Origin of the sequence: Streptomyces lusitanus, from assembly GCF_042647945.1 — a bacterium.
GTDB classification, from domain to species: Bacteria; Actinomycetota; Actinomycetes; order Streptomycetales; family Streptomycetaceae; genus Streptomyces; species Streptomyces pseudogriseolus.
Genome location: NZ_JBHRWL010000033.1, coordinates 245,268 through 473,239, shown reverse-complemented (window position 1 = coordinate 473,239; position 227,972 = coordinate 245,268). Strand labels below are relative to the sequence as shown.

The following is a 227,972-nucleotide window of genomic DNA, read 5'->3' as shown; positions in this document are numbered from 1 at the left end:
GGCCCGGGATGGGCAGGGTGCGGGCGACGGACCCGGGGGCGAGGACCAGCTCGTCGTACTCGATCGGAATGCCGTCCGTCCCCTCCTCCTCGGTGGCCGGGGTGCGGACGGTGGCCGTGCGGGCGGCGTGGTCGACGGCGGTGGCCTCCCCGATGACGACGCGGCACCGGTCGAGGACACGACGCAGCGGTACGACGACATGACGAGGGGAAATGGCGCCGGCGGCCGCTTCGGGCAGGAACGGCTGGTACGTCATGTACGGGTCGGGCGTGACGACCGTGATCTCGGCCTCGCCCCGTACGAGCTCCCGTTTCAGCCTCCGTTGCAGGCGCAGGGCCGTGTACATCCCGACGTAGCCGCCGCCGACAACGAGAATGCGCGCACGTTCCTTCACCATCCCATGACGCACCCGTCGCTTGCGTTTGTCCACAGCCCCGACCAATTGTGTGACCGTAGGAAGGCGGAGCCCGTGGTTGGCCGAATTGCCGACCCAACCCCGATCGCCCCAGGTCACACCCCGTGATCGCCCCCCATCCAACGGAACATTCGGGACGTATACGACTCGTGGTCCGATCGAGGGGCGCTCCGTGCGGAACGTGCCCCTTCTGAATTGACCCGGGCTCAACTATGTTCATGTGTCGACGGGGTGCAGGGGGATGTGCTCATCGGGTCCGCGACGGGCGGGACCGACAGGCCGGTCCCGTTTCCACGCCCCGGACGTCAATGGCGGGGAGAGTCTCCGGGGGGAGACGTCATTACCGGGGGATACACATGCATGTTCAGGACTCTCGATGGTCGTCCGCTGTCGCCTCTGGCGCGACGATGAGCGCCGCCTCCGGCGGGCGCCCGGACGGCACACGCACCACACCGCTGCGCGTCGACGCCCAGCGCAACCTGGAGCACGTGCTGCGTGCCGCGCGTGAGGTCTTCGGCGAGCTGGGGTACGGCGCGCCGATGGAGGACGTGGCGCGCCGGGCACGGGTCGGCGTCGGCACGGTGTACCGGCGGTTCCCGAGCAAGGACGTCCTCGTACGGCGGATCGCCGAGGAGGAGACGTCACGGCTGACCGAGCAGGCGCGTGCCGCTCTGGGGCAGGAGGACGAGCCGTGGTCGGCGCTGTCGCGCTTCCTGCGCACGTCGGTCGCTTCCGGCGCGGGGCGGCTGCTGCCGCCGCAGGTGCTGCGGGTGGGCGTCGCGGAGGAGCGGGCGCTGCCGGAGCACGCGCGGCTGCCGCAGCAGCGGACGCAGCCGGCGGGTGAGCTGCGGCTCGTGTCCGAGGAGCGGGTGGAGGACGACGGCGGGGCGGCGGAGCTGCTGGATGTCGTGGGGCAGTTGGTGGAGCGGGCTCGGGCGGCGGGGGAGTTGCGGGCGGATGTGTCCGTGTCGGACGTGCTGCTTGTCATAGCGACGGCGGCTCCTTCCCTGCCGGATGCTGCCCAGCAGGCGGCGGCTTCGGCTCGCCTTCTGGACATCCTCCTGGAGGGCCTCCGCAGCCGGCCCTCCTGACCCCGCACCCCATATTCCACCGGCGAGGCCGGCGTCCCCGTACAGCACGGGGGTGCCGGTCTTTCCCGTGCGGGGGGGGGTACGGGTGTTGCACACCCCGGTGCACGTACGCGTCCGCGCGGGAATTGCACTCCTGGTGCCCTGCAACCCGCCCGGCGTCGGTGCGGGCCGGGGGTGTCGGCGCTCCCCATCGCCCCAGCGGTACGACCGACCGCGGTTGGCGGGACAGCAGGCACCGGCGTTGGTGCTGGGCGGGGGGACTCGGCGCAACTCGGCGCCAACGAGGTGCCGCCGCGCCCACCCGTGCCGCCCCAGCGGCACGACTGCCCGCGGCTAACGGATGTCGCCCGCGGCGGGGAGGGGGCGGGGTGGGGGTGGGCGCCCGCAGCGGCTGGCGCGTCCGCGCCCTCCCCCTGCAAACAAGGTCAATCGCGCCAGACCGAGGACGTCCACCCCCGCCGCGGCCCCGCACCACCCACCGGCCGTAGGCGCTACGCCCGCCCCCACCGGACCGCAACCCTGCGCCGCAGGCGTCCGACCGCAACCCCCATTCGCCCGCAGGCGTCCAACCTCAGCGCGACCCCGCCGCCCCCGCCGCCCCCGCTGCCCCCGCCCCCAGCGCCCCCCGCTGCGGCGCGATCCCCGCCGGTACCGCCCGCTGCCGCGCAGGCGTCCCCGTCCAGCACGTCCCCCGCCGCGCCAGCAGCCTCCGCAGCCACACCTCCAGCGCCACCAGATCCGCCAGCCCGTCCAGCGGCAGCGGCTCCCCCTCCGCCGCCCCCCGCAGCGCCTTCCGCACGACCCGCGCCTCCACCAGCCCCGCCTCCGCCAGCAGCGGCGTGTCGAACAGCGCGATCAGCGACCCCGCCGCCACCCGCAGCCCCGTCCGCGCCGCGGCCGCGGCCGCCGAGGCCGGCGCGCCCTGCGCGCCCCACCCCGCCGGCAGCTCCCGCACCCCCGCGCCCTCCAGCACGGACCGCAGGATCGCCGCCCGCGCCCCCGGCCGTACCCGCAGCGCCTCCGGCAGGGCCCGGCACGCCCGCACCACCTGGTTGTCGAGGAACGGCGCGTGCAGCCGCTGGGAGCGGATCTCCGCCGCCTGTTCCAGCACCCGCACGTCCGCCGCGTACCGCGCCAGCGCCGCCCGCGCCCGGAAGTCCCCCGGCCGCTGTCCCGGCCCGACCTCCGAGCGCCAGGTCGACGCCTGGAGGCGAACCGATACTTCAGCCAGCGCCTCTCCGGTCAGCCACCGCGCCGCGGGCCCCGGCCGCCCCCATGTCAGCGCGGCCAGCGAGGCGTCGGCGGCCCCGCCAGGGCCGTCGTCGTCCAGCTTGCGGTGCAGCAGCCGCTGGGCGAGGGACTCCAGCCCCGTCCGGTACGGCGTCCGCGCCAGCCTCCGGGCCGCCGCGTAGACCCGCGCGGGCACCATCACGGACCCGTCGGCCTTCGCCAGGGCGGCGACCGGCCGCACGAGATGCCGCCGCTTGCGGTCCATCAACAGGTCGGCCAGCCGCGCCGGATGGGCGTCCAGCACCTGCCTCGCGCCGTACCCGGTGAAGTGGTCCGCGCTGCCCGCCGCCAGCCGTGCCCGGTGCCGCGCCGCCGCGACCAGCGACGGGCCCGGCTCGTCCGTCAGCGGCACGTCCAGGTCGACGTACGGGAGGGTCGGCTCCTCACCGGCGACCACCACGTGGTGCAGCCGGGGATTGGCGGCGAGCGCTCCCGCCCGCTCCAGTTCGCCCTCGTCGCGCCCCCCTGCCCCGCCGGCGGCGAGGTCGTTGAAGGTGACGGCGAGCAGCCGCTCCCCCGCGCCGGTGCCGTGTCCCAGCACGGTGCCGGGTCTTCCGGGCAGCCCGGCGGCCAGCAACGCCAGAGCCCCCGACGCCGGCCCGCCGGAGAGATCGGCCCCGATGCCCGCCACGGGCGTCCCCCGCGCGGCACGCCGTTCCGCGGGGCCCATGCCCGGCACCGGGCCGGGGTCCATGTCCGCGCCGGGGACGTGGCGGGGCGCGGCCAGCCGGGTCCGCACGGCCTCCACGAGCGCGTCGCGCACGGCGTCCACCGCATGGTCGGGGTCGGCGGGCGGGGCGGCGACGGCCAGTGAGGCGACGGGTTCGTACCCGGCGATCTCCCGGGCCCCGGCGCGCAGGATCAGCGCGTGCCCCGGCGGAACGCGCTTCACGCCCTCGTACGGGGTGGAGTCCTGGAGCGCGGCGGGCACGTCGGGCGCCGCGAGCAGCGCGGCGAGGTGTCCGAAGTCGAGGTTGGCCTCGACGAGGTCGGCGAGCGGCAGGGCGGCGGTGGCGTAGGCGACGCCCCGTTCGAAGGTGGTGTGGAAGACGGGGCGGGCGCCGGCGAGGTCCCCGCACACCGTGATGCGGCGTCCGACCTGGACGACGGCGGTGTAGCTGCCGGGCCAGGCGGTCAGGTGGCGCAGGGCGCCGCCGCGGGCGGCGAACAGGGCGACGCGCAGCTGTTCGTCGGAGGCGCCGCAGGTGCCGAGGACGGCGATGCGGGTCTGTTCGTCGGCGGAGACGACCCGCACCTCGTCGGGGCGCCAGTCGCCGACGGCCCACAGCGGGTCGGGGTCGTTCCACAGCGGGTGGGCGCCCACGGGTTGCAGGGTCTCACCGTCGACACCGGTCGAGCCTACGGAGCCGGCAGAGCCGACGGGGCCGACGGGGCCGTATCCTCCGGCCGCCGCGGCGGTGCTGCTCCATCCCACCAACCACCGCATCGCCGCCTCCACAAGCTGTGGACAACCAGTGCACCGTACGAACCGGTTCCCCATGCTGCCATGAAGGAGGCGCGCGGTAACGCCGCCGGAGCGGTGTGTGCTCCGTCGAATGCGCCCCGGCGGATACACCCACCCTCCGCGGGCGTTGACCTCGCACGCCCCCGAACACCCGCACGAGCCGTGGAGATCGACGTCCGGGCTGCCGCCGCCCACCAGGCCAGTTCGACGCGAATGCGCCCCCGTAGCGCGCCCCTAAAACCCCTTACGCGCCCTCAACTACCTGGATAGAAGCCCGGATACACCGAAACGAGTGGCGTCGATTTTCGGCCAAATCGGAGCGGCGAGATCACACTCGAACACGCTCCGTACAGGCTTTGCGCATCGCCGTGGTGCGTACGGTCCGGGAGGCGGAGCGCGCCTCCCGGACCGTTCCGCCGCCCGCGGGGATGAAGGCGGCGGTGTTCCCCCAGCCCGCTGGATCCAGTACAGCGGGCCGACCCACGCACGGACCATGGAATCGCTCCCGCGATGGCCGGAGAAGAGCGCACGGACGGGCGCACGGCCACACACCGGGAGCACGCCGCAACTGCGCGTATCGGACCCGCACTTCAGTACGGACCACAATCCCGCCATCCGGAAGAATGCCCCTTAACGCTTGGGATGCGGCGAACTACGCTGGGTTTACGAATGCCGCGTGGTTATGCCAGAGCGGCAGCCGTCTGTGTCGAGGGGTGGCGCATGTCCAGGGAGCAACGCGGGCCGAACGAAAAACTCGGCGCCGTTCTCGCCCTCGCGGGAATCAGCAACGCCGGCCTCGCGCGGCGCGTCAACGACCTCGGCGCCCAGCGCGGCCTGACGCTGCGCTACGACAAGACGTCGGTGGCGCGCTGGGTGTCGAAGGGCATGGTGCCGCAGGGCGCCGCCCCGCACCTGATCGCCGCGGCCATCGGGCAGAAGCTGGGCCGCCCCGTGCCGCTGCACGAGATCGGGCTGGCGGACGCCGATCCCGCGCCCGAGGTGGGTCTCGCCTTCCCGCGCGACGTCGGCCAGGCGGTGAAGTCCGCGACGGAGCTGTACCGGCTGGACCTGGCCGGCCGCCGGGCCGGCTCCGGCGGCATCTGGCAGTCGCTCGCCGGGTCGTTCGCGGTGAGCGCGTACGCCACGCCCGCCTCACGGTGGCTGATAACCCCGGCCGACAGCTCGGTCGCGCGCGAGGTGAGCCCGTCCGACGGCTCCGGCGCACCGCTCAAAGTCGGCCACAGCGATGTACGCAAACTGCGGGAGGCCGCGGAGGACGCCCGGCGCTGGGACTCCAAGTACGGCGGCGGCGACTGGCGTTCGTCGATGGTCCCCGAGTGCCTGCGGGTCGAGGCGGCCCCGCTGCTGCTCGGCTCCTACTCCGACGACGTGGGCCGCTCCCTCTTCGGCGCGGCGGCCGAACTCACCCGTCTCGCGGGCTGGATGGCGTTCGACACCGGCCAGCAGGAGGCGGCACAGCGCTACTACATCCAGGCCCTGCGCCTGGCCCGCGCGGCGGCCGACGTGCCCCTCGGCGGCTACGTCCTGGCGTCGATGTCGCTGCAGGCGACGTACCGCGGCTTCGGAGACGAGGGCGTGGACCTCGCCCAGGCGGCGCTGGAGCGCAACCGCGGCCTGGCCACCGCCCGCACCCTGAGCTTCTTCCGCCTCGTCGAGGCACGCGCGCACGCGCGCGCCGGGGACGCGCAGGCGGCCGGCGCCGCGCTGAAGTCGGCGGAGAGCTGGCTGGAGCGGTCCCGGCCCGGCGACAGCGACCCGACCTGGCTCGGCTTCTACTCCTACGACCGGTTCGCCGCCGACGCGGCCGAGTGCTACCGCGATCTGAAGGCGCCCCGCCAGGTGCGCCGCTTCACCGAGCAGGCCCTGTCGAAGCCCACCGAGGAGTTCGTGCGCTCGCACGGCCTGCGCCTGGTGGTCTCCGCGGTCGCCGAACTGGAGTCCGGGAACCTGGACGCGGCCTGCGAGCAGGGCGTGCGGGCCGTGGAGGTGGCGGGCCGCATCTCCTCCGCGCGCACCACGGAGTACGTCAAGGACCTGCTGCACCGGCTGGAGCCGTACGGCGACGAGCCGCGCGTGGTCGAGCTGCGCGAGCGCGCCCGCCCGCTGCTGATGACCACGGCCTGACCCGTCCCGCCCCGCCCTTGGTTTGAAGCCGTTGTCAGTGGCGCAGTGCACTATCGACGCGGGAGGTGGCGCAGGTGGCGGCGGGGTCGTTCGACTGTGACGTGGTGGTGATCGGCGGCGGGATCGTCGGTCTGTCGACGGCGTACGCCCTGGGGCGGGCGGCTCCGGGCACGCGGGTGACCGTGCTGGAGAAGGAGGCGGGCCCGGCCCGGCACCAGACGGGCCGCAACAGCGGCGTGATCCACAGCGGCATCTACTACCGCCCCGGCTCGCTCAAGGCGCGGTACGCGGTGTCGGGCGCGGCCGAGATGGTCAAGTTCTGCGCCGAGTACGACATCCCGCACGCGGTGACGGGCAAGCTGATCGTCGCCACGGAGCGCGAGGAGCTGCCCCGGCTGCACGCCCTGGTGCAGCGCGGCCGGGAGAACGGCCTCACGGTGCGCGAGCTGTGCGGCGCGCAGATCGCGGAGTACGAGCCGGAGGTCGAGGGCCTCGCCGCGATCCACGTGGGCACCACCGGCATCTGCGACTACAAGGCGGTGGCCCGCAGGCTCGCGGAGGCGTCCGGCGCCGACCTGCGCCACGGCGCGGAGGTGGTCCGCGTCGACCGCCGCCCCGGCCGGGGCGTGGCCGTGCTGACGGCGGCCGGCGACATCGTGCGCGCCCGCATGCTGGTGAACTGCGCGGGGCTGCACTGCGACCGGATCGCGCTGCTCACGGGCGACGAGCCCGGCGCCCGTATCGTGCCGTTCCGCGGGGAGTACTACGAGCTGGCCCGCCCCGAGCTGGTGCGGGGCCTGGTCTACCCGGTGCCGGACCCGGCGTTCCCGTTCCTCGGCGTCCACCTCACCCGGGGCACGGACCAGGGCGTGCACGTGGGGCCGAACGCGGTCCCGGCGCTGGCCCGCGAGGGGTACGACTGGCGGACGGTGCGCCCGCGCGAGCTGGGGGCGACCCTGGCCTGGCCGGGCTCCTGGCAGCTGGCCCGCCGCCACTGGCGGTACGGCGCCGGAGAGCTGCACCGCTCGCTGTCCAGGCCCGCCTTCGCGCGGGCCGTGCGCCGGCTGCTGCCCGCCGTGCGGGACGAGGACCTGGTGCCGACGGCGGCCGGGGTGCGGGCGCAGGCGGTGCTGCGCGACGGCACGCTGGTCGACGACTTCCTGATCCGGGAGGCGCCCCACGCGGTGCACGTGCTGAACGCCCCCTCGCCCGCCGCGACCGCGTCGCTGCCGATCGGCCGGGAGATCGCCCGCCGTGCGCTGGCCGGCCTCGCCGAGAGCGAGCGGTGAGAGCGGGGCGCCGGCGGGTCGTCGTGGCGGGGCTCGGGCCGCCGGTCCGCGCGGCCGGGCCGCCGTGCGCGCCGTCCCCGTAAAATCGAGGGCACTGTGTCTGAATCCGTGATGAGCACCCCCGAAGCACCGCACGCCGAGCGGCCCGCCGGCGAGCCGGTCCCCCGCGCCCGCGCGAAGGGGGAGCCGCGGTTCCCCGACGGCCCGAAGGCCGACCCCGCCGGGTCGCACTTCGAGCGCCGGATCCGCTCCTTCCAGCCCCGCCGCAGCCGCGTCACCGCGGGTCAGGCGGACGCCTTGCAGCGGCTGTGGCCGGTGTGGGGGCTCGACGTCGACGGCAGCCGCCGGCTCGACCTGGCGGAGCTGTTCGGGAACGGCCGGCCGGTCGTCCTGGAGATCGGCTTCGGCATGGGCGAGGCGACGGCGCAGATGGCCGCCGCCGACCCGGCCACGAACGTCCTCGCCGTGGACGTCCACACCCCCGGGCAGGGACATCTGCTGCACCTCGCCGAGGAGCGCGGCCTGGCCAACGTACGGGTGGCGAACGGGGACGCGATCATCCTGCTGCGCGAGATGCTCGCCCCGGACGCGCTGAGCGGGCTGCGTGTCTTCTTCCCCGACCCGTGGCCGAAGAAGCGGCACCACAAGCGGCGGCTGATCCAGCCCGAGTTCCTGACCCTGGCCGCGTCCCGCCTCGCGCCGGGCGCCGTCCTGCACTGCGCCACCGACTGGGAGCCGTACGCGGAGCAGATGCTCGAGGTGCTCACCGCGCACCCGGACTTCGAGAACACCCAGGGGGACGGCGGTTTCGCGCCGCGTCCCGGGTTCCGGCCGCTGACCCGTTTCGAGCGGCAGGGGCTGGACAAGGGTCATGTGGTGAACGACCTGCTCTTCCGCCGCGTACCGCACGACGACCGCGCCGGGCACCGGGCCGGGGACCCCGCCTGACCTCCCCGGTCTCCCTGAGCCGGCACGCAGCCCTGCCCCTTTCTCGTTAGGGTCGAATCCGTGGCCAGCAGCCCTCCGTACCCGCCGCACCCCGGCCCAGCTCCCGGCAGCACGCTGCGGCATCCGCACTGGTGGCAGCGCCCGGCGGTGCGCTACGGAGCGGTGGTCACGCTGCTGGCGCTGTCCGGTCTGGTGATCCTCGCGCTGGTGCGGGAGCAGACGGGCACGCAGGGCTTCCTGGTCGGTCTGGGGCTGGCCGTGCTGCCCGTGCCGCTGCTGCTGGCGGCCTTCCGCTGGCTGGGCCGGGTGGAGCCGGGCCCCTGGCGGAACCTGCTGTTCGCCTTCGCCTGGGGCGCGTGCGCGGCGGCGCTGATCGCGATCGTGGCGAACAGCTTCGCCACCCGGTGGATAGCGACGACCACCGCCGACCCGGCCGGCGCCGACACCCTCGGCGCGACCGTCATCGCGCCGGTCGTGGAGGAGACCGCGAAGGCGGCGGCGGTGCTGCTGCTGTTCCTGTTCCGCAGACGGGACTTCGGCGGAATTCTCGACGGCGTGGTGGCGGCCGGGTTCACCGCGACCGGGTTCGCGTTCACGGAGAACGTCCTCTACCTCGGCAACGCCTTCGGCACCGACCAGGTCACCGGCGGCAGCGGCGTCGCCTCGGTCACCGCGGCGACCTTCTTCGTCCGCATCGTCATGTCGCCCTTCGCGCACCCCCTGTTCACCGTGCTCACCGGCATCGGCTTCGGCGCGGCCGCGCTGTCCGCCGACCGGCAGCGGGTTCGGCGCGTGCTGTTCCCGCTGGCCGGGCTGCTGCTCGCGATGGGCATGCACGCCCTGTGGAACGGCTCCGCGACGCTGGGCCAGTTCGGCTTCATCGCCGTGTACGGGGCGTTCATGGTGCCGACGTTCGGGCTGCTGACCTGGCTGGTGGTGTGGACGCGGCAGCGGGAGCTGCGCACCGTGCGCAAGGAGCTGCCCGCGTACGCGGTGGCCGGCTGGCTGCGTCCGGCGGAGCCGTTCGCGCTGGGTTCGATGCGGGCCCGGCGGCTCGCCCGGAAGTTCGCCCGCGAGCACGGAGGCAGGCCGGCGGCGCGGGCGGTCGCCCAGTACGAGGCGTACGCGACGTCGCTGGCGTTCCTGCGACACCGGGGCCGCGCGGGGAAGGCGGGGGCGGACTTCGTGACCCGGGAGCGGGAGCTGCTGCTGGAGCTGTGGCACCGGCGCGCGGCGGCCCGCCCGGCGCTGGAGCACGCGGCCCGGCTCACGGCGCCCCCGGTGCCGTACGGCGCGGGATGGGCGTACGGGCCGGTGTCCGCACCGTGGCCGGCGCCGGGGCAGCCGCCGTATCCGGCGTACGGGGAGAACCCCTACCGCCGCTGAGAAGGCCCCGGACATGCGGAACCGGCAGCCCTGACGTCGGGGGGTCGTCGTCGGGACTGCCGGCGTTCACGGCGACGGCGGCCGGGACGCGGCCGCCGGGGTGGTTCAGATGCTGAGGCCCTTGCCGGCCAGCCAGGCGGCCGGGTCGATGCCGCCGGAGCCTGCGGTGTGGACCTCGAGGTGGAGGTGGGCGCCGGTCACGTTGCCGGTGGCCCCGACGCGGCCGATCACGTCGCCGGTGTTGACCTTCTGGCCGACGCTGACGTTGATCGACGACTGGTGGGCGTACCAGATCTCGGTGCCGTCGTCGAGGGTGAGCACGGTCTTGTAGCCGTAGCTGCCGTCCCAGCCGGCGGAGGTGATCGTGCCGGTGTGGACGGCCTTGATCAGGGTGCCGGTGGGGGCGGCGAAGTCGAGTCCGGTGTGGTAGCCGGAGGACCAGTAGGCGCCGGCCTGACCGAAGGTCGAGGTGATGGTGTACGAGGAGGTCGGCAGGGCGTACTGCTTGGCCAGCTCGGCGAGGCGCTCGGCCTCGGCCTTCTTCGCGGCCTCCTCCTCCGCCTTCTTCTTCGCGGCCTCGGCCTTCTCCTTGGCCTCCTGCTCCGCCTTGGCGGCGGCCTCGGCGGCCTCCTTCTCGGCGGCGGCGAGGGCGGCGGCCTGCGCCTTGCTCTGCGCCTGGCCCTGCTGCTGCTCGACCTGCGCCATGATGCGGGCGCGCAGCGCCTCACCGGCGTCGGCGGCGCCCTCGTCGGTGTCGGCGGTGGTCATGCCGATGTCGCTGAGGGGGGTGCTGGAGCCCTTCGGTGTTTCCTCGTCGGAGATGAGGGAACCCACGTTGGGCAGGTCGGGCATGGAGATGGAGACGGGCGGCTTGCCGGTCTGGGCGCTGGCCATGCCGCCGGCGCCGACGGCGGCTATGACGCCGACGCCCAGGACGGTGGAGCTGCGGGCGAGTCCGCCTCCGCGCTGCTTGGCGACGCGGTGCCGGCCGCGCACGGGGCGCACGGACTCCGCGGTGGGGTTCCACTCCTCGAAGGGCCCCTCGTCGGCGCCGGGGGCGCCGTAGGCGAAGGTGTCGCTCGGCTTGAACGGGGCCTCGGGGGCAGGCGGGTTGGACGCCACGTGGGCGCGCTCCTTTCCTTCCTTCTCGCCTACCGGGTTAGCTGACGGGTTCGGAGCAGGAAGGTCTCCTACGCGCGTCCACGACCGTGTTTCCACGGCGATGTCCGCCCGATTCACCCCATTGAGGTGGTTCCCCGGTTCCCTCGCGGGATTCGGCGCGTGCGCACGGAGCCGACTTCTGTGACGGCTGGGACGACCGCGCTGCGTTATCGAACGTTAATAGACGCGGGGGCCGGATTCCAAGCCGTTCCTCTTGATCGTTAACGATTTCCGCACGGACGTAAGCGCCATGAGCGGGTGAAAACGGGCGAGTTGACCGCGCCTCGGACGGCCGGTCAGATTTGACGGTACGTCAGTTGTTATGCGATCCGAGGCCGTTCGCTCACTGTGCGTGAAGGGTAAGGGGGTGCGAGTGGCGGCACGGAAAAACACCGAGGGCCGGAATCCTCTCGGATTCCGGCCCTCGGCCTTCAGTAGCGGGGACAGGATTTGAACCTGCGACCTCTGGGTTATGAGCCCAGCGAGCTACCGAGCTGCTCCACCCCGCGTCGGTAAACACCAGTGTACGGCATCCGCGGAGTCCCCCGCACATCCCTTTCCTCCGGGGGCGTTCAGCCGCCCAGCAGGTGCGCGTTCGGCGCCTTCGCGCGCTGCTCGTACTCCGGCAGGACCAGCACCGTGGCGCCCCCCTCCGCCAGCACCGCGCTGCCGTCGGCGTCCGTCACGAAGGTGTCCGGCTCCCGCCAGGCCGTGACCACCCGGCGCACCCCCGCGTCCAGGATGAGCCGCGCGCAGGGCGCCGGCCGGGACGCGCGGCGGGCGCACGGCTCCAGGCTGGAGTACACGGTGGCGCCGGCCAGCCGCGGGTCGGTGGGGTCGGCCTTGGCGAGCGCGGCCTCCTCCGCGTGCACCACGGGGTCGCCGCCCTCCCGGGAGTGGCCCCGCGCCAGCTCGGTGCCGTCGGCGGCGACCACGACGGCGCCGACGCTGAACGCGGTCTCGGAGGGCGGGCACTGCGCGGCCAGCTCGCAGGCGAGGGCGAGCCAGTGCCGGTCGGCCGCGGACGCCGGCGCGCCGGCGCCGGGCGCGGTGGGCTCGTAGCGCATGAGGACGACGTCGCCGACGGGCCGGGTCTCGACCAGGCGAAGCCGTCCGCCCTGGTAGGAGCCGGGCCCGAACAGGCGGGGGGCGTCCGGGTCGCCGACGAACAGCGGGGCGAGGACCAGCTGGACCTCGTCGGCGAGGCCCTGGGTCATCAGCTGGGTGTGGATCCGGCCGCCGCCCTCCACCATCAGCCGCCGCACCCCGCGCACGTCGTGCAGGTGCTCCAGCAGCCGCCGCCAGTCCAGGGCGTCGCCGAGCGGGACGACGTCGGCGGCGATGCCGAGCGCGCGGGCCCGTTCGGCGCCCTTGCCGGTGGTGTAGAGGACCTTGTCGCCGCCGGTGTGCCAGAAGCGGGCCGCGGGATCCAGGTCGCCGGAGCCGCTCACCGTGACCTTCAGCGGGTACTCCGGGCGTCCGTCGGCGACCCGGGCGGCGCGGCGCTCGGGCGAGTTGACCAGCAGCCGGGGGTTGTCGGCGCGGATCGTGCCGGCGCCGACCAGGATGGCGTCCACGGACGCCCGCACCTCGTCGACCCGGTCGAAGTCGGCCGGGCTCGACAGCAGCAGCCGCTCCGGGCCGGTGTCGTCCAGGTAGCCGTCGAGGGAGACGGCGGCGGACAGCAGGACGTACGGGTGCGGCATCGGCGGGCTCTCCCGGGTGCGGGCGGCGGCGGGACCGCTGCGCGGTCCGGCTCCAGTCTGGCAACCCGTGCGGCGGGAGCCGTCCGTGCCCCGGCCGCCGGGCGGGGGGGGTCGGGCTCGATGCCTCGGCCGCCGGGGGTGCGGGGTCCGGGTTCGACGCCCCGTGTCGCCGGGCGTCCGGGCGTGCGGTCAGGGCTCGATCAGGCCGACCCGGATGGCGTAGCGGGTGAGCTCCAGCCGGTCCTTCAGGCCCGGTTCCGCCTCCTCGCCGTCGGTGTGCCGAGGACACCGACGGCCCGCGGCCGGGGGCGCGGCGCGGGCCGTCACCGTCCAGCCTCCGCCCCGGAGGGGGGCGGCGCCATCGGTGACAGTCCCCATTTTCCCGGCGCGGACGGCCCCGTGCCCGCGGTCTCCTGCGTACCGGTCCCCCCTGAGGTTGGGGGGCGCGACGGATGGCTCCGGCCGTGCGCCCCGGGCGACCCTGGAGGCACCGTACCGGGCGGGTGACGACCTCTGCGCACGGGCAAACTCCTGGACATGCGGCCCGAGTTCGCGGCACGCCGACGGTCCGCGCACGTCCCGGTGCCCGGAGCGACGGCCGCCGGCGGTGTGACCGGGCGGCCACCCCCTGGAAAGGAGGAGCCGTGCCCCAGTCCGACGACGATCGCCTGGTCGACCTCGCGGCCCGACTCGAGCACGAGGACCCCCGCTTCGCCCGCTCCCTCACCACCGGCCGCCCGACCCGCCCCCGCGAGTACCGGCGCACCGGCGCCTGGTGGGTACTGATCGCCGGGCTGGCCATGCTGACCGCGGGCATCGTCGCCCCCGACGGCCTGCTGATCGCGGCGGGCCTGGTGACCAGCGGCATAGGGGTACAGCTCCTGGACCCGTACGGCCGCCCGGACGAGGGTGACTCCGGCGGGGCGTCGGGCGGGTGACGCCGGCTGCTTCCCGCGCACACGCGAACGGCGCTCGTACCGGTCTGGCCGGTGCGAGCGCCGTTCCGCGCGTCGGGGGCTTGCCCTCCCGCGAGAGGTAGGCCCTGTGGGACTCGAACCCACAACCAATGGATTAAAAGTCCACTGCTCTGCCAATTGAGCTAAGGGCCCCTGGCGATGTTGCCTCCCCGAGCATAGCCGGACGCGGGCGGGGTGCCGATCGGGTATCGGGGAGGCGCGTTGCGGCTGGAGGGGGCACACATGCGCGAGGGCCCGCGCGACGGGTGTCGCGCGGGCCCTCGGCGGTCAGTGCGGTGAGGCGGTGTCAGCCGTTGCGCTTCCAGCGCGGCTTGTCCTCGCGGCGACCGAAGGAGCCGCCGCCGCGGTGGTCGTCACGACGGCCGTACGGGCGGTCGTGGCTGCCGGAGCGGAAGCCCGGGCGGTCGCCCTGACGGTCGCGGTTGAAGGGGCGGTCGCTGCCCCGGTGGCCGGGACGGTCGTCACGGCGGAAGCCGCCACGGTCGCCACGGTCGCGGTCACGGTTGAAGCCACCGCGGTCACCACGGTCGCCCCGGTCGTCACGGCGCTCGAAGGAACGGCCGCCACGGTCGTCACGGCGGTCGTCGCGACGGAAGCCGCCACGGTCACGGTCGCGGTTGAAGCCACCACGGTCGCCCCGGTCGTCACGACGCTCGAAGGAACGCCCACCGCGGTCGTCACGGTCGTCACGGCGGAAGCCGCCGCGCTCGCCGCCGTCACGGCGCTCGAAGGAACGGCCGCCACGGTCGTCACGGCGGTCGTCACGGCGGAAGCCGCCACGGTCACGGTCGCGGTTGAAGCCACCGCGGTCGCCACGGTCGTCACGACGCTCGAAGGAACGGCCGCCACGGTCGTCACGGCGGTCGTCGCGACGGAAGCCGCCACGGTCGCCGCGGTCGTCCCGCCGCTCACGCCGCTCGTACGGCGCCGAGGCCGCCGGGCGCTCGACGCGCTCGGTCCGCTCGACGTCCCGCGCGGTCGGCTGCTCCGGCAGCGCCACCTCGGCCTCGGCGACCACGGCGGCCGCCTCGGCGATCACGGCCTGCGGGTCGTCGCCCCGCTCGCGCGCGGCGCGGGCCAGCAGCCGGTCGGCCTCCTCGCGCAGCTCGGTGGCGCGGCGCTGGGCGCGCTCCAGCTCCTTGGTGAGCTGGGCGACCTCGCGCTCGGCCTGCTGCGCGGCGTTGCCGGCGGACTCGGCCTGCACCTCGGTCATGGACCGGGCGCCGGTGATCTCGGCGACCTCCGGGTCGAAGGCCGCGCCGCCCTGGATGATGTGGCGCGTGGCGTCGACGCCCGCGTCCTCCATCAGGCGGAAGATCTGGCGCCGCTGGTGCGGCAGCGACAGGGAGACGACCGTGCCGGTGCGGCCGGCGCGCGCGGTGCGGCCGGCGCGGTGCAGGTAGTCCTTGTGGTCGCCGGCCGGGTCGACGTTCAGCACCAGGTCGATGCCGTCGACGTGGATGCCGCGGGCGGCGACGTCGGTGGCGACCAGGACGTTGACGTAGCCGTCCTTGAAGTCGGCGAGGGTGCGGGTCCGCGCGCCCTGGGTCATGCCGCCGTGCAGCGCCTCGGCCTTCACACCGGAGTCGCGCAGCTGCTCGGCGACGCGGTCGGCGCCGAGCTGGGTGCGCACGAAGATGATGGTGCGGCCCTTGCGGGAGGCGATGGCCGCGGTGACCGGCGCCTTGTCCTTGGGCTTCACGACGAGGATGTGGTGCGACATGGTCGTCACCGCGCCCTGCGCCGCGTCCACCTCGTGCGACACCGGGGAGGCGAGGTAGCGGTCGACGAGGGTCTTGATCTCGTTCTCCATGGTGGCGGAGAAGAGCATGCGCTGGCCGCCGGCGGGGACCTGGTCCAGCAGCTCCGTCACCTCGGGCATGAAGCCGAGGTCGGACATCTGGTCGGCCTCGTCGAGGACCGCGATCTCCACGTTCTCGAGGGAGCAGGCGCCGCGGTTGATGATGTCGCGCAGCCGGCCGGGGGTGGCGACGAGGACGTCGACACCGCGCTCGAGGGCGTAGATCTGGTTGCCCATCGAGGTGCCGCCGCAGACGACCTTCATCTTCAGGCCGAGGACGTCGCCGTAGGGCTGGAGGGCGTCGGCCACCTGCATGGCCAGCTCGCGGGTCGGCGTCAGGATGACGGCGCGCGGCTTGTGCTTCTCGGTGCGGCCGCCGGCGAGCTGCGCCAGGGTCGGCAGACCGAAGGAGAGGGTCTTGCCGGAGCCGGTGCGGCCGCGGCCGAGGATGTCCTTGCCGGCCAGGGCGTCCGGGATGGTCGCCGCCTGGATCGGGAAGGGGGTGGTCACGCCGTTCTGCGCGAGCTTGCGCACGACGCCCTCGGGCAGGCCGAGGGAGGCGAAGGTGATCTCGGGGGCCGCCGTCTCGGTGACGGCGGTGGTGTCGGTGTCCTCGGTGTTCTCGGGCACGACGACGTGATCAGTACTGGCGATGGGCATACGAATGCGAAACCTTCCGGAGTCTCTTCGGCACGCGCCCGTCAACTCCGTGATTCGCAGTTCGCAATTACGACCGCCTCAATGCGGTCCACCACGGCAAGGGAGAGAGTACGCGCCACACGGCGCGCTCTGTTGTGGCGCCGGGCAAATAGGATCAAACGATCTCTCACCATACGCACCCCAGACCCTCGGATGCAAATCAGCAGGTGAGACGGGTGCGACGGGGCCGCGGTGACGGTCAAGCCGGCGCCCCCGCCGCCGGCGCCGGCTCCCGCTCACCGAGCTGCGTGTCGGGCGGCTGGTGCGCGGACGAGGACGGCTCGGCCTGGGTCGGCTCGGGCGAGGGGCCCGGGTCCTGCGGCGGGTCGGAGGGCCCCGGATCGGGCGTCCGGCTGGGCTCGGGCTGGTCGGGGCGGTCGTCGGGGGTCGGGCGCGCGGGCTCGCCGGGACCGTCGTCGTCCGGCGCGGGGCGGCTGGCCTCGTCGGACGGCCGGTCGCCGGACGGGGAGGGGCGCTTGCCCTTCCGCTTCTTCTTCTCGTCCTTGCCGCCCTTGTCGCGGTCGTGCTCCTCGCCGTGCCCGCCGTCGGCCCCGGCCGCTCCGTGGCCGGCCTTGCCGCCCACCCCGTCGGTGCCGCCGTCCGGGGCCTCGCCGCCCGCGCGGCCCGCGGAGTGGGACGGCCCGGCCTTCCCGCCGGCGTCGTCGTCACCGACGCTCACGCATCCGGCGGCAGCGGCGACGGCCACGACGGCGGCGGCCAGGCGGACGGGTACGTACAAGCGGCGCACGGGGCCACCTCCGGGTGGAGTACAGGGTCGACAACCCCAACTCCCGTCACCCGCAAGAGGACACGCGAACGGCCTATCCGTAGCCGAGGGCGTGCAGCCGGGCGTCGTCGATCCCGAAGTGGTGCGCGATCTCGTGCACCACCGTGATCTCGGTCTCCGCGACCACGTCCTCCCGGGACTCGCACATCCGCAGCGTCGGCCCCCGGTAGATCGTGATCCGGTCGGGCAGCACCCCGGCGTACCACTCCCCCCGCTCGGTCAGCGGCGTCCCCTCGTACAGCCCGAGCAGCTCCGGGTCGTCCGCCGGCGGCTCGTCCTCCACGAACACCGCGACGTTGTCCATGAGCCGCATCAGCTCCGGGGGGATCCGGTCCAGCGCCTCGGCGACCAGCTCCTCGAACTCCTCGCGCGTCATCTCCAGCACGAAGCCATTGTCGGGGACGATCGGTCGGTACGAGATGCGGGCGGCGCTCGCATATCCGGCCGCCCGCACGGGCATAGGGGATCAATGGCCCGCGTCCCGACTGCCGTCATGAACCTGATCCACCGCTTCCCACGGCTCCCGCAGGCCCCGACCCGCCGCCACCGCTCCGGCGGCCGGCCCCCGGCCGCACCGGCCCTCTCCCTCACCCCCGGCGCCCGTCCGCGCCCTTGGGTGCGCGCCCTCGGGCTGGTCGCGGTGGTCCTGCTCGGCGCGTGGCTGGGTCTGCTCGTCGTCGGCAACGTCCGGGTGCCGGTCGGCCCGATGAACACGACCATGACCCTGCGCCCGTCCTTCACCGGCGGCACGAAGATCAACATCTCGCCCCTGGGCGCGCTCCAGCTCGACAGCCACATCGCCCCGGTGCGCCTCGACGTCAACGTCGACCAGCTCGACCCCGAGCGCTCCCGTGCCCTGGTCGACCACCCGGAGCGTCTCTCGGGGCTCCAGGACGAGGTCGCCGAGGACATCGCGCGCGGCACCGCGGACCTCGCCGTGCGCTCCTGCGTCGCCGTCGTCACCGGCGCCGCCACGCTCGGGCTCCTCGTCTACCGCCGCCCGCGCCGCGCACTGGCCGCCGGAGGGCTCGCCCTCGGCCTGCTGGCCGCGTCCGGCGGCACGGCGTACGCGACCTTCAACCCGGACTCGGTGCTCGAGCCGAAGTTCTCCGGCCTGCTGTCCTCCGCGCCCTCGCTGGTCGGCGACGCGCGCAGCATCGTGACCGAGTTCGACGTCTACCAGAAGGAGTTGGCCCGGCTGGTCACCAACGTGACCAAGCTCTACGACGCCACGTCCACGCTGCCGGTCTACCAGCCGGACCCGACCACCATCCGCGTCCTGCACGTCTCCGACATCCATCTCAACCCCGCGAGCTGGAAGATCATCGCCTCGCTGGTGGAGCAGTACCAGGTGGACGTGATCGTCGACTCCGGCGACACGATGGACCACGGCACGGCCGCCGAGAACGGCTTCCTGGACCCGATCGAGGACCTGGGCGCCCCGTACGTATGGGTGCGCGGCAACCACGACTCGCTCGTCACCCAGCGCTACCTCGACCGGATGAGGAACGTGCACGTCCTCGACGACGGCCGGGCGAGGACCGTCGCGGGCCTGCGCTTCGCCGGCATCGGCGACCCGCAGTTCACCCCCGACCGCACGCAGAGGACCGGGGCCGAGCAGTCCCAGGAGCTGGCGGGCGCCCGGCTCGCCTCCGCGATGCGGGACCAGAAGCGGGCCGGCACCCCCGTGGACGTGGCGGTCGTCCACGAGCCCTCGGCGGCCCGCGAGGTCGACGGCACCGTGCCGCTGGTCCTCTCCGGCCACCTCCACCACGAGGACACCGAGGTCATGCGGTACGGCACGCGGCTGCGCATCGAGGGGTCCACCGGCGGCAGCGGGCTGCGCGCGATCGAGGGCACGTACCCCGACCCGATCGAGACGTCGATCCTCTACTTCGACCGGGACACCAAGCGCCTCCAGGCGTGGGACTCCATCGAGCTGGGCGGTCTCGGGCTCACCACGGCGGAGGTCAGCCGGCACCTGCCCGAGGAGAACCAGCCGGGCGCGGACAGCTCCCCGTCCCCCTCCGGAAGCGGCTCCGCGTCCCCCTCCGGGGGCCCGTCGGAAACCACCCCCGCACCCGCCCCCGCCACGCCGTCACGACCCCGCCCCTAAACCGTTTTGGCGAACCATCCCGCCATCCCATATGCTTCTCACGTCCCCGACGCGCTGAGAAGCGCCCAGGCGGGCCGATAGCCCTCATCGTCTAGCGGCCTAGGACGCCGCCCTTTCAAGGCGGTAGCACGGGTTCGAATCCCGTTGGGGGCACGCACCACCCTGTGCGACACTGTCGTACGACACATGCTTGGTCCTGTGGAGCAGTTTGGAGTGCTCGCCACCCTGTCAAGGTGGAGGCCGCGGGTTCAAATCCCGTCAGGACCGCTGGTGTTTCACGTGAAACATCGCGGCTGGGTAGCTCAGTTGGTACGAGCGTCCGCCTGAAAAGCGGAAGGTCGCCGGTTCGACCCCGGCCCCAGCCACCGCAGACAAGGCCCCGATCTCCGATCGGGGCCTTGTCGTGTGCCCCGGCAAAATGGCTCGCCGCGTTTTTACGCGGTCTGAGATCCTGGAGTCCGTATGTCTACGCACTCTGCCCCCGCCCTCGGCTCCCTCGCCTCCCGCCTCTCCGAACTGTCGCTGCGCGATGCGCACCGGCTGGGGCGGCGGCTCGAGGGCGCCCGCAAGATCCGTAAGCCGGAGGCCCGTGCCGCCGTTCTCGGTGAGATCGAGGCGGAGGCCGCCGCGGCCGCGGAGCGTATGGCGGCGCGCCGGGCCAGGGTGCCGGAGGTGCGGTACCCCGAGCAGCTGCCCGTCAGCCAGAAGAAGGACGCCATCGCCGAGGCCATCCGCGATCACCAGGTGGTGATCGTGGCCGGTGAGACGGGCTCCGGCAAGACCACGCAGATCCCGAAGATCTGCATGGAACTGGGCCGGGGCGTCCGCGGCATGATCGGGCACACCCAGCCCCGGCGGATCGCGGCCCGCACGGTGGCCGAGCGTGTCGCCGAGGAGCTGGACACCCCGCTCGGCGAGGCCGTCGGCTGGAAGGTCCGCTTCACCGACCAGGTGGACCCGGAGGCCACGTTCATCAAGCTGATGACGGACGGCATCCTCCTCGCGGAGATCCAGACCGACCGCGAGCTGCGCGCCTACGACACGATCATCATCGACGAGGCGCACGAGCGGTCCCTCAACATCGACTTCCTGCTCGGCTATCTCGCGCAGCTGCTGCCGAAGCGCCCCGATCTCAAGGTCGTCATCACCTCGGCGACGATCGACCCCGAGCGCTTCTCCCGCCACTTCGGCGACGCCCCGATCATCGAGGTCAGCGGGCGGACGTATCCGGTGGAGGTGCGCTACCGGCCGCTGCTGGAGGAGGATTCCGACGACGCCGACCGGGACCAGATCACCGCGATCACCGATGCCGTCGAGGAGCTGATGGCGGAGGGACCCGGCGACATCCTGGTGTTCCTCTCCGGTGAGCGGGAGATCCGGGACACGGCGGACGCGCTGAACAAGAAGCGGTACCGCTCGACCGAGGTGCTGCCGCTGTACGCCCGGCTGTCGCACGCCGAGCAGCACCGGGTGTTCCAGCAGCACAGCGGCCGCCGGATCGTGCTGGCCACGAACGTGGCCGAGACGTCCCTGACCGTGCCGGGCATCAAGTACGTCATCGACCCCGGCTTCGCCCGTATCTCGCGCTACAGCCACCGCACCAAGGTGCAGCGGCTGCCGATCGAGCCGATCTCGCAGGCCAGCGCCAACCAGCGCAAGGGCCGCTGCGGCCGTACCTCGGACGGCATCTGCATCCGGCTCTACAGCGAGGACGACTTCCTCTCCCGTCCCGAGTTCACCGACGCGGAGATCCTGCGCACCAACCTCGCCTCGGTCATCCTCCAGATGACGGCGGCCGGCCTCGGCGAGATCGAGAAGTTCCCCTTCATCGACCCGCCGGACCACCGCAACATCCGCGACGGCGTCCAGCTGCTCCAGGAGCTCGGCGCGCTCGACGCGGCGCAGAAGGACCCGCGCAAGCGCCTCACCCAGACCGGGCGGAAGCTGGCCCAGCTGCCGGTGGACCCGCGTCTGGCGCGCATGGTGCTGGAGGCGGACAAGAACGGCTGCGTCCGCGAGGTCATGGTCGTCGCGGCCGCCCTGTCCATCCAGGACCCGCGGGAGCGGCCCGCCGACAAGCAGACGCAGGCCGACCAGCAGCACGCCCGGTTCCGCGACGAGACCAGCGACTTCCTCGCCTTCCTCAACCTGTGGCGGTACATCCGCGAGCAGCAGAAGGAGCGCGGCTCGTCGTCGTTCCGCCGGATGTGCAAGCAGGAGTACCTGAACTTCCTGCGCATCCGCGAGTGGCAGGACATCTACGCCCAGCTGCGGACCGTCGCCAAGCAGATGGGCATCCACCTCAACGACCAGGACGCCCCCGCCGACCGCATCCACGTCTCCCTGCTGGCCGGTCTGCTCTCGCACATCGGCATGAAGGACGTGAAGGAGTCCAAGGACTCCGGGCAGGGCGGTGGCCGGCGCGAGGGCGGGCGCAACGAGTACCTCGGGGCGCGCAACGCCAAGTTCGCCATCTTCCCGGGCTCCGCGCTGTTCAAGAAGCCGCCGCGGTTCGTGATGTCGGCGGAGCTGGTCGAGACGTCCCGGCTGTGGGCGCGGGTCAACGCGAAGATCGAGCCGGAGTGGGTGGAGCCCCTCGCCGAGCACCTGCTCAAGCGCACCTACAGCGAGCCGCACTGGGAGAAGGACCAGGCGGCCGTGATGGCGTACGAGAAGGTCACGCTGTACGGCGTGCCGATCGTGGCGCAGCGGAAGGTGAACTACGGGCGGATCGACCCGGAGCTGTCCCGGGAGCTGTTCATCCGCAACGCCCTGGTCGAGGGCGACTGGCGCACGCACCACAAGTTCTTCGCGGACAACCGCAAGCTGCTGACCGAGGTCGAGGAGCTGGAGCACCGGGCGCGGCGCCGGGACATCCTGGTCGACGACGAGACCCTCTTCGACTTCTACGACCGGCGGATCCCCGACCATGTGGTGTCGGGGGCGCACTTCGACTCGTGGTGGAAGCACAAGCGGCGCGAGCAGCCGGACTTCCTCGACTTCGAGCGGGAGATGCTGATCCGTGAGTCGGCGGACGCGGTCACCAAGGCCGACTACCCCGACAGCTGGCGCCAGGGGCCGCTCAAGTTCCGTGTGACGTACCAGTTCGAGCCCGGGGCCGACGCGGACGGCGTGACCGTCCACATCCCGCTCCAGGTGCTGAACCAGGTCACGGACGAGGGCTTCGACTGGCAGATCCCGGGTCTGCGCGAAGAGGTCGTCACGGAGCTGATCCGCTCCCTGCCCAAGCCGATCCGCCGGAACTACGTGCCGGCGCCGAACTACGCGAAGGCGTTCCTGGAGCGCGCGGTGCCGCTCCAGGAGCCGCTGACCGTCACCATGGCCCGCGAGCTGAAGCGGATGGTCGGCGTGCCGTTCGAGGCGGACGACTTCGACTGGTCCCGCGTCCCCGACCACTTGAAGGTGACGTTCCGGATCGTGGACGAGCGGCGCCGCACGCTCGCCGAGGACAAGGACCTGGAGGCGCTCAAGCTGAAGCTGCGGCCCAAGGCGCGCAAGGCGCTGTCGCAGGCGGCCGCCGCCACGGCGCAGCGTCAGGGCGGGGAGTCGCTGGAGCGCAAGGGGCTGACGGACTGGACGATCGGTTCGCTCACCCGGGTGTTCGAGACGCGCCGGGCCGGCCAGCCGGTGAAGGCGTACCCCGCGCTGGTGGACGACGGCGACTCGGTGTCGGTGCGGCTGTTCGACTCGGAGGCCGAGCAGGCGGAGGCGATGTGGAAGGGCACCCGGCGGCTGATCCTGCTGGGCATCCCGGTCAACCCCGCGAAGTTCGCGTCCGAAAAGCTGACCAATCCTCAGAAGCTCGCCCTGTCCGCCAATCCGCACGGCTCGGTGCAGGCGCTGTTCGACGACTGCGCCATGGCGGCGGCGGACAAGCTGATCGCGGACTTCGGCGGCCCGGTGTGGGACGAGGAGTCGTACCGGAAGCTGTTCGACAAGGTGCGTGCGGAGATCGTCGACACGACGGTGCGCGCGGTCGGGCAGGTGCAGCAGGTGCTGGCCGCCTGGCAGGCCTGTGAGCGGCGTCTGAAGGGCGTCCGCAGCCCCGCGCTGCTGCCGAACCTCCAGGACGTCCGCACGCAGCTGGACGGCCTGGTGAAGCCGGGCTTCGTGACCGAGGCGGGGCTGCGCCGGCTGCCCGACCTGATGCGGTACCTGGTGGCCGCGGACCGCCGGCTCCAGCAGATGCCGGCGAACGCGCAGCGGGACACCACGCGCATGGCGAAGGTCCACGAGATGCGGGACGAGTACGCCTGGCTCCTGGAGCAGATGCCGCAGGGGCGTCCGGTGCCGCAGCAGGTGCGGGACATCCGCTGGATGATCGAGGAGCTGCGGGTCAGCTACTTCGCCCACGCGCTGGGCACGGCGTACCCCGTGTCGGACAAGCGGATCGTGAAGGCGATCGACGCGGCGGCGCCGTGACGGCACCCGCACGCAGGGTGAGTTCGACCAGGGGGCTCCTGCTCCTGTACAGTCCTTCTCGCAGCGCAACGCAGGAACGCGCCGCGAATCAAGGTCCTGTGGAGCAGTTTGGAGTGCTCGCCACCCTGTCAAGGTGGAGGCCGCGGGTTCAAATCCCGTCAGGACCGCAGTTGAGGAAGCCCCGCCCCGAGCAATCGGCGCGGGGCTTCTCCGCGCGACGCCCCCACCACCGAACCACCCGCCACCCTGCCAAGGTGGAGGCCGCGCCCGCGGCGCAGCCGCGATCCGACACAGCAAATCCCGTCAGGACCGCAGTTGAGGAAGCCCCGCCCCGCGGGGCTTCTCCGCGCGACGCCCCCACCACCAGACCACCCGCGAACAACCGGCGCGGGGCTTTTTCGCGCGGGGCTTCTCCGCGCGACGCCCCCACCACCGAAGGCCTGCCTCCCGCAACGGATGGCGGGCCTTCCGTATGTGCGGATCCGTGCCGGCGCCCGGGCTTGCCCGGGGGCGCCCGGAAGGCTTCGCGGCAGGCCGTGGGCCCTGCACGCCGCCGGCGCCCTTCTCGCGGACCGCTGCGCCGTCTTGACGGCCTCGCGGTCCCTCGGTACTCCAGGAACAGGGCACGTGTCCGCGGGGGACCCGGAGGTGGCGCATGACGGCATCGGCCAGGCACGAGACACGGGCGCTGCTCCGGGCGCATCTCGCGGCCGCGTCGTCGTACCGGCATCTCACCCGTCACTGCCCGGTCTGCCACCGTCTCCAGCGCCTGGCGCTGGACTCCGCGCCGCTCGACGGCGACGTGCCTGTTGAGCCCGTCGAACCCATCGAGCCCGCCGAACCCGCCGAGCCGTCCGGACCCGCCGAAGGTCCGCAGGAACAAGCCGCCGCCAACGCGCGTTCCATCTAGCGCATATGCCGTCGGCTCAACAACCCGACTGGTATGTGACGGGTGTCACGGCATGAGTTTTCACAAGGGTGGAACTTACGCCCCACCTACAACAGGTCAATTTAATATGTGCAATTGCACTGCCCCGTACGCTCCGCCCCGGCCCCTCCGGGCCGATCCCACAGGCGTCCTCAGACTCCGACAAGCCCGCGCACAGAAGGCCGTTGAGGCGGGCCGGACCCGCGCACGGACCCACCACCGGCGCACAAAAAAGATCGCGCCGGACTCGGCGGAGTCCGGCGCGATCGACGACGCACCCGTTGTTCAGTTGGCCGTGAAGCTCTGATTCGGTTGGGCGAGGGGGCTGTTGGGGCAGTCCCCGCGTCGCTTGGAGCTAGGTGCCGGGCGTCAGGGCCGGTGGGGGACCAGCCGGTTCTGCCCGGTTCGTGCTGTTCAGGCCTCGCTGCGCTGCTGCGGAATGCCCGCGAGCAGTGCGCGGACCTCGGCCTCGCGGTAGCGGCGGTGCCCGCCGAGCGTGCGGATCGACGTGAGCTTGCCGGCCTTCGCCCAGCGCGTGACCGTCTTCGGGTCGACGCGGAACATGGTGGCAACCTCAGCGGGGGTCAGCAGCGGCTCGGCATCAGGGGTGCGAGCGGTCATGAGCGGCCTCCTCGGGAGAACCGAACCTTCTCGGTTCTTTCCTCTAAATTCTGCACCTTGACCCGCGTTGCCCGAAATGGCGGACGCGAGTCGAGTCGGTTATAGGACGAACGGCTTGTCCTCGGCACTACAACTACACCATCTGTCCAGCCACGTCGGCCAAACCGATGGAATTGCCCTCCCAGGTGTTCATCAGCCGCGGAAGCCGATGGACCATGCCATAGCGGACAGTCACGCCCCTGTGACGATCAGTCACAGCAACATGCAGGAGTCACCGGACCCCCCAAAGCGTGCAATGCTGAGATTCCGCCCATAGTGGAGCACAGCAGGACGGAGGAGTCCTCCCCGGACTCCTTGTCCTATTTTGGCATGAGGAGGGGCAAGCGACGCAAGGGCCTTGTACGTGCGGTCCGTCACGCTTGACACGCTTGGGACTTACGCCCGGAACAGCCGCTACGTCCGATGTCGCATCCGGATCGACGCGACTTCAACCACCTCAGGGCGAAGACAAAACCCCAAGAAGAGCGTTTGGTCAAACGTCAGTTCGCCGAGCGCAGGTCACGGACCGCGCGCCAGCGCTCGACAAGGCGCCCGTACGCCTCCGCCGCGCCCCCTTCGTCGCCCCGCCGCAACGCCGCGATCCCCTCGCCGACGTCGGCGGCCGAGTGGTCGTCCTCCAGGGCCCCGGCCGGCAGGGCGTGCACCAGTCCCCCGTAGTCCAGCTCGACCAGCGAGCGCGGATGGAACTCCTCCAGCCAGCGGCCGACGTCCACCAGGCCGTCGATCAGCAGGCTCTCGTCCACGGCGTCGCGCAGCGCGCGCAGGCCCCGCGCCACCCGGCGCCGCGCCTGGACCATGGGCGTGCGGTAGCGCAGGACCGGGACCTCCCCGGCGGCCCCCTTCCCGTACTCGCGCTCCTCGTCGTCGAAGAGCACGAACCAGTTGATCGGCACCTGCCAGGTGGAGGTGCGGATCCACGGCCGCGCGTCGGGGTGCTCGGCCAGCCACCGCTCGTAGTCCTGGGTCGCCTCGAGCCGCACGACCGGGGGCAGCAACGCGTCCAGCACCGGCAGCGGGTACTCCTCGGCGAGTTCGCCCAGGGCCTGCCAGCCGCGCAGCCGGGTGCGCCACGGGCAGACGCGGACCTCGCCGTCCGACTCCAGCACGAAGGCGTCCTCGCTCTCGTGCACCGGGACCGGCGCCGGCGGGACGGCCGCCAGGTCGGCCAGCGACCGGCGCAGCTCCTCCTGGTAGGAGGGGAGGTCGTCACGCCGGGCGTAGCGCTCCCAGTGGCCGCGCTCGGGCTGCCGGAAGGCGGCCAGCGGTTCGTACACGCGCAGGTAGGAGGCGTAGGGGACGATCACCGAGGACACCTTGGTCACGCTCTGCTCCCTCCCCCGCGGGCCGCTGCGAAAACCTGTCCGGCACGCCTCCGGACGGGTGGGAAACCCTGGCAAATCGTCCCACGCGGTACTCCGGACGGAGGTGATCCGGGACACAGTGCCGCCGTCGGGCGCGGAAGGATCTACTCTCGTGCCACAGCCCCCGCCACCCGTACGGGAGCCCGTCCCAACCGCCGCTACTTACTCAGGAGTCACCACAGTGACCGACGTATCTGACGGCGTCCTGCACACCCTGTTCCGTTCGGACCAGGGGGGCCACGAGCAAGTCGTGCTCTGCCAGGACCGTGCCAGCGGCCTCAAGGCCGTCATCGCCATCCACTCCACCGCACTGGGCCCCGCCCTGGGCGGCACGCGGTTCTACCCGTACGCCTCCGAGGAGGAGGCCGTCGCCGACGCGCTGAACCTGGCGCGCGGGATGTCGTACAAGAACGCCATGGCCGGTCTCGACCACGGCGGCGGCAAGGCCGTGATCATCGGGGACCCGGAGCGGATCAAGACCGAGGAGCTGCTGCTGGCCTACGGCCGGTTCGTCGCCTCCCTCGGCGGCCGTTACGTCACCGCCTGCGACGTCGGCACGTATGTCGCCGACATGGACGTCGTGGCCCGGGAGTGCCGCTGGACCACCGGCCGCTCCCCCGAGAACGGCGGCGCGGGCGACTCGTCGGTGCTCACCTCCTACGGCGTCTACCAGGGCATGCGGGCCGCCGCCCAGCACCTGTGGGGCGACCCGTCGCTGCGGGACCGCAAGGTCGGCGTCGCGGGCGTGGGCAAGGTCGGGCACCACCTGGTGGAGCACCTGCGGGCCGAGGGCGCCGAGGTCGTGATCACCGATGTGCGTGAGGACGCCGTCCGCCGGATCCTCGACCGGCACCCCGAGGGCGTGTCGGCGGTGGCCGACACGAAGACGCTGATCCGCACCGAGGGCCTGGACATCTACGCCCCGTGCGCGCTCGGCGGCGCCCTGAACGACGACACCGTGCCGGTGCTGACCGCCAAGGTGGTCTGCGGCGCGGCCAACAACCAGCTCGCCCACCCGGGCGTGGAGAAGGACCTCGCCGACCGCGGGATCCTCTACGCGCCGGACTACGTGGTGAACGCCGGCGGCGTGATCCAGGTCGCGGACGAGCTGCACGGCTTCGACTTCGACCGGTGCAAGGCGAAGGCGTCGAAGATCTTCGACACCACGCTCGCCATATTCGCACGTGCGAAGGAGGACGGTATTCCGCCGGCCGCCGCGGCCGACCGGATCGCCGAGCAGCGGATGGCGGAGGCGCGTCCGCTGCGGTGAGGTCCGTGCGGGGCACCCCCGATCGGGGTGTTTCGCACACATGAGCGGTACCCGCCGGAAGGCACTTGGAGAGAACTCTCACTTCTCCCGGCGGGTCGACCGTCGATAAGTGGTTAAAATCGCGGTTGACCAGCGAGGACAGGGCGCCTCGGCGGTCCCGGGCGCGGGCACGTCATGCGGGCGACGTACCGTATGGGCGCGGGCTCAGGTACCGTGGAAGCCCTACGGACCGGTCTCTCCACGGAGAGCCCGTTCTGGACCATGAACGCGTGTCAAGACTCTGGGGCCGTCGAGCCCCGTCGTTGAGGGGGTCGAGCCATGGGGCGCGGCCGGGCCAAGGCCAAGCAGACGAAGGTCGCCCGCCAGCTGAAGTACAACAGCGGTGGGACTGACCTCTCACGCCTGGCCGAGGAGCTGGGCGCATCGACGTCGAATCAGTCACCGAACGGTGACCGTTTCGAGGACGATGAGCAAGACGACGACCTGTACGCAAAGTACGCCGACCTCTACGAGGACGACGAGGAGGACGAGGACGGCCCGTCCTCGCAACAGCGTCGCGGCGCTTGACCTTGCGTGGTGCATGAGCCCGGTCGGTGACCTCGGTCACCCACCGGGTTCAGTGCTGCCCGGACCGGCCCCGACGGCCGGTGTGCTGCCCGCCGGTTCACCGTGCGGGCAGCTTCGCCGTGCTCAGCTCGCGTAGTCACCGACAAGAGCGGCACCCGTGGTGTGGTCTCCGCGCTCGGTGATCTCGCCGGTCACCCAGGCGTCCACGCCTCGGTCGGCCAGCGTGGTGAGCGCCACGTCGACGGACTCCTGCGGCACGATCGCGATCATGCCGACGCCCATGTTCAGCGTCTTCTCCAGCTCCAGCCGCTCGACCGCGCCGGTCTTGCCGACCAGCTCGAACACCGGTGCCGGCGTCCAGGTGGAGCGGTCCACCGTGGCGTGCAGCCCGTCCGGGATCACCCGGGCCAGGTTGGCCGCCAGTCCGCCGCCGGTGACGTGGCTGAACGCGTGCACCTCGGTGGTGTGGATCAGCGCCAGGCAGTCCAGCGAGTAGATCTTGGTGGGCTCCAGCAGCTCCTCGCCGAGGGTGCGGCCCAGCTCGTCGATCCGGGCGTCCAGCGCCAGACCCGCCCGCTCCAGCAGCACGTGCCGGACGAGTGAGTAGCCGTTGGAGTGAAGTCCGGAGGACGCCATCGCGATCACCGCGTCACCCGAACGGATGCGGTCCGCGCCGAGCAGCCGGTCGGCCTCCACCACGCCCGTACCGGCGCCGGCGACGTCGAAGTCGTCCGGACCCAGCAGACCCGGGTGTTCGGCCGTCTCGCCGCCGACCAGGGCGCATCCGGCCAGCACACAGCCCTCCGCGATGCCCTTCACGATGGCGGCGACACGCTCGGGGTGGACCTTGCCGACGCAGATGTAGTCGGTCATGAACAGCGGCTCGGCGCCGCACACCACGATGTCGTCCATGACCATCGCGACCAGGTCGTGCCCGATGGAGTCGTAGACGCCCATCTGGCGCGCGATGTCGACCTTGGTGCCGACGCCGTCCGTGGCGGAGGCGAGCAGCGGGCGCTCGTACTTCTTCAGGGCGGAGGCGTCGAAGAGGCCGGCGAATCCGCCGAGGCCGCCGAGGACCTCGGGGCGCTGCGTCTTCTTCACCCACTCCTTCATCAGCTCGACCGCGCGGTCGCCCGCTTCGATGTCGACGCCCGCCGCTGCGTAGCTGGCACCAGTGTTCTGGGACATGGCTGTGAGAGCTTTCGTGTCGTCCGTCAGGGCTTACGGGCGGCGGATCGCGTCGACCGCGGCCGGGGCGGCGGTGCCGGCGGCCAGCTCGGTCTCCAACAGCTGCTTACCGAGGAGCTCCGGGTCGGGCAGCTCCATCGGGTACTCGCCGTCGAAGCAGGCGCGGCACAGGTTGGGCTTGGCGATGGTGGTCGCCTCGATCATGCCGTCGAGCGAGATGTACGCCAGGGAGTCGGCGCCGAGCGAGGTGCCGATCTCCTCGATGGTCATGCCGTTGGCGATCAGCTCGGCGCGGGTGGCGAAGTCGATGCCGAAGAAGCAGGGCCACTTCACGGGCGGCGAGGAGATCCGGATGTGGACCTCGGCGGCGCCCGCCTCACGGAGCATGCGGACCAGGGCCCGCTGGGTGTTGCCGCGCACGATCGAGTCGTCGACGACGACCAGGCGCTTGCCCTTGATGACTTCCTTGAGCGGGTTCAGCTTCAGGCGGATGCCGAGCTGCCGGATGGTCTGCGAGGGCTGGATGAACGTACGGCCGACGTACGCGTTCTTGACCAGGCCGGCGCCGAAGGGGATGCCGGAGGCCTCCGCGTAGCCGATGGCGGCGGGGGTGCCGGACTCCGGCGTCGGTATCACCAGGTCGGCCTCGACCGGGGCCTCCTGGGCGAGCCGGCGGCCCATCTCGACGCGCGAGAGGTACACGTTCCGGCCGGCGATGTCGGTGTCGGGGCGGGCCAGGTACACGTACTCGAAGACGCATCCCTTGGGCTTCGCTTCCGCGAATCGGGACGTTCGCAGTCCGTTCTCGTCGATGGCGACGAACTCGCCCGGCTCGATCTCGCGGACATAGCTCGCGCCGCAGATGTCGAGGGCGGCGGACTCGGAGGCGACCACCCAGCCGCGCTCCAGCCGGCCGAGAACCAGCGGGCGGATGCCCTGCGGGTCACGGGCCGCGTAGAGGGTGTTCTCGTCCATGAAGACGAGGCTGAAGGCGCCCTTGACCTTGGGCAGGACGACGTGCGCGGCCTGCTCCACGGTCACCGGCTCGCCGTCGGCGGCGCGCTGGCCGGCCAGCAGGGCGGTGATCAGGTCGGTGTCGTTGGTCGCGGCCACCTTGGGCGCGCGGCCGTTCTCCTTGGGGAGCTCGGCGACCATCTCGGCGAGCTGCGCCGTGTTGACCAGGTTGCCGTTGTGGCCGAGCGCGATGGATCCGTGCGCGGTCGCGCGGAACGTCGGCTGGGCGTTCTCCCACACGGAGGCGCCGGTGGTCGAGTAGCGGGCGTGACCGACCGCGATGTGACCCTGGAGGGAGCCGAGGGAGGTCTCGTCGAAGACCTGGGACACCAGGCCCATGTCCTTGAAGACGAGGATCTGGGAGCCGTTGCTGACCGCGATTCCCGCGGATTCCTGGCCCCGATGCTGGAGGGCGTAGAGCCCGAAGTACGTGAGCTTGGCGACCTCTTCGCCCGGAGCCCAGACACCGAAGACGCCGCAAGCGTCCTGGGGGCCTTTCTCGCCGGGGAGCAGGTCGTGGTTGAGTCGTCCGTCACCACGTGGCACGCCTCCGAGTGTAGGCGAGATCGCCCACTGGTCCGAATGCGGGATGTGGCCCCGCGGGCGGGTCAGCGGGCCGCGACGGCCCGCACCTCGGTGCCGTTTGCGCTGGTCAGCGTGAGGGTGTCGGCGTCGACCGCGTACCGGGCGGTGCCGTTGAAGAGCTTCGTCAGGGCCTTCTCGGCGTCCATGAGTGAGTCTTCGCACATCATTCGGGTCAGGGAGGGGACGCCGAGGGTGATATGGCCGTCGCGCACGGTGGCCTCGGCGTTGACCTGGTTGCAGCCCAGGTTCCCGGAGACCGCGCCGCGCTCCTTGTCGAAGGTGAGGTGGGCGCGGCCGGCGCCGTCGGGGGTGGTGACGTTCCAGCGGGTGCCGTGCAGCGGGCTGTCCTCGGACTCGGTGAGCCGCACGGTGTCGCCGGACGCGGCGGTCAGCGTGAGGCGGCCGTCGGTGACGTCGGCCCGCAGCTCGCCGGCGGCCAGGGCGCGGGCGACGGCCTTCTCGCCCGCCATGACCTGCTCGTCGCAGGCCCGCAAGGTGGTCTCCGGGTCGGTGAGGCGGACGCGGTCGCCGTCGGTGCGGACGCGGGCCTCGAAGAGGTTGCAGCCGTAGCTGCCGGTGGCCCGGCCGTCCTCGCCGAGGGTGAGGTGGGCGCCGCCCGGGGCGCGGTGGGTGGCGCCGTCGACGGTGACGCTGTCGACGGTCCAGCGGACGCCGGTGACCGGCCGCTCCGCCTCGGCGGAGGCGCTGCCGGCGCCCGCCTTCTCGCTGCCGCAGGCCGCGGCGAGCGGGACGACGAGCACGGCGACGGCCGTCAGGGTCCTGCGCGCGGTGTGCTTCTGTCGGTCCATGCCGCTTCGACGGAGGGCCGGAGCCGGCGGTTCCCCCGGTTGCACCGGTGCCGGTGCCCTCTCCTCGGCCGAGTCAGCCGAGCAGCGGCAGGTACGGCCCGAGGTCGGCGCGCTCGCCGCTCGCGCTGACCTCGGCGGAGGCCACGGCGTCCGCCCAGGTCAGCCGCCCGCCGGCCAGCCGGATCCAGGTGAGCGGGTCGGTTTCCACCACGTTCGGCGGGGTGCCGCGCGTGTGCCGGGGCCCCTCGACGCACTGCACCACCGCGAACGGCGGCACACGCACCTCCGTGGAGCCGCCGGGCGCCTTCGCGGCGAGCGCGTCGGCCAGCAGCCGCACACAGGTGGCGAGCGCCTGCCGGTCGTACGGCACGTCCAGTCCGGGGAGGGCGGCGTTCAGGTCGTCGGTGTGGGCGACGAGCTCCACGGCGCGGGTGACGACGTAGTCGGTGAGGGGCAGGGCGCCCGCGCTGGTCGGGAGCAGTCTGCCGCTCGGGTGGGCGTCGAGGCGGGCGGTGAAGCGCTGCTCGGCGTCCGCCAGGTAGGCGTCGAGGTCGGGGTGGCCGGCCGCGAGCCGGTGCGCGGTGCCGGCGATGGCGGACGCGTCGGCGGCGATCGCGGAGGGCCAGTCGGTCAGCCGGGCGTCCTGCCTGGCGGGCTCCGGCTCGTCCAGCAGCCGGTCGACGGCCAGCAGCGCGACACCGATGTGCGCGACCAGCTCCCGCACGGTCCAGTCGCCGAGCCGGGTCGGCGCGGCGAGCTGCTCCGGGGTGAGGGCGGAGACCGCGGCGCGCACGTTTCCGAACTGCGCCAGGACGGCGGCGCGGGTCTTGGCGGGGTCGTAGGAGCGGGGGCGTTTCCTGGCCGGGGGCATGGCGGAAGCCTATGCGCGGGCGCCGGCCTGCCGTGCCGGTATGTCGAACACCTCGTTGTTGCGGGGGACGCCGGTGCCGCGCCAGGTGAAGGGGATGCCGCGCGCGGTGTCCGCGTCGGGGCCGTCCATGAGCTGGAAGTGCAGGTGGGGCTCGGTGGAGTTGCCCGAGTTGCCGACCTGGGCGAGCACCTGGCCCGCGTGCACCCGGTCGCCTTCGCGGACGGTCAGGGAGCCGCGCCGCAGGTGGGCGTAGACGGCGTGGACGCCGTCGCCGAGGTCGAGGACGAGGTGGTTGCCGAGGATCCTTCCGGCGCCGAGCAGGTCGCGGACGTTCGCCTCGAGGATCATCAGGTAGGCCAGCGCGGGCAGGGAGTTACGGCTGAGGTGGTCGCGGGCCCGGTCGGTGGCCCGGACGACGGTGGCGTCGGCCACCGCGTGCAGCGGGGCGCCGAAGGCCGGGAAGTCGGCATTGCGGCGGGCCAGGGGCCACAGCGCGCGGAACGCGGGACGGGAGCCGGGCCCGGGTTCGGCGACGACGTCGATGGCGAAGGTCTGGCCGTAGGCGTGGGTGTGGTGGCTCGGCGTGTGGTTCGCCGGGCTGTTCAGCGCGGTCCAGCGGCCGGTGACCGGGGGCTCGACCTCGACGGGCTCCCGGGCGGCACGGGGACTGTCCGGGGCCCCGCCCCAGCGGTGGGCGACGACCAGCACGACGTAGGCCAGCAGCAACGGCAGGAAGTCCCACCAGACCGGATGGCCGAGGTCCAGCGCCGCATGGGCGATCACCAGGGCGAAGAAGGCGATCAGGAGCCCACGGTAGGCGGTCGAGGCGATTTTGCGTGCGGACATGCTTCCCCCAGTGCTCGTCGGTGCTTTTCTGGGCCTTCAAGGCTCGTCGGGCGGGCTTTTCGGGGCCTTCAAGGCTCATCGGGCGGGCTCTTCGGGCTTGGCAGCGCGGGCTCTTCGGGCTCTTCAGGATTGGCAGCGCGGGCTCTTCAAGCTCGACGGTGCGGGCTCCTCCAGCTCGTCGGCGCGTCAGGGCCGCGCCGCCGCCAGCGCCACCAGCAGCGGCACGACCCGGCCGGCCGGGACCTCGTGGCGGCCCCGGCCGGTGCTGTGCAGCCAGCCGGCGGCGGTCAGCTGGCGCAGGTGGTGGTAGATCTGCCCGGTCGTGCCGATGTCCTCCAGCTCGGCCAGTTCGGCGGCGGTGCGGCGGCCGCCGGTTATCTCGCGGAGCAGCCGCAGCCGGACCGGGTGGCCGAGGGCCGCGAAGGACTCGGCGGCGTCCGGCCACTCGTAGGTGAGCAGGTCCGAGGCGAGCGCGCCGTGCTGCCAGTCGTAGCGCTCGCCGGTCGGCAGGCGCACCGTCCCGGTGAACAGCACGCCTCCGTCGGCGGCCTTCAGCTCGGCGAGCTGCTCCTTGAGCCCTTCCAGGGCCCAGAAGTCGCCCTCCCCCATGGGGGGAGCCGATCGACCCGCCGCCTCGAGCGCCGCCAGGCGACGCTCCAGCTCCGTCATGCGTTCTTCCAGTTCCACAATTCCGAGATTACGTAACTACGTAATCCCGCGCAAGGGGGTCCGTGCACACCTGTGGACAACCGGGCGGCGGGACAACCGCGTCGGCCACCCGGACACACGCCGAAGCCCCCGCCGGAAGGGCGGGGGCTTCGGGTGTAAAGGGTTGCCAGCGGCCGCGAGGCCTGCGGCTCAGGCCAGCAGCGCCGGGATCGTCCCCTCGTGCGCCTCACGCAGGTCGGCCAGCGTCAGGGAGAACTCGCCCTGGACCTCGACCGTGTCGCCGTCGACGACGCCGATGCGGGTGACCGGAAGGCCGCGCGCACCGCACATGTCGTTGAAGCGGACCTCCTCCGAGCGCGGCACCGCGACGATCGCGCGGCCGGCCGACTCGGAGAACAGGAAGGTGAACGCGTCCAGCCCGTCGGGCACCACGAGACGCGCGCCCTTGCCGCCGAGCAGCGCCGACTCGACCACGGCCTGGATCAGACCGCCGTCCGACAGGTCGTGCGCGGAGTCGATCATGCCGTCGCGGGAGGCGGAGATCAGGATCTCGCCGAGCAGCCGCTCACGCTCCAGGTCGACCTTCGGGGGCAGGCCGCCGAGGTGGTCGTGGATCACCTGGGACCAGGCCGAGCCGCCGAACTCCTCGCGGGTGTCGCCGAGGAGGTACAGCAGCTGGCCCTCCTCCTGGAAGGCGACCGGAGTGCGGCGGGCCACGTCGTCGATGACGCCGAGGACGGCGACCACCGGGGTCGGGTGGATGGCGGCCTCGCCCGTCTGGTTGTAGAGCGAGACGTTGCCGCCGGTCACCGGCGTGCCGAGCTGCCGGCAGCCGTCCGCCAGACCACGCACGGCCTCCGCGAACTGCCACATCACCGCCGGGTCCTCCGGGGAGCCGAAGTTCAGGCAGTCGGAGACGGCGAGGGGCTTGGCGCCGGTCGTCGCCACGTTGCGGTACGCCTCCGCCAGCGCCAGCTGCGCGCCCGTGTACGGGTCGAGCTTGGCGTACCGGCCGTTGCCGTCGGTGGCGATCGCGACGCCGAGGCCGGACGCCTCGTCGATGCGGATCATGCCGGAGTCCTCGGGCTGGGCGAGGACGGTGTTGCCCTGCACGAAGTGGTCGTACTGCTGGGTGATCCACTGCTTGGACGCCTGGTTGGGCGAGCCGACCAGCTTCAGGACCTGGTCCCTCAGCTCCTCGGACGTCTGCGGGCGCGGCAGCTTGTTCGCGTCGTCCGCCTGGAGCTCGTCCTGCCAGGACGGGCGGGCGTACGGGCGCTCGTAGGTCGGGCCCTCGTGGGCAACCGTGCGCGGGTCGACGTCGACGATCTTCTCGCCGTGCCAGAAGATCTCCAGACGGTCGCCGTCGGTCACCTCGCCGATGACGGTGGCGATGACGTCCCACTTGTCGCAGATCTCGAGGAAGCGGTCGGCCTTCTCCGGCTCGACGACCGCGCACATGCGCTCCTGCGACTCGCTCATGAGGATCTCCTCGGGCGAGAGCGTGGAGTCGCGCAGCGGGACGTCGTCGAGGGTGACGCGCATGCCGCCGGAACCGTTCGACGCCAGTTCGCTGGTCGCGCAGGACAGGCCCGCCGCTCCCAGGTCCTGGATGCCGACGACGAGCTTCTCCTGGAACGCCTCCAGGGTGCACTCGATGAGCAGCTTCTCCTGGAAGGGGTCGCCGACCTGCACCGCGGGGCGCTTCGAGGGCTTGGCGTCGTCGAAGGTCTCGGAGGCGAGGATCGACGCGCCGCCGATGCCGTCGCCGCCGGTGCGGGCCCCGTACAGGATGACCTTGTTGCCGGCGCCGGACGCCTTGGCGAGGTGGATGTCCTCGTGCCGCATGACGCCGATGGCGCCGGCGTTGACCAGCGGGTTGCCCTGGTAGCAGGCGTCGAAGACGACCTCGCCGCCGATGTTGGGCAGGCCCAGGCAGTTGCCGTAGCCGCCGATGCCGGCGACGACGCCCGGCAGGACGCGCTTGGTGTCGGGGTGGTCCGCGGCGCCGAAGCGCAGCGGGTCCACGACGGCGACCGGGCGGGCGCCCATCGCGATGATGTCGCGGACGATGCCGCCGACACCCGTGGCCGCGCCCTGGTAGGGCTCGACGTAGGACGGGTGGTTGTGCGACTCGACCTTGAAGGTGACCGCGTAGCCCTGGCCGACGTCGACGACGCCGGCGTTCTCGCCGATGCCGACGAGGAGGGCGTCGGACTCGGGGGCCTTCTCGCCGAACTGGCGCAGGTGAACCTTGCTGCTCTTGTACGAGCAGTGCTCGGACCACATAACGGAGTACATCGCCAGCTCCGCCCCGGTGGGACGGCGGCCGAGGATCTCGACGACCCTTTCGTACTCGTCCTTCTTCAGGCCCAGCTCGGCCCAGGGCAGCTCGACGTCGGGGGTCGCGGTCGCGTGCTCGACCGTGTCCAGAGGCGTCCGGCTCATGCGTTGACCAGCTTCTTGAGGATCGAGGTGAAGAACGGCAGGCCGTCGGTACGGCCCGTACCGATCAGCGACTCGACGGCGTGCTCGGGGTGCGGCATCAGGCCGACGACGTTGCCCGCCGCGTTGGTGATGCCGGCGATGTCGTTGAGCGAGCCGTTGGGGTTGAAGTCCATGTAGCGGAAGGCGACGCGGCCCTCGGCCTCCAGCTCGTCCAGCGTCCGCCGGTCGGCGACGTAGCGGCCGTCCATGTTCTTCAGCGGGATGTGGATCTCCTGGCCGGCCGTGTAGTCGGTGGTCCAGGCGGTGTCCGCGTTCTCCACCCGCAGCTTCTGGTCGCGGCAGATGAAGTGCAGGTGGTCGTTGCCCAGCATGCCGCCGGGGAGCAGGTGCGCCTCGGTGAGGATCTGGAAGCCGTTGCAGATGCCCAGGACGGGGAGGCCCGCCTTGGCCTGGTCGATGACGGTGTCCATCACCGGCGAGAAGCGCGCGATGGCGCCTGCGCGCAGATAGTCGCCGTAGGAGAAACCGCCGCAGAGCACCACGGCGTCGACCTGCTTGAGGTCCTTGTCCTTGTGCCAGAGGGCGACCGGTTCGGCACCGGCGACGCGGATCGCGCGCTGGGTGTCCCGGTCGTCGAGGCTTCCCGGGAAAGTGACGACGCCAATACGAGCGGTCACTTGGCCGCCTCCGCGACTTCCTCGACCCGGACGGTGAAGTCCTCGATCACGGTGTTGGCGAGGAAGGATTCCGCAAGATCATGGATACGGGCGAGCGCGGCCTCGTCGACCGGCCCGTCAACTTCCAGTTCGAATCGCTTTCCCTGACGGACGTCCGAGATCCCCTCGAAACCCAGTCGCGGCAGTGCGCGCTGCACCGCCTGGCCCTGGGGGTCGAGGATCTCCGGCTTGAGCATGACGTCGACTACGACGCGTGCCACTGGCACTCCCGGTGTGTGGTGCTGAGCAGGTCCCTTCAGACTACCCGCACAAAATTTCTACGCGAGTAGAGTTGTAGGAAACTACGTGAGCGCCGTCACGATTCGGCATCGCGAGGAGACCTGCGGGAAAAAATCCGGGAAAGATCGGCGTTCTCCCGCACATCGCTATTGCGCCCGGACACGCGGGGAGATTTAGTCGGGCTTCCCATTGCATTGCCGGGCACTGTACAAATGAATTGTCATTAGCAGATACTTTGCCCGATTACAGGCGGACAGCCGACATCTCGGCGACGTACCGGCACGTCATCACGGACGGCCGGACGGTAGAGGTGTCGCACGAAGGGACCGATATTCGTGGCGCAGAAGGTCGTGGTCACTCTCTTCGACGACATCGACGGTTCGGAAGCGGCGGAAACGATCGCCTTCGGGATCGACGGCACGTCGTACGAGATCGACCTGAACGAAACCAATGCCAGGAAACTGCGCGAGGCGCTCGAGCCCTACGTGGACGCCGGCCGCAAGCGCGCCCGCTCCGGCAAGGCCTACCGGCAGACCGAGGTCGCCCCGGACCCGGCGGCCGTGCGCGCCTGGGCGCAGGCGAACCGGATGGACGTCCCGGCCCGCGGCCGTATCCCCAAGAAGGTCTACGAGGCGTTCGCCGCGGCCCGCTGAACCGCACCCGGCTCGACACCCGGCCCGGCGGCATCCGGCTCTGCGCCCGGCACCCGGCACCTGGCCGAGCGCGTCCGGAACCGCACCCGCGTGCGGGGCCGGCCCCGGCCGGGTGACCCCGCCGACGGCCGGTCACCGGGCCCTTCCGGCAACCGACTTGCGCAGCCCCCCTGCTGATCAGCTAAAGTCTGGAGCACGCCGAGGGGCGAGGCCGAAAGGCCCGGTCCGAGGACATGCGGGTGTAGTTCAGTAGTAGAACATCCCCCTTCCAGGGGGAAGGCGCAGTGTGCAATTCCTGTCACCCGCTCTGCATCGACTTACCGACCACGCTTGTGGATCAGGTAAGCTGGTGCCCGCGCCGATCGGTGAGAGCCGGTCGGAGGCAATGCGGACGTAGCTCAGTTGGTAGAGCGCAACCTTGCCAAGGTTGAGGTCGCGAGTTCGAGCCTCGTCGTCCGCTCGGGAACAAGACCCCGGTCCCTCGGACCGGGGTCTTTTCGTGTGCCCACCGCGTGTTCCCGCCCCGTGTTCCCCCCGCGTGTACCCGGCTCAGGCCGCCTTCTCCGCGCGGCCGTCTGACATTTGTCATGCTCAGTGATGACACGGCGCACTGCCCGGCCCTCCCGCCGGACGCGATGCTCGAGGCATGGAAACGAACGGACTTGAGCACGTGATCGAGGTCACAGGGCTGCGGCGCGTCTACGGGGGCGGGTTCGAAGCGGTGCGCGGGATCGACTTCTCCGTGCGGCGCGGGGAGATCTTCGCCCTGCTGGGCACCAACGGCGCCGGCAAGACCTCCACCGTCGAAGTGCTCGAAGGACTGGCCTCGCCGGCCGGCGGACGCGTACGGGTGCTGGGCCACGACCCCTGCACGGAGCGCGCCGCCGTACGGCACCGCACCGGCGTGATGCTCCAGGAAGGGGGCTTCCCCTCCGAGCTGACCGTCGCCGAGACCGCCCGCATGTGGGCGGGCTGCGTGTCCGGCGCCCGCCCCGAGCGGGAGGTGCTGACGCTGGTGGGCCTCGAATCCCGGAGCGACGTCCGGGTCAAGCAGCTGTCCGGCGGCCAGCGCCGCCGCCTGGACCTGGCGCTCGCGCTGCTCGGCGACCCCGAGGTGCTGTTCCTCGACGAACCGACCACCGGGCTCGACGCCGAAGGCCGCCACGCCACCTGGGAGTTGGTGAGCGCCCTACGCGACGCCGGCACCACCGTGCTGCTCACCACGCACTACCTGGAGGAGGCCGAGAACCTCGCCGACCGGCTCGCGATCATGCACGAGGGGCGGATCGCCGTCACCGGCACCCCGGCCGAGGTCACCGCGACCGAGCCGTCCCGGATCACCTTCGACCTGCCCGACGGCTACCACCTGGGCGATCTCCCGCCGCTCGGCCCGATGGGCGTGAGCGACCACACCGTGGACGGCCGCACCGTCCGGCTGCGCACCCGCGACCTTCAGCACTCGGCCACCGAGCTGCTGGTGTGGGCGCGCGGCGCCGGCGTGGAGCTGCGCCGGCTCGACGTGCGCTCGGCCTCCCTGGAGGAGGCGTTCCTCACCATCGCCAAGGACGCCTCGGCCACCGCGCCGAACGTCGCGACCACGCAGGAGTACGCGGCATGAGCACCCCCACGACCACCCCCACGACCACCCCGGCCGGCACCACGACCACCCCCGCCGGCCGGATGACCTCCCTGGCCCGCGCCGAACTCACGCTGCTGGGACGCAGCAAGGGCGCCCTGGTCGCCGGCCTGTTCGTGCCGCTGGTCCTGCCGCTCAGCGTGCGCTCCGCGGCCGAGGAGATGGACCTCGCGGAAGCCGGGCTCACCCCGGGCACGCTCGTGCTGCCCGCCGCCGTCGGCTTCTCGCTGCTGTTCGCCGTGTACTCCACACTCGTCGGCGTCTACGTCGTCCGGCGCGAGGAGCTGGTGCTGAAGCGGCTGCGCACGGGCGAGCTGCGGGACGCGGAGATCCTCGCCGGGTCCGCGCTGCCGGCCGTCCTCACGGGGCTGCTCCAGTGCCTGCTGCTGATCGCCGGTTGCGCCGTGCTGCTCGACCTGTCCGCGCCCTCCGCGCCCCACCTGGCCGTACTCGGTCTGCTCCTTGGCCTCGTGCTGAGCGCGGCGCTCGCCGCCGTCACCGCGAGCTTCACGCGTACCGGCGAGAGCGCCCAGGTCACGCCCATGCCGCTGCTGATCGTGTCGATGCTGGGCTCCGGCATGTTCGTCCCGCTGGAGCTGTTCCCGGACCGGCTGGCGTCCGTCTGCGAGCTGCTGCCGCTGACCCCGGTCGTCAGTCTGGTGCGCGGCGGCTGGACCGGCGACCTCTCGGCCGGGGAGTCCCTCGGGGCCGTGACGATCGCCCTGGCCTGGACCGTCCTCGCGGTGTTTGCTGTACGGCGGCGGTTCCGCTGGGAGCCGCGGCGCTGAGGCCCTGAACAGGGGCGGGACGGACGCCCCCGCCGCGCGAAAGGCGCGGCGGCGGACATCGGCAGGGACAGGAGCGACGGATGGGCAGCCCGGGCGGCTGGTGGGGGCGCAAGAGCACGCCCGCCAAGGTCGAGACGTACACGCGGTGGTCGTTCCACTTCATCGCCCTGTCCGAACCCACGGTGATCGGCGTCACCGCCTTCGGGCATGTGGACGCGCGGGTCGCGCTGCTGGTGATGACACCGGTCGCGGCGCATGTCGCGCTGGCCATGGTGACCGCCTCCCGCGCCCTGGACTGGACGGTCGGGCGGCGTCCCCAGCCGCTGCGGCTGCTGTGGGCGCTCGGCGCCGCGACCGCCCTGCTCGCGGTCGCCGCCCTCGTCCCCGGCCGGTACGGCCCCGTCGGGGAGGACACCGGCACCGTCCTGGGCTCGGTCTTCGGCGCCGTGCTCTGCTACGGCGTGGGCATGATGGCCCTCGGGCTGAGGGAGCGGCGGCGCGTCGTCTGGCTCGTCGTCGGGTTCGGGGCGGGCGCGGGTCTGGTGGCCTGGGCGACCGGCATGCCCGCCCTCGCCGCGCTGACGATGGCCGCGTTCGTGACGGCCGCCGGCGGCTTCTTCGCCGCCACCTCCTTCTTCTCCATCTGGCTGCTCAACGCCGTCTACGCCCTCGACGAGGCGCGTGAGACCCGGGCCCGCCTGGCGGTCGCCGAGGAGCGGCTGCGGTTCGGACGGGACCTGCACGACGTGATGGGCAGGAACCTCGCCGTGATCGCCCTGAAGAGCGAGCTGGCCGTCCAGCTCGCCCGACGCGAACGGCCCGAGGCGGTCGAGCAGATGATCGAGGTGCAGCGCATCGCCCAGGAGTCGCAGCGGGAGGTGCGCGAGGTGGTGCGCGGCTACCGCCGGGCCGACCTGGAGGCCGAACTGCACGGCGCCCGCGGCGTGCTGCGCGCCGCCGGCATCGACTGCGAGGTCGGCGGCGAGACCGACGGACTGCCCGCCGAGGTGCAGTCCGCGCTCGGCTGGGTGGTGCGCGAGGCGACCACCAACGTGCTGCGGCACGGGGACGCGAAGAAGTGCACCGTCACGGTGCTCAGGCCCAAGGGGCGTGTGGTGCTGACAGTGCGCAACGACGGGGCCACCGCCCCGCACGGGTCGGCCCGGACGGGCGGAACGGGGCTGGCCGGGCTGCGGGAGCGGCTGTCCGCCGTGGGCGGCACGCTGGACGCCGGGGAAGCCCGGGACGGCGAGTTCCGGCTCGTCGCGGAGGTCCCGCTGACCGCGCGTCCCGCGCTGGAGGTCGCGTCGTGACGGGTGTGGTGCGGCTGCTGCTCGCCGACGACGAGCATCTGATCCGCGGGGCGCTGGCCGCCCTGCTGTCCCTGGAGGACGACCTCCTCGTGGTCGCCGAGGCCGCGTCCGGCCCGGAGGCCCTGGCCATGGCGCGGGCGCACACCCCCGACGTCGCCGTCCTCGACCTCCAGATGCCCGGCGCGGACGGTGTGAAGGTCGCCACAACCCTGCGGGCGGAGCTGCCCGGCTGCCAGGTGCTGATCGTGACCGGGCACGGGCGACCGGGGCATCTCAAGCGGGCGCTCGCAGCGGGGGTGCGCGGGTTCGTCCCCAAGACCGTCAGCGCCCAGCGGCTCGCGGAGATCATCCGGACCGTGCACGCGGGAAACCGCTACGTCGACCCCGAGTTGGCCGCCGACGCGATCGCCGCCGGCGACTCGCCGCTCACCGCGCGCGAGGCGGAGGTGCTGGAGCTGGCGGCGGACGGGGCGCCCGTAGCGGAGATCGCGGAGCGGGCCCGGCTGTCCCAGGGGACGGTGCGGAACTACCTCTCCTCCGCCGTCTCCAAGCTCGGCGCGGAGAACCGCCACACCGCGGTGCGTCTCGCCCGCGAGCGCGGTTGGGTATAGTGGTGCTCGCGCCACGGCGCAGCAGGCGAACGTAGCTCAGTTGGTAGAGCGCAACCTTGCCAAGGTTGAGGTCGCGAGTTCGAACCTCGTCGTTCGCTCAGAGGACGAAGGCCCCGGTCGATGACCGGGGCCTTCGTCGTGTGCGTGCGTGCCGCCTGTGCCGCCGTACGTGTGTCGCCGTACGGTCCGGGGCCGGGGGGTGCGTCCCCGGCCCCGGACCGCGCGTCAGCTCCAGGTGATGCCCGTCAGCCGCTCGTACGCCTCCACGTACTTCGCCCGCGTCGCGTCCACGATGTGCTGCGGCAGCGGCGGCGGGGGCTGCTCGCTCCTGCGGTCCCAGCCGGACTCGTCCGAGGTGAGCCAGTCGCGGACGAACTGCTTGTCGTACGACGGCTGCGCGCGCCCCGGCTCCCACTGCTCGGCCGGCCAGAAGCGGGACGAGTCCGGGGTGAGCACCTCGTCCGCGATGACCAGCTCGTCCCCGTCGAAACCGAACTCGAACTTGGTGTCCGCGAGGACGATGCCCCGGTCCCGGGCGATGTCACGGGCGCGGGAGTAGGCGGCGAGGGTCGCCTGGCGCAGCTGGGCCGCGGTCTCCGCGCCGACCTGGCGGGCGACCTCCTCGTAGGAGACGTTCTCGTCGTGCTCGCCGACGGCGGCCTTGGTGGCCGGGGTGAAGATCGGGGCGGGCAGCTCGGAGCCGTCGACCAGGCCCTCGGGCAGCGCCAGTCCGCAGACCGTCCGGCTCTGCTCGTACTCGGCGAGGCCCGACCCGGTGAGGTAGCCGCGGGCCACGCACTCCACCGGGACCATGTTCAGCGACTTGCACACCAGGGTGCGGCCGGCCCAGTCGGCGGGGGCGCCGTCCGGGAGGCCGGTGCTCAGCACATGGTTGGGGAGCAGGTCGGCGAGCTGGTCGAACCACCACAGGGAGAGCTGGGTGAGCACCCGGCCCTTGTCCGGGATCTCGGTGGGCAGCACCCAGTCGTAGGCGGAGATGCGGTCGCTGGCGACCATCACGAGGTCGCCCGCCTCGTTCCGGTACAGCTCGCGCACCTTGCCGGTGTGCAGATGCACCAGGCCCGGAACCTGGATCGGCTCGGGCTTGTCGACGAATCCGGACACGGTTCCTCCGCGTGGTTGAACAGAAGGGACGCCCGCGGCGCTCCCGGCTCCCGCTCGATCATCCGGAGGGCGGTGGCGGGAGGGGGCCGGACGGTACCTCGATTCTCCCGTATGTGCGGACGGGACGGCGGTCGGGGTGGTGCGGGCGGGTCCGACGGGCCCAGGCACGCGCGGCGGCGTCAGGCGCGTTTGCGGATGCGGTCGAACAGGTTGGCGGTGGCCCGCTGGATGCGGGGGTCGGTGTGCCCCGGCCGGTCCAGCGCCGGGGACCAGGCGAGCGTGCCCGAGGCGAACACCCAGGCCCCGGACGGCGCGCGGTACAGGGACGTCTCCTGGTGGCGCCGGGCGCCCTGCCGGTCGCCGTACGGGGAGTGCGCGAGCAGGATCCGCTCGTCGTGGGCGGGCAGCGGGGTGCGCGGGTAGTAGCGGTCGGCCCCGCCCGCGACCAGCCCGTCCAGGGCGTCGCCCTCGTGCGCGCCGGTCGCCTCCCACAGCCAGTGGCCGGCGTTGCGGACGATCAGCGGGCGCGGTCTCGGCACCGGCCCGGCGTACTGGATGCCGAGCAGCTGCTGCTCCGCGCGGTCGTTCTCCCGCCACAGCGCGGGTCCGGTGCGGCCCCGGCGTCTGCCGCAGGTCAGCAGGCGGTCGGGGCCTGTGGGGGCGGGGGCCGGCTCGATCCGCCGGTGCAGGGTGCGGGCGGAGAGGAACACCAGCGAGGTGCCGCGCTCGCGGGCCTCCTCGACCGCCGTGCGCATCTCGGCCGTCCAGTACTCGTCCAGGCCGGGGAAGACCAGACCCCGGTGGCGGGCCGGGTCGACCCGGCCGGCGTGCAGGTCGCCGGCGGTGGCGTAGGCGAGGTCGTAGCCGTAGCGCTCCGCCCAGCGGATCACGTCGTAGGCGTGCCCGGCCTGCGGCGGGAGCCCGTCGCCCGCGTAGGGGCGGTCGAAGGTGACGGTCGTGACCGGGTCGGCCGCCTCGTGCTCGTCGTGGGCGGGCGCCAGGCTCGCGCCGGTCCGGTCGTCCGCCGCCGGGTACGGGTTGTACGCCTGCCAGGTGAGGTCCGGCAGCACCAGCAGCAGGTCGGCCGCGCGGTCGTCACGCACGGTGAACGGGACGTGCGCGTGCCGGCGCCCGTCCTCCGTGGCCAGCACGGCGACGTACGCGCCGGCGCTCCAGTACGTCGGGACGGTGAGCCGCCAGGACAGCCACCAGTGGTGGCAGGAGACGGTACGTCCGGCGGTGAGCGGCGGGAGCTGCGCCGTGCCCTCCAGACGGGGGCTGGTGACGATCTCGGTGGCGCCCCGGCCGTCGTAGTGGCCGATGCGGTGGACGGTGACGCGGAACGGCCTGGGCGGGTCGACGGTGACGTGGAAGTCGATCGAGTCGCCGGGGGCGACGGCGGAGGCGGAGGCGAAGCCCTCGATGCGGCCTGCGTCGCCGGGGGCCGCCGGGGCATCGGAGGCGGCGGGGACCGAGGGGGTCGGCCACGGGAGGGTGACAGGGGCGAAGGGGGCGAAGGCGGCGAAGGGGTCGTTGTCGTCGGGTGCCGGTGATTCCGTCGCTTCGTCGCGGACTCGCTCCGGTCGCATGACCGTTCCCCCTCCCTTGAGCGTGAACGGCCCCAGCACATCACATTCCGCACGGGTGTCGTCACCGTTCGTCGCGGGTGCGTTGAAGTGGAGCGATGCGCTCCGGGCTCGTGGGGGGCCACGCGTGGGGAGGCCGCGCGTGGGACGGCAGGGTGGGCGGCAGGGTGGGCGCGATTCAGGCGAGGCGTACCGGCTTCTCGGGCCGTATGCCCTGCCGGGTGAGCCAGTTGCGCAGGTCCGAGGGGTCGCCGTCCTCGATGAGGGTCAGCACCTGGGGCGAGAGGTCCGTGGCGCGTGCGCCGCCGACGAGGAGGGTGGGTCCGTCGAGCCAGTCGAGGCCCGGGACGGCGCCCACGGTGTCCATGGCCGCGCAGCAGACCATTGCCGTGATGTGGTCGGCGAGCAGCTCCCGTCCGGTGCGGGGCGGCTGGAGCGGGAAGAGGGGCAGCGCGCGGTCGTCGCGGAGGGGGTCGGGGTCGGGTGCCGCGGAGCCTTGCGGACCGGCGGGGACGGCAGCCGCGGCGGCCTCCTCGCGGGCCAGCTCCGCCGTGAGGCGCGCGGCGAGGGCGGCGCTGTGGGCGGTGCCGCCGGCCGGGTCGTCGCCAGCCGTGTCGTCGCCCGGCAGGTCGTCACGGGTCAGGTCGTCACGGCTCAGGTCGTCACGGCTCAGGTCGCGGCCGGGCGGGACGTCGTCCGCCAGGTCGTCCTCGTCCGGGGTACCGGCCACGACGGCCGGCACGGCCGGTACGGGCGCCGGGGGCAGGTCCGGTGACGCGGTGAGGTGGGCCAGGACGCGGGCGAGGGTGGGGCCGTCGGGGGCCCGGGACTCCTCGTCCGCGGGCGGGACGCGCAGGGCGTCGAGTATCCGGTGCAGGCGGGCGGCGTCGGTGCGCCACTTGCGGTCGACGACCTCCTCCGGATAGTCGCCCCAGTGGACCGGTGACCAGTCGGGGCCGGTCTCCGCCGGGCCGCCGTGGAAGAGGCGGGCGGCGAGCAGCGAGGTGGCCTCGTCGACCGCGCCGGGCTCCTCCAGCAGGTCGCAGGCGGGACGCTCCCCGAGCCGGGAGGCGAACCCCTCGGCCAGCCGGTCGCGCCGGGACAGCTCGGTGAGGGCGGCGACCACGCCCGCGTTGAGCCGGGCCGGCCAGCGGCCCATCCGCCAGGCGGGCAGCGCCACCCGGGTCAGCAGCCGGTCCCAGCCCGCGTAGGCGAGCCCGACCTGCTCCTGGGCGACGATCCGCAGCCCGTAGTCCACGGTTTTGGCGCGCTCGGCCGCGGCGGCGGCGACCCCGCGCTCCATCTCGGCCGCGTGCACCCGGCTGCCGTGCAGCAGCAGGCGGGCCACCCAGCCGACCCCGGCGAGCACCGCGCGGAACACCGGCCCGCGGTCGGGCGCCGACGTAACGGCGACCGCCGCGTCCAGGCCCCGTACGAAGCGCCGGGCGGCGGCTATGTCCGGGTGCGCCGACGGTCCCGTGCCGGCGACGACCGGGGCGAGCAGGGCGCGCAGCTCGGCCACCCGCATCCACCACAGGAACGGCGAACCGATGACCAGCACCGGCGCGGCGGGCACGCGGCGCGCGGGCCGGCCCGCCTGCGCCGTGTCGTCGCGCTCCTCGGGCGGCGGGGGCGCGTGCGCCGGGTGGGTGCGGTCCTCCAGCCAGCTGTCGCAGTCCGGGGTGAGCGCTATGGCGGACGGCGCGGGGACGCCGAGGCGGTCGGCGAGGTCCCGCACCATCCGGTACAGGTCGGGGGCCGCCTCCTCGGCGATCGGCACGGTGGGGCTGACGGCGGGCCGGGCGCGGGCGACGACCAGGGCGACCCCGGCGGCGAGCAGCAGCACCAGCACGGCGACGGGCGTGAGGATCCGGCGGGCGAGGTCCCAGCCGGGGCCGGGCAGATGCCCGGTGGACCCGCCGGCCAGCAGGATCACCGCGGCGGCTGCGGGCAGCAGCGCGACGGCCAGCGCCCGGCTGCGGACGCGCAGCACGGCCAGCGCCCGGTCCCGCGCGCTCGGAGCGCCGGTGTCCCGTCCCGCACCGCTCACGCTCATGGCCCGCCCTCACCCCCTCCCGGCGCCTGACGCAGTCCTGGCTTGCCCATGCCCCCACTGTGGCACCCGCCACTGACATCGCAATGCCGATGGGCCAAGTGCCGGAACGCTTGCGCGGCACCCTAGTTGGGGCCCCGGCCCACGTCAGCCGGATGGCACATCGCTCACTCGATGGAATGGCTTTGGGGAAAGGTGGTCGACGGACGGCAAGGGTCAGGCCCCGAATCCGCGGGTGGATCCGGGGCCTGTGCATCCGGCCCTGTGGTTTCGGGGCCTGTGAGTGACAGCCGTGCCGTGTGCGCCGCTCAGGCGTCCTGCGCGTCCTGCGCCGCCTTCTGCGCGATGTCCGTGCGGTGCTGGGAGCCGTCGAGGCCGATGCGGGCCACGGCGCGGTAGGCGCGGTCGCGGGCCTCGGTGAGGTTGTTGCCGGTCGCCGTCACGGACAGCACGCGCCCGCCCGCGCTGACCACCGTGTCGCCCTCGAGCCGGGTCCCGGCGTGCAGGACGTACGCGTGCGGGGCGTCCTGGGCGGCGACCTCGTCGAGGCCGGTGATCGGGTCGCCGGTGCGCGGGGTGCCGGGGTAGTTGTGCGAGGCGACGACCACGGTGACCGCGGCCTCGTCGCTCCACCGCGTGGGCTCCAGGTGGGCGAGGTTGCCGGTGGCGGCGGCCATCAGCAGGCCGCCCAGCGGGGTCTTCAGCCGGGCCAGGACGACCTGGGTCTCGGGGTCGCCGAAGCGGGCGTTGAACTCGATCACGCGCACACCGCGCGAGGTGATCGCCAGACCTGCGTAGAGCAGACCGGAGAACGGGGTGCCGCGGCGGCGCATCTCGTCCACGGTCGGCTGGAGCACGGTCTCCATGACCTCGTCGACCAGCTTGGGGTCGGCCCAGGGCAGCGGGGAGTACGCGCCCATGCCGCCGGTGTTGGGGCCCTCGTCGCCGTCCAGCGCGCGCTTGAAGTCCTGGGCGGGCTGGAGGGGCACGACCGTCTCGCCGTCGGTGACCGCGAAGAGCGACACCTCGGGGCCGTCGAGGTACTCCTCGACGACGACGCGCTCACACGCGGCGGCGTGGGCGCGGGCCGCCTCGAGGTCGTCGGTCACGACGACGCCCTTGCCGGCCGCGAGCCCGTCGTCCTTGACGACGTACGGGGCGCCGAAGGCCTTGAGGGCCGCGTCGGCCTCGTCCGGGGTGGTGCACACGTAGGAGCGGGCGGTGGGCACGCCGGCCTCCGCCATGACGTCCTTCGCGAAGGCCTTGGAGCCCTCGAGCCGCGCGGCCTCCTTGGAGGGGCCGAAGACGGGGATGCCCGCCTCGCGCACGGCGTCGGCGACCCCGGCGACCAGGGGCGCCTCGGGGCCGACCACCACGAGGTCCGCGCCCAGCCGCACGGCCAGCGCGGTCACGGCGGCGCCGTCGAGGGCGTCGACCTGGTGCAGCTCGGCGACCTCGGCGATGCCGGCGTTGCCGGGCGCGCAGTGCAGCGCGGTGACATCGGGGTCGAGGGACAGGGAGTGGCACAGGGCGTGTTCGCGGGCGCCGCTGCCGATGACGAGGACCTTCACGGGGGTCAGCCTAACGGCAGACGGCGGGGGTCCTTTGTGCGGGCTTCCGAACGGGTGGGGAGGGGACGCTTGTACGTTCCTCCGAACCGGCTGGCCGGAGGGCCGCCGGAACGGGAGCCGGAACCGGACTGGAGTCGGAACCTGCCGCGGGTACGGCGGCGCCCTGCCCGTCCGCTACTCGTTCGTGAACTCCTCGACGACCGTCGCGCCCAGCTCGCGGACGAGCAGCTCCTGCCCGGAGAGGGCGGACTCGTCCAGGTCGGGGTCGTCGTCCTCCGGGATGTCGTCCTCGGGCGAGACCGGAGGGGGCGGCTCCGGGGCGGCCGGACGGGAGGGTGCGGCCGGGGCGGCTGCCGAGGAAGCGGCGGGGGACGGTGGCGTGGGGGCCGACACCGGAGGGGCGGAGGGCCGACGGGTGTCGCCGGAACCACCGCCGCCCGGTGCGCCTGGCGCCCCGTAGCCACCGCCACCGCCGATGCCGCGGCCTCCGGACGGGCCGCCCGCCGGACCGGACGCGGCCGGACCACCGCCACCGCCGGACGGGTCGACGACCGCCTCGATCTTCCACTGCACGTTGAACTGCTCGGTCAGCGCCTGACGCAGCACGTCCTCGCTGCCGCTGCTGAGGAAGTTGTCGCGGGCGCCCGCGTTGACGAAGCCGAGCTGGAGGGTCGTGCCGTCGAAGCCCGTCACCTGGGCGTTCTGACTGAGCAGGATCCAGGTGAAGCGGCGGCGGTTCTTGACCGTCTCCAGGATGTTGGGCCAGAGCATGCGGGGGTCGAGGCCGCCGCCTCCGCCGCTGGGAGGCGCGGCGGGCGCCGGGGCCGCGGCGGGCGCGGAGGGGGCCGCGGGGGCCGACGGAGCGGTGGGCTGTGGCGACTGTGACTGCGCCCTGCTCGCGCCGCCGCCCGCGGGGGTGGCCGTGGGCCATCCGCCGGGGCGCCGGGCCGCACCCGTGCCGCCGGCGCCCGCGCCCGTACCGCCGCCGGCCGGGGTGGCGGTGGGCCAGGCGCCGGGGGCGGGGGTGGACGGGGTCGACGACGGTGCGGGTGCCGGTGCGGCGGCCGGCGGAGGCGCCTGAGGGGCGGCAGGGGGCGGCGTCGGAGCAGCGGCCGGAGCCTGTGTCCGGGCCGGGGAAGGTGTGGGCGCGGGAGCCGGCTGCCCCTGCGCCCGTACGGCGGCGCGGGCCGCGGCGGGACCGCCGCCGGTTTCCACGACTCCCGGAGCTGCCCCGCCGTGGGCCTCCGGACCGGGGACGTACCCCATCGCGGGCAGGCCGGCGGCCGCACCGCCCGCGGAGAACTGCACCCCGCGCTCGATGCGGTCCAGCCGGGCCATGAGGGAGCGCTCGTCGCCGTACGCGGCGGGGAGCAGGACGCGCGCGCAGATCAGCTCCAGCTGGAGGCGGGGCGAGGTGGTGCCGCGCATCTCGGTGAGGCCCTCGTTGACGATGTCGGCGGCGCGGCCGAGCTCGGCGGGCCCGAACGTGCCCGCCTGCGCCTGCATGCGCTCGAGGACGTCGGCGGGGGCGTCGATGAGGCCCTTGTCGGCGGCGTCGGGGACGGCGGCGAGGATGACCAGGTCGCGCAGCCGCTCCAGCAGGTCGGCGACGAACCGGCGCGGGTCGTTGCCGCCCTCGATCACCCGGTCGACGACCTCGAAGGCGGCGGCCCCGTCCCCGGTGGCGAAGGCCTCGACGACGGAGTCGAGCAGCGAGCCGTCCGTGTAGCCGAGCAGGGAGGTGGCCATGGCATACGTCACACCTTCCTCCCCGGCGCCGGCGAGCAGCTGGTCCATGACGGACATCGAGTCACGCACGGACCCGGCGCCGGCCCGCACCACCAGCGGCAGCACGCCCTCCTCGACGGCGATGCCCTCCTTCTGGCACACCTCGCCCAGGTACTCGCGGAGCGTGCCGGGCGGGACGAGCCGGAACGGGTAGTGGTGCGTGCGCGACCGGATCGTGCCGATGACCTTCTCCGGCTCGGTGGTCGCGAAGATGAACTTCAGATGCTCCGGCGGCTCCTCGACGACCTTGAGCAGCGCGTTGAAACCGGCCGACGTGACCATGTGGGCCTCGTCGATGATGTAGATCTTGTACCGGCTGGAGGCGGGCCCGAAGAACGCCTTCTCGCGCAGGTCACGGGCGTCGTCCACGCCGCCGTGGGACGCGGCGTCGATCTCGATGACGTCGATCGAACCGGGCCCGTTGCGCGCGAGGTCACGGCAGGACTGGCACTCGCCGCACGGCGTCGGGGTCGGACCCTGCTCGCAGTTCAGGCATCGCGCGAGGATCCGCGCACTGGTCGTCTTGCCGCAGCCGCGGGGCCCGCTGAACAGGTACGCGTGATTGACCCGGTTGTTCCGCAGCGCCTGCTGCAACGGGTCGGTGACATGCTCCTGCCCGATGACCTCGGCGAAGGACTCGGGTCGGTAGCGGCGGTACAGCGCGAGAGACGACACGTCTACGAGGTTATAGGCGCGCACCGACAACCGGACCGGCCGCCGGAGAACGCGAGCGCCCCCCACGCACCCGCCAGAGCCGACCTACCCTTGCTGCCTTCCGGCCCTGGGGGAGTTCAGTCAGATAGCGCCGCGTGAGGGGCTACGCAGAGGCTACCTCATCGTGGGGTGCGGGAACGAGTTCGCGAGCACTCCTCTCGGTCATGTAATGTTTCCGGCGGAGGATTCGCCTAGAGGCCTAGGGCGCACGCTTGGAAAGCGTGTTGGGGGCAACCCCTCACGAGTTCGAATCTCGTATCCTCCGCCAGTGCCTCACCGGGCACGATGTCGAAGGGCCCCACCGTTCGCGGTGGGGCCCTTCGACGTTGTCCGTCCCGGTTCGATTCCGGGTCCGTGTCCATGGCCACAGCGAGGGGGACGCGTGAAGGCGCATACTGAGCCATGACCAAGCCTGCGGCACCGCGTCGTCATCTGCCCACCAGTCCCTTCAAGGTCCCGGTCGCACCGGCTCCCAAACACTTCGCCACGGGGGACCAGGTCACCCATGACGTGTACGGCCTCGGCCGGGTCGTCGGCATCGAGGACGGAGTCGCGGCGCTCGTGGACTTCGGCTCCGAGCCCATGCGGATCCTGAGCCCGTACGCCAAGATGACCAAGCTCTGAGACCACTGCACCGCTGTACCGCTGTACCGCTGTACCGCTGTACCGCTGTACCACTGTGCCCGGTCACGGCACGCCAGGCCCCTTCGGGGACCTGTCACGAAAGGCAGACCTCTCATCGACCAGACATCGCTGTTCTCGGCCCCGGAAGGGCAGGCACATCGCTCCACCGCGGTGTCGCCGCCTCCGACGACACAGCCCTTCCAGGCCCCCGACTTCGGTGAGGACGAGACTTCCTGGACCGAGGATGCGCAGGAGCCTGCCCCCAACGCGCACACGGCAAGGCACAAGGCCGCCTAGCGGAGGCCGACGGTGAGGGACGGCGAGGCAGCCCCCGCCGTCCCTCCGTTCACAGCCCCCGCTCCCTCATGACCTTCTGCTCCGCCTGTTCCACCAGGAACCGGGCCGCCGGGTCGCCGCCGGCCCGGCGGACCGCGCCGCGTACCAGGGCGAGGTAGAAGAGGGTCGGTGCGCACGGGGTCCAGCGGGCTTCCGGTTCGTCCGCGATGAAGCCGAAGACCGACTCCGGGTCCGCGTCGACGAACGCGAAGCGGTCGTGTTCCCACTTGTCGGTGACGCCGCGCGTCCACCGCAGGCGCAGCGCCGCCTCGTCGAGGTCGGGGGCCACCGCGCGGAAGAACACCGCCCACTGGTGGTTCACGACGTCGAGTCCGAGGCCGAGCAGTTCCAGCTCGGTCCCGTCCCCGTCGTGCACGGCGAGTTCCTCGAGGAGGGCGCGGCGGGCGACCGCGTGCAGGCTGACCGGGCTGCCGTCCGCGGGCAGGTCGTGCTGCTGGGCGAGTCCCTCGTTGGCCGAGGAGTTCCAGCGCCCGCTGTTCGGCCCCGCGACCTGTGCGCTGCGCCGGGAGAACAGCATCTTGCCGTCCCTCCCGGTCTCCAAAGCCACATTGACGCCGAGGCTGCAGTTCATCCAGGACGGCGCGTCGACCGGGTCGTTGCCCTCGAGGTACTGCTCGCGCAGGGTGAGGCCGTTCTTCTGGCGGCGGTCCAGGTTGAGCGAGGTGGTGAGGAAGTCGAAGTAGTCGGCGTCCCGGAGGGCGAGGGAGAGCACGGGGTACTCGGCGATGTGCGTCCGGGTCACCACCACCCGTTCGACCGCGAAGCGCGCGTTGTTCCACCGGTGCGGCAGCCCGGCGGCCTCCTTGCGCTCCTCCTCCTCTTCGATCGCGCGCCGCCATCCCGCGATCTCCTCCGGGAAGCGCACCCTTTCCGGCGTGTACTTGATGTGGACGTTGTCCTCGTCGATCGCCTGGACACCGTCGCCCTCGAAGAGATGACAGTCCGTCGCCCGGCCAACCACGGTGAATCTGTCACGCATCGCCAACTCCACTGGTAAACAGGCTGTGGTGGACACTCACGGGGGGTGCTGTCGAAGCTCATGGTACGGAGCAGCACGGAAGGCCGACCGGCTTTACAGAAGACCGAGGACCGCTTTTCCCGCCTGGTGGGCACGGTCGCCGTTCCGGAGTACGCGCATCCGGACCCGGCGGAGCGGGAGAGGCTGAACCGGCCGCACCTGGGCGAGGTGCGTGACCGGTTCACACGGACGGTGCGGGAACGGCTCGGGTTCCGGGCCACGCTGCGGGCCGACCGGCGAGGGGCCACGCGGCAGCGGCTGTGGGCCGGGCTGGAGGAGTTCCTGGCCGACGGCGCGGAGCGGAAGATCCTCTACTGGACGGCGCACGGCGTCCAGCGCCGTGACGAGGGCTACTTCCTCGCCTGTGCCGACTCCTGGGAGTCGGGGGAGTTCGACCCGGACAAGGCCGTCGCGCTGCTCGACCTGGTGGGCCTGCTGCTGCGTCCGGAGTTCGAGGCGGACACCCTGCTGATCGTCGACGCCTGTTCCTCGCAGAGCTACAACGCCCTGACCGAGGCCGTGCGCCATGCCGTGGAGCTCCAGCGCGACCCCGCGGTGATCCGCGCCTGGGAGACCCGGCGGAAGGGCTTCGCCGTCATCGGCACCTCGGGGGCGGACGCCCAGGTGCCGGCCGGCCGGTGGGTGGCGTGGCTGGAGGAGGCGCTGGGCAGGCCGGACTTCACGGCGGACGACGCGTCCCGCCCGTTCGAGCCGCAGGCGCTGTATCTGCCGCTGCCGTACCTGTGCCAGGCGGTGGACGCGCGCGCCGCGGACGACGGTCTGGACGAACCGGCGCAGCGCCCGGACTGCTGGGAGATCCGCGCCCTGCCCAACAGCTTCCTCGACAACCCGTACCACGAGCGGTCCGACCGGCGCCCGTACACGCCGGCGGTGCTGACCCGGCGCAAGCCGTGGATGGAGGCCGAGCAGTTCGGCCTCGAGGACAACAGCCATCTGCACCGGCACTTCGCGGGCCGCCGGGACGCCCTGAGCCGGATCGTGCGCTGGATGGACACCCATCCGCAGGGGATGCTCGCGGTGACGGGTCTGGCCGGCACGGGGAAGACCGCGCTGCTCGGCCGTCTCGCGCTCACCTCGCTGCCCGGCTGGCGGGCGGCCCTCGGTCCCGGTCTCGACCCGGCGACACTCCCCCGGACCGGCACCGTGCACGCGGCGCTGAGCTGCCAGGGGCAGTCCGCCCACTCACTCGCCGCTCAGCTACGGGAGGTCCTGTCGGCGATCGACGGGGCGCCGGCGCTGCCGGAGGAGCCGGTGACCTCGGAGCGGTTCACCGAGGCCTTCGAGCAGTTGGTCGGGCGGGCCGGTTCGGTGAACCTCCTCTTCGACGGACTCGACGAGGCCCTCCCCGACCAGGCGCACGCGATCGCCCGGCACGTCCTCGGCCCGCTCTCGCACACGCTCGGCGTCCGGGTGATCGTCGCCACCCGGGCCCAGCCGCGCCGGCGGACCACCGCGCCCGCGGAGGAGGAGTCGCTGCTGGACGCCCTGGAGCTCAGCGTCGAGCCCCTGGTCCTGGGGGACGACGCGGAGGCGCGGGCGGGCATCGCCGGCATGGTGCGGTCCGTCCTGGACACGGACGGCTCCCCCTACCGGGGCGAGGCGCGGCAGGAGGACCGGGAGTGGACCGCGGACGTCGTCGCGCAGCGCAGTCACGGCTCGTTCCTGGTGGCCCGCCTGGTCGCCGCCGGTCTCACCCGCCGCGCCACGGTCGTCACCGAGACGGAGCTGCTGGCCTGGCTGCGCGACGGCGGCACCGACCTGCGGGCCCGCCTCGCGGAGGAGACCGCCCATCTCGCCGAACAGCCCGGTGCGCGCCGGGCCCACGAGGTGCTGCGGGCGCTCGCGGTGGCCCAGGGCCCCGTGCCGGCCCAGGACACGGCCTGGCTCACCCTGGCCGACGCACTGCGCGACCCCGGCACGCCGCAGCTCACCGCGCGGGACGTGCGGCAGGTGTGCCGGAGCGCGGGCGGCGGCATCGTCGCCGTCCAGAAGGACGGCGGCCAAACCCGGTACCAGCTGGCCCACCCGAGCTTCGGCGACTTCTTCCTCTCCGACGCCGGGCTGACCACGCGCGAGGCGCACCGCCGGGTGCTCGACGCGCTGCGCGCCGGCGTGGACGGCGACTGGAGCCGGGCCGACGACTACACGCTCGACTACCTGGGCGCCCACGCCGCCCAGGTGGGGCCCGAGGCGCTGCGCGAGCTGTTCGAGGACGTCGGCTTCCTGCTGCGCACCGACCCCGACGTCATGCTGCCGCTCGCGGCGGGCCTGGCCCGGGACTGCGACGGCGCCGCGCTGTACGGCAGGGTCGCGGGCACGTTCCCCCGGGCGTCCGGCCGCGTGTCCGAGGAGGTGCTGCTGCGGCGCAAGGCGCTGCTCAGCGCGACCGCCTTCGTCAGCCACCGCGACGGGACGTACCGGACGCTGCGCCGCACGGGCGGTTTCCTGCCCTGGGAGGAGTACTGGACCGACGTGCCGCCCGACCCCCCGGAGTGGCGGCGCACGGCGCCCCCCGGCGGCGCCCGGGCCCTGAGCTGGCGCGCCGGCGCCGGACCGGCGGGGTCGTCCCGGGCGGACACCCTGACCGCGGGCGGGCTGGGGGAGATCCAGGTGCTGCACCCGGAGTCGGGGGTACGGCTGCTGACGCGCCGGCTGCCCCGGAGCGGCGCCGGACGCGGACGCCCGCTGAGCGAGGTGCGCGAGGTGGGCGCCGGCGCCCGCTGGGCCACGGTCGCCCGTGACGACCAGTCCGTGTACTTCTGGCACGCGGAGGCCCGCACGCCCGTCCAGGAGTACCGGTGGGGCGGCAGCGTGCGCGCGCTGTCGGCGGCCGAGGCGGGTGGCGAGTGCGTGGCCCTGGCCGCCGACGGCGACCGGCTGTGGGTGTGGTCCTGGCACGGCGGCGGCCAGGTGGACACCCGGCTGGCGCAGGTCCGCACCGCGGACGTCCGCCAGCTGGCGCTCCTCGTCCTGGGCCCGCGCGTGTTCGTCCTGACCGCGGGCGCCGAGCGGGTGGAGCTGCTGGAACTGGTCGTCTCCCGGTACCGGGACGCCCTCCTGCGCCCCTGCGCCGCCGAGGCCAGGGTGACGTTGGCCGCGCCGGCCATGGCGGCCGCGGCCTTCCCCGTCTCGGACCAGGAGGGCTACCTCGCCGTCTCCGACGGCACCGCCGTGCACGTCTGGCGGTGCGAGGCCGCGCCCGGCCGCGAGCCGGTCCTGCACACGCTGGACGCCCACCCGTCCAACACCCGCGGTCTGGTCTTCGGACGCAACGGCGACGAGGTGCTGCTCGCCGGGTACGAGGAGGTCGCCGTGCGGATCTGGTCCGTCGAGCGGGAGGACCGCCGGGCCACCCTCGCGCTCGACGCACCCCGGGAGGGCGCGATGGCGTTCGAGCCGCGCGGTCAGGGGCTGCTCGCGATCGCCGACGGCCCGTTCATCCGCGTGGTGGACGTGGCGCCCGCACTGGACACCGGCTACGGCATCCGGCGCCGGCCGAGCAACGAACGCCCGGTCCTCTCCCTCACCGGCGCCGCGGACGGCCCGCCCCTGCTGTGCCGGGCGTGGCACGACCGGATCCGGGTCTCCCGCCCCGGGCAGGACGATCCGGCGTCCCTTCCGGCCACGGAACTCGCGCACGACGGGCGGATCGTCACGGCCGTGGACGCGGTGCGGACGGCGGACGGCTGGGCGGTGGCCGCGGCGGCCGGCCGGTCCGTACGGCTGTGGCGGCTCGACGACGGCCTGACGATCATCGGGCACCAGGACATCCCCCTCGGCGGGGACGCGGGCACGCCCGCGCGCTCGCTGAGCCTCGTCGGCACCCCGGACGGCGCGACGCTGCGGCTCGGCGTCGCGGACGGCCGGCGGCTGGTGCGCCACGCGGTCCCATCCGATCTCTCCTCCGCCGGCGCCGCGCTCCGCGTGATCCGGACGGACCGTGGGTTCTGCGGGATCGACGCGAGATTCCTGCGCGACGGTTCGTACTGGACGGCCGGTGATCTGAGCGACCAGCTGCGGGTGTGGACGGAGGGCGACCAGGGCGTCGAACAGCGCGTCCTGCTGACCGCCGCCCCGTCCTGCCTCGCGCTCGGGGAGCTGTACGACGACGAGGACGACCTCTCCATGCCCCTGCTGGCCTGGGCGGACCACGGGAGCGTGTACGTCAAGGACTGCTCGGGCGACGGGAATCACCCCCCGGAACGGCTGCCGGGCGTCTTCCCCGACGTCACGTCCCTGGTGTTCGCCGGACCGGCGGAACAGCCGGTGCTGCTGGTGTGCACGCCGGAGTCGGTGTCCCGGGCCTGGGACCTCTGGTCGCAGCGGTGGCTGGACGGCACGGGGGTCACCGACAGGGGTTACGCCGTGCACGCCGTCGCCACCGCGACGGACGCGGAGGGGCTGGTGATGGCCCTGCAAGGCGAGGACCGGTGCGATCTGATCCGGCTGCCGCACACGTTCTTCGGCACAGGGGGAGAGTGAATGGAACACGATCTGGTGGTCTTCGTCCCGGGGTTCCTCGGCACCCGGCTGTACCGGGACGGCCAGGACGTCTGGGGGCGGTGCAGTGAACGGCTGATCGACTCGGCCGCCACGGCGCTCACCGAGGCGTCCCTCCCGCCGGGACTGGGGGACGCGCCGCCCGACGCCCCGCACCGCCTGGACGCCGGAGAGCTGCTCCAGGTCCCGGACTCCGTCCCCGGGCTGCTGTCCTGCCTGGGGTATCCGGACCTCCGGGCCGCTCTCGGGGATCCGCCCGAGGCTCAGTTCGTGCCGTTCGGGTACGACTGGCGGCTCTCCCACCGGCTCGTGGCGCGGCAGCTGAAGGAGCGGGTGGCCCGCGAGCTCGACCGCTGGCGGGCGGAGGCGGACGCCCGCCACCCGGACCGGCCGGACGATCCGCGGGTCATCCTGGTCTGCCACGGGACGGGCGGTCTGGCCGGGCGTCACTACCTCGAGTGCGAGGGCGGCCGGGACACGGCACGGGCCCTGATCACCCTCGGCACCCCGCAGCAGGGGCTGGTCCAGGCCGCCCGGGTGCTCGCCGGTCAGGCGGTCTCCGGCGACGCGGGCCCCGACGGGGACATGGCCGCCCGGCTCAACGAGGCGCTGCGCGCATGGGCGCTGAACCTGCCGGCGGTCGCCGAGCTGCTGCCGAACTTCCGCGCCGTGCGGGTCGAGGGAGGAGCACGCGAGCGGATGATCACCCAGCGCCCGGTGCCCGGACTCCCGTCGGAGGCCGTCCAGCGGATGCGGGCGTTCCAGGAGGAGTTCCGGATGGCCTGCGACCGGAACGGGCGGTCCGGCACCCTCCCGTACGAGGTGCACTGCCTCGGCAGCGTCGACTTCCCCACCTCCGAGGCGCTCGTGCTCCCGGCCGGCCCCGGCGGGGAACGCCTCGCCGACGACCTGCTGGGCCCCGGCGACGGCACGGTGCCGCGCCGGTCGGCGCTCGCGGACTGGACCGGTACGGACCCGATGCTGTGGACCGGTGTCCGGAACGCCGACCTGGCGAGCGCCTCCGCCCTCCGCGACACGATGCTCGCGGTCCGTCGAGGGCTCGCGCCCGACGGGTCGCTGGCCGGACCGGAGGGCATCGTCCTGCACTTCCCGCGCGATCCGGTCGCAGCGGGCCGTCCGTTCGTGATCGAACTGCTGGGGCACGACCTGCCGCAGCGTGATCTGCGGACCTTCATGTGGCGTTCGGGCCGCGTCCGTGAGAGGCAGCCGGTCGTCTTCCGGCAGTACGAGCCCGACCGCTACCGGGCGGAACTGGAGGCGACCCCCGGCCGCTGGGTGGTCGAGGCGCAGGTCGACCGGCCGAAGGGGCGCGACCGGAAGGACGTCACGGTCGTCGCGGTATGAGATCGGAGCGGGCATGACCGGAACCACCGGTACCGCGGCCTGGCCGCGCTGCGGGCATCTCGACGGCGGCGAGCCCTGCCCGGGGCGCAGGGTGGACCCGTACCCGGCCTGTCTGGCGCATCTGGACGACGCCGACCGCGCCGCTCACCTCGCCACGCTGAGCCCGGGAGCCGATCTCGACCACCGGGGCACGCCCTTCACCCAGGACCTGTTCGACGCACTCCTCGCACCTCTCAGGGACCCGGGGACAGGGCGGGCCCGGGTGGGGAGGGCGGACTTCGACGCGGTGCGGTTCAGCGGGGAGGCGGAGATACGGGACGTCGACGTCGACGGGTACTGCTCGTTCGCGTCGGCGGTGTTCGACGCGGTGCTGCACTTCCGTGGTGTGAGCACGGGAGGCGATCTCAGGCTGGGCAGGGCACGTGTCGCGGGAGACGTGTGGCTCGACGACACCAAGGTGGGCGGTGACGCCTGGTTCGTGGAGGCGCGGTTCGACGGAACGCTGCGGTTCTGCGTGGACGAGGTCGGGCGCAGCGCGGTGTTCACGGGCCTGACCTGCGCGGAGGCCTGGTTCGAAGGCGTCGACTTCCAGCGGGGTGCCGACTTCACGGACATACGCGTCACCGGGACGGCCGGCTTCGAAGGGGCGCGCTTCCTGGAGGGTGCCGCCTGCTTCGACCGAGCGGACATCGGAGGGGACCTGCCCTTCGACGGCGCTCACTTCGACGCGAATGCCACGTTCGAGGGCGCCACCATCGGCGGTGACCTGTCCTTCCTGGACGCCACCGCGGAAGCCGACGTCTGCTTCCGGCGGACGGTCTTCCGGCGCACGGCCGTCATCGGCCCGCTCGTCTGCCCGGGGACGGTGGACTTCTCGGACGCCGTGTTCGAGACCGCGGTGACGCTGGAGGCGGCGGCCAGGGAGGTGCGCTGTGTGCGGACCCGGTGGGCGTCCACGGCGGCGCTGCGGCTGCGGTGCGCCGACGTCGACCTGACCGACGCGACCCTGGCGTTCCCGGTGAGCGTCGTCGGCAGGCCACGCCCGTTCGTCTCCCCGGCGGGGGACGAGATCGCGGAACCGGACCTCGCCCCGAAACAGGTGGGCGTCGTCTCGGTCAAGGGCGTGGACGCGGCGTATCTGATGCTGGCCGACGTCGACCTGACCAGGTGTCTCTTCGTCGAGGCGGTGCACCTGGACCAGCTGCGGCTCGAAGGCCGCTGCCGCCTGGCGGAGCCTCCGGGCGGGCCGCGCTGGATCCGCCGCCGGACCCTCGCCGAGGAACACCACTGGCGGGCGACCCGGTACCGCGGCTGGACCCCGGCCCCGGACGGCAGCCGGCACGACCCCGCCGTGCTGGCGCCGGTCTACCGGCAGCTGCGCAAGGCCCTCGAGGACGGCCGCAACGAACCGGGGGCGGCCGATTTCTACTACGGCGAGATGGAGATGCGCCGCCACAGCGACTCCGCCTCGCGCGGCGAACGCACGCTGCTGTGGCTGTACTGGGCGCTCTCCGGCTACGGCCTGCGCGCCACACGGGCGCTCGCCTGGCTCCTGCTGGCGATGACCGCCACGGTGTTCGCGATGATGCTGTGGGGGCTGCCGAAGGGTGATCCCGACCCGGTCAGCGAGGGCACCGCCGACGGCCGGCGGATCACCCTGACGACCAAGAAGCCGACGCCCGTCAATCCGGACGGGCCGTACTCACGGCGCCTGTCGGGGGAGCGGTTCGAGAAGTCCCTGCGAGTGGTGGCCAACTCGGTGATCTTCCGCGCCTCGGGACAGGACCTCACCACCACCGGGACGTACGTCGAGATGACCGCCCGGCTCGTCGAGCCGGGCCTGCTCGCCCTCGCCGTGCTCGCCGTGCGCAGCCGCGTGAAGCGCTGACCCGCTGACACGTCGGCCTGCGCGTCAGCGCGTGATCCGCACCCGCCGTTCCACCGTCACCTGGTCGATGTCCGACACCCGGACCGTCACTTTCATCGTCCAGGCGCCCTCCAGGGGGAGGGTGAGGTCGTTGGTGGCCCAGTAGCCGCCCCGGTCGGTGAGGCCGGCGTCGATGGGGCCCACGTCCTTGGCCGGGAGGGTGAAGGTGACGCGGACTTCCGGGACGAAAATCAGGGCGCCCTGCGGGCCGAAGACCACCGCCTGGAGGCCGTTCTCGCCGACCCGTCCCGGGTCCATCGTCAGCTGGACCGTGCCGCTGCCGCCGGGCGTCCCCGTGTCGTAGGGGACCGTGAGCGCCTGCGCGCCGGGCAGGCCCGCCACCTGCGGTTCGGGCGCCTTCGCGGCCTCGGCCTCCGCCCGCGAGGGCAGCGTGCCGGTGAGCACCGTGGTGACCAGCAGGACGACCACCGCGACCACCACCTCCGCGAGGACGGAGCGGCGCAGGGCGCGGCGGTGGAGGGCTTCCGGTGCGGCGGTGGTCATGTCCGTGGTCCTCGGTCCGGGGGGCGGGCCCGCCGCGCCCACCAGCGCCGGTACGCGTTCCCCGGCTTCCTGCGGGACGGCGAGCAGGGCCGTCCAGCGGCGGGACAGGGCCGCCGCGAGCAGCAGGAACACCGTCGCCGCCAGCTTCACGGTGAGCGTGCGGCCGTACGCCGTCTCCGTGAGGGCGGACCAGGAGCCGAGGCCGCGCCAGGACTGGTAGACGCCGGTGACGACGAGGACCGTCACCGACGTGAACGCCAGGCGGGAGAAGCGGGCCACCGTCGCGTGGGGCGGCGGGGTCGTCGCGCGGTGCAGGGTGAGCAGGAGGGCCGTCAGGCCACCGAGCCAGCACGCCATGGCCAGCAGGTGCAGCACCGACGACGTCATGGCGACCGGGACCTGGATGCCGGCCGAGGCGTGTTCCGCGGACGCCCACGTCAGGGCCAGGGCGACGGAGAAGGCCGCGCCCGCCGCCACGCGGATGCGCAGGGGCCGGCCGCGCAGCACCGGCACCAGGAGCGCGGCCGTCAGCAGGAGGGCCATGCGGGACAGCAGGGCCAGGCCCGGGCGGCCGCTCAGCGTGTCGGGGAACGCCGAGAGGGCCGGCACCGGCGCCGGCGACGTGCCCTTCTCGTACGGGGCCCGCAGGATCAGCAGCGCCGCCGTCGTCACCAGCAGGGTCCACCAGCCGAACAGCAGCGGCGCCCGCAGCGGGCCCGGGTCCGGCGGGCGGCACAGGGCCGCGAACGCCGCCGTGCCGATGAGCAGCGCGGCGGCGATGTAGGCGAGGTAGCGGCCGGTGTCGTAGAGGCTCTTGGTGACCGGGTGTTCGGCCTGGCCGGCGGGGGCCGCGGGCGGGGTGGGGGACGGCTTGCCGACGGAGAAGGTGAACGCGCCCGAGACGGGGTGGCTGTCCGCCGAGACCACGCGCCACGCCACCGTGTACGTGCCCTCGGCGAGGTCGCGGGGCAGGGCGGCGCGGGCGGTGTCGGCGGAGCCGGCCGCGTGCTCGGGTTCCTCCATGTGCAGGCGGCGGTTGTCGGGGCCGTAGACCCGGAAGGAGTCCTCGAGCAGGCCCACGGACTCGGTGAACGTCAGGGTGATGTGGGTGGGCGGCGCCTTGACGACGCTGCCGTCCTCGGGGTCGCTGGCGCGCAGGGCCGCGTGGGCGCTCGCGGGGGCCGTGCCCGTGAGGAGGAGGATCAGCAGGGCGCCCAGCAGCACCAGGGCCCGCAGGCACCGGGACCCGCCTGCTCGGCCGCCCGCCGCCCCGTCGCGCCGTCGCTCCACGTCGTACCCGCCTCCCGGCCCGTCCGCCTCCCGAGGAGTACGGACGGCAGGCGCGGTCCGCTCAATGCGGCGGGGAGGTCTTCACCAGGTCGGGCGGGAGGTCGCCCCTCCGTCCACCACCAGGTCGTGGCCGGTCACCCAGGACGCGAGCGGGGAGGCCAGGAACACGCAGGCGTCGCCGACGTCCTCCGGGCGGCCCAGGCGTCCCACGGCGGACGCCTCCCGCCAGCGGCGTACGCCCTCCGGCCAGGCGTCGGCCAGGCCCTCCCGGTCGATCAGGCCGGGCGAGACCGTGTTGACGCGCACGCCCCAGGGGCCGTACTCCAGGGCGGCCGAACGGGCGTGCATCACCACCGCGGCCTTGGCCGCGCCGTAGTGGGCGTGGCCGGGGGCGGGGAAGCGGGCCTCGACGGAGGCGATGTGGGTGACGGAGCCGCCGCCCTGGTCGCGCATCAGCCGTGCCGCCGCCTGGGTGCAGGCGAAGACGGAGGTGAGGTTGGTGTCGACGACCGCGCGCCACTCGGCCGCCGTCATCCCGGCGAGCTCCTGGACCGGCTGGACCCCGGCGTTGTTGACCAGCGCGGTGAGCCGGCCGCCGAACCGCTCGGCGGCCTCGGCGACCAGCCGGTGGCAGGCGTCCTCGTCGGTGAGGTCGGCCCGCAGGACGACGGCCCGGCCGCCCGCGTCCCGGACGGCGACCGCCGTCTCCTGCGCGGACGCGACCGAGGTGCGGCAGTGCAGGGCGACGGCCGCGCCCTCCTCGGCGAGCCGGCGGGCGATGCCCCGGCCGATGCCGCCGCCGGCGCCGGTGACCAGGGCGACCTGGCCGTGCAGCAGTCCCCGCCCGCTCATGGGCGGCCCAGTTCGGCGACGAGGGCCGCCCGGTCCGGGTAACGGGCCGCCAGCTCGGCCGGGTCGCCGTGCTCGTAGCCCTCAAAGGTGAAGCCGGGGGCCATCGTGCAGCCGAACAGGGTCCAGGAGCCGCCGTCCGCGACCCGGGCGCCCATCCAGGTGCCGGCCGGGACGGTGAGCTGGACGTGCTGGCCGCCGAGCACGTCGGGGCCGAGGACGGGGGTGCTGCTGGTGCCGTCGGGGGCGAGCAGCAGCATCCGCAGCGGGTCGCCGAGGTAGTGGTGCCACGTCTCGTCCGCGGGCAGGCGGTGCAGGGCCGAGAAGTCGCCGGGCCCGGCGGTGAGCAGGGCGACGATGGCGGTGCCCTCGGGGCGGCCGTCGGGCCGGGCGGGACCGGCCCAGGTCTGCCGGAACCGGCCTCCCTCCCGGGGGATCGGCTCCAGTCCGAAGTGGGCGACGAGGTCGTCGGGGGTCACCCTCCGAAGGCTACCTCCCGGGTGAGGAACGCGAGTTGTGCTCGCTTCTGAGGGAGGTACACGTCCGGCAGGTCGATCTCCGGCAGCACCACCTGTGGCCCGGCGGTGAAGCCCTGCCGGAGGAACCGGGCGATCGCCTTCTCGTTGGCGACGTCCGGGTCGACGACGACCCGCCGCCTGTCCAGCACCAGCAGGACGTACGTGGCGACGGCCCCGGCGAGCCCCGCGGTCCAGCCGGGGCGCGTCCCGCCCGGCCGCGGGGGCGCGAGCAGCAGGTGCATGCCGATGTCGCCCGGCTCGACGGGGTAGCACTCGCCCACCCGGTCGGCCTCCGGTTCGTACGTCTGGAGCAGCGCGGCCGGATCGCCGTCCTTGACGACGAGGTACGCGTGATGGGTGTCGAGGGTGTCCATGTGCGCGTAGATCTCGTGGACCTGCTGCTCGGTGAGGCCGTTCATGCCCCAGTACACGGCGCGTTCCTCGCTCACCCAGCGGTGCAGCAGGGGGGCGTCGGCGGCCGGGTCCAGCGGCAGGACGCGCACGGCGCCGAAGCCGTCGACCGTCTGCTCGTGGACGGCCGGGCGGGAGGCGTACGGATCAGACATCGGTCTCCTTCGTCAGCTGCGCCCAGTCGGTGACGACCGGGGCCAGGTCTCCGGCGAGCCACAGGGGCTGCTGGTCGCGGTGGTGGGGCGAGCCGGGGCGGCCCGAGGCGCCGTGCGGCACCACCCAGCGGCTGTTGTCGCGGCGGGCCAGGTCCCAGACGTAGCGGGCGGCGGGCCCGCGGGCGGCGAGGTCGGTGAGGCCGGGCACGGCGGAGGTGCACAGCACGCAGTCGTGGTCGCCGGACAGGCCGGGCTCCTCCTGTGGCGTCCCGGGCGGCAGGGCGCGCCAGGGCGCGAGGCGGTGGGTGTCGCCCCAGACGCCGGCGGGGGGCGCGGCGGCCACCTCCTCCAGCGCCGCGCGGACGACGGCCGGGCGGTCGATGCCGAACAGGTCCTCGGCGGCCAGCAGGTGCTCCAGGGCGAACCCGACGCGCGGGACCAGCGCGAGCCAGGGGCGGAAGACCTCCGGGTACGGCGGCGGGGCCGCGGCGGCCGCGAGGGCGGGCTCGGCGGCCAGACGGCGGACGACCGCGCCGCGCAGGGCCGCGAAGGCCGCCGCGTCGGCGCTGCCGGCGTCCATGTGCCGGTCCCAGGCCAGCAGCCGCTCGCGCAGGGCGGTCGCGGGGCCGGTGAGGCCGGGGGCGTCGAGCGCGGCCAGGTGGTCCAGGAGGGGGGCGGCGGAGGCGAGGTGGGTGTCGGTGTGGATCGCGGCCATGTCGGCGGCGGACCAGCGGTGTTGCCGGGCGAGCAGTGCGGCGATGCGGTCGGCGCGGTGCGGCGGGGCGAACTCGACGCCGAGCGGGGCGGCGGGGCCACGCTGGTTGGCCATCACGGCGACGCCGTCGTCGAGGCCGGCGCGCGGCGTCTCGTGCCAGCCCTGCCACTCGTGGCCGGGTTCCCAGGCGGGCACCAGGCGGACGCGGTTGGCGGCGGAGCGCACGGGGACGCGTCCGGCGACCCGGTGCAGGGTGCCGCCCTCGGTGTCGGCGGCCAGGACGACGTTGACGGGCTCGGCCCACCGGTCGGCGGCGCGGTCCACGTCGGCGACGCATCGGGCCCGCAGCAGCGGCAGCAGGGCGCCGAAGCCGAGGTCGCCGGTGACGCGGGGCGGGTAGCGCAGGGCGACGGCGAGCGGCGGCTCCCCCGGCTCGGGCACGCCGCCGTCGAGGCCCTCGGGGCCGCCGACGACGACGGGCCCGCGCTCGGTCTCGACGACCTCCACCTCGACCGGCTCCTCGCCCGCGACCTCGACCGTCTCGGTGTGCCGGGCGGCCCGCCGCCAGACGCCGTCCGGGCCGAGCGCCTCGATCCCGGCACCCGTGCGGCGCAGCCGCTCGCGGTAGAGGTCCTGGTAGTCGGCCATGGCGTTGGTGATGGCCCAGGCGACCGTGCCGGTGTGGCCGAAGTGGGCGATGCCGGGGACGCCGGGCACGGCGAGGCCGACGACGTCGAACTCCGGGCAGGACAGGCGTATCTGCTGGTAGACGCCCGGGTCCTCGATGAAGCGGTGCGGGTCCCCGGCGAGGACCGCCTGCCCGGTGACCGTGCGCTCCCCCGCGACCAGCCAGCCGTTGCTGCCCGAGGTGCCGGGGCCGTCGGTGGCGAACAGGCCCACGGCGTCCGCCCCGAGGCGCGCGGCGGCGTGGTCGCGCCACAGCTTGGCGGGGAAGCCGGCGAAGAGGAGGTGCGTGGACAGCCACACGGCCAGCGGCGTCCACGGCTCCCACCGGCCGGGACGGACGCCGGCGCGGGTGAACTCCGGGGCGTCGTGCCCGTCCAGGCCCTCGTTGACGCCGGTGACGTACGCCCGGAGCCAGGCGGCGGTCTCCGGGTCGTGCTCCTCCAGGCGGGTGAGGCAGCGGCGGGCGGTGTCGGCCACCCGGGCGCGCCGGACCAGCACGTCCCAGGACAGCGCCCCGGCGCCGAGGAAGGAGGCCGAGGTGCCCTGGGCGCGGTGCCGCTCGACCTCGATCTGCCAGCCGCGGTCGCGCCCGGTCACCAGGCCCTGGACGCGCGCCAGTTCGCGCACGTCGTCCGCCCGCAGATGGGGGATCCCCCAGGGGTCCCGGAAGATCGCACCGGACACTGTGCCCTCATTTCACTTTAGGTTAGGCTCCCCTAAGTAAACCGTGACGTGGCGGAATCGTACGCGAAGGGTGAGGACGCGATGGGGCAGGGGCGGGGTTGGGAGGGCGCGGTCCTCAAACTGATGCGTGCGAAGGACTTCGAGTTCACCGTGACGGGCGCCGAGGACGTCACCGCCGACTACCGGCGGCTGACCTTCACCGACGGCGGGATGCTGGCGACGACCGGCGTCCACCCGACGATGTGGGTGCGGCTGTGGTTCGACAACGCGGGCCGGCCGCACCAGCGCGCGTACACCCTGGTCGACCCCGACCCGGGGGCCGGCACCTTCGCCCTGGAGTTCGCGCTGCACGAGGGCTGCGCCAGCGACTGGGCGCGGGCCGCGAAGCCCGGGGACACCATCGAGGCGACGGTGCAGGGCACCGGCTTCGAGCACCCGGACCCCACCCCCTCCCACGTGTACGTGGTCGGCGACCCGGCCTCGCTGCCGGCCGTCAACTCCCTGCTGGGCGCCCTGGGCGACGCCCCGGCGACCGTCTGGTTCGAGGGTTCCCTCGAGGGGCTGCCGTGCGTGGCCGACCCCGCGCGGCACGAGGTGCGCGAGGTGCCCCGGCGCGACAGGGGCGCGACCCTGGTGGAGCGCGTCCGCGCCGAACTGCCGGACCTGCTGGCGTCCGGCCCCGACCCGTACGTGTGGATCGCCTGCGACACCGCGACCACCCGGACGCTGGGCGCGTTCGCCCGCAAGGAACTGGGCCTGCCCAAGCAGCGGGTGCACGCCCTCGGGTACTGGCGCGCGAGCTGACCCGCGACGCGCGATCATCGGGGCATGGACGTCACACTGCACCTCGCCCAGGACCCCGACGCCGACCGGCTGCTGGGCCGCAGCCCGCTCGCCGCGCTGACCGGGATGCTGCTGGACCAGCAGATCCCCATGGAGTGGGCGTTCAAGGGCCCGGCGACGATCGCGCGGCGGCTCGGCGCGGACGACCTCGACGCGCACGAGATCGCCGCGTACGACCCCGAGGCGTTCGCCGCGCTGCTCTCCGAGAAGCCCGCCGTGCACCGCTATCCCGGGTCGATGGCCGGCCGCATCCAGCAGCTGTGCCGGTACCTCGTCGAGCACTACGACGGCGACGCCGAGGCGGTCTGGCGGGGCGTGGACGACGGCCGCGAGCTGCTGAAGCGGCTCCAGGACCTGCCCGGGTTCGGCAAGCAGAAGGCGCAGATCTTCCTCGCCCTGCTGGGCAAGCGGCTCGGCGTCCGCCCCACGGGCTGGCGGGAGGCGGCCGGCGCGTACGGCGAGGAGGACTCCTTCCGCTCGGTCGCGGACATCACGGGCCCGGAGTCGCTGGCGAAGGTGCGGGCGCACAAGCAGGAGATGAAGGCGGCGGCGAAAGCGGCGAAGAAGACCGGGGCGTGACGGACGCGCCCGGGGGCGTACGGGGGGCGGGTATATGCGCCGGGCGACCGCGCAGGAGGGCGTACGACGAGACGGCGGCCCGGAATCTGACACTTTCCGACGTCTTTTACGGCGGCGTACTGCGTCGCCATGGCTGCGCCCGGAACGTCTCGACCGGTAGGCTTTCCGTGTGATCTTCAAGCGCATCGGAAACGGCCGGCCGTACCCCGACCACGGCCGGGAAAGCACCCGGCAGTGGGCGGACGTGGCGCCGCGCCCGGTCCGCCTCGATCAGCTCGTGACGACCAAGCAGCAGCTCGACCTCGAGACCCTCCTCGCCGAGGACTCGACCTTCTACGGCGACCTCTTCGCGCACGTCGTGAAGTGGCAGGGCGACCTGTATCTCGAGGACGGACTGCACCGCGCGGTGCGGGCGGCGCTCCAGCAGCGCCAGGTGCTCCACGCGCGCGTTCTCGAACTCGACTGACGCCCGTCGAACCCCCTGGCGGCCCGGTTTGGCCCTTTCGGGTTGGACTGCACCCAGTCGAATGATCATCTAGTAGGCATAGCAGCCCGGGCGCACTACGCTGCGCTCATGAGCATGCTCACTCCACCCGGCATGGGCGGCCAGTACCGCATCACGGGTGACAAGTACCCGCGGATGCGCCGGCCCCGGCGGCGCGGCAAGCTCGTCGTGCTGACCGTCGCCTCCGTCGCCGTGCTCGGCGTGGGCGGCTGGGGCACGTTGCAGCTCATCGACGTGTTCACCGGCGGCGGCGACTCCGCCTCCGCGGCCGGCACCAAGGCCGCCTGCGGCATCGGGGCGAAGCCCTCGGCGAGTCCCGCGGGGGCCGCCAAGCCGGTGCCCCGGCCCGGCACGATCACCGTCAACGTGCTCAACGCCACGACCCGCGGCGGACTCGCGCAGAAGACCGCCGACGAGCTGAAGAAGCGCGGCTTCCGCATCGGCGAGGTCGCCAACGCGCCCGCGACGTTCGACAAGAAGGTCAAGGGCGCCGGCGTGCTGCTCGGCCCCGCCACCGCGCTGGACACGGCGCTGCCGGTGCTGGGCACCCAGCTGGCAGGCGCCGAGCGCCGCACGGACCCGGCCCGCAAGGGCGCCGCGCTCGATCTGATCATCGGCGACGCGTTCCGGGGGCTCACACCGAAGGCGGCCGCGGACAAGGCGCTGACCGCACTGGCCAACCCCGAGCCGGCGGCCGCCTCGAAGAAGAACTGCTGAGCGAGGGTTACTCCGCGGCTCCGTACATGCGGTCGCCCGCGTCGCCGAGGCCCGGGACGATGTAGCCGTGCTCGTTGAGGCGCTCGTCGACGGAGGCCGTCACGACCGTGACAGGGGTGCCGGCCAGCTCGCGCTCCATGACCTCGACGCCCTCCGGCGCGGCCAGCAGCACCACGGCGGTCACGTCGTCCGCGCCGCGCCTGATCAGCTCCTGGATGGCCGCGACGAGCGTGCCGCCGGTCGCCAGCATCGGATCCAGGACGTACACCTGGCGGCCGGAGAGGTCGTCCGGCATGCGCGTGGCGTAGGTGGAGGCCTGGAGCGTCTCCTCGTTGCGCACCATGCCCAGGAAGCCCACCTCGGCGGTCGGCAGCAGCCGGACCATGCCGTCCAGCATGCCGAGGCCGGCCCGCAGGATCGGCACCACCAGGGGGCGGGGGTGGGACAGCTTCACGCCCGTGGTCTGCGCCACCGGCGTCTGGATGTCGACCTGTTCGGTGCGCACGTCGCGCGTGGCCTCGTAGGCGAGCAGGGTGACCAGCTCGTCGGCGAGACGGCGGAAGGTCGCGGAGTCGGTGCGCTGGTCGCGCAGCGTGGTGAGCTTGTGGGCGACCAGGGGGTGGTCGACGACGTGGAGACGCATGGCGTCAACCCTAACCGGGACACGGAGGGGCGGCGTCCCCGCGCGGGGCAAGGGGATGGGGCGCCCGTCACTCTTTCGCTGGCGTCAAACCGCCCGGTCGGGGGAAGGTGGGAGGGACGGACTGGGGTGATGAAGCAATGCCTGAGCAGGAGGAACGCGGGAATCCGTCGGCCGGGGGCTCCCGGGACGCGGGCGAGGTGGACTGGGAGGCGGAGCGCCGGCGGCGGCGGGCGCGGTTCCTGCGGGAGCTGGCGGAGGCCCGGGCGCTGCGGGAGCGGGTGCAGCCTCGGCGGGCGAAGGCGGCGCGGTTGCGGCACGCGATGAGGATGCGGACGTTCCGCTGGTAGCGGCACTTCGAAGCGCCAGGCGCGCTGACCCGGCCGGGGGCTCGAACGGGGGGTACCCCCATCACCCCGGCGGCACGAGTGCCCACGGTCAGCGTGAGCCGCGCTTTCCTCCAAGCGTCGGCGCGCTGTCCCCGCCGGGGGGCTGGAGCGGGGGGTGCCCGCCGCCACCCCGGCGGCACGAGTGCCCGCGGCTGGCGGAGGCACCAGGCACCGGCGTTGGTGTGGGCCGGGGGGTGTCGGCGCACCTCGGCGCCAGCGAGGTGCCGCCGCGCCCACCCTCCCCCACTCTCGGCTTCGCTCGAGCGGGAGGTACCCCCATCGCCCCAGCGGCACGACTGCCCGCAGTTGGCGGCAGCTTGCCGCCGTCGTCCGGCCGCGCGTCCGCGGTTGGCGGCACGACTGCCCGCGGCTAGCGGCGTTGCAGCCGCCCGCGGCGGGGAGGGGGCGGGGTGGGGGTGGGCGCCCGCAGCGGCTGGCGCGTCCGCGCCGTTCCCCTGCGAACTGGGTCAATCGCGCCAGACCGAGGACGTCCGCCCCCACCGCGGCCCCGCACCACCACCCCACCCCGGGCGCTACGCGCACCCCCACCGCACCGCAACCCTGCGCCGCAGGCATCCGCACCTCAGCCCCCACCCGCAACGAGCGCGACACGCCACGTTCGTCCAGGTGAGGGGACGGAGTTGAGGGGCCCGGGGGCCTGTGATTGCGGGCCCCGTCCCAGGCCCGGCGCATCGCCGGAGAGTGCCGCGCTCGGGCGGCGAGCAAAGCCGCGTACGATCCGGTCGTGGCGGCAACAAGTGCGCTGGTGAGTCCTTCCGGGCCCCACTCGGCGCACTGCGATCGAAACTGCCGGACACAGGGAGCGGAAGACGTCCCCTGATGGCCTTGTTTCTGCCACGATTCCCAGTGGGCGGGGTGTCGGAGCTCCGCATACCGCCCGCACACCTCCGCCGGGGGGACCCCCAACCGGCACGCCTATGACCAGTGGGAGAGTCACGGTGTACTTCGCCGCACTGCTCGCGCGCACCGAAGACGGGTGGGAAGCGAGCGACACAGAGCTCGACGATGTGGAAACCCTGTCGGATCTCGCCGACCTGGCCCGGGAAGCCTCTCCTGACGAGGACACGGTGCTCGTGCTGATCGAGCAGGAGGACGGCTGGTTCGGCGTCGTCCGCGTGGACGGTGAGGAGGATCCCCGGATCTACGTCTCCGACGCCGCGGCGGCCGCCCGCAGCAGCTACGGGGAGATCCTGCTCACCGACGAACTGCTCGGCAGGGAGCCCGGGGACGACGTCCCCGACCTGGACGCCCTCGACCTCGACGGCACGGAGGACGGTGAGCCGGACGACGAGGACGCCGACGGCGGCCCGTCCACCGCCTCCGGCGAGTCCGTACCGCACGGCCCGGTCGGGGACGCGCAGGTCCTGGAGGACCTGGGCGTCACCGAGAAGGAGCTGCGCTCGATGACCGAGGACGCCGTCTCGGAGATCGCCGAGGCCCTGGGCGCCTCGGAGGTCCTGGAGACCGTCCGCTGACCGTGCCGACCACCACCCCCGCGCCCGGCGGCCTCCCGGACCCGGTGCGCGACCGCTGGCGGGAGCCGATGCGACTCGCCCTGGACGAGGCCCGCCGGGCCGTCCCGGGCGGGGACGTTCCCGTCGGCGCCGTCGTGCTGGCCGCGGACGGGGGCACCGTGCTGTCCCGCGCCCACAACGAGCGCGAGGCGGGCGGCGACCCCACGGCGCACGCGGAGATCCTCGCGCTGCGCCGGGCCGCCGAGCGGGCCGGGGAGTGGCGGCTGGCCGGCTGCACCCTGGTGGTCACGCTGGAGCCCTGCACGATGTGCGCGGGCGCCGTCCAGCAGTCCCGGGTGGACCGGGTGGTCTACGGCGCCCGGGACGAGAAGGCGGGCGCGGTGGGATCCCAGTGGGATCTGGTCCGCGACCGGCGCCTCAACCACCGCCCCGAGGTGATCGAAGGCGTGCTCGCGGAGGACTGCGCGCGGCTGCTCACGGAGTTCTTCCGCGGCCGGTGAATACCGATTTCTAACCACGCGCCACCGTGCTGTAAGGTCTCCCTCGGTAGCGTGTCCGAGCGGCCGAAGGAGCTCGCCTCGAAAGCGAGTGTGGCGCAAGTCACCGAGGGTTCAAATCCCTCCGCTACCGCTTCGAACGAAGGGCCCGGTCCGATGGACCGGGCCCTTCGTCGTTGTCCGGCCGGGCACGGGCAACTCCTCACACTCCGTGCCCGATCTTCACTCCGATGGCATACCCGAAGTGCCGCGTCCGTCGCCCGAACGCAGTGTTGCCAGCAGTTTCTCCCTCCCAGGAACTCCCAGGAACTCCCAGGAAGTCCAGGGAACTCCAAGGAACCTCAAGGAAGAAGAGTCATGGCACACATACGACGCACCCTCGCCCGGAGGTCACTCCCCCTGGCCCTCCTCCTCCCGACCGCCGCCCTGATGGCCGCAGGCCCCTCCCTGGCGTCGGAGGGCGGAGGCGGCACCGCGCCCGCTGACGGGACATCAGGGAGCGCCAAACCGACGATCGTACTGGTGCACGGATTCTGGGCGGACGCCTCCGGCTGGGAACGGATCGTCGAGAGCCTCCAGGCGCAGGGCTATCCCGTGGTGGCCACCGCGAACCCGCTGCGCAGCCTCTCCGGCGACGCCGACTACCTCGCGGCCCGGCTGAAGACGATCGAGGGTCCCGTCGTCCTCGTCGGACACTCCTACGGCGGAGCCGTCATCACCAACGCCGCCGCCGGCAACCCGAACGTCGAGTCCCTCGTCTACATCGCCGGGTTCGCGCCCGACAAGGGCGAGACCGCCTTCCAGCTCGCGGGCAAGTACCCGGGCAGCCGGGTGACGGACGACCCGGACGCGCCGGTGCCCACCGCGCTGAACGCCGTACCGCTCGGCGGCGAGGCGACGAACGTGGATCTCTACCTCAAGCCGGAGAAGTTCGGCGACGTCTTCCTGAGCGACCGGCTCGACGCGAACCGCACCCAGGTACTGGCAGCCACCCAGCGGCCCGCCACCGCCGCCGCGGGGAACGAGCCGACGCGGGCGGTCGCGTGGAAGACCATCCCGTCCTGGTACCTCGTCCCCACCGACGACCGCACCATCGGCACCGACAACCTGCGGTTCATGGCCGAGCGGGCCGAGGCCACCACCGTCGAGGTCGACGCGCCGCACGCCGTGATGGAGACCAACCCGGCCGACGTCACCGAGCTGATCCTGCGAGCCGCGGGCGACTCCCGGCCCAGCCTCGCCGAGACCGGCACGAGCGGCCGGACCGCGGCGGTCCTCGGCGGCGCGGCGGTGCTCGCCGTCGCCGCGGGCACGGTGATCACGATCCGCGCCCGCCGTACCTGACGGCGCCGTCGAGCGGTCGGCCCCTGCCCCATCCGCACCCCGGAAGAGCCCCGTCGTCAGACGGGGCCCTTCGTGCGATCATGGGCCCGCTCGATGCTCGTGTGACAGCAGTGACAGGGGAGGGCCGCGATGGCGGTGAACGCGAAGAAGGCCGCCGTCTATCTGCTGGTGGTCTTCGTGCTGTACGTGATCATCACGGATCCCGAAACCGCCGCCGACTACGTGCTCATCGGGTTCCAGGGCATCTCGGACGCCGCGAAGGCGATCGGCGACTTCATGACCTGGCTGGCCGCGGGAGGCAAGTGATGATCCGGCACCTGGTGCTCTTCAAGCTCGACGAGGGCGTCCGCCGCGACGACCCGAAGGTGGTCGCGGGCGTGGAGGCCTTCCGCGCGCTGGAGGGGAAGATCCCGGAGATCCGCTTCTGGGAGTGCGCCTGGAACATCAGCGACCGCCCCATCGCCTACGACTTCGCCATCAACTCCGCCTTCGACGACGCCGAGGCGCTGCGCCGCTACGTGGAGCACCCGGACCACCAGGCCGGGGTCGGCCTGTGGCGCGAGTTCGCCACGTGGGTGATCGCCGACTACGAGTTCTGACGCGCCGTCCGCGCACCGCGCACTTAGGCCCCCCGCCCCGCCGGCAGGGGGCCTCGCCGCGTTCCGTACCCGCTCCCCGCCCTCAACACGGAATATGCGGTGCTTGCGACAGTGAGTCAGTCTTGTGATGCTATGACCGCTTTTGACGGATGAGTTGACGGACGATGTGAGCGATTGAAGAGGTGGCGTTGACCGTGTCGGCCAGTTCCGCGCCGCCCCAGGACGAGGTGTCCCCCGACGCGGTCCAGACCCCCGCGAAGCGCCGTGGCGCGGACACCCGGGCCCTGACCCAGGTGTTGTTCGGTCAGCTCAAGAACCTGGAACCGGGCACGCCGGAGCACACCCGCGTGCGGGCGGCGCTCATCGAGGCGAACCTCCCGCTCGTGCGCTACGCGGCCGCCCGCTTCCGCTCCCGCAACGAGCCGATGGAGGACGTCGTCCAGGTCGGCACCATCGGCCTCATCAACGCCATCGACCGCTTCGACCCGGAGCGGGGCGTGCAGTTCCCGACGTTCGCGATGCCGACCGTCGTCGGCGAGATCAAGCGGTACTTCCGCGACAACGTCCGCACCGTCCACGTACCGCGCCGGCTGCACGAGCTGTGGGTGCAGGTCAACAGCGCGACGGAGGACCTCACCACCGCGTTCGGCCGCACCCCCACCACCGCCGAGATCGCCGAGCGGCTGCGCATCTCCGAGGAGGAGGTGCTGTCCTGCATCGAGGCCGGCCGGTCGTACCACGCCACCTCGCTGGAGGCCGCACAGGAGGGCGACGGGATGCCCGGCCTGCTGGACCGGCTCGGCTACGAGGACCCGGCGCTCGACGGGGTGGAGCACCGCGACCTCGTCCGGCACCTCCTGGTGCAGCTGCCGGAGCGGGAGCAGCGCATCCTGCTGCTGCGCTACTACAGCAATCTGACGCAGTCCCAGATCAGCGCCGAGCTGGGCGTCTCGCAGATGCACGTGTCCCGCCTGCTGGCCCGGAGCTTCCAGCGGCTGCGATCCGCAAACAGGATCGACGCGTAACCGCCACGAGCGAATCACCCGTCGGCGGCAATCTTCTTTCTTTCCGCCCGATACGGCGTCAGACCCCTTGCCAGCAGGGCTGATTCGCATCTCAGATGTCGACATGTCACTACAGCGCGTTGCCGACATGTGACATTCTGCGGGAAGCGCGTTTGCCGGAGCCTCGGCGCCGGTATTCAGGTGAAGGCTGCGTTCCCCGGTTCGGGAGCGTCCGCCGCGACCGTCCCGCGACCCAAAGGGGGTGGCATGTCCGCAGAACAGGGCAGCTCGAAGGTGCTCACGCTCGCGGAGAGCGAGTCAGCTCCCCATGCTCTCGACGCACTCGGCCCCATCGACGAGGGCCCGGCCCTCGCCGCCACACCGGCTCCGGACCTCCCGGACACGGCGGCCCTCGACACCCGCACCCTGTCCCGCTCCCTGTTCCTGCGGCTCGCCGTGCTCGACGAGGACAGCCCGGAGCGCGCCTACGTCCGGGACACGCTGATCGAGCTCAACCTCCCGCTCGTGCGGTACGCGGCGGCGCGGTTCCGCTCGCGCAACGAGCCGATGGAGGACATCGTCCAGGTCGGCACCATCGGGCTGATCAAGGCGATCGACCGCTTCGACTGCGACCGGGGCGTGGAGTTCCCGACGTTCGCGATGCCGACGGTGGTCGGGGAGATCAAGCGGTTCTTCCGCGACACGTCCTGGTCGGTGCGGGTGCCGCGCCGGCTCCAGGAGCTGCGGCTGGCGCTGACGAAGGCCAGCGACGAGCTGTCCCAGAAGCTGGACCGCTCCCCGACGGTGAGCGAGCTCGCCGCCGTGCTGGGCGTGTCCGAGGAGGACGTCGTCGACGGCCTCGCGGTGGGGAACGCCTACACGGCGTCCTCGCTGGACTCCCCCGCCCCGGAGGACGACGGCGGCGAGGGCTCCCTGGCGGACCGCCTCGGCTACGAGGACACGGCGCTGGAGGGCGTGGAGTACCGGGAGTCGCTGAAGCCGCTGCTGGCGAAGCTGCCGCCGCGTGAGCGGCGGATCATCATGCTGCGCTTCTTCGCCAACATGACGCAGTCGCAGATCGGCGAGGAGGTGGGCATCTCGCAGATGCACGTCTCTCGGTTGCTGACGCGGACGTTGGCGCAGTTGCGGGAGGGGCTCATCTCGGACTGACGTCCGCGGGCTGTCTTCGCGCGGAGGCGCTCGGTCCTTCGAGGGGCCGGGGGCCTCCGCGCGTTTGTGGGTGGGCAGGGCCCGGTGCCGGTCTGACGCCCCCGGGGGGCGGGTGCGGTTGTGTCGCGGCTGCGGGGCGGTGGGGGCCGGTCGCGCAGTTCCCCGCGCCCCTGGAGGGCGTTGCCGCCGGCGGCATCTCTCGGGGCCCCGCGCCCCTGAAGCGCCCTGCAGCCCCGCGTCCCTGAGAGGTGTGGCCGCCGAGGGGGTCTCCTCGGCGGCCCCCTTCTACTTCAGTGCGAGCCAGGCCACCGCTGCGATGATCGCCACGGCGGCGACGATGCCGACGATCAGGCCGATGCGCGGGCCGCCGCCCGTGGCCGCCGCCTGCCTGCCCGCGGGGGCCTCGTCGACGAACGCGCGGAACATCTGGGTGCTGCCGGCGGGGTCGTGATTGCCCTGCGGGCCCTGGGTGTTAGCCATGGACCGAGACCCTAGCGAATCACCGTCCGAGGCCCCAAGCGGGGCGGGACCGACGGAGCGCACCGGCTCCGACCTGCGTGTTTACTGGCGCGATTACTTGCCTTTGCCAACTTTTTGAGCCGGAGCGGCCGTTTTTATTTGCCTTCAGCAACCATCCATACCTACGGTTGCTTCAAGCAACGAAACGGAGGTGCCATGGCCGAGTCGGCACAGTACGAGGAGCTGGTCCGGCAGTTCAGCGCCTTCGGCGCCGTCAAACGGGAGATGAACCGGCTGATGCCGTCGGACTGCCCGAGCGGCTCCGCGGCGGTGCTGACCGTGCTGGGGCGCGACGGCGACATGCGGATGAGCAGGCTCGCCGAGCTGCTGTCCGTGGACATGTCCGTCACCAGCCGCCACGTCGCCCATCTGGCCGAGCGCGGCTGGATCGAGCGCTCCCCCGACCCCGCCGACAAGCGGTCCCGCATCCTGCGCCTCACCCCGGCCGGCCGGACCCGGCTCGACGAGCTGTTCCGGCTCACGACACAGCTCCTCGCCGAGCGGCTGTGCGACTGGTCGGACGAAGAGGTCGGCCGCCTCACGCAGCTGATGGCACGGCTGAGGAGCAGCTTCGGCGACCCTCGCACCGTGCCCCGGCAGGCACCCTCCGCGCTCGAACCGACCACCCGTACACCCGCAAGCACTTAAGAGAAGGAAGTCCATGGCAACGACCACACCGAACGGTGTGCGGGCTCATGCCAAGCACGGGGGAGGCTCCTCCCAGGACGCTCCGATGACCCACCGGCAGATCATGGAGGCGCTGTCCGGGCTGTTGCTCGGCATGTTCTGCGCCATCCTGTCGTCGACCATCGTCACCAACGCCCTGCCCGAGATCGTCTCCGACCTCGGCGGCGGCCAGAGCGCCTACACCTGGGTCGTCACCGCCTCGCTGCTGACGATGACCGCCTCCACCCCGCTGTGGGGCAAGCTCGCCGACCTCATCAGCAAGAAGGCCCTGGTCCAGACGGCCCTGGTGGTCTTCGTGATCGGCTCGATCGTGGCCGGCACGGCGCAGAACCCGGCGATGCTGATCACCGCGCGCGCCATCCAGGGCCTCGGCGGCGGCGGTCTCGCCGCGCTGGCCCAGATCATCATGGCCGCGATGATCTCCCCGCGTGAGCGCGGCCGTTACTCCGGCTACATCGGCGCCACCTTCGCCGTCGCGACCGTCGGCGGCCCGCTGCTCGGCGGCGTCATCACCGACACCAGCTGGCTCGGCTGGCGCTGGTGCCTCTTCGTGGGCGTCCCCTTCGCCCTCATCGCGCTGGTCGTGCTCCAGAAGACGCTGAACCTGCCCCTGGTGAAGCGGGAGGTCAAGGTCGACTGGGCCGGCGCCTTCTTCGTCACCGCGGCCGTCTGCCTGCTGCTCGTCTGGGTCACCTTCGCCGACGACAAGTACGCGTGGATGTCCTGGCAGACCGGGGTGATGGTCGGCGGCGCGATCCTGCTGACGCTGATCTTCCTGTTCGTCGAGTCCAGGGCGAGCGAGCCGATCATCCCGCTGCGCCTGTTCCGCAACCGCACCATCGCGCTGGCCTCGCTGGCCTCGCTGTTCGTCGGCATCGCGATGTTCGCGGGCACCGTCTACTTCAGCCAGTACTTCCAGCTGGCCCGGGACAAGTCCCCGACCATGTCGGGCGTCATGACCATCCCGATGATCGGCGGCCTGTTCATATCGTCGACCGTCTCCGGCATCGTCATCACCAAGACCGGCCGCTGGAAGGCCTGGCTGCTGTCGGGCGGCGTGCTGCTCACGGCGGGCCTCGGCCTGCTGAGCACCATGCGCTACGACACCCCGTACTGGCGCATCGGCGTCTTCATGGCGCTGATGGGTCTGGGCGTCGGCATGATGATGCAGAACCTGGTGCTCTGCACGCAGAACCAGGTGGCCGCGAAGGACCTGGGCGCGGCCTCCTCCGTGGTCACCTTCTTCCGCTCGCTCGGCGGCGCCGTGGGCGTCTCCGTGCTCGGCTCGGTGATGTCGTCCCGGATCAGCCACTACGCGGCGGACACCATCGGCACGCTCAGCCCGCAGGAGCAGGCGGCGGCCGCCAAGGCCTCCGGCAGCGGCACCATCCCCGACATGGACCTGCTGCCCCCGGGCATCCGCACCTGGCTGGAGAGCGCCTACGGCCACGGCATCGCCGACATCTTCCTGTACGTCGCGCCGATCGCCGCGCTCGGCTTCCTGGTGACGATCTTCATCAAGGAGGTCCCGCTGCGAACCACCGGCGCGCTGGCCCAGGCCGCGCAGGAGCAGGCCGGCGACCCGGTCGCCCCGGCCGCCGCCGAGGCCGCCGCCGTCCCGGCCGGGGGCGCCGCCCCCGCGGGATCGGCCGTCTCCGAGACGCAGGCCGCCGGGCAGGACACCTTCGCGCAGCCGGTGTCCGCCGTCGCCACCGCCGCCCGGCCCGAGGAGTCCGGCTCCGCCGGTATCCCGGTGCGCGGCTTCGTCCGGGGCGCCGACAGCACCCCGGTGCCCCGCGCCGCCGTCACGCTGATCTCCCTGGGCGGACGCCAGCTGGGCCGCTCCGTGGCCCAGGACGACGGCTCCTACGCGGTGGACGCCCCCTCGGCGGGGTCGTACGTCCTGATCGCCGCCGCCGACGGCCACCAGCCGCAGGCGTCGACGGTCGTGGTGAACGGCGAGCCGGTGTCCTACGACGTCCTGCTCAGCGGCACCAGCGGCATGACCGGTGTGGTCCGCGCGGCGGACACCGGGCAGCCGGTGAAGGACGCGATGGTGATCGTCACCGACGTGCGCGGGGACCTGCTGGCCACCGGGTCCACCGGTGAGCAGGGCGAGTTCTCGTTCGCCGAGCTGGTGCCGGGCGCGGTGACCGTGGCGGTGAACGCCGCCGGGTACCGGCCGCGCGCCCTGCCGGTCGAGATCGCCGCCACGGGCGTCACCCGGGTCGAGGCCGACCTGGAGACCGGCGCCCACCTGCGGGGCGTGGTCCGCGCCCCGCACGGTCCGCTGGCCGACGCCCGGGTCACCCTGGTCGACGCGGCGGGCAACGTGGTCGGCACGGCCATCACCGGCGACGACGGCGCGTACGCCTTCGCCGACCTGGACGGCGGCGAGTACACCGTCATCGCCACGGGCTACCCGCCGGTGGCGAGCGCCCTGACCGTCGCGGGACCCGGTGTCGACGACCACGACATCGAGCTCGCCCACCCGGGCGAGTAGCCCGAGTTCCGGCCCGTGGCGGGCCCGCGCGTCCTGTAGCGGAGACGCGCCCCGCCACGGGCCGGTCGTATCACGACCTTTTTATGAGCCTTTTCAGGGAGAAGACGGGATGCCACTGACCGCGAGGATCCGCACCCGGGACGGATGGGCCGTGTCGCACGCGGTCGTCACGCTGACCGACGGGACCGGCGCCCAGGTGCTGCGCGCCGAGGCGGACGCCGAGGGCGCCGTCCGGGACGCCACCGAGCTGGCGCCGGGGGCGTACACCGTCGTCGTGACCGCGGTCGGGTACGCGCCCGCCGCCGCCAGCGCCCTCGTCACCGCGAGCGGGCGCGCGGAGGTCGGGACGGTGACGCTGGCCAGGACCGGGGGCACGGAGCTGCCGCCGCCCGGGCCGTGGACCGTGGACCCGGCGCACTCCAGCGTGGCCGCCGTCGCCCAGCACCTGGGCATCTCCAGCGTGCGGGGCCGGTTCACCGACTTCACCGCCTCGGTGGAGATCGCCCCGGACGACGTGACGAAGTCGCGGGTGGAGGCGGTGATCCAGGCCGCGTCCATCGACACCGGCAACGGGATGCGCGACACCCATCTGCGGTCCCCGGACTTCCTGGACGTCGCGCGGTACCCGGAGATCAGCTTCCGGTCCACGGGGCTGACCCAGGCGGGCACCGACCGCTGGACCGTGCACGGCGAGCTGACCATGCGGGGCGTGGTCCGCCCGGTCGACCTGGACCTGGCGTACCTCGGCACCGGGGCCGACCCCTGGGGCGGCACCCGGGCGGCCTTCCGCGCCACCACGGAACTGCACCGCGAAGACTTCGCGATGAACTACAACCAGGTCGTCCAGGCCGGCATCGCCGCCATCGGCACCACGCTGCGGGTGGAGCTGGACGTCCAGGCCGTGCAGGGGGAGAAGCTCCCGGAGGTCTGAGCGCGGCGTTCGTGAAGCTTGGCGCGGTGTTCACATCGTGGCCGCTTCCGGTCCTGTGTCCCGGCGTGGTGCAATGGGCTCAGGGTCAGGAAGCGGCCTATCCGATTCCGGACGACCATGTCAGGTGATGCCGTGACCCTTCCGCACCCTTCCTCCGAGCGCGTGATGCTCCCGCTGCCGTCGGAGATCGACTTCCGCAACGCCGACGGCCTGCTGCCGTTGATCATGTACCAGGCCCGCTCCGGCTCCGGGGGACCCGCGCGGGTCATGGTCCTCGACCTGTCCGGGACCCGCTTCATGGACTCCCAGGGCATCCGCCTGATCAACGACGCCCGGCGGCTGCTGCTCCCCCACACCCGGGTGCACGTGGTGGCCCTGCCGGAGAGCGTGGCCGGTCGCGTCCTGGAGGTGACCGGGCTGCGCCGCGACGTGCCCGTGTACGACAACCTCCCCGAGGCGATGGCGGCCTAGGCTGACGCCATGGCACCGAACATCGCGACCAACACCCGCGTCTCCCTCGACGAGTTGCTCGACTTCGTACGCCCCCGGCACCACGCGATCCTGCTGACCCGCCGCTCCGACGGCTCCCCGCAGGGGTCGCCGCTGACCTGCGGCGTCGACGACTCCGGGCGGATCGTGGTGTCCACGTACCCGGAGCGCGCCAAGACGCGCAACGCCAAGCGTGACCCTCGGGTCAGCCTGATCGTCCTGAGCGACGACTGGAACGGCCCCTGGGTGCAGATCGACGGCACCGCCGAGGTGCTGGACGTGCCCGACTCGGTGGAGCCGCTGGTGGAGTACTACCGGAACATCGCCGGTGAGCACCCCGACTGGGACGAGTACCGCGCCGCGATGGTGAAGCAGGGCAAGTCGCTGATCCGGATCACCCCGGAGCGCTGGGGCCCGGTGGCGACGGGCGGTTTCCCGGCGCGGCTGGCGGAGGGCGAGTAGCGCCCGCGGCCTCGAGGAGCACGGTCCGCGGCGCGTGGCCGCCCCGGTCAGGCGCGTCCCCGGGCGGCCATCGCCTCGATGCCGGCGACCAGCAGGTCCAGGGCGAAGGTGAAGTCCCGTTCGAGCATCTCCTCGACGGTGTCACCGCCCCGCGCCTCCATGATGCGGGCCGACCGCCCGATGACGTCGGAGGCGGCCGGGTCCTTGAGCACCTCGGTCATGGCCTGATGGTGGTACTCGTCGGGGGTCAGGCCCGTCGAGGCCACCCGGGCGCGGAAGTGGCCCTCCACCGTGCCGTGGCCGTACACGAACTGGAACACGGCGGCGATCGCCCCGGTCACCTCGTGCTCGGGCAGGCCGGTACGGCCGAGGACCCGCTGGACCGCGCCGGAGAACCGCAGCGCGTGCGGGCCGACGTTGAGGAAGCGGCCGACGAGCGCCGGCAGCCAGGGGTGCCGCACCAGCAGCGCCCGGTAGGCGCGGGCCAGCGCGCGCAGCTCGTCGCGCCAGTCCCCGCCGGTGTCCGGATCGGGCAGGGCGAGTTCGCCGAAGGCGCGGTCCAGAGCCAGTTCGAGCAGGTCGTCCTTGGTGTCGACGTACCAGTAGACGGACATCGCGGTGACGTCCAGCTCGGCGGCAAGGCGGCGCATGGAGAACTTCTCCAGACCCTCGGCGTCCAGCAGCCGCACGGTGGCCTCGGTGATCCGGTCCCGGTCGAGGCCGGAGGGCCGGCCCCCGCCGCGCCTGCCGCCCCGCTCCCGGCCCCGGTCCGCCAGCCAGACGCTGGGCCGCGGCGCCTTCCCGGACCGCCGGTCCGACCTCACCATGGCGCACCTTCCTCGACTCGCCGACGCCGGTTCATGCTAGGCGTCCGCCTGGCCTTGCGCGGGGTGCGCCTGGGCGCGGTCGGCGCGCTCTGCGCCGTCGGCGCCGTCGACATGGCCGGCCCGGTCGGCGCGGCCGGCGCGGTGGAGCAGCGTCGCCGCGAGCAGTCCGCCGAGCAGCACCGCGACCGAGCCGACCAGCAGGCTCGTCTCCAGCCCGGAGGAGAACGCCCCGGTGATCTCCGCGCGTTCGCGGTCCGAGCCGGCCGCGGCCAGCGCCGCCGGCAGCGAGGCCGCCGCGACCGGGACCAGCGCGGCGAAGCGCGCGTTCAGCACGGCGCCGAGGACGGCCACGCCGAGTCCGTTGCCGAACTCGGCGAGCGTGCCGTTGATTCCCGCGCCGACGCCCGCCTTCTCGCGCGGCACGGAACTCATCACGGCGTGCGCCATCACCGGGCTGCCGATCGCGGTGCCGGCGCCGATCAGCACCAGTCCGAGCAGCGTGCCGCTGTAGCCGTGCCCGGTGAGCGTGGCGATCGACACCAGCCCGGCCGCCATCAGTGCCATGCCGACGGCTATGGACAGCGGAGTGCCCATCTTCGCCGCCCACTTGGTGCCCACGCCGGTGAAGTTGAGGGCGACCACGGTCAGCGCCATCGGCGCGGTGCGCAGCCCCGCCTCCAGCGGGCCGTAGCCCAGCACGAACTGGAGGTACTGGGTGAGCAGGAAGAGCGCGCCGCCCATCCCGAAGGTGATGAGCACCAGCCCGCCGACCGCGCCGGTGAAGCGCCGGTCGCGGAAGAAGTGCGGGTCGAGCATCGGGTACGGGATCCGGCTCTCCCAGTAGGCGAAGACCCCGAGCACCACGGCCGCCGCACCCGCGGTGGCGAGCACCCTGCCGGACGTCCAGCCGTGCTCCGGGCCGGAGATGATCGCGTAGACCAGGGCCGTCATGCCGATCGTGGAGAGCACCGCGCCGACCAGGTCGGGCCGGTCGCCCTGCCGGTTCCGCGACTCCGGGACGTACGCCGCGACGGCGGCCAGCGCCAGGGCCGCGACCGGCAGGTTGATCAGGAAGATCGAGCCCCACCAGAAGTGGTTCAGCATGAATCCGCCGACCAGCGGACCGGCCGCGAAGCCCAGGGAGTTGACGGCGCTCCAGACGCCGATGGCCTTGGGCTGCTCCTCGGGCGTGAAGATCTGCATGACCACGGCGAGGGTGGTGGTCAGCAGCAGCGCCCCGCCGACGCCCATGCCCGCCCGCGCGGCGATCAGCTGCCCGGAGGACTGCGCCAGCCCCGCCACCAGCGACCCCGCGCCGAACAGGGCCAGGCCCACGATCAGCATCTTCTTGCGGCCGTAGCGGTCGGCCGCGTTGCCCGCGCTGAGCAGCAGGCCCGACTGCACCAGGGAGTACGCGTTGATCATCCACTGGACGTCGGCGGTCGAGGCGTCCATCTCCCGGGTCAGGGAGGGGATCGCCACGTTCAGCACCGTGTTGTCCAGCAGCACGGTGAGCTGGGCGAGACAGATGACGCCGAGGATCAGCCAGCGCCGTGCGTGCCCGCGGGGCTGCTCCTGGGTGGAGATGGTCATGCTGTACACCGTAGAACGACGCTCTTACGGTGTACAGCACGGGGTCCTGGTACAGCGGTCGGGTACGCCTGTCGGCTACGGCGGTCAGCTCGTGGACGTAGGGCGGGTGAGGTCGTAGAAGGTGGCCGAGCCGGCGGTGACCTGCGTGAAGTTGGCCTGCACCCAGGAGGTGATCCGGGCGGAGGAGCCGTTTCCGTCGCCACGGCCGGCGCCGCCCTCGCCCGCGGGGCCGCCGCCCATGCCTCCGCCGGAGACGAAGTAGTGGATGCGGCCGTCCTCCACGTACTGCTGGAACTGCGCGAGGGTCGGGGACGGGTCGGTGCCGTTGAAGCCGCCGATCGCCATGACCGGTTCGCCGGTGGCGAGCTGGTAACTCGCGGCGTTCTGCGCGCCGACGGCCGCGGCGGCCCAGGTGTAGTCGTCGGCGTCGGTCTCCAGCAGCTCGCGTGCCTCGGCGTCCACGGACGCGCCGCCGAGGAGGCCGCCCATGCCGCCGCCTGCGCCGCGGGAGGTGCGGTTGGGAGAGGTGGATTCGGCGGTGCCGCCGGTTCCGCCGGGCAGGCCGCCTGTGGTGCCACCCTGGCCGGCCGGGCCGCCGCCGGGGAAACCGCCGTTGCCGCCGTTGCCGCCGTTGCCGTTCGCGCCGGGTGGGGTGCCGTTCCAGGGGCCTCCGCCCTGGCCGGGGGTGCCGCCTCCGCCGGGGCCCCCGGCCTGGCCGCCGCCGGGGAAACGTCCACCGCCGCCCATGCCCGCCGCTGCCGCGGGCCCGGCCGTGACGATGGAGCCGGAGTGCCCCTCCCGCACGGTGCTCAGGGTGTACGCCGTCGGGCCGGCCAGACAGGCGACGAGGCCCAGTCCTGCCGCCGCGAGTGTCACCCGGCGTCCCGTCCGGCCCGCGAAGACCAGCCCGAGCGCGGCGGTCAGGCCGCCCACCAGCACGAGCCACCGCAGCCACGGCAGGTAGTCGGGCGTGCGGTGGAGCAGGACGTATCCCCAGGCCGCCGTTGCGGTGACGGCCGCCGCGAGGGTGAGGGCGGCCCATGTCTCCCGCCGCCTGTGCCACAGGATCCCCGCGCCCATGCCGGTCACGGCCGCCAGATAGGGGGCCAGCGCCACCGTGTAGTACTGGTGGAAGATGCCGGCCATGAAGCTGAAGACCAGTGCGGTCGTCAGCAGCGAGCCGCCCCACACCAGAAGCGCGGCGCGGGTCAGGTCGGTCCGTCCCGCCTTCCGGGTCAGGACCAGGACGGCGACGAGCAGGATCAGCGCGGCGGGCAGCAGCCAGGAGATCTGGCCGCCGATGTCGGCGTTGAACATCCGGTCCCAGCCGGTCTCGCCCCAGCGTCCACCGCCGCCGCCCGGGCCGGCCCCGCCGCCGACGCTGCCCGTCTCGTCGCCGTTGAGCCGGCCGAGGCCGTTGTAGCCGAAGGTGAGCTCCAGGAAGCTGTTGTTCTGCGACCCGCCGATGTACGGCCGTGAGGACGCCGGCCACAGCTCGACCACCGCGACCCACCAGCCGCCGGACACCACGAGCGCGACGGTCGCCAGGGCGAGCTGGACGAACCGCTTGCGCGGGCGGACGGGGGCGCAGACCGCGTAGACCGCGGCCAGCGCGGGGAGGATCAGGAACGCCTGGAGCGTCTTGGTGAGGAACGCGAAGCCGACGGCGACGCCCGCCCACACCAGCCACTTGGTCCGGCCGTCCTCCAGGGCACGGACGACGAGATGGCAGGCGACGGCCATCAGCAGCGCGAGCAGCGCGTCCGGGTTGTTGAAGCGGAACATCAGCGCCGCGACCGGGGTGAGCGCGAGGACCCCGCCCGCGAGGAGCGCGGCGCCCGGGCCGGAGCGGCGGCGCACGGACGCGTGCACGACGGCGACCGCGCCGACGCCCATGAGCACCTCGGGCACCAGGATCGCCCAGGAGTTGAGGCCGAACAGGCGCACGGAGAGGGCCATCGGCCAGAGCGCGGCCGGGGGCTTGTCGACGGTGATGGCGTTCGCCGCGTCCAGCGAGCCGAAGAAGAAGGCCTTCCAGGACTGGCTGCCCGCCTGCACGGCCGCCGAGTAGAAGGAGTTGGCGTAGCCGGAGGCCTGAAGATTCCAGAGGTAGAGCAGGCCCGTGGCGAGCAGCAGGGCGAGGAGGGCGGGGCGGGCCCAGCGGGGGTTCGCGGGGTCGGTGGCGGCGGGGCCGGGAATCGGGGGGACGTGCGCGGGCGCCGTCGGCGAGCCGACGAGGGCTACGGCACCGGCCGGCGCGCCGTGCGACGCGGGCTCGGGGTTCGCCTGCGGGTCGTGTGGGGTGGTCATCGGGGGTTCCTCTGATCGTGGTCGGCCCGGCGGGCGGGGAGCGACGGACGGTCCGGGGCGGGCGGCGGCGTCACGGGCGCGCCGTACGGAGGCGTGAGCGGGGCCGGTACGTCTTCTGGGGTGTCTCGGGGAGCCGCCTGCGCGAGCGATGGGGCGCCCGGCGAGGTGGGCGCGGGGGGCGTGGTGATACGCCCGGTCGCCGTCCGCGCGGCCGGCGAAATCCCCGGCGGGGCCGGCGCGGGCGCCGGGGCACCGTGCTCGGACGGCGTCGGCGTGGACGCCGTGAAGCCTGGCGTCGGCGCGGCGCCGCCCCCGGTCGCTGCCTGTGCGGGTGCTGCACCGGGCTGCCGGGAAGCCGCATCGGCGCAGGAGGCCGCAGGCCGCGAACCCGCGTCGGCCGCGATGGCCGGAGGCGCCGAAGCCTCGGCCACACCGGCGGCCGGAGGCCGGGAACCCGCGTCGGCCGCAGGGCCCGGAGGGCGGTCCGGGAAGAGCCAGGCGCGGAACAGCAGGAAACGCAGGACCGTCGCCGCCAGGTTGGCGGCCACCAGGACCGCCAGTTCCGTGGAGTGGCCGGGGTCGCTGCTCGCCGTGTCGAGGGCGGCGAGCGAGCCGCTGGTCAGGGCGAGGCCGATGGCGAGGACGACCAGGCCCTGCGCCTGGTGGCGGACCATCCCGCCGCGCCCCCGCACCCGGAAGGTGAGCCGGCGGTTGGCGGCGGTGTTGGCGACCGTCGACACCAGCAGCGCGAGCCCGTTGGCGAGCTGGGAGCCGGTGAAGGCGCGGAAGCCGCTGTAGAGGAGCAGGTAGAACACGGTGGACAGGACCCCGACGACGCAGAAGCCGACCAGCTGGCGGGCCAGTCCGCGCGGCACGTCCGCGAGGTCCCGGTCGCGCGGGTCGTCGCCGAAGGGCCGGGCGAGCCGGTCCAGGGGCAGCGCGCCGGTGGCCAGCGCCCTGCCGACCCGCCAGACGCCCTTCAGGTCCTCCATGGCCGTCCGCACGATGTGGACGGTGGAGTCGGGGTCGTCGACCCAGTCGACCGGAACCTCGTGGATCCGCAGCCCCGCCCGTTCGGCGAGCACCAGCAGCTCCGTGTCGAAGAACCAGCCGCTGTCCTCCACCAGCGGCAGCAGCACCTGCGCCACGTCACGGCGGATCGCCTTGAACCCGCACTGCGCGTCGGAGAAGCGCGCCTGGAGCGAGCCGCGCAGGATCAGGTTGTAGCCGCGGCTGATGAACTCCCGTTTGGCGCCCCGCACCACCCGCGCGCTGCGGCTCAGCCGGGAGCCGACGGCCAGGTCGGAGTGGCCGGAGATCAGCGGGGCGACCAGCGGCAGCAGGGCGTTGAGGTCGGTGGACAGGTCCACGTCCATGTAGGCGAGGACGGGCGCGTCGGAGGCGGACCAGACGGTCCGCAGCGCCCGTCCGCGGCCCTTCCGCTCGAGCCGTACGGACCGCACCTCCTCGATCCGCCGCGCCAGGTCGGCGGCGATGAGCGGGGTGCCGTCCGTGGAGGCGTTGTCGGCGATCGTGATGCGGAACGCGTACGGGAAGGTCCGGGTGAGGTGTTCGTGCAGTCGGCGGACGCAGGGCTGGAGGTCCTTCTCCTCGTTGAACACGGGGACGACGACGTCCAGGACCGGTGTGCCGGCCCAGGCGGCCGGAAGGTGCTCCCGAGCCGGCAGCGTGCCGGGACGATGATCGGTTCGCATGCGACCGACCCTGGTCAACCGGCCTGTCGTACCTCTGTGGTGAGGCTGTGCCAGGGCTGTGAGTCCGGCGCGGCGGCAGGCAGGGACGGCGCCTCGTGCGCCTCGTGCGCCTCGTGCGCCACGGACGCCGTCTCGTGCGCCACGCGCCCCTCGTCCGCCATGGACGCCACGTGCGCCGTGCCGCCCGCCGGTGCCGGCAGGTGGAGGCTGAACACCGTCCTGCCGGGCTGGCTGGCGACGGTCACCGAGCCGCCGTGCGCGGCCGCCACGGCCTGCACGATCGCCAGCCCCAGGCCCGTCGATCCGGTGGCCCGGGTGCGGGCCGAGTCGCCGCGCGCGAACCGTTCGAAGACGTGCGGCAGCAGCTCGGGCGGGATGCCGGGCCCGTCGTCGGCGACGTCCACCCGCAGCCGGGGGCCCTCGCGGCGCACCCGGGTGGTGACGGTGGTGCCCGGCGGGGTGTGGGTGCGGGCGTTGGCGAGCAGGTTGACGAGGACCTGCTGGAGGCGGGCGGCGTCGGCGGTGACCGGCGCGGGCGCGTCGGGCAGATCGAGGCGCCAGTGATGGCCGGGTCCGGCCGCGCGGGCGTCGCTGACGGTGTCCACGACCAGCGGCACCAGGTCGGTCTCCGCCAGGCGCAGGGGCCGTCCCGCGTCCAGGCGGGCCAGCAGCAGCAGGTCCTCCACCAGCAGGGTCATCCGCCCGGCCTCGGACTCGATCCGGCGCAGCGCGTGCCGGGTGTCCGGGCCGGCCTTCTCCCGGCCGCGCCGGGTGAGTTCGGCGTACCCGCGGATGGAGGCGAGCGGGGTGCGCAGTTCGTGGCTGGCGTCCGCGACGAACTGCCGTACCCGGGTCTCGCTCAGCTGCCGGGCGTGCAGGGCGCCGTGTACGTGGTCGAGCATGCGGTTCAGGGCGGCGCCGACCCGGCCGACCTCGGTGTGCGGATCGCACTCGGACTCCGGGACCCGCTCCTTCAGCGTCACCTCGCCGCGGTGGAGGGGGAGTTCGGCGACGCGGGTGGCGGTGGCGGCGACCCGGCGCAGCGGTCGGGTGGCAACGCCGACGATGACGGCGCCGGCCAGGGACGCGGCGACCAGACCGGCGGCGGTGACGCTGATCTCCACCAGGATCAGGGTGGTGACGGTGGCGTCGACGTCGGCGGTGGGGACGGCGACGTAGAAGGCGCCGTTGGGCCCCTCCGCGTGGACGACCCGGTAGCTGCCGAGGCCGGGGAGGTCGGCGGTGTGCTCCTGCCCGTCACGCTCCACGTCCGCCAGGGCGGCGAGCTGGGCGCCGGTGAGGCGGCCGGCCTCGGGCGTGCGGACGCCGTTCACCTCGCGGGACTCGCTCACCACCCCGTCGGTCACGGTGCCGTTCACGACGGTGGCGCCGACGGTGCCGAACATCTGCGGGCCCCTCGTCACGAAGTCGAGGGGCTCCCGGGGCGGTCCGGGGCGCGGCCCGGCGCCGAGCGGGCCGCCCGTCGCCCGCATCGCCGCCTCGCGCAGCTGGCCGTCGAGCTGCTCGTACAGATGGGAGCGCAGGGCCAGCGCGGTCACCGTGCCGATCACCGCGCACACCACCGCGATCAGCGTGACGGACGCGACGACGAGCCGCGTCCGCAGCGTGCGCGGACGCGGACGCCCCGCTCTCCTCACGGCCGGTTTTCTCACGACACCGCGGGCTTCAGCAGGTAACCGGCGCCGCGCCGGGTGTGGATCATCGGCTCCCGGCCCGCGTCGATCTTCCGGCGCAGGTAGGAGATGTACAGCTCGACGACGTTCGCCTGGCCGCCGAAGTCGTAGGACCAGACGCGGTCGAGGATCTGCGCCTTGCTGAGCACCCGGCGCGGGTTGCGCATCAGGAAACGCAGCAGCTCGAACTCGGTGGCGGTCAGATGGATGCTCGTGCCGCCACGCGTCACCTCGTGGCTCTCCTCGTCCAGGGTGAGGTCGCCGACCACCAGCAGGGCGTCGGAGCGGCGGTCGCTCGCGTAGGAGCGGCGGATCAGACCGCGCAGCCGCGCGACGACCTCCTCCAGGCTGAACGGCTTGGTCACGTAGTCGTCGCCGCCCGCGGTCAGCCCGGCGATCCGGTCCTCGACGGCGTCCTTCGCGGTCAGGAACAGCACGGGCACGTCCGGCAGGTCGCGCCGGAGCCGGCCGAGGACGGACAGCCCGTCCATGTCGGGCAGCATCATGTCCAGGACGACGGCGTCGGGCCGGAACTCGCGGGCCGCGCGGAGGGCGCCCTGGCCGTCGGCCGCGCTGCGGATCTGCCAGCCCTCGTAGCGCAGGGCCATGGAGAGCAGTTCGGTGATCGACTGCTCGTCGTCCACCACCAGCACCCGGACGGAGCTCCCGTCCGGCCTGAGCAGTTCGGTGCGCCCCTGGGGCGAGATCGTGGTCATGCCGGACACGATCGGGACGTCCTCTGAGAGCACCCTTTCGTCTGTCTGTGTTTTCCCTGAGAAATCCACAGGGTGTGTGTCGCGGGGCCTCGTTGCCTTGTCGTCCGGTGTCTCAGACGGTGGACTCCGGTGCGTCAGGCAGGCCGAACAGCCGGGCCGCGTTGTCGTGGCACACCGCCCGCAGCCAGTCGTCGCCGAGCCCGAGACCCGCGAGGGCGTCGAGCTGGTGGGCGTACGGGTAGGGGATGTTGGGGAAGTCGGTGCCGAGCAGGACGCGGTCGCCGAGGGCGGCCAGCCGGGGCAGCGCGCGCCGGGGGAACGGCGCCATCCGCTCGCTGAAGCCGGTGAACGCCATGGTGGTGTCCAGGCGGACCTCCCGGTACCGCTCGGCCAGGTCGAGGAAGTCCTCGTACTCGGGCATGCCCATGTGGGCCACGACAAGCCGCAGCCGGGGGTGGCGGGCCAGCACACGGGCGACCGGTTCGGGTCCCGTGTGCTTGCCGGGGGCGGGGCCCGAGCCGCAGTGGACCACCACGGGGACGCCCGCCTCGGCGAGCAGCCCCCAGCAGGCGTCGAGCGCCTCGTCGGACGGGTCGTACCCGCCGACCTGCACGTGCGCCTTGAACACGCGGGTCCCGTGCTCGACGGCCTCGCGGACGTAGGCGGCGGCGCCGGGCTCGGGGAAGAGGGTGGAGGTGTGCAGGCAGTCGGGGGTACGGCGGGCGAAGCCGACGGCCCAGTCGTTGAGCCAGCGGGCCATGCCCGGCTTGTGCGGGTAGAGCATCGCCGTGAAGGCACGCACCCCGAACGCCCGCAGCAGCGCGGCTCGTTCGGCCTCTTCCCGCCGGTACGTGATCGGCCACTCGATCCCCCCGGTGAGCGGCCCGAGCGCGTCGAAGTACGCCCACACCTTGCGCAGCACGCGCTCGGGCATGAAGTGCGTGTGCACGTCGACGAGGCCGGGCAGGCCGAGGTCCTGCCAGAAGCGGCGGACCTCGGCGGTCTCGGTGGACGCGGTGGACGCGGTGGGCGCGGTGGACGCGGTGGTGTCGCCGGAGGCGGCCGTCGTGCCGGAGGCGGCCGTTGCGCCGGAGGCGGCCAGCCGTGTCGGCGGGTGAGCGCTCATGGCGACACGATCACCCGCGGGGGAGGGGGCGGTCCAGCCCCCCCCCCGGGGGTCTTCCTCTGCGGCTCAGAACAGCCCGTCCTGGGCCGCCGCCCGCTCCTTCAGCGCCCGTACCGGCACCTCGACCCCGCGTCCCACGGCCGGGAGCAGCTCCCAGCCGGGCAGCAGGCGGGTGTCCAGCACGAGGACGCCCCGGGCCGTCGCCAGGTGCAGATCGGGGCCGGCCGCCGCCACCAGCTCACCGCTCACCGCGCCGCCCGCGGCCAGCTCCCCCACCACGCCCACCGGCGCCGGCGCCTGTGCCAGCGCGAACGCCTCCACATGGTCGACGGGACGGAAGGGCGCGGGGTCGAGCGACTCCGGCCAGCCGGTGAGCGCCAGCGCCCGCTCGTGCAGCGCGGCGATCTCGGCGGCCCGTTCCGCCCCGGTCGCCGGGAGCGCCGCCCGTGCCGCCCGCTTGGCGGCGTAGGGGATGCGGTCGGGCACCCGCAGCGCGGCGCGCAGCAGCTCCTCCGTGCGCCGCGCCGCCATCAGCGGCCCGGTGCCCAGCCAGCTGAAGCAGACCGCCCCCTGCTCCAGCAGCCGGGCGGGCCCCCGACGCGCGCCGGTGATCCCGACCTTGGTCATCCCGGGCCCGAACCACGCCAGGTAGACCCGGTACGGCCGGGGGTCGTCGGCGAGCGTGTCGGCGGCCACCGAGTGCGCCCGGTCCAGGCGGGCGCACTCCTCGCAGCGCGGCCCGGTGCTCCGCGCGGACACCCGCGCGGCGAGCGGACACATGTTCCCCCGTGCTCCCACACAGGTCCGCGCTCCCCCTTCCGCGACCCCGAAGGCCACCGTCTTCCCCCAGGTCAGCGCCGAGCGCCGGCCCCCGTCCCAGATCAACACGGGACCGCCCGCCGTCCAGCTCAGCCCCGCGCACCGCCATGCCTGTGCCATCCCTGCCGAGCGTAGGGGGGACCACTGACAACGGGTCACGTGACAACGGACGGCGCGACAACGGCACCTGCGCCGGCTCAGCCCCCCGCACCCACCGCGTCGGCCCCCGCCCGCTCGACTCGCTCGACTCGCTCGGCCCTCTCGGCCGACCCCGTCACAGTCACGGTCACCGGAGCCGCCGTCACGACGACCGTCCCGCCCCTCCGTCCCGCCAGCCGGCACCCCAGGCACTTCGCGTGCCCCGCGCGGGTGCCGCTGTCGCGCACCCGCCAGCTCCACTCCTCCCGCGGCCGCGGCCCCGAGGGCTTGCCCCATCCGGCGAGGTGGAGGACCCAGGTGACGAGCAGGGCGAGCACGTCGACCGCCGCTCCGGCGGCGAGCAGCGGGGCCGAGACGGTGCAGACGCCCGCGCCCAGGACGGCTGTCCCGACGACGGCGATTCCGCAGCCGGTCCAGCCGGCGACCGTGTGCCCGTGGTCATATGGATGCGCGCTCATGTCTGCCCCTCCGCGGCGTCGGCGTTCCTCCGGACCGAATGTCTCACGTCCTAAGGAATTTACAACAGAAACCTCTCGCAAGCTAAGGGAAGTGGGGAAGCCCCGTCATGCACGCCAATCCGCGCCCGCCCGCCACACAGCAGGAGGCGATGTGGGCGATGGACCGACTGATCGCGGCGCACCTGCTCGGTCAGCAGGAGATGGCCCAGGTCATGGGTCTGAACGTCACCGACGTCACCAGCTTCGGCTTCGTCCTGGAGGCGGGCGACGACCTGCTCACCGCCGGTGAGCTGGCCGAGCGGGTCAACGTCACCACCGGCGCGATGACCGGCGTCCTCAACCGCCTGGAACGGGCCGGCTTCATCACCCGCCGTCCCGACCCCGCCGACCGCCGCCGCGTCCGCGTCGCCGCGCAGCCCGACGCGGTGGCCATGGCGCGCAGGCTCTACGAGCCGTACTACGCCCGCCTCGCCGAGCTGTTCGCGGACTACTCGCCCGAGGAGCTGGCCGTACTGAACGACTGGTTCAGGCGCGCCACCCGGCTCGCCGAGGCCTTCCGTGAGGAGAGCCGCTGCCGGACCTGACCCGGCTCAGGCGCCGAGGTGCCGGTCACCGCCCGTGGTGCGACTCTGAATGAGACCGGATCCGCACGCGATCGAACCGCTCGGGGACATCGAAAGGTCGACAACATGGCCGGCAATGTCAGCGGTACGGGCCACCACGGCACCAGCTGGGAGGCCCGCAGCCCCTGGGCGGCGAGCTGGACGGTCGCCGCCGCGTTCCTGATGGTGTTCGGCGGCATCATGGCGATCTTCGAGGGCATCGCCGCCATCGCCCGTGACGACGTCTTCGTCGCCACCCCGAACTTCACGTACGAGTTCAGCCTGACCGGCTGGGGCTGGGTGCATCTGATCCTCGGCGCGCTGGTCGCCGCCGCGGGCATGGCACTGTTCCGGGGGGCCGCCTGGGCCCGTGCCGTGGGTGTCGTGCTGGCCGGGCTGAGCATGATCGCCCACTTCGTGTGGCTGCCCTACCAGCCGGTGTGGTCGATCGTCCTCATCGTCATCGACGGCTTCGTCATCTGGGCCCTGTGCGCACCCCGCCGCGAGTCCCCGGCGTAGAGCGCCCGTCCGGGGGCCCGCGCGGAGGCCGGTCCGGGGGCATGTCCGGCGCCTGGCCCTGGGTGATCCAGCTGGCCGGCCTGACCGCGATGGTCACCGCGTACTTCCTGCTGCCGCTGGACCGCCTGGGCCCGCGCCGCCCGGTGCTGAGCTGGGTGCTGTTCGGTGCGGCCCTCGGGCTGATCGCCCTTCTGCTGCTGGTCCAGGTCGCCCGGGTGCTGCTGAACGCCCCCGGCGTCCGTCCGGGGCTGGTCATCCCGCCGCTGATCTGTCTGTCCGTCCTGGTCTTCGCGACCGCCTATCAGGGGCTCGCCCAGCGCCCCGGCGAACTGGAGGGCATCGGCACGCGCCTGGACGCCCTGTACTTCACGCTGGTCACGCTCGCCACCGTCGGGTACGGGGACATCACCCCGCGCGGTCAGTCCGCGCGCCTCGTCGCGATCCTCCAGATCCTCTACAGCTTCATCTTCCTCACGGCGGCGGTCACCGCCCTGACCACCCATCTGCGCAACGCCCTGCGGCAGCACGGGAATCCGGACCCGCCGCGATGACCACCGGGACGACGCCGCGCCCGCATCGCGCACCAGTGCGACCGGGGTCACACTGAAAAGAACAGGGTGCTCCCCGACGGCCCCGGCGGCCCCTATGTCCCCGGCGGCCCCGGGGACCGCTCTCCCAGGACCCCGGACGAACACGGCCGGACGCCCCGGATGCCCGGACGCCCCTGAGGTCCAGGACGCCGGTTCGTCCGCCCGCGGGCCCGCATCCGGTTCCGCACTGCTCCAAGGGGTGTCCGCTCATGAGCGGCATGGACGCAACCGCACTGGACAATCTGCGCGAGGCCCTGCGAGGCGACCTGGTGACGCCGCAGGACGCCGAGTACGACGAGACCCGCGTCATCTACAACGCGATGATCGACCGCCGTCCCGCCGCCGTCGCCCGCTGCACGGGCACGGCGGACGTGCGCACCACGATCGCCTTCGCCCGGCAGACGGGCGTCGAACTGGCCGTGCGCGGCGGCGGGCACAGCGGCCCCGGCCTGTGCCTGGTCGACGGCGGGCTCACCCTCGACCTGTCCCCGATGCGCTGGGCGCGGGTCGACCCGGTCAACAGGACGGCCCAGGTGGGCGGGGGCAGCCGGCTCGGCGACCTGGACCACGAGACGCACAGCTTCGGGCTCGCCGTGCCCGCCGGCATCAACTCCAACACCGGCGTGGGCGGCCTCACGCTGGGCGGCGGCCACGGCCACCTCACCCGCAAGTACGGCCTGACGATCGACAACCTGGTGGCCGCGGACGTGGTCCTGGCCGACGGCAGCGTCGTCACCGCCACCGAGAAGGAACACCCGGACCTGCTGTGGGCCCTGCGGGGCGGCGGCGGCAACTTCGGCGTCGTCACCTCGTTCACCTTCCGGCTGCACCCGGTGCACACGGTCGGCGTGGCGGCCACCGTCTGGCCGATCGAGCAAACCACGGACGTGCTGCGCTGGTACCGGGAGTTCCTGCCCGCGGCGCCCGAGGACCTCAACGGCTTCTTCGCGGTCATGGTCGTCCCGCCCGCCCCGACCTTCCCCGAACCGCTGCACGGGCAGAAGGTGTGCGCCGTGGTCTGGTGCTACACCGGCGACCTGGAGGGCGGACGGCTGGACGACGTGCTGTCCGTGGTGAACGACCCGGCCCCGCCGGCGTTCCACTTCGCCACGCCGATGCCGTACCCGATGCTCCAGACGATGTTCGACGAGCTGGTCCCCCCGGGGCTCCAGTGGTACTGGCGCGGCGACTTCTTCGACACGATCACCGACGAGGCGGCCTCGGTGCACGAGCGGTTCGGACAGGCGCTGCCGACCGGCCTGTCGACCATGCACCTGTACCCGGTGGACGGAGCGGCCCACGACGTCTCCCCGGGCGAGACGGCCTGGGCCTACCGGGACGCGACCTGGTCCGGCGTCATCGCCGGCGTCGACCCCGACCCGGCCAACGCCGACGTGATCCGCCAGTGGTGCGTCGACTACTGGGCGGAGCTCCACCCGCACTCGATGGGCGGCTCCTACGTCAACTTCATCGGCGAGTTCGACGACACCGACAGCGTCCGCGCCACCTACCGCGACAACTACGCCCGCCTCCGCGCCGTCAAACACACCTACGACCCGGACAACTTCTTCCACGCCAACCAGAACATCCCCCCGGCCACGCCCTGAGCCTCACCGAGCCGCCCGCATCACGCCGCGCGGGAGGGCACACGGTCCTCCCGCCGGTGCTCGGCATCCACGCGTCTACGCCGCGTCCACGGTCAGGGTGTAGTCGACGCCGACCGAAAAGCCGTCCGCCTGGCCGCGGATCTTCAGCGTGTGCTCACCGGCCTCCAGCGCGGGCAGCTGGACCCACAGCCCGCACCCGGTGGCGGTGTAGGCCCCCTCCGTGCCGGTGACGGGGTTGCCGGGAGCGCTGCGAATCTCGATCGTCTCCGCCTGATGGGCGTCCGCGTCGACTTCCTCACCGTCCAGAACGGCGGACCCCTCGGCGGTCTTCATGAAGGCCGCGCAGTCCGCCGATGACCCGATCGTGTTCACGAGAGGGAAGGCAAGGGGCACCCCGTCGGGCACGCTGCACGCGCGCTCGACCTGAGTCCCGAACGTGCCGGCGAGGAACCACACGTCCTGCGGCTGGTTCCGCCCGCACGCGCTCCCGTCCTGATCGGCGACCGGGTTCGTCGGCTCGGGCTCCGACGACGCCCAGGTCCACCACCGGCCCTGCAACTCCTCGGACGAGAGCCTGCCTTCGCCGTCGGTCGCCCTGGCGCCGCACCCCACGAGTGCGGCCAGCACCACGGCGGTGGCCCCCGCCCCGACCATTGCTCGCTTCATGAGTCCCCTCCCGCACCGCACGCAAGCTCCGACCCCCCGGCCGCCGTGCGACATGTGCGGGCACCCTATCCACGAGCCGGACACCGTGGATCACCCCGTGGAACGCCGCAGGCACCACTGCTCTGTGGGGCCTGGACTATGTGCAGCCCGGAGACGGCTCGGCGGAGGCGGTCAAGGGCTCGGCTTCATGGCGTGGCCAAGGGCGATGAGGCCCAGGCCGATGACAGCGACGGTCGGGTAGGAGAAGCCGCTGACTGCCACGAGCACCGCGCCGGCTCCCCACACCCTCGGCTGCCGCACATGGCGTTGCAGCCATCGCCCTGGCAGGCGCCCGAGCAACAGGCCGTGGACCCCCAGCACCGCGCATGCCAACCACAGAGTGATCAGTGCGACAGCCGCAGCCAGCCCTACGGTCGCGAACGCCGGCCCCACAGCTCACCCCCATACGTCTGCCCGTCGGCAGCCACAGCGAGCGGCCGGCCGCCGGATGTCAGGGACGGTACCGGCTGACGCGGTTGCCGTACTCCGCCGCTGTGCGCGCAGCAAACGCCAGAGGCCCCGGATCTCTCCGGGGCCTCTGGGCTGTGTGCACTCGGCAGGATTCGAACCTGCAACCTTCTGATCCGTAGTCAGATGCTCTATCCGTTAAGCTACGAGTGCTTGTCTCTTCATTTGTCTCGCCGCTCCCGGCCCTTTCGGCCCGCTCGCGGCGACAGGAAGAACATTACATGACTGCCGCCGCCATGTGAAATCCGTTTGCCCTACCCCTTGTGACCTGCGGAAACGCCGCGGGAGGTCCGGACGGCGCGGGGGAACGACGAAGCCCCGGCCGCTGGGGCCGGGGCTTCGTGTTCGGGGCGGAGGCGGAGGGATTTGAACCCTCGATGGGCTTTAAGGCCCAAACCGCATTAGCAGTGCGGCGCCATAGACCGGACTAGGCGACGCCTCCATGCACAACCTGCTGCGCGCGGGCGCGAGTGGGTGGTGCGTGCCGATGATGACACAACCGTGTGGGGTGTCACCAATCGCCCCCCACGGTACTAGGCGGGGAGCCCGCAGGGCAAAGCCCTTCCGACCGGCACGCCGTCGTGGCGCAACGTCCCGCGTTCCGGCGCGTTGATCACGGCATGACTGCCCTCTCCCCGCTCCTTCCCTCCTCGTCCCCGCGGAGGCGGCTCCTCACCGGGGGCGCCGCGCTCGTCGCGGTCCTCGCCTCGCTCACCGCGTCCCCCTCCCCGGCGCGCGCAGGGGAGCCCGCGCCGGACGGCGACCGGCTCACCGTCACCGTGCGGGACGCGGGCGGCGGGGCGGACGGGACGTACGAGGTGCGGTGCCGGCCGAGCGGCGGCACGCATCCCGACCCCGCGGGCGCCTGCGCGGCCGTCGAGCGGCGGACAAGGTGGGGCCAGGACGCCTTCGCCCCGGTGGAGCCGGACGCCGTGTGCACCATGCAGTACGGCGGCCCCGCCACCGCCCGGATCACCGGCACCTGGGCCGGCCGCCGCGTCGACGCGACGTACGACCGTACGAACGGATGCGCGATCGCACGCTGGGACCGGCTCGTGCCGCTGCTGCCCGAGGTGGGCCGGGCGGCGGGTGCGCCGGGGGCGTAAAGGTCCCGCGAAGGTTCGCGGCGCGTCGGCCCAGGCAGGCGCGGTTCCGGACGTACCGGGCGTCACATCACCGTCACCTCGGGGTGCGATGTGCGTCCCATCCGGCGTCCCCGGCGCACCCCCAGCCCTTAGACTCCCTCCCGTGACACGCTGCGGGCCGGTTGGCAAGATGGCCCGAGCGGTCGGCACGTCGCGGTAACAGGGAGGAAGCGTCTCGTGAGCAGCAGGCCATCCCGAGGCGCTGCTCGCCTCGCAGCCATACTGGACGCGCTTCCCGACGCCCTGGTGCTGGTCAACGCCAACGGGACCGTCGTCAACGCCAACACCATCGCCCTCGAGGCCTTCGAGGCTCCGGGCACCGCCCTGGTGGGGCGCGGGCTGCTGGACCTGCTGCCGGAGTTCGACAGCAAGCTCATCCCCGGCTCCATGCGGCGCCCCGACCACATCGACCCCCGCGGACGCACCAAGCCGACCCGGATGACCGCCCGGCGGACCGACGGGACCGAGTTCCCCGTCGAGGTCACCAGCGCCAACCTCGAGAACACGCAGCACACCTACGACAGTTACGGCTACACCGGCGACGAGCTGCTGATGCTCGTCGTCCGGGACCTGTCCGGCACCGTCGACACCGAGGCCGAGCTCGCCCGGTCGCAGCGGCAGACGGAGATGATCCTGCGGGCCGCCTCCGAGGGCGTCGTCGGCACCGACACCGACGGGCGGATCGTCCTGGTCAACCCGGCCGCCGCCCAGATCCTCGGCTACCGGGCCGGCGAGCTCGGCGGCCGCGAGCTGCACACCCTCGTGCTGCACTCCCGCGCCGACGGCTCCCCCTTCCCGTACGCCGAGTCCCCGCTCGCCGACACCCTGCGCTCCGGCCGCAAGCACCGCGTGCGCGGCCAGGTCCTCTACGCCAAGAACGGCGACAAGCTGCCCGTCGACCTCACCACCGCCCCGGTGCGCGACGGCGACCAGCTCGTCGGCGCGGTCATGACGTTCCTCGACCGCCGCCCCTACGACGCGCTGGTCGAGGAGAAGGAGACCGCCGAGCGGGAGCACGCCGAGGAGCTGGAGCGGCTCGCCGAGGAGCACGGCTCCGAGCTGACCGCCCTGCGCCAGAGCCACGTCACCGAGGTGGAGGAACTCCGCGAGCAGCACGCGGAGGAACTCGCCGCCCACGAGGAGCGGTACGCGGCCCTCGGCGAGCGCGAGAAGGACCGCTACGAGGCCCTCGCCGCCCGGCACGACCAGCTGCTCACCCTCCTCGGCCGCTCCCTGCGCGGCCCGCTCGACGAACTGCGCCGCGAACTGGCCGCGCTGGCCGCCGACGACGCGGGCCAGCTGTGGCCCGAGGCCAACCAGGTGCTCCACCACCTGTCGGCCGGCTACTCCCGCATCACCACCCTCATCGACAACGTCCTCGGCTACCAGCGGCTCGACGCCGGTACCGAGCAGATCGCCCGCACGAAGGTGATGCTCGACGCGGTCGTCGCGGCCGGTGTCGACGGGGCCGTGGAGCTGATCGGCCCCGGCCGGGTGCAGTTCGCGGTGCACGCGCCGCCCATCGAGGCCGAGGTGGACGCGCGTCTGCTCGCGACCGCCCTCGCGCATCTGGTCGCCGACGTCGCGGGCGTCGACGCGACCGGCAACACGCCCCTGTCGGCGGGCGGTTACCTGGACAACACGGTCGTCGTCGCGGCGGCCCAGCGCGGCGAGGTCGTCCGCATCGAGGTGCGCGGCCCGTACGGCGGCGGCGACCCGGTGCACGAGCCGGTCGTGCGCGGGATCGTCCGGGCGCACGGCGGCGTGCTCCAGACGCACGAGGTGCCGGGGATGAGCGGCAGCGCGTTCGTCCTCGAGGTGCCGATCGGCGGCGGGGCGGGGACCGTGCCGCAGGAGGAGGCGGCGCAGGCCGAGGAGGCCGCCGCTCCCGCCGAGCCCGCAGAGCCCGCTCCGAGCGGCGGACGGCGCCGGGCGCGGCGCGCGTCCGTCGACGCGTTCCTGGAGAGCGACGTGCCGGGCGGCGGCGACGGTGACGCTCCGGCGGCGGCCGCGGCCGAGGCGCCGCAGCCCACCGGGCGGCGCAGGCGGCGGGCGGCGGCTCCGGCCGAGCCCGCGCAGGCGCAGCAGGGGCAGGCGCAGCAGGCCCAGCTGCCGGCTCAGGTGTCCGGTGAGGGCGCGGTCGCGTCCGGCGGGACCGGGCGACGGCGTGGCCGTCCTGCCGAGGCCCCGGCCGCCGCGACGGGCGCGGAGGTCGAACTCGCCGGTGCCGCGGGGGCGGGTGCGGGGGTGTCCGAGGGCGCCGTCGTCACCGCGGCCGAGCACGCGGCGGGCGCCGCGGCCTCCAACACCGGGCTGGGCGGGACCGTACCGCCGCAGGGTGTGCCCGCACCGTCCGGACGCCGGGCCCGGCGCGCGGCCGGTGAACAGCAGGCGCTCGCACCGGCGCTGCCCGCGGGCGGCGAGACGAACGGCGCGCCCGGCGCGGTCGCCGTGCACGTGCCCGCCCAGGGCACGGGGCCGGACCAGCAGCCGCAGCCGACGGGACGGCGCCGGCGTGCGCTGGCCGCCGCGAACGAGCGCGCTGCGGCGCAGGAGGCGGCGCCGCGCACGGTGTTCGCGCTGCCGCCGGCCGACGCGGACCAGGACGAGCAGGCGGCCCGCGCCACCGAGCGGCAGGTCGCCGCGCAGGCGCCTCCGGTGGCTCAGCAGGCGCCGCAGATTCCGCAGGCGCCTGTGGTGCCGGGGCAGATGCCGGGAGGTCAGGAGCTGCCGGGCGGTCAGGGAGTCGCGCCGGTGCCTCCGGGGGCCGTGGCGAACGGGCAGGCGGCTGGTCCGGCGCCGCAGCCGGTCCCTCCGGGCGCACAGCCGGTGGGTCCCGTCGCAGGACAGGCCGTACCTCCGAACGGGCAGGCGGTGCCGAGCGCCCCGCAGGCGGTTGCTCCGCACCCGCAGGCCGGCGGTCCGGGACTCCAGCCGGTCGGGACGAACGCGGCGGCTGCGGGGGCCGCGCCTCAGCCTGCCGCGCCGGGCCTCCAGCCCGTCGGCCCCCACGCGCAACCGGTACCCCCGAGCCCGCAGCCCGTACCGCCGGCCGTACCGGCCGCCGGGCCCGCGCCCCAGCCCGTCGCGCCCGGTCTCCAGCCCCCGGGCACGCACCCGCAGGCCCCGCAGCCCGTTCCTCCGAACCAGCAGGGCTCGGCGGCGACGCCCCAGGCAGCCGGGCCGAACCTCCAGCCCGTCGGCCCGAACGCGCAGCCCGTACAGCCCGTACAGCCCAACGCACCGGCCGCCGGGCCCGCACCCCAGCCCGCCGCGCCGGGGCTCCAGCCGGTCGGGCCCAACGCGCAGGCACCGCAGCCCGTACCGCCGAACCCGCAGGCCCCGCAGCCGACCGGCGCCGCCGCTCGGGCGGCCCAGCCCGGCGCCCCGTCGCCGCAGGCGGGCGCGCAGCCTGCCCCCGTTCCCGCCCAGCAGGGCGTCCCGGCCGCCGATGCCGGGCAGCACGACGCCGTGCCGGTGGACCAGTCCGAGGACCACACCCCGCCGCAGCCGCACCCCACCAGCGCGCCCACGGGCCGCCGTCGGCGTGCGGTCGCCCCGCCGTCCGAGGCGGCGCAGGCGCCCGGCGCTCCCGAGCAGTGGGGGGCCGCGCCCGCGCAGAACGCGCCCGCCGCGGCCCCGCTCCCTCCGGCGCAGCCGCTGCCCGCCGAGGCACCGCCCGCACAGGGCGGCCCGGGCGCGGCCACCCCGCCCGCCGGGACCCCGGCCCCACCGCAGTGGCCCGCCGCCGGTGACACCTCCGCCGCCGGTACGCCCGTGCCGAACGCCCCGCAGCCCACGCCGTCGGGCGGCACCCCCCTGCCGCCCGAGGGCGCGCCCGTACCGGACCGGCGGGCCGCCGCCCAGCCGCTGCCCGCCGAGGCCGCCGCGCCGGTGGACCCGAACTCGACGCAGGGGCGTGCGATCAGCGTGCGGACGCTGGGTCAGGGCGTGCCGTTCAACCGGCAGGCCGCCCAGGTCCAGCAGCCGCTGGCGTCGGCCACGCCGCCCCCGCACCAGCCGGGCGGTTCCGGCCGTCGCCGCAAGCTCGGCACCCGCAACGACCAGGCCGCGACGAACGGCCAGACGTCCGCCGGGCAGGCCCCCGGCGCCGGCCAGGGCGCCCGCCCGCACCCGCAGGGCGACCCCGTGCCGCCCGCCGGGCAGGCGCCCGCGCCGCAGCAGGACCGCACCCCGGCCGCCGCCCTCGCCCAGCCCGCGGCGCAGCCGACGCCGACGCCGGCCGGGCAGTCCCGGCTCGCGCCGGCCCCCGAGGCCGCCGGACGCTCCTACGCGATAGGGGCCCCGGACGCGGACGCCGCCGAGGGACCCGAGCCGCTGGACGGTCCGGGCGGTGCCGTGGAGGTGGCGGACCCGCCGCGTCCGCAGCCGATGGACGACGAACTGCCGCCGGAGCCGCTGGACAACCCGCGCCGGCTGCTGGTGTGGCCCGCGCCGGACGTGGCGACGCAGCAGGCGCTGAGCGACCGCGGCTACCGCCCGGTGATCGTGCACTCCCGTGAGGAGGTCGACGCGCAGATCGCGGCCTTCCCGGCGGCGCTGTTCGTCGACCCGCTGACCGGGCCGATCACCCGTACCGCCCTGCAGTCGCTGCGTCAGGCGGCGGGCGCGGCGGAGGTGCCGGTGCTGGTCACGGCCGGGCTCGGCCAGGCCTCCCGCGACGCCGCGTACGGCGCCGACCCCGCCGTGCTGCTGAAGGCGCTCGCGCCGCGCGACAGCGAACAGCACCCGCCGCGCGTGCTGCTGATCGAGGAGCACGCGGAGATCGCGCTGGCCCTGACCGGCACGCTGGAACGGCGCGGTATGCAGGTCGCGCGGGCCGCGAGCGACGCCGACGCGGTGACGCTGGCGGGTCAGTTCCGTCCGAACCTGGTGGTGATGGACCTGATGCAGGTGCACCGCCAGGCCGGACAGGCCGGCATCGTCGACTGGCTGCGGGCGAACGGGCAGCTCACCCGCACCCCGCTGGTCGTCTACACGGCCGCCGTCGACGCGGCGGACCTGCCGCGGCTGGCCTCCGGCGAGACGGTGCTGTTCCTCGCGGAGCGGTCCACCAGCGCGGAGGTGCAGGAGCGGATCGTCGACCTGCTGTCGCGCATCGGGACCAACTGACCTTCCGAGCCGGGCCACAGGGCGCGGACCGGGGCAACGGGAACGGGACGAAAGAACGCCGGGCGGTGAGCGCGGGTGTCGCGCTCACCGCCCGGCGTTCCCTCTTCCGGGTCCGGGGCCGGATCAGATCCGCGTGACGTCCAGCGTGCCCTCGGCGTACTGCCGGCGCAGCACCTTCTTGTCGAACTTGCCCACGCTGGTCTTCGGCACCGCCTCGATCACCGTCCAGCGCTCCGGCAGCTGCCACTTGGCGATCTTCCGCTCCTCCTGGAGGAAGGCGCGCAGCGTGGTGAAGTCGGCGGTGGCGCCCTCCTTGAGGACGACCGTGGCGAGCGGGCGCTCGCCCCACTTGTCGTCGGGGACGGCGACCACGGCGGCCTCGGCCACGTCCGGGTGCGCCATCAGCGCGTTCTCCAGCTCCACCGAGGAGATCCACTCGCCGCCCGACTTGATGACGTCCTTGGCGCGGTCGGTCAGGGTGAGGAAGCCGTCGGGGCTGATGGTGCCGACGTCGCCGGTCTTGAGCCAGCCGTCCTCGCTGAACTTGTCGGCCGGGCGCAGCGCTTCGGCGTCGGGGCCGTTGTAGTAGGCGCCGGCGATCCACGGGCCGCGCACCTCCAGCTCGCCCGCGGACTCGCCGTCCCAGGGGAGACGCTCGCCGCCGGGGCCGGTGAGGCGGGCCTCGACGCCGGCCGGGAAGCGGCCCTGGGTCAGCCGGTAGGCCAGCTCCTCGTCGGTGCCGACGACGTGGGCCGGCGGGCGGGCGATGGTGCCGAGCGGGGAGGTCTCCGTCATGCCCCAGGCGTGGCAGACGCGCATGCCCAGCTTGTCGAACGCCTCCATCAGCGAGGGCGGGCAGGCGGAGCCGCCGATGGTGACCTGGGTGAGGGAGGAGACGTCGCGGGGGCGGGCGGTGAGCTCGGCGAGGAGCCCCTGCCAGATGGTGGGGACGGCGGCGGCGTGCGTCGGCCTCTCACCCTCGATCATCTCGGCGAGCGGGGCGGGCTGGAGGAAGCGGTCCGGCATCAGCATGTTGACGCCGGTCATGAACGTGGCGTGCGGCAGGCCCCAGGCGTTGACGTGGAACTGCGGGACGACGACCAGGGACGTGTCCTGGTCGGTCAGGCCCATCGACTGGGTCATGTTCACCTGCATGGAGTGCAGGTAGATCGACCGGTGGCTGTAGACCACGCCCTTGGGGTCGCCGGTGGTGCCGGAGGTGTAACACATGGCGGCGGCGGACCGCTCGTCCAGCTCCGGCCAGTCGTAGGCGACGGGGTGTCCGGCGATCAGTTCCTCGTACTCGTGCACGCGGACCTGGGTGTCGGCCAGGGGGGAGCGGTCGCCGGGACCGGAGACCACGATGTGCTCGACGGTCTTGAGGTGCGGCAGCAGCGGGGCGATCAGCGGGATCAGCGAGCCGTTGACGATGACCACGCGGTCGGCGGCGTGGTTGACGATCCACGCGAGCTGCTCGGCCGGCAGGCGGAGGTTGAGCGTGTGGAGCACGGCGCCCATCGCGGGGATCGCGAAGTACGCCTCGACGTGCTCGGCGTTGTTCCACATCAGGGTGGCGACCCGCTCGTCGCCGTCGACGCCGAGGTCGTCGCGCAGGGCGTGCGCCAGCTGGGCGGCCCGGGCGCCGATCTCCGCGTAGGAACGGCGCTGCGGTGCTCCCTCGCCGGTCCAGGTGATCACCTGCGAAGTGCCGTGGATCGTCGACCCGTGGGTCAGGATCCTCGAGATCAGCAGCGGTACGTCCTGCATGGTGCTCAGCACGGCGTCCTCCTGGGCGACATTGCCTGGCGTCGGTACGGGATGCGCTGATTCTGCGCACATACCGCGCGGTATGTCACTAGGGGAGCGGATGATCGATCACGCTCAGGCGGACGACGCGCGCCTTCAGGTTCCGTTCATTTCCTCCTCAGTTCCGAACAAGTCCCAGCTCAGCGTCCTCGCGGAGCTTGCCGAGCGCCCGCGACACGGCCGACTTCACCGTCCCGACCGAGACGCCGAGCACCTCTGCCGTCTGGGCCTCGCTGAGGTCCTCGTAGTACCGCAGCACGACCATCGCCCGCTGGCGTGCGGGCAGCCGCATGACCGCCCTCCACATCGCGTCCCGCAGGGCCTGCTGCTCGGCGGGGTCGTCGCGGCCCGGCACCGGGTCCGGCTCGGGCAGCTCGTCGCAGGCGAACTCGTCGACCTTGCGCTTGCGCCACTGCGAGGTGCGCGTGTTCACCAGCGCCCGGCGGACATAGCCGTCCAGCGCCCGGTGGTCCTCTATCCGCTCCCAGGCGACGTACGTCTTGGCGAGCGCGGTCTGCAGCAGGTCCTCCGCGTCGCTGGGGTTTCCGGTCAGCGACCGGGCGGTCCGCAGGAGCACCGGCTGGCGGGCCCTCATGTACGACGAGAACGACGCGTACGGGAGGGTCTGCGTCGCCGGGGCGGCGGCGTTCGAAGCGCTGGTGCAGACGGGTGTGGTCATGTCGTCCACGCTAGGAGCGGGGGCCGCCCGGCGGATCGCCCGCAGGTCCCGAAGCCGGATCCCCCTCAGGTTGTAGGGGTGGTGCCCGCCCCACCTCCCAGAGGTGGACGGGCGGATGAGGGGTCCTGCGGGTCACCCCTGAGGTCCGGCGCGCCGCCTTGAGGACCGGCGCCCGGCGCGGCGGCGCCGAAGCGCCGCCGCACGGACGTCCTCCCCCTTGTCCCGCGTCCCCCCCTTCTCCCCTTGTGCTCCCCCCTGCCTACGCAGTCAGATCGCCGGCCACCAGAGGGGGGCGAAGCTGATGGCCACGTTGTCCTCGCCCTGGTTGACGTTGGTGAACGCGGAACCGTTGACCTGGGCGGTATTGCTCTCGTTCTCGGCGCCGGCCCCTACGGCCTGCTGCTGCGTGGTGGCGGAGTTGCCGAAGTTGTCCCCGCCGACTCCGGTACCGAGGGCGCCGACGCCGTTGTCCGCCGTCGCGACTCCCGCGAAGAGCGCGGCCGCGAGCGGGAGCGCGGAGACGGCGGCGATGACGCGGGCGGTACGGATGCTTGCCATGTTGTGTTCCCTCCAGAACCAAGGACGCGCCGGGTCACGGCCGTCCCATGCGTGAACTGTGGCTTTCACCAGGGAAGTTGGCCCCCCGCCCTGGCGCTGTGCACGACGTCGCAAGATCAGGATTGCCCAGCCGGCGCCCCGGAACCACCTCGGAAGCCGTGATTCGCACGCAAGCGTGAGAAGCCGCCGATAAACCCCCGATCAACCCTGATTCCCGCCCGGTTCGACCCCGGGCGGCAGCAGCCCTGGCGCCCCAAGGGAGGAAGCGTTTCGGCGCCCCGCCGGCCGGTGCCTTCGCACCCCCGAGGCGCCCCCCACACCCTCTTCCCTTCTTCGAACGTGTGTACGAACATAGTCGTATGGCCACCACCGACCGGCAGGCCACGACGCTGGCCCTCGCACACGCCCTGTCAGCCGCCGAACGCGGACTGGCCGTCATCCCGCTGTCCCGCACCAAGCTCCCGGCCCTGCGCTCCCCCCACCGCGACGACCCGTCCCACCCGCCCTGCCACGGCGAGTGCGGCCGCTTCGGCCACGGCGTGTACGACGCCACCACCGACCCGGCGCGGATCCGCGCCCTGTTCGCCGCCGCGCCCCGCGCGACCGGCTACGGCATCGCCTGCGGCCTGCCCCCGTACCACCTCATAGGCGTGGACCTCGACACGAAGAACGGCACCGACCCGAGAACCGCCCTGCGCGCCCTCGCCTTACGGCACGGCTTCACCGTCCCGCCCACGGTGGTCGTCCTCACCCCGAGCGGCGGCCGCCACCTCTGGCTGAGCGGCCCGCCCGACGTCGTCGTCCCCAACTCCGCCGGCCGCCTCGCCCCCGGCATCGACATCCGAGGCGCCGGCGGCTACCTCGTCGGCCCCGGTTCCCGTACGGAACACGGCACGTACCGGGCCGCGCCCGGCGCCGCGCACCTGGCGCCCGCGCCCTGCCCGCCGGCCCTGCTGCGCCTGCTCCTGCCGCCGCCCCGCGCCCACCACCCGACGCCCCCGTCCGCCGGCGGACACGGCCAGGGCCTGGTCCAGTTCGTGCTCGCGGCGCACGAGGGCCAGCGCAACACCCGCCTGTTCTGGGCGGCCTGCCGCGCCTACGAGGACGGCATCGGCCCCGAACTGGTGGAACCGCTGGTCGACGCGGCCCGCGCCACGGGCCTGTCCGAACGCGAGGCACGCGCGACGATCGCGTCGGCCGCCCGCATGACAGGCCACTGAGGCCGCGGCACGGTCCCGTGTCCTTCCGAGCCCCGCTCTCTCCTCCTCCCCCCCCCACGCCCCCGCGCACGCGCCCGAAATTCGAAAGACCCGCATGCACCAGCGCCTTAAAGTGCCGACCATGGCACTCTCCCGCGTCCTCCTCACCTCGGGCCGCTCGGTCGACCTGACCGAGCTGCGCCTGTCGTCGACGTACGCGGGCGCGCTCGAGGGATACCCGTGCAAACCGCTGAACGACCTCGCGATCGCCGGGCTGGTCCGGTCCGCCGAACACGTCCACCCGGGCGTCCCGGTGCATCTGATTCCGCCGCCGCGCGAGTACCCCGACCAGTTCTCGGGCGCCTTCGGACCGGTTGAGGTGCTGCCCGCGGTGACCTGCGTGGGCCACTTCCGCTCCGAGGCCCTCGATCCCGGCCATGACCGTGCCCTGTACCGCTCCCGCCTCACCGTGGCCTGGTTCCAGCCGACGACGCGCATCCCCTCGGGCTGTGACGCGGAGACGGCCCTGCTGGACCTGGACTGGGAGCGACTCGCCACCGACGAGGAACTGTGACCGCCACCGCCCCCACCACCGACGGCCGGCTCGGCCTGCTCCGCACGCAGTTCGACCTGACCTGGGCCCTGTTCGAGTACCACCTGGAGCGCCTGGAGCCGGAGGACTTCCTCTGGGAGCCGGCCCCGCGCTGCTGGACGGTCCGCCGCACCCCCGAGGGCGCGTGGATCCCCGACTGGGCGGACACCGAGCCCGACCCCGTGCCGGTGCCCACCATCGCGTGGCTGAGCTGGCACATCGGCTGGTGGTGGAGCGTGACGCTGGACCACGCGCGCGGGGAGCGCCCGCGCGAGCGCACCGAGATCGTCTGGCCCGGCGAGGGCGAACCCACGCTCGCCTGGCTCCGCTCCCTGCGCACGCAGTGGCTCGCCCGTCTCGACACCCTCACGGACGCCGGCCTGGACGCCACGGCGCCCTTCCCCTGGCCGGACGACCCGGCCCGCACGAAGGCGGACATGCTGGCCTGGGTCAACGCGGAGCTGATGAAGAACGCGGCGGAGATCGGACAGCTCCGCATGCTGCGGGCGGCGTCATGAACGGTGACGGCGCCACCACCCGGCCGCCCTGGTCCCTGCTCGGCCTCGACGCGGCGTTCCGCTCCTGCTGGGCGGCCGACACCTGCTCACCCGACGACCTCCCCGACTGGCGCCCGGACAACCCGGCCGTGGGCCACTGCGACATCACGACCCTGGTCGTCAACGACCTGTTCGGCGGCGACCTCCTGGTCGCCGACGTCCGCCGGCACGGCTCCCCGCACGGCTACCACTGGTGGAACCGCCTCCCGAACGGCATCGAGCTCGACCTCACCCGCGAACAGTTCCGCGCCGGCGAGATTCTCTCCCCACCTCGCCCGGTGACACGCCCCCCGGGCCCCCTCCCACGCCGCCACCCGGAATACGAACTCCTCCGCACCCGCCTCGTCCCCCACCTGGGCCCACTGCCACCGGCGGGCGGCGGCTGAGTCGCCCACGGGGATGAGGATGAGAGGGGCGGGGATCCACGGCCTGCGAGGGCCACTCGTGGCGGGCCCTTCGCGGTTCCGCAGCGGCGGCAGTCACGGCACACGGGCATGAGAGCGGCCCCCGACCGCGCAACCACAGCAACCGTCTCGATGCTGAGCCTCGGTAGCAGGCATCATGAGCCCGTGGGGATGGACGTGGAGCTGCACTCAGCACGGCCGACGCGTGACTGGCGCAAGTCCCGAACGACGCTGCTGCGGAGTTCGTACGGACATGGGGACGCGTTGGCCGACGCGATCGGCTCGCTCCAACTGCTCGGAGTGCCTGGGCGGCTGACCGCCGTAGATCTGTACGGGGACGCTGTGATGAACGAGCAGGAGGCTGCCGTTGCTCTCGGTGAGATCCCCGCTGCACGGCAACGGTGCACCGATGAGCGTCAGCTCGCCGCCTTGGACGACCTTGCCGGGTTGCTGGAGCAGTGCGCGAGCACTCCAGGCAGCTATCTGTGGTTCCAGGGCGACTGAAGCCGTGCCCCATCCGTGCCCGACAGACCGGTAACTCACGGAGAACCACGGTCGCCGGCAGATACCGCGCATAGGAAGGCCCCCGACCGATGTTCCTGGTCAGGGGCCGTTCTCACTGCTCAGTCGGCGGAGGCGGTGGGATTTGAACCCACGGTGACATCGCTGCCACGACGGTTTTCAAGACCGTTCCCTTAGGCCGCTCGGGCACACCTCCCCGCGCCGGCCGGTGATCGGCGGCGCGGGGACAAGGGTAACGGGTGCCGGGGCGGCGGGTGGGGTCAGCTGTCGCCGACGCGGGAGCCCAGGGTGAGTTCCGTGGTGTGCTCCTTGCCGCCGCGTTCGTAGGTGATCGTGACCTCGTCGCCGGGCTTGTGCGTCCAGATCTCGCCGATCAGGGTGGGGCCGGAGTCGATGACCCGGTCGTCGAGCTTGGTGATGACGTCACCCGGCTTCAGGCCGGCCTTGTCGGCGGGGCCGCCCGGGTCGACGGGCTCGGTGCCGCCCACGCCCTGCTCGGTGATCTGCGCGCCGTTGGTGGTGTCCTCCAGGGAGACGGACGCGCCGATCTTGGCGTACACCGGCTTGCCGGTCTCGATCAGTTCCTGGGCGACGTACTTGGCCTGGTTGATCGGGATGGCGAAGCCGAGGCCGATCGAGCCGGCCTGGCCCGTGCCGAAGCCGCCGTTGCTGGTGGACTGGATCGCGGAGTTGATGCCGATCACGTTGCCCTGCGCGTCCAGCAGCGGACCGCCGGAGTTGCCCGGGTTGATCGACGCGTCGGTCTGCAGCGCGCTCATGTAGGAGGCCTTGCTGCCGCTGCCGTCGCTGGAGGCGACCGGCCGGTTCTTCGCGCTGATGATGCCCGTGGTCACCGTGTTGGACAGGCCGAAGGGCGCGCCGATGGCGATGGTGGAGTCGCCGACCGCCACGTCGTCGGAGTTGCCCAGGGTGAGCGGCTTGAGGTCCGACGGGGCGTTCTTCAGCTTGATGACGGCGACGTCGTACCCCTGCGCGTTGCCGACGACCTCGGCGTCGTACTTCTTGCCGTCCGGGAACGTCGCGGTGAGGTTGCCGCCGTCGACGGCGTCCGCCACCACGTGGTTGTTGGTGACGATGTGGCCCTGCTTGTCGAAGACGAAGCCCGTGCCGGTGCCGCCCTCGCCGCTGCTGCTCGCCGCCTCGATGGTGACCGTGCTGGGCAGCGCCGCCGCCGCGACCGCGGCGACCGTGCCCGGGTCGCGCTTGACGTTGCCGCCGCTGGTGCTCGACGAGACGGTCGTCGAGCCGCCGCTGTCGTTCTCCTCGGCGAGCGTGTAGCCGAGGCCGCCGCCCAGGCCGCCCGCGACCAGCGCCGCCACCAGGACCGCGGCGACCAGCCCGCCGCGCCCGCGGCCGTTCTTCGGCGCGGGCTGCTGGTGCGTGGTGCCCCAGCCTGCGCCCCAGCCGCCTCCGCCCTGGCCCGCCGCGCCGTGACCCATGGCGCCGTGGCCGACCGCGCCGTCACCGCCGTACGCCGGGGTGGACGGCGGCGGGGGCGGCGGCCAGGAGGGGTCGGGGGCGGAGGAGGACTCGCCCGCGCCCGCGTCGTGGTGCGCCTGGGAGGCCGGGGGACCGTAGGGGTCCCCGGCCGCCGGAGCCGCCCCCGGAGCCGCCCCCGGGTGCGCGCCCTGGGGCGCGGAAGCAGCGGGAACGTCCGCCGGGGGCGGCGGCGCCGACGGGGCCGGGGGTACCGCGGTGCCCTCGTTCTCGGTGCTCACAGCTTCTCTCCTCGATCCACGGCTTCTCGGTCTCGTCGCACTCGGGCCCGCACGTCACGCGCGCCTGACGTCCGGCGCGATGCAGATGGAGCTGTGCACGTCTCTTTGTATGACGTCAGCTTTTCCCACACGCCGTCAGGGCACCGTAAGCCGTTCCTGTGGGTCCGGGGTCATCCTTTATATAGGGCATTACTCACGTAAGGTGCGCCACTCGATGGCTCCGACCGGACTGCCGTACCGATCACGCCACACCGGCCGCCCGTCCGCCGGTGAGCGGTGGCACCATGACGCGGTGACCCACGCACGGCAGCACCTGACCCGAGTCGTCGCGCACCGCGGGGCCTCCGAGGACGCCCCCGAGCACACCCTGGCCGCGTACCGCAAGGCGATCGAGGACGGCGCGGACGCACTCGAGTGCGACGTACGCCTCACCGCCGACGGACACCTCGTCTGTGTGCACGACCGTCGCGTCAACCGTACGTCCAACGGGCGCGGGGCGGTCTCGGCGCTCGAGCTGTCCGACCTCTCCACGCTCGACTTCGGCTCCTGGAAGACCCGGGACGCGGCCGGCGGGCCGCGCGTCGAGGAGCCCGACTGGGAGCACCGCCCGGAGGACCGCGAGGCCACCTCCGTGCTCACCCTGGAGCGGCTGCTGGAGCTCGTCGCCGACGCCGGACGCCGGGTGGAACTGGCGATCGAGACCAAGCACCCCACACGCTGGGCGGGGCAGGTCGAGGAACGGCTGCTGGTCCTGCTCAAGCGGTTCGGCCTGGACGCGCCCGCCTCCCGCGAGGACTCGCCGGTGCGCGTCATGAGCTTCTCCGCGCGCTCCCTGCACCGGGTGCGGGCCGCCTCCCCGACGCTGCCGACGGTCTACCTCATGCAGTTCGTCACACCGCGGCTGCGCGACGGCCGGCTGCCCGAGGGCGTGGACATCGCGGGCCCGTCGATCCGCATCCTGCGCAGCCACCCCGCCGCCGTCGAGCGCCTGAAGCGCTCCGGGCACCAGGTGCACGTCTGGACGGTCAACGAGCCCGCGGACGTCGACCTGTGCGTGAGCCTCGGCGTCGACGCCATCATCACCAACCGGCCGCGTGCGGTACTGGACCACCTCGGGCGCTGATCCGGGCGGCGGGCACTCAAGGGAACACGGCCGCCTCGGGGGCGGTCGTCACATCCGTCCCGTGTGTCCCAGTTGTTGTCTCCCGCCTCTTGACCCACGGGAACCGGCACCCACATCCTCATATCTCGGCCACATCGACGAAATCCAGCCATGCGACTACGGGGAGTGGGAGTGCTCCGGCGCGTTCGGTGCGTGTTCGACCGGTCCGAGTGCGTCACCGCGCGTGGATCGGCCGGTTTCCGGCTCAGGCCGATGGGGCATCCACACCGTGGCGTGGGGCGAAGGAGGTCTCGGGGGTGGCGTTGGTGGTGGCACAGGAGGTGCCCACGTCGTCGAGCATGGCCGTGCCCCATGGCCCTGCGGGCGTGGGGAAGGCGAGGCGCCGGATGCGCGCGCAGCTGCGCGACGGAGGCGTCCCGGAACCGGTCGTCGACGACGCCGTACTGATCCTTTCCGAGCTGTTGAGCAACGCGTGCAAACACGGCCGGCCCCTGGGCGACAGCCTGGCCGGGGACGGCGACGTGCGCGCGGCCTGGCGGGTGGACCCGCGCGGCCGGCTCGTCGTCGAGGTCACCGACGGGGGCGGCCCGACCCGCCCGGCGCCCGCCACCCCGTCGGTCACGGCGCACGGCGGCCGCGGACTCAACATCATCTCCGCGCTCTCCGACGACTGGGGGGTACGCGACGAGGTGCCCGGCGAGGTCACGGTGTGGGTCGTCGTCCACGAGGACGTGCACGACCCGGACGCCGGAAGCTGCCACCGCCGCGAGGACTTCGCGGCACGGGTGACCGCCCCTCCGGTCGCGCACCTCACGGGCCTGGACTTCACGGACGTCTTCGACGACCTGGACTGACGGCGCGGCGGCCGGACGGATTCCGGCCGGCACCGGGTCCGGCTCCACCGGAAACGCCGTACGAACTCGCTTCCGGTCGTCCACGGACCGCCCCGCCGTCCACAGGATCCCGTCGGCCGCGGCGCGAGCGGCTAGGCTCGCGCCCGTACGAGACGAGCCGTAACCGGGAGACACCCACGATGGCCAAGAAGCGACCCCAGACGAAGGCCAGGCGCCCGCAGCTCACGGACGGGCAGATCCCGGTCGTCGGCGCCCGCGAACCCTGCCCCTGCGGCAGCGGCCGCCGCTACAAGGCGTGCCACGGCCGTGCCGCCGCCCAAGCGGTGACCGAGCTGGTGCACCGCCCGTTCGAGGGCCTTCCGGGCGAGTGCGACTGGGTGGCGCTGCGCGAGCTGGTGCCCGCCGCGACCGTCGGGCTGACCCTGAAGGACGGCCTGCCCGAGGGCGTCCCGTCGGTCACCCTGGCCACGGTGCTCCCGATGGCCTGGCCGGCGCTGCGCCGCGACGACGGCTCGGTGCTGCTCGGCCTGCAGAACGACACGCCCTCCGGGGACATCAGCCGCGACCTCGCCGACACGCTCCAGCGCGCGCTGACGGCCGAGCCGGGCACGCCGGTGCAGGCGCGTCGCGCGCCCGCCGACGGTCCCCGGCTCCAGGACCTGCTCGACCCGAAGGGTCCTTTCGAGCCGGTCGTGCACGACGGGTTCGAGTTCTGGGTCCCGGACCCGGAAAACGCCACCCCGGACGTCACCGCCTCCCTGGAGCGGGCCAACGCGGCGGCCATCCCGACCGTGAAGCTGACGGGCGTGGACTCCGCGTACTGGTGCGAGACGCCCGAGAAGAACCACCTGCGGTGGGTGATGCCGCACCCCGAGGAGCAGCTTCTGGACGCTCTCGCGCGGCTGCACGCGGCGGGCGGCTCCTCCCTCGGCGACGGCACCCGCCTGGTCGGCTCCTTCCGCGCTCACGGGCTCACCGTGCCGGTCTGGGACCTGCCGAGCGAGGTGCGCGCGGAGGACGTGGAGAAGCCGGCCGCCGAGTTCGCCGAGCGGCTCGCCGGCGCCCTGGCGGCCGACGCCCCGCTCACCGCGGACGAGCGCCGGGCGCGCGGCGGTCTGACGAACCGCCAGGTCACGCTGAGCTGAGGCGCTGCGCACCCGGCTCCCGACGGGTGTCCCGGGCGGCCGAACCGCCCGGGACGCGCCGTCCTGTCCGCGCGCAACTCCCCGTTCGGACAGGCCAGTCGGTGACCGGAAACGCCGAGATCGAATTTGCTTACCGCCGATCTCTTGTTACCGTTCCAGTAGCCCGGTTGCTGGTGCATCCCCCGTCGCCAGCAACCGGGTCTTTACGTGCCCGCCGCGCGATCTCGTACGGCCCACCGGCGCCGGACGCCCCGGCCCCGCCCGCACTCCGCCCGCCAGGGCCTCTCGGCACCCGCGCTTCCGTGCCTCACCGGTCTCCTGCCGGCGGCGAGTTGCTCCCGGCCCGCAGCAGCAGCCGCCCGTCCCCCGCACCGCCCGCGTGGGCGGCGAACTCCGCCACCGCCGTGTACCGCACGGGCTCGCCGTTGAGGCGCACGCGCGGGGTCTCGCACAGGGACGGGTCGTCGCCGGTCCCCGCCACGCACCGGCTCCGCACGCTGTGCCCGTCCGGGCCGAGCAGGGACAGTGCCGCGTCCAGGGGCGCGCCGGTGGTGTTGCGGTAGTACGTCCGCGCCCACACGTCCTTCCCCTGCACCGCCACGCACGTCTGCGCCTCGACGCCGTCCGGCGAGGACAGGGACGGGCCGCAGCGCAGGGCGGTCGACAGGTGCGCGCCGGGCGGCGCCTGGTCCGCCTCGGGCGTCCGCACAGGGGCGTTCCCGTCCAGGGCGTCGCCGTCCGGGGAGTCGTCCCCGGCCGGGGCGTCCCCCTCCGACGGAGACGGCGAGGCGCGCCCCTCAGGGGCGGAAACCGGACGAAGATCGTCCGGACCGGCCGAGGCATGGCGCCGGCCGTCGTCCCGGCCCGCACAGGCCACCGCCAGCGGCAGCGCGATCACGCAGGCCGCCGCGACGCCCGCGAGGGCGGTCGCTCGGGCTCTGCGGGACGTCCTGGCACGGCCCCCGGCATGACGCGGCATGCCCCGGGAAGATAGCGGCCCGGCACCGGGTGCCGGGCGCGGCGCGCGACGGCGCCGCCTACATCTCGGGCGCGCTCACACCCGTACGGGTGAGGGCGTCGACCACCGCGTCCACCACGGCTTCGACGTCGGGCACCCAGGGCGACGCCGAACCGGGCAGCGGCGCCCGCTCCCAGCGGACCTCGCCCTGCGCGGTGACGGACGGGGGCAGGGCCAGGTAGCCGCCCTCGCCGTGGAAGCGGAGGGAGCCGGGGACGTAGTCCTGGGCGTACAGCAGTTCGCCCAGCTGCTCCAGGGAGTAGGGCTTGACGAGGATCGCCCAGCGGGTCGGCGAGGCGACGACCGGGCCGAGCCGCATCCCGCGGCGGTCCAGCGCGGCGAGCGCGCGGGCGGCCGGCAGGGCGGGCAGGGACACCGCGCACGGGGCCTTGCCGCCGGTGGCGAGCACGACGGGCGCCGTCGGCCGGTTGGTCCACCACCAGCGCACCATCCGCGCGTCGGTGGTGGCCGCGAGGAGACCGGGGTCGAACGGGTGGGCGCCCGGCACCGTGCACTCCGGGTCGGGGCAGGCGCAGCGGGACCCGTCCTGCGGGTCGGCCGCCACGCCGGGGAGGACGGGCCACTGCCATTCGGCGGCGAAGGTCAGGGCCGCACCGATCAGATCGGGCCCTTCGTCACCGCGCCGGGACAGGAGCCTGCGTCGCCTTCCGAGGATCTCGCGCATGAGCGCTCGTTCCTTTCCGTTGCACGCCTGGCAACACCGTGGACCACTCACGTCATGTGTCGATCACTTCACTGTGCGTACCTGTTGGCGCATCACACCCCCGTGCCGGGCAGGGGGAACCCCTATGGGCCGGGCATGGGCTGCCTCCGCGGCCGTTCCACCCATACAGCGTTTATCAGAAGTACGGGTGCGGCGTGGGGTGGCGAAGTCTGGCGTTTACCGTCGCGCGTGGTTCTCTCCGCCTCCGCCACGGGAGGATGGGGCACGGTCGTCGGTGGTTAAGACGCCCGGGTCCGTCGCCAGGTTCCCGGGCGGTTCCCAACCACCCCTGGCCTTCTCCGAGTACGTACCCATCACGACCGCTGTGACGCTCCGTCGAGCAAGGCCAGTCGACCGCAATAAGCCTCCCCCTGAGGCAGTTTCAAGCCAACTTCGAATTTCGGCAAGAGGTCCATCGGGAGTTCCCCTCGGTCACACGGACACCAGGAATCCCAGCAGGACAATGCTGGACATCTCCTTACGAGTACGTGTACATGTGGAGACACTGCCGGCGACGCAGAACGACATGGGGGTTTGCGATGCTTTTGAGCAGTACGTACCGGTCGGAAAGCCGGACGCCATGAACGCTCCGCACCCTCCGAAAGTGGCCGGAATCGATTCAACGGTCCCCGCCCCCGCACACACTGTCGCGCCCGCTGCGGGTACCGCCCCGTCCGCCGCGCCAGACCCCCACCACGCCCCGGGCGCGCTGCTCCAGGACCGCCTCGCCGGCTGGGTCTCGGACCTCACGACCCTCCACGAACTGACCGAGCGCCTGGTCCGCGCCGGCACGCTCGACGCCGCGCTGGAGGAGCTGCTGCGCGCGGGCGCCGCCCTGGTGGGCGCCCGGCGCGGGCTCGTCGCCCTGGAGCCCGCCGACGGCCGCGGGCCGTCCACCACCGTCGGCTACGGCCTGGGCCGCGCGGACCTCGGCCACATCGAGACGGTGCCGCGCAGCTCCCTGCCGCACGGCCGGATCCTCGACGGGCTGCCCGGCGGGGACGACGGCGTCGCCGAACCCGACCTGTTCGCCGAGCAGGGCCTCGACCCCCGGCACCGCGAGGTCGCCGCCCGCCTGGGTTACGCCGCGAGCTACGCCCTCTCGCTCGCCACCGACTCCGCCGGCCGCCTCGGCGCGGTCGTCTGGCTCTACGACGAGCCCGCCGAACCCGCCGAGCGGCAGCGCCACCTCGTCGGCCTGTACGTCCGGCACGCCGCGGAGCACCTGGCCCGGCTGCTCGAACTGGAGCACACGCGCGCGTCGATGGCCACGATGACCGAGGAGCTGCTGCCCTCCCGCCTGCCGCGGATGGCCGGCGTGCAGCTCGCCGCCCGTCACCGGACCTGCCCGAGCGGCGGCGGCGACTGGTACGACGCGCTGCCGCTGCCGGACGCCGCGCTCGGTCTCGCCGTCGGCTCCGTCACCGGCTCCGGCCCCAGCGCCGTCGCCGCGATGGGACGGCTGCGGGCGTCGCTGCGGGCGTACGCCGTGATGGAGGGCGAGGACCCGGTCGCCGTCCTGTCCGACCTGGAGCTGCTGCTGCGGCTGACCGAGCCGGCCCGGTCGGCCACCGCGCTGTTCGGCTACTGCGAGCCCGCGGTGCGCCGGATCACGCTGGCCGGCGCCGGGCACAGCCCGCCGCTGCTGCTCGGCGAGCGCCGCACCGAGTTCGTGGAGACCTCCGTCTCGGCCCCGCTCGGGATGCTCGCGTGCTGGGAGGCGCCGAGCGTGGAGGTGCAGGCGGAGGCGGGCGACACGGTGCTGCTCTACACCGACGGGCTGCTGCACCGCACCGGCGACCCGACCGACCGCGCCTTCGCCCGGCTGCACGCCGCCGCGGCCGGGGTGCCGCGGGCCCTGCGCCGCGACCCGGGCGCCGTCGCCGACCACGTGCTGCGGGCGGTGCTGCCCGAGGGCGCTGAGGACGCGGACACCTCGGAGGACGTGGTGCTGCTCGCGGCGCGCTTCGACTGACCCGCCCGGCCCGCGCGCCGCTCACTCCGCGTGCACCTCGGGTAACAGGCGCTTCCCCGGTTCGTCCGTTTCCGCCCGACCGTACGATGGGGGGTGGTCCAGTGCCGTATCGAGGAGGATGACCGTGGCGGAGGAGCTGCCGGAGACCCCGGAGAACGCCGACGAGGAGCCCGTCAAGCAGCGGAAGAACGGCCTGTACCCGGGCGTGTCCGACGAGCTGGCCGAGAACATGAAGAGCGGCTGGGCCGACACGGAGCTGCGTGACCTGGAGCCGATCGCGCAGGCCGCCGAGACCGCGGCCCGCCGCGCGGCGCTGTCCGCCCGCTTCCCCGGGGAGCGCCTGGTGATCCCGGCGGGCAACCTGAAGACCCGCTCGAACGACACGGAGTACCCCTTCCGCGCGTCCGTCGAGTACGCCTACCTCACCGGCAACCAGACGGAGGACGGCGTCCTCGTCATGGAGCCGACGGCCGACGGCCACCGGGAGACGATCTACCTCCTGCCCCGCTCCAACCGCGAGAACGGCGAGTTCTGGCTGGACGGGCAGGGCGAACTGTGGGTGGGCCGCCGCCACTCCCTCACCGAGGCCGAGAAGCGGTACGGCATCCCCGCCTCCGACGTCCGTGAGCTGGCCGGCGCGCTGCGCGAGGCCACCGGCCCGGTCCGCGTGGTGCGCGGCCACGACGCCGGGATCGAGGCGGCGCTGACCGACAAGGTCACCGCCGAGCGCGACGAGGAACTGCGCGTCTTCCTGTCCGAGATGCGGCTGGTGAAGGACGAGTTCGAGATCGGCGAGCTGCAGAAGGCCGTCGACTCCACCGTGCGCGGCTTCGAGGACGTGGTGAAGGTCCTCGACAAGGCCGAGGCGACCAGCGAGCGCTACATCGAGGGAACGTTCTTCCTGCGCGCCCGCGTCGAGGGCAACGACGTCGGCTACGGCTCCATCTGCGCCGCCGGCCCGCACGCCTGCACCCTGCACTGGGTGCGCAACGACGGCCCGGTCCGCTCCGGCGACCTGCTGCTGCTCGACGCCGGCGTGGAGACCCACACGTACTACACCGCCGACGTCACGCGGACGCTGCCCGTCAACGGCCGCTACACCGAGCTCCAGAAGAAGATCTACGACGCCGTGTACGACGCCCAGGAGGCGGGCATCGCGGCGGTGAAGCCGGGCGCCAAGTACCGCGACTTCCACGACGCCTCACAGCGTGTGCTGGCCGAGCGGCTCGTCGAGTGGGGCCTGGTCGAGGGCCCGGTGGAACGGGTGCTGGAGCTGGGCCTTCAGCGCCGCTGGACGCTGCACGGCACCGGTCACATGCTCGGCATGGACGTCCACGACTGCGCCGTCGCGCGCACCGAGACCTACGTCGACGGCACGCTGGAGCCGGGCATGGTCCTCACCGTGGAGCCGGGCCTGTACTTCCAGGCCGACGACCTGACGGTGCCCGAGGAGTACCGGGGCATCGGCGTCCGCATCGAGGACGACATCCTGGTCACCGAGGACGGCAACCGGAACCTGTCGTCCGCCCTGCCCCGGCGGTCGGACGAGGTCGAGGCGTGGATGGCGGGCCTGAAGGGCTGACGGAGCTCGAAGGGCTGACGCCTCATCGCGTGACGACGGCCGGGCACGGCAACGTGCCCGGCCGTCGCGCGTGTGCGTCCGTCACGCGGAGGGACGGTAGTCGTCGAGTTCGGCGCGCAGGGACGGCGTGCCCGTGGCGTCCCCGGTGCGGTCGGCGGGGGTGCGCAGGACGGTCATGAGGCTGGACAGCGGGGCGTGCTGGGGGCGGGCGTCGTAATCGATGCCTTCCTCGTCCCGGTAGTCGTCGATCCGCTCGAACGGGACGATCACGTACGGACGCCGGGACCACGGGTGGGTGTCGGCGGGGTCGGGGTCCATGCGCCACTGGGTGCCGCGGTGCCGGTTGTGGACCTCTCCGAGGTACCAGCAGGCCACTTGGGCCAGCGGCGTGTGCTCCTGGGCGAGCAGGTCGTCCACTCCGGTGAAGTGCTCACGGACGAGGCCTTCGAGCCGGTCGAGGGAGCGTTCGGAGAAGTCCCAGTCACCGCCGTACCGCCGCGCCCACTCGGCGAAACGCCCCTGCTGCTCGGCCAGCCACGCCGACAGGCGCGGGTTGTCCGCGTGCGCCTGGTCGATGCGCTCGGCGACGGCGTGCTCGTCTTCCCCGTCCTGCATGTCCTCGCTCACGCCTGCCAAGCGTAGTCGTCGGATGCGACCACAACGTCCCGGTGTCTGCACGGAATTGACACATGGCGTACCGGTGAAACCCCGTTGCGTGAGTGAAGCCAGGCCCTAGTGTGGCGGGTCTTGCGCGACACCAACGACCAACGGGGGCCCGGTGTCGCGCGGGCACGTCCGGACCTCTGGGTCCCCGGGGGATGTTTCACGTGAAACCACGCATACGCGCACGCTCATGGCGCACCGCGAGCCGAGGCGTGATCGCGCTCGCCTGCGCCACCGTCATGGCCGCCATCGGCCTGCCCACGCTCGACACCGCCGAGGCCGCACCGCTGCCGCGCCCGAAGCCCGGCAAGCGCTGCGACGAGATGTACGGGATCAAGAACGTCCCCACCGGCCGCCTGCCGCAGGGGGACGCCTCCCGTGCCGTGGACCGGTGGGACACCTACGACTACGTCAACCCCGGCCTCCAGTTCGACGGCCTCAACCCCACCCAGGCGGACCTGGACGCCGCGGGCACCGACTACAAGCAGTACGGTCACGACGACCCCCGGCGCATCTACGCCCGCTTCAACGCGCAGAAGCGCTGGAAGAACTTCTCCGACTACCTGTCGAAGGTCTACATCCCCAACCAGGGCTTCGACGCGCGCGGCAAGGCGTTCATGGCCAAGGTCGTGAAGGAGATGGGCCTGACGGGGCCGGACTGGATCTGCGAGAAGGAGTTCTACTTCACGGACCCCGACACCGGTGAGCGCCATCTGCGGCGTCTCGACGCCTACAACAAGCGCACCCGGGAGATCGTCGAGGTCAAGTCGAACGGATCCCCCGACGGCCGCGAGAAGCCCGCGGACCGCGCCTGGGCCAAGAACCGCGGCTGGCGCTCGTACAAGTACACCTACGTGTTCGCCGAGAAGCAGACGAGCGATGCCAAGAAGTTCATGGGGGAGCTGAAGCAGACGGCGGGCAAGGACGGGCTCGGACGGGACCGGGTCCGGTCCTACGACTACCAGTCCCACCACCGGGGCGTGCCCCCGAAGGGCACCGAGAACGGCCCGTACCGCGCGAACAGCACGACCATGTCGCCGGGCAACGGCACCTCCACCGGCTCCCGGGGCTCGGGCAACCAGGTCATCCGCCAGTCGCCGCCCAACCCGCAGACGCTCAAGGAGCAGCTCGACCGTCTCGGCCGGACCGGGCAGCGCTCGCTGATGAACCGGGGTCTCGGCGGCATCGACTTCACCACGCTCGACCTGCGGTACATCGGCAAGGGCAAGGGCGGCAAGGGACTGGACTACGCGTTCTCCGCCAAGACGGTGGAGGACGAGTACGCGGCCGGATGGGGCGGCCAGGAGAAGGGCAACCTGATCTCCGACGCGTTCTTCACCTGGCTGGCACTCGACCCGTCGACGTTCTGGGTCAACCTGAACCCGGACGAGCCGGACCGGATCATCGACCCGGAGTTCGGCAGCACCGATGCCGGCCGGGTGATGCTGGAGGCCGACCTCGAGCTGAAGCACGACATCTTCAGGGCCATGGACCCCGAGACCGACGCGGGCCGTGACTTCATGAACGCGCTGCCACAGCGCAACGGGTTCCCCTGCTGGGCGGGTTTCCGGTCCTGGATCGAGCCGGAGACCGCCGTCGTGCGCGAGGACAGCGGCGGCATCCACATCCTCGACACGCCGCTGAAGCTCTCCACGGTGCCGCAGGAGACCACCACGCAGCCGCCGGGCGGGGAGGGCTGCGACCTGTCGGAGGCGGAGACGCAGCAGTCCGACCGCGTGCTCGACCGCTACATCACCCCGCTGGTCGAGAAGAAGATCAACGAAGGCGACTACTACGCCGATCTGCGCCGTGTCTACACCGCCCGCGTGGCGGCCGAGTGGGTCAGGCAGAACGCCGCGGACATGCCGGCCGAGTACCGCACGATCATCAACAGCAACGACGTGTCGCGCTGGCCGCTGCGCGCGCCCCACCAGGACTGGACGGGCAAGCAGGTCTGGGACCGGTACTACAAGGCGTTCACCGAGGGCACCTTCAAGTACGAGTGGAGCAACGGCGAGGACGTCTACGTCTACACCGTGGGCGGGGTCGACTTCTCCAAGCAGCCGAAGCGCAACATGAGCGCACTGCGCTTCCGCACCGAGCAGCGCTACAAGCCCCGCACGGTCGGCTTCGCGGTGGACACCCTCGCCGACGATCCGCACAAGGAGGGCTACCTGATGTTCGGCGGCAACAGCGCCGGACGTTCCGAGGGCGGCACGCCCACGCCGACGCCGACCCCGACTCCCACCCCGAGCGGGACGGAGCGGCCGGACCCGACGCCGACCCCCTCCACGTCGGCCCCGGAGCCGTCGCCGAGCACGTCCTCGCCGGCCACCGCCGCACCCGGCCCCGAGGATCCTGACGGCGATCTCGCCGACACCGGCAACAACACGCCCGTCGGTCTGATCGCCGGCATCGCCGCCGCGGCCGTGGCGGCCGGCGCCGGACTCGTCTGGTGGCGTCGCCGCAGGGCGAACACCGACGGCTGACCCGCACCGGCGGCCGGTACGGCAGCAGTCACGGCCGAGGGCCCCTCCCGATCGCAACGGGAGGGGCCCTCGTCGTGTGCCGTCACACCGCCGTCAGCGGGGCGTCCTCACGCCATTTGAGGATCTTGTCGAAGCTCACCACCGCGCCGCCCCGGCCCGGCTTGTTGCCGATGTGGACGTGGTCGGCCAGCTGCTCGATGAGCGACAGGCCCCGTCCGTGCTCCGCCTCGGCGGGCACGGGCTGCGGGCGGGGGCGGCTCCCGGCGGCGGGGAAGCCGGGACCGGCGTCGGCGACCTCGATACGGCACTTCTCGCCGTCGAGGTAGGCCGTCACCCGGAACGCCTCGGAGGTGTGGTCGCGCGTGGCGCCGCCGCCGTGCTCCACGGCGTTCGCGCACGCCTCGCTGAGGGCGACCGACAGGTCGTAGGAGATCTCGGGGTCGACGCCCGCGGTTTCCATGGTGCCGAGCAGCAGGCGCCGGGCGAGCGGCACGCTGGCGGCATCACGCCGCAGATGGAGTGACCACCAGATGCTCATGCTCCAGCCTCCTGGCTGCGGCTCGACATACCGTTACGTATTGCCCTGAGTGGTCACCGGTAAGCGCGAAGTTGACGTGACACCGCCCATATGGCGGGTGTACGAGGGAGCCGATCGGTGTATGTGCGACACCGCACCGCACAGGTGATCTTACGGTCGTACCTCATCTTGCGGACCTGGCGTACGGCGCCCCTGGGGCTGGTGCGATGATGAGGCCGCCATGTCTGCCCCTGATCCGCGCACGACGCGCGCCGGACGAGGACTCCGGATCCTGCGGGCCGCGGTGTTCGCCGCGGTCTGCGTCGTGCTGGCCGGGGCAGGCCACTCGCTCGCCTCCTGCGACGCCGTGCCGTTGTGGACGCTGGGCGCGGGCTTCCTCGCGGCGGTCGCGGTCGCCGTGCCGCTCGCCGGGCGCACCCGCCCGCTGCCGGTGATCACGGCCCTGCTGGCCGGCGGTCAGACCGCGCTGCACACGCTGTTCGGTCTCGGGCAGCACGGCGCGCCGACGGGCGCCGCCTCCGACGCCGCCCTGGTCGCCCAGGCCGCCCGCCTGCTGTGCGGGCCCCGCGCGATCAGCCCGGCCGAGGCCCAGCAGGTCCTCGCCGACGCCCGGATCGCACCGCACGGGCCCGGCGGACACGCGGCCGACACCATGACGGCGGAAGCGGCGGGGTCCCTGCTGCCGTCGCTGCCCATGCTGCTCGGCCATGTCCTCGCCGCGCTCGCCGCGGGATGGCTGCTGCGCCGGGGCGACCTGGCCCTGCTGCGCCTGGCCGACCTGTCCGCGCAGGGCGTCGCCGAAGGCGCCCTCGTGCGGTCGCTGCGCGGCGCGCTCGCCCTGGTGCGGGCCCTGCGCGTGGGACTTCCCGGCGCGCCCCAGGCGGCCCCGCTCACCCTGCGCACCACGCTGCTCGCACCCATTCCGTCGCGCTCCGCGGGGCTGCACCACACGGTGATCCGCCGGGGTCCCCCGGCGTCCGCCTCCGCACTCGCGCTCGCCGCCTGACGCGGGGCGCCCGCCGTTCCGGGGTTTCCGGACACGGTGAGGGACGCCTCCGTGCGGCACGCCTGTGCGCCGGTTCCGCCGCGAGCGCCCGGCCGCCGTCCCTCCAAGGGGAGTGACCGGCCGTCCGCGCCGCGTATCCCTCATCGTCAGTGAAACCTCTACGAAGCGGAGTGCTTCTGCCATGAAGGCTTCCCGTATCGCCGCCGCCGGCGCCGTCGCCGGCGTCGCCGTCCTCGCCGTGTCCTCCCCCTGCTTCGCGCACGTCAGCGTGCAGCCCGAGGGTGAGGCCGCGAAGGGCGGCTACGCGGTCGTCGGCTTCAAGGTCCCCAACGAGCGGGACAACGCCTCGACCACCAAGCTCGAGGTCACCTTCCCGTCGGACCACCCCCTGTCGTCCGTGCAGCCGCAGCCGGTCGAGGGCTGGGACATCAAGATCACCAAGTCCCGCCTGGCCACGCCGCTCGAGGTGCACGGCAAGAAGATCGACGAGGCCGTCTCCAAGGTCACCTGGACCGCCAAGGGCGACGGGATCAAGCCGGGCTTCTTCCAGAAGTTCCCCGTGTCCGTCGGCACGCTGCCCGAGGACACCGACCAGCTCGTCTTCAAGGCCCTCCAGACGTACTCCAACAAGGAGGTCGTCCGCTGGATCGAGGTGCCTCAGGAAGGCCAGGAGGAGCCGGAGAACCCGGCCCCGGTGCTCGCCCTGACCGCGCCCGCCGAGGACGGCCACGGGCACGGCGCCGCCGCCGACGACAAGGCGTCCGACGACGCGGAGAAGGCCTCGGCCGAGACGACCGCCGCGTCCGACGACGACTCCGGCGGCACCGACACCACCGCCCGCGTGCTGGGCGTCGTCGGCATCGTGGTCGGCGCCGCGGGTGTCGCGTACGGCGTGCTCGCCGGGCGCCGGCGCACCGCCTGAGCCTCCCCTTCTCCACGGCACGCGCCGGGGCCGGCCGCGGCCCCCGCGGCCACCCGGTGCGTGCCGCACACACCTCCAGGACCCACCCATGCGCAAGAAGACCCTCGCGGCGGCGGCTCTGCTCGCCGTCGTCCCGTTGACCCTCACCGCCTGCGGCGGAGATTCCGGCGACAGCGGTTCGCCCGTCTCCGTGGTCTCCGAGGAGACCGGTGCCCGGCAGGCGGCCACCGTCCTCGACAAGCCCTTCGAGAAGCCCGACCTCGTCCTCACCGACACCGCGGGCAAGCCGTACGACTTCCGTGAGCAGACCGCGGGCCGGCCCACGCTGATCTACTTCGGCTACACGCACTGCCCCGACGTCTGCCCGCTGACGATGAACAACATCGCGGTGGCCAAGAAGCAGCTGCCCAAGGAGCAGCAGGACCAGCTGCGGATCGTGTTCGTCACCACCGACCCCGAGCGGGACACCCCCGCCGAGCTCGGCAAGTGGCTCAAGGGCATCGACCCCCAGGTCGTCGGCCTGACCGGCGACTTCGCCACCATCCAGGCCGGCGCCCGCACCCTCGGCATCTCCATCGACCCGCCGCGCAAGGACGAGAACGGCAAGACCGTCTCCGACCACGGCACCCAGGTCATCGCCTTCTCCCCGAAGACGGACGGCGGTTACGTCCTCTACGGCGAGGACGCCACCGTCGAGGACTACACCCAGGACCTGCCCAAGATCATCAAGGGGGAGAACCCGTGAGGCGCCGCGCGGGCGCCGCCCTGGCCGTGGCCGGCGCGCTGGCCCTGGCCGGGTGCGGCGGCTCGGACGACGGCTCGGCCCGGCTGTCGGTCGGGTCCGCGTACATGCCGCAGCCGGTGTCGGACATGGCCGCGGGGTTCCTCACGATCACCAACGACGGTGACGCCGCGGACCGGCTGACCTCGGTCAGCAGTGACGTCGCCGGACAGGTCACCGTGCACGAGACCGTCGACGGGGCGATGCAGGAGGTCGAGACACTCGACATCCCGGCCCACGGCAGCCTCGTGCTGGAAAGCGGCGGCAACCATCTGATGTTCGAGCAGCTGAGGCGCGAGCCGAAGCAGGGTCAGAAGGTCTCCGTCGAGTTGCGCTTCGCCCACTCCGACCCCGTCACGGTCGAGATTCCGGTGAAGCCGGCCACCTACCGCCCGACGACCGGACACTGAGGGAGACACCCCCGTGACCCAGACCATCGCCCCCCGCGTGCGGACCCTGGTGCTGCTGATCCTGGCGGTCGCCGGCGCGCTCCTCGCCGGGGCCGCTCCCGCCTCCGCGCACGCCGCGCTGACCGGCAGCGACCCCGCGCAGGGGGCGGTGGTCGACACGGCGCCCGCTCAGATCTCCCTCACCTTCTCGGAGCCGATCGCCGTGGGCGACGACTCCGTACGGGTGCTCGACCCCAAGGGCGAGCGGGTGGACAAGGGCGAGCCGGCCAACCTCAGCGGCACCACGTACAGCGTGCGGCTGCTGAGCGGGCTGCCCGACGGCACGTACACGGTGGCCTACCAGGTGGTGTCCGCCGACAGCCACCCGGTCGCCGGCGCCTACACCTTCTCCATCGGCGCCCCCTCGGAGACCACCGTCTCGGTGTCCGCGCAGGGCTCCGACGACGGCCTCGTGGGCTGGCTCTACGGCTTCGGCCGCTACGTCTCCTACGCGGGCTTCGTCGTCCTGGCGGGCGGCGCCGCATTCGTCCTCGCCTGCTGGGCGCCGGGCGCCCGGGTGCGGGCGGTCCAGCGCCTTGTCGTCTCCGGATGGCTCGCGCTCACGGCGGCCACCCTGGGCCTGCTGCTGCTGCGCGGCTCCTACACGACCACCGGCAAGGTCGGCGACATCTTCGACCTGGAGCTGCTGGGGGACGTGCTCCAGACCAAGACCGGTGCGGCCCTGGTGTCCCGGCTGCTGCTGCTCGCGGCTGCGGCGCTGTTCATCGCGGTGCTGTTCGGGGCGTACGCCCGCACCACGCCAGCCGGGGCCGGTGACGACGCGGACGGCGCCAAGGAGCCCGCGGATGGGCTCGTGGAAAGGTCCGCGGAAGGGGACGGCGGGGAGCCGGACAAGCGGGACCTGACCTTCGGGCTGGCCCTCGGCGGGACGGTCGTGGCGGCCGGACTGGCCGCGAGCTGGGCCATGTCCGAGCACGCCTCGCAGGGCCTTCAGCCGGGCGTGGCCATGCCGGTCGACGTGGTACACCTGCTGGCGGTCGCCGCCTGGCTGGGCGGGCTCACCGCCCTCCTCGTCGCGCTCCACCGCGGTCCCGTCGAGACACCGGTGGGGCGGGACGCGGTCCGGCGGTTCTCGCGCCTCGCCTTCGGCAGCGTGGTGACGCTGGCCGTCACCGGCGTCTACCAGAGCTGGCGGCAGCTCGGCTCCTGGTCGGCCTTCACCGACACCCGGTACGGGCAGTTGCTGCTCGTCAAGATCGCGCTGGTGGCCGTGATGGTCGCGGTCGCGTACCTGTCTCGCCGCTGGACGCAGCGGCTGTCCGAGGCGCGTACATCCGCGGCCGAGGAGGAGAAGCAGCCGGCCGCCACCGTGCAGGCAGAGGCGTCGGAGGCGTCCGAGGCGTCCGAGGAGAAGCAGCCGGCGGGCACCGCACCGGCCGAGGCGTCCGACGCCTCCGCGCCTTCCGAGGCTTCCGACACGAAGAAGGCCGGGGCCGGTCACGACGCCGTGCGGGCCGCGCAGCTCGCCCGGCAGCGGGCCGCGGCCGAGGCCGCCCGGCAGAAGCGGCTGCGGGACGCCGACCCGAACCGCTTCGGACTGCGCCGCTCGGTGCTCGCCGAGGCGGGCGTCGCCGTCGTCCTGCTGGCCGTCACCACCGTGCTGACGCAGACCGAGCCGGGCCGCACCGAGCAGGACGCGAAGGCGGCCGCCGCCACCTCGTCCTCCGCCGCCGAGGGAACCGGGCAGGGCAGTGGTGCGGTGAGCCTGACCATGCCCTTCGACACCGGCGGGCGGAACGGCAAGGGGGTCGTCTCGATCGACCTCGATCCCGCCCGGGTCGGCGACAACTCCCTGCACGTCTACGTCGAGGGACCGGACGGCACACCGGTCGACGTGCCCGAGGTGAAGATCGCCCTCACCCTCACCGCCCAGGACATCGGACCGCTGCCCGTCGCACCCGACCACGTCACCACCGGACACTGGTCGGCGAGCGCGGTACAGATCCCCATGGCGGGCGACTGGAAGGTCGAGGTGACCGTGCGGACCTCCGACATCGACCAGGTGACCGTCTCCAAGAACGCTCAGATCGGCTGAACCACCATGCCTGACCCTTCCCTGTCGCAGACCCGCACCCCCGAGGAGGAACCCCGGCCGCAATCCCCCGCCTCCGGGGCGGGCATCTCCCGGCGGCGCCTGCTCGGCACGGCCGGCGCCACCGGGCTCGTACTCGGGGCGGCGGGCGGTGCCGTCGGGTACGCGGCGGCGCCCTCCGGGGCCACACCGCTGACCTCGGTCGGCGCCACAAAAGTGCCGTTTCACGTGAAACATCAGCCCGGCATCACCGACCCGCTCCAGTCGCGCGGCCATCTCCTCGCCTTCGACCTGGCTCCCGGCGCCGGACGCAAGGAGGCGGCCGCGCTGCTGCGCCGCTGGTCCGACACGGCCCGGCGGCTGATGGCCGGGGAGTTCGACGCGCAGGGCGACAGCGACGTGGCCCGCGACGCCGGACCCTCCTCGCTGACCCTGACCTTCGGGTTCGGGCACAGCTTCTTCGCGCGTACCGGGCTGGAGAAGCAGCGCCCGTCCGCCCTGGACCCGCTGCCCGCCTTCTCCTCCGACCGCCTCGACCGTGCCCGCAGCAACGGGGACCTGTGGGTGCAGATCGGCGCCGACGACGCCCTCGTGGCGTTCCATGCCCTGCGCGCGGTGCAGAAGGACGCGGGCGCGGCGGCGCGGGTGCGCTGGCAGATGAACGGCTTCAACCGCTCCCCGGGCGCCACCGCCCGCCCGATGACCACCCGCAATCTGATGGGCCAGGTCGACGGCACCCGCAATCCGAAGCCCGGCGAGCCCGACTTCGACGAGCGGATCTTCGTGCCGGAGCAGGGTGAGCCCGCCTGGATGGCGAACGGCTCCTACGTGGTCGTCCGCCGTATCCGCATGCTGCTGGACGACTGGGAGAAGCTGTCGCACACGGAGCAGGAGGGTGTCATCGGGCGGCGCAAGGCCGACGGCGCCCCGCTCTCCGGCGGCGACGAGACGACCGAGATGGACCTGGAGAAGACCGACGCCCGGGGCGATCTGGTCGTCCCCATCAACGCCCACGCGCGGATCACCCGGCCCGACCAGAACGGCGGGGCGGCCATGCTGCGCCGGCCGTTCTCGTACCACGACGGCATCGACACCGACGGGACACCGGACGCAGGGCTGCTGTTCATCTGCTGGCAGGCCGACCCGCTGCGGGGCTTCGTGCCGGTGCAGCGCAAGCTCGACCGGGGCGACGCCCTGACGCCGTTCGTCCGCCACGAGGCGAGCGGGCTGTTCGCGGTCCCGGGCGGGGCGGCGGAGGGCGAGTATGTGGGCCAGGCGCTGCTGGAGGGGTGACAACCGCCGGGAGTCACCCGCGTGAGCGGTCTCGGGAAGGGCCGTCGGGCGTGGGCCCATTAGGGTGAGGTCATGCCAGCGAGCTATGCGTATCTCGGCCCAGAGGGCACCTTCACCGAAGTCGCTCTGCGCACGCTTCCCGAGGCGGCCACGCGTGAGCTGATCCCGTACGTGTCCGTGCAGTCCGCGCTCGACGCGGTACGCGCCGGCGAGGCCGAGGCCGCTTTCGTCCCCATCGAGAACTCGGTGGAGGGCGGGATCACCACCACCCTCGACGAGCTGGTGGCGGGCACCCCGCTGATGATCTACCGCGAGGTGCTGCTGTCGATCACCTTCGCGCTGCTGGTCCGCCCGGGCACGAAGCTGTCGGACATCAAGACGGTGACCGCCCACCCGGCCGCCCAGCCGCAGGTGCGCAACTGGCTGCGCACCCACCTGCCCGACGCGCTCTGGGAGTCGGCCGCCTCGAACGCGGACGGCGCCCGGCTGGTCCAGGAGGGCCGGTACGACGCCGCCTTCGCCGGTGAGTTCGCCGCGGCCCGGTACGGGCTGGAGGCGCTGGAGACGGGCATCCACGACGCGGAGAACGCCCAGACCCGGTTCGTGCTGGTGGGCCGGCCCGCGCGTCCGGCGGCGCCGACCGGGGCGGACAAGACCTCGGTGGTGCTGTGGCAGCGCGACGACCACCCGGGCGGTCTGCGCGACCTGCTGGGGGAGTTCGCCACCCGGGGCATCAACCTGATGCTGCTCCAGTCCCGGCCGACCGGCGCCGGCATCGGCAACTACTGCTTCTGCATCGACGCCGAGGGGCACATCTCCGACCGCAGGATGGCGGAGGCCCTGATGGGGCTGAAGCGCATCTGCCTCCAGGTGCGTTACCTCGGTTCGTACCCGAGGGCGGACGTGCAGCCGGGCGACGTGCGGCCGCCGTTCCCGGGGACGTCGGACGAGGAGTTCGTAGGGGCGGCGGACTGGGTGGCGCGCTGCCAGGACGGCCGGTTCTGAGAGGCGTTCCGAGGACGTGCCGGGGCGGCGGGAACCGGTCCTACCTGCCGATTGTCATTGTCCACAGGAGTTATCCACAGGTCAGCTTCTCGACCTGGGGACAAGTCGACACCGAGCCGCCCTTCGGTCGACAAATCCCCCCAAGGTCATGATCGCGTTCATTCCGCGGCAGCTCGCCCTTCGTCCACTCTTTTTCGGTGATCAACCCTTTGGAGGGAGGCCTTTCCACTCAAAAGTGGCGGTAGAGGGAGTTTGTGCGGGGAATCATCGCCTCCAGCCGGGCCTTTCGGAGTGATCAATTCCGGCATCCACAGATCTTCCCCACAGCCTGTGGATAACTTTTCGTGCGGTGTGGACGGCTGTGGACAGCAAGCTCTCAAGTCCCGTTCCGTGCAAGGGTTTCCGGTCAACAGCGGGCCGCGCGACCGACCCTTTCCAGCGGCGGCGCCCTGTTTATTGACCTTGCCGCCACCGTGAAACGATCACGAAGAACACACCAGGCAATTCACCTGGTAAGGGACACGCATCCGGGCACCGCAATAGTCGGTCGTGAGCCGCGGTCGCGCACCGGTAGCCTTGACCGCGTGATTGACCTTCGCCTGCTCCGTGAGGACCCCGACCGTGTGCGCGCATCGCAGCGCGCCCGTGGAGAGGACGTCGCGCTCGTCGACGCCCTCCTGTCTGCCGACGAACGGCGCAGGTCGTCCGGCGTCCGCTTCGACGAGCTGCGCGCCGAGCAGAAGTCGCTCGGCAAGCTCATCGGCAGGGCCACCGGTGACGAGAAGGCCGAGCTGCTCAAGAGGGCCGAGCAGCTCAAGGCCGACGTCAAGGCCGCCGACGCCGAGCGCGACGCCGCCGACACCGAGACCCAGGAGCTCCTGCTCAAGCTGAGCAACCTCGTCCACCCCGACGTGCCCGTCGGCGGCGAGGAGGACTTCGTCACGCTGGAGACGCACGGCGACATCCGCGACTTCGCCGCCGAGGGCTTCGAGCCCAAGGACCACCTGGAGCTCGGCCAGCTCCTCGGCGCGATCGACGTCGAGCGCGGCGCCAAGGTATCCGGCAGCCGCTTCTACTTCCTCACCGGTGTCGGCGCGCTGCTCGAGCTGGCCCTGGTGAACGCCGCGATGGCCCAGGCCACGGCGGCCGGCTTCACGCCGATGCTGACCCCGGCGCTGGTGCGTCCCCAGTCGATGGCGGGCACCGGCTTCCTCGGCCAGGCCGCGCAGGACGTCTACCACCTGGACAAGGACGACCTGTACCTGGTCGGCACGTCCGAGGTGGCCCTGGCCGCCTACCACATGGACGAGATCCTGGAGGCCGACAAGCTGCCGCTGCGCTACGCGGGCTTCTCGCCCTGCTTCCGCCGCGAGGCCGGCTCGCACGGCAAGGACACCCGGGGCATCTTCCGCGTCCACCAGTTCGACAAGGTGGAGATGTTCTCCTACGTCGCCCCGGAGGACTCCCAGGCGGAGCACAAGCGGCTGCTGGAGTGGGAGAAGCAGTGGCTGACCTCGCTCGAGCTGCCGTTCCGCGTGATCGACGTGGCCTCGGGCGACCTGGGCTCCTCGGCCGCCCGCAAGTACGACTGCGAGGCGTGGATCCCGACCCAGGGCAAGTACCGCGAGCTGACCTCGACCTCGGACTGCACCGAGTTCCAGTCGCGCCGCCTCCAGATCCGGGTGCGTGAGGACAAGAAGGTGCGTCCGCTGGCCACGCTGAACGGCACGCTGTGCGCCGTACCGCGGACCATCGTGGCGATCCTGGAGAACCACCAGCGGCCCGACGGCTCGGTCCGCGTGCCCGAGGTGCTGCGTCCCTACCTGGGCGGCCGGGAGATCCTGGAACCGGTCGCCAAGTGAGCGGCGCGTCCTCCCCCTTCCCGTACCGGCTCGTCGCCACCGACCTCGACGGCACGCTGCTGCGTGAGGACGGCTCGGTGTCCGGGCGTACCCGTGACGCGCTCACCGCGGCCGCCGCGGCGGGTGCCGCGCACATCGTCGTCACCGGCCGCGCGGTGCCCTGGACCCGCCCGATACTCGAGGACCTCGGCTACCAGGGCCTCGCCGTCTGCGGCCAGGGCGCCCAGGTGTACGACGCCGGCGCGGACCGGCTGCTGACCTCCGTGACGCTGGACCGGCAGCTCGCCGGGGTGGCGCTCGCCAAGATCGAGGCGGAGGTCGGCCCGCTGCACCTGGCGGCGAGCCGGGACGGCCTGGACGGCGAGGTGCTGGTCGGGCCGGGCTACGACGTCATCGGCGCGCTGCCGGCGACGCCGTTCACGGACGCCTCCGACCTGTGGGCGGCCCCGCTGAACAAGCTGTACATCCAGCATCCGGAGCTGACCTCGGACGAGCTGGCCGCGGCGGCCGAGCGCACCGCGGGCGGTTTCGTCACCGTCGTCATGGCGGGCGAGGGCATCGTGGAGCTGCTGCCGCTGGGGCTGTCCAAGGCGACCGGGCTGTCGCTCGCCGCGCGTCGGCTCGGCGTGAAGGCGGCGGAGACGATCGCCTTCGGCGACATGCCCAACGACATCCCGATGTTCGCCTGGTCCGGCCACGGCGTCGCGATGGCCAACGGCCACCGGGACCTGCGGGCCGTGGCCGACGAGGTGACGGCGTCCAACGAGGACGACGGCATCGCGGTGGTGCTGGAACGCATGCTGGGCTGACACGTCCCACAGATCACGCGTTCGGCGTTCGGCGTTCGGCGTTCGGCGTTCGGCGTTCGGCGGAGGATGCACGGATCGAACGTGCGCGGGCTCTCACCCGACCACGGCTTGAGCCAAACCGGTGCCTTACCACTCGGCCAATCCTCCGGGTGGGCGGCCCGCGCGCCGCAGGTGCGCGCGCTCGAAGCGGCCGCCCCGGGCAGGTCCTCGGGGGGACTCGACGGAGCAGTAGGGATTACTCCGGAGTCCGCCTCGGGCCGCCCCGACGGGAGCGGAACGTACTGCCGTGCATGGGCATGGTTCCCCTCCTCTCCCGGCTCACGGTCGCCGGACGTTCCCGGCGATGCGGACACCTCACTGTGCCCGTCCGGACACGTCCGGCGCCACCGAATAAAACGCCGCGGGACATGACGAAGGGCGGTGCCGCCGACACCGGCGGCACCGCCCTCACGCACGTCGGGGGTGTGCCCCTCACTCCTCGCCGGCGAGCGTCAGCGTGCGCAGCTTCTGGCCGGCGTACCAGGTGGCCAGCACCGTGACGGCGACCAGCGCGATCGTCGCCGTGGTCAGGCCGACGTCCGAGGTGACCAGCTCGCCGCCTGCCACCCTCTCCGCCACGGCGAGGGACCACTGCTGGACGCTCAGCGTGCGCGCGCCGGGCACCAGGGAGCCGAACAGCGCCTCCCAGATCAGCGCGTACACCAGGCCGAAGACCACCGCGTGCCGCGAGACCGTGCCGAGCAGCAGGAACAGCGCCGCGTAGGCGATGGAGGCGACCAGGGCCGCCACCGTGTAGGCGACCGCGACCTGCTGGCCGTTGCCGTTGAGGACGAAGCCGGCGATCAGCGTCGGCACCGCGGAGAACACCATGGTGACGGCGACGGCGACGATCAGCTTGGTGTAGATGATCGTGGGCCGTTTGATCGGCTTGGACAGCAGGTACACCACGGAGCCGTCGTCGATCTCCGGGCCGATCGCCCCGGTGCCCGCGATGACGCCGATGATCGGCACCATCGTGGCGAGCCCCAGACCGCCGAGGACGTCGGCGGCGGTCTGGTCGTCGGCGCCGGCGAGGGCGCGCACCGCCAGGGAGATCACGATGAGCAGCAGGGGCAGCGCGCCCAGAATGAGGGCCCGGCGACGGCCGAGCAGGGCCCGGTAGGTGAGCCGGGCGACGGTGGGGTCGTACATCAGGGCCTCCTACGCCGCGACCAGGTACGAGAACACGGACTCGAGGGACTCGTCGGACGGCGAGACCGTGAGCAGGCGGATGCCGTGCTCCCTCGCGACCTTCGGCAGCAGCGCGGTGAAACGGCCGAAGTCGACGGCCTGGATGCGCAGGGCGCCCTCGGCGTGGTCGACCTCGATGCCGGACGTGGACGGGTCGGCGATCAGCGCGGCCGCGAGGGCGCGGTCGTCGCTGGAGCGCACCAGGTAGCGGTGCGGGCGGTCCGTCATCAGACGGCGGATCCGGCGGAAGTCGCCGCTGGCCGCGTGCCGGCCGGCGACCACGACCTCGATGTGCCAGGCGAGCTGCTCGACCTCCTCAAGGATGTGCGAGGAGAACAGCACCGTGCGGCCCTCGTCGCCCATGCGCCGCAGCAGGTCCATCAGCTGCATGCGCTGGCGCGGGTCCATGCCGTTGAACGGCTCGTCGAGCAGCAGCAGCGACGGGTCGTGAACCAGCGCGGACGCCATCTTCACGCGCTGCCGCATGCCCTTGGAGTAGGTGGCGATCTTCCGGTCCTGCGCGTACTCCATCTCCACCGTGGCGAGCGCCTTCTGGGCGGCCTTGGCGCCCAGTCCGTGCAGCTCGGCGTTGGCGAGGACGAACTCACGCCCGGTCAGGAAGTCGTACATCGCCTCGCGCTCGGGGACGATGCCGATGTGCTGGTAGATGGCCTCGTTGCGCCACACCTGCTGTCCGTCGAGGGTGACGGTGCCGGTGGAGGGGGCGAGGAAGCCGCCCATCATGTTGATGAGGGTGGACTTCCCCGCGCCGTTGGGGCCGAGCAGGCCGGTGACGCCGGGGCCGATGGTCATGGTGACGTCGTTGACGGCGACCACGTTGCCGAACCAGCGGGAGACGTGGTCGATGCTGAGCGTGGTCACAGGCCCACCTTCTTGTAGCGGCGCATCAGGAGGCCGTAGCTGGCGGCGATCAGGCCGAGGGTGAACAGGACGTAGACGACGCCCTCGGCGTTGCTCGGGCCCACCCCGCCGGGGAAGGCGGAGGTCGCGCCCAGGAAGGCGGACTGCACGCCGTCGATGAGGGTGATCGGCGAGAACAGGCCGATCCAGGCGATGCCGTCGCCGCTGCTCTGGGTCTCCGCGATCGCCTGGAGGGTGGAGACCGCGCCGTAGGAGATGGTCAGGACGGCGATGACGGCCGCGATGCCGAAGCCGCGGCGCGGGGTGACCGCGGCGATGACCAGGCCGATGCCGGCGAAGAGCAGCGAGAGCAGTGCCACGGAGACGAGTCCCTGTGCGAATCCCTTGGTCTGGTCGGTGAAGTCGAGCTTGGCCAGCAGGGCGCCGACGTACAGCACCAGCAGGGGCGCCGCGGTGAGGATGAACAGGGCCGACGCCAGCGCGGCGAACTTGGCGCGGACGTAGTCGCCGGTCTCGATGGGCCGCGAGAAGTACAGCGGCACGGTCTTGAAGCGCAGGTCGCGGGAGACCGACTGGGGTGCCTGCGAGGCGACGTACAGGCTGATGACGGCCTGCATGATGATCGCGTAGCGCGTGTAGTCGACGGGCAGGTCCTTCGCCTTGGTGGCGACGGCGACGGCCACCATGATGGCGGCGGGCACGCACATCACCACGAACAGCAGCATCGGCAGCACCTTGGACTTCGCCGAGCGGCCGAGGCCGTAGGCGCCGCGCAGGGACTGCGAGTACAGCGAGAGCCTGGCGTAGGAGCGGCCGAGGCGGGGGCCGTCGTAGGAGCGGTAACCGATGTTGTGGATACGGGTGTCACCCGATCCGGTGGCCGGTGTCCGCGTGGACTGCTCAGTTGCCATGACCGACCGCCTCCTTCCGCTGCGCGTCGCCGTCCGCGTCGTCCTTGAAGACCTCGGCGATCTGGTGCCGCCGCTGTTCCATGCGCACCAGACCGAGCCCGAGGTCGGCGATCACGTCGCGCACCAGGTCGTAGGTGTCCTCGCCCTGCGCGGTGAGCAGCAGGATGTGCCCGGCGCCCGGCAGCCCGCTGCCGTCCTGGACGGTCACCCCGCGCGCGTGGAGCGCGTCGCGCACCGCGCGGGTGCCGTCGGGGTGCTCGTCGGTGTCGGTGACCTCGATCGCGAGGGTCGTGGTGGTCTGCGTGAAGTCCCGGGTGGAGGAGGAGCGCAGCAGCTTGCCGCCGTCCACGACGACCACGTGGTCGCAGGTGCGTTCCAGCTCGCCCAGCAGGTGGGAGGTGACCAGGACCGAGATGCCGAAGTCGGTGTGGATGCGGCGGATCAGGCCGAGCATCTCGTCGCGGCCGACCGGGTCGAGGCCGTTGGTGGGCTCGTCCAGGAACACCAGCTGCGGGTCGTGCACCAGCGCCTGCGCGAGCTTCACCCGCTGCTTCATGCCGGTGGAGTAGCCGCCGATGGGCCGGTAGCGCTCCTCGTACAGGCCGACGTGGCGCAGGGTGTCCGCGGTGCGTTCGCGGGCCGCGGTGGCCGGCAGGCCGGACATGCGCGCCATGTGGACGACGAACTCGGTGGCCGAGACGTCCGGGGGCAGGCAGTCGTGCTCGGGCATGTAGCCCACCCGTTCCCGGATGGCGGCGCCCTCGGTGGCGACGTCGAGTCCGAGCACTTCGGCGCGGCCCTCCGTGGCGGGGGACAGACCCAGCAGGATCTTGATCAACGTGGACTTGCCGGCCCCGTTGGCTCCGACGAGCCCGGTCACACCGGGTCCGACGTCCACGGAGAGCCGGTCAAGCGCGGTCACCCGGGGGAACCGCTTGCTCAGGCTTTCGGTCGCGATCACAGTCACATGGACGACCGTAGTGACCCGTACCACTGCGGTCGTCAGACCGCGGGGTCGTCTTGGGGTCCGCCTGGAGTCGTACGCGCCCGTAGGGGACGTCCTGCCTGAGAGTTGTCCACAGCTCAGGGCGCCCTGTTGACGAGTTGTCTCACAGCTGCGAGATTCGCCGCTGTGACGGGACTCGAGGGTGCGCGGGAACGGTGGGTGCGGACGGGCGGCGTCGAGCTGTGCGTGGCCGAGCTGGGCGACCCTGAGCGCCCGGCGGTCGTCCTGGTGCACGGCTATCCGGACAGCAAGGAGGTGTGGTCGCGGGTCGCGCAGCGCCTCGCCGAGCGGTTCCACGTGGTGGCCTACGACGTCCGGGGGCACGGCAGATCCACGGCGCCGCGTCCGCTGCGCGGCGGGTTCACGCTGGAGAAGCTGACGGACGACTTCCTCGCCGTGGCGGACGCGGTCAGCCCGGACCGGCCGGTGCACCTGGTGGGGCACGACTGGGGCTCGGTGCAGGGATGGGAGTTCGTGACGGCGCCGCGTGCGCGGGAGCGGATCGCGTCCTTCACCTCGGTCTCCGGCCCCTCGCTGGATCACTTCGGGCACTGGATCAAGAGCCGGATGTCCCGCCCGACCCCACGCCGGGCGGGGCATCTGCTGGGCCAGGGCGCGCGGTCCTGGTACGTGTACGCGCTGCACACGCCCGTGCTGCCCGAGCTGGCCTGGCGCGGGCCGCTCGGGCGGCGCTGGCCACGGCTGCTGGAGCGGATGGAGCGGGTGCCCCAGGACGGCTACCCGACGTCGTCCCTGCCGTCGGACGCCGCGCACGGCGCCTGGCTCTACCGGGACAACGTGCGCTCCCGGCTGCGCGACCCGCGCCCGGACGCCTACGCGCACGCGCCCGTGCAGCTCGTCACGCCGCTGGGGGACCGGTTCCTGTCGCCGCGGCTCCACGACGGCCTGGAGCGGTGGGCGCCCCGGCTCACCCGGCGCACCCTGCCCTCGGGCCACTGGGTGCCGCGCAGCCGGCCCGACCAGCTGGCCGCCTGGATCGCCGACTTCGTGACGTCGGTGGAGGGCGGGCGGGCTGAGGAGGGTGGGCGAGCCGAGCACGGTGGACGGCCCGTGGAGGGCGGGCGCCCCGTGGAGGGCGGGCGGCCCGGGAAGCGCGGGCGGCCCGAGCGGCGGACCGGGGGCCGGTACGCCGACCGGTTCGGCGGGCAACTGGTGCTGGTGACGGGCGCGGGGAGCGGTATCGGGCGGGCCACGGCGCTGGCGTTCGCCGAGGCGGGCGCGCGGGTGGTGGTGGTCGACCGGGACGCCGGCGCGGCGCTCCGCACCGCCGGGGAGGCCTGGGCGCGGGGCGCCGCGGACGCCTGGGCGGAGACGGCGGACGTGGCCGACGAGCGGGCCGTGGAGAAGCTCGCCGAGCGGGTCACCGCGGCGCACGGGGTGGTGGACGTGCTGGTGAACAACGCGGGCGTCGGCCTGGGCGGCGCGTTCCTCGACACCACGACGGAGGACTGGAAGCGGGTCCTCGACGTCAACCTGTGGGGCGTAATCCACGGCTGTCTGCACTTCGGGAGGCGGATGGCCGAGCGCGGCCAGGGCGGCCACATCGTCAACGTGGCGTCCGCGGCCGCCTTCCAGCCCTCGCGTGCGCTGCCCGCCTACGGGGCGTCCAAGGCGGCGGTGCTGATGCTGAGCGAGTCCCTGCGGGCCGAGCTGGCGGAGCGGGACATCGGCGTGACGGCGGTGTGCCCCGGGTTCGTGAACACGGGCATCACCTCCACCGCGCGCTTCGCGGGCACGGACGCGGAGGAGGAGCGGCGCAGGCGGCGGAAGGCGGCGCGGCTGTACGGGCTGCGGAACTACCCGCCGGAGAAGGTCGCCGCCGCGGTGCTGCGAGCGGTGGTGCGCGACGAGGCGGTCGTGCCGGTCACCCCGGAGGCGCGGACGGCGTACGTGCTGGCGCGGTGGCTGCCGGGGGTGGCGCGGAGGATCGCGCGGGTGAAGCCGCCGGTGTGAGGCGCGCCGCGTCATCGCTGGTTGTCCACAGAACCCCTCGTTCCGCTGTGGATAACCTCACTTGTCTGTGGATCAAACCTTCGGATGTAAATCGATCGCGTGATACGTGTCTCTCCCGGCAGTCTGAACAGATGGACGAAAGACGCACCGTACGGGTGTCGAAGTACCTCGCGAAGCACCTGCGCCACCAGCCCGAGCGGATCGGGCTGACCCTTGACGCGGCCGGGTGGGTCGAGATCGACACGCTGATCGCCGCGGCGGCGGACCACGGCTTCCCGTTCACCCGGGAAGAGCTGGAGCATGTCGTCGCCGCCAACGACAAGCGGCGCTTCGCCGTCGAGGGCACCCGGATCCGCGCCAGCCAGGGCCACACCATCCCGGTGGATCTCCAGCTGCCGCTCGCCGTCCCGCCGGCCTGGCTGTACCACGGCACCGTCGCCCGGAACCTGGAGGCGATCCGCGCCGAGGGCCTGCGGCCCATGAACCGGCACGCCGTGCATCTCTCCGCCGACCGCGAGACCGCCACCCGTGTCGGCGCCCGCCGGGGACGGCCGGTGGTGCTGTCGGTCGACGCGGGCGCCATGCACCGCGACGGCCATGTCTTCCGCGTCAGCGCCAACGGCGTCTGGCTGACCGACGCCGTTCCCAGCCGGTATCTGCGCTTCGGTGAGGGCCGCGGGTAGGTCATGATCGACGGCATGGAGCATCTGCCCACCACCGAGGCCGCCGTCACCGCCCTCCGTGCCCTCGCCGACCGGTACGGACGCGAGATCGAGGTGACCCACGACATCGGCGCCGACCAGACCTCGCGCCGCACCGCGGCCGGCGTCGGCGTGACCGCCGACCCCGACGGCACCCTCCCGCACGAGGCCCATGTCGAGTTCGGCGGCCTGCCCAGGGTGCGGGTGCGCCTGTTCCCGGAGGACGACGCCCTGATCGACGTCGAGGGCGTCGAGTGCCCCGACATCCCTCGCGACGACGTGCCCGCCTTCCTGCGCTCGCTGTTCGACGGGCTGGCGTATGTGAAGGCACGGCGGTTCCCGCCGGGCTACTTCCTCGTGGTGCCGCTGCCGGGTGACCGGACACACAAGGAATTCATCCCGATGATCGTCCTCACACCCTGGCTGAGCGCCCAGGTGCGGTGACGGACGCCCCGGAAGCGCACGCCTGCACGTGCCTCCGTATGCCCCTGCGTGGGGCGTGGGCAGGGTGTGTTTCACGTGAAACCGGACGCGCCGCTTAGGCTCGGATCCATGAGCCTGCGTCTGAGCACCGTGATCCTCCCGTACCGCCGCTGGCACGAAGGCAGCCGTTCCGCCTGGGTGCGGGCCGAGGAGCTGGGCTTCCACGCCGGCTACACCTACGACCACCTGTCCTGGCGGAGCTTCCGCGACGGCCCGTGGTTCGGCGCCGTCCCGACCCTGACCGCCGCCGCGGGCGTGACCGAGCGGATGCGTCTGGGCACGCTGGTGACCTCCCCGAACTTCCGGCACCCGGTCACCCTGGCCAAGGAGCTCATCTCCCTCGACGACATCTCCGGCGGCCGCGTCACCCTCGGCATCGGCGCGGGCGGCACCGGCTTCGACGCCACCGCCCTCGGCCAGGAGCCGTGGACCCCGCGCGAGCGCGCCGACCGCCTCGCCGAGTTCGTGCCCCTGCTGGACCGGCTGCTCACCGAGGACGCCGTGTCGTACGAGGGCGACTTCTACGCGGCGCACGAGGCGCGCAACATCCCCGGCTGCGTCCAGCGCCCCCGGCTCCCGTTCGCCGTGGCGGCGACCGGCCCGCGCGGACTGCGGCTCGCGGCCCGATACGGGCAGGCATGGGTGACCACCGGCGACCCGAAGCTGTACGAGGACGGCACACCCGAACAGTCGGTTCAGGCCATTCGCGGTCAGGTGGACAAGCTCGCCGACGCCTGCGCCGGGATCGGCCGGGACGTCACCCAGCTGGACAAGATCCTCCTCACCGGGTTCACCCCGGACCGGAGCCGTCCGCTGGAGTCCCTGGACGCGTTCGTCGACTTCGCGGGCCGCCACGTCGAACTCGGATTCACCGAGATCGTGGTGCACTGGCCCATCCCGGACTCGGACTTCGCGGCGGACCAGAAGGTCTTCGAACGGATCGCGATGGAGGCACCGGCGCAGCTGCGATGAACGAGAACAGGCGCCGTCCTGCCGAGACAGGGCGTGAAGGCGCCGAGGCCGGACGAGAAGCCGCTGGTGACAGCAGTAATCACTCAGATGTGCGGAGTCCCGCACGGCCGTGCGGGCATATGCGGGACAATGGCCGGGTGACCTCAGCGATCCGAGAGCCCGAGACCCCGGCCGCAGCCACCCCACCGCGGCTGATCGCCACCGACCTCGACGGCACCCTGCTCCGCGACGACAAGTCGGTGTCCCCCCGGACCGTGGCGGCCCTGGCCGCCGCCGAGCAGGCGGGCATCGAGGTCTTCTTCGTCACCGGCCGCCCGGCCCGCTGGATGGACGTGGTCAGCGACCATGTGCACGGCCACGGCCTCGCCATCTGCGGCAACGGCGCCGCCGTCGTCGACCTGCACGGCGGTCCCGGCGCGCACCGCTTCGTCAAGGTCCGCGAGCTGCCCCGGGACAACGCCCTGGACGCCGTGCGCCTGCTGCGCGACGCCGCCCCGGGCACGGTGTACGCCGTGGAGCAGACCTACGGCTTCCACCAGGAGCCCGCGTACCCGAAGCTGCACATGGAGATCCCGGACGACCTGGCGCCCGCCGAGGAGCTGCTGGCCCCGGACTCCCCCACCGCCGCCGAACCGGTGCTCAAGATCCTGGCCTACCACCCCGAGCTGGAGCCGGACGCCTTCCTCACCCTGGCCCGGCTCGCCATCGGCGACCGCGCCACCGTGACCCGCTCCAGCCCGAGCGCCCTGCTGGAGATCAGCGGGCCCGGCGTGTCCAAGGCGAGCACCCTCGCACTGTGCTGCGCCGAGCGCGGCATCTCGCACGAGGAGGTCGTCGCCTTCGGTGACATGCCGAACGACGTCGAGATGCTGACCTGGGCGGGCCGCTCCTTCGCGATGGGCAACGCCCACCCGGACGTGCTCGCCGCCGCCTCGGGCCGCACGGTCGCCAACAACGACGACGGCGTGGCCGTGGTGATCGAGCAGCTGCTGGACGGTCAGAGGTAGGCGCCCGCGGCTCGTCGGCCCGGTCAGAGGGTCACGCCGCGCCCGGCGAGCCACGGCACCGGGTCCACCGACGAACCCATCTCCGGGGTCACCCGCACCTCGAAGTGCAGATGCGGACCGGTGGAGTTGCCGCTGGTCCCGGACTGGCCGATCCACTGCCCGGGGGACACCCGCTCCCCCTGGTCGACGGCGACGGCCGCCAGGTGCGCGTACTGGGTGTAGTAGCCGCCCGGGTGCTCGACCACGATCTCGATGCCGAACGCGCCGCCGCAGGACACCTTCACCACCGTGCCGCTGCCCACGGCCCGCACCGGCGTCCCGATCGGCACCGCGAAGTCCTGCCCGGTGTGCCGGTTCGCCCAGCGCGCACCGCCGCTGCCGTAGGAGGCGGACAGCTCGTACGTCTCCACGGGCGCCACCCAGGACGTCGTGTACTGCGCCGGCGGCTGGTCGAGCCGGACGGCGCCGCGGCAGGAGCCCGCCGTCACCGAGGCGTCCGCCTCGCCCTGGAGCTTCCAGCGCGCCGACTCGAGCTTCTCCTCGATGTCCTGCTTCAGCGCGGCGAGCTCCTCGTTCCGCTGCTCCAGCTTCTTCCAGGCCGCCGCGGCCTTCGCCTCGTCCCGGGCGAGCCGCGCCTCGGCCCGCTCGCTGCGGCCGAGCGCCTGGTCCAGTGCCACCTCGGCGTGCTGCACGACGCGCTGACCGCGCATCAGCTGCTCGGGATCGTCGGCGAGGAGCATGTGCGCGGTGAGCGGCAGTCCGCCGCCGTCCCGGTACTGGGAGCTGGCGATCCGCCCCAGGTCCTCGCGGAGTCCGGCGGCCTGCTGCCGCTCACGGTCGAGCCGTTCCTCCAGCCGCTGCGCCAGATCCCGCTGCTTCTCCGCCTCCTCGCGTCCGGCCTCGTACTGCTCGGTGGCCTTCGCCGCCTCCTTGTACAGCCGCGCCACCTCGGCGCTGACGGAGGGGGAGCCATGACCGGGGGCGTGGGATCCGTCGCCGTCGGCGGGCCGGGCGGCGAGCACGGCGAGCGCGCAGAACAGCACGGCGACGAGCAGCGGACGGCGGCGGGTGAGACGCATGCCTGCGATCCTGTCCCCGCCCGGGACCGGGAGGCGCGTTCACGTCGTACACATGGGGGACGACACGCCCCCGGACGGATGCTTCACCGCTCTCCCTGACGCCTGTGGGGTATTGACGGCACGTCACCCTGGGCTCCCCCGCGCCTGCGTGTCGGTCAGGACACCGCCACCAGGGCTCCCGCTTCCTCCTCCCGCAGCGCCATGTCCCGCAAGGGACCGTCCACGACACGGAGTTCCTCGAATCGTCCGCGCTGCACCACTCGTCCCGAGTCCAGCACGATCACCTCGTCCACCGCCTCCAGCCCCGCGAGCCGGTGGGTGACGAGGACGGTGGTGCGGCCCTCGGTGGCGGCCAGCAGATCGGCCGTGAGCCCGTCCGCGGTGGGCAGGTCGAGGTGTTCCGCCGGCTCGTCCAGCACCAGGACGGGGAAGTCCGCCAGCAGGGCGCGCGCCAGGGCGAGCCGCTGCCGCTGCCCTCCGGACAGCCGCGCGCCGTGCTCGCCGACGAGCGTGTCCAGGCCGTCCGGCAGTCCGTCCGCCCACTCCAGCAGGCGTGCCCGGCCCAGCGCGTCACGCAGGTCGGCCTCGGTCGCGTCCTTCCGGGCCAGCAACAGGTTTTCCCGGACGGAGCTGTTGAACAGGTGCGCGTCCTGCGCGCACAGCCCGACCAAGCGCCGTACGTCGTCCCCGTCCAGGGCGCGGGCGTCCACGCCGGCGAGCGTGTAGGAGCCGGCGCCGGGGTCCAGGAACCGCAGCAGCACCTGGGCCAGCGTCGTCTTGCCGGAACCGGAGGGGCCGACCACGGCGACACGGTGTCCCCGCTCCAGCGTCAGGTCCAGGCCGGCGAGCGCGTCCCGGTCCTGCCCGGGGTGACGGGCGGTGAGTCCCCTGAGAGTGAGCGGGAACGGCGAGACGGGCGCCTGCCGGGGTGTCTCCGGCTCGCGCACGGGCGCCGGGGCGTCCAGCACCTCGTACACGCGCTCCGCGCTGCGGCGCACCCGCTGCCGGTGGCGCACGGCGAGGGGCATGCCGAGGACCGCCTCGAACGCCGCCAGCGGGGTGAGGACCACCACGGCCAGGGCCACGCCGTCGAGCCGGCCGGAGCTCACGCCCTGCACGCCGACCAGGCCGGCGGCGGCCACGGTCAGTCCGGAGATCAGCGCGGTGAGCCCGTCGCCGAGACCGGTGACCACGGCCGACCGTGAGGCGATGCGGGTCAGGACGCCGTCGGCTCGCCGCGTCCCCTCGGCCCGCGCGGGCAGCGCCCCGGCGACGGTCAGCTCGGCGGTGCCGGTGAGCAGGTCGGTCACCCGGGTGGCGAGGTCGCCGCGGGCCGGTGCCAGCCTGCGCTCGGTGCGCCGCGCCACGGCGGCGGTGAGCAGCGGGACACCCACGCCCGCCGTGAGCAGCCCGGCCGCGAGCACGGCACCGGCCTCGGGCAGCAGCCATGCGGTGAAGCCGACGGACAGGGTGGACACGGCGACCGCGGCGCCGGCCGGCAGCAGCCAGCGCAGCCAGTAGTCCTGGAGCGCGTCCACGTCGGAGACCAGCCGGGTCAGCAGGTCGCCCCGGCGGGTGCCGCGCAGTCCGGCGGGCGCGAGGCGTTCCAGCCGCCGGTAGACCGCGACCCGGGTGTCCGCCAGCATGCGCAGCACGGCGTCGTGGGACACCAGCCGCTCGGCGTAGCGGAACACGGCCCGCCCGATGCCGAAGGCGCGCGTCGCGGTGACCGCCATCATCAGGTAGAGCACCGGCGGCTGCTGCGAGGCGCGGGAGATGAGCCAGCCGGACGTCCCCATGAGCCCGACGGCGCTTCCCAGGGCGAGCGTGCCGAGGAGCAGCGCGAGCGTGAACCTCCCCCGCCGGGAGCCCGACAGGGCACGCACCCGGGCGAGCACCCGACCGGGGGCCTGCTCGTCGCGCGCGTCGGGGACCGTCTCGGGCCGGGAGCTGTGGTCGGACGCGGCGCCCCGAACCGTGTCCGCGCCGGTCCGGCCGGCAGCGACCGTCCCGGCCGGGTGCGCGTCGGGCGCCGGCAGCCGGACCACCCGGTCGGTGACGGCGAGCAGGGCGGGGCGGTGCACCACGAGCAGCACCGTCCGGCCCTTTGCCAGCCGTCGTACCGCCGCCACGACCCCGGCCTCCGTGGCCCCGTCGAGGGCGGCCGTCGGCTCGTCGAGCAGCAGCACGGGCCGGTCCGCGAGGAAGGCCCGGGCCAGCGCGAGGCGCTGCCGCTGCCCGGCCGAGAGGCCCGCCCCGTCCTCGCCCAGCACGGTGTCGGCACCGTGGGGGAGGGCGTCCACGAAGTCCAGCGCACCCGCGTCCCGCAGTGCGCGCCGTACCGCCGCGTCGTCCGCGTCGGGGCGGGCCAGCCGGACGTTCTCCGCGATCGTCCCGGCGTACAGGTGCGGCCGCTGCGGCACCCAGGCCACGCGGCGGTGCCAGTCGGCGAGGTCGAGTCCGGCGAGGTCGGCCCCGCCGACGCTCACCCGGCCCGCGTCGGGGCGGACGAAGCCCAGCGCCGCGCCGATCAGCGTGGACTTCCCGGATCCGCTCGGCCCGACCAGGGCGACCGTCTCACCGGGGGCGACGGAGAAGGACACGTCCGTCACGGCGTCCGTGGACCGGCCGGGGTATCGGACGGTCACGTCCTCGAAGGCGAGGGCGCCCTGCGGCACCGTGCCCTTCCCCGCCCCGGGCGCGGGCGTCTCGAGCACCGCGAAGATCTCCTCGGCCGCGCCGAGCCCTTCCGCCGCCGCGTGGTACTGCGTGCCGACCTGACGCAGCGGCAGATACGCCTCCGGCGCCAGGATCAGGATGAGCAGACCGGTGTACAGGTCCAGCTCTCCGTGGACCAGGCGCATGCCGATGGTCACGGCGACCAGCGCCACCGAGAGGGTGGCGAGCAGTTCCAGCGCGAACGACGAGATGAAGGCGATCCGCAGCGTCCGCATGGTCGCGCGCCGGTACCCGGCGGTGATCGTGCGGATCGACGCGGCCTGCGCCTTGGCCCGCCCGAAGACCTTCAGCGTCGGCAGCCCGGCGACGACGTCGAGGAAGTGCCCGGACAGCTGGGAGAGCAGCATCCACTGACGGTCCATCCGGTTCTGCGTGGCCCAGCCGATCAGCACCATGAAGACGGGGATGAGGGGCAGGGTGCCGACGATGATCGCCGCCGACACCCACTCCTCCGTGACGATCCGCGCCAGCACGGCGGCCGGGACGACCACCGCGAGGCCCAGCTGGGGGAGATACCGCGAGAAGTAGCCGTCGAGGGCGTCGACGCCCCGGGTGGCCAGGGTGACCAGCGACCCGGTGCTCCTGCCGCCCAGCCACCCCGGCCCCAGTGCCGTCGCCCGGGCCAGCAACCGCCCCCGCAGCTCCGACTTCACGGCGGCGCTCGCCCGGTGCGCGGCCAGCTCGGTCAGCCAGCCGACCAGGCCGCGTCCGGCCGCCACCGCGACGAGCAGCAGCAGCGGAGTGCGCAGCTCAGCGACGGACCGGCCGTCCTGGAAGGAGCCGACCACGATCTCGGCGATGAGCATGGCCTGGGCGACGACCAGTCCCGCGCCCACGGCGCCGAGGCCGACGACGGCTGCCAGGAAGCCCCGGGTGGCACGCGCGTACCTGAGGAGGCGGGGGTCGATCGGTTTCACGTGAAACACACCCTCAGTGCACCGGATCGGCGATGTGCTGGGTGCCGATCCGCTTGCGGAAGACCCAGTAGGTCCAGCCCTGGTAGAGCAGCACCAGCGGGGTGGCGATGACCGCGAGCCAGGTCATGATCTTCAGCGTGTACGGGCTGGAGGAGGCGTTGGTGACGGTCAGGCTCCACTTGGGGTCCAGGGTGGAGGGCATGACGTTCGGGAACAGCGTCGCGAAGAACATGGCCACCGTGGCAACGATGGTGACGCCGGACAGCGTGAACGACCATCCCTCACGTCCTGCCTGATTGGCCGCCAGGGCGGCGACCAGCGAGGCGACCGCCACACCGAGCGCGACCAGGCCGGCCCCGTCACCACTCTCGACCTGCGTCCACAGCAGGAAGACCGACGCCAGCACGGCGGTCACCAGACCCACCTTCAGGGCCAGTGTCCGCGCACGCTCCCGGATCTCCCCGACCGTCTTGAGGGCCGTGAACACCGTGCCGTGGAAGGTGAACAGGGTGAGCGTGACCAGACCGCCCAGCAGGGCGTACGGGTTGAGCAGGTCCCAGACGGTGCCCACGTACTCGAAGTCGGCGTCGAGCTTGACCCCGCGCACGATGTTGCCGAAGGCGACACCCCACAGGAACGCCGGGAGCAGCGAGGTCCAGAAGATCGCCGTCTCCCAGTTGCGCTGCCAGTTCTCCTCGGGCCGCTTGGCCCGGTACTCGAAGGCGACACCGCGGACGATCAGGCAGATCAGGATGGCCAGCAGCGGCAGGTAGAAGCCGGAGAACAGGGTGGCGTACCACTCGGGGAAGGCGGCGAAGGTGGCGCCGCCGGCCGTGAGCAGCCAGACCTCGTTGCCGTCCCACACCGGGCCGATGGTGTTGATGAGCACCCGCTTCTCTGCCCGGTCGCGGGCCAGCAGCCGGGTCAGGACACCGACCCCGAAGTCGAAGCCCTCGAGGAAGAAGTAGCCGGTCCACAGGACGGCGATCAGGACGAACCAGACGTCGTGCAGTTCCATGACAGTGCAGCTCCCTCGGCCTAGTACGAGAAGGCCATCGGCTTGTCGGCGTCACGGACGTCGCCGCCGAGCTTCGTGGGCGGGTTGAGGTCGGAGTCGCTCAGCTCGGGCGGCCCCGCCTTGACGTACTTGACGAGCAGCTTGACCTCGATGACGGCCAGCACGGCGTAGAGCAGGGTGAAGACGGTCATCGAGGTGATGACCTCGGCCTGCGACACGCCGGGGGAGACCGCGTCCCTGGTCTGCATCACGCCGTAGACGACCCAGGGCTGGCGGCCCATCTCGGTGAAGATCCAGCCCCAGGCGTTGGCGATCAGCGGGAAGGCCATCGTCCAGACCGCGGCCAGCCAGTACAGCCGGGTCAGCCGGGAGCCGAGCGGCCGCTTCAGCAGCACCAGATGCGGCACCTCGTCCTCGCCGGTGCGGTACGCGGCCGGCAGCAGGAACTTCTTCCGGGTGAGCCACAGCCCCAGCAGGCCCACCGAGAAGGAGGCCATGCCGAATCCGATCATCCAGCGGAAGCCCCAGTAGGCGACGGGCACGATGGGCTTGTAGTCGCCGGGCCCGAACTTCTCCTGGAGCGCCTCGTTCGTGTCGTTGATGCCGGGCACGTACGACTCGAAGTCGCTGTGCGCGAGGAAGGACAGCAGGCCGGGGATCTCCAGGGCGACCTTGTTGTGCCCCTTGTCGACGTCGCCGTAGGCGAAGACGGAGAAGGGCGCCGGCTCCTCGCCGTCCCAGAGGGCCTCGGCGGCGGCCATCTTCATGGGCTGCTGCTCGTACATGACCTTGCCGAGGGTGTCGCCGCTGACCGCGGTGAGCAGTCCGCCGACCGCGAGGGTGACCAGGCCGAGCCGCAGCGAGGTGCGCATCACCGGGATGTGCTTCTTGCGCAGCAGGTGGAAGGCCGCGATGCCGACCATGAAGGCGCCGCCGGTGAGGAAGGCCGCCGAGAAGCTGTGGAAGACCTGGTTGAGCGTGGTGTTCTGGGTCAGCACCAGCCAGAAGTCGGTGAGCTCGGCGCGACCCTTCTCCCCGTTGATCCGGTAGCCGACGGGGTGCTGCATCCAGGAGTTGGCGGCGAGGATGAAGTACGCCGACAGCAGCGTGCCGATCGACACCATCCAGATGCAGGCCAGATGGATCTTCTTCGGCAGCCGGTCCCAGCCGAAGATCCACAGTCCGATGAAGGTGGACTCGAAGAAGAAGGCGATCAGCGCCTCGAAGGCGAGCGGGGCGCCGAAGATGTCACCGACGAAGCGCGAGTAGTCGGACCAGTTCATGCCGAACTGGAACTCCTGCACGATGCCGGTGACGACACCCATCGCGATGTTGATCAGGAAGAGCTTGCCCCAGAACTTCGTCGCCTTGAGGTACTTCTCCTTCTCCGTCCGCACCCAGGCGGTCTGCAGCCCGGCGACGAGGGCGGCGAGCGAGATCGTCAGGGGAACGAAGAGGAAGTGGTAGACGGTGGTGATGCCGAACTGCCATCGCGCCAGGGTCTCCGGCGCCAGAGCCAGATCCACGTCGTCGCTCCTTACTTCGCCGTGGTGCAGCAGCCGCGGGCCCGTTCCATCCCCGTCCATCTCGGGAGGAAACGGGATGCGCTTGTGAACGCGTTCACATTCACAAGCAATTATGACTCACTGCTTCTACGACCTGGAAGGGGGGTCCTGTGTGACGTCAACCCCTTCCTCGGTCACACCCGGACGGGTTGAGGGGCGAGCACGGGACCAGGGGCGGCCGAACCGGCCCCGGACATGGAGAAGCGGCCGGCGGACGAACCGCCGACCGCTTACGTCTCCGCAGGTCAGACCCGGTGACGCCGTCGGATGATCAGCCCTGGGCGCGGAACTTCTCGGTGACCTTCAGGAAGATGTCGTTCGCCTCCGTCTCCCCGACGGTGACCCGCACGCCCTCGCCCGGGAACGGCCGGACGACCACACCCGCCTGCTCGCACGCCTGCGCGAACGGCACAGTGCGCTCCCCCAGCCGCAGCCACACGAAGTTGGCCTGGGTCTCGGGCACCGTCCAGCCCTGGGCGCGCAGCCCCTCGACCACCCGGTTCCGCTCGCACACCAGGGAGCCGACCCGGCCGATCAGCTCGTCCTCGGCCCGCAGCGAGGCGATCGCCGCCTCCTGGGCGATCTGGCTCACGCCGAACGGCACCGCCGTCTTGCGCAGCGCCGCGGCCACCGGCTCGTGGGCGATGGCGAAGCCGACGCGCAGCCCGGCGAGACCGTACGCCTTCGAGAAGGTGCGCAGGACGCAGACGTTGGGCTTCTCGCGGTAGATCTCCACGCCGTCCGGCACCTCGGGGTCGCGGATGAACTCGCGGTAGGCCTCGTCCAGCACCACCAGGACGTCGCCGGGCACCCGGTCGAGGAAGCGTTCCAGCTCGGCCCGGCGCACCACGGTGCCGGTCGGGTTGTTGGGGTTGCAGACGAAGATCAGCCGGGTCCGGTCGGTGATCGCGTCGGCCATCGCGTCCAGGTCGTGCACATCGCCCTCGGTCAGCGGGACCTGCACGGACGTGGCGCCGCTGATCTGCGTGATGATCGGGTACGCCTCGAAGGAGCGCCAGGCGTAGATCACCTCGTCGCCGGGGCCCGAGGTGGCCTGGAGCAGCTGCTGGGCCACGCCGACCGAGCCGGTGCCCGTGGCGACGTGGGACGCCGGCACCCCGAACCGCTCGGCCAGCTCGGCCGTGAGGGCGGTGCAGGCCATGTCCGGGTAGCGGTTGAAGGTGGAGGCGGCGGCCGTCACCGTCTCCATCACGCCCGGCAGCGGCGGGTAGGGGTTCTCGTTGGAGGACAGCTTGTACGCCACCGGCCCGTCGGCCGCCGCGGGCTTGCCCGGCTTGTAGGTGGGGATCCCCTCCAGCTCGGCGCGCAGCTTGGGGCTCGTCTCGCTCACCGCAGTCCTCCTCGCGAAGACCGGCGGCCATGACCGCCGCCGACATCCAATACTGCTCACCTTATGAGGATTCGGCGTCGCTGCGTATAGGGGCGACGACGGCTCCCTGCTCCTCGTCCGTCACACGGACAACACCGGCAACATCGCCCGTACAGGTGCGAAGGGCGTGCGTGTCAGGGGCGCGCCCCACATATATCTACGCGCCGGTGGTTCACGCCGTGGCGCGCATCACCCGTGCAGGTGAGTTGAGACCTCTTCGCAACATCGCACCCTCGCCAGGCGCGCATGCACCGACACGTCAGGGACCGGTGTTGGGACGGTCAACACCCGTGGTTTCCAAGGCGATTGATGCAAAATGATCATGCAGAAACGTGCCTGTCAACGCGTGCATATGCGTCCGCCCTACCCCACCGCATGAGCCCTACTATCGGCTCGCCATGACAGCAGCAGGGAAGCACCAGGTGAGCCGCGCGGAAACCTCACGCCGAGGCAGCCGGCCGGGTCGAGCGGGCATCAGGGACGTGGCCGCCGCCGCCGGAGTCTCCATCACGACCGTCTCCGACGCCCTCAACGGAAAGGGCCGGCTCCCGGACGCCACCCGGCGCCACGTCCGCGAGGTGGCCGACAGACTGGGGTACCGCCCCTCGGCCGCCGCCCGAACGCTCCGCACCGGGAAGTCCGGACTCATCGGCCTGACCGTGACGACGTACGGGGATGAACCTTTCACCTTCACGGAGTTCGCGTACTTCGCCGAGATGGCGCGGGCCGCCACCTCCGCCGCGCTCGCCCGCGGCTACGCCCTCGTCATCCTGCCCGCGACCTCCCGTCACGACGTGTGGTCCAACGTGGCCCTGGACGGCACGGTGGTCATCGACCCCTCCGACCAGGACCCGGTGGTCAGCGAGCTGGTCCGCCAGGGCTTACCCGTGGTCTCCGACGGCCGCCCGGCCGGCTCCCTGCCGGTCACGGCCTGGGTCGACAACGACCACGAGGCCGCCGTGCTCGGCATCCTCGACCACCTCGCCGACGCCGGCGCCCGCCGCATCGGCCTGCTGACCGGCACCACCACCGACACGTACACCCACCTGTCGACCACCGCCTACCTGCGCTGGTGCGAGCGGGTGGGGCAGGACCCGGTGTACGAGGCGTACCCGGCGCACGACCCGTGCGCGGGCGCCGTCGCCGCCGACCGGCTGCTCGCCCGCCCGGACCGCCCCGACGCGGTCTACGGCCTCTTCGACCCCAACGGCACGGACCTGCTCGCGGCGGCCCGCCGCTACGGCCTGCGCGTGCCGGAGGACCTGCTCCTCGTCTGCTGCAGCGAGTCCACGGTGTACGCCAACACCGAGCCGCCCGTCACCACGCTCTCCCTGAAACCCCGCCGCATCGGCACGGCGGTGGTGCAGCTGCTGATCGACGCCATCGAGGGGGTCGACTCGGACCAGCCGGTCGAGCAGGTGATACCGACCGAGCTGATCGTGCGCACGTCCTCGCAGCGCCGGCCGCCCCGCACGACGGTCAGCCCGCCGAGGTCACCGCAGGGGACATGAGCGCCCGGGGGCGCGAAGGGCCGGAGGAACAGGGGGAATGCTTCGCTTCCGGAGGGGTGAAGCGAGGCGGAACCCGGCCCGCCCGGGCCCCCGGGATCGGCCGCACACCGGAAGGTCCGGAAGCCGGAATCGGGGGTCCCTACCGCCACCGCACCGGCCCGGACCCGGAAAATGGACGACGGGCGCGGGACGGGCGCGGGCGCGGAAACCGTCCGGGACCCGGAAGCAGGGCGGCCGGCACGGGCGCGGAGACCGTCCCGGAAACGGAATCCGGACCACCGGCCGGGTGCGGGCGGAGCCCGATCGGGGGTCCGTGGGGCGTTCGGGGGACGCCCGCGCGCCGGTGTCGAACGCCATTCGACCGGCCGGAGACCACCGCAAACGGGACGAAAGCCACGGTGAAACGGAGTCCTGTTCTGATTCACCACCCCTGGGTCATCACACGGCGCGATCCGCATTCCTATGATGGGCCCACGACACCGCGGGCCGCTGCGACCAGGCAGTCCGACGCGGTGCAGATGCGGCGCGATGGTGGAGGGGTCGATGACTCAGGGGGCCGGTCAGGGACCCGAGGTGGAGCGGACGGCGACGCTGCGCGACTTCCGGGTACCAGCGTACGTCCACGAGACCGGTCCGTACGTCCACAGCGGCACGCACCCCGGCGACGTCGCCCCGCCGGCCGAGGAGGCGTACCCAGACGGGTACACGCCGACCCAGCGGGACCTCCCGGTCATCAACCGGGGTGACACGGTCCAGGTGACCGTCGACCCCGCGGCCGTGCCCGCCCCGCCGCCCGCCACCGGCAAGGGCCCGCTGTTCGTGGTCGGCGACGTCCACGGCTACCTCGACGAACTGGTGGCCGCCCTCCAGGAGCAGGGCCTCGTCGACTCCGCGGGCAACTGGTGTGCCGGCACGGCGCGCCTGTGGTTCCTCGGCGACTTCACCGACCGCGGCCCGGACGGCATCGGCGTCATCGACCTGGTGATGCGGCTGTCCGCCGAGGCCGCGGCGGCCGGCGGCTACTGCAAGGCCCTCATGGGCAACCACGAGCTGCTGCTGCTCGGCGCGAAGCGGTTCGGCGACACGCCCGTCAACTCCGGCGCGGGTACGGCCACCTTCCAGGCGGCCTGGCTGCTGAACGGCGGACAGAAGACCGACATGGACCGCCTCCAGGACCACCACCTCCAGTGGATGGCCCGCCTCGACGCCGTCGAGGAGGTCGACGGTCACCTGCTGCTCCACTCCGACACCACCGCCTACCTCGACTACGGCCGTTCGATCGAAGAGGTCAACGACACGGTCCGCGAGACCCTTACGCGCAACGACGCCGACGAGGTCTGGGACCTGTTCCGCAAGTTCACCAAGCGGTTCTCCTTCCGCGACGAGGGCGGCGCCGACGCGGTGCGCTCCCTGCTCAATACGTACGGCGGCACCCGGGTCGTTCACGGCCACAGCCCGATTCCGTATCTGCTCGGCGAGGTCGGCTCCGAGGACGGCGAGGACGACAACGGCCCCGTGGTGGCCGAACCTCACGTGTACGCCGACGGACTCGCCATCGCGATGGACGGCGGCGTCACGATGGCAGGAAAACTGCTGGTACGGCAGTTGCCGCTGACCAACTGAGGGACGCGCGGGCCGTGTTGCGGCGGCCCGCGACCGCATCCCGGGGACGGCAATTTCCGCAGACCCCCTGTCACCGCGCGCCGTCACCGCTCTACCATCGGCTTATCCGTAGCAGGCTCCCCTCCGTTTCTGCCCGACGGCTCGTCAGCATGCCGAGCCCCAAGCCCTACGGAGCATCGGGGGATGCACATGAACAGCGTTCCGCAGCACCTGCTGAGCGAGGACCGCCAGGACTACGAGCGGATTCTCGATGAGGCGCTGCGCTCCGCACCACACAACCCGGAGCTGGCCGCTGTGGGACAGCGGCTCAACTCGGAGCAACTGCGCACGATGGCGCTGAACGCCACCGCGCTCATCAGCGCGGCCGCCGCGACCGAGTACCAGCACTACGTGAAGGTCCGCGAAGAGGCACGCAGGCCGCCCACGGTCACCCCGGCCGTGCGCGACGCGGGCAGCGGCGAGCCGGGCTCCACCGGCGCGGCGGGGTTCGCCGCGTCGATGGGCGAGATGGCCGAGGCCGCCGGAGCGGGGGTGGCGGCCGTCGTCGCCGTCCTGGCGCCGGTCCTGGCCGGCACCGCCGCCGCGATCTTCCTGCTCGTCGGCTTCGTCCTGCGGACGCTCGACTCGAAGAACGAGTTCGCCCGCACCATGCTGACCACCGGCTGGGTGTTCGGCGCGGTCACGGCCGTCGCCATCCTCGTCGCCGGGGCGGGCCTGCTGCTCACCGCGCTGCGCAACAAGCCCTCGGCGCTCGGCGGGACGTACCGGGAACTCGACGAGGAGGTGGCCCAGGCCAGGGACGCCTGGCTCGAGGCCCTGCTGGAACGGGGCATCGTGCCGTTCCTGCGGGACGCGCTCCAGGGCGCGGCGGGCGCCACGGCACTCCAGCACACGGTGCCGCCCACGCCGACCAGCCGCATCCCGCACCTGGGGTACGACCGGCCGGGGTTCTCCAGCCCCGAGGACGGGGTGCACCGGGGCACCCGCCCCAGCTACTCCAGCCCGGACTACTCGAGCCCCGACTTCGGAGGACCGGAACACCAGCCGGAGTAGCGGTCACGGCAGCGCGACGGGGACACACGCCGGACGGCCGGCGTGCGTCCCGGGGGCCGGGGCGTCAGAGGATGCCCGCCCCGCGCGCCGCCCTGATCCACTGCGGGAACTCGGACAGCAGCCGGTCGTACAGCTCCGCGTCCGGGACCGTGCTGATGTCGTCGACGGAGAAGAAGCCGACGTTGTCGACGCGCCGCCCGGGCAGCGTGTCGAACCGCTCCAGCACGCCGTAATTGGCGTGCCCGAGCCCCACGAACTGCCAGAACACGGGCTCCTCGACGGCCTCGCGCAGCTGCGCCTCGATCTCGGCGTTGCGGTAGACGCCGCCGTCGGAGAAGAACAGCACGAGCGTGGGGGCGGACGTCGGGTGCTCCCGCACGTACGCGCGTACCTCCGCGATGACCTTCTGCTCCTCGTTCTGGATGCCGACGTCGCGCATGTCGACCTGGCTCGGATCGAGGCCCTTCTTGCGCTTGCGCCGGAACAGGGAGATCTCCCCCACGCGGACGTGCAGCCGCAGCCACTCGGGAAGCTCGCCGAGTCGCACGTCCGGCAGCCTGGCCGGGTTGGAGGCGAACGTCCAGGCCTGCATCTCCCCGTCGTCGTCCAGCTGGGCGGCGACCGCCGCCATCCGCTCGACGACGTCGGCCACGACGCCCTTGGAGTACAGGAAGGACATGGACCCGGAGGCGTCCAGGACGAGGATCACGCGCGCGGTGACCTCGGCGGCCCCGTGCTTGCGCAGACTGACCGCGACCTGCTCCTTGCGCAGGGAGAGCCGCTTGCGCATGTCGACGGGCAGTTGTTCCTCGCCCTTGGTGAAGCGGGTGGAGCCTGACGGGCGCGGTGCCGGGGCGGGCGGTGGAGGCGGCAGGGGCGCGGCGACGAGGGGCGTCTGGGCGGGGTCGTCGACGGTGATGCCGAAATCGGTGGCGAGTCCGGCCAGGCCGGAGGCGTATCCCTGCCCGACCGCGCGGAACTTCCACGCGCCCTGCCGCCGGTACAGCTCGCCGCCGATGAAGGCGGTCTCGGACCCGGCCGCCATGTCGAAGCGGGCGAGTTCGATGCCCGAGCCGGCGTCCAGCAGCCGCAGCACCAGCCCGGGCGCCTGGCCGAAGGTCCCGCCGTCGGCCGACGCCCCGAGCACGATCCGCTCGACGGCCGGCTCCACGGAACGCAGGTCCACCTCGACCGTGTCGGTGGCGGCCCCGTCGGCGTGCCGCTTGCCCAGGTGCCGCACGGCCCCGGAGGCATGGCGCGGCTGGTTGTAGAAGACGAAGTCCCCGTCGTCGCGCACCCGCCCCACCAACGTGAGCAGCAGGGCCGACGCGTCGATGTCGGGCACACCGGGCCCCGCCGACCAGGCGAGCTCGGCCCGCACCACGGGCGCCTCGACGGGAAGATTGGACCCCTTGCTCATCGCCCACGCAGCCATGGCCCCAGTCTGCCCACCCTCACCCGAAAGCACGAGATGACCCACGGCGCGCCCTCGCCCGGACACCGCGCGCCCCGCGTCCGGCCGGCGCCCGGTGGCACGCGACCGCTCCGGATGCGGTGACGACGGCCGCCGGGGCCGCCGCCACCGCATCCCCTCGTCAGTCCGCGATCGGCAGATAGACGCGGTTGCCCGCCGCCGCGAACTCGCGGGACTTCTGGGCCATGCCCTCCTCGATCTCCGTGCGGTTCCCGCCGTGTTCACGGCGGATGTCCTGGGAGATCTTCATCGAGCAGAACTTCGGGCCGCACATGGAGCAGAAGTGGGCCGTCTTCGCCGGCTCCGCCGGGAGGGTCTCGTCGTGGAACGCACGGGCCGTGTCCGGGTCGAGGGCCAGGTTGAACTGGTCCTCCCACCGGAACTCGAAGCGCGCGTCGGACAGCGCGTCGTCCCACTCCTGGGCGCCCGGGTGCCCCTTGGCGAGGTCGGCCGCGTGAGCCGCGATCTTGTAGGTGATCACGCCGGTCTTCACGTCGTCCCGGTTGGGCAGCCCCAGGTGCTCCTTCGGCGTGACGTAGCAGAGCATGGCCGTGCCCCACCAGGCGATCATCGCGGCGCCGATGCCCGACGTGATGTGGTCGTACGCGGGCGCGACATCCGTCGTGAGCGGGCCGAGCGTGTAGAACGGCGCCTCCTCGCAGATCTCCTGCTGGAGGTCGATGTTCTCCTTGATCTTGTGCATCGGGACATGCCCCGGGCCCTCGATCATGGTCTGCACGTCGTGCCGCTTGGCGATCCGGTTGAGTTCGCCCAGCGTGCGCAGCTCCGCGAACTGCGCCTCGTCGTTGGCGTCCGCGATGGATCCCGGCCGCAGACCGTCCCCGAGCGAGTACGTGACGTCGTACGCGGCGAGGATCTCGCACAACTCCTCGAAGTGCTCGTACAGGAACGACTCCTTGTGGTGCGCCAGGCACCACGCCGCCATGATCGAGCCACCGCGCGAGACGATGCCGGTCTTACGGTTCGCGGTGAGCGGCACGTGGGCGAGCCGGACGCCCGCGTGGACCGTCATGTAGTCCACGCCCTGCTCGGCCTGCTCGACGACCGTGTCCTTGTAGATCTCCCAGGTCAGCTCCTCGGCCTTGCCGTCGACCTTCTCCAGCGCCTGGTAGAGCGGCACGGTGCCGATGGGGACGGGAGAGTTGCGCAGCACCCACTCGCGCGTGGTGTGGATGTTGCGGCCGGTGGAGAGGTCCATGACCGTGTCGGCGCCCCAGCGGGTCGCCCAGGTCATCTTCTCCACCTCCTCCTCGATGGAGGACGTGACCGCCGAGTTGCCGATGTTGGCGTTGACCTTCACCAGGAACCGCTTGCCGATGATCATCGGCTCGCTCTCCGGGTGGTTCACGTTGGCGGGCAGCACCGCGCGGCCCGCCGCGATCTCCTCGCGGACCACCTCGGGGGACACGTTCTCCCGGATCGCCACGAACTCCATCTCGGGCGTGATCTCGCCCCGGCGTGCGTACGCGAGCTGCGTGACGGCCATTCCTGCGCGGCCCCGGCGCGGCAGCCGAGGCCGGCCGGGGAAGACCGCGTCGAGGTTGCGCAGTCCCCCGCGGGGTGAGGTGTGCTTGATCCCGTCGTCCTCGGGCCGGACGGGACGGCCCGCGTACTCCTCGGTGTCGCCGCGGGCGACGATCCAGTTCTCGCGCAGTGGGGCCAGTCCCCGGCGGACGTCGGTGTCGACGAGCGGATCGGTGTACGGGCCCGAGGTGTCGTACAGGGTGACCGACTGCCCGTTGGTGAGATGCACCTGACGGACCGGCACCCGCAGGTCGGGGCGGCTGCCCTCGACGTACGCCTTGTGCCAGCCGATGGGCTTCCCGGCCTCCGTGGCCTCCGACGTCTCCGTCGGGTTCTGCGTGGAGGCAGGCGTGCGTGCGTCCTTGTTGGTCATGAGACCTACTCCCTACGCCGGCATTACCCGGTAACAGGTTCGGCGGTCGACGCAGCGGTTTCCGTCTGCCGACGTCCCGTGTGAAACATCACCCGCTGTCGGTGATGTTTCACGTGGAACATCGCAGGGACGGAGGTCAGCGCCCTCTCAGCCCGGTGCTCCGAGCTCCCGCGTGTACAAAAGGTGCCTCCACGCTAGCGTCCTTTCTGGCGCGGTGAACAGAGGGCACCCTTCCTTCTTGCGATGATCGGTCGGTGACCTCCAACTCTCCGCCTCCGTTCCCGCCGTCCGAGCCCCCGCACGGCGCAGGCGCCCAGCCCGGGCACGGCCCCGGGCAGCGGCACGGGCACGGTCCCGGACAGGGACGCACAGGCGCGCACGAACACACCGGCTCGCACCGGCTGCTGAACGCCCCCGGCGCAACAGGCGGGCAGGCGCACGGGCACAGCCACGGACACAGCCACAGTCATGGCCCGGCCGCCCCCGTCTCGCGCCATCTGCGCAAGGTCATCGCCGCGGTCCTCATCCCCTTCACCGCGGCGGTCCTCATCGGGCTGGCCGTGCTGTGGCCGGGCGGCGCCCCCGCCCACGAGCGCACCGGCGTCGGCTTCGACCGCCAGACACAGCAGGCCACGGTCACCAAGGTGGTCGCGGTGAACTGCGCCTCCGCCAATCCTTCAGCCGGCGTCCCGACCGGTGACACCTCCACCGCCGAGGGCTCCTCCGCGCAGCAGCAGGCGAACGGCACCTGCAAGAAGGCGACGATCCGGGTCGACACCGGCAAGGACAAGGGCCGGACGTTCACCGAGATCGTGCAGCCGGACCAGTCCCGGCAGTTGAGCGAGGGCCAGGGTGTCGTGGTCGCCTACGAGCCCTCCGCTCCGGCCGACCTCCAGTACTCGGTCGCCGACGTGAACCGCCGGTTCCCTCTGGCGCTGCTGGCCGGGGTCTTCGCGCTCGCCGTGGTGGCCGTGGGGCGGCTGAGGGGCGTCATGGCACTGGTCGCGCTGGCGATCAGCTTCCTGGTGCTCAACTTCTTCATCCTGCCGGCGATCCTTCAGGGCTCGAACCCGCTGGTCGTCGCGGTGGTGGGAGCGAGCCTGATCATGCTGGTCGCCCTGTACCTCTGTCACGGGCTGTCGGCCCGCACCTCCGTGGCGGTACTGGGCACCCTGGTCTCACTGTCCCTGATCGGCGTCCTGGGCTCAATGTTCATCGGCTGGTCGGCCCTCACCGGCAACACCGACGACAACACGGGCCTGATCCACGGTCTCTATCCGGACATCGACATGAGCGGCCTGCTGCTCGCGGGCGTCATCATCGGCTCGCTCGGCGTCCTCGACGACGTGACCGTCACGCAGACGTCCGCCGTGTGGGAACTGCACGAGGCCAACCCGGCGATGGGGCGCCGCGCGCTGTACCGCGCGGGCATCCGCATCGGCCGCGACCACATCGCGTCCGTGGTCAACACCCTCGTCCTCGCCTACGCGGGCGCCGCGCTGCCGCTGCTGCTGCTGTTCTCGGTCGCCCAGAGCGGCGTGGGCACGGTCGCCAACAGCGAGCTGGTCGCGGAGGAGATCGTGCGCACGCTGATCGGCTCGATCGGCCTGGTGGCGTCGGTGCCGGTGACCACGGCCCTGGCGACGCTGGTCGTCTCGGCCGACCGCCCGGCGGACCGTGCCCCGGTGCCCGGGCAGACAGCGGCACGTGAACAGACGGCCGGTGGCTCGCCGGAGCCCCGGCCGGCCATGACACGGGGCGGACGGGGACGGCGCCGCAAACCCTGACGCGTCCCGTCCCCACGAAGAGCCCGAGGAGTTGGGGGCGCGCTGAAGCGTTACGCCATCGGCCCACCCGATCGGCGCAACGCGTCAGCCGGCGCTCTGCTCGGCGAGGATGCGGTCCAGCGCGTCGTCGAGGTGGGCGTCGAAGTCGGCGAGCGCCCCTTCCTGTCCCAGCGGCACCAGCTTGTCGGTGCGATCGAGGAAGGCCACGAGCGGGGCGGTCGACGAGCGGAACAGCGCTTGGTCGCTGCCCACCTGAAGCCGGATCAGCACCTCGCCCAGGGTGTCGGGGTCGACCGGCGCGACCCGCACATCCCCCTCACCGCACGGCCTGCCCACGCCGTCGACCAGCAACTCCCTGCCGAACGCCCACGTCACCGGGGCGTCTCCGGGCAAGTGGAAGGTCAGCCGCACCGCGTAGGGATCGCAGGTGTCATAACGCAGCTCCACCGGAATGCGGAAGGAAAGCTCTTCCGACACGAGAAAGCTCATCATGACCTCTGCCTGTACGGATTCGCGCATCGCCTACCCCGTCATTCGCCGCGGACTGGCCGGGCATGGACCCTGACACTAGAGGGAATCTTGCTGAACGTACACAGCAGATCACAAGGAGTGAGTTTTCAGATACTGATAGACAGCGCGAGCGAGCCGAGCAGGCAGCGCATTTCGGCCTGGAGCCGCTGGACCGTCGGAAGGAGCCGGTCGGCCTGGTGCACGGGCAGCGAGACGGCCACCGTGGCCGCCGTGGCGCCGACCCTGAGGGGGATCGCGGCGCACACCGTCCCCAGCGCGTACTCCTGACGCTCGATCGCCAGGTCGGTCTCGCGGGCCCGCTCCAGGCGCCGCAGCAGACTCGTGGCGTCGCGCACCGTGTACGGGGTGACCGGCCGCACCGGGTACCGGTCGAGGTGGTCCTGCCGGGCCGCGTCGTCCAGTTGCGCGAGCAGACACTGGCCGACGGCGTGGGCATGCGCGGTCTCCCGGAAGTCGGCCCACTCCTCGACGGCCGGGTTGGCCGGGGTGTCGGCGACGCCGATCAGACCGATCTCGCCGTCGCTGTACACCGCGTAGTAGACGGGGACGCCCACCGCGTCCCGCCAGCGGGCGAGGGTGTCGGCGACCGTGCTGCGACGTTTCTGCTGGGCTCCGCTGCCGCTGAGCCGCTCGGCCGCCTCCCCGAGGAAGAACAGTCCGCGGTCACGGCGCAGGTAACCCTCGTGCACCAGGGTGCGCAGCAGGTGGTACGCCGTGGGCAGCGCCAGCCCGGTCTCCCGGGCGAGCTGTTTGGCCGGGGCGCCCTGCTCGTGGGCGGCGACGGTCTCCAGCAGGCGCATGGCGCGCTGGACCGAGCCGATGAGGGTCGCGCCGGTGGGAGGGGCGGGCCGCGCCGGCGAACGGGGCTGCGAGGGGACCGCGGTCCGAGGGGCGGTGCCAGTCGTGGCCAAGGGTCACTCCCGTAACGCGAGGGGGCAGCCCGTGCGGGGAACACGGGTGGTGGGACGCCGCTCGCGGGGACCGGCCCCGCGTCGAGTTCCGGACTCTAACCGGACGTCAGCGCACGCAGGAGGCCCTGCGCGGAAACTTCCCCCACCCGAGGGAACCGGCGCTTCCTGTTACCGCCCCGCCGGTTCCCGTCCGCTCACCAGTCGCGCGACGAGGAGCTCGCCGTGAACTTGCGCACCACGTAGATCAGTCCGCCGACCAGGGCGACGAAGACCAGCGCCTTGAAGAGCAGGCCGATGACGAAGCCGACCACGCTCGCGATCAGGCCGCCGAACACCACCAGGGCGATGACCGGCACCGCGATCCACTTCACCCACCACGGCAGTCCCGTGAAGATCTCTCGCATGGCCTTGTCCTTACCTCTCCGCCCGCTGCCTGCCGGGTCCTGTCGATGATGTCCTGCACCCGATGCTAGGGCGGCCGGGGTTCCGGCGGGGGCCTCGGATCCCTTGTCGTCCCCTGACCCGACCCTGAGGGAACCCCGAGGCCGGGCCTCAGCTCTCCGGGGGAGAGAACACCACGAGGATCCGCAGGTCCTCGCTGATGTGGTGGAACTTGTGCGGCACCCCGGCCGGCACGTACACGACGCTGCCGCGCGCCACCTGTGTGGTCTCCGTGCCCACGGTGATCGAGGCGCGGCCGCTGGCCACGAAGTACACCTCGTCCTGGCCGTGCGGCTGCTGCGGGTCCTGCGCGCCGGCGTCCAGGGCGTACAGGCCGACCGACATGTTCCGTTCCCGCAGGAACTGGAGGTATGCCCCGTCGTTCGCCGCTCGTTCCGCCTCGAGTTCGTCCAGCCTGAATGCCTTCACGGGTCCCGCCCCTGCTCCTACTGCCCGATCACGATGCTGTCTGTCACGATCAGACACATGAAGAATTTCCTAGTCAAGACGATCGCCAACGCGGGAGCCCTCGCGGTCGCGGTCTGGCTGCTCGACAAGATCACGCTGACCGGGGACAGCACCGGCAAGGAGATAGGCACCCTGCTCCTGGTCGCGCTGATCTTCGGCGTGGTGAACTTCCTGGTCAAGCCGGTGGTCAAGCTGCTGAGCCTGCCGCTGCTCATCCTGACCCTGGGCCTGTTCACCCTGGTGGTGAACGCCCTGATGCTGCTGCTCACCTCCTGGCTCGCCGACCAGCTCGACCTGAGCTTCCACGTGGAGGGCTTCTGGACGGCCGTCCTGGGCGGTCTGATCATCTCCGTGGTCTCCTGGGCCCTGAACGTCGTCCTGCCCGACGGGGACTGACCACCGTGACCTACCGCGTCTGCTTCGTCTGCACCGGCAACATCTGCCGCTCCCCGATGGCCGAGTTCGTCTTCCGCGCGCGCGTGGCCGAGGCCGGTCTGACGGATCAGGTCGAGGTCGACAGCGCCGGCACCGGCGGCTGGCACGAGGGCGAGGGCGCGGGCCCCCGCACCGTCGCCGTGCTGCGGGAGAACGGCTACGACGCCGAGCACACGGCCCGGCAGTTCGACCCGTCCTGGTTCGGCCGTCTCGATCTCGTCGTCGCCCTGGACGCCGGTCACCTCAGGGCGCTGCGCCGCCTGGCCCCCACGGAGCGGGACGCGGAGAAGGTGCGGCTGCTGCGGTCCTACGACCCGGCCGCCGGCGAGGACCTCGACGTGCCCGACCCGTACTACGGGGGTCCCGAGGGTTTCGACGCGTGTCTTGAGATGGTGGAGGCGGCGAGCCGTGGGCTGCTCGCCGCGGTACGCGAGCACGTGAAAGGACGGGCGGCATGAGCGACACGACGAGAGGCACCGCCGACGGGCCGGGCGACGGCACCCGTGCGGTGCGGGCCGGGCTGCCCGAGCCGGTGAAGCACGAGCCGACGCTGCCCGGGCCGGTGTTCGCGGCCCATTTCCATCTGCCCGGGGACCCGACCGGTCCGTACACGTACGGGCGGGACGAGAACCCGACGTGGACCCTGCTGGAGCGGGCCGTCGGTGAGCTGGAGGCGCCGGGGCGGGACGACGTCGAGACGCTGGTGTTCGCCTCCGGCATGGCCGCGATCTCCGCGGTGCTGTTCTCCCAGCTGCGCGCGGGGGACGCGGTCGTCCTGCCCGACGACGGCTACCAGGCGCTGCCGCTGGCGCGGGCCCAGCTGGAGGCGTACGGCATCGAGGTGCGCACCGCGCCGACCGGCGGCGACGCCCAGCTGGAGGTGCTGGACGGCGCGAGGCTGCTGTGGATCGAGACGCCCTCGAACCCCGGTCTCGACGTGTGCGACGTGCGGCGGCTCGCCGACGCGGCCCACGCGCAAGGGGCCCTGGTCGCCGTCGACAACACCCTGGCGACGCCGCTGGGCCAGCGCCCGCTGGAGCTCGGCGCGGACTTCGCGGTGGCCAGCGGCACCAAGCAGCTGACCGGTCACGGCGACGTGCTCCTCGGATACGTCGCCGGCCGCGACACCGAGGCGATGGCCGCGGTCCGGCGCTGGCGCAAGATCGTCGGCGCCATCCCGGGACCGATGGAGGCGTGGCTCGCGCACCGGTCGATCGCCACGCTGCACCTGCGCGTGGAGCGGCAGAACGCCACCGCGCTGCGGCTCGCCGAGGCTCTGCGGGAGCGGCCGGAGGTCACGGGCCTGCGGTATCCGGGGCTCCTCGACGACCCGTCGCACAAGATCGCGTCGCAGCAGATGCGCCGCTACGGGTGCGTGGTGTCGTTCACGCTGCCGTCCCGCGACCGGGCGGACCGTTTTCTCGACGCCCTGCGGCTCGTGGACGACGCGACGAGCTTCGGCGGTGTGCGGTCCACGGCGGAGCGGCGCGGCCGCTGGGGCGGGGACGCGGTGCCGGAGGGCTTCGTCCGCTTCTCCGTGGGCGCCGAGGACCCGGAGGACCTGATCGCGGACGTGCTGCGGGCACTGGACGTGACAGCGGGCTGACCCGGGACATCCGACGGACGACGCCCCCTGCGGACGGTCCGAGCCTCCCCCCTCGTGGCTCGGACCGTCCTCGGTTCTGCGCGCGAAGAACCGCGCGACTTAGGCTAGTTGACTCAGTGTCAGTGTCCAATCACAGTAACGACAGCGACCTATCGACATATTTATAGTTGGCCCCGTCCGGTGTGCGGCGGGCCGGCGAGGGAGGGGTGCGTGTCGTGGATCTGGCCTTGCTGCGGACCTTCGTGACCGTGCACCGGGCCGGTTCCTTCACGCGCGCGGCCGCTCTGCTGGGCCTTTCGCAGCCGGCCGTCACCTCGCAGATCCGGACCCTGGAGCGGCAGGTGGGACGGCCCCTGTTCCTGCGGCAGGCACGCGGGGTGACACCGACGACGATCGGCGACGAGCTCGCCCACAAGGCGGCGCCCCACCTGGACGCGCTGGTGGAGATAGCCGAGTCCGGGCTGGAGGAGGACTCCTCCTTACGCACCCTGCATCTCGCCGGGCCTCCCGAGTTCACCGCCGAGCGGGCGCTGCCCGCGCTCACGGAGCTGACCGGCGAGGACGGCCGGGGCTTCGCGCTGCGCGCGTCCTTCGGCACCGCCGACGAGGTCCTCGAAGGGCTCGCCGCCGGCCATCACGACCTGGCCATCAGCACCGTCCGGCCGCGCGGCGCGCTGCTCACGGCGACCGCGCTCTGCGACGAGGAGCACGTCCTGGTCGCCGCCCCGCACTGGGCGGAGCGGGTCGGTGCCGGGGCGCTCCGCCGGACCGGCCCGGCCGCCCTGGAGCGGGTCCCGGTCGTGGAGGTGCACGAGTCGCTTCCCTTCGTCGCCCGCTACTGGGCCTCCGTGTTCGACTCCCGTCCGGTCTGCCCCGGCACGGTGATCGTCCCCGACCTGCGGGCCGTGCTGGCGTGTGCCGCGGCAGGGGCGGGCCTCGCCGTGCTGCCGCGCTATCTGTGCGCGGGCGCACTGGAGCGCGGCGAGGTGATGGCCCTGCACGAGCCGGCGGTGCCTCCGCTGCGTACCTACTTCCTGGCCGTCCGCACCGGCACGCCGGCGATGCCGCACATCGCACGGGCCCACGAGTGGCTGGAGCGGGCGGCCGCCGACTGGGGCTGACGGAGGGCGCACACCGCCCGGTGTGCCAGCGGCCGGAACAAGGGCGTCCGGCGATGTTTCACGTGGAACCAGCTGGGCCACATTCCCCCCATGACCGTCCGACCCGTGGTCAAGCGCACCGCCCGAGCCGTTCTGCTGGACCGCGATCATCTGATCCTGATCAAGCGCACCAAGCCCGGCGTGGACCCCTACTGGGTCACCCCCGGCGGCGGGGTCGAGCCGGAGGACCCGACCGTCGTCCACGCCCTGCACCGCGAGGTGTACGAGGAACTCGGCGCCAAGATCACCGACGTGGTGCCGTGCTTCGTGGACACCGTGGAGCACATCGGCGAGGACGAGGGCTCCACCGGCGTGAAAGTCCAGCACTTCTTCGTCTGCCGTCTGGAGTCCATGGACCCGTCCCTGCGGCACGGCCCGGAGGTCGAGGAACCCGCGGGCGAGTACGAGATCGTGCGGGTGCCCTTCACCCGGGTCGGCATCGCCTCCGTCCACCTCGTACCGCTGTCCCTGCGCCACTACCTCGACGGCAACATCGAGGGCGTGCGTGCGCTGCACGCCTCCGACCTGGGCTGATCCCGGCCTGGACGGGATGGCCAAAAGCACGTACGCATCTGCGGAAACAGGTGGACGGCGACCGCTCCGGTCGGACAGCCTGACCTGCGTGCCGACACCTTCTCTCGACTCCCTGCCCATCCGCCGTCTGACGCTCCGCGATCTCACCGCTTGCGCCGACCTGTCCGAGGACCGGGGGTGGCCCCGGGAGGAGCACAAGTGGGGTCTCCTTCTCGCGGCCGGACGCGGCCACGGCGTCGACGCCCCCGACGGCGGTCTGGCGGCCGCCTGCGTCGTCACCGAGTACGGGCCCCGCGAGCGGCCCTCCCTGGCGGCCGTGGGCATGGTGCTCGTCGCGGAGCGCCACTCCCGTCAGGGACTCGGACGCCGGCTGATGCGCCACGTCGTCGAGGAGGCGGGCACCACTCCCCTCACCCTGCACGCCACGCCCCTGGGCCGGCCCCTCTACGAGGAGCTCGGTTTCAAGGTCACCGGGCACGCCGAGATGGTGCGGGGCCACTTCGTCCCGTCCGGCCGGCCGGACGTCCTGACCCGCACGGCCACGGCCGACGATCTCCCCGCGATCCTGAGGCTCGACGAGGAGGTGTTCGGCACGGACCGGACCCACATCGTGACGCGCCTGCCGGCCTTCGCGGACCAGCTGCGGGTGGCCGAGGACGACGGACGGATCATCGGCTACGCCGCGGCCTGGCCCAACATGGACACCCATGTCGTGGGGCCGCTGATCGCCCGCGACACCGCGACCGCCCAGGCGCTCATCGCCTCCCTGGCCGCCCACACCAACCGGCCGCTGCGCACGGACATCGACGTCCGGCACCGCGACCTGCTGGGCTGGGTGAAGGAGCACGGCCTGGCGCCGGTCGCTTCCAACGCCGTCATGACGCACGGCATCACGGATCTGCCGGGGGACTGGAACCGGCGGTTCGCCCCGGTGACGGTGGCGGCCGCCTGACGGTGCGCACGGACGGCGACGCCGGTCCCGCGGACTGCGGGACCGGCGTCGCCGTGCGGTCCGCCGTACCGGGTGCGGTGCGCCGCACCCGGTACGGCGCCCGTTCGTCGTCAGGCCAGGGACTCCACGGCGGCGGTGGCGAAGCCGTGGTCCTGCTCCGGGGCGCCGCCGCCGACACCGACGGCGCCGATCAGCCGGCCGTCACGCCGTACGGGCACGCCTCCGGCGATGAAGAGCAGAGGCCGGTCGAGGGCGGTGGGCAGCGTGTGGAAGAGGCCGCCGGGCTGCACGGCGTCCACCAGGTCGGCGGTGGGCGTGTTCAGCTGGAGCGCGGTGTAGGCCTTGCGCGTGCTGGTCTCGCCGGAAATGAGCACGGCCCGGTCGTCCCGGCGGAAGGCGAGCAGGTGCCCGCCGGCGTCGAGGACGGTGACGCTGACGGTGACTCCGGCCCTCTCCGCGGCTTCGACCGCGACGGTGACGAGGGCCTCGGCGTCCGCGGTGGTCAGCGGGGCGACGGCGGTGGTGGTCATGAGGTGATTCTCCTTGCGGTTGGTGCGGTGTCCGTGGTGACGGACGGGAGGGGGATCGGCGGGCGCGGGGACGGCCCTGGCCCCGCGCCCGGAGGCGCGGTTCAGTGCGTGGCGACGGTCGGCCGCTCGGCGGGGACCCCGCCGGCGACCGGGGTGCCGGTCGCGCGCTCGCGGCGCTCGAGCACGGACGAGAGGACGGCGAGCGCCAGGGCGGCCGCGGCGAGGACGGCGCCGACCCAGTTGGGGGCGGTGTAGCCGAACCCGGCGGCGATCACGAGCCCGCCCAGCCAGGCGGACAGCGCGTTGCCCAGGTTGAAGGCGCCGATGTTGAGAGCCGAGGCCAGGGTGGGCGCGCCGTGCGCGTGGTCCAGGACCCGCTTCTGCAGCGGGGGGACGGTGGCGAAGCCGAGGGCGCCGACGAGGGTGATGGTGACGGCCGCGGCGATCTTGTCGTGGGCGGTCAGGGTGAACAGCGCCAGGACGGCGGCGAGGGCCCCGAGGGACACGTACAGCATGGGCATCAGGGCGCGGTCGGCGTACGTGCCGCCGACGAGGTTGCCGCCGACCATGCCGAGACCGAACAGCACCAGCAGCCAGGTGACGGAGCCGTCGGCGAAGCCCGCGACGTGCGTCATCATCGGCGCGATGTAGGTGATCGCCGCGAAGACGCCGCCGAAGCCGAGCACGGTCATCGCCATGGCGAGCAGGACCTGCACGTTCTTCAGCGCGGCCAGCTCGTGGCGCAGCCGCACGCCCTCGGGCTTGGGCATGTCGGGCACCAGCTTGGCGACGCCCAGCAGGCCGACCACGCCGAGCGCGGCGACGATGCCGAAGGTGACGCGCCAGCCGACGGACTGGCCGACCAGGGTGCCGAGCGGCACGCCGACGACGTTGGCGACGGTGAGGCCGGTGAACATCAGGGAGATGGCGCCGGCCCGCTTGTCGGGGGCGACCAGGTCGGCGGCGACCACGGAGCCGATGCCGAAGAAGGCGCCGTGGGCCAGGGAGGCGACCACCCGTCCGGCCAGCATGAGACCGAAGGTCGGGGCCAGCGCCGAGAGCAGGTTCCCGACGACGAAGAGGCCCATCAGCAGCATCAGCATGCGCTTGCGGGAGATCTTGGTGCCGAGCACGGTCATCAGGGGGGCGCCGAACATGACACCCAGGGCGTAGCCGGTCACCAGATAACCGGCCGTGGGGATGGAGACACCGAAGTCGCCCGCGACCTCGGGCAGCAAGCCCATGATCACGAACTCGGTGGTGCCGATCCCGAAGGCCCCGATCGCGAGGGCCAGAAGCGCGAGAGGCATGAGGGCACAGACCTTCCAGAGATTGCTTGCAGGAGCGCTTAGCGAGACCCGACAATAGTTGCATACGCGGGATATTTGCAAGCGCGGGATATTGCGTCCGTGCTCTACCCTGGTTCGCAGACGCTGCTGGACGGAGGAATCGCCCCATGACAGCCACGGATCCCGCGCTCACCGCCCTTGCCCAGGGCTGGTGCGCTCTCTCGCTGCTGCACGGGAGGATCGAGACCCACATCGAGCGCGCCCTGCAGTCCCGGCACGATCTGAGCGTGCGGGAGTACTCCCTGCTCGACGTGTTGAGCCGGCAGCACGCCGGCGAGGGCGGCCATCTGCAGATGAAGCAGGTCGCCGACGCGGTCGTGCTCAGCCAGAGCGCCACCACGCGGCTGGTCACCCGGCTCGAGGACCGCGGCCTGCTGGAGCGGTACCTCTGCCCCACCGACCGGCGCGGCATCTACACCGACGTCACCGAGGCCGGCCTCACGCTGCTGGAGGAGGCGCGGCCCACCAACGACACCGCGCTGAGGGAGGCGCTCGACGAGGCGGCGAAGAATCCCGACCTCGCCCCGCTGGTCCGGGTCGTGGAGACGCTCAAGGCGCCGGTGCCCGCATAGGGTGCGGGCATGGGAGATCTTGAGATACGGCCCGCGACCATCGATGACGTCCCGGCGATCGTCGCCCTCTTGGCGGACGACCCGCTGGGCGCGCAACGCGAGTCGCCGGACGACCTCGCGCCCTACCTCACCGCGATGGAACGGCTTCGCACCGATCCCCACCAGCACGTGGTCGTGGCCGTCCGTGAAGGTCGGGTCGTCGGGACGCTCCAGCTCACGATCATTCCCGGGCTCTCCCGGCGCGGCGCCACACGGTCGGTCGTCGAAGGCGTGCGCATCCACGCGGACGAACGCGGCGGCGGCCTGGGCACGCGGCTGATCGAGTGGGCGATCGACACCTCCCGCCGCGAGGGTTGCCATCTGGTCCAGCTGACCTCGGACAACACCCGCACCGACGCCCATCGCTTCTACGAGCGGCTCGGCTTCACGGCATCCCATGTGGGCTTCAAGATGGCATTGTGACGAAGCGGCTGTGTTTCACGTGAAACACAGCCGCTTGCCTACGGACGACGGGCCGATTACGGGATGCCCCGCCACCCCTTAGCGTCCACGCCACCGGGCACCGGGGCGCCTTCCTCGTACGGCTGCCGGGTGAACACGAACGAGCCGAGGTCGAGGTGGCTGACGGTGCCGTCCGGCCGCCGGACGGGCGTCAGCACTTCCCCGGCGTAGTAGCCCTCAAGCCCCACCCAGCCGCCGTCACCGTCCGGACGGAAGCGTGAACGCCGTCCCTTCCCGGAGAGCGGCTCCAGCGCCAGCAGCCCGTCGGCCGACAGTCGCAGCCCGAAGGCGTACGTCCCCCAGTACCACTGCCCCACCAGATCGAGCACGGCGGAGTCGGCCTTCCGGAGCGGGCGCCAGGGCGCGGGGAGACGCGGTTCCGCCTCGGCGACGATGCGCACCAGGTCCGCGGCGACCGTGAACAGCGCGGGTCCGGACGTGCAGTTGGCGAGGACCACCGCGCTGACGTCGTCCTCGAGACCCATCGTCAGGCAGGCGAGGAACCCCGGGAGCGAGCCGGTGTGCCCGACGTGCGCCCTGCCGTGCTGATGGCGCAACTCCAGGCCCAGGCCGTACGCGTAGCCGTCGGCCACGTCCGCCGCCTCGGCCGGTGCCGCGGGCGTCCGCATCTCCCGAACCGACTCGGCGCTCAGCACGCGCTCGTCTCCCGCGTCCAGGAAGGCCGCGAAGCGGGCCAGGTCGGCGGTGGTGGACCACAGTTGCCCGGCGGGAGCCATCACGCCCAGGTTCTCCAGCGGCTCGGGCTGCATCACGTCGGCCCAGGGGTGTACGGCCCAGCCGCCCGCGTGCGGGGCCACCGGCTCCACCGTCGTGCGGCGCAGCCCCAGCGGTTCGAGCACCTCTCGCCGGAGTACCTCCTCCCACGGTGCCCCGCGCAGCTTCTCGACCAGCGCGCCGAGCAGCGCGTATCCGGGGTTCGAGTAGTGGAAGCGCCGGCCCACCGGGTGCACCAGGGGACGCTCGCCCAGGACGTCGGCGAGTTGGGGGCGCAGGGAGCCGGGGGTCCGCTCCCACCAGGGACCGGGTGTCTCGGCGGCCAGTCCGGCGCGGTGCGCGAGCAGGTCGACGAGGGTCACCTCGCCCACGCCGGTTCCCGGCAGGTGCTTCTCCAGCGGGTCGGCGAGGTCGATCAGCCCTTCGTCCCGGAGCCGCAGTACCAGGACGGCGGTGAAGGTCTTGGTGATCGAGCCGATCCGGTACTGGACGTCGCCGTCCGGGACCTCTCCCTCCACCGAGGTCCGGGCACCGCTCCACACGGTCCTTCCGCCCCGCACGACGGCCGCGACGAGCGACGGCGCCCGCCCTTCGCTCTGCGCGACGGCGATCCGGTGCAGCAGCCCCCGACGGGTGGCGGGCAGCAGTTCTTCCTGATGTGACGTCATGCCACCAGTTCAGCAGGTGCGTCCGGCCGACGCGCCCGGGTGGTGTCAGGGCACCAGGACGACCTTGCCGAGATCGGCACGCGCCTCGATCCGGGCGAACCCTGCGGCGGGGCGTGGAGAGCCCGCGGTCGCTCAGGTCTGCGCCATGTCCACGAAGCGTGAGTAGTGGCCCTGGAAGGCGACCGTGATCGTGGCCGTCGGGCCGTTGCGGTGCTTGGCGACGATCAGGTCGGCCTCGCCCGCGCGCGGGGACTCCTTCTCGTAGGCGTCCTCGCGGTGCAGCAGGATGACCATGTCGGCGTCCTGCTCGATGGAGCCCGACTCACGCAGGTCGGAGACCATCGGCTTCTTGTCCGTGCGCTGCTCGGGACCACGGTTCAGCTGGGACAGGGCGATGACCGGGATCTCCAGCTCCTTGGCGAGCAGCTTGAGGTTACGGGACATGTCCGAGACCTCCTGCTGCCGGCTCTCGGCCCGCTTGGAACCACCGGACTGCATGAGCTGGAGGTAGTCGATGACCACCAGCTTCAGGTCGTTGCGCTGCTTCAGGCGCCGGCACTTGGCGCGGATCTCCATCATCGACAGGTTCGGCGAGTCGTCGATGTAGAGCGGGGCGGCCGAGACGTCCGGCATCCGCCGGGCCAGCCGGGTCCAGTCCTCGTCGGTCATCGTGCCGGACCGCATGTGGTGCAGGGCGACGCGGGCCTCCGCGGACAGCAGACGCATCGCGATCTCGTTGCGGCCCATCTCGAGCGAGAAGATCACGCTGGGCAGATTGTTCTTGATGGACGCGGCCCGCGCGAAGTCCAGCGCGAGCGTCGACTTGCCCATCGCGGGACGCGCCGCGATGACGATCATCTGACCGGGGTGCAGCCCGTTGGTGAGGGAGTCGAAGTCGGTGAACCCGGTGGGCACCCCCGTCATCTCGCCGCTGCGCGACCCGATCGCCTCGATCTCGTCGAGGGCGCCCTCCATGATGTCGCCGAGCGGCAGGTAGTCCTCGCTGGTGCGCTGCTCGGTGACGGCGTAGATCTCCGCCTGGGCGCGGTTGACGATCTCGTCGACGTCGTCGTCGGCCGCGTATCCCATCTGGGTGATGCGGGTGCCCGCCTCGACCAGGCGGCGCAGCACCGCCCGCTCGTGCACGATCTCCGCGTAGTACGCCGCGTTGGCCGCCGTGGGCACCGTCTGCACGAGGGTGTGCAGGTACGACGCCCCGCCCACCTTGTTGATCTCGCCGCGCTTGGTCAGCTCCGCGGCGATCGTGATCGGGTCGGCCGGCTCGCCCTTGGCGTAGACGTCGAGGATGGCGGTGTAGATCGTCTCATGGGCCGGCTTGTAGAAGTCGTGACCCTTGAGGATCTCCACGACATCGGCGATGGCGTCCTTGGACAGCAGCATGCCGCCCAGCACGGACTGCTCCGCCTCGAGGTCCTGGGGCGGGACCCGCTCGAAGGCGGAACCTCCGCCGTCCCACACGCCCCGGTCCGGGCCGCGCTCGTGCTGCTCGTCGCGTCCTCTGCCGTGGTCGCCCGTGCGGCGGGAGGCGGGCAGACGATCACTGGGACCGCTGTCGGCCCACGGGTCGTCCAAGGGCTCGGAAATGCTCACCGAGCCACCTCCTCCCGTCCGCCGGAGCGGATCTCGCCGTGCCTCTCAGTTCTACGGCACGACACTGACAAATAAGGGGGCCCAACTCCGCTTGTCGGACGCCGGTTTTGTGACGTTTCCGAAACCGGTGGACGGAGCAGGCGCCGGACCACCGTAGGCCCGTCGGCACCGTCAGCCAATCTGGTTATCCACAGGCCGTGTGGACGACGAGCCCAGAGCTGTGGAGAACTCCGCGAAACCTGTGCACGAGCCGGTGGACAGCGCTGTGAACAAGCCCGTGAACACCCTGTGAAGATGAGCCTGACCTGCAGATTTGCCGTCCACCGGCTGTGCAGAAGAAAAACTTCCCCACGAGGATCAAGATCCGTTCAACAGGTGTACGCAACCCCACACCCTGAGCCACGAAGTAAGGGGCGTGAAGCGCTGGCATCTCTTACCTGTGGATGATTACATTGGTGCACATGACACAGGCCCCCGCGCGCCCCAAGGCCGCCCGCCGCCAGCACGACCGAGAGATCGTCATGCTGGCCGTCCCGGCCTTCGGCGCCCTCGTCGCCGAGCCTCTGTTCGTGATGGCGGACAGCGCCATCGTCGGCCATCTCGGCACGGCACAGCTCGCCGGACTCGGCGTCGCGTCGGCCCTCCTCGTGACCTCGGTGAGCGTCTTCGTCTTCCTCGCCTACGCCACCACGGCGGCCGTCGCCCGGCGGGTGGGCGCCGGCGACCTCCCCGCCGCCATTCGGCAGGGCATGGACGGCATCTGGCTGGCCCTGCTGCTCGGCGCCGCCGTCATGACCGCCGTCCTCCCCACGGCGCCCGCGCTCGTCGACCTCTTCGGCGCCTCCGAGACCGCCGCCCCCTACGCCACCACCTATCTGCGCATCTCGGCGCTCGGCATCCCGGCCATGCTGATCGTGCTCGCGGCGACCGGGGTGCTCCGCGGACTCCAGGACACCCGGACCCCGCTCTACGTGGCCGTCGCCGGCTTCGTCGCCAACGGCCTCCTCAACATCGGCCTGGTCTACGGCGCCGGACTCGGCATCGCCGGGTCCGCCTGGGGCACCGTGATCGCCCAGTGGGGCATGGCCGCGGTCTATCTCGTCGTGGTGCTGCGAGGGGCACGCCTGCACGGGGCCTCCCTGCGACCCGACGCGGCCGGGATCAGGGCGTCGGCCCAGGCAGGCGCCCCGCTGCTGGTGAGGACGCTTTCCCTGCGGGCGATCTTGATGATCGCGACGGCGGTGGCCGCCCGTCTGGGCGACTCCGACATCGCGGCCCACCAGATCATCCTCTCCCTGTGGAGCCTGCTCGCCTTCGCCCTCGACGCCATCGCGATCGCGGGACAGGCCATCATCGGGCGCTACCTCGGAGCCGGTGACGGGCAGGGCGCGCGGGACGTGTGCCGCCGCATGGTCGAGTGGGGCGTGGCCGTCGGCGTCCTCCTGGGCCTGCTGGTGGTGCTCGCGCGACCGGTGTTCCTGCCGCTGTTCACCAGCGACACGGCCGTGAAGGACGCGGCGTTGCCCGCCCTGATCATCGTGGCGCTGTCCCAGCCGATCTGCGGCATCGTCTTCGTCCTGGACGGCGTTCTGATGGGCGCGGGCGACGGGCCGTATCTCGCCTGGGCCATGCTGGTGACCCTCGCCGTGTTCACCCCGGCCGCCCTGCTGGTGCCCGTCCTGGGAGGCGGACTCACCGCGCTGTGGGCCACGATGACGTTGATGATGGCCGTGCGGATGCTGACCCTGTGGCTGCGGTCCCGTTCCGGCCGCTGGGTCGTCACGGGCGCGGCGCGCTGACCGTTTCACGTGAAACACCGCCCTCGCGCCGGTTCCACGTGAAACAGCGCTCATGCGAAGGGGCCGCACCCTGACGGATGCGGCCCCTTCCTACTCACTGTTTCAGCGAGCGCTGCCCTCAGGCGGAGACGACCTCGATGTTGACCGTAGCGGCAACCTCGGGGTGCAGACGCACCGACGTCTCGTGGGCGCCCAGCGTCTTGATCGGCGAACCGAGCTCGATGCGGCGCTTGTCGACGTCGGGACCGCCGGCGGCCTTGATCGCGGAAGCGATGTCGGCCGGGGTGACGGAACCGAAGAGACGGCCGGCGTCGCCGGAGCGGACGGCCAGACGGACCTTGACGCCCTCGAGCTGGGCCTTCACCTGGTTGGCCTGCTCGATGGTGTGGATCTCGTGGATCTTGCGAGCACGACGGATCTGCTCGACGTCCTTCTCGCCACCCTTGGTCCAGCGGATCGCGAGCTTCCGCGGAACCAGGTAGTTGCGAGCGTAGCCGTCCTTGACGTCGACGACGTCACCCGCGGCACCGAGGCCGGAGACCTCGTGGGTAAGGATGATCTTCATGAGTGGGTCACCCTTCCCTTATCGCGCGGTGGAGGTGTAGGGCAGCAGCGCCATCTCACGGCTGTTCTTCACGGCCGTGGCGACGTCACGCTGGTGCTGCGTGCAGTTGCCGGTCACGCGGCGGGCACGGATCTTGCCGCGGTCGGAAATGAACTTCCGCAGCATGTTCGTGTCCTTGTAGTCCACGTACGTGACCTTGTCCTTGCAGAATGCGCAGACCTTCTTCTTCGGCTTGCGCACAGGCGGCTTCGCCATGGTGATTCTCCTGTGTGATCAAGAAGTGTGGGTACGGCCCGCCCTAGAAGGGGGGCTCGTCCGAGTAGCCGCCGCCGCTGCCGCCGGAGCCGCCGCCCCAGCCGCCGCCACCGCCCTGCTGGCCACCGGCGGGAGCACCGGTCGCCCACGGGTCGTCGGCGGGAGCACCGCCGCCCTGCTGGCCGCCGCCGGGGCCGCCGCCCCAGCCACCGCCACCCTGGCCGCCGCCGCCACCGCCGCCATAGCCGCCCTGGCCACCGCGGCCGGTGGTCTTGGTGACCTTGGCCGTGGCGTTGCGCAGGCTGGCGCCGACTTCCTCGACGTCCAGCTCGTAGACCGTGCGCTTGACGCCCTCACGGTCCTCGTAGGACCGCTGCTTCAGCCGGCCCTGCACGATGACGCGCATGCCTCGCTGGAGCGACTCGGCGACGTTCTCCGCCGCCTGACGCCAGACGGAGCAGGTCAGGAACAGGCTTTCGCCGTCCTTCCACTCGTTCGTCTGACGGTCGAAGGTGCGGGGGGTCGACGCGACACGGAACTTCGCGACGGCCGCACCGGACGGGGTGAAGCGCAGCTCGGGGTCGTCGACAAGATTGCCGACGACCGTGATGACGGTCTCGCCTGCCATGGGGGAACCTCTCGGCGGGTTTGCTGCTGGCTGCTTGTGCTGCTACTCGAATCCCGGGATCAGCTGAGCGGAGCTCAGTGGGTCTCGGGACGGAGGACCTTGGTCCGGAGGACCGACTCGTTCAGGTTCATCTGGCGGTCGAGCTCCTTGACGACCGCAGGCTCGGCCTGCAGGTCGATGACCGAGTAGATGCCCTCGGGCTTCTTCTTGATCTCGTACGAGAGACGACGACGGCCCCAGGTGTCGACCTTCTCGACCTTTCCGCCGCCGTCACGGACGACAGAGAGGAAGTTCTCGATCAGCGGGGAGACAGCGCGCTCCTCGAGATCGGGGTCGAGGATGACCATCACCTCGTAGTGACGCATGTGGAACCCACCTCCTTTGGACTCAGCGGCCACGGTCGTTCCGTGGCAGGAGGGTCGTGATGCGTTGTGCACCGTTGCCTGTCAGTAGAACAGCCGCCACTGACAATCGGGTCGGGCGGCGGTCTCGCGGCCGGACGAAGGGGCCGTGGCCCTCTCCTGTTCCCGCCTGGCTCTGTCCGGACAGACACCGGTGCAGACGCTACAGAGTACCCGCACAGCGGCTTCCGGTTGAAATCCGGGCGGGAGGACCGTCAATCTGGACACATCGGGTGTGTACGGCGCTACGATGCGCCGCCCTTCGCAGGAGGTGCCCATGGCACAGGCAATGCGACCCAACACCGCCGGCGGACTCTTCGCCACCGACGGCAAGCCCCATCCGCTCCAGGACACCCTGCTCGCGGTGACCATGGCGCTGGGGCTCACGGCCTTCATCTCGGCGCAGTTCCACAACCTGCACCTGCTCAGCTCCTGGACCGGACTGATCGGCATCATCACCGGGGCGTACGGCCAGTGGGTCTCCGTCACGACGCGCGAGCGTTTCGGGCTGATCCTGGGCCTCGGCCTGTCGGCGGTCGGCTTCTTCCTGGGCATGGCGCACGGCGGTCTCTTCGGCGGAGTCGTCGACTGACGTCCGCACCACCCGCCAACCACACATCGTCGTACGCCCCGGCCGACGGCCGGCCGGGGCGGGAGTCCCGTGCGCCCAGACGGGCCGCACCCCGGGCGCAGTAGGCTTCGCGCGAGAGCCGGAGCCCCTGAACCCATGGGGACACACCAGCCCGAGGAGCGCCCCGAATGAGCCTGACCCTGAGGACCATCAGTCGCGAGCAGCATCTGGCGTACATCCAGAGCCTGCCGTCGGCGAGCCACATGCAGGTCCCGGCCTGGGCAGACGTCAAGGCGGAGTGGCGCTCGGAGAACCTCGGCTGGTTCGACGACCGCACCGGCGAGATGGTCGGCGCGGGTCTTGTGCTCTACCGCCAGCTGCCCAAGATCAAGCGGTACCTCGCCTACCTGCCCGAGGGCCCGGTCATCAACTGGTTCGCGCCGAATCTCCAGGAGTGGATCGAGCCGATGCTCGCCCACCTGAAGCAGCAGGGCGCGTTCTCCGTGAAGATGGGCCCGCCGGTGATCATCCGCCGCTGGGAGGCCGCGACCATCAAGCGGGGCATCCAGGACCAGGACGTCAAGCGCCTGCGTGACCTGGAGGCCGACTTCATCGAGCCCCGTGCCTTCGAGGTCGCCGACAAGCTGCGCCGCATGGGCTGGCAGCAGGGCGAGGACGGCGGCGCCGGCTTCGGCGACGTCCAGCCGCGCTACGTCTACCAGGTGCCGCTGGCCAACCGCGCCCTGGAAGAGGTCCACAAGAACTTCAACCAGCTGTGGCGCCGCAACATCAAGAAGGCCGAGAAGGCCGGCGTCGAGGTCGTCCAGGGGGGCTACGACGACCTGCCCGAGTGGCAGCGGCTGTACGAGATCACGGCCGTGCGCGACCACTTCCGGCCGCGCCCGCTGTCGTACTTCCAGCGGATGTGGACGGCCCTCAACACCGAGGACCCCAACCGCATGCGGCTGTACTTCGCCCGGCACAACGGTGTGAACCTGTCCGCGGCGACCATGCTGATCGTCGGCGGCCACGTCTGGTACTCCTACGGCGCCTCCGACAACATCGGCCGTGAGGTCCGTCCCTCGAACGCGATGCAGTGGCGGATGCTGCGCGACGCCTACGCGCTCGGCGCCACCGTCTACGACCTGCGCGGCATCTCCGACTCGCTGGACGAGACCGACCACCTCTTCGGTCTGATCCAGTTCAAGGTCGGCACCGGCGGCCAGGCGGCCGAGTACCTCGGCGAGTGGGACTTCCCGCTCAACAAGCTGCTCCACAAGGCGCTCGACATCTACATGTCCCGCCGCTGACCCGCGCTTCGCCGCGGTATCCGTCTTCGTAGCCCGACGGCTTCGTCGCCTCCCCTACCTTTGTTACACCGCAGCCACGAGAAAGGTTCCAGGTCCGGCCATGGCGCTCACGCTCTACGTCGACACCGCGCGCTGGCGGGCGCATCACAAGCACGTGCAGGAGCAGTTCCCGGGGCTCGTCCCCGTCTGCAAGGGCAACGGCTACGGCTTCGGCCACGAGCGGCTCGCCGAGGAGGCCACCCGGCTGGGCACGGACGTCCTGGCCGTCGGCACGACGTACGAGGCCGCGCGGATCAAGGACTGGTTCGGCGGTGACCTGCTGGTGCTGACGCCGTACCGGCGCGGCGAGGAGCCGGTGCCGCTGCCGGACCGGGTCATCCGCTCGGTGTCGTCGGTCGACGGCGTGTACGGCCTGGTCGGCGCCCGCGTCGTCATCGAGGTGATGTCCTCGATGAAGCGGCACGGCATCAGCGAGCAGGACCTGCCCCAGCTGCACGCCGCGATAGAGAACGTCCGGCTGGAGGGCTTCGCCATCCACCTTCCGCTGGACCGCACCGACGGCTCCGACGCCGTCGAGGAGGTCATCGGCTGGATGGACCGCCTGCGGGCGGCCCGTCTGCCGCTGCACACGATGTTCGTCAGCCACCTCAAGGCCGACGAGCTGGCCCGCCTCCAGCAGCAGTTCCCGCAGACCCGGTTCCGCGCCCGGATCGGTACCCGGCTCTGGCTGGGGGACCACGAGGCCACCGAGTACCGCGGCGCGGTCCTGGACGTCACCCGGGTCGCCAAGGGGGACCGGTTCGGCTACCGGCAGCAGAAGGCCGCCTCCGACGGCTTCCTGGTGGTCGTGGCGGGCGGAACGTCCCACGGGGTGGGTCTGGAGGCCCCCAAGGCCCTGCACGGCGTCATGCCGCGCGCCAAGGGCGTCGCCCGGGCCGGCCTCGCGACCGTCAACCGCAACCTCTCGCCGTTCGTGTGGGGTGGCAAGCAGCGCTGGTTCGCCGAGCCGCCGCACATGCAGGTGTCCATCCTGTTCGTGCCGGCCGACGCCCCGGAGCCCAAGGTCGGCGAGGAGCTGGTGGCCCATCTGCGGCACACCACGACGCAGTTCGACCGGCTCGTCGACCGCTGAGCCGGCGCCGGTAACACGCCGAAGGGGCCGTGCACGGACGTTCCGTGCACGGCCCCTTCGCGTGGCCGGGGGACCGGTGTCCCCTCCGAGAGTTCGCTCAGAGCGAACCGCCCTGGGCCTCCGTCCTGCCCCAGTCGACCTGGGACGCCTCGAAGTGGGCCGCGTGCCGTGCGGGGCGCGCCGCGGGGCCGAGCACGAAGACGTCCTCGCTGCCGTCCAGCACGCCGCCTGAGGGGTCGTCACCGCCGGAGCGGCGCACCGGGTCCCGTTCCGGCATCAGGATGTCCCGGACGACCATGACGCACAGGAAGAGCGTCCCCGCCAGGTGCGCGCCGATGGCCCAGTGGTAGCCGTCGGTGGGCAGGCCCTTGTGGGCGTCCCCGCTGGTCGTGTACGCGAGGTACATCCAGATGCCCAGGAAGTACGCCACCTCGCAGGCCTGCCAGATCAGGAAGTCCCGCCACTTGGGCCGGGCGAGCGCCGCGAGTGGCACCAGCCACAGCACGTACTGCGGTGAGTAGACCTTGTTGGTGAGGATGAACGCCGCGACGATCAGGAAGGCCAGCTGGGCGAAGCGTGGGCGGCGCGGCGCGGTGAGCGTCAGGGCCGCCACGCCGGCGCAGCACAGCAGCATCAGCAGCGTCGCGAGCGTGTTGACCGTCTCGGTGGCGATCGGGTCGTCCGAGTTCTGCGCCAGGATCAGCCAGAACGACCCGAAGTCGACGCCGCGTTCCTGGCTGAACGTGTAGAACTTCGACCAGCCGTCGAAGGCGAACAGCATCACCGGACCGTTCACGACGATCCAGGCGACGGCGGCCCCGGCGAGCGCCGTGCCGTACTGCCGCCATCGGCCCGCGCGCCAGCACAGCACGAGCAGGGGTCCGAGGAGCAGTACGGGATAGAGCTTGGCGGCCGTGGCGAGGCCCAGGAGGACGCCGAAGGCGAGGGCGCGGCCCCGCGACCACATCAGCATCGCGGCGGCCGTCAGAGCGACCGCCAGCAAATCCCAGTTGATGGTGGCGGTCAGGGCGAAGGCCGGGGCGAGGGCGAGGAGCAGACCGTCCCAGGGCCGCCGGGCGTGGGTGCGCGTCACGCACACGGCGATCACGGCGGCGCACGCCATGAGCATCCCGGCGTTGACCATCCAGTACCACTGCTCCTGGTCCTGGATGCTGCCGCTGCCCGGGGTGAGCCAGGCGGCGACCTCCATGAACACGCCCGTCAGGACCGGGTACTCGAGGTACTCCATGTCCCCGGGGAGCCGGTCGAAGTACGGCACCAGCCCGTCGGCGAAACCGCGTCCCTGGTAGAGGTGCGGGATGTCCGAGTAGCAGGCGTGCGTGTACTGGGAGCTGGCGCCGAAGAACCAGGCTCCGTTGTAGCAGGGCGCCTTCTGCACCAGCCCGAGGGCGAACACACCGATCGCCACGAGCGCGATCACGCGCACCGGGGTCCACCAGGATCTGCCGAGCAGGGCACGCCGCCCGATCGGTCCCCCGATCAGCTCGCTGCCGGCCGCCGCGACCCGGTCCTCCTCCGTCGGCCGCACCGGGTCCGGCTCGTGGACGCTCGTCGTTTTTCCACTGGGCATGGCGCACATCCTGCCGTACCTGGCCGGTGACACGGCGAGGGCCGCCGTACCCGGTCGGGTACGGCGGCCCATGTTTCACGTGAAACGCCCACATCGGGCAGGGACGGCTCAGTTGCCGGAGCCTCCGAACAAGCCTCCGCCGCCGTTGTCGCCGCCCCGAGTGTCTCCGGGGTCTTCGGTCTCGGTGGGATCGGGCGACGTGGTCACGCCTCCGTCGGTGCCTCCGTTGTCCGCACCGCCGTTCCCGTTCCCGCCGTCCTCTTCCTCCTCGTCCCGGCAACGGAAGTCGAAGGGGCCACAGGTCTCGGTCTCCGTGGGCGGCGGCGGGGTGGTCACCGTCTCGGAGGCCGTCGGCGTGTCGGACGGCGTCGGCTCCTCGGTCTCCGTCTCGGTCGGAGTCGGCGACGGTGCGCCGACGCCGTCGGCGACCTCACCGATCTTCTCGGCCTTGGGGAAGCCGGGGTCCGACTGGCCTTTCAGCGCGGCCTTCATGAACTCGGTCCATACCTGGGTGGGGATGTCACCACCGTGGATCGAGTCCTTGCCCGCCGTGCCGTTCATGGAGAGCAGCTTGTGGCTCTTGGGGTCCTCACGGAACATCGCGACCGCGGTCGACAACTGCTGGGTGTAACCGACGAACCAGGCGGACTTGTTCTCGTCCGTGGTACCCGTCTTGCCGGCCGCCCGGCGCCCCAGCTCCTTGGCGTGCTGGGCCGTACCGTTCTCGATCACGTTCTCGAGCACGTCGGTGACGTTGTTCGCCACGTTCTCCGGCATCGCCTGCTTGACCCGCGGCTTCTCGAAGCCGGGGAGCTCCGAGCCCCGGTACTTGACGCCGGTCACCGAGTACGGGTCGGCCTGCTTGCCCGACGCCGCGAAGGTCGCGTACGCGTCCGCCATGCGGATCGCGCTGGGCGTGGACGTGCCGAGCGCGAACGAAGCGTTCAGGTCGGCGAAGCTGGTCTTGAGGATGCCGGACTTCTGAGCGACATCTGCCACGTTCTTCATCCCCACGTCCATGCCGAGCTGCACGAACGGGGTGTTGACCGACTGCTCCATCGCCTTTCTCAGGCTGATGTAGCCCCACGGGTGGTCGCTCTCGTTCTCCTGGAAGAACGGCGTGTTGTCCTTCTTGAGCAGGTAGGAGCCGTCGTTGTTCAGGATCTTCAGGTGGTCGTTGCCGTTGTACTTGCTCGCCGGCGAGACGCCCACACCGTTGGTCTTGTACGTGCCGTGCTGCATCGCGGCGGCGAGCACGAACGGCTTCCACGTCGAACCGACGGGCACGCCCTGGGTGTCGGCGTTGTTGTTGAAGTGGCCGTTCTCGAAGCCGGCGCCGCCGTACAGGGCGACGATCGCGCCGTCCTCGGGCCTCACCGTGGCCGCGCCGAACTGGACGTGCTGGTCCCTCTCGCGCTTCGGGTCGATGTTCTCCTTCTCGACCTTCTTCACGGCCTTGGCCAGCGCCTCGACCTTCGACTTCTCGAACGTCGTGTAGATCTGGTATCCGCCCTGGTCGAACTGGGCCTCGGAGATGTCCGAGTTCTTCAGGACGTACCGCTTGGCCGTGTCGACCAGGTAGCTGATCTGGCCGGTCATGCCCTTGGTGGCCTTGCGCCCCTGAGGCATCGGGTACCTCTTGACCGCCTGCTGGTACTCGGCGGTCGAGAGGTGCTTGTCGTCGTGCATCTGCTCGAGGATCCAGGCCCAGCGCTCCTCGGAACGCGCGCGGTTGGCCTGGGGTGAGGCGGAGCTGTCGATGCTCTCGTTGCCGGCCGGGTCGTAGTACGTCGGGCCCTTGAGCAGGGCCGCGAGAAAGGCGCACTCGCTCGGCGTGAGGTCGACCGCGTCCTTGCCGTAGTACGTCTGCGCGGCGGCCTGGATGCCGTAGGCGCCGCGGCCGTAGTAAGAGGTGTTCAGGTAGCCCTGGAGGATCTCGTCCTTGGAGAGCTTGGTGCCCACCTTGATCGAGATGAACATCTCCTTGAACTTCCGGGAGAGCGTCTGCTCCTGGCTCAGGTAGGTGTTCTTCACGAACTGCTGGGTGATCGTCGAACCACCCTGGGTGTCACCGCCGCGCGCCATGTTGCCGAGCGCGCGGGCGATGCCCATGGGGTCGATGCCCGAGTCGCTGTAGAAGCTCTTGTTCTCGGCCGAGATCACCGCCCAGCGCATGGCCTCGGGGATCCGGTCGAAGCTGATGTTCTGCCGGTTCTGGCCACTACCGGTGGCCACCATCTGGGTGCCGTCTTTCCAGTAGTAGACGTTGTTCTCCGACAGCGCCGCGGCGTTCTCCTCGCTGGGCACGCTCACCATCGCGTACCCGATCCCGGCCACGGCGACGAGGCTGCCGAAGAAGGCGAGGCACAGGCCGGACACGAGCTTCCAGGACGGCAGCCAGCGGCGCCAGCCGTCCTTGTCGTAGCGCGGATAGTCGATGATTCTCTTCTTCGTCGGAGGGGCCGCGCGTCCTCGTCCGCGGCCGGGTCCGGCGGCGCGGCGGGACCCTCCCCGCTGCGCCGCGCGACGCGCCTCGGCACGGCTGCCGTACGCAGGGGCCTCACCCCCCGCGCCGCGGGTGCCCGACCCATAGGCATCGGACGGAGATCCGGTGGCGCCTCGCGGTGCCGCTCGGCGGCCGGAGGACGAGCCGGACTGGCCGCGTCGGGCCGCGGCACGTCCGCCTCCCTGCGGCTGCGGCGGTTTGCGACGGTGCTCGCTCATCGAACGACTACTCCTCGGGCAGGCGCACCTCTGCGCGCCTGGAAACGGCGGCTGGTTTCCGGTCCCCCCGAAGTACGGATGCGGCGCTTCGCGCATTCATCCGTACTGCACCGGGGACAGGGACGCCCCCAGTCGTCACTCGGTTCCCGGTGGTCTGCATGGCGCACAGACTACGCACCGCCAAAACCCCCCGGGTCCAGAAGTTCACCTCAAAACAGGCAACTTGCTCGCAACGAAACGGTGATGTGATCCCGTTCACTCTCCCCCCTCTTGTCGCTCCCGGAAGGTCGTTCTATCGTCGTGATGTATCGAGTCGATACATCAGCGCGACATAAAGGCGGCTCCGCGCCGCACACGAGCCCATCGCGGCACGACCGGGGCAGAGGGGAGGCGACGATGAGCCGGCGTTCCGGAATCCTCGAGTTCGCCGTACTCGGCCTGCTCCGCGAGGCCCCGATGCACGGGTACGAGCTGCGCAAGCGGCTCAACACGTCACTGGGTGTGTTCCGTGCGTTCAGCTACGGGACGCTCTATCCCTGCCTCAAGACGCTGGTCGCCAACGGCTGGTTGATCGAGGAACCGGGAAACACCACCGAGGACGCCCTCGCCGCTCCGCTGGCCGGGCGCCGCGCCAAGATCGTCTATCGCCTCACGGCGGAGGGCAAGGAGCACTTCGAGCAGCTGCTCGCCCAGACGGGACCGGACGCGTACGAGGACGAGACGTTCGCCGCGCGGTTCGCCTTCTTCGGGCAGACGTCGCGCGACGTCCGCATGCGCGTGCTGGAGGGCCGCCGCAGCCGGCTGGAGGAGCGCCTCGAGAAGATGCGCGCCTCCCTCGCCCGGACCCGGGAGCGCCTCGACGACTACACGCTTGAGCTCCAGCGCCACGGGATGGAGTCCGTGGAGCGCGAAGTGCGCTGGCTGAACGAGCTCATCGAGAGCGAGCGGGCCGGCCGGGACCTCAAGGGGTCCGCCGCCGGGGGGCCCGCTCAGCAGGACACCACATCTGGAGCGACGGGCGACCTGCCCCGGTCCGGGGACGACCCCCGGCCGGATTCGCCCGGCGACACCGCCACGTGAGAGTCCGCAAGGGCCTCACTCGTACACACAGGGAGCAACCGGAATGGGTTCGGTTCGCGTAGCCATCGTCGGCGTGGGCAACTGCGCCGCATCGCTGGTGCAGGGAGTCGAGTACTACAAGGACGCCGACGCGGCGGCCAAGGTGCCGGGCCTGATGCACGTCCAGTTCGGCGACTACCACGTCGGTGACGTCGAGTTCGTCGCCGCCTTCGACGTGGACGCCAAGAAGGTCGGTCTCGACCTCGCGGACGCCATCGGCGCCTCGGAGAACAACACCATCAAGATCTGCGACGTTCCCCGCACCGGCGTGACGGTCCAGCGCGGCCACACGCTCGACGGTCTCGGTAAGTACTACCGCGAGACCATCGAGGAGTCCGCCGAGGAGCCGGTCGACGTCGTCCAGGTCCTCAAGGACAAGCAGGTCGACGTCCTCGTCTGCTACCTGCCCGTCGGCTCCGAGGACGCGGCGAAGTTCTACGCCCAGTGCGCCATCGACGCCAAGGTCGCCTTCGTCAACGCCCTCCCGGTCTTCATCGCCGGCACCAAGGAGTGGGCGGACAAGTTCACCGAGGCGGGCGTCCCGATCGTCGGCGACGACATCAAGTCGCAGGTCGGCGCCACCATCACGCACCGCGTCATGGCGAAGCTGTTCGAGGACCGGGGCGTCGTCCTGGACCGCACGATGCAGCTGAACGTCGGCGGCAACATGGACTTCAAGAACATGCTCGAGCGCGACCGCCTCGAGTCGAAGAAGATCTCGAAGACCCAGGCCGTCACCTCGCAGATCCCCGACCGGGAGCTCGGCGAGAAGAACGTCCACATCGGCCCGTCCGACTACGTCGCCTGGCTGGACGACCGCAAGTGGGCCTACGTCCGCCTCGAGGGCCGCGCCTTCGGTGACGTCCCGCTGAACCTGGAGTACAAGCTCGAGGTCTGGGACTCCCCGAACTCCGCCGGTGTCATCATCGACGCCCTGCGCGCCGCGAAGATCGCCAAGGACCGGGGCATCGGCGGCCCCATTCTGTCGGCCTCCTCGTACTTCATGAAGTCGCCGCCGGTGCAGTACTTCGACGACCAGGCCCGTGAGAACGTCGAGAAGTTCATCAAGGGCGAGGTCGAGCGCTAAGCGCGACCACCGCGGGCAGTCGGGGGTCTCCGGGTCGTATGACCCGGAGACCCCCGTCGTATGTGAGGCTGTGCCCCATGGCCGTCGTCCGTGACCTGCGCGTTCTGCTGCGCTACCAAGGCTTCCGGCGCCTGCTCGCCGTCCGGTTGCTCTCCCAGGGCGCCGACGGTGTCTTCCAGGTCGCGCTCGCGGCCTACGTCGTCTTCTCGCCCGAGCGGCAGACCTCGGCCGCGGCCATCGCCTCGGCCATGGCCGTCCTGCTCCTGCCCTACTCCGCGATCGGCCCCTTCGCCGGCGTCCTGCTGGACCGCTGGCGCCGCCGCCAGGTCTTCCTCTACGGCAACCTGCTGCGCGCCCTGATGGCGGCGGTGACCGCCGTCCTGATCCTCGTCCAGGTGCCCGACTGGCTTCTGTTCGTGGCCGCGCTGTGCGTCACCGGCGTCAACCGCTTCGTCCTCGCCGGGCTGTCCGCCGCGCTGCCCCGCGTGGTGGACACCGAGCGGCTCGTCGTCGCCAACTCCCTCTCCCCGACCGCCGGGACGCTCGCCGCGACCGCGGGCGGCGGCCTCGCCTTCGTGGTCCGGCTGGTGGTGGCGGACTCGGACGCGGCCGTGGTGCTCGTGGGCGCCGTCCTCTACCTGGGCGCGGCGCTGTCGGCCCTGCGCATCGCCAAGGAACTGCTCGGCCCGGACCACGCGTTGGTGCACCCCCGCCTGACCACGGCCCTCTCCGGCACGGCCGCCGATCTGGTGGCGGGCGTACGTCATCTCGCGGCGCCCGCACGCAGGGACGCGGCGTGGGCGCTCACCGGGATGTTCCTGATGCGCTTCTGCTACGGCGGGATGCTCGTCATGCTGCTGATGCTCTGCCGGTACCACCTGACGTCGACCACGGACGAGGGACTCGCTTTGCTGGGGCTGGCGTTGGGGGCTTCCGGTGCCGGCTTCTTCGCCGCGGCCGTGCTGACGCCCTGGGCCGCGGGGCGTATGGGGCCCGTCCGCTGGATCGTGACGTGCGCCGCCGCGGCGGCCGTGCTGGAGCCCGCGTTCGGCTTGCCCTTCGCCTCCGGCCCGCTGCTGGCGGGGGCGTTCGTCCTCGGCCTGATCACCCAGGGCGCGAAGATCTCCACGGACACCATCGTCCAGGCGTCCGTGAACGACGACTTCCGCGGCCGGATCTTCTCGGTCTACGACGTGCTGTTCAACGTGGCGTTCGTCGGAGCCGCTGCCGTGGCCGCGCTGGTGCTCCCTCCTGACGGCCGGTCGGTCACGCTGGTGGTAACAATTGCCGTTATCTACGGAGCGGTTGCGGTGACTATGGCCCGGTTTGCGCGCCAGTAAGTGTCACATCAGCGCCACAGAGCCTTATCTCGCTACGGAGTTGTCACTTCGGGCCGGTAGCTTACGTGCGTCTTATCAACGCGTCTTTTCGCGTCACGCGTCTATGTACTAGGGGGACCCCCAAGTGACCACTCCGCCGCCCCAGGGCAACCCGTTCGCTCAGGGCCAGCAGCAGCCCTACGGCCAGCCCCAGGGCCAGGCCCCGTTCCCGCAGCAGGCCGGTCAGCCTGGCTTCCCGCCGCCGGGAGCCCCGGTGCCCCCGCAGCCGCAGGGCCGCAAGATCAGCTTCAAGACGATCAAGAACATCGTCATCGTTCTGATCGTCGCGGGCGTGGCCATCGGCGGGTTCCTCGCCAGCCGCGACGACGCCAACACCGCCGCCGTGGGCGACTGCATGCACCGCGGCAGCACCAACGACAACGACCCTGACCTCGAGGTCGTCGACTGCGGTGACGCGAAGGCGCAGTACGAGGTGCTGGCCAAGGTCGAGGGCGACTTCTCCGGCCTGACGGCGCAGAGCAAGTGCGAGGCCGAGGCCAAGGACTTCGAGTACGTCTACACGGAGACCAACGGCAGCAAGAGCTTCCTGCTCTGCCTGAAGGACAAGTAAGAACGACTCCGGGGGCGGTGTTTCACGTGAAACACCGCCCCGGATCGTGTGCGGGGTCATGTTTCACGTGAAACATGACCCCGTTTCCGTTGTCAGCCCTGCTGCTCGGCCCACCACTCCTTGAGCGCCTTCACCGCTTCGTCGTGCTCCATCGGGCCGTTCTCCAGCCGGAGCTCCAGCAGGTGCTTGTAGGCCTTCCCGACCTCCGGGCCCGGCTTGATGTCCAGGATCTGCATGATCTGGTTGCCGTCGAGGTCCGGGCGGATGGAGTCGAGCTCCTCCTTCTCCTGGAGCTGGGCGATGCGCTCCTCCAGCCCGTCGTACGCGCGGGAGAGCGCGGCGGCCTTGCGCCGGTTCCGCGTGGTGCAGTCCGAGCGGGTCAGCTTGTGCAGCCGGCTGAGAAGCGGTCCCGCGTCACGGACGTAGCGGCGGACGGCGGAGTCCGTCCACTCTCCCGTGCCGTAGCCGTGGAACCGAAGGTGCAGCTCGACCAGGCGGGAGACGTCCTTCACCAGCTCGTTGGAGTACTTCAGCGCGGTCATGCGCTTCTTGGTCATCTTCGCCCCGACCACCTCGTGGTGGTGGAACGAGACGCGGCCGTCCTTCTCGAAGCGGCGGGTGCGAGGCTTGCCGATGTCGTGCAGCAGGGCGGCGAGGCGGAGCGTCAGGTCGGGGCCGTCCTCCTCCAGGGCCATCGCCTGCTCCAGCACGATCAGGGTGTGCTCGTAGACGTCCTTGTGCCGGTGGTGCTCGTCGCGCTCCAGATGCAGGGCCGGCAGCTCCGGCAGCACGTAGGAGGCGATCCCGGTGTCCACGAGCAGGGTGAGGCCCTTGCGGGGGTGCGGGGAGAGGATCAGCTTGTTCAGCTCGTCCCGGATCCGCTCGGCGGAGACGATCTCGATGCGTCCCGCCATGTCCTTCATCGCCGCGACGACCTCGGGGGCCACCTCGAAGTCGAGCTGGGCGGCGAAGCGCGCGGCCCGCATCATGCGCAGGGGGTCGTCGGAGAAGGACTCCTCGGGCGTCCCCGGCGTGCGCAGTACCCGCTCGGCGAGGTCCTTCAGACCACCGTGGGGATCGATGAACCTCTTCTCGGGGAGGGCGACGGCCATCGCGTTGACGGTGAAGTCACGACGGACGAGGTCGTCCTCGATGGAGTCGCCGTAGGACACCTCCGGCTTGCGCGACGTGCGGTCGTACGCCTCGGACCGGTAGGTGGTCACCTCGATCTGGAAGCTCCGGTCGGTGTCCCCGACCCGCGCCTCCTTCTGGGCGCCGACCGTCCCGAAGGCGATCCCGACGTCCCAGACGGCGTCCGCCCACGGCCGCATGATCTTCAGAACGTCCTGCGGGCGGGCGTCGGTCGTGAAGTCCAGGTCGTTGCCGAGGCGGCCGAGCAACGCGTCCCGTACCGAGCCGCCGACCAGGGCCAGTGAGAACCCCGCCTCCTGGAAACGGCGGGCTAGGTCGTCGGCGACAGGGGCGACCCGCAGCAGTTCACTCACGGCGCGGTCCTGCACCTGGCTCAGGGCACTGGTTGCTTCGTTGGCGTTCGGCACAACAGAAGAGGGTACGTGGCCCGCACGGCCCCGGGCGCCCGGAAAAAGACGCGGGGACGGACACCTGTGGCGATCATGGACAAGGCGTGCGCCGCTCGATCTTGGGCACCGGTCCGCGGCACTTCCCCTCCTCGCACCTCGTTACCATGCCTGGACGCACATTCCGACGACCACTGACGACGACAAGGGACGGGCGAGCGCGTGGCCGAGGCGGCAGACTTCCAGGGGACCAGTCCCTCACCTGCCCGCCGCTGGCTGCGGCGTACCGTTGCCGTGCTCGCCGGGACCCCCCTCCTGGCCGGGCTCCTCCAGCTGCCCGCGGCGTCCCCCGCGCAGGCCGCTGCCCCGGCCGCGCCGCGAACCGCCTCCGACGACGGCTCCGTGGCCGTCTCCGTGGACTCCCTCACACCCGGTGCCCCCGCCGAGGGCGACACCGTCACCGTGTCCGGGACGGTCACCAACAAGGGCAAGAAGGCCGTCACGAAGGCCGCCGTCGGACTGCGGGTGGGACCCCTGCTGGACACCCGCTCGAGCATCGACACGGTCGCCAAGAACTCCGGTGACGTCGACAGCCCCGTCGGGGCGGAGATCGACGACAAGTACTCCGAGAAGTTCTCCAAGCTCGCTCCCGGCGTCTCGCAGCCGTACACGATCTCCGTGCCGGCCGACGAGCTGGACCTCGGCCAGGACGGCGTCTACGACCTGTCCGTCACCCTCACCGGCGAGACCTCCGACCAGCCCTGGGAGCAGACGCTCGGCGTCCGCCACACGTTCCTGCCCTGGCAGCCGGACGAGGCGGACATCAAGACGAAGACGACGTTCATGTGGCCGCTCATCTCCACCGTCCACATGACGGCGGAGACCGGCTCGGACGAGGAGCAGACGCCCGTCTTCCTCGACGACGAGCTCGCCGGGGAGATCTCCCCGGGCGGCCGTCTCGACCGGATGGTCGCCCTCGGCAGGGACCTCGACGTCACCTGGGTGATCGACCCGGACCTGCTCGCCTCGGTGGAGGCGATGACCACCCGCTACGAGATCCCCGGCGAGAACGCGGACGACAAGAACGCCGTGGGCGGCCACCAGGCGGTCGCCAAGCGCTGGCTCACCGAGGTGCAGAAGGCGGTCGCGGACAAGGAGGTCGTCGCGCTGCCGTTCGGCGACCCCGACCTCGCCTCGCTCGCCCACCACGGCACGTCGGTCACCGGCTCGCTGCGCCACCTCAAGGAGGCCACCGACGTCGCCTCCGGCACCGTCGAGTCGATCCTGCACGTCAAGCCCAGCACGGACTTCGCCTGGCCCGTCGAGGGCGCGGTCGACCCCTCCATCGTCAAGGTCTCCACCTCGGCCGGAGCGGACAAGGTGATCGCCCGCGGCGACACCTTCGAAGGCGGCCGCGACCTGACCTACACGCCCACCGCGCCCCGGCCCATCGGCGGCGGCACCACGGCCGTGGTCGCCGACGCACGGCTGTCCACCGTGTTCGACGGCGACATGACGAGGGCGTCCGCCTCCACCCAGGCGGTGCAACGCTTCCTGGCCCAGAGCCTCACCCTCGCCCTGCAGACTGACCGCCCGCGCAGCGTCGTGGTCGCCCCGCAGCGCACCCCGTCCGCCGCCCAGGCCCAGACGATGGCCGAGGCCATCGGCGCCCTCCAGGACAGCACCTGGTCGCAGCCGCAGGACCTCACGGCGGCCGCGAAGTCCAAGCCGGACCCGGCCGCCGGCACCGAGGTGCCCTCGGCTTCCGCGTACCCGAAGTCGCTGCGCAAGCAGGAGCTCCCGCGGTCGGCCTTCGAGCAGATCGCCAGGACGCAGGACAAGCTCGACCGCTTCAAGGTGATCCTGTCCGACCAGTCCCGTGTGGTGACGCCCTTCGGCCGCGCCCTGAACCGGGGCATGGCGGCGTCCTGGCGCGGCCGGCCGGCCGAGGCGGCGATCTATCGCAGCGGCGTCGAGACGTACCTGGACACGCTGAGCGGCCAGGTCCGGCTGATCGAGAAGTCGGAGACCAAGCTCTCCGGCCGCAGCGCCACAATCCCCGTGACGGTCCAGAACAACCTGGTGCAGGGCGTGGAGCACCTGGTGCTCCGGCTCACCTCCACCAACCCGACCCGTCTGGAGATCGACGGCAACGCCTACGAGGAACAGCCCATCGCCGTCTCCGGCGGCCACAGCCAGTCGGTGAAGTTCACCACGAACGCCAACGCCAACGGCCGGGCCACCGTGGTCGCCCAGCTGTACACGCAGGACGGCCGGCCCTACGGTCAGCCCGTCACGTTCGACGTGAAGGTCACCGAGATCACCGCGACGGTGATGCTGGTCATCGGCGGCGGTGTGCTGCTGCTCGTCCTGGCCGGCTTCCGGATGTACACCCAGCGCAAGCGCGCCGCGGCCCGCAAGGCCGAGGAGCGGAAGCAGGACGACGCGGCGAACGAGGCAGATACGGACGCCGACGACACGAAGAACCCCGAAGCCTCCGACATGCGTCCCACCAAGGAGTCCGCGCCGGACACCCGGGAAGGCGCTCCGGAGCAGCCGAGTGACCCGGCCCCGGACACCGCACCGGAAAGCGCCGACCCGTCCGGCACGGGTGAGAGAGTGGACCGTTGAGGATGTCGTGGCCGCTGGGCCAGGGACGATGAGGTGGGGTAACCATGAACGCGCCGTACGACGGTGACCGCGGCAGTGCCGCGGCCAACTCGGGCCATCCCGAGTCGGACCCCGCCGGGGGTCCGCCGCCCGGGCACGACCAGGCGTCACAGCCACCCGCCGACCTGTACGTCCAGGACGCCTACGGCCAGGACCCCTACCGGGCACAGGACATCGCCGCACAGGACCCGGTCGCCGAAGCCCTCTACGACCGGTCGGCGCACCCGCCGCCCCCGCCCGGCCCGCAGCAGCCGCAGCAGCCCCTCTACGGGCAGCCGCCCCAGTCGCCGTACGCGCCCGACCCCCGGGTGTGGGCCCGGACGCCCGCTCCGGAGCCGGACGGCCCCACCCAGCACCTGCCGTACGGGGACGACCCGCGCACCACGCAGTACGTCGGCGTGGACGACCTTGTCGGCCAGGCCGGGGAGCAGCGCCACGAGCCGGACGCCTTCGCGCACCTCTTCCGCGACCAGCAGCAGAGCGGCGCCTACCCCGACCAGCACGGCGGCCAGGCCCGTCCCCAGGGCGGCGCCTACCCCGGTCAGCCGGCGGGCGGCCCGCAGCAGTACGCCTCCGCCCCGGTACCCGGACCAGCGTCCCCCACGCCCGGCCACTACGCGGGCGCCACTCCGCCCCCCGCGGCGGAGCCGGCAGCCCCGGAACCCGAGTCCGCGCCCGCGCCGAAGAAGGGCGGCCGGGCCGGCGGCCTGCTGAAGTCCAGCGCCGTGATGGCGGCGGGCACGATGGTGTCCCGCCTCACGGGCTTCGTCCGGTCCGCGCTGATCGTGTCGGCCCTGGGCCTCGGCCTGCTCGGCGACTCCTTCCAGGTGGCCTACCAGCTGCCGACGATGATCTACATCCTCACCGTCGGCGGCGGCCTCAACTCCGTCTTCGTGCCACAGCTCGTGCGCGCCATGAAGGACGACGAGGACGGCGGCGAGGCCTACGCCAACCGGCTGCTGACGCTGGTGATGGTGGCACTGGCGGTCCTCACCGCGGCCGCCTGGCTGGCCGCCCCGCTGCTGGTGCGCGCGCTGTCGAACCCCGTCGCCTCCGACCCCGCGGCCAACGACGTCGCCGTCACCTTCACGCGGTACTTCCTGCCCTCGATCTTCTTCATGGGCGTCCATGTGGTGATGGGTCAGATCCTCAACGCGCGCGGCCGGTTCGGCGCGATGATGTGGACCCCGGTCCTGAACAACATCGTCATCATCGTCACGCTCTCCACGTTCATCTGGGTCTACGGCACCGCCGCGGACTCGAAGATGCAGGTGTCGAACATCCCGCCGGAGGGTCTGCGGCTCCTCGGCATCGGCGTGCTGCTGGGTCTGGTCGTGCAGGCCCTCGCGATGATCCCGTACCTGCGGGAGACCGGCTTCCGCATGCGGCTGCGCTTCGACTGGAAGGGCCACGGCCTCGGCAAGGCGGCGATGCTCGCCAAGTGGACCATCCTGTTCGTGCTGGCCAACCAGGCGGGCGCGCTGGTCGTCACCCAGCTGTCCACCGCCGCGGGCCTGGACTCGGACGTCGCGGGCACCGGTTTCGCCGCCTACGCCAACGCCCAGCTGATCTGGGGCCTGCCCCAGGCCATCATCACGGTGTCCCTGATGGCGGCCCTCCTGCCCCGCATCTCCCGCTCGGCGGCGGAGAACGACGGTGGCGCCGTCCGCGACGACATCTCCCAGGGCCTGCGCACCACCGCCGTCGCGATCGTGCCCATCGCCTTCGGCTTCCTCGCGCTCGGCATCCCGATGTGCACCCTGATCTTCGGGTCCTCGGGCACCAGCGAGGCCACGAACATGGGCTACATGCTGATGGCGTTCGGCCTCGGCCTGATCCCCTACTCCGTGCAGTACGTCGTCCTGCGTGCCTTCTACGCCTACGAGGACACCCGGACCCCTTTCTACAACACGGTCATCGTGGCCGCGGGCAACGCGATCGCCTCGGCGATCTGCTTCGTCGTGCTGCCGGCCCGCTGGGCCGTGGTCGGCATGGCCGCCTCGTACGGCGTCGCCTACGCCCTCGGTGTCGGCGTCGCCTGGCGCCGGCTGCGCAAGCGGCTGGGCGGCGACCTGGACGGCGCCCGCGTGCTGCGGACCTACGCCCGCCTGTGCATCGCCTCCGTCCCGGCCGCCCTCCTCAGCGGCGCGGCCTGCTACGGCATCAGCAAGGTACTGGGCCAGGAGGTTCTCGGTTCGTTCGCCGCGCTGCTCGGCGGCGGGGCCGTCCTGCTGGGCGTCTTCTACGTCGCCGCGCGCCGGATGCGTATCGAGGAGGTCAACTCTCTGGTCGGTATGGTCCGGGGACGCCTGGGACGCTGAGGCCGGGGGTAGGCGCACAACCATCATCGGCCCCCGCGTGTCGTGCATAGCGGCGGACTGTGGGCACAATTGGGTTCGGCGTCGGACTGCGCGCGACGGACGCCGGGCCGACGCGCAACGGATGGGGAGGCAGGGAACGACGGTGGCGGAACGGAGCACAGCTGCCGTCGACGTGGCAGACAACAGCGGCGAGCAGTCGCTGACCGCGGAGGCGGACCAGTCCACGGCCGACGGGGTGGCCAAGAACCGGGAGCGGGACACGGACAACGACGAGGCACAGGAGAGCACCGGGACCGAGGGTCCCGCGACGACCTCGCCGCCGGAGCTGCACAGCGGCCACAAACTGGCCAGACGCTACCGCCTCGAGGAATGCGTCACCCGTCTGGACGGATTCAGCAGTTGGCGTGCCGTGGACGAGAAGCTGCGCCGTGCCGTCGGCGTGCACGTCCTGCCCGCGGACCACTCGCGTGCCCGTTCCGTGCTGGCCGCGGCCCGCTCCTCGGCGCTGCTGGGCGATCCCCGCTTCGTCCAGGTCCTCGACGCCGTCGAGGAGAACGACCTCGTCTACGTCGTCCACGAATGGCTGCCCGACGCCACCGAGCTGACCGCCCTTCTCGCCTCCGGTCCGCTGGAGGTCTACGACGCCTACCAGATGGTCAGTCAGGTCTCGAGCGCCATGGCGGCGGCCCACCGTGAGGGCCTCGCCCATCTGCGTCTCAACCCCAACGCCGTCCTGCGCACCTCGACCGGCCAGTGGCGCATCCGCGGTCTCGCGGTCAACGCGGCGCTGCGCGGCGCCAGCTCGGACACCCCGCAGCGCACGGACACCGAGTCGATCGGCGCCCTGCTGTACGCGGCGCTGACCCAGCGCTGGCCGTACGAGAACGACGCCTACGGCATGTCAGGTCTGCCGAAGGACATCGGTCTGATCCCGCCCGACCAGGTCCGGGCCGGCGTTCACCGCGGGCTGTCCGAACTGGCCATGCGCGCCCTCGCCAACGACGGCGCCACCGCCTCCCGCCACGAGTCGCCGTGCACCACGCCGGAGGAGCTGGTGAAGGCGATCGGCGAGATGCCCCGCATCCGTCCGCCGGAGCCCGCCTTCACCGCCCCGCCGGACTACCAGCGCACCACCTACCAGCAGGGGTCCTACGGACGCCCCGCCGCACCTCCTCACGCCACCCAGCCCACTCCGGTGCCGCCCCCGCCGCTCCAGAGCCGCACGGGCAAGGCCCTGAAGTGGGCCGTCTCGGCACTGCTGATCGCCGCCCTGGGCCTGGGCAGTTGGCAGCTCGCGGACGCCCTCATGGACCAGGGCGGCAAGGGCGACGACACCACCAACACCCAGACGACGGACGGCGACGACAGCGACAAGCCGGCTAAGCCTCTCAGGCCGGTCCAGGTCACGAACGTACGGGAGTTCGCCCCGGCGGGGCCCGGTATACAGGAAGACGACGTTGAGCTGGCGGTGGACGGTGCGCCGGACACAGCTTGGATCACGCCTCAATACAAGGGCTACTCCAATTTCGGGAACTTGCCGCAGCGTAAAGACGGCAGTGGTTTGATTCTCGACCTCGGCAGTGTCAAGGACGTGTCACAGGTGGACGTGTCCTTCTATCGGAGCGGACAGACCGTCGAGGTACTCGCTGCTGATCCCGACTCCGATGAACCCTCGGTTCTGGAGGAATTCCCGCAGAGGTTGACCGCTTTGTCCCCCGCTGGCTCGAACCTCGCCGCCAAGCCCGAGCAGCCCGTCCGCACTCGGTACGTTCTCGTACACATCACGGAGCTACCACAGGATGGATCGCCCGAGCTTTTCCGCGGCGGCATTTCGGAGATCAAGGTCAAGGGATGAGGTAGGCGCTCGCAGTCTCAGCTTCGCGCTTCACTCAGAAGGCTGCGAGCCTTTTCGACCATATCGCTATGAAATTTCTTGAGACCTTCGAGTTCCTCGGTGTTCTCTCGTATCATCCTCTGTTGCAGTTTCGATTCCGCCCCGTGCCAACGGTCAACCAGGTCAACTTCGCCCTTGCATGCGGCGTCAGCTTGAGCAACTCGCTTTTCCTGCGGCGAAGGCGACGCTGAAGCGAACCACTCGTCTCCAGCAACCGCCATCGGTGATGGGTAGTCCAATCCGCGCCGGGACATACAAGATGACCACTCAGAGAAGACCTCAGTGATCTCTGCCAGCTTCTGAGACTCCTGGAACGAGGTCACGTCGATTGTTCGGGCGATATCGACACCCCGTGGAGGAGCGGCATCCGAACCAAGCGCCAGATTCGCTTCTCGCATGCAACCACCCCGCCCGTCCTGCCCGAAAAGTAGTTTCTTTTCTTCTGCATTGGGCTCGGGGGGAGCACTGGCTGCGACCGTGTCGCGCGGATCATGGTAGCCATAAGTAGCTGCCACATGCGCATCTACAACACCATAACGTCGGCTGTATCCACTCTCGTCGACTTTCGGCGGCGAGGGCAACCTGAAGCCAACGAGGGAACGGGCCAGACATCTATTGACCACCATAACCCTGGCCCGATCCAACAAATACCCCTCCTCCTCACCTATGCCATAGGCCCCGATCGGGAGAGGCGGGATTTCCACTCCGTCTTCGAGCGAAATTGCGGGAGGGTTCGCTCCGTCACCCTTACGCTGTTCAGATGCGTCTTCTCCAGTTGAACACGATGTACAGGCAAGCAATACAAGCGAGATACCGACACGGACACTCAAGGACTTCACCACAACCTCCGACCTCTTGGATTCCTCGTCGCCCTACGCAAAATGGCGCCCTGCAAGCACAGGGCGCCATCACTACAGATTTGCGCAATGATCAACTACCGAAACGGTAGCAATCGCTCGGCGTGTAATTAAGGAACCTTGCGGATGCATTGTTGTTGTACGTGTTGACCAACTGGTACGCGTACTCAATCTCCTGGTAAGCCCTGATCGCGTCGCAAGCGCCGCCGTACCCACTGTTGTAATACACGACCCAGCTTGTACCAACGCCCGGGAAGGTGGCATATGCGGAGGCGGCATTGTTCTTCACAGGCTGCCCCTGGCCTGCTCCCGACGTCACGAAATTGTACCCGGCCAGGTTCGGTATGCCATTGGTTCCACTACCGTTGTAACTGATAACAAATCTGGAGCCCTTATAGCCCGTGTTGTAAAAAAGGGTGAGACACCGCTCGGGGCAATTTCCGCCAACATCGATAGCCGCGCTCGCCGGCGATGCAGTGCCGAGATTGACGCTGGTCAAGGCAGCCACTGCGGCCATACCGGCAAAAGCCTTGCGCCAGTTGAACTTCACAATTCTCCATTCCAAGCATCTTGCTTCTTCACACCTGCCACAAACTTCTTTCACTTTATGCGTATGAGCAAAGATGATCAAGACAGAGGGCGTACTGCTCTGCTGTTGTGAGGGGGATCACCAAGGCTGCGGGGGCCAGTCGCTTATCGCGGAACATGGCGGTAGGACCGTAGAGTTGGTGCCGGGAGGCTCGATGGCGGACGGCACCGGATACGGCGATGCAAGTGACCAACACCTGCTCACCCGGCACGTCGAGGGCGATCCCGATGCCTTCGGCGAGATCGTGCGGCGGCATCGCGACCGGCTCTGGGCCGTGGCCCTCCGGACGCTGGGGGACCGCGAGGAAGCGGCTGACGCCGTCCAGGACGCCCTCGTCTCCGCCTACCGGGCCGCCCACACCTTCCGCGGCCAGTCGGCCGTCACGACATGGCTGCACCGCATCACCGTGAACGCCTGCCTGGACCGTGCGCGCAAGGCCGCCTCCCGGAAGACCGCCCCGGTCGACGACACCGAGCGTCTGGAGCAGCTTCTCGAGCCGCACGAGTCCGCCTCGGCGCCCGCGGAGCGCAACGATCTGCACCGGCAGCTCATCGAGGCGATGGGCACCCTCCCGCCCGACCAGCGGGCCGCGCTCGTCCTGGTGGACATGCAGGGCTACCCGGTCGCCGAAGCGGCGCGCATCCTCGACGTCCCCACAGGGACGGTCAAGAGCCGGTGTGCCCGGGGCCGCGCGAGACTGCTGCCTCTCCTCACCCACCTGCGCCCGGGAGGCTCCGGCGAGGAGGAGGACAGAGGCGGGGGACGGAACCGGAAAGGGGGGACATCCGTCCCACCCGCAGCGGGTCCGCAGCGACCGGACCCACCCGATACAGGATCGAACGACCCGGCTGCAGTGAAGGGCGGAGGTGGGCGAGCGTGACGTCGACGACCGACAAGGCGGAGCACCCGGACGTCGCGGAGATCTCCGACCTCACCGAAGGTCTCCTCCCGGCGGACCGCAGGGACGCCATCCGCAGGCATCTGGACGGGTGCGAGCTCTGCGCCGACGTCCACGCCTCCTTGGAGGAGATCCGGGGACTGCTCGGCACGGTTCCGGGTCCGCCGCGGATGCCGGCGGACGTCGCGGGACGCATCGACGCGGCGCTGGCCGCCGAGGCGCTGCTGCACGCCACCGCGCCCGTGGCCGACGGCGAGGACGAGAACGACACCACACGGGCGCCCGCAGCTGACGGCGAACCGCTTCATGTTTCACGTGAAACATCGGCTCCCTCCGACCGTCCTACCGGCCGCCCTCGCTCCTCCACCACGGGGCCGGGCCGCAAGCCGCGTCTGCGGGGCAGGAACCGCCGAGCCGTCGCCCTGGGGGCGGCGTTCGCCGTGGCCGCTCTCGGCCTCGGCTCCGTGGTGCTGTCGTCGCTGAACGGCGGCGGAGGCCCCGACGAGGAGCAGCGGACGACGACCGCCGCGGACACCTTCTCCGAGGGGAAGCTGCAGAAGCAGGTCACCGATCTGCTGGCACGTAGCCCCGAACAGGACAAGGGAGCCCGCTCCCCTCACACCTTCGGCATGTCGGACACCTCCAGTGCGAACCCCAGGGTGCTGACGAAGCCCGCGGTCCCGGAGTGCGTCCAGGAGGGCATCGGCCGGAACGACGCCGCTCTGGCCACCGAGCAGGGCGTCTATCAGGGCAAGACCGCTCTGCTCGTCGTGCTGCCCGACGCCTCGGACGCCACACGCGTGACGGCCTACATCGTCGACGCGACCTGCGTGGGGAACGCCTCTCCGTCCTCCACCGCGAAGGTTCTGCTGGAGCACTCCTACGCCCGCTGACCGCGCATGCGTGGTCTTGGGTGTGCGCGGTATCCCGTACGGTGTGTGGCCCCGGCGTGCCCGTCGGAGCACGGTCTGCGTGTGCCCGGGCACAGCGGGAATGCGGGCCCCTTAGGATCCGTTGGGTGGGGTGAGAGTTCCGAAAGAAGCTCCCACCGGTCGAATGACGCAGACCAGAGACGAGGAATCCAGCCGTGAGCGACGTCCGTAACGTGATCATCATCGGCTCGGGGCCCGCCGGCTACACGGCGGCGCTCTACACCGCCCGTGCGTCGCTGAAGCCCCTTGTGTTCGAGGGCGCTGTCACCGCCGGCGGTGCGCTGATGAACACCACCGAGGTGGAGAACTTCCCCGGTTTCCAGGACGGCATCATGGGCCCGGAGCTCATGGACAACATGCGGGCCCAGGCGGAGCGCTTCGGTGCCGAGCTCATCCCGGACGACGTCGTGGCCGTCGACCTGACCGGTGAGATCAAGACCGTCACGGACACCGCCGGCACGGTCCACAAGGCGAAGGCCGTGATCGTGACGACCGGTTCGCAGCACCGCAAGCTCGGGCTGCCGAACGAGGACGCGCTGTCCGGCCGCGGTGTCTCGTGGTGCGCCACATGTGACGGCTTCTTCTTCAAGGACCAGGACATCGCCGTCATCGGCGGCGGTGACACCGCGATGGAGGAGGCGACCTTCCTGTCGCGCTTCGCCAAGTCCGTGACGATCGTGCACCGCCGTGACACCCTGCGCGCCTCCAAGGCGATGCAGGAGCGCGCCTTCGCCGACCCGAAGATCTCGTTCGTCTGGGACAGCGAGGTCGCCGAGATCCAGGGTGACCAGAAGCTCTCGGGTCTCAAGCTGCGCAACGTCAAGACGGGTGAACTCTCCGACCTGGCGGTGACCGGCCTGTTCATCGCGATCGGTCACGACCCGCGCACCGAGCTCTTCAAGGGCCAGCTCGAGCTGGACGAGGAGGGCTACCTGAAGGTCGACGCACCCTCGACGCGCACCAACGTCACGGGCGTCTTCGCGGCCGGTGACGTGGTGGACCACACCTACCGCCAGGCGATCACCGCGGCCGGTACCGGCTGTTCGGCCGCCCTCGACGCGGAGCGCTTCCTCGCCGCTCTCGCCGACGAGGAGAAGGCCGAGCCCGAGAAGACCACTGTCTGACCCACTCTCCCCACGCACCAACGATTAAGGAGCCCGCTGTGGCCGGCACCCTGAAGAACGTGACCGACGACTCCTTCGAGCAGGACGTCCTCAAGAGCGACAAGCCTGTCCTGGTGGACTTCTGGGCCGCCTGGTGCGGTCCGTGCCGTCAGATCGCTCCGTCCCTCGAGGCCATCGCCGCCGAGTACGGAGACAAGATCGAGGTCGTCAAGCTCAACATCGACGAGAACCCGGGCACGGCCGCCAAGTACGGCGTCATGTCGATCCCGACCCTGAACGTCTACCAGGGCGGCGAGGTCGCCAAGACCATCGTCGGTGCCAAGCCGAAGGCCGCGATCGTGCGCGACCTCGAGGACTTCATCACCGAGTAGTGACGGGCCGCCTCCACGGCGGTGCATGTTTCACGTGAAACACGAATGGGCCGACCCTTCAGGGTCGGCCCATTCGTGTGAGCGGGGCTAGAGCGGGCGTAGGGCCGGCTCCTTCTGCACCGCCCCCAGCAGCCGGTCGAGTGCCATCTCCACATCTTCCTTCCAGGAAAGCGTCGACCTCAGCTCCAGACGCAGCCGCGGGTAGGCGGGGTGCTGGCGGACCGTCTTGAAGCCCACGGCGAGCAGATGGTCGGCGGGCAGCACACACGCCGGCTCCTTCCACCGGGCGTCACCGAAGGCCTCGATCGCCTTGAATCCCCGGCGCAGCAGATCCTTCGCCACCGTCTGCACCATCACACGCCCGAGTCCCTGCCCCTGGTAGTCGGGCAGGATGAACGCGGTCATCAGCTGCACCGCGTCGGGGGACACCGGACTGGTGGGAAACGCCGTGGAGCGCGGCACATAGGCGGGGGGCGCGTAGAGGACGAAGCCCACGGGGACCTCGTCCACATAGACGACGCGTCCGCACGAACCCCAGTCGAGCAGGACGGCCGAAATCCAGGACTCCTTCTCGAGCGCTGCGGTGCCCGCCTTTACCGCTGCTTCGCCGCTGACGGGGTCGAGCTCCCAGAAGACGCATGCACGACAGCGCTGGGGGAGGTCCGGAAGGTTGTCCAGCGTGAGCGGTACGAGCCGACGGCCCATGAAGGCTGATCCTCGCTTCCTGCGCCCGCTGCCACACGGGCGGCGGTCAGAGCACTCCGTTCTCTGAGCAGGCCCCCGATGAAGCCGCTGACGACGCCGACCCCCAGCCCTGCGCTCATCAGTCCGGTGCGGCTCGTCATTCGCATGGCCCCTGCCTAGCTCTCAGAGGTGTTGCCGGGTGGATGCGCCATATACCAACGCATCGTATCCATGAAGCGATTCCCCCGATACCGACACAAGGCAAAGGGCGGACCGTGTTCCGGTAGGCACCGGACACGGTCCGCCCTGGCCGACTCTCAGGCCGAGCGAGGCGGCTCCTCAGGAATCGGTCTCCTCAAGGTCGTCGTCCTCCACGAGGCTCGACTGGAGCACCGGGCCCTCTCCCGGAGCGAGGGTGCCGAGGATGCGCTCCAGGTCCTCCATCGAGGCGAACTCGACGGTGATCTTGCCCTTCTTCTGGCCGAGGTCGACCTTCACCCGCGTCTCGAAGCGGTCCGAGAGTCGCGTCGCCAGTTCGGACAAGGCCGGGGACACCCGGGCGCCCGCACGCGGCCCCTTGGAGCGCTGAGCATTCTGCGGCCGCGAGCCCATCAGGGTCACGATCTCTTCGACAGCTCGCACCGAGAGGCCCTCGGCCACGATGCGGTGAGCCAGCCGGTCCTGCTCCTCGGAGTCCTCCACGGAGAGCAGGGCGCGGGCGTGTCCGGCGGACAGCACTCCGGCGGCCACACGGCGCTGCACGGTCGGGGACAGCTTCAGCAGACGCAGGGTGTTGGACACCTGCGGCCTGGAACGGCCGATGCGGTCGGCCAGCTGGTCGTGCGTGCAGTTGAAGTCCTTGAGCAGCTGGTCGTAGGCGGCGGCCTCTTCCAGCGGGTTCAGCTGTGCACGGTGCAGGTTCTCCAGCAGCGCGTCCAGGAGGAGCTTCTCGTCGTCCGTGGCCCGCACGATGGCCGGGATGGCGTCGAGGCCGGCCTCGCGGCAGGCACGCCACCGGCGCTCACCCATGATGAGCTCGTAGCGGCCGCCGCCCACCTGGCGCACGACCACCGGCTGGAGCAGACCGACCTCCTTGATGGAGGTGATCAGCTCGGCCAGGGCGTCCTCGTCGAAGACCTCACGGGGCTGCCGCGGGTTCGGCGTGATGGCGTCGAGGGGGATCTCGGCGAAGTGAGCACCCATCGGCGCGGCCGGCACCGAGGAGCCTGCCGCGGCGGTGTCCTCCGTTTCACGTGAAACAGCGGCCAGCGTGGCCACCTTCGCGGCGGCCACTCCGCGCTCGTTCGGCAGGACCGGGACCGCTGCGGGCGACGGGGAGGCCGTCCCGCTCAGTGCGGCCGGCGGCACCGTCTTCTCTGTCGGGGCAGCGGGGATCAGTGCTCCGAGCCCACGACCCAGCCCCCTCCGTCGCTCACTCACTGCACGCCCTCCACCATGTTCGGATCAGTCTGCTGTGCGCCGATGTGCGCCTGCGACGCGTCGTAGTGGACACCGACGCCCCTCAGCGCGATCTCACGGGCCGCCTCGAAGTACGAGAGAGCACCGCTCGATCCAGGATCGTAAGTCAGCACCGTCTGCCCGTAGCTCGGTGCCTCCGAGATACGGACGGAGCGGGGGATGCTGGTGCGCAGAACTTCGTCGCCGAAGTGGGTCCGCACCTCCTCGGCGACCTGGGAGGCGAGCCGCGTCCGGCCGTCGTACATGGTGAGCAGGATCGTCGAGACGTGCAGGGTGGGGTTGAGGTGCCCCCGCACCAGGTCGACGTTGCGCAGCAGCTGCCCGAGTCCCTCCAGCGCGTAGTACTCGCACTGGATCGGGATGAGCACCTCCTGGCCGGCCACCAGGGCGTTGACCGTGAGGAGGCCGAGCGACGGCGGACAGTCGATGAGGATGTAGTCGAGCGGCTGCTCGTAGGCCTGGATGGCCCGCTGCAGTCGGCTCTCCCGCGCCACGAGCGACACCAGCTCGATCTCCGCACCGGCGAGATCGATGGTGGCGGGCGCGCAGAAGAGGCCCTCGACATCAGGGACGGGCTGAACGACCTCCGCCAGGGGCTTGCTCTCCACCAGGACGTCGTAGATGGAGGGCACCTCGGCGTGGTGGTCGATCCCCAGGGCGGTGGACGCGTTGCCCTGCGGGTCGAGGTCGATCACCAGGACGCGGGCGCCATGCAGAGCGAGTGAGGCGGCCAGGTTGACGGTGGTCGTCGTCTTCCCCACACCGCCCTTCTGGTTGGCGACCACGATGACCCGGGTCTGTTCGGGTCGCGGCAGCCCCTCACCGGCACGGCCCAGAGCCTCCACCGCCAGTTGGGCAGCGCGACCGATGGGAGTGTCGTCCATCGGAGGCGGTGTTTCACGTGAAACATCCGCCCCCATCGATTCGGTACGGGGACCGGGGACCGGATCGGTCATCGGTCCCGCGATGTTGGCGTCGGACCGCAAGGATTCACTCTCCTCGACTTCAGGCTCGCAATGAACAGAGCCTCCCATGCCTTCGGGGTCGCGAACCAGTGAGGCCTGACGTTCTGTGGAGAAATCCACCTCTGTGGACAACTCCGTGCCCCCTGAGGGTGCAGATGTCTCGCGTGGAGGGGAGCTCTCGTCCAGGGAACCGAGGGGCTTCCGGTCACGAGGTTCGGCCGCAGCGCGGCCCCGACTGATGATGCCGTGCAGCAGTGAGCGACGTTTCACGTGAAACACGATGCACAGCGGCGGAGGCGGTACTGCCGCGACACTCCGGCATGCGTGGGTTTGGCAGCTTGTGTGGAGTACGCCCGACCCCGATGGCCGGGCGCGTGGTCCCGACGTGCGTCTCCGTCACACCGGCCCCTCAAGGCTCCACGACGAGGGGCATACAGCTATCCGCGCCGGCGCCGGGCCCGTCCGGTGCGGGCGGCCTTGGCACGCTTGGCGGCGAAGCGCACACCGCCGGGGCTCTCCCCGACCTCGACCCGCACCACCGTGGAGGCGGGATTCACCACACCCTCGCCCACGTGCACGACCGACGTGGTCACGGCGCCGAGCTTGGTGAGTGCGGTGGCGGCGCTCTTCAGCTCCTCCTCCGCGGTGTCGCCCTTGAGCGCGAGCATCTCCCCGTAGGGCCGCAGCAGGGGGATCCCCCAGGTGGCCAGACGGTCGAGCGGCGCGACGGCGCGCGCGGTCACCACGTGCACCGGGGGCAGCTTGCCCATGACCTCCTCGGCGCGTCCCCGCACCACGGTCACATGGTCCAGGCCGAGCAGCTCCACGACCTCGGTCAGGAAGTTGGTACGGCGGAGCAGCGGCTCCAGCAGGGTGATCTTCAGGTCCTCGCGGACCAGGGCCAGCGGGATGCCCGGCAGCCCGGCCCCCGAGCCGACGTCGCACACGGTGACGCCCTCAGGAACGACCTCGGAGAGCACCGCGCAGTTCAGCAGGTGCCGCTCCCACAGGCGGGGCACCTCACGGGGGCCGATCAGACCGCGCTGGACGCCAGCCTCGGCGAGCAGTTCGGCGTACCGGACCGCGTCCGCGAAGCGTTCGCCGAACACCTCACGGGCCTGCTCGGGTGCGGGGGGAAGCTCCGCTGCCTCCGTCACGGGGGACCGTCCTTCCGTACCGTGCCGACACGGGCGCCGACACCAGAACCAGAACTATCAGGCTGACAAAGAGCGGCCCCGCCTGCGCAACAGACGGGGCCGGTGAACCGGTGGAACCGGTCAGGCGGGAAGCACGACGACGAAGCGCTGCGGCTCCTCGCCCTCGGACTCGCTGCGCAGGCCGGCCGCCTTGACGGCGTCGTGCACGACCTTGCGCTCGAACGGGGTCATCGGGTCGAGCCGCACGGGCTGCCCGCTGCTCTTGGCCTCGGCCGCGGCCTTGGCGCCCAGGTCGGCGAGCTCGGTGCGCTTGCGGGCGCGGTAGCCGGCGATGTCGAGCATCAGACGGCTGCGGTCGCCGGTCTCCCGGTGAACCGCGAGGCGCGTGAGCTCCTGAAGAGCCTCCAGCACCTCGCCGTCGCGGCCCACGAGCTTCTGCAGGTCGCGGCTGCCCGTGTCACTGATGATCGAGACAGAGGCGCGGTCGGCCTCGACGTCCATGTCGATGTCGCCGTCGAGGTCGGCGATGTCGAGCAGACCTTCCAGGTAGTCCGCCGCGATCTCGCCCTCCTGCTCGAGGCGGGTCAGGGTGTCTGCGCCCTCGGCAGCGGCCGCGGTGGTGCCTTCCGTCACGGGATGGACTCCTTCTTACTTCTTCGACGGGGACTTGGGCCGCTGGGGGCCCTTGCGCTGTCCGGACTGGGCCCTGCTGCGGGTGGAGCCGTTGCCGGCGGGCTTGGCGTTGCCCTTCGAGGCCGCGGGCTTGGCGTCCTCGTCCTGCGGTGCGTCTGTCTTGGTCAGCGAGGTGGGTTCACCCGCCGGCTTGGCCGCGCCGGAGTGGCGCTTGGACTTGGGCTGCCGCTTGGGCTGCTGCCGCTTGGGGACGGCGGTGGCGGTCGTCGTCGTACCGCCCTCGGCCTGGGCGGCGGCGCTGCTCTCGCTCTTGATCACCGTGCCGTCGGGCTGCGCAGCGAGACCGGCCTTGTTCAGGCCGTTGATGAACTTGCGCTCGTACTCGTTGCGGTCGCGGCCCTTGGTGACGATCGCCTTGACGATGGCGCGCTCCCGGCGGTTGCGGGTCTTGCCGTGCCGGGCGACGTGCTTGGAGAGGCGCTCCAGGTAGGCGGCCTGGGCCTTGGAACCCGGGGTCGGGTTGTTGTGGATGACGTACATCTGCTGGCCCATGGTCCACACGTTGGTGGTCAGCCAGTAGACGAGGACACCGACGGGGAAGTTGATGCCGAAGACGGCGAAGATGACGGGGAAGACGTACATCAGCATCTTCTGCTGCTGCATGAACGGCGTCTTCACCGTGGTGTCGACGTTCTTCGTCATCAGCTGGCGCTGCGTGTAGAACTGCGACAGCGACATCAGGACGATCATGATCGCCGTGACGACCCGCACGTCGGTCAGAGACGAGTTGAGCGCCTCGACCTTGTCGGGGCTGTCCGTGAACTTCGCGGCGAGCGGGGCGCCGAAGATGTGGGCCTTCTGGGCACTCTCCAGCAGTCGCTCGTTGATCACGCCGATGGTGTCGTTCGACGCGATGCTGTTGAGCACGTGGTAGAGGGCGAAGAAGAACGGCGACTGCGCGAGGATGGGAAGACACGAGGAGAGCGGGTTGGTGCCCGTCTCCTTGTAGAGCTTCATCATCTCTTCGGACTGGCGCTGCTTGTCGTTCTTGTAGCGCTCCTGGATCTTCTTCATCTCCGGCTGGAGCGTCTGCATGGCGCGCGTCGCCTTGATCTGCTTCACGAAGAGCGGGATCAGGCAGATGCGGATGAGAATCACCAGGGACACGATGGACAGGCCCCAGGCCCACCCTGTGTCGGGCCCGAAGATGGAGCCGTACACGCTGTGGAACTGGACGATGACCCAGGAGACAGGTGTCGTGATGAAGCTGAAGAGGCTGGCAATCGTGTCCACTAATCATGCTCCTTGGGCATGGGACGGGGTCTCTGCGGCCGGGTCCGACGGACTCGTAGGACTTGTGGGAGAAGCCTGTCCCTCGGTGGCCGGTTCAACGGCGGAGGTCCCGCCCTTGCGTGCACGCCAGGCGTTACGCAGCATTTCGTGCCATCGAGGGCGCTTGCGCGGCGGGACATGGTCCACGCCGCCCAGCGACCACGGATTGCACCGCAGGATGCGCCAGGCCGTGAGTGCTGTTCCCTTGACGGCACCGTGCCGGTCGATGGCCGTGTAGCCGTAGTGGGAGCACGACGGGTAGTACTTGCACACCGGGCCCAGCAGCGGACTGATCGTCCACTGGTAGAGCTTGATCAGTGCGAGCAGCGGGTACTTCATCGCGCGCCCCCTCCCAGCAGCCGCTGAAGAGCGGCGTCCAGGTCTCGGGCCAGCTGTGCGTGGTCGGCGTCGCCCGCGGGGGGCAGCGCTCGTACCACTACCAGGCTACCGGGGGGCAGCTGGTCGACTCGCTCGCGCATCAGATGGCGAAGCCTCCGCTTCACCTTGTTGCGCACCACCGCTCCGCCCACGGCCTTGCTCACGACGAAACCCGCACGCGTCGGGGGAGCGCTCTCCCCAGGCGCATGCGGGTCCGTTGCACCGCTACGAAGATGGACGACGAGGTGCTGGCGCCCGGCCCGGCGTCCTCGTCGTACCGCGGTCGCGAAGTCCTCGCGCCGCCTCAGCCGGTTCTCGGTGGGCAGCACGACGGCATGACCTGACCGGGATCAGGCGGACAGACGGGCGCGACCCTTGCTGCGGCGGGACGCGAGAATCGCGCGGCCGGCACGGGTGCGCATACGCAGCCGGAAGCCGTGGGTCTTGGCGCGACGACGGTTGTTCGGCTGGAAGGTGCGCTTGCTCACTCGGGGGCTCCAGAAAGAATCGGTGTTTGCGGGGTGCCGTCCTGGCTGTCACCGTGCGCCCACGAGTAGCTCGCGTTACGCCCGAGTGCACCGCTGACCGATCACCATGCGCGATCTGTGCCCATCGGAGGCAGGCGGCAGCAGCCATCGACAACTCGACCTGGTTACGGTACGCGCGGCTGCGCCATTCGGTCAAACCGACGGTCGCCGGGAGACACTTGTCCACAGCCTGGGGACAACAACTTGAACCGTACCGGTCGCGCTGACTACCGTGACTGGACTCCGATTCGTTCCCTTGACCCTCCACCACCCGATTTACATCCCGACCCGTCCCCCGCGTCACACGATCGGGGGACCTGTGAGAGAGCGTGCCCTGTGGCTGACGTACCTGCCGATCTTGCCGCAGTGTGGCCACGCGTACTGGAGCAACTGCTCGGCGAGGGCCGTGGACAAGGTGTCGAGAGCAAGGACGAACACTGGATCCGGCGCTGCCAGCCGCTGGCCCTGGTCGCCGACACCGCGCTGCTCGCCGTGCCCAACGAGTTCGCCAAGGGCGTGCTCGAGGGCCGGCTGGCCCCGGTCGTCAGCGAGAGCCTGAGCCGCGAGTGCGGCCGCCCGATCCGTATCGCGATCACGGTCGACGAGACCGCCGGCGAGCCGCCCGCCACACCGGCGCCCGCTCCCCGTCCGCAGCCGCGCTACGAGGAGCCCGAGCTGCCCTCCGCCCACCCGGAGCGGCCGGAGCGCCCCGACCACCGCGACCGGCAGGAGCGCGAGCCGTACCAGGAGCGCGAGCCGTACGAGGGATACGGCGGGTACGACCGCCGCCGCGAGCAGCAGGGCCGGCCGGACGACCAGCTGCCCTCGGCCCGCCCCGCCTACCCCTCGGAGTACCAGCGCCCCGAGCCCGGCTCCTGGCCGCGCCCCTCGCAGGACGACTACGGCTGGCAGCAGCAGCGGCTCGGCTTCCCCGACCACGACCCCTACGCCTCGCCGTCCCAGGACGCCTACGGCTCCCCCCAGCAGGACGCGTACGGCGCGCAGGGTCCGTACGGCAACCAGGACTCGTACGGCTCGGACTCCTACGGCGGCCCGCCCTCCCAGGACTACCGTCCCCAGCCTGTGGAGCGCCCGTCCTACGACCAGCGCTCCGACTACGAGTCGTCCCGCGGCGACTACGACCAGCGCGACGACCGTCGCCGCGACCTGCCCGAGCCGCCGTCCGGCTCGGGACACGTCCACCGCGGCGGACCGGTCGGCCCGAACCTGCCGACGACGGGCGCGCCCGGCCCGCTGGCGGCGCAGCCGGCCCCGGCGACGGGTCCCGGCGAGCCGACCGCGCGGCTGAACCCGAAGTACCTCTTCGACACGTTCGTCATCGGCGCGTCCAACCGCTTCGCGCACGCGGCGGCGGTGGCCGTCGCGGAGGCGCCGGCGAAGGCGTACAACCCCCTGTTCATCTACGGGGAGTCGGGCCTCGGCAAGACGCATCTGCTGCACGCCATCGGGCACTACGCGCGGAGCCTCTACCCGGGCACGCGCGTGCGGTACGTGAGCTCGGAGGAGTTCACCAACGAGTTCATCAACTCCATCCGCGACGGCAAGGGCGACAGCTTCCGCAAGCGCTACCGCGAGATGGACATCCTGCTCGTCGACGACATCCAGTTCCTGGCGGACAAGGAGTCGACGCAGGAGGAGTTCTTCCACACGTTCAACACGCTCCACAACGCCAACAAGCAGATCGTGCTGTCCAGCGACCGGCCGCCCAAGCAGCTGGTGACGCTGGAGGACCGGCTGCGGAACCGTTTCGAGTGGGGCCTGATCACCGACGTGCAGCCGCCGGAGCTGGAGACGCGCATCGCGATCCTCCGCAAGAAGGCGGTCCAGGAGCAGCTCAACGCCCCGCCGGAGGTGCTGGAGTTCATCGCCTCCCGGATCTCGCGCAACATCCGCGAGCTGGAGGGCGCGCTGATCCGGGTGACGGCCTTCGCGTCGCTCAACCGGCAGCCGGTGGACCTGGGGCTCACGGAGATCGTCCTCAAGGACCTGATGCCCGGGGGCGACGACTCGGCCCCGGAGATCACCTCGACGGCCATCATGGGCGCGACAGCCGACTACTTCGGGCTCACCGTCGAGGACCTGTGCGGCACCTCGCGCGGCCGCGCGCTGGTGACCGCGCGGCAGATCGCCATGTATCTGTGCCGTGAGCTGACGGACCTGTCGCTGCCGAAGATCGGCGCGCTGTTCGGCGGGCGGGACCACACGACGGTGATGCACGCCGACCGGAAGATCCGCAATCTGATGGCCGAGCGGCGGTCCATCTACAACCAGGTCACCGAGCTGACCAACCGCATCAAGGCCGGCTGACGGCCCGCACCACCCTGCGCGAGGGCGCCCCCGGAGCGATCCGGGGGCGCCGTTCTTTTCACGCCCCCGGCTCTTGTCGCGCCCCCGGCTTCCCGGGACGCCGTCTCACGGCTCTCCGAGATGCGTGCGGCTCCGCGCCCCGGCTCTCCAAGGCGTCCCCCGGCCCTCTGAGCCGTCCTCCGACCCCCTGAGCCGTCCCCCGGCTCCCCGGCCGCCGAGGCCCGCGACGTCCCGGCTGTTCGATTCCTGCCGCGGGTTACGGCCTTCCTCCACAGATTCGGTGACTTTTTCCCGTCCACACGCTGGGGACCGCGAAGTTGTCCCGACACCGTCCACAGGCGCCCCTGGTGAGAAGCTGTCCGCGCAGGTCACCTGCCTGTGGATCCGTGGACGAACGATCTCCACAGACTGTGGACGACGCGGTGATCCACAGCCTGTGCATCAAGTTGTCCACGGGCTTCCCACAGGCTGCGGCCGGTTGTCCCCAGTGATCGGCCGCTTCTCCACATGGCTGTCCACTGTTCGGCAACGCGACGCGCCTCCTCACCGGCCCGAGTGAAAGCCGTCACATCGAGCTGCCGAAGGGGGCTGTGGGAAAGGAGCGCAAACCTGGGGACGCGTCTGGGGAGAACTCGGCCTCCCCTGTGCACGGGATGTGCAGAACTTTCCGTTCTCCACAGCGAGGCCCGGTTGTCCACCGCCGCCGCCCACAGGGCCCGTGGACAAAAAACCGGCGCTGAGCTGCGCAAACGAGGTTATCCACGGTATCCACAGGCCCTACTACTACTCCCGACCATAGAGAGCGAGGAATTCGTTTCGAAGAGGGTCCTGTGCACAACTCGCTGTCTCGGCCCCGACTGCCACTCGTCACGACTTGACCCCGACGGGCACCTACTGTCAGTGCGGTGCGTCAGACTGGACCCCGGTGTCCTTCCCCTCCGAGGGGCCGACGACACCGAGTCAGACGACGAAGCCAGGCAGGGCGAGAAGCGCCGGCAACAGCAGGAGGCGGCAACAGTGAAGATCCGGGTGGAACGCGACGTACTCGCGGAGGCAGTGGCCTGGGCGGCTCGCAGCCTCCCGGCCCGTCCGCCGGCGCCTGTCCTCGCCGGCCTGCTGCTCAAGGCCGACGACGGCCAGCTGAGCCTGTCCAGCTTCGACTACGAGGTCTCCGCGCGCGTGTCGGTGGAGGCCGAGGTCGAGGAGGAGGGCACGGTCCTGGTCTCCGGCCGCCTGCTGGCCGACATCTCCCGCGCCCTGCCCAACCGTCCGGTGGAGATTTCCACAGACGGTGTACGGGCGACGGTGGTCTGCGGCTCCTCGCGGTTCACGCTCCACACACTGCCTGTGGAGGAGTACCCGGCCCTGCCGCAGATGCCGAACGCGACGGGCACGGTCCCCGGCGAGGTCTTCGCCTCCGCCGTGCAGCAGGTCGCCATCGCGGCCGGCCGTGACGACACCCTGCCCGTCCTCACCGGTGTGCGCATCGAGATCGAGGGCGACACGGTGACGCTGGCCTCCACCGACCGCTACCGCTTCGCGGTCCGCGAGTTCCTGTGGAAGCCGGAGAACCCGGAGGTCTCCGCGGTCGCCCTGGTGCCCGCCAAGACGCTCCAGGACACCGCCAAGGCGCTGACCAGCGGCGACCAGGTGATCCTCGCGCTGTCCGGCTCGGGTGCGGGCGAGGGCCTGATCGGCTTCGAGGGCGCCGGACGCCGCACCACCACGCGTCTGCTGGAGGGCGACCTCCCGAAGTACCGGACGCTGTTCCCGACGGAGTTCAACAGCGTCGCCGTGATCGAGACCGCCCCCTTCGTGGAGGCCGTCAAGCGCGTGGCCCTGGTCGCCGAGCGCAACACCCCGGTGCGGCTGAGCTTCGAGCAGGGCGTGCTCATTCTGGAGGCCGGTTCCAGCGACGACGCACAGGCTGTGGAAAGGGTCGACGCCCAGCTCGAGGGCGACGACATCTCCATCGCCTTCAACCCGACGTTCCTGCTGGACGGCCTGAGCGCCATCGACTCCCCGGTGGCCCAGCTGTCGTTCACCACGTCCACCAAGCCGGCGCTGCTCAGCGGCCGCCCGGCGATGGACGCGGAGGCGGACGAGGCCTACAAGTACCTGATCATGCCGGTGCGGCTCAGCGGCTGATCCACGGCCGCGGGGGAAGCCGCAGGTGGGGGCGGGCGTGTGAGCGCGTATGCCCACAGATGTGCGCGAGAGTCCGGGTTTAGGCTCGGACGCCGGCACGCGAGTGCCGTCACGTCCCGTCGCAACCACCGTAAGGAACACATCTGATGGAGCTCGGTCTCGTCGGTCTCGGCAAGATGGGCGGCAACATGCGCGAGCGGCTGCGCCGCGCGGGCCACACCGTCTTCGGGTACGACCGCAACCCGGACCTCGCCGACGTCCACAGCCTGCGGGAGCTCGTGGGCAAGCTCAGCGGCCCCCGCGTGGTGTGGGTGATGGTCCCGGCCGGTGAGCCGACCCAGTCCACCGTCGACGAGCTGGCCGAGCTGCTGGAGCCCGGCGACGTCGTGGTGGACGGCGGCAACTCCCGCTGGACCGACGACGAGAAGCACGCGGCGGAGCTGGCGGCCAAGGGCATCGGTTTCGTCGACTGCGGCGTCTCCGGCGGCGTCTGGGGCCTGGAGAACGGCTACGCGCTGATGTACGGCGGCTCTCCGGAGGACGTCGCCAAGGTGCAGCCGATATTCGACGCCCTCAAGCCGGAGGGCGACTTCGGCTCGGTGCACGCCGGCAAGGTCGGCGCCGGCCACTTCGCCAAGATGGTCCACAACGGCATCGAGTACGCCATGATGCAGGCCTACGCCGAGGGCTGGGAGCTGCTGGAGAAGGTCGACTCGGTGACCGACGTCCGGGAGGTCTTCCGCTCCTGGCGGGAGGGCACCGTCATCCGCTCCTGGCTGCTCGACCTGGCGGTCGACGCGCTCGACGAGGACGAGCACCTGGAGGGGCTCCGGGGTTATGCACAGGACTCCGGTGAGGGACGCTGGACTGTGGAGGCCGCCATCGACAACGCGGTCCCGCTGCCGGCGATCACGGCCTCGCTGTTCGCCCGGTTCGCCTCGCGCCAGGAGGACTCGCCGCAGATGAAGATGATCGCGGCGCTGCGGAACCAGTTCGGCGGCCACGCGGTCGAGAAGAAGTAATCCACAGGGACGTCACCTGTCCACAGGACCGCGCGGGCGGTCCGCGACGCCGGAGGAGGTCGGCGGAACGATCATGCACGTCACGCATCTGTCGCTGGCCGACTTCCGCTCCTACCCCCGGGTCGAGGTACCGCTCGACCCCGGGGTGACGGCCTTCGTCGGTCCCAACGGGCAGGGCAAGACGAACCTCGTCGAGGCGGTCGGCTACCTCGCCACCCTCGGCAGCCACCGGGTGTCCTCCGACGCCCCGCTGGTGCGCATGGGAGCCGACCGCGCGATCGTCCGGGCCCAGGTCCGGCAGGGCGACCGGCAGCAGCTGGTCGAGCTGGAGCTGAACCCGGGCCGCGCCAACCGCGCCCGCATCAACCGGTCCTCGCAGGTCAGGCCGCGTGACGTGCTGGGCATCGTGCGGACCGTGCTGTTCGCGCCCGAGGACCTTGCGCTGGTCAAGGGCGACCCGGGCGAGCGCCGGCGCTTCCTGGACGAGCTGATCACGGCGCGCTCCCCGCGCATGGCGGGCGTGCGCTCCGACTACGACCGGGTGCTCAAGCAGCGCAACACGCTGCTGAAGTCGGCGGCGCTGGCCCGCCGGCACGGCGGCCGCACGCTGGACCTGTCCACGCTCGACGTGTGGGACCAGCACCTCGCGCGCGTGGGCGCCGAGCTTTTGGCGCAGCGCCTGGACCTGGTGGCCTCGCTCCAGCCGCTGGCCGACAAGGCGTACGAGCAGCTGGCGCCGGGCGGCGGCCCGGTGACCCTGGAGTACCGGCCGTCCGCGCCGGGCGAGGCGCACACCCGTGAGGACCTGTACGAGCAGCTGATCGCCGCGCTCGCCGAGTCCCGCAAGCAGGAGATCGAACGAGGGGTGACCCTGGTCGGCCCGCACCGTGACGACCTGCTGCTCAAGCTGGGCCAGATGCCCGCCAAGGGTTATGCCTCGCACGGCGAGTCGTGGTCCTACGCGCTGGCGCTGCGTCTCGCCTCGTACGACCTGCTGCGCGCCGAGGGCAACGAGCCGTTGCTGGTGCTCGACGACGTGTTCGCGGAGCTGGACGCGCGCCGCCGGGAGCGGCTGGCCGAGCTGGTGGCGCCCGGCGAGCAGGTGCTGGTGACGGCCGCCGTCGACGACGACGTGCCGCATGTGCTGGCGGGCGCGCGGTTCGCCGTGTCCGAGGGGACGGTGGAGCGCGCGTGAGCGGGGAGAAGCCGCCCGCCGACGGCGCCGGAAAGGACCCCGAGCCGTCGGGCGTCGACCTGGCCCGGGTGGCGCTGCGCGCGGCCCGTGAGGCGGCACGCGCGCGTGGGGACGCGGCGCAGCAGAAGAAGCAGGCGCGGCGCGGGGGCCTGCGCTCCGGGGCGCGTACCGACCGGCGTGATCCGATGGCGCTGGGCGCGGCGATCAACCGGCTGCTCACCGAGCGCGGCTGGGAGGCCCCGGCGGCGGTCGGCGGGGTGATGGGGCGCTGGCCGGAGATCGTCGGCGAGGACGTCGCCAAGCACTGCGAGCCGGAGCGGTACGACGAGGACGAGCGCGTGCTGGTGGTGCGCTGCGACTCCACGGCCTGGGCGACCAATCTGCGGCTGCTGGCGCCGACGCTCGTGGCCCGTCTCAACGACGATCTCGGGCACGGCACCGTGCGGCTGATCAAGGTGGTCGGACCCACCGGGCCGGCCCGCCGCTACGGGCCGCTGCGCGCCCCGGGCAGCACCGGCCCCGGTGACACGTACGGGTGATCCGGGGGCTTTTTCCGCCCCGCCGTGCACACGTGAGGGACATCACATTCGGGCGTCCGGGCACCGCTTTCGCGGGCCGGATGCCCGCTTCGTCGTACCCCCGGACACGGCTGCGCGCGGCGACCTGACTCCTAAGTAGCCAAGGGTTGACGGCCGGAAGCGCTGAGTGCCCTCGTGGGGCCTCTGGAGCCCCCATCCGCATATCGGGAGTCGGGCGAGGCCGTTTCGGGGCGGCACATGCGGACTCAGGTACCCGCAAACCCCCATCGATGTCAGTGCTACCGGTAGACTGGAAGACAATCCCGCCCCGATCGTGGGGACCGCCCGGGAAGACGCTGAGCAACGCTGATCAAGGCTTACCAACGCAACATGCCGCAGCCGCTCCGGCAACCTGCCGACGAGCCCGGCTCGTGCTGTGCCAGAAAGGGCGCTTCGTGGCCGATTCCGGCAACCCCAACGAGAACATCCCGTCCACCGACACCGCCGCCGGCGACGCGGCGAGCTCCTCGACCGGAGACGCCGCCACGTCGTACGACGCGAGTGCCATCACCGTCCTCGAGGGCCTGGACGCGGTCCGCAAGCGACCCGGCATGTACATCGGGTCGACGGGCGAGCGGGGCCTGCACCACCTGGTGCAGGAGGTCGTCGACAACTCGGTCGACGAGGCGCTGGCCGGCTACGCGGACACCATCGACGTGACGATCCTGGCCGACGGCGGCGTCCGCGTCGTCGACAACGGCCGTGGCATCCCCGTGGGCATCGTCCCCTCCGAGGGCAAGCCCGCCGTCGAGGTCGTCCTGACCGTGCTGCACGCGGGCGGCAAGTTCGGCGGCGGCGGCTACGCGGTCTCCGGCGGTCTGCACGGCGTGGGCGTGTCCGTGGTCAACGCGCTGTCGACGCGCGTCGCCGTCGAGGTGAAGACCGACGGCCACCGCTGGACGCAGGACTACAAGCTGGGCGTCCCCACGGCGCCCCTGCAGAAGCACGAGGCGACCGAGGAGACCGGCACGTCGGTCACCTTCTGGGCCGACGGCGACATCTTCGAGACCACGGACTACTCGTTCGAGACGCTCTCCCGGCGCTTCCAGGAGATGGCGTTCCTCAACAAGGGCCTGCGGATCAACCTCACCGACGAGCGTGAGTCGGCGAAGGCGACCGCCGGCGCGGACGAGGCGGGCGAGGACGAGAAGCACGAGGTCAAGAGCGTCTCGTACCACTACGAGGGCGGCATCGTCGACTTCGTGAAGTACCTCAACTCCCGCAAGGGCGAGGTGATTCACCCCACCGTCATCGACCTCGAGGCGGAGGACAAGGAGCGGCACCTGTCGCTCGAGGTCGCCATGCAGTGGAACGGCGGCTACACGGAGGGCGTGTACTCCTTCGCCAACATCATCCACACGCACGAGGGCGGTACGCACGAGGAGGGCTTCCGTGCGGCGCTGACCTCGCTGATCAACAAGTACGCGCGCGACAAGAAGCTGCTCCGCGAGAAGGACGACAACCTCACCGGCGACGACATCCGCGAGGGTCTGACCGCGATCATCTCGGTCAAGCTGAGCGAGCCGCAGTTCGAGGGCCAGACCAAGACCAAGCTGGGCAACACCGAGGTGAAGACCTTCGTGCAGAAGGTCGTCTACGAGCACCTCGCCGACTGGCTGGACCGCAACCCGAACGAGGCCGCGGACATCGTCCGCAAGGGCATCGCGGCGGCCACCGCGCGCGTGGCGGCCCGCAAGGCGCGCGACCTGACGCGCCGTAAGGGCCTGCTGGAGACGGCGTCGCTGCCGGGCAAGCTGTCCGACTGCCAGTCGAACGACCCGACCAAGTGCGAGATCTTCATCGTCGAGGGTGACTCCGCCGGCGGCTCGGCCAAGTCCGGCCGTAACCCCGAGTACCAGGCGATCCTCCCGATCCGAGGCAAGATCCTCAACGTCGAGAAGGCGCGCATCGACCGGATCCTGCAGAACCAGGAGATCCAGGCGATGATCTCCGCGTTCGGCACCGGCGTGCACGAGGACTTCGACATCGAGAAGCTCCGCTATCACAAGATCATCCTGATGGCGGACGCCGACGTCGACGGCCAGCACATCAACACCCTGCTGCTGACGTTCCTGTTCCGCTTCATGCGGCCGCTGGTCGAGGCCGGGCACGTGTTCCTCTCCCGTCCCCCGCTCTACAAGATCAAGTGGGGCAAGGACGACTTCGAGTACGCGTACTCCGACCGCGAGCGCGACGCGCTGATCGAGATGGGCCGCAACGCGGGCAAGCGCATCCGTGAGGACTCCGTCCAGCGCTTCAAGGGCCTCGGCGAGATGAACGCCGAGGAGCTGCGCATCACCACGATGGACCAGGAGCACCGGGTCCTCGGCCAGGTCACCCTGGACGACGCCGCCCAGGCCGACGACCTCTTCTCCGTCCTGATGGGCGAGGACGTCGAGGCCCGCCGCGCGTTCATCCAGCGCAACGCCAAGGACGTCCGCTTCCTCGACATCTGAGTCGGTCTCAGCTGACCGCACCAGGAAGGACCTTCACCAGCAATGACCGACGAGAACACTCCCGTCACGCCTCTCGAGGACGCGGACGCGGCCGGTATGCGCGTCGAGCCCGTCGGGCTCGAGACGGAGATGCAGCGTTCGTACCTCGACTACGCGATGTCCGTCATCGTCTCGCGTGCGCTGCCCGACGTCCGTGACGGCCTCAAGCCCGTCCACCGCCGTGTGCTGTACGCGATGTACGACGGCGGCTACCGCCCCGAGCGCGGCTTCTACAAGTGCGCCCGCGTCGTCGGCGACGTCATGGGCAACTACCACCCGCACGGCGACAGCTCCATCTACGACGCCCTGGTCCGGCTCGCCCAGCCCTGGTCGATGCGGATGCCGCTCGTCGACTCCAACGGCAACTTCGGCTCCCCGGGCAACGACCCGGCGGCGGCCATGCGGTACACCGAGTGCAAGATGGCGCCGCTGTCGATGGAGATGGTCCGTGACATCGACGAGGAGACCGTCGACTTCACGGACAACTACGACGGCCGCTCCCAGGAGCCGACGGTCCTGCCGGCCCGGTTCCCGAACCTGCTGATCAATGGCTCGGCCGGTATCGCGGTCGGCATGGCGACCAACATCCCGCCGCACAACCTGCGCGAGGTCGCCGCCGGCGCCCAGTGGTACCTGGAGAACCCCGAGGCGTCGCACGAGGAGCTGCTGGACGCGCTCATCGAGCGCATCAAGGGCCCCGACTTCCCGACCGGCGCCCTGGTGGTGGGCCGCAAGGGCATCGAGGAGGCGTACCGCACGGGCCGCGGCTCGATCACCATGCGCGCGGTGGTCGAGGTCGAGGAGATCCAGAACCGCCAGTGCCTGGTGGTCACGGAGCTGCCGTATCAGACCAACCCCGACAACCTCGCGCAGAAGATCGCCGACCTGGTGAAGGACGGCAAGATCGGCGGCATCGCCGACGTGCGCGACGAGACGTCCTCGCGAACCGGCCAGCGCCTGGTCATCGTGCTGAAGCGGGACGCGGTCGCCAAGGTCGTGCTGAACAACCTGTACAAGCACACCGACCTCCAGACCAACTTCGGCGCCAACATGCTGGCCCTGGTCGACGGCGTGCCGCGCACGCTGTCGCTGGACGCGTTCATCCGCCACTGGGTGACGCACCAGATCGAGGTCATCGTCCGCCGTACGCGCTTCCGGCTGCGCAAGGCCGAGGAGCGGGCGCACATCCTGCGCGGTCTGCTGAAGGCCCTGGACGCCATCGACGAGGTCATCGCGCTGATCCGGCGCAGCGACACCGTCGAGATCGCGCGCGGCGGCCTGATGGACCTCCTCGACATCGACGAGATCCAGGCCAACGCCATCCTCGAGATGCAGCTGCGCCGGCTGGCCGCCCTGGAGCGTCAGAAGATCGTCCAGGAGCACGACGAACTCCAGGCGAAGATCAACGAGTACAACGAGATCCTGGCCTCCCCGGTCCGCCAGCGGGGCATCGTCAGCGCCGAGCTGGCCGCGATCGTCGAGAAGTACGGCGACGACCGCAAGACGAAGCTGATCCCCTACGAGGGCGACATGTCCATCGAGGACCTGATCGCCGAGGAGGACATCGTCGTCACGGTCACGCGCGGCGGCTACATCAAGCGCACCAAGACCGACGACTACCGGGCGCAGAAGCGCGGCGGCAAGGGTGTGCGCGGGGCGAAGCTCAAGGAAGACGACATCGTCAACCACTTCTTCGTCTCCACCACGCACCACTGGCTGCTGTTCTTCACCAACAAGGGCCGCGTGTACCGCGTGAAGGCGTACGAGCTGCCCGACGCGGGCCGTGACGCGCGCGGACAGCACGTGGCGAACCTGCTGGCCTTCCAGCCGGACGAGACCATCGCCCAGATCCGCGCCATCCGCGACTACGACGCGACGCCCTACCTGGTCCTGGCCACCAAGGCCGGCCTGGTGAAGAAGACCCCGCTGAAGGACTACGACTCCCCGCGGTCCGGCGGTGTCATCGCGATCAACCTGCGCGAGCGCGAGGACGGAACCGACGACGAACTGATCGGCGCCGAACTTGTCTCGGCCGAGGACGATCTGCTGCTGATCAGCAAGAAGGCGCAGTCGATCAGGTTCACGGCGACGGACGACGCGCTCCGGCCCATGGGCCGCGCCACCTCGGGCGTCAAGGGCATGAGTTTCCGCGAAGGGGACGAGCTGCTCTCGATGAATGTTGTTCGACCCGGTACGTTCGTGTTCACTGCCACGGACGGCGGGTACGCGAAGCGGACCGCCGTCGACGAGTACCGCGTCCAGGGCCGCGGCGGCCTCGGCATCAAGGCCGCCAAGATCGTCGAGGACCGCGGGTCGCTCGTCGGCGCGCTGGTGGTCGAGGAGACCGACGAGATCCTCGCCATCACGCTGTCGGGTGGTGTGATTCGTACGCGAGTCAACGAGATCAGGGAAACCGGCCGTGACACCATGGGCGTCCAACTGATCAACCTGAGCAAGCGCGATGCCGTGGTCGGCATCGCCCGTAACGCCGAAGCAGGACGCGAGGCGGAGGAAGTCGACGGCGACGTGGCCGTGGACGACACCGCCGACGGGGACGCGACCACCGGTACGGACCAGGGCGAGGCGCCCTCGTCCGAGTAGCACGAGGAGTGAGTCAGCGTGAGCGGAGCCACGGGCGCCGGACCGGCCGGTACCAGTACGGGAACGGACGGCGGCGGCCGTGGCTCCGCCGCGCGGGCGTCAGATCCGCACACGACCAATCTCAAAGCGATCAAGGCGCCGGTCTCCGACGCCTCCTCGTCGACCAGGCAGGGATCCCAGGGGGGAACCGTGACGGACACCCGAGGCCCGCAGGCCGCACCCGCGCAGGGTGCGGCCGCCCAGGCGGCCTCACCGCTGCCGGGGGAACGGCAGCCGCAGCAGCAGGCGGGCCCGTACCACCCGCCGCAGGCCTACCCGGCCCAGGCGGGCGCCGCCGCCGGCCGCACCGGTGCGGTGCGCCGTCCCCGCACGGGCGCCAGCACCACCCCGCGCGTGCGCAAGGCGCGCCTGCGCGTGGCGAAGGCCGACCCGTGGTCGGTCATGAAGGTCAGCTTCCTGCTCTCGATCGCGCTCGGCATCTGCACGATCGTGGCGGCCGCGGTGCTGTGGATGGTCATGGACGCCATGGGCGTCTTCTCGACCGTCGGCGGCACGATCTCCGAGGCGACCGGCTCCGAGGGGTCGAACGGCTTCGACCTCCAGTCGTTCCTGTCGCTGCCGAACGTCCTGCTGTTCACGACGGTCATCGCCGTCATCGACGTCGTCCTGGCGACGGCGCTGGCGACGCTGGGCGCGTTCATCTACAACCTGTCGGCCGGTTTCGTGGGCGGCGTCGAGCTGACCCTGGCCGAGGACGAGTGACCAGCCCGGCAGGCGCTCCCGGGCCGCGCTGACGGCCCGGGGGAAACCGATTTTGGGACTGCCCCGGTCGTGCGCTAATCTTCAGGAGTCAGCGCGCGGGACACACCCCGCACAGCGCGGCGGGGCTATAGCTCAGTTGGTTAGAGCGCATCCCTGATAAGGATGAGGCCACAGGTTCAAATCCTGTTAGCCCCACCAGCGAGAAGACCCCCAGTCGATACCGGCTGGGGGTCTTTGACATCTACGGCTGACATCAGCCGATGAGCGGATCTTCCAGGAGCTCGGCGAGCATGCCCACGGCTTCGCGCTCACTGTCGCCGACGACGTGCGTGTAGACGTCCATGGTCATGCTGATCTGGCTGTGCCGGAGGATCGCCTGGGCGACCTTGGGATGCACCTTCAGGAAGGCGAGCAGGGTCCCGCAAGTGTGCCGGGCGAGGCGGACCGTGATTCGGCGCACACCGGCCCGCTTGACGAGCCGATCGAAGGTGCGGGAGAAGCCCACCGGGTCGATCATGCCGCCGTGCTCGGAGGAGAAGATCAGGTCATTGCCCGGCTCCTGTGCCCAGTGCTCACCGGCGATCTTCCGCTCCAGCTCCTGAAGCTCCCGGCGCTCCTCCAGGACGCGAGCGCAGAACTCCGGGAGCGGGAGCACGGCCTGTGAGGACTCCGTCTTGAGGTCCTTGAGGACCAGGCCCACGCCCTTGACCCGCTGTACCTGCTTGACCGGGGTGAAGTGGCCGGCCTCGAAGTCGATGTCCTGCCAGCGCAGGCCGAGCACCTCGCTGCGACGGAGGCCGAGGACCAGGACGAGGACGCAGGCCGCGTAGAGGCGGTGAGCGCGGACCGAGCGGAGGAAGGCGATCGCTTCCCGCGCGTTCCACGCCGTGCCCCTGTCCTTGGCCACCTTGGGCATGTCGACCAGGAGGGCGACGTTGCGCGTCACCAGCTCCTCGCGCATTGCCCGGTTGAGCGCGTTGCGGAGGACGCGCAGAACCTCGAAGCGGGCGGAGGCCCCGACCTTCTCCCGCGCCAGCGTGGCCATGAAGGCGCGAATCTGTGCCGGGGTGAGCTTGACCAGCGGCTTCTTGCCAAGGTGGGGAACCAGGTAGAGCCGCACCTTGGACTCGTACTTCACGTACGTGTTGTGCTCCCGCTCCGGGGCGACGATGTGCTCCAGCCAGTAGGCCAGCCACTCGCCGAGCGTCCAGGACCGGGAAGGCACCGGGATGCCGTTGCGCTCCTGGTCCTGGAGCTTGCCGAGCTTCTCGTTCGCCTCGTCCCACGTCCGGCCGTACACGTACTTCCGTACCCGGTGGCCGTCCGTGTTGGTTACGTACGCAGCACCCTGGTACCGGCCGTCGGACCGCTTGGTGATCGTGCCGCCGCCGTTCGGCCGACGCTTCGCCATCAGGCAGCCTCCCCGATCTGACCGGCGATGAAGTCACGAATGGCGTGGTCCGGGATACGACGGCATCCGTCGACCTTGATGGACACGAGGCGATGGGTGCGGATCAGGTCGTAGACCTTGGTCCGGCCCACTTTCAGCCGCGCCATGACCTCCGGCACGGTGAGCAGCTCGGGGGCGGCGGTGGTCATGCGGTGGCTCCTTCCAGGTCGAGGAGGGTGGGTAGTTCTTCGCGGGCGGTGTCGCGGTTGTGTTGGATGTCCCGGCGGATGTTGGCAGCGAGCCAGGATTCGCCGGGGGTGTGGCCGTGGCCGGCGTAGGACCAGTGGGCGAGGGTGAGGGTCGTGACTTCCTCGTCGTCGGGGTCGGGCAAACCGAGGGCAGCGCGTTGCTGGGCGGCGCGGTAGTCGGCGCGGGTCTGTCGCAGTTCGCCGAGGGTGGTGGAGTAGCGGCGGGACTTGGTGGAGAAGTGGCCGCGGAAGCCGAGCATGTGGGCCCAGTCGCGGAGCTTGCGGTCCGGGTAGAGCGGGTGAAGGTCGAGGCAGGCGGCGATGAGCCGGGCCGGGTGCTCGGGGACGTCGAGCAGGACCAGGGCTTCCTTGTTCCCGATGCGCCGGTCCACGGTGCCGGTGGTCTCGGCTGCTTTAGTGGCGTACTTGGCGACGTAGGAGGCGACCGCCTGCTCGGTGATGTCCTCACCGTCGCCGAAGGCCCGGATCGGGCGTACGTCGAGCTGGGTGCCCCACCGCAGGGTCCGGGCCGGTTGGTCCCCGGCCGGGGGCACGTCGACTTCCACGCGGGCGGCAGCGGCATGGATGGCGTCGGTGAGCAGGTCGAGGGTGGCCCACGCCGGGGGCGGGTCGTCGGGGCCGGCCGGGCCGTCGAAGCGGATCACGGCATGGAAGTGCACCGCCCCGCGCTTCTGGTATTCGGCGACCTTTCCGAACGACACCCGCGACTGCTCGCGTGCGGCTTTCTGCGTGAGTTCGGCCCGCTTGGCGATCTCCCGGCGCAGGTAGATCGTGAAGTAGCGCCACAGCTCGGAGGCGTGGTTGTTCCACAGCACCGCGCCCGCGTAGTCGTAGGTGTCCGGGTCGAGCGGTGTGCCCAGCTCGAGGGCGTCCTCGGCGTGGCGGGTGCCGCAGCGGCAGGGCCGGTTACCGGGCCGATTGTGGACCGGTCCGAAGGACGGCGCGGTGAGCGTGGCGAACACCCGCGGGTGGTCGCGGATGGTCTCGGGGGTGCCCTTGGCGGGGTCGCCGACGAGGCCGGCGCGGATCAGGTGGTAGGTGTCGCCCGCGTAGGTCCAGGCGCAGGACGGGCAGCGGGAGGCGCGGCGGTTGCCGCAGGCGACGCGTAGGACCCCGCCGGGCTCGGTGTCGGTGGAGTAGGAGTGCAGCACCTGCCCTGTGGCTGCGTCGCGGGTGACGGTCGAGCCGGTCAGGCGGATCGGGTCGGTGCAGCCGCCGGTACGGCGGATCTGGTCTTGGATGCGGTCGAAGCCGGGAGACCCGGCCAGCCTCAGCACGTCGGCGAGGGTGGCCGGGTCCAGGCCCGCCATGGTGGCGGTGTCGGTCATCGAGCACCGTCCTTGCGGGTCTTGCGCGGGGGGTCGGAGTGGAAGCGGCGGGTGCCGAGGTCACGGCCGTCGTGCTGGTGACGGGGGGCGCCCGGGTTGCGGTCGTTCCAGTCCTCCGCGCACACCTTGTGGACGGGTTCGCCGTCGTGGGAGCGCATCGGGGTGGGCTTGCCGCACTGCGTGCAGGGGCAGTCGCCGTTGTGGTCGTAGTGCTGACTGGAGGTCCAGTTCAAAAGGCCCACGGTGCTCACCTCCCGGCCCGAACGACGCCGGCGGGGGCGGTGCGGCCGGTGCCCTTGCAGGCCGGGCAGCCGACGCGGAGGGTGACGCGGGTCCCGTCCGAGTGGCGGGTGCCGGTGGTGATCGCGGCGGTGGCGAAGCCGTCGCAGTCGCGGCAGACGCGCGTGATCTGGGCGTGCTGGGGCATGATGAGGCTTCCCTTTCGGGTCCGTTGGATCTGGATGGGTGGAGCCGTCCGGGGCGGCGGATCTTTGGCGAGAGAGCCGCCCCGGAGGGCGTTAGCGTCGGCGGTTGCGGCGACGCGGCGGGTTGACCGGCGGGAGCGCGTCGTACGCCTCCTGTCCCTGCTGGAACGAGGCGGCGTCGGCGTCGCCCTGGGCGATCTCGGTGAACTCACGGCCGATGCGGCGCATGGTCTTGCGGTCGCCGTGGCGGCGGGCGATTGCGAACTCGCGGCCGAGTTCGGCCATCTGCGGGTTGGCCGGGGTGTCGTTGCTCTTTCGGCTGAAGAGACCCATGTCACTTGCCCTTTCTGATCTTGGAAGTGCGGTTGATCGTGTAGGTGAGTCCGCTGGTGGCCGACAGGACCGCGACGGCGGCGCCGGC

Annotated in this window: 197 protein-coding genes, 16 tRNA genes, 1 other RNA gene and 1 riboswitch (2 of these 215 cut by a window edge); of the genes, 113 read left to right on the top strand and 101 right to left on the bottom strand. The window is 72.0% G+C overall.

Features of this window, described 5'->3' with window-relative positions; all coding sequences use genetic code 11:
- A protein-coding gene (locus ACFOSY_RS34080; protein WP_394314472.1) for an NAD(P)/FAD-dependent oxidoreductase crosses the window boundary here: on the bottom strand, window positions 1-397 show its start. 983 nt of this gene lie to the left of the window's left edge; 397 of the gene's 1,380 nt are visible here — the first part of the coding sequence; its start codon is at window positions 395-397; its stop codon lies off the left edge, out of view.
- A gap of 374 nt (window positions 398-771) precedes the next feature.
- On the opposite strand from ACFOSY_RS34080, the gene ACFOSY_RS34075 reads away from it, so the two are divergent.
- Window positions 772-1,506 (top strand): TetR/AcrR family transcriptional regulator, encoded by a 735-nt coding sequence (locus ACFOSY_RS34075; protein ID WP_394314470.1) that lies wholly within the window; start codon window positions 772-774, stop codon window positions 1,504-1,506.
- Window positions 1,507-2,077: 571 nt separating this feature from the next.
- On the opposite strand, the gene ACFOSY_RS34070 is transcribed toward ACFOSY_RS34075, so the two are convergent.
- Window positions 2,078-4,243 carry an asparagine synthase-related protein gene (locus tag ACFOSY_RS34070; RefSeq protein ID WP_394314468.1) on the bottom strand — a complete coding sequence of 722 codons (2,166 nt, stop codon included), beginning with the start codon at window positions 4,241-4,243 and terminating at the stop codon, window positions 2,078-2,080.
- Between the two features lie 738 nt (window positions 4,244-4,981).
- Between ACFOSY_RS34070 and ACFOSY_RS34065 the strand changes: the two genes are divergently transcribed.
- The 4 genes from ACFOSY_RS34065 (at window position 4,982) to ACFOSY_RS34050 (ending at window position 10,029) form a co-directional block, all read left to right on the top strand.
- Window positions 4,982-6,406, top strand: coding sequence for an MFS transporter (locus ACFOSY_RS34065; RefSeq protein ID WP_225654410.1), 1,425 nt, complete (start codon window positions 4,982-4,984; stop codon window positions 6,404-6,406).
- A 65-nt stretch (window positions 6,407-6,471) separates the two neighbouring features.
- Window positions 6,472-7,695, top strand: a complete 1,224-nt coding sequence (gene lhgO, locus ACFOSY_RS34060) for an L-2-hydroxyglutarate oxidase (RefSeq protein WP_394314465.1) — start codon at window positions 6,472-6,474, stop codon at window positions 7,693-7,695.
- Between the two features lie 111 nt (window positions 7,696-7,806).
- Entirely contained in the window at window positions 7,807-8,643 is an 837-nt protein-coding gene (gene trmB / locus ACFOSY_RS34055) for a tRNA (guanosine(46)-N7)-methyltransferase TrmB (RefSeq protein WP_394314463.1), read from the top strand.
- Between the two features lie 60 nt (window positions 8,644-8,703).
- Window positions 8,704-10,029 (top strand): PrsW family intramembrane metalloprotease, encoded by a 1,326-nt coding sequence (locus ACFOSY_RS34050; protein WP_394314461.1) that lies wholly within the window; start codon window positions 8,704-8,706, stop codon window positions 10,027-10,029.
- Between the two features lie 105 nt (window positions 10,030-10,134).
- On the opposite strand, the gene ACFOSY_RS34045 is transcribed toward ACFOSY_RS34050, so the two are convergent.
- The 4 genes from ACFOSY_RS34045 to ACFOSY_RS34030 form a co-directional block, all read right to left on the bottom strand.
- Entirely contained in the window at window positions 10,135-11,151 is a 1,017-nt protein-coding gene (locus ACFOSY_RS34045; RefSeq protein WP_394314458.1) for a M23 family metallopeptidase, read from the bottom strand.
- A gap of 12 nt (window positions 11,152-11,163) precedes the next feature.
- Window positions 11,164-11,319, bottom strand: a riboswitch (cyclic di-AMP (ydaO/yuaA leader).
- A gap of 306 nt (window positions 11,320-11,625) precedes the next feature.
- Window positions 11,626-11,699 (bottom strand) — tRNA-Met (locus tag ACFOSY_RS34040).
- A gap of 63 nt (window positions 11,700-11,762) precedes the next feature.
- Entirely contained in the window at window positions 11,763-12,896 is a 1,134-nt protein-coding gene (locus ACFOSY_RS34035; protein ID WP_394314456.1) for a dihydrofolate reductase family protein, read from the bottom strand.
- A 189-nt stretch (window positions 12,897-13,085) separates the two neighbouring features.
- Complete coding sequence (locus ACFOSY_RS34030; protein WP_394314454.1) at window positions 13,086-13,223, bottom strand: hypothetical protein; 138 nt, start codon at window positions 13,221-13,223, stop codon at window positions 13,086-13,088.
- A gap of 317 nt (window positions 13,224-13,540) precedes the next feature.
- On the opposite strand from ACFOSY_RS34030, the gene ACFOSY_RS34025 reads away from it, so the two are divergent.
- Window positions 13,541-13,834 carry a DUF3040 domain-containing protein gene (locus ACFOSY_RS34025; protein WP_394314452.1) on the top strand — a complete coding sequence of 98 codons (294 nt, stop codon included), beginning with the start codon at window positions 13,541-13,543 and terminating at the stop codon, window positions 13,832-13,834.
- Between the two features lie 98 nt (window positions 13,835-13,932).
- Here ACFOSY_RS34025 and ACFOSY_RS34020 read toward each other — a convergent pair.
- The 4 genes from ACFOSY_RS34020 to ACFOSY_RS34005 all read right to left on the bottom strand — a co-directional run bounded on the left by ACFOSY_RS34020 (window position 13,933) and on the right by ACFOSY_RS34005 (window position 17,545).
- A tRNA-Lys gene (locus tag ACFOSY_RS34020) sits at window positions 13,933-14,005 on the bottom strand.
- Between the two features lie 154 nt (window positions 14,006-14,159).
- On the bottom strand, window positions 14,160-16,334 hold the full coding sequence (locus ACFOSY_RS34015) for a DEAD/DEAH box helicase (RefSeq protein WP_394314450.1): 2,175 nt from the start codon (window positions 16,332-16,334) through the stop codon (window positions 14,160-14,162).
- A gap of 238 nt (window positions 16,335-16,572) precedes the next feature.
- On the bottom strand, window positions 16,573-17,121 hold the full coding sequence (locus ACFOSY_RS34010) for a hypothetical protein (protein ID WP_394314449.1): 549 nt from the start codon (window positions 17,119-17,121) through the stop codon (window positions 16,573-16,575).
- Window positions 17,122-17,194: 73 nt separating this feature from the next.
- On the bottom strand, window positions 17,195-17,545 hold the full coding sequence (locus tag ACFOSY_RS34005; protein ID WP_006133340.1) for a metallopeptidase family protein: 351 nt from the start codon (window positions 17,543-17,545) through the stop codon (window positions 17,195-17,197).
- Window positions 17,546-17,629: 84 nt separating this feature from the next.
- Between ACFOSY_RS34005 and ACFOSY_RS34000 the strand changes: the two genes are divergently transcribed.
- The 7 genes from ACFOSY_RS34000 to ACFOSY_RS33970 all read left to right on the top strand — a co-directional run bounded on the left by ACFOSY_RS34000 (window position 17,630) and on the right by ACFOSY_RS33970 (window position 24,629).
- Entirely contained in the window at window positions 17,630-19,276 is a 1,647-nt protein-coding gene (locus ACFOSY_RS34000) for a metallophosphoesterase family protein (RefSeq protein WP_394314447.1), read from the top strand.
- An 80-nt stretch (window positions 19,277-19,356) separates the two neighbouring features.
- Window positions 19,357-19,429 (top strand) — tRNA-Glu (locus ACFOSY_RS33995).
- Between the two features lie 39 nt (window positions 19,430-19,468).
- Window positions 19,469-19,543 (top strand) — tRNA-Asp (locus tag ACFOSY_RS33990).
- A gap of 24 nt (window positions 19,544-19,567) precedes the next feature.
- Window positions 19,568-19,641 (top strand) — tRNA-Phe (locus tag ACFOSY_RS33985).
- 97 nt (window positions 19,642-19,738) lie between these two features.
- A complete protein-coding gene (gene hrpA, locus ACFOSY_RS33980; RefSeq protein ID WP_394314445.1) occupies window positions 19,739-23,719 on the top strand; it encodes an ATP-dependent RNA helicase HrpA in 3,981 nt (1,326 codons plus the stop codon).
- Window positions 23,720-23,811: 92 nt separating this feature from the next.
- Window positions 23,812-23,886 (top strand) — tRNA-Asp (locus ACFOSY_RS33975).
- Between the two features lie 488 nt (window positions 23,887-24,374).
- Window positions 24,375-24,629, top strand: a complete 255-nt coding sequence (locus ACFOSY_RS33970) for a DUF6274 family protein (protein ID WP_394314442.1) — start codon at window positions 24,375-24,377, stop codon at window positions 24,627-24,629.
- A gap of 432 nt (window positions 24,630-25,061) precedes the next feature.
- Here ACFOSY_RS33970 and bldC read toward each other — a convergent pair whose 3' ends face one another.
- Together bldC and ACFOSY_RS33960 are read right to left on the bottom strand one after the other, a co-directional pair.
- Window positions 25,062-25,268 (bottom strand): developmental transcriptional regulator BldC, encoded by a 207-nt coding sequence (gene bldC, locus ACFOSY_RS33965; protein WP_003949541.1) that lies wholly within the window; start codon window positions 25,266-25,268, stop codon window positions 25,062-25,064.
- 539 nt (window positions 25,269-25,807) lie between these two features.
- Window positions 25,808-26,650, bottom strand: coding sequence for a hypothetical protein (locus tag ACFOSY_RS33960; protein ID WP_394314438.1), 843 nt, complete (start codon window positions 26,648-26,650; stop codon window positions 25,808-25,810).
- A 220-nt stretch (window positions 26,651-26,870) separates the two neighbouring features.
- Here ACFOSY_RS33960 and ACFOSY_RS33955 point away from each other — a divergent pair, with 220 nt between their 5' ends.
- Window positions 26,871-27,959, top strand: a complete 1,089-nt coding sequence (locus ACFOSY_RS33955) for a Leu/Phe/Val dehydrogenase (protein ID WP_394314436.1) — start codon at window positions 26,871-26,873, stop codon at window positions 27,957-27,959.
- 318 nt (window positions 27,960-28,277) lie between these two features.
- Window positions 28,278-28,526 (top strand): DUF3073 domain-containing protein, encoded by a 249-nt coding sequence (locus ACFOSY_RS33950; RefSeq protein WP_006133346.1) that lies wholly within the window; start codon window positions 28,278-28,280, stop codon window positions 28,524-28,526.
- Window positions 28,527-28,649: 123 nt separating this feature from the next.
- On the opposite strand, the gene purM is transcribed toward ACFOSY_RS33950, so the two are convergent.
- The 9 genes from purM to purS all read right to left on the bottom strand — a co-directional run bounded on the left by purM (window position 28,650) and on the right by purS (window position 37,896).
- Window positions 28,650-29,717 carry a phosphoribosylformylglycinamidine cyclo-ligase gene (gene purM / locus ACFOSY_RS33945; RefSeq protein WP_394314434.1) on the bottom strand — a complete coding sequence of 356 codons (1,068 nt, stop codon included), beginning with the start codon at window positions 29,715-29,717 and terminating at the stop codon, window positions 28,650-28,652.
- A 33-nt stretch (window positions 29,718-29,750) separates the two neighbouring features.
- Window positions 29,751-31,277 carry an amidophosphoribosyltransferase gene (gene purF, locus ACFOSY_RS33940; RefSeq protein ID WP_225654426.1) on the bottom strand — a complete coding sequence of 509 codons (1,527 nt, stop codon included), beginning with the start codon at window positions 31,275-31,277 and terminating at the stop codon, window positions 29,751-29,753.
- A 62-nt stretch (window positions 31,278-31,339) separates the two neighbouring features.
- Window positions 31,340-32,125 carry an META domain-containing protein gene (locus ACFOSY_RS33935; protein ID WP_394314431.1) on the bottom strand — a complete coding sequence of 262 codons (786 nt, stop codon included), beginning with the start codon at window positions 32,123-32,125 and terminating at the stop codon, window positions 31,340-31,342.
- Between the two features lie 73 nt (window positions 32,126-32,198).
- Window positions 32,199-32,996 (bottom strand): maleylpyruvate isomerase family mycothiol-dependent enzyme, encoded by a 798-nt coding sequence (locus tag ACFOSY_RS33930; protein ID WP_394314428.1) that lies wholly within the window; start codon window positions 32,994-32,996, stop codon window positions 32,199-32,201.
- A 9-nt stretch (window positions 32,997-33,005) separates the two neighbouring features.
- Window positions 33,006-33,842: a M23 family metallopeptidase gene (locus ACFOSY_RS33925; protein WP_394314426.1), complete on the bottom strand. Its 837-nt coding sequence runs from the start codon at window positions 33,840-33,842 to the stop codon at window positions 33,006-33,008.
- Window positions 33,843-34,028: 186 nt separating this feature from the next.
- On the bottom strand, window positions 34,029-34,511 hold the full coding sequence (locus tag ACFOSY_RS33920) for an ArsR/SmtB family transcription factor (protein ID WP_394314516.1): 483 nt from the start codon (window positions 34,509-34,511) through the stop codon (window positions 34,029-34,031).
- Between the two features lie 189 nt (window positions 34,512-34,700).
- Window positions 34,701-36,959 (bottom strand): phosphoribosylformylglycinamidine synthase subunit PurL, encoded by a 2,259-nt coding sequence (gene purL / locus ACFOSY_RS33915; RefSeq protein ID WP_394314423.1) that lies wholly within the window; start codon window positions 36,957-36,959, stop codon window positions 34,701-34,703.
- Window positions 36,956-37,636, bottom strand: coding sequence for a phosphoribosylformylglycinamidine synthase subunit PurQ (purQ, locus tag ACFOSY_RS33910; RefSeq protein ID WP_394314421.1), 681 nt, complete (start codon window positions 37,634-37,636; stop codon window positions 36,956-36,958). Before purQ ends, purL begins: the two co-directional genes overlap by 4 nt.
- Entirely contained in the window at window positions 37,633-37,896 is a 264-nt protein-coding gene (purS, locus tag ACFOSY_RS33905; RefSeq protein ID WP_006133353.1) for a phosphoribosylformylglycinamidine synthase subunit PurS, read from the bottom strand. Before purS ends, purQ begins: the two co-directional genes overlap by 4 nt.
- A gap of 354 nt (window positions 37,897-38,250) precedes the next feature.
- On the opposite strand from purS, the gene ACFOSY_RS33900 reads away from it, so the two are divergent.
- The 8 genes from ACFOSY_RS33900 to ACFOSY_RS33865 all read left to right on the top strand — a co-directional run bounded on the left by ACFOSY_RS33900 (window position 38,251) and on the right by ACFOSY_RS33865 (window position 43,014).
- A complete protein-coding gene (locus ACFOSY_RS33900; protein ID WP_006133354.1) occupies window positions 38,251-38,568 on the top strand; it encodes a histone-like nucleoid-structuring protein Lsr2 in 318 nt (105 codons plus the stop codon).
- A gap of 235 nt (window positions 38,569-38,803) precedes the next feature.
- A tRNA-Gly gene (locus ACFOSY_RS33895) sits at window positions 38,804-38,875 on the top strand.
- 80 nt (window positions 38,876-38,955) lie between these two features.
- Window positions 38,956-39,028: transfer RNA gene (locus ACFOSY_RS33890), tRNA-Gly, on the top strand.
- Window positions 39,029-39,214: 186 nt separating this feature from the next.
- Window positions 39,215-40,186, top strand: a complete 972-nt coding sequence (locus ACFOSY_RS33885; RefSeq protein ID WP_394314418.1) for an ABC transporter ATP-binding protein — start codon at window positions 39,215-39,217, stop codon at window positions 40,184-40,186.
- Window positions 40,183-40,992 (top strand): ABC transporter permease, encoded by an 810-nt coding sequence (locus ACFOSY_RS33880; RefSeq protein ID WP_394314416.1) that lies wholly within the window; start codon window positions 40,183-40,185, stop codon window positions 40,990-40,992. The genes ACFOSY_RS33885 and ACFOSY_RS33880 overlap by 4 nt, the downstream gene beginning before the upstream one ends.
- Before the next feature lie 80 nt (window positions 40,993-41,072).
- Window positions 41,073-42,305 (top strand): sensor histidine kinase, encoded by a 1,233-nt coding sequence (locus tag ACFOSY_RS33875; protein ID WP_394314413.1) that lies wholly within the window; start codon window positions 41,073-41,075, stop codon window positions 42,303-42,305.
- Entirely contained in the window at window positions 42,302-42,916 is a 615-nt protein-coding gene (locus ACFOSY_RS33870; RefSeq protein ID WP_394314411.1) for a response regulator, read from the top strand. Before ACFOSY_RS33875 ends, ACFOSY_RS33870 begins: the two co-directional genes overlap by 4 nt.
- Before the next feature lie 25 nt (window positions 42,917-42,941).
- Window positions 42,942-43,014: transfer RNA gene (locus ACFOSY_RS33865), tRNA-Gly, on the top strand.
- Window positions 43,015-43,141: 127 nt separating this feature from the next.
- Here ACFOSY_RS33865 and ACFOSY_RS33860 read toward each other — a convergent pair.
- From ACFOSY_RS33860 to ffs, 6 genes are all read right to left on the bottom strand, one after another.
- Entirely contained in the window at window positions 43,142-44,041 is a 900-nt protein-coding gene (locus tag ACFOSY_RS33860) for a phosphoribosylaminoimidazolesuccinocarboxamide synthase (protein WP_394314409.1), read from the bottom strand.
- A gap of 179 nt (window positions 44,042-44,220) precedes the next feature.
- The gene (locus ACFOSY_RS33855) at window positions 44,221-45,630 is read right to left on the bottom strand and encodes a N,N-dimethylformamidase beta subunit family domain-containing protein (RefSeq protein WP_394314407.1); all 1,410 of its coding nucleotides are present in this window, start codon (window positions 45,628-45,630) and stop codon (window positions 44,221-44,223) included.
- A gap of 175 nt (window positions 45,631-45,805) precedes the next feature.
- Window positions 45,806-47,683, bottom strand: a complete 1,878-nt coding sequence (locus ACFOSY_RS33850; RefSeq protein ID WP_394314405.1) for a hypothetical protein — start codon at window positions 47,681-47,683, stop codon at window positions 45,806-45,808.
- A gap of 305 nt (window positions 47,684-47,988) precedes the next feature.
- Window positions 47,989-49,251, bottom strand: coding sequence for a phosphoribosylamine--glycine ligase (gene purD, locus ACFOSY_RS33845; RefSeq protein WP_394314403.1), 1,263 nt, complete (start codon window positions 49,249-49,251; stop codon window positions 47,989-47,991).
- A gap of 174 nt (window positions 49,252-49,425) precedes the next feature.
- Window positions 49,426-51,714 carry a DNA polymerase III subunit gamma and tau gene (locus ACFOSY_RS33840; RefSeq protein WP_394314400.1) on the bottom strand — a complete coding sequence of 763 codons (2,289 nt, stop codon included), beginning with the start codon at window positions 51,712-51,714 and terminating at the stop codon, window positions 49,426-49,428.
- Window positions 51,715-51,762: 48 nt separating this feature from the next.
- Window positions 51,763-51,861: signal recognition particle sRNA small type (gene ffs, locus ACFOSY_RS33835), an RNA gene on the bottom strand.
- 72 nt (window positions 51,862-51,933) lie between these two features.
- On the opposite strand from ffs, the gene ACFOSY_RS33830 reads away from it, so the two are divergent.
- Together ACFOSY_RS33830 and ACFOSY_RS33825 are read left to right on the top strand one after the other, a co-directional pair.
- Window positions 51,934-52,021, top strand: a tRNA-Ser gene (locus tag ACFOSY_RS33830).
- 134 nt (window positions 52,022-52,155) lie between these two features.
- Window positions 52,156-52,377, top strand: coding sequence for a hypothetical protein (locus tag ACFOSY_RS33825; protein WP_394314397.1), 222 nt, complete (start codon window positions 52,156-52,158; stop codon window positions 52,375-52,377).
- A gap of 346 nt (window positions 52,378-52,723) precedes the next feature.
- Here ACFOSY_RS33825 and ACFOSY_RS33820 read toward each other — a convergent pair whose 3' ends face one another.
- Entirely contained in the window at window positions 52,724-53,713 is a 990-nt protein-coding gene (locus tag ACFOSY_RS33820; RefSeq protein ID WP_394314395.1) for a translation initiation factor 2, read from the bottom strand.
- 126 nt (window positions 53,714-53,839) lie between these two features.
- Between ACFOSY_RS33820 and ACFOSY_RS33815 the strand changes: the two genes are divergently transcribed.
- From ACFOSY_RS33815 to ACFOSY_RS33805, 3 genes are read left to right on the top strand one after another with little or no spacing between them, the layout of a single operon-like run.
- The gene (locus ACFOSY_RS33815) at window positions 53,840-58,255 is read left to right on the top strand and encodes an AAA family ATPase (protein ID WP_394314393.1); all 4,416 of its coding nucleotides are present in this window, start codon (window positions 53,840-53,842) and stop codon (window positions 58,253-58,255) included.
- Complete coding sequence (locus tag ACFOSY_RS33810) at window positions 58,256-59,638, top strand: esterase/lipase family protein (protein WP_394314391.1); 1,383 nt, start codon at window positions 58,256-58,258, stop codon at window positions 59,636-59,638. It begins immediately after the preceding gene.
- Between the two features lie 13 nt (window positions 59,639-59,651).
- The gene (locus ACFOSY_RS33805) at window positions 59,652-61,526 is read left to right on the top strand and encodes a pentapeptide repeat-containing protein (RefSeq protein WP_394314389.1); all 1,875 of its coding nucleotides are present in this window, start codon (window positions 59,652-59,654) and stop codon (window positions 61,524-61,526) included.
- A gap of 24 nt (window positions 61,527-61,550) precedes the next feature.
- Here the strand turns inward: ACFOSY_RS33805 and ACFOSY_RS33800 are convergent, their stop codons facing one another.
- The 5 genes from ACFOSY_RS33800 to ACFOSY_RS33780 all read right to left on the bottom strand — a co-directional run bounded on the left by ACFOSY_RS33800 (window position 61,551) and on the right by ACFOSY_RS33780 (window position 67,378).
- Window positions 61,551-63,293: a copper resistance CopC/CopD family protein gene (locus tag ACFOSY_RS33800; RefSeq protein WP_394314514.1), complete on the bottom strand. Its 1,743-nt coding sequence runs from the start codon at window positions 63,291-63,293 to the stop codon at window positions 61,551-61,553.
- Between the two features lie 147 nt (window positions 63,294-63,440).
- Window positions 63,441-64,211 (bottom strand): SDR family NAD(P)-dependent oxidoreductase, encoded by a 771-nt coding sequence (locus ACFOSY_RS33795; protein WP_394314388.1) that lies wholly within the window; start codon window positions 64,209-64,211, stop codon window positions 63,441-63,443.
- Window positions 64,208-64,687 carry a cupin domain-containing protein gene (locus ACFOSY_RS33790; RefSeq protein ID WP_394314387.1) on the bottom strand — a complete coding sequence of 160 codons (480 nt, stop codon included), beginning with the start codon at window positions 64,685-64,687 and terminating at the stop codon, window positions 64,208-64,210. Before ACFOSY_RS33790 ends, ACFOSY_RS33795 begins: the two co-directional genes overlap by 4 nt.
- The gene (locus ACFOSY_RS33785) at window positions 64,684-65,292 is read right to left on the bottom strand and encodes a GNAT family N-acetyltransferase (protein ID WP_394314386.1); all 609 of its coding nucleotides are present in this window, start codon (window positions 65,290-65,292) and stop codon (window positions 64,684-64,686) included. The genes ACFOSY_RS33790 and ACFOSY_RS33785 overlap by 4 nt, the downstream gene beginning before the upstream one ends.
- Window positions 65,285-67,378, bottom strand: coding sequence for a penicillin acylase family protein (locus ACFOSY_RS33780; protein WP_394314385.1), 2,094 nt, complete (start codon window positions 67,376-67,378; stop codon window positions 65,285-65,287). Before ACFOSY_RS33780 ends, ACFOSY_RS33785 begins: the two co-directional genes overlap by 8 nt.
- 81 nt (window positions 67,379-67,459) lie before the next feature.
- Here ACFOSY_RS33780 and ACFOSY_RS33775 point away from each other — a divergent pair, with 81 nt between their 5' ends.
- The 4 genes from ACFOSY_RS33775 (at window position 67,460) to ACFOSY_RS33760 (ending at window position 70,022) form a co-directional block, all read left to right on the top strand.
- Window positions 67,460-68,182 carry a siderophore-interacting protein gene (locus ACFOSY_RS33775; protein ID WP_394314512.1) on the top strand — a complete coding sequence of 241 codons (723 nt, stop codon included), beginning with the start codon at window positions 67,460-67,462 and terminating at the stop codon, window positions 68,180-68,182.
- Between the two features lie 24 nt (window positions 68,183-68,206).
- Window positions 68,207-68,800, top strand: coding sequence for an HhH-GPD-type base excision DNA repair protein (locus ACFOSY_RS33770; RefSeq protein WP_394314384.1), 594 nt, complete (start codon window positions 68,207-68,209; stop codon window positions 68,798-68,800).
- Between the two features lie 169 nt (window positions 68,801-68,969).
- Entirely contained in the window at window positions 68,970-69,266 is a 297-nt protein-coding gene (locus tag ACFOSY_RS33765) for a type II toxin-antitoxin system VapB family antitoxin (RefSeq protein ID WP_004943146.1), read from the top strand.
- Between the two features lie 132 nt (window positions 69,267-69,398).
- Window positions 69,399-70,022, top strand: a complete 624-nt coding sequence (locus ACFOSY_RS33760; RefSeq protein WP_394314510.1) for a LytR C-terminal domain-containing protein — start codon at window positions 69,399-69,401, stop codon at window positions 70,020-70,022.
- A 7-nt stretch (window positions 70,023-70,029) separates the two neighbouring features.
- Here the strand turns inward: ACFOSY_RS33760 and upp are convergent, their stop codons facing one another.
- Window positions 70,030-70,665 (bottom strand): uracil phosphoribosyltransferase, encoded by a 636-nt coding sequence (gene upp, locus ACFOSY_RS33755; protein ID WP_394314382.1) that lies wholly within the window; start codon window positions 70,663-70,665, stop codon window positions 70,030-70,032.
- A gap of 137 nt (window positions 70,666-70,802) precedes the next feature.
- On the opposite strand from upp, the gene ACFOSY_RS33750 reads away from it, so the two are divergent.
- From ACFOSY_RS33750 to ACFOSY_RS33710, 9 genes are all read left to right on the top strand, one after another.
- Window positions 70,803-71,012, top strand: coding sequence for a hypothetical protein (locus ACFOSY_RS33750; protein WP_394314379.1), 210 nt, complete (start codon window positions 70,803-70,805; stop codon window positions 71,010-71,012).
- 998 nt (window positions 71,013-72,010) lie between these two features.
- Window positions 72,011-72,547 (top strand): tRNA adenosine deaminase-associated protein, encoded by a 537-nt coding sequence (locus ACFOSY_RS33745; protein ID WP_394314508.1) that lies wholly within the window; start codon window positions 72,011-72,013, stop codon window positions 72,545-72,547.
- Between the two features lie 68 nt (window positions 72,548-72,615).
- Entirely contained in the window at window positions 72,616-73,047 is a 432-nt protein-coding gene (tadA, locus tag ACFOSY_RS33740; protein WP_394314505.1) for a tRNA adenosine(34) deaminase TadA, read from the top strand.
- A gap of 45 nt (window positions 73,048-73,092) precedes the next feature.
- Window positions 73,093-73,177: transfer RNA gene (locus ACFOSY_RS33735), tRNA-Ser, on the top strand.
- Between the two features lie 224 nt (window positions 73,178-73,401).
- A complete protein-coding gene (locus ACFOSY_RS33730; RefSeq protein WP_394314377.1) occupies window positions 73,402-74,388 on the top strand; it encodes an alpha/beta fold hydrolase in 987 nt (328 codons plus the stop codon).
- 129 nt (window positions 74,389-74,517) lie between these two features.
- Entirely contained in the window at window positions 74,518-74,694 is a 177-nt protein-coding gene (locus ACFOSY_RS33725) for a hypothetical protein (RefSeq protein ID WP_006132794.1), read from the top strand.
- Entirely contained in the window at window positions 74,694-74,987 is a 294-nt protein-coding gene (locus ACFOSY_RS33720) for a Dabb family protein (RefSeq protein ID WP_006132793.1), read from the top strand. Before ACFOSY_RS33725 ends, ACFOSY_RS33720 begins: the two co-directional genes overlap by 1 nt.
- Before the next feature lie 188 nt (window positions 74,988-75,175).
- A complete protein-coding gene (locus ACFOSY_RS33715; RefSeq protein ID WP_394314373.1) occupies window positions 75,176-76,012 on the top strand; it encodes an RNA polymerase sigma factor SigF in 837 nt (278 codons plus the stop codon).
- A 246-nt stretch (window positions 76,013-76,258) separates the two neighbouring features.
- The gene (locus tag ACFOSY_RS33710) at window positions 76,259-77,161 is read left to right on the top strand and encodes an RNA polymerase sigma factor SigF (RefSeq protein WP_006132789.1); all 903 of its coding nucleotides are present in this window, start codon (window positions 76,259-76,261) and stop codon (window positions 77,159-77,161) included.
- 285 nt (window positions 77,162-77,446) lie between these two features.
- On the opposite strand, the gene ACFOSY_RS33705 is transcribed toward ACFOSY_RS33710, so the two are convergent.
- Window positions 77,447-77,641, bottom strand: coding sequence for a hypothetical protein (locus ACFOSY_RS33705; RefSeq protein ID WP_006132788.1), 195 nt, complete (start codon window positions 77,639-77,641; stop codon window positions 77,447-77,449).
- Window positions 77,642-77,836: 195 nt separating this feature from the next.
- Here ACFOSY_RS33705 and ACFOSY_RS33700 point away from each other — a divergent pair, with 195 nt between their 5' ends.
- The 5 genes from ACFOSY_RS33700 (at window position 77,837) to ACFOSY_RS33680 (ending at window position 82,752) form a co-directional block, all read left to right on the top strand.
- Window positions 77,837-78,328 (top strand): MarR family winged helix-turn-helix transcriptional regulator, encoded by a 492-nt coding sequence (locus tag ACFOSY_RS33700; protein WP_394314369.1) that lies wholly within the window; start codon window positions 77,837-77,839, stop codon window positions 78,326-78,328.
- Window positions 78,329-78,341: 13 nt separating this feature from the next.
- Window positions 78,342-80,870 carry an MFS transporter gene (locus ACFOSY_RS33695; protein ID WP_394314367.1) on the top strand — a complete coding sequence of 843 codons (2,529 nt, stop codon included), beginning with the start codon at window positions 78,342-78,344 and terminating at the stop codon, window positions 80,868-80,870.
- A 109-nt stretch (window positions 80,871-80,979) separates the two neighbouring features.
- The gene (locus ACFOSY_RS33690; RefSeq protein WP_394314365.1) at window positions 80,980-81,801 is read left to right on the top strand and encodes a YceI family protein; all 822 of its coding nucleotides are present in this window, start codon (window positions 80,980-80,982) and stop codon (window positions 81,799-81,801) included.
- A 165-nt stretch (window positions 81,802-81,966) separates the two neighbouring features.
- The gene (locus ACFOSY_RS33685; RefSeq protein WP_394314503.1) at window positions 81,967-82,272 is read left to right on the top strand and encodes an STAS domain-containing protein; all 306 of its coding nucleotides are present in this window, start codon (window positions 81,967-81,969) and stop codon (window positions 82,270-82,272) included.
- Between the two features lie 9 nt (window positions 82,273-82,281).
- Window positions 82,282-82,752, top strand: a complete 471-nt coding sequence (locus ACFOSY_RS33680) for a PPOX class F420-dependent oxidoreductase (protein WP_394314364.1) — start codon at window positions 82,282-82,284, stop codon at window positions 82,750-82,752.
- 47 nt (window positions 82,753-82,799) lie between these two features.
- Here the strand turns inward: ACFOSY_RS33680 and ACFOSY_RS33675 are convergent, their stop codons facing one another.
- The 9 genes from ACFOSY_RS33675 to ACFOSY_RS33635 all read right to left on the bottom strand — a co-directional run bounded on the left by ACFOSY_RS33675 (window position 82,800) and on the right by ACFOSY_RS33635 (window position 94,169).
- Entirely contained in the window at window positions 82,800-83,579 is a 780-nt protein-coding gene (locus ACFOSY_RS33675) for a TetR/AcrR family transcriptional regulator (protein WP_394314363.1), read from the bottom strand.
- Window positions 83,580-83,615: 36 nt separating this feature from the next.
- Window positions 83,616-85,172, bottom strand: a complete 1,557-nt coding sequence (locus tag ACFOSY_RS33670) for an MFS transporter (RefSeq protein WP_394314361.1) — start codon at window positions 85,170-85,172, stop codon at window positions 83,616-83,618.
- Window positions 85,173-85,256: 84 nt separating this feature from the next.
- Complete coding sequence (locus ACFOSY_RS33665) at window positions 85,257-87,482, bottom strand: glycosyltransferase family 39 protein (protein ID WP_394314360.1); 2,226 nt, start codon at window positions 87,480-87,482, stop codon at window positions 85,257-85,259.
- Entirely contained in the window at window positions 87,479-89,197 is a 1,719-nt protein-coding gene (locus ACFOSY_RS33660; RefSeq protein ID WP_394314357.1) for a glycosyltransferase, read from the bottom strand. The genes ACFOSY_RS33665 and ACFOSY_RS33660 overlap by 4 nt, the downstream gene beginning before the upstream one ends.
- A gap of 14 nt (window positions 89,198-89,211) precedes the next feature.
- Window positions 89,212-90,855 (bottom strand): ATP-binding protein, encoded by a 1,644-nt coding sequence (locus ACFOSY_RS33655; RefSeq protein ID WP_394314355.1) that lies wholly within the window; start codon window positions 90,853-90,855, stop codon window positions 89,212-89,214.
- Between the two features lie 11 nt (window positions 90,856-90,866).
- The gene (locus tag ACFOSY_RS33650) at window positions 90,867-91,607 is read right to left on the bottom strand and encodes a response regulator transcription factor (protein WP_394314353.1); all 741 of its coding nucleotides are present in this window, start codon (window positions 91,605-91,607) and stop codon (window positions 90,867-90,869) included.
- Between the two features lie 112 nt (window positions 91,608-91,719).
- Complete coding sequence (locus ACFOSY_RS33645; protein ID WP_394314350.1) at window positions 91,720-92,733, bottom strand: amidohydrolase family protein; 1,014 nt, start codon at window positions 92,731-92,733, stop codon at window positions 91,720-91,722.
- Window positions 92,734-92,799: 66 nt separating this feature from the next.
- Window positions 92,800-93,672: a DUF2797 domain-containing protein gene (locus ACFOSY_RS33640; protein ID WP_394314348.1), complete on the bottom strand. Its 873-nt coding sequence runs from the start codon at window positions 93,670-93,672 to the stop codon at window positions 92,800-92,802.
- A gap of 77 nt (window positions 93,673-93,749) precedes the next feature.
- Window positions 93,750-94,169 carry an HGxxPAAW family protein gene (locus tag ACFOSY_RS33635; RefSeq protein WP_394314346.1) on the bottom strand — a complete coding sequence of 140 codons (420 nt, stop codon included), beginning with the start codon at window positions 94,167-94,169 and terminating at the stop codon, window positions 93,750-93,752.
- A gap of 107 nt (window positions 94,170-94,276) precedes the next feature.
- On the opposite strand from ACFOSY_RS33635, the gene ACFOSY_RS33630 reads away from it, so the two are divergent.
- The 4 genes from ACFOSY_RS33630 (at window position 94,277) to ACFOSY_RS33615 (ending at window position 97,487) form a co-directional block, all read left to right on the top strand.
- Complete coding sequence (locus tag ACFOSY_RS33630) at window positions 94,277-94,753, top strand: MarR family transcriptional regulator (RefSeq protein WP_394314344.1); 477 nt, start codon at window positions 94,277-94,279, stop codon at window positions 94,751-94,753.
- A gap of 105 nt (window positions 94,754-94,858) precedes the next feature.
- Complete coding sequence (locus ACFOSY_RS33625) at window positions 94,859-95,290, top strand: DUF7144 family membrane protein (RefSeq protein WP_369156709.1); 432 nt, start codon at window positions 94,859-94,861, stop codon at window positions 95,288-95,290.
- A 41-nt stretch (window positions 95,291-95,331) separates the two neighbouring features.
- Window positions 95,332-95,841, top strand: a complete 510-nt coding sequence (locus ACFOSY_RS33620; RefSeq protein WP_394314339.1) for a potassium channel family protein — start codon at window positions 95,332-95,334, stop codon at window positions 95,839-95,841.
- Window positions 95,842-96,098: 257 nt separating this feature from the next.
- On the top strand, window positions 96,099-97,487 hold the full coding sequence (locus tag ACFOSY_RS33615) for an FAD-binding oxidoreductase (RefSeq protein ID WP_394314336.1): 1,389 nt from the start codon (window positions 96,099-96,101) through the stop codon (window positions 97,485-97,487).
- A gap of 75 nt (window positions 97,488-97,562) precedes the next feature.
- On the opposite strand, the gene ACFOSY_RS33610 is transcribed toward ACFOSY_RS33615, so the two are convergent.
- The 3 genes from ACFOSY_RS33610 to ACFOSY_RS33600 all read right to left on the bottom strand — a co-directional run bounded on the left by ACFOSY_RS33610 (window position 97,563) and on the right by ACFOSY_RS33600 (window position 99,102).
- On the bottom strand, window positions 97,563-98,153 hold the full coding sequence (locus ACFOSY_RS33610; RefSeq protein WP_394314333.1) for a signal protein: 591 nt from the start codon (window positions 98,151-98,153) through the stop codon (window positions 97,563-97,565).
- Window positions 98,154-98,740: 587 nt separating this feature from the next.
- Window positions 98,741-98,813 (bottom strand) — tRNA-Arg (locus ACFOSY_RS33605).
- Between the two features lie 198 nt (window positions 98,814-99,011).
- Window positions 99,012-99,102: transfer RNA gene (locus tag ACFOSY_RS33600), tRNA-Ser, on the bottom strand.
- A gap of 178 nt (window positions 99,103-99,280) precedes the next feature.
- On the opposite strand from ACFOSY_RS33600, the gene ACFOSY_RS33595 reads away from it, so the two are divergent.
- Window positions 99,281-99,766, top strand: coding sequence for an SSI family serine proteinase inhibitor (locus ACFOSY_RS33595; protein ID WP_394314331.1), 486 nt, complete (start codon window positions 99,281-99,283; stop codon window positions 99,764-99,766).
- Window positions 99,767-99,982: 216 nt separating this feature from the next.
- Window positions 99,983-104,938, top strand: a complete 4,956-nt coding sequence (locus ACFOSY_RS33590; RefSeq protein ID WP_394314329.1) for a hybrid sensor histidine kinase/response regulator — start codon at window positions 99,983-99,985, stop codon at window positions 104,936-104,938.
- A 123-nt stretch (window positions 104,939-105,061) separates the two neighbouring features.
- On the opposite strand, the gene ACFOSY_RS33585 is transcribed toward ACFOSY_RS33590, so the two are convergent.
- The 3 genes from ACFOSY_RS33585 to ACFOSY_RS33575 form a co-directional block, all read right to left on the bottom strand.
- Window positions 105,062-106,777, bottom strand: a complete 1,716-nt coding sequence (locus tag ACFOSY_RS33585) for a long-chain fatty acid--CoA ligase (protein ID WP_394314327.1) — start codon at window positions 106,775-106,777, stop codon at window positions 105,062-105,064.
- Between the two features lie 85 nt (window positions 106,778-106,862).
- Window positions 106,863-107,423, bottom strand: coding sequence for a SigE family RNA polymerase sigma factor (locus ACFOSY_RS33580; RefSeq protein ID WP_394314325.1), 561 nt, complete (start codon window positions 107,421-107,423; stop codon window positions 106,863-106,865).
- A gap of 267 nt (window positions 107,424-107,690) precedes the next feature.
- Window positions 107,691-107,981: a hypothetical protein gene (locus ACFOSY_RS33575; RefSeq protein ID WP_394314323.1), complete on the bottom strand. Its 291-nt coding sequence runs from the start codon at window positions 107,979-107,981 to the stop codon at window positions 107,691-107,693.
- 359 nt (window positions 107,982-108,340) lie between these two features.
- On the opposite strand from ACFOSY_RS33575, the gene ACFOSY_RS33570 reads away from it, so the two are divergent.
- The 5 genes from ACFOSY_RS33570 to ACFOSY_RS33550 all read left to right on the top strand — a co-directional run bounded on the left by ACFOSY_RS33570 (window position 108,341) and on the right by ACFOSY_RS33550 (window position 111,237).
- Window positions 108,341-109,201, top strand: a complete 861-nt coding sequence (locus ACFOSY_RS33570) for a bifunctional DNA primase/polymerase (RefSeq protein WP_394314321.1) — start codon at window positions 108,341-108,343, stop codon at window positions 109,199-109,201.
- A gap of 121 nt (window positions 109,202-109,322) precedes the next feature.
- Window positions 109,323-109,754 carry a hypothetical protein gene (locus ACFOSY_RS33565; RefSeq protein ID WP_394314319.1) on the top strand — a complete coding sequence of 144 codons (432 nt, stop codon included), beginning with the start codon at window positions 109,323-109,325 and terminating at the stop codon, window positions 109,752-109,754.
- Window positions 109,751-110,290: a DinB family protein gene (locus ACFOSY_RS33560; protein ID WP_394314317.1), complete on the top strand. Its 540-nt coding sequence runs from the start codon at window positions 109,751-109,753 to the stop codon at window positions 110,288-110,290. Before ACFOSY_RS33565 ends, ACFOSY_RS33560 begins: the two co-directional genes overlap by 4 nt.
- Complete coding sequence (locus tag ACFOSY_RS33555) at window positions 110,287-110,715, top strand: YunG family protein (protein ID WP_394314315.1); 429 nt, start codon at window positions 110,287-110,289, stop codon at window positions 110,713-110,715. Before ACFOSY_RS33560 ends, ACFOSY_RS33555 begins: the two co-directional genes overlap by 4 nt.
- Before the next feature lie 189 nt (window positions 110,716-110,904).
- Window positions 110,905-111,237 (top strand): hypothetical protein, encoded by a 333-nt coding sequence (locus tag ACFOSY_RS33550; RefSeq protein ID WP_394314500.1) that lies wholly within the window; start codon window positions 110,905-110,907, stop codon window positions 111,235-111,237.
- A 127-nt stretch (window positions 111,238-111,364) separates the two neighbouring features.
- On the opposite strand, the gene ACFOSY_RS33545 is transcribed toward ACFOSY_RS33550, so the two are convergent.
- Together ACFOSY_RS33545 and ACFOSY_RS33540 are read right to left on the bottom strand one after the other, a co-directional pair.
- Window positions 111,365-111,451: transfer RNA gene (locus tag ACFOSY_RS33545), tRNA-Ser, on the bottom strand.
- Window positions 111,452-111,515: 64 nt separating this feature from the next.
- The gene (locus ACFOSY_RS33540) at window positions 111,516-112,994 is read right to left on the bottom strand and encodes a S1C family serine protease (RefSeq protein WP_394314313.1); all 1,479 of its coding nucleotides are present in this window, start codon (window positions 112,992-112,994) and stop codon (window positions 111,516-111,518) included.
- Window positions 112,995-113,286: 292 nt separating this feature from the next.
- On the opposite strand from ACFOSY_RS33540, the gene ACFOSY_RS33535 reads away from it, so the two are divergent.
- The 3 genes from ACFOSY_RS33535 (at window position 113,287) to ACFOSY_RS33525 (ending at window position 116,116) form a co-directional block, all read left to right on the top strand.
- Window positions 113,287-114,117: a glycerophosphodiester phosphodiesterase gene (locus tag ACFOSY_RS33535; RefSeq protein ID WP_394314311.1), complete on the top strand. Its 831-nt coding sequence runs from the start codon at window positions 113,287-113,289 to the stop codon at window positions 114,115-114,117.
- A gap of 209 nt (window positions 114,118-114,326) precedes the next feature.
- Window positions 114,327-114,971, top strand: a complete 645-nt coding sequence (locus tag ACFOSY_RS33530; protein ID WP_394314309.1) for an ATP-binding protein — start codon at window positions 114,327-114,329, stop codon at window positions 114,969-114,971.
- A 179-nt stretch (window positions 114,972-115,150) separates the two neighbouring features.
- Complete coding sequence (locus ACFOSY_RS33525) at window positions 115,151-116,116, top strand: DUF5926 family protein (RefSeq protein ID WP_394314307.1); 966 nt, start codon at window positions 115,151-115,153, stop codon at window positions 116,114-116,116.
- A gap of 307 nt (window positions 116,117-116,423) precedes the next feature.
- On the opposite strand, the gene ACFOSY_RS33520 is transcribed toward ACFOSY_RS33525, so the two are convergent.
- Window positions 116,424-117,095: a hypothetical protein gene (locus ACFOSY_RS33520; RefSeq protein WP_394314304.1), complete on the bottom strand. Its 672-nt coding sequence runs from the start codon at window positions 117,093-117,095 to the stop codon at window positions 116,424-116,426.
- 58 nt (window positions 117,096-117,153) lie between these two features.
- Window positions 117,154-117,819 (bottom strand): bifunctional DNA primase/polymerase, encoded by a 666-nt coding sequence (locus ACFOSY_RS33515; RefSeq protein ID WP_394314302.1) that lies wholly within the window; start codon window positions 117,817-117,819, stop codon window positions 117,154-117,156.
- 502 nt (window positions 117,820-118,321) lie between these two features.
- On the opposite strand from ACFOSY_RS33515, the gene ACFOSY_RS33510 reads away from it, so the two are divergent.
- Both ACFOSY_RS33510 and ACFOSY_RS33505 read left to right on the top strand, forming a co-directional pair.
- Window positions 118,322-119,833: a PP2C family protein-serine/threonine phosphatase gene (locus ACFOSY_RS33510; RefSeq protein ID WP_394314301.1), complete on the top strand. Its 1,512-nt coding sequence runs from the start codon at window positions 118,322-118,324 to the stop codon at window positions 119,831-119,833.
- 118 nt (window positions 119,834-119,951) lie between these two features.
- Complete coding sequence (locus ACFOSY_RS33505) at window positions 119,952-121,415, top strand: aminopeptidase P family protein (RefSeq protein ID WP_394314299.1); 1,464 nt, start codon at window positions 119,952-119,954, stop codon at window positions 121,413-121,415.
- An 81-nt stretch (window positions 121,416-121,496) separates the two neighbouring features.
- On the opposite strand, the gene ACFOSY_RS33500 is transcribed toward ACFOSY_RS33505, so the two are convergent.
- Window positions 121,497-122,042, bottom strand: a complete 546-nt coding sequence (locus tag ACFOSY_RS33500; RefSeq protein WP_394314297.1) for a hypothetical protein — start codon at window positions 122,040-122,042, stop codon at window positions 121,497-121,499.
- Window positions 122,043-122,242: 200 nt separating this feature from the next.
- Here ACFOSY_RS33500 and ACFOSY_RS33495 point away from each other — a divergent pair, with 200 nt between their 5' ends.
- Window positions 122,243-124,567, top strand: coding sequence for an LPXTG cell wall anchor domain-containing protein (locus ACFOSY_RS33495; protein WP_394314295.1), 2,325 nt, complete (start codon window positions 122,243-122,245; stop codon window positions 124,565-124,567).
- An 82-nt stretch (window positions 124,568-124,649) separates the two neighbouring features.
- On the opposite strand, the gene ACFOSY_RS33490 is transcribed toward ACFOSY_RS33495, so the two are convergent.
- A complete protein-coding gene (locus ACFOSY_RS33490) occupies window positions 124,650-125,105 on the bottom strand; it encodes an ATP-binding protein (RefSeq protein WP_394314293.1) in 456 nt (151 codons plus the stop codon).
- 220 nt (window positions 125,106-125,325) lie between these two features.
- Here ACFOSY_RS33490 and ACFOSY_RS33485 point away from each other — a divergent pair, with 220 nt between their 5' ends.
- The 9 genes from ACFOSY_RS33485 (at window position 125,326) to ACFOSY_RS33445 (ending at window position 135,285) form a co-directional block, all read left to right on the top strand.
- Window positions 125,326-126,111 carry a hypothetical protein gene (locus ACFOSY_RS33485; protein ID WP_394314291.1) on the top strand — a complete coding sequence of 262 codons (786 nt, stop codon included), beginning with the start codon at window positions 125,326-125,328 and terminating at the stop codon, window positions 126,109-126,111.
- Between the two features lie 181 nt (window positions 126,112-126,292).
- Complete coding sequence (locus tag ACFOSY_RS33480; RefSeq protein ID WP_394314288.1) at window positions 126,293-127,033, top strand: YcnI family copper-binding membrane protein; 741 nt, start codon at window positions 126,293-126,295, stop codon at window positions 127,031-127,033.
- Window positions 127,034-127,121: 88 nt separating this feature from the next.
- Window positions 127,122-127,778, top strand: a complete 657-nt coding sequence (locus ACFOSY_RS33475; RefSeq protein WP_394314286.1) for an SCO family protein — start codon at window positions 127,122-127,124, stop codon at window positions 127,776-127,778.
- A complete protein-coding gene (locus tag ACFOSY_RS33470) occupies window positions 127,775-128,224 on the top strand; it encodes a copper chaperone PCu(A)C (RefSeq protein WP_394314284.1) in 450 nt (149 codons plus the stop codon). The genes ACFOSY_RS33475 and ACFOSY_RS33470 overlap by 4 nt, the downstream gene beginning before the upstream one ends.
- Window positions 128,225-128,237: 13 nt before the next feature.
- Window positions 128,238-130,319 (top strand): copper resistance protein CopC, encoded by a 2,082-nt coding sequence (locus tag ACFOSY_RS33465; RefSeq protein ID WP_394314281.1) that lies wholly within the window; start codon window positions 128,238-128,240, stop codon window positions 130,317-130,319.
- A 6-nt stretch (window positions 130,320-130,325) separates the two neighbouring features.
- Complete coding sequence (gene efeB / locus ACFOSY_RS33460; RefSeq protein WP_394314278.1) at window positions 130,326-131,609, top strand: iron uptake transporter deferrochelatase/peroxidase subunit; 1,284 nt, start codon at window positions 130,326-130,328, stop codon at window positions 131,607-131,609.
- Window positions 131,610-131,681: 72 nt separating this feature from the next.
- Complete coding sequence (gene pheA / locus ACFOSY_RS33455; protein WP_394314276.1) at window positions 131,682-132,614, top strand: prephenate dehydratase; 933 nt, start codon at window positions 131,682-131,684, stop codon at window positions 132,612-132,614.
- Between the two features lie 584 nt (window positions 132,615-133,198).
- Window positions 133,199-134,476 (top strand): serine--tRNA ligase, encoded by a 1,278-nt coding sequence (serS, locus tag ACFOSY_RS33450; RefSeq protein ID WP_394314274.1) that lies wholly within the window; start codon window positions 133,199-133,201, stop codon window positions 134,474-134,476.
- Entirely contained in the window at window positions 134,473-135,285 is an 813-nt protein-coding gene (locus tag ACFOSY_RS33445) for an HAD family hydrolase (RefSeq protein WP_394314272.1), read from the top strand. Before serS ends, ACFOSY_RS33445 begins: the two co-directional genes overlap by 4 nt.
- Window positions 135,286-135,345: 60 nt before the next feature.
- On the opposite strand, the gene ACFOSY_RS33440 is transcribed toward ACFOSY_RS33445, so the two are convergent.
- The 5 genes from ACFOSY_RS33440 to ACFOSY_RS33420 form a co-directional block, all read right to left on the bottom strand.
- A tRNA-Ala gene (locus ACFOSY_RS33440) sits at window positions 135,346-135,432 on the bottom strand.
- Window positions 135,433-135,756: 324 nt separating this feature from the next.
- Entirely contained in the window at window positions 135,757-136,476 is a 720-nt protein-coding gene (locus ACFOSY_RS33435) for an ABC transporter permease subunit (protein WP_394314270.1), read from the bottom strand.
- Between the two features lie 9 nt (window positions 136,477-136,485).
- Entirely contained in the window at window positions 136,486-137,397 is a 912-nt protein-coding gene (locus ACFOSY_RS33430; protein WP_225653027.1) for an ABC transporter ATP-binding protein, read from the bottom strand.
- The gene (locus ACFOSY_RS33425) at window positions 137,394-138,308 is read right to left on the bottom strand and encodes an ABC transporter permease subunit (protein ID WP_394314268.1); all 915 of its coding nucleotides are present in this window, start codon (window positions 138,306-138,308) and stop codon (window positions 137,394-137,396) included. The genes ACFOSY_RS33430 and ACFOSY_RS33425 overlap by 4 nt, the downstream gene beginning before the upstream one ends.
- Entirely contained in the window at window positions 138,298-139,269 is a 972-nt protein-coding gene (locus tag ACFOSY_RS33420) for an ABC transporter ATP-binding protein (RefSeq protein WP_394314498.1), read from the bottom strand. Before ACFOSY_RS33420 ends, ACFOSY_RS33425 begins: the two co-directional genes overlap by 11 nt.
- Before the next feature lie 171 nt (window positions 139,270-139,440).
- Between ACFOSY_RS33420 and ACFOSY_RS33415 the strand changes: the two genes are divergently transcribed.
- From ACFOSY_RS33415 to ACFOSY_RS33395, 5 genes are all read left to right on the top strand, one after another.
- Entirely contained in the window at window positions 139,441-141,288 is a 1,848-nt protein-coding gene (locus ACFOSY_RS33415; RefSeq protein ID WP_394314266.1) for an SDR family oxidoreductase, read from the top strand.
- A gap of 131 nt (window positions 141,289-141,419) precedes the next feature.
- The gene (locus tag ACFOSY_RS33410) at window positions 141,420-141,971 is read left to right on the top strand and encodes an RNA 2'-phosphotransferase (RefSeq protein ID WP_394314264.1); all 552 of its coding nucleotides are present in this window, start codon (window positions 141,420-141,422) and stop codon (window positions 141,969-141,971) included.
- 3 nt (window positions 141,972-141,974) lie between these two features.
- Window positions 141,975-142,433 carry a hypothetical protein gene (locus ACFOSY_RS33405; protein WP_394314262.1) on the top strand — a complete coding sequence of 153 codons (459 nt, stop codon included), beginning with the start codon at window positions 141,975-141,977 and terminating at the stop codon, window positions 142,431-142,433.
- Between the two features lie 108 nt (window positions 142,434-142,541).
- A complete protein-coding gene (locus ACFOSY_RS33400; protein WP_394314260.1) occupies window positions 142,542-143,444 on the top strand; it encodes an LLM class flavin-dependent oxidoreductase in 903 nt (300 codons plus the stop codon).
- 119 nt (window positions 143,445-143,563) lie between these two features.
- Window positions 143,564-144,451 carry a Cof-type HAD-IIB family hydrolase gene (locus ACFOSY_RS33395; RefSeq protein ID WP_394314258.1) on the top strand — a complete coding sequence of 296 codons (888 nt, stop codon included), beginning with the start codon at window positions 143,564-143,566 and terminating at the stop codon, window positions 144,449-144,451.
- 23 nt (window positions 144,452-144,474) lie between these two features.
- Here ACFOSY_RS33395 and ACFOSY_RS33390 read toward each other — a convergent pair whose 3' ends face one another.
- The 5 genes from ACFOSY_RS33390 to hisC all read right to left on the bottom strand — a co-directional run bounded on the left by ACFOSY_RS33390 (window position 144,475) and on the right by hisC (window position 153,120).
- Window positions 144,475-145,530: a M23 family metallopeptidase gene (locus tag ACFOSY_RS33390; protein WP_394314256.1), complete on the bottom strand. Its 1,056-nt coding sequence runs from the start codon at window positions 145,528-145,530 to the stop codon at window positions 144,475-144,477.
- A gap of 155 nt (window positions 145,531-145,685) precedes the next feature.
- Complete coding sequence (gene cydD, locus ACFOSY_RS33385) at window positions 145,686-149,186, bottom strand: thiol reductant ABC exporter subunit CydD (protein WP_394314253.1); 3,501 nt, start codon at window positions 149,184-149,186, stop codon at window positions 145,686-145,688.
- A 13-nt stretch (window positions 149,187-149,199) separates the two neighbouring features.
- On the bottom strand, window positions 149,200-150,204 hold the full coding sequence (cydB, locus tag ACFOSY_RS33380) for a cytochrome d ubiquinol oxidase subunit II (protein ID WP_394314251.1): 1,005 nt from the start codon (window positions 150,202-150,204) through the stop codon (window positions 149,200-149,202).
- A gap of 20 nt (window positions 150,205-150,224) precedes the next feature.
- Window positions 150,225-151,730, bottom strand: coding sequence for a cytochrome ubiquinol oxidase subunit I (locus ACFOSY_RS33375; protein WP_394314496.1), 1,506 nt, complete (start codon window positions 151,728-151,730; stop codon window positions 150,225-150,227).
- A 310-nt stretch (window positions 151,731-152,040) separates the two neighbouring features.
- On the bottom strand, window positions 152,041-153,120 hold the full coding sequence (hisC, locus tag ACFOSY_RS33370) for a histidinol-phosphate transaminase (protein WP_394314249.1): 1,080 nt from the start codon (window positions 153,118-153,120) through the stop codon (window positions 152,041-152,043).
- 437 nt (window positions 153,121-153,557) lie between these two features.
- On the opposite strand from hisC, the gene ACFOSY_RS33365 reads away from it, so the two are divergent.
- From ACFOSY_RS33365 to ACFOSY_RS33355, 3 genes are all read left to right on the top strand, one after another.
- Window positions 153,558-154,670, top strand: a complete 1,113-nt coding sequence (locus ACFOSY_RS33365) for a LacI family DNA-binding transcriptional regulator (RefSeq protein ID WP_078492901.1) — start codon at window positions 153,558-153,560, stop codon at window positions 154,668-154,670.
- Between the two features lie 528 nt (window positions 154,671-155,198).
- A complete protein-coding gene (locus ACFOSY_RS33360; protein ID WP_394314245.1) occupies window positions 155,199-156,293 on the top strand; it encodes a metallophosphoesterase in 1,095 nt (364 codons plus the stop codon).
- 183 nt (window positions 156,294-156,476) lie between these two features.
- The gene (locus tag ACFOSY_RS33355) at window positions 156,477-157,346 is read left to right on the top strand and encodes a hypothetical protein (protein ID WP_394314243.1); all 870 of its coding nucleotides are present in this window, start codon (window positions 156,477-156,479) and stop codon (window positions 157,344-157,346) included.
- A 64-nt stretch (window positions 157,347-157,410) separates the two neighbouring features.
- On the opposite strand, the gene ACFOSY_RS33350 is transcribed toward ACFOSY_RS33355, so the two are convergent.
- Together ACFOSY_RS33350 and thiC are read right to left on the bottom strand one after the other, a co-directional pair.
- A complete protein-coding gene (locus ACFOSY_RS33350; RefSeq protein ID WP_394314241.1) occupies window positions 157,411-158,781 on the bottom strand; it encodes a VWA domain-containing protein in 1,371 nt (456 codons plus the stop codon).
- Between the two features lie 160 nt (window positions 158,782-158,941).
- Entirely contained in the window at window positions 158,942-160,738 is a 1,797-nt protein-coding gene (gene thiC / locus ACFOSY_RS33345; RefSeq protein ID WP_394314240.1) for a phosphomethylpyrimidine synthase ThiC, read from the bottom strand.
- Between the two features lie 254 nt (window positions 160,739-160,992).
- On the opposite strand from thiC, the gene ACFOSY_RS33340 reads away from it, so the two are divergent.
- Entirely contained in the window at window positions 160,993-162,525 is a 1,533-nt protein-coding gene (locus ACFOSY_RS33340; RefSeq protein WP_394314237.1) for a YibE/F family protein, read from the top strand.
- Window positions 162,526-162,609: 84 nt separating this feature from the next.
- On the opposite strand, the gene ACFOSY_RS33335 is transcribed toward ACFOSY_RS33340, so the two are convergent.
- The 4 genes from ACFOSY_RS33335 to ACFOSY_RS33320 form a co-directional block, all read right to left on the bottom strand.
- Window positions 162,610-163,044: an SsgA family sporulation/cell division regulator gene (locus ACFOSY_RS33335; protein ID WP_019525340.1), complete on the bottom strand. Its 435-nt coding sequence runs from the start codon at window positions 163,042-163,044 to the stop codon at window positions 162,610-162,612.
- 98 nt (window positions 163,045-163,142) lie between these two features.
- Window positions 163,143-163,967, bottom strand: coding sequence for an IclR family transcriptional regulator (locus ACFOSY_RS33330; protein ID WP_394314235.1), 825 nt, complete (start codon window positions 163,965-163,967; stop codon window positions 163,143-163,145).
- Window positions 163,968-164,161: 194 nt separating this feature from the next.
- Entirely contained in the window at window positions 164,162-164,371 is a 210-nt protein-coding gene (locus ACFOSY_RS33325; RefSeq protein WP_019525342.1) for a DUF5326 family protein, read from the bottom strand.
- A 148-nt stretch (window positions 164,372-164,519) separates the two neighbouring features.
- On the bottom strand, window positions 164,520-164,837 hold the full coding sequence (locus ACFOSY_RS33320) for a cupin domain-containing protein (RefSeq protein WP_394314232.1): 318 nt from the start codon (window positions 164,835-164,837) through the stop codon (window positions 164,520-164,522).
- A 57-nt stretch (window positions 164,838-164,894) separates the two neighbouring features.
- On the opposite strand from ACFOSY_RS33320, the gene ACFOSY_RS33315 reads away from it, so the two are divergent.
- The 6 genes from ACFOSY_RS33315 to ACFOSY_RS33290 all read left to right on the top strand — a co-directional run bounded on the left by ACFOSY_RS33315 (window position 164,895) and on the right by ACFOSY_RS33290 (window position 169,563).
- The gene (locus tag ACFOSY_RS33315) at window positions 164,895-165,272 is read left to right on the top strand and encodes a phage holin family protein (RefSeq protein ID WP_024886231.1); all 378 of its coding nucleotides are present in this window, start codon (window positions 164,895-164,897) and stop codon (window positions 165,270-165,272) included.
- Between the two features lie 5 nt (window positions 165,273-165,277).
- Window positions 165,278-165,769: a low molecular weight protein-tyrosine-phosphatase gene (locus ACFOSY_RS33310; protein ID WP_394314230.1), complete on the top strand. Its 492-nt coding sequence runs from the start codon at window positions 165,278-165,280 to the stop codon at window positions 165,767-165,769.
- Window positions 165,766-166,917: a cystathionine gamma-lyase gene (locus tag ACFOSY_RS33305; protein WP_394314228.1), complete on the top strand. Its 1,152-nt coding sequence runs from the start codon at window positions 165,766-165,768 to the stop codon at window positions 166,915-166,917. The genes ACFOSY_RS33310 and ACFOSY_RS33305 overlap by 4 nt, the downstream gene beginning before the upstream one ends.
- A gap of 215 nt (window positions 166,918-167,132) precedes the next feature.
- Complete coding sequence (locus ACFOSY_RS33300) at window positions 167,133-168,038, top strand: LysR substrate-binding domain-containing protein (RefSeq protein WP_394314226.1); 906 nt, start codon at window positions 167,133-167,135, stop codon at window positions 168,036-168,038.
- 90 nt (window positions 168,039-168,128) lie between these two features.
- Window positions 168,129-168,611, top strand: a complete 483-nt coding sequence (locus ACFOSY_RS33295) for an NUDIX domain-containing protein (RefSeq protein ID WP_394314224.1) — start codon at window positions 168,129-168,131, stop codon at window positions 168,609-168,611.
- Window positions 168,612-168,699: 88 nt separating this feature from the next.
- Window positions 168,700-169,563: a GNAT family N-acetyltransferase gene (locus tag ACFOSY_RS33290; RefSeq protein WP_394314222.1), complete on the top strand. Its 864-nt coding sequence runs from the start codon at window positions 168,700-168,702 to the stop codon at window positions 169,561-169,563.
- Window positions 169,564-169,673: 110 nt separating this feature from the next.
- Here the strand turns inward: ACFOSY_RS33290 and ACFOSY_RS33285 are convergent, their stop codons facing one another.
- Together ACFOSY_RS33285 and ACFOSY_RS33280 are read right to left on the bottom strand one after the other, a co-directional pair.
- A complete protein-coding gene (locus ACFOSY_RS33285; protein ID WP_394314219.1) occupies window positions 169,674-170,093 on the bottom strand; it encodes a GlcG/HbpS family heme-binding protein in 420 nt (139 codons plus the stop codon).
- A gap of 101 nt (window positions 170,094-170,194) precedes the next feature.
- Window positions 170,195-171,403 (bottom strand): MFS transporter, encoded by a 1,209-nt coding sequence (locus ACFOSY_RS33280; protein ID WP_394314217.1) that lies wholly within the window; start codon window positions 171,401-171,403, stop codon window positions 170,195-170,197.
- 146 nt (window positions 171,404-171,549) lie between these two features.
- Here ACFOSY_RS33280 and ACFOSY_RS33275 point away from each other — a divergent pair, with 146 nt between their 5' ends.
- Window positions 171,550-172,014 carry a MarR family winged helix-turn-helix transcriptional regulator gene (locus ACFOSY_RS33275; RefSeq protein WP_394314215.1) on the top strand — a complete coding sequence of 155 codons (465 nt, stop codon included), beginning with the start codon at window positions 171,550-171,552 and terminating at the stop codon, window positions 172,012-172,014.
- A 9-nt stretch (window positions 172,015-172,023) separates the two neighbouring features.
- Complete coding sequence (locus tag ACFOSY_RS33270; RefSeq protein WP_394314212.1) at window positions 172,024-172,476, top strand: GNAT family N-acetyltransferase; 453 nt, start codon at window positions 172,024-172,026, stop codon at window positions 172,474-172,476.
- Between the two features lie 56 nt (window positions 172,477-172,532).
- Here the strand turns inward: ACFOSY_RS33270 and ACFOSY_RS33265 are convergent, their stop codons facing one another.
- The gene (locus ACFOSY_RS33265; RefSeq protein WP_394314210.1) at window positions 172,533-173,918 is read right to left on the bottom strand and encodes a serine hydrolase domain-containing protein; all 1,386 of its coding nucleotides are present in this window, start codon (window positions 173,916-173,918) and stop codon (window positions 172,533-172,535) included.
- Window positions 173,919-174,050: 132 nt separating this feature from the next.
- Complete coding sequence (gene dnaB / locus ACFOSY_RS33260; RefSeq protein WP_006134047.1) at window positions 174,051-175,529, bottom strand: replicative DNA helicase; 1,479 nt, start codon at window positions 175,527-175,529, stop codon at window positions 174,051-174,053.
- 461 nt (window positions 175,530-175,990) lie between these two features.
- Here dnaB and ACFOSY_RS33255 point away from each other — a divergent pair, with 461 nt between their 5' ends.
- Window positions 175,991-177,328: an MATE family efflux transporter gene (locus ACFOSY_RS33255; protein WP_394314207.1), complete on the top strand. Its 1,338-nt coding sequence runs from the start codon at window positions 175,991-175,993 to the stop codon at window positions 177,326-177,328.
- A gap of 118 nt (window positions 177,329-177,446) precedes the next feature.
- On the opposite strand, the gene rplI is transcribed toward ACFOSY_RS33255, so the two are convergent.
- The 4 genes from rplI to rpsF all read right to left on the bottom strand — a co-directional run bounded on the left by rplI (window position 177,447) and on the right by rpsF (window position 179,141).
- Window positions 177,447-177,893, bottom strand: a complete 447-nt coding sequence (gene rplI, locus ACFOSY_RS33250; protein WP_394314204.1) for a 50S ribosomal protein L9 — start codon at window positions 177,891-177,893, stop codon at window positions 177,447-177,449.
- 18 nt (window positions 177,894-177,911) lie between these two features.
- Window positions 177,912-178,148 carry a 30S ribosomal protein S18 gene (gene rpsR, locus ACFOSY_RS33245; protein WP_003949403.1) on the bottom strand — a complete coding sequence of 79 codons (237 nt, stop codon included), beginning with the start codon at window positions 178,146-178,148 and terminating at the stop codon, window positions 177,912-177,914.
- Window positions 178,149-178,191: 43 nt separating this feature from the next.
- The gene (locus tag ACFOSY_RS33240; protein WP_019525359.1) at window positions 178,192-178,776 is read right to left on the bottom strand and encodes a single-stranded DNA-binding protein; all 585 of its coding nucleotides are present in this window, start codon (window positions 178,774-178,776) and stop codon (window positions 178,192-178,194) included.
- 74 nt (window positions 178,777-178,850) lie between these two features.
- Window positions 178,851-179,141: a 30S ribosomal protein S6 gene (rpsF, locus tag ACFOSY_RS33235; protein WP_004985983.1), complete on the bottom strand. Its 291-nt coding sequence runs from the start codon at window positions 179,139-179,141 to the stop codon at window positions 178,851-178,853.
- 313 nt (window positions 179,142-179,454) lie between these two features.
- Between rpsF and ACFOSY_RS33230 the strand changes: the two genes are divergently transcribed.
- From ACFOSY_RS33230 to ACFOSY_RS33220, 3 genes are all read left to right on the top strand, one after another.
- Window positions 179,455-179,769: a hypothetical protein gene (locus ACFOSY_RS33230; RefSeq protein ID WP_394314199.1), complete on the top strand. Its 315-nt coding sequence runs from the start codon at window positions 179,455-179,457 to the stop codon at window positions 179,767-179,769.
- Window positions 179,770-179,936: 167 nt separating this feature from the next.
- Window positions 179,937-181,058: a peptidoglycan bridge formation glycyltransferase FemX gene (gene femX, locus ACFOSY_RS33225; RefSeq protein WP_006134052.1), complete on the top strand. Its 1,122-nt coding sequence runs from the start codon at window positions 179,937-179,939 to the stop codon at window positions 181,056-181,058.
- A 100-nt stretch (window positions 181,059-181,158) separates the two neighbouring features.
- Entirely contained in the window at window positions 181,159-182,190 is a 1,032-nt protein-coding gene (locus tag ACFOSY_RS33220; protein ID WP_006134053.1) for an alanine racemase, read from the top strand.
- A 97-nt stretch (window positions 182,191-182,287) separates the two neighbouring features.
- On the opposite strand, the gene ACFOSY_RS33215 is transcribed toward ACFOSY_RS33220, so the two are convergent.
- The gene (locus ACFOSY_RS33215; RefSeq protein ID WP_394314195.1) at window positions 182,288-183,790 is read right to left on the bottom strand and encodes a glycosyltransferase family 87 protein; all 1,503 of its coding nucleotides are present in this window, start codon (window positions 183,788-183,790) and stop codon (window positions 182,288-182,290) included.
- 99 nt (window positions 183,791-183,889) lie between these two features.
- Entirely contained in the window at window positions 183,890-186,505 is a 2,616-nt protein-coding gene (locus ACFOSY_RS33210) for a transglycosylase domain-containing protein (protein WP_394314193.1), read from the bottom strand.
- Between the two features lie 396 nt (window positions 186,506-186,901).
- Here ACFOSY_RS33210 and ACFOSY_RS33205 point away from each other — a divergent pair, with 396 nt between their 5' ends.
- From ACFOSY_RS33205 to ACFOSY_RS33190, 4 genes are all read left to right on the top strand, one after another.
- Window positions 186,902-187,585 carry a PadR family transcriptional regulator gene (locus ACFOSY_RS33205; RefSeq protein WP_006134056.1) on the top strand — a complete coding sequence of 228 codons (684 nt, stop codon included), beginning with the start codon at window positions 186,902-186,904 and terminating at the stop codon, window positions 187,583-187,585.
- 43 nt (window positions 187,586-187,628) lie between these two features.
- The gene (locus ACFOSY_RS33200) at window positions 187,629-188,711 is read left to right on the top strand and encodes an inositol-3-phosphate synthase (protein ID WP_225653067.1); all 1,083 of its coding nucleotides are present in this window, start codon (window positions 187,629-187,631) and stop codon (window positions 188,709-188,711) included.
- A 77-nt stretch (window positions 188,712-188,788) separates the two neighbouring features.
- The gene (locus ACFOSY_RS33195; RefSeq protein ID WP_394314188.1) at window positions 188,789-190,051 is read left to right on the top strand and encodes an MFS transporter; all 1,263 of its coding nucleotides are present in this window, start codon (window positions 188,789-188,791) and stop codon (window positions 190,049-190,051) included.
- A 124-nt stretch (window positions 190,052-190,175) separates the two neighbouring features.
- A complete protein-coding gene (locus tag ACFOSY_RS33190; protein WP_394314185.1) occupies window positions 190,176-190,661 on the top strand; it encodes an LppU/SCO3897 family protein in 486 nt (161 codons plus the stop codon).
- A 92-nt stretch (window positions 190,662-190,753) separates the two neighbouring features.
- On the opposite strand, the gene ACFOSY_RS33185 is transcribed toward ACFOSY_RS33190, so the two are convergent.
- Complete coding sequence (locus ACFOSY_RS33185) at window positions 190,754-192,220, bottom strand: CCA tRNA nucleotidyltransferase (protein ID WP_394314183.1); 1,467 nt, start codon at window positions 192,218-192,220, stop codon at window positions 190,754-190,756.
- 201 nt (window positions 192,221-192,421) lie between these two features.
- On the opposite strand from ACFOSY_RS33185, the gene ACFOSY_RS33180 reads away from it, so the two are divergent.
- The 3 genes from ACFOSY_RS33180 (at window position 192,422) to ACFOSY_RS33170 (ending at window position 199,045) form a co-directional block, all read left to right on the top strand.
- On the top strand, window positions 192,422-194,830 hold the full coding sequence (locus tag ACFOSY_RS33180) for a DUF6049 family protein (protein ID WP_394314180.1): 2,409 nt from the start codon (window positions 192,422-192,424) through the stop codon (window positions 194,828-194,830).
- A gap of 44 nt (window positions 194,831-194,874) precedes the next feature.
- Complete coding sequence (gene murJ / locus ACFOSY_RS33175; protein ID WP_394314178.1) at window positions 194,875-197,190, top strand: murein biosynthesis integral membrane protein MurJ; 2,316 nt, start codon at window positions 194,875-194,877, stop codon at window positions 197,188-197,190.
- 142 nt (window positions 197,191-197,332) lie between these two features.
- The gene (locus ACFOSY_RS33170) at window positions 197,333-199,045 is read left to right on the top strand and encodes a protein kinase family protein (protein ID WP_394314176.1); all 1,713 of its coding nucleotides are present in this window, start codon (window positions 197,333-197,335) and stop codon (window positions 199,043-199,045) included.
- Window positions 199,046-199,062: 17 nt separating this feature from the next.
- Here the strand turns inward: ACFOSY_RS33170 and ACFOSY_RS33165 are convergent, their stop codons facing one another.
- Together ACFOSY_RS33165 and ACFOSY_RS33160 are read right to left on the bottom strand one after the other, a co-directional pair.
- On the bottom strand, window positions 199,063-199,599 hold the full coding sequence (locus ACFOSY_RS33165; RefSeq protein ID WP_394314172.1) for a hypothetical protein: 537 nt from the start codon (window positions 199,597-199,599) through the stop codon (window positions 199,063-199,065).
- Between the two features lie 415 nt (window positions 199,600-200,014).
- Complete coding sequence (locus tag ACFOSY_RS33160; protein ID WP_394314170.1) at window positions 200,015-200,572, bottom strand: hypothetical protein; 558 nt, start codon at window positions 200,570-200,572, stop codon at window positions 200,015-200,017.
- Between the two features lie 112 nt (window positions 200,573-200,684).
- Between ACFOSY_RS33160 and sigM the strand changes: the two genes are divergently transcribed.
- The 4 genes from sigM (at window position 200,685) to trxA (ending at window position 203,855) form a co-directional block, all read left to right on the top strand.
- Window positions 200,685-201,410, top strand: coding sequence for an RNA polymerase sigma factor SigM (gene sigM / locus ACFOSY_RS33155; protein WP_394314168.1), 726 nt, complete (start codon window positions 200,685-200,687; stop codon window positions 201,408-201,410).
- Window positions 201,407-202,321 carry an anti-sigma factor family protein gene (locus ACFOSY_RS33150; RefSeq protein ID WP_394314166.1) on the top strand — a complete coding sequence of 305 codons (915 nt, stop codon included), beginning with the start codon at window positions 201,407-201,409 and terminating at the stop codon, window positions 202,319-202,321. Before sigM ends, ACFOSY_RS33150 begins: the two co-directional genes overlap by 4 nt.
- Window positions 202,322-202,515: 194 nt before the next feature.
- Window positions 202,516-203,484, top strand: a complete 969-nt coding sequence (gene trxB, locus ACFOSY_RS33145; RefSeq protein ID WP_031060700.1) for a thioredoxin-disulfide reductase — start codon at window positions 202,516-202,518, stop codon at window positions 203,482-203,484.
- 38 nt (window positions 203,485-203,522) lie between these two features.
- Window positions 203,523-203,855, top strand: coding sequence for a thioredoxin (gene trxA, locus ACFOSY_RS33140; protein WP_030608088.1), 333 nt, complete (start codon window positions 203,523-203,525; stop codon window positions 203,853-203,855).
- A gap of 87 nt (window positions 203,856-203,942) precedes the next feature.
- Here the strand turns inward: trxA and ACFOSY_RS33135 are convergent, their stop codons facing one another.
- The 9 genes from ACFOSY_RS33135 to rpmH all read right to left on the bottom strand — a co-directional run bounded on the left by ACFOSY_RS33135 (window position 203,943) and on the right by rpmH (window position 210,971).
- Complete coding sequence (locus ACFOSY_RS33135; protein ID WP_394314162.1) at window positions 203,943-204,560, bottom strand: GNAT family N-acetyltransferase; 618 nt, start codon at window positions 204,558-204,560, stop codon at window positions 203,943-203,945.
- Between the two features lie 318 nt (window positions 204,561-204,878).
- Entirely contained in the window at window positions 204,879-205,979 is a 1,101-nt protein-coding gene (locus ACFOSY_RS33130; protein ID WP_394314159.1) for a ParB/RepB/Spo0J family partition protein, read from the bottom strand.
- Window positions 205,976-207,052, bottom strand: a complete 1,077-nt coding sequence (locus tag ACFOSY_RS33125) for a ParA family protein (protein ID WP_189405754.1) — start codon at window positions 207,050-207,052, stop codon at window positions 205,976-205,978. The genes ACFOSY_RS33130 and ACFOSY_RS33125 overlap by 4 nt, the downstream gene beginning before the upstream one ends.
- A gap of 368 nt (window positions 207,053-207,420) precedes the next feature.
- A complete protein-coding gene (gene rsmG, locus ACFOSY_RS33120) occupies window positions 207,421-208,140 on the bottom strand; it encodes a 16S rRNA (guanine(527)-N(7))-methyltransferase RsmG (protein ID WP_394314157.1) in 720 nt (239 codons plus the stop codon).
- A gap of 120 nt (window positions 208,141-208,260) precedes the next feature.
- On the bottom strand, window positions 208,261-208,773 hold the full coding sequence (locus ACFOSY_RS33115) for a Jag family protein (RefSeq protein ID WP_225653078.1): 513 nt from the start codon (window positions 208,771-208,773) through the stop codon (window positions 208,261-208,263).
- 15 nt (window positions 208,774-208,788) lie between these two features.
- Window positions 208,789-210,066: a membrane protein insertase YidC gene (gene yidC / locus ACFOSY_RS33110; protein WP_394314154.1), complete on the bottom strand. Its 1,278-nt coding sequence runs from the start codon at window positions 210,064-210,066 to the stop codon at window positions 208,789-208,791.
- Window positions 210,067-210,069: 3 nt separating this feature from the next.
- Entirely contained in the window at window positions 210,070-210,444 is a 375-nt protein-coding gene (gene yidD / locus ACFOSY_RS33105; protein WP_006134074.1) for a membrane protein insertion efficiency factor YidD, read from the bottom strand.
- Window positions 210,441-210,812, bottom strand: a complete 372-nt coding sequence (gene rnpA, locus ACFOSY_RS33100) for a ribonuclease P protein component (RefSeq protein ID WP_006134075.1) — start codon at window positions 210,810-210,812, stop codon at window positions 210,441-210,443. The genes yidD and rnpA overlap by 4 nt, the downstream gene beginning before the upstream one ends.
- Before the next feature lie 21 nt (window positions 210,813-210,833).
- Entirely contained in the window at window positions 210,834-210,971 is a 138-nt protein-coding gene (gene rpmH / locus ACFOSY_RS33095) for a 50S ribosomal protein L34 (protein WP_003956500.1), read from the bottom strand.
- A gap of 375 nt (window positions 210,972-211,346) precedes the next feature.
- Here rpmH and dnaA point away from each other — a divergent pair, with 375 nt between their 5' ends.
- The 9 genes from dnaA (at window position 211,347) to ACFOSY_RS33050 (ending at window position 224,337) form a co-directional block, all read left to right on the top strand.
- A complete protein-coding gene (gene dnaA, locus ACFOSY_RS33090) occupies window positions 211,347-213,338 on the top strand; it encodes a chromosomal replication initiator protein DnaA (protein ID WP_394314149.1) in 1,992 nt (663 codons plus the stop codon).
- Between the two features lie 1,017 nt (window positions 213,339-214,355).
- On the top strand, window positions 214,356-215,486 hold the full coding sequence (gene dnaN, locus ACFOSY_RS33085; protein WP_369156790.1) for a DNA polymerase III subunit beta: 1,131 nt from the start codon (window positions 214,356-214,358) through the stop codon (window positions 215,484-215,486).
- Between the two features lie 146 nt (window positions 215,487-215,632).
- The gene (gnd, locus tag ACFOSY_RS33080) at window positions 215,633-216,508 is read left to right on the top strand and encodes a phosphogluconate dehydrogenase (NAD(+)-dependent, decarboxylating) (protein WP_394314147.1); all 876 of its coding nucleotides are present in this window, start codon (window positions 215,633-215,635) and stop codon (window positions 216,506-216,508) included.
- Between the two features lie 73 nt (window positions 216,509-216,581).
- Entirely contained in the window at window positions 216,582-217,703 is a 1,122-nt protein-coding gene (recF, locus tag ACFOSY_RS33075) for a DNA replication/repair protein RecF (protein WP_394314144.1), read from the top strand.
- Window positions 217,700-218,242: a DUF721 domain-containing protein gene (locus ACFOSY_RS33070; RefSeq protein ID WP_394314142.1), complete on the top strand. Its 543-nt coding sequence runs from the start codon at window positions 217,700-217,702 to the stop codon at window positions 218,240-218,242. Before recF ends, ACFOSY_RS33070 begins: the two co-directional genes overlap by 4 nt.
- A 434-nt stretch (window positions 218,243-218,676) precedes the next feature.
- The gene (gene gyrB / locus ACFOSY_RS33065) at window positions 218,677-220,737 is read left to right on the top strand and encodes a DNA topoisomerase (ATP-hydrolyzing) subunit B (protein ID WP_006134081.1); all 2,061 of its coding nucleotides are present in this window, start codon (window positions 218,677-218,679) and stop codon (window positions 220,735-220,737) included.
- 42 nt (window positions 220,738-220,779) lie between these two features.
- On the top strand, window positions 220,780-223,377 hold the full coding sequence (gene gyrA, locus ACFOSY_RS33060) for a DNA gyrase subunit A (protein WP_394314140.1): 2,598 nt from the start codon (window positions 220,780-220,782) through the stop codon (window positions 223,375-223,377).
- Between the two features lie 18 nt (window positions 223,378-223,395).
- A complete protein-coding gene (locus ACFOSY_RS33055; RefSeq protein ID WP_225653086.1) occupies window positions 223,396-224,139 on the top strand; it encodes a DUF3566 domain-containing protein in 744 nt (247 codons plus the stop codon).
- A 121-nt stretch (window positions 224,140-224,260) separates the two neighbouring features.
- Window positions 224,261-224,337 (top strand) — tRNA-Ile (locus tag ACFOSY_RS33050).
- Between the two features lie 55 nt (window positions 224,338-224,392).
- Here ACFOSY_RS33050 and ACFOSY_RS33045 read toward each other — a convergent pair.
- The 7 genes from ACFOSY_RS33045 to ACFOSY_RS33015 form a co-directional block, all read right to left on the bottom strand.
- Window positions 224,393-225,550: a tyrosine-type recombinase/integrase gene (locus tag ACFOSY_RS33045; protein ID WP_394314138.1), complete on the bottom strand. Its 1,158-nt coding sequence runs from the start codon at window positions 225,548-225,550 to the stop codon at window positions 224,393-224,395.
- Complete coding sequence (locus tag ACFOSY_RS33040; protein WP_394314136.1) at window positions 225,550-225,738, bottom strand: helix-turn-helix domain-containing protein; 189 nt, start codon at window positions 225,736-225,738, stop codon at window positions 225,550-225,552. The genes ACFOSY_RS33045 and ACFOSY_RS33040 overlap by 1 nt, the downstream gene beginning before the upstream one ends.
- Window positions 225,735-227,126, bottom strand: a complete 1,392-nt coding sequence (gene repSA, locus ACFOSY_RS33035) for a replication initiator protein RepSA (RefSeq protein WP_394314133.1) — start codon at window positions 227,124-227,126, stop codon at window positions 225,735-225,737. The genes ACFOSY_RS33040 and repSA overlap by 4 nt, the downstream gene beginning before the upstream one ends.
- Window positions 227,123-227,368 carry a hypothetical protein gene (locus ACFOSY_RS33030; RefSeq protein WP_364206174.1) on the bottom strand — a complete coding sequence of 82 codons (246 nt, stop codon included), beginning with the start codon at window positions 227,366-227,368 and terminating at the stop codon, window positions 227,123-227,125. Before ACFOSY_RS33030 ends, repSA begins: the two co-directional genes overlap by 4 nt.
- Window positions 227,369-227,373: 5 nt before the next feature.
- Window positions 227,374-227,553: a hypothetical protein gene (locus ACFOSY_RS33025; protein WP_394314131.1), complete on the bottom strand. Its 180-nt coding sequence runs from the start codon at window positions 227,551-227,553 to the stop codon at window positions 227,374-227,376.
- Window positions 227,554-227,644: 91 nt separating this feature from the next.
- Window positions 227,645-227,884, bottom strand: coding sequence for a hypothetical protein (locus tag ACFOSY_RS33020; RefSeq protein ID WP_394314129.1), 240 nt, complete (start codon window positions 227,882-227,884; stop codon window positions 227,645-227,647).
- A gap of 1 nt (window position 227,885) precedes the next feature.
- Window positions 227,886-227,972: the final stretch of a hypothetical protein gene (locus ACFOSY_RS33015; protein ID WP_394314127.1), read on the bottom strand. It continues 204 nt past the right edge of the window; the window shows 87 of its 291 coding nt (coding positions 205-291); its start codon lies beyond the right edge, outside the window — the gene reads right to left on this strand; it ends in the stop codon at window positions 227,886-227,888.

What these genes read in the sequence shown, in the direction of transcription:
- ACFOSY_RS34075 (WP_394314470.1), top strand. Translation starts at nt 772, where the DNA reads ATGCATGTTCAGGACTCTCGATGGTCGTCCGCTGTCGCCTCTGGCGCG.
- ACFOSY_RS34070 (WP_394314468.1), bottom strand. Translation starts at nt 4,243, where the DNA reads ATGCGGTGGTTGGTGGGATGGAGCAGCACCGCCGCGGCGGCCGGAGGA.
- ACFOSY_RS34065 (WP_225654410.1), top strand. Translation starts at nt 4,982, where the DNA reads ATGTCCAGGGAGCAACGCGGGCCGAACGAAAAACTCGGCGCCGTTCTC.
- trmB (WP_394314463.1), top strand. Translation starts at nt 7,807, where the DNA reads ATGAGCACCCCCGAAGCACCGCACGCCGAGCGGCCCGCCGGCGAGCCG.
- ACFOSY_RS34035 (WP_394314456.1), bottom strand. Translation starts at nt 12,896, where the DNA reads ATGCCGCACCCGTACGTCCTGCTGTCCGCCGCCGTCTCCCTCGACGGC.
- ACFOSY_RS34015 (WP_394314450.1), bottom strand. Translation starts at nt 16,334, where the DNA reads ATGCCCATCGCCAGTACTGATCACGTCGTCGTGCCCGAGAACACCGAG.
- ACFOSY_RS34000 (WP_394314447.1), top strand. Translation starts at nt 17,630, where the DNA reads ATGGCCCGCGTCCCGACTGCCGTCATGAACCTGATCCACCGCTTCCCA.
- hrpA (WP_394314445.1), top strand. Translation starts at nt 19,739, where the DNA reads ATGTCTACGCACTCTGCCCCCGCCCTCGGCTCCCTCGCCTCCCGCCTC.
- ACFOSY_RS33970 (WP_394314442.1), top strand. Translation starts at nt 24,375, where the DNA reads ATGACGGCATCGGCCAGGCACGAGACACGGGCGCTGCTCCGGGCGCAT.
- bldC (WP_003949541.1), bottom strand. Translation starts at nt 25,268, where the DNA reads ATGACCGCTCGCACCCCTGATGCCGAGCCGCTGCTGACCCCCGCTGAG.
- ACFOSY_RS33950 (WP_006133346.1), top strand. Translation starts at nt 28,278, where the DNA reads ATGGGGCGCGGCCGGGCCAAGGCCAAGCAGACGAAGGTCGCCCGCCAG.
- purM (WP_394314434.1), bottom strand. Translation starts at nt 29,717, where the DNA reads ATGTCCCAGAACACTGGTGCCAGCTACGCAGCGGCGGGCGTCGACATC.
- ACFOSY_RS33935 (WP_394314431.1), bottom strand. Translation starts at nt 32,125, where the DNA reads ATGGACCGACAGAAGCACACCGCGCGCAGGACCCTGACGGCCGTCGCC.
- ACFOSY_RS33930 (WP_394314428.1), bottom strand. Translation starts at nt 32,996, where the DNA reads ATGCCCCCGGCCAGGAAACGCCCCCGCTCCTACGACCCCGCCAAGACC.
- ACFOSY_RS33925 (WP_394314426.1), bottom strand. Translation starts at nt 33,842, where the DNA reads ATGTCCGCACGCAAAATCGCCTCGACCGCCTACCGTGGGCTCCTGATC.
- ACFOSY_RS33920 (WP_394314516.1), bottom strand. Translation starts at nt 34,511, where the DNA reads ATGACGGAGCTGGAGCGTCGCCTGGCGGCGCTCGAGGCGGCGGGTCGA.
- purL (WP_394314423.1), bottom strand. Translation starts at nt 36,959, where the DNA reads ATGAGCCGGACGCCTCTGGACACGGTCGAGCACGCGACCGCGACCCCC.
- ACFOSY_RS33885 (WP_394314418.1), top strand. Translation starts at nt 39,215, where the DNA reads ATGGAAACGAACGGACTTGAGCACGTGATCGAGGTCACAGGGCTGCGG.
- ACFOSY_RS33880 (WP_394314416.1), top strand. Translation starts at nt 40,183, where the DNA reads ATGAGCACCCCCACGACCACCCCCACGACCACCCCGGCCGGCACCACG.
- ACFOSY_RS33875 (WP_394314413.1), top strand. Translation starts at nt 41,073, where the DNA reads ATGGGCAGCCCGGGCGGCTGGTGGGGGCGCAAGAGCACGCCCGCCAAG.
- ACFOSY_RS33855 (WP_394314407.1), bottom strand. Translation starts at nt 45,630, where the DNA reads ATGCGACCGGAGCGAGTCCGCGACGAAGCGACGGAATCACCGGCACCC.
- ACFOSY_RS33850 (WP_394314405.1), bottom strand. Translation starts at nt 47,683, where the DNA reads ATGAGCGTGAGCGGTGCGGGACGGGACACCGGCGCTCCGAGCGCGCGG.
- ACFOSY_RS33825 (WP_394314397.1), top strand. Translation starts at nt 52,156, where the DNA reads ATGACCAAGCCTGCGGCACCGCGTCGTCATCTGCCCACCAGTCCCTTC.
- ACFOSY_RS33820 (WP_394314395.1), bottom strand. Translation starts at nt 53,713, where the DNA reads ATGCGTGACAGATTCACCGTGGTTGGCCGGGCGACGGACTGTCATCTC.
- ACFOSY_RS33810 (WP_394314391.1), top strand. Translation starts at nt 58,256, where the DNA reads ATGGAACACGATCTGGTGGTCTTCGTCCCGGGGTTCCTCGGCACCCGG.
- ACFOSY_RS33805 (WP_394314389.1), top strand. Translation starts at nt 59,652, where the DNA reads ATGACCGGAACCACCGGTACCGCGGCCTGGCCGCGCTGCGGGCATCTC.
- ACFOSY_RS33795 (WP_394314388.1), bottom strand. Translation starts at nt 64,211, where the DNA reads ATGAGCGGGCGGGGACTGCTGCACGGCCAGGTCGCCCTGGTCACCGGC.
- ACFOSY_RS33785 (WP_394314386.1), bottom strand. Translation starts at nt 65,292, where the DNA reads ATGTCTGATCCGTACGCCTCCCGCCCGGCCGTCCACGAGCAGACGGTC.
- ACFOSY_RS33775 (WP_394314512.1), top strand. Translation starts at nt 67,460, where the DNA reads ATGGGGCAGGGGCGGGGTTGGGAGGGCGCGGTCCTCAAACTGATGCGT.
- ACFOSY_RS33770 (WP_394314384.1), top strand. Translation starts at nt 68,207, where the DNA reads ATGGACGTCACACTGCACCTCGCCCAGGACCCCGACGCCGACCGGCTG.
- ACFOSY_RS33760 (WP_394314510.1), top strand. Translation starts at nt 69,399, where the DNA reads ATGGGCGGCCAGTACCGCATCACGGGTGACAAGTACCCGCGGATGCGC.
- upp (WP_394314382.1), bottom strand. Translation starts at nt 70,665, where the DNA reads ATGCGTCTCCACGTCGTCGACCACCCCCTGGTCGCCCACAAGCTCACC.
- ACFOSY_RS33750 (WP_394314379.1), top strand. Translation starts at nt 70,803, where the DNA reads ATGCCTGAGCAGGAGGAACGCGGGAATCCGTCGGCCGGGGGCTCCCGG.
- tadA (WP_394314505.1), top strand. Translation starts at nt 72,616, where the DNA reads ATGCGACTCGCCCTGGACGAGGCCCGCCGGGCCGTCCCGGGCGGGGAC.
- ACFOSY_RS33730 (WP_394314377.1), top strand. Translation starts at nt 73,402, where the DNA reads ATGGCACACATACGACGCACCCTCGCCCGGAGGTCACTCCCCCTGGCC.
- ACFOSY_RS33725 (WP_006132794.1), top strand. Translation starts at nt 74,518, where the DNA reads ATGGCGGTGAACGCGAAGAAGGCCGCCGTCTATCTGCTGGTGGTCTTC.
- ACFOSY_RS33720 (WP_006132793.1), top strand. Translation starts at nt 74,694, where the DNA reads ATGATCCGGCACCTGGTGCTCTTCAAGCTCGACGAGGGCGTCCGCCGC.
- ACFOSY_RS33710 (WP_006132789.1), top strand. Translation starts at nt 76,259, where the DNA reads ATGTCCGCAGAACAGGGCAGCTCGAAGGTGCTCACGCTCGCGGAGAGC.
- ACFOSY_RS33705 (WP_006132788.1), bottom strand. Translation starts at nt 77,641, where the DNA reads ATGGCTAACACCCAGGGCCCGCAGGGCAATCACGACCCCGCCGGCAGC.
- ACFOSY_RS33700 (WP_394314369.1), top strand. Translation starts at nt 77,837, where the DNA reads ATGGCCGAGTCGGCACAGTACGAGGAGCTGGTCCGGCAGTTCAGCGCC.
- ACFOSY_RS33695 (WP_394314367.1), top strand. Translation starts at nt 78,342, where the DNA reads ATGGCAACGACCACACCGAACGGTGTGCGGGCTCATGCCAAGCACGGG.
- ACFOSY_RS33690 (WP_394314365.1), top strand. Translation starts at nt 80,980, where the DNA reads ATGCCACTGACCGCGAGGATCCGCACCCGGGACGGATGGGCCGTGTCG.
- ACFOSY_RS33685 (WP_394314503.1), top strand. Translation starts at nt 81,967, where the DNA reads ATGCTCCCGCTGCCGTCGGAGATCGACTTCCGCAACGCCGACGGCCTG.
- ACFOSY_RS33680 (WP_394314364.1), top strand. Translation starts at nt 82,282, where the DNA reads ATGGCACCGAACATCGCGACCAACACCCGCGTCTCCCTCGACGAGTTG.
- ACFOSY_RS33675 (WP_394314363.1), bottom strand. Translation starts at nt 83,579, where the DNA reads ATGGTGAGGTCGGACCGGCGGTCCGGGAAGGCGCCGCGGCCCAGCGTC.
- ACFOSY_RS33670 (WP_394314361.1), bottom strand. Translation starts at nt 85,172, where the DNA reads ATGACCATCTCCACCCAGGAGCAGCCCCGCGGGCACGCACGGCGCTGG.
- ACFOSY_RS33665 (WP_394314360.1), bottom strand. Translation starts at nt 87,482, where the DNA reads ATGACCACCCCACACGACCCGCAGGCGAACCCCGAGCCCGCGTCGCAC.
- ACFOSY_RS33660 (WP_394314357.1), bottom strand. Translation starts at nt 89,197, where the DNA reads ATGCGAACCGATCATCGTCCCGGCACGCTGCCGGCTCGGGAGCACCTT.
- ACFOSY_RS33650 (WP_394314353.1), bottom strand. Translation starts at nt 91,607, where the DNA reads ATGACCACGATCTCGCCCCAGGGGCGCACCGAACTGCTCAGGCCGGAC.
- ACFOSY_RS33645 (WP_394314350.1), bottom strand. Translation starts at nt 92,733, where the DNA reads ATGAGCGCTCACCCGCCGACACGGCTGGCCGCCTCCGGCGCAACGGCC.
- ACFOSY_RS33640 (WP_394314348.1), bottom strand. Translation starts at nt 93,672, where the DNA reads ATGGCACAGGCATGGCGGTGCGCGGGGCTGAGCTGGACGGCGGGCGGT.
- ACFOSY_RS33635 (WP_394314346.1), bottom strand. Translation starts at nt 94,169, where the DNA reads ATGAGCGCGCATCCATATGACCACGGGCACACGGTCGCCGGCTGGACC.
- ACFOSY_RS33630 (WP_394314344.1), top strand. Translation starts at nt 94,277, where the DNA reads ATGCACGCCAATCCGCGCCCGCCCGCCACACAGCAGGAGGCGATGTGG.
- ACFOSY_RS33625 (WP_369156709.1), top strand. Translation starts at nt 94,859, where the DNA reads ATGGCCGGCAATGTCAGCGGTACGGGCCACCACGGCACCAGCTGGGAG.
- ACFOSY_RS33620 (WP_394314339.1), top strand. Translation starts at nt 95,332, where the DNA reads ATGTCCGGCGCCTGGCCCTGGGTGATCCAGCTGGCCGGCCTGACCGCG.
- ACFOSY_RS33615 (WP_394314336.1), top strand. Translation starts at nt 96,099, where the DNA reads ATGGACGCAACCGCACTGGACAATCTGCGCGAGGCCCTGCGAGGCGAC.
- ACFOSY_RS33610 (WP_394314333.1), bottom strand. Translation starts at nt 98,153, where the DNA reads ATGAAGCGAGCAATGGTCGGGGCGGGGGCCACCGCCGTGGTGCTGGCC.
- ACFOSY_RS33595 (WP_394314331.1), top strand. Translation starts at nt 99,281, where the DNA reads ATGACTGCCCTCTCCCCGCTCCTTCCCTCCTCGTCCCCGCGGAGGCGG.
- ACFOSY_RS33585 (WP_394314327.1), bottom strand. Translation starts at nt 106,777, where the DNA reads ATGTGCGCAGAATCAGCGCATCCCGTACCGACGCCAGGCAATGTCGCC.
- ACFOSY_RS33580 (WP_394314325.1), bottom strand. Translation starts at nt 107,423, where the DNA reads ATGACCACACCCGTCTGCACCAGCGCTTCGAACGCCGCCGCCCCGGCG.
- ACFOSY_RS33575 (WP_394314323.1), bottom strand. Translation starts at nt 107,981, where the DNA reads ATGGCAAGCATCCGTACCGCCCGCGTCATCGCCGCCGTCTCCGCGCTC.
- ACFOSY_RS33570 (WP_394314321.1), top strand. Translation starts at nt 108,341, where the DNA reads ATGGCCACCACCGACCGGCAGGCCACGACGCTGGCCCTCGCACACGCC.
- ACFOSY_RS33565 (WP_394314319.1), top strand. Translation starts at nt 109,323, where the DNA reads ATGGCACTCTCCCGCGTCCTCCTCACCTCGGGCCGCTCGGTCGACCTG.
- ACFOSY_RS33555 (WP_394314315.1), top strand. Translation starts at nt 110,287, where the DNA reads ATGAACGGTGACGGCGCCACCACCCGGCCGCCCTGGTCCCTGCTCGGC.
- ACFOSY_RS33550 (WP_394314500.1), top strand. Translation starts at nt 110,905, where the DNA reads ATGGACGTGGAGCTGCACTCAGCACGGCCGACGCGTGACTGGCGCAAG.
- ACFOSY_RS33525 (WP_394314307.1), top strand. Translation starts at nt 115,151, where the DNA reads ATGGCCAAGAAGCGACCCCAGACGAAGGCCAGGCGCCCGCAGCTCACG.
- ACFOSY_RS33520 (WP_394314304.1), bottom strand. Translation starts at nt 117,095, where the DNA reads ATGCCGCGTCATGCCGGGGGCCGTGCCAGGACGTCCCGCAGAGCCCGA.
- ACFOSY_RS33515 (WP_394314302.1), bottom strand. Translation starts at nt 117,819, where the DNA reads ATGCGCGAGATCCTCGGAAGGCGACGCAGGCTCCTGTCCCGGCGCGGT.
- ACFOSY_RS33510 (WP_394314301.1), top strand. Translation starts at nt 118,322, where the DNA reads ATGCTGGACATCTCCTTACGAGTACGTGTACATGTGGAGACACTGCCG.
- ACFOSY_RS33505 (WP_394314299.1), top strand. Translation starts at nt 119,952, where the DNA reads ATGACCGTGGCGGAGGAGCTGCCGGAGACCCCGGAGAACGCCGACGAG.
- ACFOSY_RS33490 (WP_394314293.1), bottom strand. Translation starts at nt 125,105, where the DNA reads ATGAGCATCTGGTGGTCACTCCATCTGCGGCGTGATGCCGCCAGCGTG.
- ACFOSY_RS33485 (WP_394314291.1), top strand. Translation starts at nt 125,326, where the DNA reads ATGTCTGCCCCTGATCCGCGCACGACGCGCGCCGGACGAGGACTCCGG.
- ACFOSY_RS33480 (WP_394314288.1), top strand. Translation starts at nt 126,293, where the DNA reads ATGAAGGCTTCCCGTATCGCCGCCGCCGGCGCCGTCGCCGGCGTCGCC.
- ACFOSY_RS33475 (WP_394314286.1), top strand. Translation starts at nt 127,122, where the DNA reads ATGCGCAAGAAGACCCTCGCGGCGGCGGCTCTGCTCGCCGTCGTCCCG.
- efeB (WP_394314278.1), top strand. Translation starts at nt 130,326, where the DNA reads ATGCCTGACCCTTCCCTGTCGCAGACCCGCACCCCCGAGGAGGAACCC.
- pheA (WP_394314276.1), top strand. Translation starts at nt 131,682, where the DNA reads ATGCCAGCGAGCTATGCGTATCTCGGCCCAGAGGGCACCTTCACCGAA.
- ACFOSY_RS33435 (WP_394314270.1), bottom strand. Translation starts at nt 136,476, where the DNA reads ATGTACGACCCCACCGTCGCCCGGCTCACCTACCGGGCCCTGCTCGGC.
- ACFOSY_RS33425 (WP_394314268.1), bottom strand. Translation starts at nt 138,308, where the DNA reads ATGGCAACTGAGCAGTCCACGCGGACACCGGCCACCGGATCGGGTGAC.
- ACFOSY_RS33410 (WP_394314264.1), top strand. Translation starts at nt 141,420, where the DNA reads ATGGACGAAAGACGCACCGTACGGGTGTCGAAGTACCTCGCGAAGCAC.
- ACFOSY_RS33405 (WP_394314262.1), top strand. Translation starts at nt 141,975, where the DNA reads ATGATCGACGGCATGGAGCATCTGCCCACCACCGAGGCCGCCGTCACC.
- ACFOSY_RS33400 (WP_394314260.1), top strand. Translation starts at nt 142,542, where the DNA reads ATGAGCCTGCGTCTGAGCACCGTGATCCTCCCGTACCGCCGCTGGCAC.
- ACFOSY_RS33395 (WP_394314258.1), top strand. Translation starts at nt 143,564, where the DNA reads ATGCGGGACAATGGCCGGGTGACCTCAGCGATCCGAGAGCCCGAGACC.
- ACFOSY_RS33390 (WP_394314256.1), bottom strand. Translation starts at nt 145,530, where the DNA reads ATGCGTCTCACCCGCCGCCGTCCGCTGCTCGTCGCCGTGCTGTTCTGC.
- cydB (WP_394314251.1), bottom strand. Translation starts at nt 150,204, where the DNA reads ATGGAACTGCACGACGTCTGGTTCGTCCTGATCGCCGTCCTGTGGACC.
- ACFOSY_RS33365 (WP_078492901.1), top strand. Translation starts at nt 153,558, where the DNA reads ATGACAGCAGCAGGGAAGCACCAGGTGAGCCGCGCGGAAACCTCACGC.
- ACFOSY_RS33360 (WP_394314245.1), top strand. Translation starts at nt 155,199, where the DNA reads ATGGTGGAGGGGTCGATGACTCAGGGGGCCGGTCAGGGACCCGAGGTG.
- ACFOSY_RS33355 (WP_394314243.1), top strand. Translation starts at nt 156,477, where the DNA reads ATGCACATGAACAGCGTTCCGCAGCACCTGCTGAGCGAGGACCGCCAG.
- ACFOSY_RS33350 (WP_394314241.1), bottom strand. Translation starts at nt 158,781, where the DNA reads ATGGCTGCGTGGGCGATGAGCAAGGGGTCCAATCTTCCCGTCGAGGCG.
- thiC (WP_394314240.1), bottom strand. Translation starts at nt 160,738, where the DNA reads ATGACCAACAAGGACGCACGCACGCCTGCCTCCACGCAGAACCCGACG.
- ACFOSY_RS33335 (WP_019525340.1), bottom strand. Translation starts at nt 163,044, where the DNA reads ATGCGCGAATCCGTACAGGCAGAGGTCATGATGAGCTTTCTCGTGTCG.
- ACFOSY_RS33325 (WP_019525342.1), bottom strand. Translation starts at nt 164,371, where the DNA reads ATGCGAGAGATCTTCACGGGACTGCCGTGGTGGGTGAAGTGGATCGCG.
- ACFOSY_RS33315 (WP_024886231.1), top strand. Translation starts at nt 164,895, where the DNA reads ATGAAGAATTTCCTAGTCAAGACGATCGCCAACGCGGGAGCCCTCGCG.
- ACFOSY_RS33305 (WP_394314228.1), top strand. Translation starts at nt 165,766, where the DNA reads ATGAGCGACACGACGAGAGGCACCGCCGACGGGCCGGGCGACGGCACC.
- ACFOSY_RS33295 (WP_394314224.1), top strand. Translation starts at nt 168,129, where the DNA reads ATGACCGTCCGACCCGTGGTCAAGCGCACCGCCCGAGCCGTTCTGCTG.
- ACFOSY_RS33285 (WP_394314219.1), bottom strand. Translation starts at nt 170,093, where the DNA reads ATGACCACCACCGCCGTCGCCCCGCTGACCACCGCGGACGCCGAGGCC.
- ACFOSY_RS33280 (WP_394314217.1), bottom strand. Translation starts at nt 171,403, where the DNA reads ATGCCTCTCGCGCTTCTGGCCCTCGCGATCGGGGCCTTCGGGATCGGC.
- ACFOSY_RS33275 (WP_394314215.1), top strand. Translation starts at nt 171,550, where the DNA reads ATGACAGCCACGGATCCCGCGCTCACCGCCCTTGCCCAGGGCTGGTGC.
- ACFOSY_RS33270 (WP_394314212.1), top strand. Translation starts at nt 172,024, where the DNA reads ATGGGAGATCTTGAGATACGGCCCGCGACCATCGATGACGTCCCGGCG.
- ACFOSY_RS33265 (WP_394314210.1), bottom strand. Translation starts at nt 173,918, where the DNA reads ATGACGTCACATCAGGAAGAACTGCTGCCCGCCACCCGTCGGGGGCTG.
- ACFOSY_RS33255 (WP_394314207.1), top strand. Translation starts at nt 175,991, where the DNA reads ATGACACAGGCCCCCGCGCGCCCCAAGGCCGCCCGCCGCCAGCACGAC.
- rplI (WP_394314204.1), bottom strand. Translation starts at nt 177,893, where the DNA reads ATGAAGATCATCCTTACCCACGAGGTCTCCGGCCTCGGTGCCGCGGGT.
- rpsR (WP_003949403.1), bottom strand. Translation starts at nt 178,148, where the DNA reads ATGGCGAAGCCGCCTGTGCGCAAGCCGAAGAAGAAGGTCTGCGCATTC.
- ACFOSY_RS33240 (WP_019525359.1), bottom strand. Translation starts at nt 178,776, where the DNA reads ATGGCAGGCGAGACCGTCATCACGGTCGTCGGCAATCTTGTCGACGAC.
- rpsF (WP_004985983.1), bottom strand. Translation starts at nt 179,141, where the DNA reads ATGCGTCACTACGAGGTGATGGTCATCCTCGACCCCGATCTCGAGGAG.
- ACFOSY_RS33230 (WP_394314199.1), top strand. Translation starts at nt 179,455, where the DNA reads ATGGCACAGGCAATGCGACCCAACACCGCCGGCGGACTCTTCGCCACC.
- femX (WP_006134052.1), top strand. Translation starts at nt 179,937, where the DNA reads ATGAGCCTGACCCTGAGGACCATCAGTCGCGAGCAGCATCTGGCGTAC.
- ACFOSY_RS33220 (WP_006134053.1), top strand. Translation starts at nt 181,159, where the DNA reads ATGGCGCTCACGCTCTACGTCGACACCGCGCGCTGGCGGGCGCATCAC.
- ACFOSY_RS33215 (WP_394314195.1), bottom strand. Translation starts at nt 183,790, where the DNA reads ATGTGCGCCATGCCCAGTGGAAAAACGACGAGCGTCCACGAGCCGGAC.
- ACFOSY_RS33210 (WP_394314193.1), bottom strand. Translation starts at nt 186,505, where the DNA reads ATGAGCGAGCACCGTCGCAAACCGCCGCAGCCGCAGGGAGGCGGACGT.
- ACFOSY_RS33205 (WP_006134056.1), top strand. Translation starts at nt 186,902, where the DNA reads ATGAGCCGGCGTTCCGGAATCCTCGAGTTCGCCGTACTCGGCCTGCTC.
- ACFOSY_RS33200 (WP_225653067.1), top strand. Translation starts at nt 187,629, where the DNA reads ATGGGTTCGGTTCGCGTAGCCATCGTCGGCGTGGGCAACTGCGCCGCA.
- ACFOSY_RS33195 (WP_394314188.1), top strand. Translation starts at nt 188,789, where the DNA reads ATGGCCGTCGTCCGTGACCTGCGCGTTCTGCTGCGCTACCAAGGCTTC.
- murJ (WP_394314178.1), top strand. Translation starts at nt 194,875, where the DNA reads ATGAACGCGCCGTACGACGGTGACCGCGGCAGTGCCGCGGCCAACTCG.
- sigM (WP_394314168.1), top strand. Translation starts at nt 200,685, where the DNA reads ATGGCGGACGGCACCGGATACGGCGATGCAAGTGACCAACACCTGCTC.
- ACFOSY_RS33135 (WP_394314162.1), bottom strand. Translation starts at nt 204,560, where the DNA reads ATGGGCCGTCGGCTCGTACCGCTCACGCTGGACAACCTTCCGGACCTC.
- ACFOSY_RS33125 (WP_189405754.1), bottom strand. Translation starts at nt 207,052, where the DNA reads ATGGGAGGCTCTGTTCATTGCGAGCCTGAAGTCGAGGAGAGTGAATCC.
- yidD (WP_006134074.1), bottom strand. Translation starts at nt 210,444, where the DNA reads ATGAAGTACCCGCTGCTCGCACTGATCAAGCTCTACCAGTGGACGATC.
- gnd (WP_394314147.1), top strand. Translation starts at nt 215,633, where the DNA reads ATGGAGCTCGGTCTCGTCGGTCTCGGCAAGATGGGCGGCAACATGCGC.
- recF (WP_394314144.1), top strand. Translation starts at nt 216,582, where the DNA reads ATGCACGTCACGCATCTGTCGCTGGCCGACTTCCGCTCCTACCCCCGG.
- gyrA (WP_394314140.1), top strand. Translation starts at nt 220,780, where the DNA reads ATGACCGACGAGAACACTCCCGTCACGCCTCTCGAGGACGCGGACGCG.
- ACFOSY_RS33045 (WP_394314138.1), bottom strand. Translation starts at nt 225,550, where the DNA reads ATGGCGAAGCGTCGGCCGAACGGCGGCGGCACGATCACCAAGCGGTCC.
- ACFOSY_RS33040 (WP_394314136.1), bottom strand. Translation starts at nt 225,738, where the DNA reads ATGACCACCGCCGCCCCCGAGCTGCTCACCGTGCCGGAGGTCATGGCG.
- repSA (WP_394314133.1), bottom strand. Translation starts at nt 227,126, where the DNA reads ATGACCGACACCGCCACCATGGCGGGCCTGGACCCGGCCACCCTCGCC.
- ACFOSY_RS33025 (WP_394314131.1), bottom strand. Translation starts at nt 227,553, where the DNA reads ATGCCCCAGCACGCCCAGATCACGCGCGTCTGCCGCGACTGCGACGGC.
- ACFOSY_RS33020 (WP_394314129.1), bottom strand. Translation starts at nt 227,884, where the DNA reads ATGGGTCTCTTCAGCCGAAAGAGCAACGACACCCCGGCCAACCCGCAG.